This is a genomic window from Algorimicrobium echini (assembly GCF_900115185.1).
GTDB lineage: Bacteria > Bacteroidota > Bacteroidia > Flavobacteriales > Flavobacteriaceae > Algorimicrobium > Algorimicrobium echini.
In genome coordinates this window covers 82182-291298 of record NZ_FOVN01000003.1, presented here as the reverse complement: position 1 = coordinate 291298, position 209117 = coordinate 82182, and the positions used below count along the sequence as shown (strand labels likewise).

Genomic DNA, 209117 nt, shown 5'->3' with positions numbered 1-209117 from the left:
CCGTTACCTGCAAGCTGAAAAAACTATGTTCCAAGATTCAATCGCATTGAAAAACCGACATCAGAAATTCATAAAGACAGTTTCTGAAAACGGAATAGTTTACGGACTGAAAAGTAAAAATGGGTTTGCAACATCAAGCTCAACGCAATTTGAGGACGATAATGGAAATCCAATCGGAATGATATGCTTTTGGGCTGAAAAGGTTCGAGCTAAAGCTTGTGCAAAAGACGAGTGGAGTAAATACAAAGTGACTGAAATCCCATTAACCGAATTCATAGAAAATTGGTGTGTTGGAATGCTTAATGATGGAATACTCATCGGAACTCAATTTGACCAGAATCTGTTTGGACACGAAGTTGAGCCATTAGACTTGATTTTAGAATTGACATCTGAATTAAAATCAACTGGAAAGGATTTGAACTTCAGCAAGTTTAATGGAATTGCCGACTTGGAAGACCAAGTAAAAGCAATAATTACGTAATGGAGTTAATTGGTAGAATAAATAGAAGAAGAATATATTACATCCAGATAAGAAATAACTCTGAATGGAAATCTTCATTGCCGAAAAACGATTGGGTTGTATTTACAATTGCCAATAAAGAAGATGAGGAATTAGTTCCGCCTGTAGTGAAAATTTGTATGGACAAAAATGTATCCTATACTTGTAGTGCTGGAACTTTAGCTCATTGGACTGAACAATATTTTGACGAAGAAATAACTGGACAAGCTTTAGATTATGAAATGCAGACTAAAAAAGAATTCGATTACGAATTTTCGCCAGTTACGACTGCACATCAAAATTTTAGTGAAGGATTCTGGTTTGCATCCACTTTAGCTCACGACCCATACAATGAAATAGACAAAGTTGTCTGCTTGGATTTTACTCACCGAAAAGTAAAAAAACATCTGACCGTATTGATTGACAAAATAAATAATGGCTGGTTACCGAGTGATGAGGAAATTGAACTGGCAGAATATGACAACTGAAAAAAGCCAGCAGGTAACAATGTGTATAATTCATTGCTAGTTAGAGCTTACTTACGAAAATTCCGCTGGAATTTTCTATCTGTGATTATTTAGTAACTTTAAAGCTTAAACACGCAACGAAATCATACACTAGACCGTTACAAAACATTTGAAAAAACTAATTACATCGATATTAATTATTCAAACTTCTTTTTGTTTTTCACAAGAGAAATATGAATTTGACTATTCTATTGAAACCGAAATCACTTTTTATAAAGAGGATTCAATTAAAAAAAATGTTATCTATTTAACCAACTCAAAAGACAACAGCTATTTCGCTGAAATAACATCAAAAGATAGTTTGAATTTTAGAATTGTTTTTAGACATCATGATAAATTATACTCTGACGTTTTGGTATCAAAATCTCAACTAAATAAAGCTGAATTCATTAATATTAGTTGTGATGATATAAATTATAGAAAAAACAAGTATAAGCATGTTGCTAAAGAATATGACTTTTTTATACACAATGACACAATTATTAATGAAAAAACATATAAAGTTTATACGTTTCGAAGTATTTTGAAAAATTTAAAAAAGAGAATCAGAAATGGAGCTGGAACAAATCTCTATATAATAGATAATTCAACGAGTTTTCATTTGCCTTTATTAACTCATCCAACAGCATATGAAGATTGGAAATTAAATAATACTTTGCCTAATGGTATTTTTATAGAGAAAAAATATGTCAATGTCCTAGGTGAAGAACATAGTTCTGAAAAACTAATAAGCTATTATCAAATTAAAAAGAGTATAGTTGTTGAGAAAGACTGTAATGGCTCTAAATAACTTTTTGCAACAACGTGTTTAATTCACTGTTCGGTTCGTGTGTACTCGGAAAATTCCTGCTGAATTTTCCTATGGTTCGTTTTCTTTTACTAATTTAGAGCAAGCCAACACAACGAAATCACACACAACACGCTGGCACTTATTAGAGAAAAACATGAATAATAAAAAGACTTATATATTTTTATTAATTACCATTATTTGGTCTTGGACTTTTTGGGTTATCGGTCTAAATTATCTTACAGATGGAATCAACCAAGAATCAATTGGAAAATTTTTAATATTCTTTTTTACTGGCTTATATGGACCTACAATCAGCGGAATTGTAACAGCACTTATTTTTGATGGCCTGAAAGGTGTATTGAATTTATTTAAGAAAGTGTTTATTTGGAATATCCCCTTTAAATACTATTTATACATAATATTTTTGCCTATATTTTTTATTCTTATTGGAATTGGAATTTACAAAACATTTATTGGAGATATTGGGAGTTTTGACATAACAGCTTTTCTTTCTATTCCAGCGATACTATGGGCTGGCATATATGCTGGCCCTTTAGGTGAAGAACTTGGGTGGCGAGGTTTTTTATTACCCGAATTGCAAAAAAAACATACAAACTTAAAAAGTGCAGTTATAATTGGAGTAATATGGTTTATTTGGCATATTCCACTTTGGTGGGCACCATTTGGCACTTTAGTAAGTGGAGAATCAATTTCTTTTTTACCCGTGATTACATATTTTATTATGCTAATGTGTTTATCAATAATAATAACTTGGTTAGTGATTAATTCTAAAGGAAGTGTTCTAGTAGCCATCTTATTTCACTTGTCCATTAATGCTGGAATAGCCTTGTTGTTTTTTCCTGAATTAAATATGGATTTTAAGAAAATACATTTATTATCCAGTATTGGAATGATATTATTTACTGGAATATTGATTGCAAAAAATAAATTAAAAATAAGTACCAATAATGGCTATAAGTAATTGCTTGTTCTCGCCTACTTCTGAAAATCCTTGCGGATTGTCTGTTCGGTTTTTATCTGCCTGTAGGCAGGTTTGCTAAATTAGGTGCTTAAACCATATACAACAACCTATATGCTTCATTATAACCAAACAATAACCAATGATAAAATTCTTTAGAAAAATTCGCCGAAAACTACTCTCTGAAAATAAGTTCAGTAAGTATTTGCTTTATGCCATTGGCGAAATTGTTCTTGTGGTAATTGGAATTTTAATCGCCCTGTCTATTAATAATTGGAATAGCGAACGCATAGCTAATGAAAAGATGATAACCTATCTGAAAAACATAAGGGAAGACCTAACATCTGATACACTAGCATTTAGTAGCAGCATTGATTATTATAAAAACATTCTAGAATCTAAAAGCAGGTTGTTATCTCTTACTCAATACCAAAATATATCAACAGATAGTCTTTCCTATATAATTATACCAGAATATGATTACAATGCTGTAAATACTTCGACCTTCACTAAAATAACTAATTTAGGATTGTCTGAAATATCTAAAAATGATAGTCTTTCCAAAAAGATATATAATTATTATACAAATTATATACAGCACTTTAATGCTGTTATTAACTGGGAGGTTGAGTGTACACGTATTGAAGGTAACTATTGGTGGTATGGTCAAAATGAATACGAAATAAATGTGGTCAATACGTTTCCAAAATTTCAAGATGAAAGCGAAAATCGACAAAATTTAATAAAACTTATTACTAGTCCTAAAGGGAGAAATTATCTCACAATTGAATATTATAGAAAGCAAGCAGTTTTAGAGACGTATCGAGGAATGAAAAAGTTTGCGATTGAATTAATTGATGAAATAGAACAAGAATTAACGGTAAAATAAAATAACGAAAGCACAACAACCTGTATAGCTCATTGCGGCTGAATTCCTAATCGGAATTCATTGCAATTTGCTATCTTTTGGTTACAGCGGAAAATCATAGCTGATTTTTCGCAACGAGCCATAAACAAAACCGCTAGCTTTCATTATAACCAACCAATAACTAATGATAAAATTCTTTAGAAAAATTAGACAAAATCTGCTCTCTGAAAACAAATTCAGTAAGTATCTGATTTATGCAGTTGGAGAAATAATTCTTGTTGTAATTGGAATTTTAATTGCGTTACAGATTAATAATTGGAATCAAAATCGTCTTAATGAAAGTTTAGAATCCCTCTATTATAAACGCCTTTTAGATGATGTCAGAGAGGAAAAACAAATTCTTGAAGCGACTATTAATTATTCTAAACAAGTTATTTATCACGCCAAAAAGGCAATAGCGGTTTTCGAAAACTCTAAAGATGCTGAAATTAATCCTGTCGAAAATCTAATTGATATGTATCAAGCAAGTCAATTAGCTGATTCATATTCAGCTTCATCAACTTTTAAGGAATTAATTGCTTCTGGCCAAATTAATCTTATCCAAAATGACAGTTTAAAAACTGCATTGATTAGGTATTATGATACGGAATGGTCTGAAACAGGAGTGTTCATTCTTGAAAACAAGTATAGAGAGAATTTAAGAGGTAAAATGCCAGATGAGATTCAGACACAAATACGTTTAAATTGTGGAGATGTTTATTTAAAAAACGGCTATAGCTTTCTAATTAGTTTACCTAACGAATGTAGTATTGAACTCGATAACAAAATAGCAAAATCTGTTGTTGAAGAGTTACGTAAGGACGAGAGTTTAAAAAAAGATTTACGTTATCTTATAGGCAATGAAACAGGTAAAATAAATGATTTAAAACCAGTACAAAAACAACTCAATAACATTATTCTGCTATTAGAAGAAATTAACAATGATTAATACAAAATAACGTAAGCACAACAGTGGCTATAAGTAATTGCTTGTTCTCGCCTACTTACGAAAATCCTCGCGGATTTTCTATTCGGTTTTTATTTGCTAAATTAGGTGCTTAAACACGCCACTAATCATACACAAAACCGTTAGCTTTCATTATGACCAACCAATAACGAATGATAAAATTCTTTAGAAAAATTAGACAAAATCTGCTCTCTGAAAACAAATTCAGTAAGTATCTGATTTATGCAGTTGGAGAAATAATTCTTGTTGTAATTGGAATTTTAATTGCGCTACAGATTAATAATTGGAACGAGAAAAAAAATAACATAAATCAGGCCGAAAAACATTTAGAAACAATAAGCCTGAATCTTAAAGATGACATAATCCAAGCTGAAAAATTGTTGTCCGAAACACAAACTACCATAGAATACGCAAATGATTTTTTAGACCAGTTTAAAACGCTAAAACCTGTTGATAATAATATACAAATGTATCTGATTTATCTAATGTTTGAGCGTAATATCGAAATCAACGAAAGCGGATTAGAGGCACTTCTCAATTCTAATAGTATGTCATTTATTCATGAGAATCTTCAATCCAAAATATTAAATTATTACAGATATATCGAACAGTTAAAAAGTAGGGAACTAAACGCCAACACAGAAATTAAAACGATGTATGAACCTTATGTAAAAGAAAACTTTTATTGGATATGGAATAAAACAAATCCTTGGCATCGACAATCTGAATTTTATAAAGATGACCCACGAACTTCAGAAAATATTGATTTAAAAAGTGTAATCACAGATAAGAAACTTGAAATAAATGTAATGAATAGGAGATATCAATCTATGCTAATTGTTGATTTCTACTCTAACGCAATAAAACTTGCGAAAGAAATAATCTCTGAAATTGAAAAATAACGAAAAGCTAACACTGTGTATAATTAATTGCTTGGTTTTAGGTAATTTACGAAAATCCTCGCGGATTTTTTATTCGGTTTTAATTTGCTAAATTAGTTGCTTAAACCATATACAACAACCTATATGCTTCATTATAACCAAGCAATAACTAATGATAAAATTTTTTAGAAAAATTAGACAAAACTTGCTTTCAGAAGGCAAAACTGGTAGGTATTTAAAATATGCCGTAGGCGAAATCATTCTTGTTGTTATTGGAATTTTGATTGCATTGCAAGTTAGTAATTGGAACAAAAAAAGAATAGACTCTGGTTCTGAAAAAGAAGCTCTTTTTGATTTAAACACAGAGATAAAATCTAATATAAAGGCACTGGAAATAATAATAGCTGAACACGAAAAATCTTTGGTTGCAGGAAAGGAAATTAAATCAATGATAACTGACACTAATAAGCTAAATAGTATTTCCAATGATAGCTTGAAGACTATCTTAATTATTATGAATTATAATTTCACCTATGACCCTAAACTTGGTATTTTGAATTCAGTAATAAATTCAGGGAGAATTAACTTAATACAGAATAAAGAAATTAGATATATGTTGTCCTCAATAAATGAATTTATTATTGACGCAAACGAAGATACTAAAGTTATAGAAAAATTAAGAGGAGAATATTATTGGCCAATGATTGCATCAAAAAGAGAAATAATTGATTATAATATGCTCTCAAGGGACAACAAAAAATCTTTTCGGAATCCTGAATTTGTTTTTTGGGTTGATTTCATTACATCTGTTAGGCAATCAGGATTGGAAGAAGAGAGTGATTTATTGGAATTTCTTAAAAAAGTTAATATCGCAATCGAATCAGAAATAAAAAAATAACGAAAGCATAACAATGGCTATAAGTAGCTTGTCCTCGCTTACTTCTGAAAATCCTTGCGGAATTTCTATCTGTAATTTATTTGCTAAATTAGGTACTGAAATACACAACCATTAAATCCAAAACCGTTGCAATGCCAAAACAAAAACAACCAAATGAAGAAAATTTTTAAACCCATTTTGTTAGGATTTCTGTTTCTCCCTAGTTTGGTTTACACGCAATCTATAGAAACTAAGTTTCAAGCCATCATTGATTCCGTGTATGCCTCTAACCAAACATCTATTGGAATTATGGTGAGTGTTGAATCACCCGAACGAAATATTTCTTGGAGCGGAGCTATAGGGTATTCCAATCTAACTCCTAAAACAAAATTGGAACCAGACCAACCAGCTCTCATTGCCAGTAATACAAAAACCTACGTTTCAGCTACCATTTTAAAACTGGTTGAAAATGGAAAATTATCAATTAACCAACCTATCAAAGATTTACTAACAGCTAGAACAAGCCATTTATTTATACAGGGTGGATATAATGTAGATGCCATTCAAGTGAAACACTTATTATCTCATACCAGCGGTATAGTAGATTATGCCAATCAAGCCTACATGGATTTTATTAATGCTAATAAAACCTACCGTTGGACTCGTGATGAGCAATTAGAATGGGCCATAAATATCGGACCACCACTTGGTAAACCCGAAACAGTTTTTAGCTATTCTGACACCAATTACCTGTTGCTAACAGAAATCATAGAAAACATAACAAAACAGTCCTTCTATACTGCTATGAGAGCACTTCTTCAATATGAGTCTTTGGGCTTTAATAATACGTGGTTTCCAACCCTTGAAGATCAACCAGAAGGCACAAAACCATTAGCACATCAATATTGGCAGGAGTACAACTGGAATTCAACCAAATTAGATAATTCTGTCGATTTATTTGGAGGTGGTGGCATAGCTTGTACAACTCATGATTTAGCCTCTTTTGCTTACAAGCTCTTCAACAATAGCATCATTAAAGACACTTCGGTTTTAAATTTAATTTACACCAAAATTCCAATTAAAAATTCTGAACCCAGTCATTACTATTTTGGTCTGTCAGCTTACACCTATAATGGATTACATGCTTATGGACATGGCGGTTTTTGGGGCACACGCGTTTTGTATTTTCCTAAATTAAAAACTTCAATAGCTGTTTATGTGCTAGAAAGAGACAAACGAGGTTTGATAAATGAAATAATTGAAGACATGATAGGATTATTAAACAACTAAAAACGGCATACAATAAAACCAATCAATAACCTTTTGGCTTACTCCTTGAATAACCATGATAAAATTCTTTAGAAAAATTAGAATAAACTTGCTTTCAGAAGGCAAAACTGGTAGGTATTTAAAATATGCCATAGGCGAAATTATACTGGTGGTTATTGGTATTTTAATTGCGCTTCAAATAAATAATTGGAACGAAAACAGAAAAGATACCATTGAAGAGCAAGCCATATTAGAAAGTCTGTTTCTAAATTTATCACTTGCTAAAAAGCAATCAGAACTATTAATTTCTGAAGAAAACACCCTAAAGGAAAGACTCACACAGATTTTAGGAATCAACTCAAAACAATCTGAAATTCCCTTAAAAACAATTCCAGATTCCATTTTCAAGAGTGCTGCTTGGGATTTGCAAAGTGATCAACCCACATTTAATGGCTATAATAATTTAAAAAACACCAATAAATTAAGTTTGATAAAAAACACTAAAATAATTGAAAAACTAACCGATCTGGAGTTTCGCTTAAACAAACTCAACGATATTTTAGAAGACCGTTTAAGTGTTCATCAAATAAGGATTGATGACCTTTTAGAAAACAACATTAATTTCATTCCGTTGGTAAAAACCAACATACCAACTATTAATATTGAAAATGAACCTAAAAATAATTACTATCAGATTTTAGAAATACAAAGGGTGAGAAATTTACTTGGCATGAAATTAACATTCACTCAAGATGTTATTGACCGTCGGCACGATTTAGATCTTGAAATCCAGAATTTAATTAATTTAATTGCCCTAGAATTAGAAAACGAAAAATAACTTAAAGGCACGTTGCCAAATGCCAAACGAATCCTATTTGGTATGGTGTTTATAAACTATAAACAATAGATAATTATGAAAAATGCGACCATTTTACTGACTGGATTACTCATCGTAACAACCTTTCTGTCCTGTAAATCTAATGCTGATATAAAAGAATACACGCCTTCAAACAGCCAACTGTACCAAACAATTTTGGCTATGGACAAAACCTTCTTTGATGCTTACAATACTTGTAATTTGGAGACGCAAGCCTCTATTTACGCAGATGATATTGAGTTTTTTCATGATGAAGTTGGTTTAATGACTTCAAAAGCCGATTTAATAGAAGCTACTAAAAAGAATATTTGTGGGAAGGTAACTCGAGTGTTAATTCCTGGCAGTGTGGAAGTCTACCCGATAAATAATTATGGAGCTGTACAAATTGGATATCATAAATTTTATAATAACCAGGAACCTGATGCTGAATCTGTAGCCAGTAAATTTATTGCTGTCTGGCACCTAGATAACGGTAATTGGAAAATGACCAGAGTTATTAGCCTGCATTAATAAGTAGTGCCTAAACGCATTTGAGCTTCGCATTCCACTAAACTATTTACAGAACTAAAGTATTCCATATTTTCATTCCAAAACATCCTCCCAGTACTTGGCAAACTACTTTCTGCGACCTGTGAAAATTAATAACAAATATGTTTCTTAAAAATTCCCGTATTTATAGTATTTTGGTTGAAAATAAATTCTATGGTGCAATCCTATAAGCAAAAACCACAATTACAAGACGCATACGATACCATTATTATAGGGTCTGGCATGAGCGGATTAACAACGGCTGCCATTTTAGCCAAAGAAGGACAAAAGGTGTTGGTTTTAGAGCGTCATTACACGCCTGGTGGTTTTACACATATTTTTAAACGCAAAGGTTTTGAATGGGATGTGGGAATTCATTACATAGGAAATGTTCAAAGTGACGATAGTATTTTAAGAAAAATATTTGATTATGTAAGCAATCACGAATTGAAATGGGCTGATATGGGCACCGTTTATGACCGTATTATTATTGGCGACAAACCACATGATTTTGTAAAAGGTGTAGAAAACTTTAAAAAACATTTAGCACTATCGTTTCCAAAGGAAGAAGACGCCATAAACACGTATGTTAACACGGTTTTTAAAGCAGCTAAAACCAGCAGGAATTTCTATTTAACAAAAGCTATTCCACCCATAATAAATACGTTAATTGGTTGGTACTTAAAACGCCCTTTTTATAAATTTTCTGATAAAACAACCTATGAAGTACTGCGTTCTATAACGGATAACGAAGCATTAATAAAAGTTTTAACAGGTCAATATGGCGATTATGGGTTACCACCAAAACAAAGTAGCTTTTCCATGCATGCCTCTGTTGCTAGTCATTATTTTGAAGGAGGAAGCTTTCCAGTTGGAGGCTCATCGCAAATCGTTAAAACTATAGATCCGGTTATAGCTGCTTCAGGCGGTACGATTTTAGTAAGTGCCGAAGTTGAAGAAGTCGTTATTAAAGACAATAAAGCCATTGGTGTCCAAATGAAAGATGGTCATGTATTTACAGCTAAAAACATTGTTAGTAGTGCAGGGATTGTAACCACATACACCAAATTACTACCCGAAATCACCGTTAAAAAACATCAGTTAAATAAGCAATTACAACAGGTTAAACCCTCTGTAGCACACGTTAATTTATATTTAGGGCTAGAAGGCTCTCCCGAGGAACTCCAAATTCCAAAAACTAATTTCTGGATTTATCCAGAAACAGGTGACCATGATAGTTGTGTAAAAAGTTATTTAAACGATTTATCGCAACCTTTCCCTGTTGTATATATTTCGTTCCCTTGTGCTAAAGATCCCGATTGGTCCAATAGGTATCCTGGAAAAAGTTCCATAGATATAATTACCCTTATTCCATATGAAACCTTTGATGAATGGTCTGAAACCTCTTGGAAAAAAAGAGGTACAGACTATGAGGCTATTAAAGATGCTATTTCTAAAAGGTTACTAAAAGTACTTTACAAACATTTACCACAAGTTGAAGGAAAAATAGTGTGTCAAGAATTATCAACACCCTTAACAACCAAACATTTTACCAACTACCAATCGGGTGAAATTTATGGATTAGATCATAGTCCATCTAGATTTAGACAGCCATTTTTAAAGCCTAGAACGCCAATTAAAAACTTTTATTTAACAGGCCAAGATATAGCCACAGCAGGTATTGCAGGTGCATTATTTTCGGGTGTATTAACAAGTATTGCCATAACAGGTAGAAATATTTTGAGTAAAATATAACCATGCGCTACAACAAAAAATTACAATTTCATATAACGCTTTATACAGGTTTGTTGGTATTCTGGATGTTAACAAGTCAAGGTTTTGCGCAAGAAAACAATTATAAATTAGCAGAAGGATTTTATGAGCTTTCTGGTTTTGAAATGGCGGCTGGCCTGTATTTATTGGAAGATCAAACATTTTTCTACTTTGCTTCTTTCGGGAATGTGGATTTAAAAATATATGGAGTCTATACCATATTCAATTCTAAAAAAATCACCCTAAAACCAGATAACAATCTTACCAAACCATTCTATTTTTACGGTTATAAAAATCCCAATAAAACAAATAGCATTACGTTTTCCTACAAGCAACCATATGACCAAAAGGCTGAAAAACTGTTTATTGAAATGGACGGTAAACAGGCAAGATTTCCAGAATTCTCGTCGGAAACAGAAACAGTGTCTTTGTCTGTTAAATTACCCAAAGCGGAAATCATAAAAATAGGTTATAACAATCCTGAACAGCAAAATGCTTTTCAATATGACATATTAGAAACCGCAAAACTCCAAGACGGCATCAACGACATAAAAATTTTTCATAATTATTATGCAGAAATGACTTTTGGTGTTTCTAAAATGACATTTAATCTGGAAAATGGTAATTTAACAGACTTAAATAATTCCAACCAAAAAACGACTCACAAGCAAGAAATAAATCTAGATATTAAAAATCAAATATTAGCGTTTATTGCAGAGCAAAAAAGTAACACATCTATTGTTCGTGATGAGAAAGTTTACCAGAAATTAAATTAAAACTATGACCATACCTACTGACAATCCGTTATTTGTAATACCAATTTCAACAGGGATTGTTTTTATAGTTGTTGGTTTCATAATGTTGAAATTTCCTCCTAAAAAAATTAATAGTCTCTATGGTTACAGAACAGCAAGTTCAATGAAAAATCAAGAACGATGGGATTTTGCACAACTTTACTCTGCCAAAGAAATGATAAAATTAGGAATCATTTTAGGCGTGTCTGGTTTACTCGGTTTTATAGTTCACCTAAACGATAAAACAGCCACTTTAATTGGTATCAGTTATATGATTTTTTTGGTCATAGTACTTTTAATTAGGGTGGAATATGCTATCAAGAAAAAATTTAATTCGGAGTAAAGGCAATCCCTTTGTAATACAGCAGAAAAACATCTATTAATTATTAATAAATTCAATTTAAAAATAGTACTAAAAAATAATTACTCATGAAAAAATTCACATTTCACCTAATAACTTTAGTGGTATGTTTAAGCGTTAATTTACAAGCTCAAAACACCATTGAGCCACCTAAAGGCTATTCTACACAAATAGGAAATATGGTTGCTATGCTAGATGATTTAAAATTGCGTGTAACGAGTAGTGTTGAAAATCTAAAGCAGCATCAAGTTGATTTTTTACTCGATGATGATGCAAATCGCATAGGAGCAATGATTTTACATTTAGCGGCTACAGAAAAGTACTATCAAGTATTTACCTTTGAAAACAGATCTTTTTCCAGCAAAGAAGAAAAGGAATGGTTGCTTCCTCTTGAATTAGGCGAAACAGCTAGAAAAGAATTAGTAAATAAGCCCATTAGTTATTATTTAGACATTTGGGATACCGTTAGAAAAGAAACCAAAAAATTATTAAAAACAAAAGATGACAATTGGTTCAATGCTCAAGTAAGCAATTCCAGTATGAATAATCATTGGGCTTGGTATCACGTTATGGAGCATCAAGCTAATCACATGGGACAGATACGTTTAATTATTAAACGAGTTACAGAAAATTAAAATAGTCAACATATAAAATTAGGGAATCGTTAACTCAAACCCTTAACCGAGTCTCAATTTGTAAGTTTCTTATTTCCACAAGAATTTAATTAAAAATAAAAGTGTACCTTTGCACGAAATTTGGCAGAACCCGATGTTCTGTTCAAAGTATTCCTCAGGGTGAGGATGTGTTACTGGAAGTTTAGGTTAAGTATGTCGATTCACTTCTTTTGTAACACTACAAAACATAATCGATTACTTACTAAACACGAATGAGCACATTCAACGATTTAGGTCTTAATGACGACCTATTACAAGCTATTACTGATATGGGTTTTGAAACCCCTAGTGATGTTCAAGCCCAAGCAATTCCAATATTATTAGAAAAAGAAACCGATTTGGTAGCCCTAGCGCAAACTGGAACGGGAAAAACGGCCGCATTTGGTTTTCCAATGTTGCAAAAAATCCAAATAGACAGCCGCACAACGCAAGGCTTAATTTTATCACCAACACGTGAATTGTGTTTGCAAATAGCCAACGAAATGAAAGCCTACGGCAAGCACTGTAAAGGTTTAAATGTGGTGGCAATTTATGGAGGCGCAAGCATTACAGAACAAGCACGTGATGTAAAAAGAGGCGCGCAAATTATTGTAGCAACTCCTGGTCGTATGAAAGATATGATTAAGCGAAAATTGGTTGATATTTCTAAAATAGAATATGCTGTTTTAGATGAAGCCGATGAAATGCTTAACATGGGTTTCTATGAAGATATTAACGATATCCTATCGCATACTCCAGAAACTAAAAATACCTGGTTATTCTCGGCTACCATGCCAAAAGAAGTTTCAAGTATAGCAAAAAAATTCATGGATAATCCTATAGAGATTACCGTAGGAAATAAAAATGAAAGTACAAGTCAAGTAACGCACGAGTACTATTTAGTAAATGCTCGCGATCGTTATGCTGCTTTAAAACGATTAGCAGATGCGAATCCAGATATATTTTCGGTAATTTTCTGTAGAACCAAGCGCGACACACAAAAGGTTGCCGAACAATTAATAGAAGATGGCTACAGTGCTGGTGCCTTACATGGTGATTTAAGTCAAAACCAACGCGATTTGGTGATGAAATCCTTTAGAAACCAACAAATACAAATGTTGGTTGCTACAGATGTTGCAGCTCGTGGTATTGACGTAGATGATATTACTCACGTTATTAACTACCAATTGCCAGATGAAATTGAAACGTATACACACCGAAGTGGCCGAACAGGTCGTGCAGGTAAAACTGGTGTTTCTATGGTTATCGTCTCAAAAAGTGAGGTTCGAAAAATAAAAAGCATAGAACGCATCATTAAAAAAGACTTCATTAAAAAGGACATTCCCGATGGCATGGAAATTTGTGAAGTTCAGCTTATGTCGTTGGCCAATAAAATCCATAATACGGAAATTAATCATGAAATAGATAAGTATTTAGAAAGCATTAATGCATTATTTGCAGACACCTCTAAAGATGAATTAATTAAAAAATTCTTCTCGGTAGAGTTTACACGTTTCTTTAATTATTATCAAAAATCACGCATTCAAAACGTAACTGAAACACGTGGTAGCGATAGTGATGGTGGTGGTCGTGGTTATTCAAGCAATGCCAACGATACACGATACTTTATTAATGTAGGTCGGAAAGACGGATATGACTGGATGAAGCTAAAAGATTTCTTAAAGGAGGTTTTAGAACTGGGTCGTGATGATGTATTTAAAGTTGATGTTAAAGAAAGTTTTTCATTCTTTACAACCGAAAAAACGTTACAAGAAAAAGTATTAGCCTTTTTTACAGATTTCAAACATGAGGGACGTTTTGTAAATGTTGAAGTAAGCGAAGATAAAGGTCGCAGCACAAGCAGAAACAAACGCAGAAGTGGTGGAAGCAGTTTTGGAGGACGCAAGCGTGATGATGGTTCAAAAAACGAGCGTCGCTCCTCGGGAGCACGCAAGGATCGTAGTGGTAATACAGGTAACAGACGTAGTCGCAGAAGCGATAGCGATTCTAAACCAAGACGTTCTGAATCTAAAAACGATTCGGGTATTGAAAGACCTAGACGTTCAAGACGTTAAACATAATTGTTAATTATTAGTCAAATAAAGTACTAAATGAGAAATCTATTTTTTTGTTTAGTACTTTTATGGTTAATTTAGCACCATGAAGCACTACCTTTTCCTACTATTTGCCTTATTTACTATATCATATGGTTTCTCACAAGACGAAACTTATGTAAAGGGCGTTATTGTTAACGCATCACAAGGGGAACCTATGGAAAGTGTTAATATTGTGAATTTAACCCAAGTAATTGGTACCACAACCAATGCCGAAGGAGAATTTACCTTACGTGCCCAAGCAAATGACACGCTTCACCTCTCCTATTTAGGTTTTAAATCGATAAAAGTTCGGGTTACAAACGACTGGATAAAGTTTGGAACCTCAACCATCCAATTAAATGAATTGGCACTAGCTTTAGAAGAAGTGGTTATTAACGATTTCCGCCTAACAGGAATTCTAGAAGTGGATATTCAGAATGTGCCCATCAATACAAATTACCGTTACAGCATTTCTGGTTTACCATCTACAGGCTATGAAGCTGGAAACCGTAGCAATGCTATAACCAAAGCTTTAGGTGCTATTTTTAATCCTGCCGATTTCCTTTATAAAATGTTTGGGAAAAATCCGAATGAGATGAAAAAACTCAAACAGATGAAGCAAGATGATGAAATTAGAAACCTCCTAGCCTCGCGTTTTGATCGGGAAATGCTCACCGTTTTACTACAAGTAGACCGTGTAGATTTAGATGAAATAGTGCGTCAATGTAACTATTCTGCCGATTTTATAAATAGCGCTAACGATCTTCAAATTTTGGATGCTATTAGTGAATGCTATGAGGAATATAAGGTATTGAGTCGGAGTCGGAAAAAGCGGTAGTGTTTTATGCGGTAGTGTTTTATAAGGAATAGTTCAGCATTTGAGAGCATTATAATAACCATATGAAAGCACACATTTTTCATAAATTTTTGGATTATTTATTTCCGCTATTCCTATATTCTTTTTTTCCTATTATGTGTTTTATAAAATTTTATTCAAAATTCACCCAAAGCCAACCTTTTCCGCTTGCCTTACTTTTGTAAATAGGATTTCTATTTTTTTTATTTTAATTATTAATTCTATAAAAAATCTGAATTCAACGAAAAGAATAATAGAAAAAACACTTATTTAAACTCTTCACTTAAACCATTCTCCTCATAATACCGCTCCACGATTTCATCATAACTTTTAATTGTTTTCTTGATCCAATCCAGACGTTTGTCTAACTTGTCATTTTCGGTGAGCTGCCAAGGAATATCCGTTTGTTTTAATTTGGTGGTAACATGTTGTAGAATTATTGCGGCAGAAACAGAAATATTTAAACTCTCTGTAAAACCAGCCATTGGTATTTTTAAATAACCATCTGCTGCATCCAATACCTCTTGCGATAAACCTTCCGTTTCCCTTCCGAAGAAAAAACAGGATTTTTTGGTCACATCAAATTCATGCAACAAACAATCGTTGGTATGTGGTGTAGTTGCAATAATTTGATAACCATCTTGTTTTAAGGTTTTAATAGCATCTTTTACATGGTGATGGCGTTTTAAATCCACCCATTTTTGGGCACCCATGGCAATCTCTCTATCTATGCGTTTGCTATTTACTTCTTCTACAATATGAACTTCTTGTATACCAAACACATCACAACTCCTAATTACAGCACTTGTGTTATGCAATTGGTACACATCTTCTGTAGCTACCGTAAAATGTTTGGTACGACCTGATAACACACGGTTAAATTTCTCGCGTCTGCTTTCGGTTAAAAAGCCTTCTAAATGGTTTAGCAATTGTAAATCAATCATGCTTGGTATAAAAAATAGAAAAACCCGATGTAACAACAGGTTTTTATAGTTTAAAATGATGTTAATTAATTATCCACATTCACACCAATATTGCCTTGCGCTATAATGATTCCTAAATTAGCAGCACTTTCATGTACGTTAATATAGCCATTAATTTGAAGTACATCGTCATATCCAAAAGGCGTGGCATCATCTAACTGAATAATATTAGTTTCACTCCTACCTGTTTCGCCATCCACTGGATTAAAGGTCAATACAACAGCACCAGTAGTGTTAATATCATTCGCATGAATATGTGCAGGATGTACATCGCCAGCTATGGTGTTTTCAATTTCTAAAACGGCTAAAGCCTCACCACTTTCACGTTTGAAAAACGTTGCTGTTCCTTGAGTATCGGGTATATCTACTTCGTTTAGCACGTAAACAACAGATTCACCTGTTAAGCCGTTTATGCCAATATCACCTTGGGCTATAATAGTTGTTAAATCTGTCGGGTTTAAATGGACATTGACATAACCATCAAAAGCTATCAAATCGGTATAACCAAAAGCGGTTCCATCATCTAAAGCAGACACATTGGTTCTACTTAAACCTGTATCACCATTAATGTTATTAAATGTAAAAGTAATAGCGCCTCCTTCAAGCGCAGTATTCAAATGAATATGTGCAGGATGCTCTGTACCTGGAATGGCATTGGTTAATTCAATACGTGCTAGCGCTTCCCCATTTTTTCGTTCAGAAAACTTGGCATTCCCGCTAATTTCAGGAATATCACGAGCGCTTAACGTATAGGTTTTTGATACACCTGTTAGTTCATTCTGTCCAATATCACCTTGGGCTAAAACAATGGCTGGTGAATTATTATTTAATAGAACATCAATAAACCCATCAAACTCTAATAAATCTTCATAGGTAATTTCTGTACCATCGTCTAAAGTTGAAAATGTGGTTGTGCTTCTACCAGTTGTACCATTTAATCGTTGAAGACTGATAGCTACTGCTCCACCTTCGGCAGCTGTATTGAAACGTAAATTGGTTGGATAAGTCTCTCCTGGTAATGTTCCAGACAATTTAATTTCTATAGTAATTGAAGCATCTTCGTTTTTAATCATACGTGCATCACCAATAATTGCTGGATCTGATACAGGATTTAACGTGTATGTGGTTGAGATTAATTTAGATTCTAATTCGGTAATATTATCATCACTTGCACAATTAGTAAATGTGAGTGTTGAAAATATGCTAATGATAGCTACTAAAATATTTTTCATTTTTACTTTTTCTTTAGACTGCCTAAATTTACAATTTAAACTATAAATCCCAATTTGTTGATGACTATTATCTTGTAATTTTAATTATTAAAAAAAAAGACGTGTAATTTTAATCAATGTAAAGTTTTTGAATACAGATTTAATCATAAGCTTTTAACAAAAAACCTAGCGTTTCCGCTAGGCTTTCAAAAAATTTATAATACTATTATATTAATTGTTACTTCCAATATTTCCTTGAGCAACTAACACATCAAGTTGTGCCGCGCTTAAATGCACATTAACATAACCATCAACATTAATGATTTCTTCATAACCAAATACAGTACCATCTTCTAATTCTGATATATTGGTCTTACTCATGCCTGTATTTCCATCAACAACAGGAAATGTATATAGAATGTCGCCTGGAGCATTTGCTACACTACCCATATGTATGTGGGCTGGATGCATGCCATCGGCAGGTGTATTCATTATTGAAATAACCGATAGAGCACTTCCGTCGGCACGTTCAGAAAACATAATTGTTCCACTTATTCCTGGAACATCTAATTCGTTTAAGTCGTATGACATCGTGTTACCTGTTAATTCATTTTGACCAATATCGCCTTGAGAAACGATAGTTAAATCAGCTTCACTTAAATGCACGTTAATATAACCATCATATTCTAAAAGCATTTCGTAAGTAATAGGCTCATCGTTACTTTCATCGTCATCACCAAAGTCTAGTACAGCTAAATTACCAACACTCATTCCAGTATCACCATCAATAGGTTTAAATGTATAGGCAATAGCACCGGACTCTAAAGCTGTGTTCATATGTATATGTGCTGGGTGCATGCCACCAGCAGGCGTGCCGTCTAAATCAATAACAGCAAGCGCCTCACCGTTTTCACGTTCAGAAAAAGTTGCTGACCCACTAATTCCTGTTCCTTCAAAATCTCCTAAAAGGTATGATTTTGTTTCTCCAGTTAATTCATTTTGACCAATATCACCTTGAGCTACTAAAGTTCCTAATTCGGTCGCACTTAGATGCACATTAATATACCCATCAAAATCAAGTAACTCGTTATAAGTAATAGCTGTTCCGTTTTCTAAAGCAGAAAATGTAACAGAACTAAACCCAGTATCACCATCAACTGTTCCTAGATTAATGGCTATATCGCCACCTTCAGCAGCTGTATTAAAATGAATGTGTGCAGGGTGCATGCCTCCTGCAGGTGTTCCTGTAAGTTGTAACTCTACAGTAGTTGAGTTGTCAGCATTTTTAATAAATTTTGCTGTTCCAGATATGGAAGGGTCAGCTACAGAACCTAATTGGTATGTAGTTGACGTTTCAGCTGGTGGAATGAATATACCAGCATCATCATCACTACTACAATTAGTCATCATTAACATTGGTAATACTAATACCATTGACATAAATAATTTTTTCATAATATTTTTTATTTTATATTTATAATTGTTTTAACCAAATTAACAACAGTAGGCTTACACAAGTTTGCTCAATCCATTCAAATCTTGATGCTATCTAAAAAAACGAAGCATATTGTTGTGCTTACAGGAGCCGGTATAAGTGCTGAAAGTGGCATTAAAACATTTCGTGATGCTGACGGTTTATGGGAAGGCCATGATGTTATGGAAGTGGCTTCACCACAAGGTTTTCGAGTAAATCCAGAATTGGTTTTAGATTTTTATAACCAGCGACGAAAACAACTTTTAAGCGTAAAACCCAACCAAGCACATATAGATTTAGCAAGGCTTGAAACCAATTTTAAAGTTACTATTATTACTCAAAATGTAGATGATTTACACGAACGTGCAGGGAGTTCCAATGTCATTCACTTGCATGGCGAATTACTAAAAGCTAGAAGCACCTTTGATGAAAACACCATAGTAGATTGGAAAACGGATATCCACTTTGGTGATATGTGCCAAAACGGCTACCAAATGCGACCACATATTGTTTGGTTTGGAGAAGCTGTTCCTATGATTGAAAAAGCTATGGACGTTTGTGAAACAGCTGATATTTTAATGATTATTGGAACCAGTATGCAAGTATATCCTGCTGCTAGTTTAATGCATTATGTTCCAGAAAATATACCCACTTATTTTATCGATCCGAAGCCTGCTATAGAAGGAAAAAATAAACTAACAGTTATTTCAAAACCAGCAACAGCAGGTGTTCGAGAGGCTATTAAAATCATAGAAAACCTATAAATTACTGCTTTAATTCAACATCAATAGTATTTATAAGTTCGTCAGTTAAGCCTAAAAGTACCTCACTAATAGCTGTAATACTTTTTGAAGCCCCATTTCTGTACCGTAATTGCATGTCTAATAAATACCGTTGTTCGTTGGTGAATTCAATAGAATCAACAAATTTACCGGTTTTATCTATTTGAAAACCCATAGCATTATTTGATGCAAACTCACCAAAATTAGAGTCCACCATGAACAAATTATTATTGTTTACAACAGATTCCACATAATCTAATCGTTGGAAATAACGGATTATCGTATTTTGTAAACTCGCGTTGGAAATTAAATTAACACTGCCACTGGCTATCATGTTATTAAATGTGGCTCGATTGGCTTTAAAGGTACGTCGTGCCGTTAATTCATGAAGTTTCTGTGGCAAGGTTGCTTTCTTGAAATTCGGTCTCATAAATTGACGTACCGAATCTATTTGAGCCATCATACCTATTTCATAATCAATTTGCTCGTTAATCAATTCTTTTTGAATGATTAAATCTGATTTAAAATCTTCTAAAAGCGCCTTTTCTAATTTTAGATTTTGATTTTCTTTACTCCAAGTGTTAATTTGTAATGCTATTAAAATTCCAATAACCACCAGAAATATTTCGCCTATGGCATAAAAAATATAGCGTTTAAAGCGATTTTGTTCAAGCAATCGTTTTCTTATTTTTCGTATAGCTGATACCATTAATCAAGCCGTTTTAAATCCAAATCTTGAAAATCGAAACTAAAATCGATATTAGGCGATATCCCTTTCATAGTAAATCCATTTACTATTCCGTTTTCGTCTAACGTGAACATAGCAAAGGCATCGGCATCCATTTCTTGGTATTCCCATTTAATAGCGAAGGTTTCATCTTTATAAAACTGTAACGGACCACTTAATAAAGGCGAACGGTAGCTTTTAATCCATAACTGCTTATCCTTCATAAATACTTCCATTTTTCCGAACCAAACATCTTCATACATCCCAACGTATTTACTCGTATTTATTTTAGATTGGTCGTTTTTAGCCACAGAGTCCCAAACCTTTTTAACAACCGCATCAGCGCCACTTTGATCGGATTTCATATAAGCTACATATTTATCTACCCACTGAAAATCGTCCATTTCCAAGTACATATCTATAATGGTCTGGGTAATAGCCGAAAATAAACCTGCTCCGTCATTACTCGTATTAGTCAGCACAACAACTCCTAAATCCATATCTGGAATCATAACCACTTTTGATAACATACCAGGTAAACCACCTGTATGACTTACTTGCATATTGCCTTTTATGTCTGTTAGAAACCACCCTAAACCATAACCTGCAAAATGACTATTGTATCGTGGGTTGGTATTCGCATCCATTACGGTATGAATTTTCCACATTTCATTATGATTGTCTTTGGTAAACAATTGCTTTTTCAATCCTTCGCCATATTTTCCTGCATGTAATTGTAACAGCATCCAGGCTGACATATCATGAACATTTGAAAAAATGCCGCCTGCTGCTCCATTAATCATTCCTTCAAACGTTGGAATAATACGCATGGTTCCGGTTTCTGTAGAATGTGAAGCAGACAAATTACTTGTATCGGTAATTTCGGTTACAGATGCATAGGAATTATCCATACCTAAAGGATCAAAAATTCGCGAATTTATAAAGGCTTCCCAGGTCATACCACTTTTTCTAGCTATTAACTCACCTGCAACGACATACAATAAATTATCATAATCCCATTTGGTGCGGAATGCCGATTCTGGTTTAAAATGCTGAAAACTGGCTAATATATCATCCATAGTGAAGTTGGATCCTTTTGGAAAAAACATTAAATCGCCAGCTCCTAAACCCAACCCACTTCTATGGGTTACTAGATCAATGATATTGAAATTGGCTTCCACATATTCATTATACATGGTGAATTCTGGAATATGAGTTTTTACTTTATCGTCCCAATTCAGTTTCCCCTCCTCTACCAACATAGCTAAAGCTACTGTTGTAAACGCTTTACTATTGGAAGCAATGGCAAAATTAGTACTAGGATTAACTGGTTGTTTGGTAGCAACAGATTTGACACCATAACCACTTTCATGAATGATTTTTCCATCTTTTACTACAGCCACTGCACAACCAGCAACGTTGAATTTAGACATGGCATAATTAACAACAGAGTCTATTTGTTTAGTGGATACTTGGGATTGAACTGGAATAGCATATACTGCTAGAATAAGCAATAAAGCCATTTTTTTAAGGGAAGTAGTTTTCATGAATTGGATTAAGAAGGATTAATGACTGACTGAAAGATAGTTAATTAGCTTTCAAAATCCTATTTAGAAGTGATGATAAACGAATTATCTCTCCAAACTTTATCCTATATGAAAACAAACCCAATTAATTCTTTAAGTCTATTTGCTTTAAGCTTTCTATACGATTACGGATTAAGAAGTCATCTATGGTTTCAAAATGCTCAATAACGCGTTGGTTTTTAAACTCGAAAACTTTTTGCGATAAACCTTGAAGAAAATCACGGTCATGCGACACCAAAATAAGCGTACCATCAAAATCTAGAAGTGCTTCTTTTAAAACGTCTTTACTTTTTAAATCCAAGTGATTGGTTGGCTCATCCAAAATGAGTAAGTTAACAGGTTCCAATAGTAATTTCACCATAGCCAAACGTGTTTTTTCACCTCCAGATAACACACTTACTTTTTTGTCAATGTCATCTCCTTTAAACATAAAACCACCCAAAATGTTTTTTATTTGGGTACGTATATCCCCTTGAGCCACTTCATCAACGGTTTGAAAAATAGTTAAATTCTCATCTAACAGGGATGCTTGGTTTTGAGCAAAATATCCCACTTTTACATTATGTCCTAATTGGCAAGTACCATCTACTGGAATTTCACCCATAATGGCTTTTATCATGGTTGATTTTCCTTCACCATTCCTTCCAACAAATGACACTTTTTCGCCCCTAGAAATAGACATATTGGCATTTTTAAATACCACATGATTTCCATAAGATTTAGATAAATCCTTGACTGTTAAAGGATAATCACCTGAACGTGGCGCTGGCGGAAAACGTAATTTTAAAGCCGATGTATCAATATCATCAACTTCAATAATTTCCAACTTTTCTAACATACGCTCACGAGAATTTACCTGATTTGTTTTAGAGAACGTGCCTTTAAATCGTTCAATAAACGCCATGTTATCGGCAATAAATCGCTGTTGTTCTTTATAAGCTTTAATTTGGTGTGCACGTCGATCTTCACGCAGTTGTAAATAATGCGAGTAATTGGCTTTATAATCATAAATACGACCCATAGTTACCTCAATCGTACGATTGGTAATATTATCAATAAATGCTTTATCATGAGAAATAACCATGACCGCATTGGCTTTATTCAGCAAGAAATCTTCGAGCCAAATAACGGATTCAATATCAATATGGTTGGTAGGTTCATCTAATAGAATTAAGTCTGGTTTTTGAAGTAGCATTTTGGCTAATTCTATTCGCATTCTGTAACCACCACTAAATTCACTAGTTTGTCTAGTAAAATCAGAACGCTTAAAACCTAAACCTGTCAACGCTTTTTCAACTTCCGCATCATAATTAATATCTTCTAAAGCATAGTATTTTTCGCCTAAATCGGACACCTTGGTAATGATGTTCATATAATCATCCGATTCATAATCCGTTCGTGTTTCCAAGGCTTTGTTTAAAGCTTCCATTTCATCGCGCATCTCGAAAATATGTGCGAAAGCTTTAGAGGCTTCGTCAAAAACAGTACAATTATCTTCTGTTAATAAATGTTGTGGTAAATAAGCAATTACGGCATCTTTTGGGAAACGCACAGTACCACGTGTTCCCTTTTGTTCGCCTGCAATGATTTTCATCATGGTCGATTTTCCAGCACCATTTTTACCCATAAGGGCTATTTTATCATTTTCATTTATGGTAAAGGACACATCGCTAAATAAAGTGTGACCGCTAAACTCTACTGCTAAATTATCTACTGAAATCATGGCTTTAAATTTAAAGGCGCAAAGCTATGAAAAAGCGCATCAATATTAGTGAATATTCTGAAGTGCTTATTTATTTTTTAATTCAATCCACTTACTCATGAATTTAGTGCTTTGAAGTGACTGATGTTGCAGCATCTGCCCTGTAAAATTATGTTCTCTGTGATTTGGCAAGTTGGCTGTCAAGTCATTAATAACGTTTATGAAATGTGTTTCGAATTGCACTTTATCAAATCGGTTATTTATAATTTGAAACCCGTTCTGTTGTTTGGCTTTCCAAGTCATTTTATTGGTATAAAGTTCTACGGCTTTGGTGATAAACTCATCTGGATCATCAGCAATAATTCCATTCGGTTCTAATACTCCAAACATACCTTCAGCAGCAATAGAACTCATAACAGCTGGTGTTCCGTTTTGCATAGCATCAATTAGCTTTCCTTTTAAACCTGCTCCAAACTGCAATGGTGCCAAACAAACACGTGATTCTTGCATGACATCATGCACTGATTCAGCAAATCCTTTAACCAAAAAACCTTCAGACTCCTTATGTAGCTGTGTTACTTTCTGACTCGCATACGCACCATATATATGAAGTTCGGCTTTTGGTAATTGCTTTCGAATACCTGGCCAAATGACTTCTTTTAAATATACAACCGATTGGTAATTCGGTTTGTGAAAGAAATTGCCGATGGTAATAAAGTTTGCTCTTGAATTAAAATCAGGTAAGATTTCAAAAGCTTCTTCAGAAATAGGCTCTAATAAGAACGGTAAATAATGAAGTAAATTTGTATTTACCTTGAAGTAATTCTCAAGTAATTTCATTTCTGCCTCGGAAATAATCAGGCTTAAATCGCATCTATAAATACTGGCTATTTCACGTTTAGATGTGTCATTTGCTAAATATTTTTTAGCGTTGATTTCATTTGCTTTTAAAGCTAATTCACGTGCTTTTCGCAAGCCGTGTAAGTCTTCAGTGTCCAGTAATCGTAATGCATTTGGACAATTCTCGGCAACACGCCATCCAAATTGCTCTTCGGTTAAAAACCGATCAAACAACACAATGTCAGGGTTTTTAGATTTTATAAAATCATCAAAACTAGAATCGTTTAATTGAATTGCGACTTCGGGAATTCCGAGTGTGGATAAATCGAACGCATTTTCTGTTTTAGAAGTGGCTGTGGCAAAAGTAATGCTATAATTTCCTGATAGGAAAAGCTTTATTATTTGAAGCATTCTACTACCAGCTGCCGAACTTTTAGGTTCTGGCCAAACGCAACCAATAATTACCACCTTTTTAGTCATATAACAATTTAAAATCTATTCTGGCTTTGGTTCCAAACCGTAAATAACACGCCTATTTTTAGCCCAATTAATCACGCTTTCTATTTGTGAGTCAGATAAATTAGCGTCACCATGTGTGTATGTGTAAGATTTTAATGGCATTTCTTTGTTTTCTACCATTTCTATTAATTCTTCTAGTTTGTGATCTTTCTTTTTAATAGAATAATCATTCCAGACAGACACATTAAAGTGTTTTTTTCCATCGTTTACATGTTCCGCCAACCAGTAATTTACAGGCGTAATGTTATCATACCAAGGATATCGAGTGTGGTTACTATGGCAATCAAAACAAGTTTCTTTTAAAATAGCTACCACATCATCTGGTGGATTTGTTTCCGTTAAAAATGGTTGAACAGATGCTAAATCACCAGTGTTTTTTTCTGGACCAAAGAATTGAGCAATTAGAAATACCACTAATAAAGCAATCAGAATTTTCTTTACTATTTTCATTTTATGTAATTTTATATATCAAAAATAGGAAAAACTAGTGACTACAGACCAACTCTACTCGGAATTAAATTACGTAAACCATTCCCGAGAAAAGCGATTGTATTATGCGCATTTAGTAATTAACAATCCAGATTTAATTCCAAAATTATTAGAAATACTTTTTAAGGTTGATGATAAAATTTCCTGCAGAGCTGCTTGGGTTTTGGAGTTTATGTGTAGTGAAAATTTAAACTATCTAATTCCGCATTTGGACGACTTTACTAAAAACATGCATAACGTACATTTAGATTCGGCCGTTAGACCCATTGCAAAAATTTGTGAATATATGGCAAAAGCGTATTATAACACCAAGCCAAATACCATAAAAAATGCCTTAAAACGCGAATACCAAGAACGCATTATTTCAGTATGTTTTGATTATATGATTCGTGATGAAAAAATTGCGCCTAAAGCGTATTCCATGAACACTTTATATCTGTTTGGAGCAGATTATGATTGGATTCACCCAGAACTCGTTCTGATTTTAGAACGGGATTTCCAAATGCAAAGTTCAGGTTTTAAGGCACGAGCAAAACAAATTTTAAGAAAGCTTAAAAAGTAGCTGGTTTTATAATTCAATCATTAGCTTTGAAAAGAAGATCATGTTAAAAAATACATATCATAATCCGACTATTCTTTTGGATTTCCGTATCTTTGCAGCTTTTAAAACACAACTACAATCATGTCTATATCTTCCTTAAATGCCATTTCTCCTATTGATGGTCGTTACCGTAATAAAGTAGAAAAATTAGCCCCTTATTTTTCTGAAGAAGCGTTAATTAAATACCGCGTTCAAGTAGAAATTGAATATTTTATTGCATTATGCGAAATCCCGTTACCACAGTTAGCCGATTTTAATGTTGCGCTATTTGATGATTTACGAGCCGTTTATAAAAATTTCTCTGCTATTGATGCCGCGGCAATTAAAGAGATTGAAAAAGTTACCAATCATGATGTGAAAGCGGTTGAATACTTTATAAAAGAGAAATTTGACACTTTAAATATTTCAAAATATAAAGAGTTTATTCACTTCGGATTAACCTCTCAAGACATAAATAACACCTCTATTCCATTAAGTATTAAGGAAGCAATGAATGAGGTTTATATTCCAGAATATTTTGAAGTTTTAAACAAATTAAAAGATCTAACGGAAGATTGGAAGTCTATTTCTATGCTAGCCAGAACACATGGTCAGCCCGCTTCACCTACCCGTTTGGGTAAAGAAATTCAGGTATTTGTTACACGTTTAGAAGCTCAATTTGATTTATTAAACGATATTCCAAGTGCAGCCAAATTTGGTGGTGCAACTGGAAACTTTAATGCCCATCATGTGGCCTACCCACAAATTGATTGGAAAGCTTTTGGTAGTCAATTTGTTCAAGGAAAATTAGGATTACACCACTCGTTTCCTACCACTCAAATAGAACATTACGACCACATGGCTGCTTTATTTGATACCCTAAAGCGTATTAATACAATATTGATTGACTTAGATCGTGATATCTGGACTTATGTATCGATGGATTATTTTAAACAACGTATTAAAGCTGGCGAAGTAGGAAGTTCTGCCATGCCTCATAAAGTAAATCCGATTGATTTTGAAAATAGTGAAGGAAATTTAGGTCTTGCCAATGCTATATTTGAACACTTATCAGCTAAACTACCTATTTCTAGATTACAACGTGATTTAACAGATAGTACGGTTCTACGAAATGTTGGTGTTCCTTTTAGTCATACCATTATTGGTTTTAAATCTATCTTGAAAGGTTTAAATAAATTACTTTTAAACGAAAGTAAGTTTGAAGAAGATTTAGAAAATAATTGGGCAGTGGTTGCCGAAGCCATTCAAACCATTTTACGTCGTGAGGGCTATCCTAATCCGTATGAAGCTTTAAAAGGACTAACACGGACAAATGAAAAAATTAATCAACAATCTATTTCAGATTTTATTGATACGTTAACCGTTTCAGATGGTATTAAAAAGGAATTAAAAGCTATTACACCTAGAAACTATACAGGAATATAAATATGCTAACAGATAAGCAATCATTAATTCTTTGTGGTATTGTAGGCGTTGGGTTCTCAATAGCCGGAATTTTTGGTTTTTTAGAAAACTATATGATTAGTGGCATATTTGTGACATTATTCATTGTCATCCTGATAAATATATTTATTACAGTTAAAAATAACCATGAACAGGAAAATTAGCTGGTTTATAAAAGCAAAAAAGCGACCCAATATTAGGTCGCTTTTTTGTTTTGCATCCAAACAAGTTATTTAAAAAAATCTGTAATTTCTTGAAATTGAGACTCATCAAAATCAGCGTTTTGAACGGCATCTACTAAAGTTGCCATTTGTTCAGGGCGCATATTGTTACCTAAAATTCTCACAATTCCGAAACCCATTTCTTTAGAACTGGCAAATACTACAACTTCTTCTGCACTATCATCATCACCAAGATATTTAACTATAAACTTATTACCACTATCACTAAACTCTAATAATTCGGTATATTTCACATCGTTTAAAATGGTTTTAACTTTAGCTAGTTCTGTAGTATAAGTTACTACATTTGCATCATTGGTTTTATATCCTAAAAAATTTAGTCGCTGCACAGAATTATAAGCTTCTTTTTGCGCTTCTGTTAAAGTCGCTTCATCCAATTTCACAATAGACGTTGGAATATCTGCGGTAACAAAATCTGGCGATTCTTGATGGTCTACAAAATAGGTTTGTAATGATTCGCCCGAATTACAGCTTATTAGTGACAGTGCCACTAATAAGCTGAATAGGGTATATTTGATTGATTTTTTCATGAATATTTTATTATTTTTTATCTTTCTTATCATTCTTTTCTAAATGTTCACCACCTGGAAGATCCATTTTTTTAGTCAATTTAGAAATTTGATTTAAATTAATATCACCTGTTAAAGAAACAACAACCGTTTCAAATTCACGTTTTTTTCCATTCATATTAATGTCCATATCTTTGGTGACTTCTCCTATACCATCAACAAACATAAGAAACTCACTTACATGATCGGAATCGCGACCTTCCTTAACATAAAAAGTCATATTCATACCATCATCTTTTACTACCATTAGTTCTTCTAATGATCCTTTTCTAGATTTTACCCATTTAGAAACATCGGCAGAAATAGCTTTATCGCCTGTTGAGATTACTTTAAAACTAGTAATACTATTCACCATATTAATATATTCTTGCGATTCTGGGTCGTCGGTATTAATGTCCATTTTTGCCAACATTTGAAACATTTTAGGCTTAATAGACACATAGGTTACTTCTGGATTTTCACTGTATTTAGCAAAAATATCTTGTGCTTGTGAAGCAATTGGCATCATCATCAATGCCAAAACGAAAATTAGGGTGTACTTTTTCATAGTGTTTGTTTTTAATTTATTTATTTTTTTGCGGTTAGCACTCGTGTTATTTTTAGTTATTGTTGTCATTTTTATCTATTGTTTATTTTTAAATATTCTATTTGTGGAATTTTCTATTTCGTTTAAGTAATTAACTTTGGACATACCATCATTTACAGCGTTCAAATAATTAACTTTTTCGAAACCTTTATTCATCTGCGTGGAAATCATTTCGAGTGATTTAACCACTTCATTATAGGCTAACATGGGATCATCATAAGTTCCTAAATCCTCTTGTGTTTGAAACGGATTACTGAAATATAAACTTACTAAAAGCACAGCGACCGCAGCAACAGACAGCCATTTGTAATTAAATGGTACTTTTGATTTTAAAGGCAATTCTTTAGTAGAAACTTCTGTCTGATTGGCTTTAAAGTATGCAAACATAGGTTTGTACATTTCTAAATGTGGTGCTACATTTTCTTGTGAAAAATAAGCCTTCAATTGTGCTTCCTCTTGAAGCGTTGTTTCGGCATTTTCGTATTTTTCAAGTAATCTTTCTATATTATTTAATACCATAATTATGTGTATTAGTTAATTTTTCACGTATTGTTTTCCGAGCTCTTGATAAGGCAACTCGTACGGCTGTTTGATTCATATCTAGCATTTTGGCAATTTCATCATAATCATATTGTTCTATATCTCGTAACTGAATCACCATTTTTTGTTGTTCTGGTAAATCTGCCATAATTTTATTTACCCATTCTAGACTGTCGTTTAGCTCAACTTCTTTTTGTAAAGACACATTATGATCTTCATAATTGCTATGTACAATTTTTAAATTTTGCGCTTGTTTGGATTTTAATTTATCTAAACAAAAATTTTTTGTCATGGTCATTGAAAAAGCTTCTATATTTTTATAGTTGCCCATTTTATTTTGATTCTTCCACAACTTTAAGATAATCTCTTGAGTAGCATCTTCTGCTTCCTCTCGAGATACAAGTAGTCGCTTGGCTAAACGAAAAACTTTATCTTTAAATGGCATGACAATATTTAAAAATTCTGTCTGTGTCATAGTTTGTGGTTAATAAGTAGTAACTGGTTTTTGGTTACTTACTATTACGACGAATGATAACTTAATTTGTTACAAATAATTTTTATTATGTTATAAAGTAACTACTTTTAATTCGACAAAAAAGAAAAATTAAATTGATAATAGCTATGAAAAATAAAACTATTTATTTACTTATTATTTGCGCATCTGCCCTATTTACAGGGTGTTTTGAAGACATAGATGATAACCCAGCATCCACAAGAGACTTAAATGATTTTGTTTGGCGAGGTTTAAATACCTACTACTTGTACAAAGATAATGTTCCAGATTTAGCTAACAATCGATTTGATTCTGGTTCTTACGAGGCTTTTTTAAATAGTTATGCATCTCCAGAATCTCTCTTTGAATATTTACGCTACCAACCACAAACGGTTGATAGATTTAGTTGGATAACTTCCAATTACATTTTATTAGAACAACAATTAAATGGCACTACACTTAACAATGGTATGGACTACGGACTTATGCGTTATCCTAATGGCTCCAATAATGTATTTGGATATGTTGGTTACGTATTGCCTAATTCCAGTGCCAGCAATCAAGGCATCGTACGAGGAACTATTTTTTACGCCGTTAATGGAATACCGCTTAACACAAATAATTTTAATAGCTTATTACAAAACACAACCTACACCATCAATTTAGCGGATTATGATGATAATGGTACAGCGGTCACTAATGATGATATAATTACACCAAATGGCCAGAGCATGACACTCTCAAAGTCTACCTTAACTGAAAACCCTATTTTTAAAACAGATATCTTTGAAGTTGCTGGACAAAACGTGGGTTATTTAATGTATAATGGTTTTACCAGAGATTTCGACTCACAATTAAATGCTGTTTTTGGAGATTTTCAAGCGAATAACATTCAGAATTTAGTTTTGGATTTACGTTATAATTCGGGAGGCTCTGTTAATACAGCTATTTTATTGTCTAGTATGATAGCTGGACAAACTGGTAATGTATTTAGCACAGAACAATGGAATACCGATATTCAATCGCAACTATCTGTTGAACAAACCACAAATTACTTTACTGACAATGATGCTGGAGCTCCTTTAAACATTTTAAACCTGAACAAGGTGTATGTTTTAACCACAAAACGATCAGCATCGGCCAGTGAATTAGTTATAAACAGTCTAGAACCTTATATAGATGTGGTGCATATTGGCACGGAAACGGCTGGAAAATTTCAAGCTTCAATAACTTTATATGATGCTCCTGATTTTCGACGTGCAAATGCAAACCCTTCTCATTTATATGCCATGCAGCCTTTAGTTTTAAAATCGTTAAATGCTGTTGGCAATACGGATTACAGTCAAGGGCTTTTTCCAGATATTACACAAGCTGAAAATTACAGCAATATGGGGACACTTGGCTCCGAAACGGAACCCCTTTTAGCAACAGCACTACAACTTATTTTAGATGATTCACGTCCATATTTACCCCAAACTGAACCTTTGGATTTAATTGGTGATAAAACGAATTTTCTATTAACTGGTAATGGTATGTATAAGGAATTAGATTAGCTGATAGATGTTAGATGTTAGATGTTAGATGTTAGTGTAGAAAATTAAAATATGGCATTAAAACCACCTAACATTATTAAAGTTAATTAAACAAAAAACCCAGACAAATGTCTGGGTTTTTATTTATAGATTGATAACTACTTCACATATTAATTTTTAATAACGCGAATTGTTTTTGTAGCACCACCTATCGTTACTTTTACAAAGTAAGCACCTGTTTGTAAGTTAGACATGTCTACCTCACTTGCCATAGTATTAGGTGCTGTACGAAGTACTTCTTGACCTAACATATTATAAACAGCTACATTATTTATATTACTAACACCTTTTAATGTTAATGTATTTTGAACAGGATTTGGATAATACGTAAAGCCAGTTAATCCAAAATCCTCAAGTGTTAATGGTGAGCAACCAACAGTAGCTTCCCAACCTTCTCTAGTAACTGAACTATCAGATGTAAACACGAAAGTTAAACATCCTGAAGCATCAGTAGATGAAATGGTCATACCTTGAAGATCTCCTGTTCCGCCTGGAGTAGCATCATCTCTATCCCAACACCAAATGGTTCCACCTCCTGGAGGATCAATAGTTGCTGCAGTTGCATCTGCACCATTATGAATGGTTAATCCGTCAAAACAAGCGGAAGCACCGTTATTTTCTGTACTGAAAAACGTAAAAGTTACGTCAACGGCATCACCAGTTACATCTGGACAAATAGTTGTTGTAATGTTAGCAGAATTTGAGTAATCACTAGCAACTCCGCCAGTATCATAAAAATCATCGCCACAAGCTGGAGGCAAGTCTGCTGTTGTAAATGTAAATGGTCCAGCCCAAGGACTTTTATCTGACACACTACATCCTGAACGTACATAGAATTCATAAGTTGTAGAAGCTGTTAAACCTCCTAAAGTATAAGGATTATCTCCTACATTATCTGTACCTGCTGAAGGTGTTTCTGTTGGAGTAAAGTTTTCTAATCCCCATTCAATATCCCAAACCATAGCAGTACCATTTTCGGTCCAACCTAAATCTGCTGATGTTGTGGTAATGCCAGTAGCTGTTAAAGCTGTAGGTAATGGGCACGTAGGTGGTGTGTTTAAACAAAATGTAACAGCACCAAAATTATCATTACCCCAATCGTAAAGTCTTACATAGTAGGTGTCTCCAGAAGTTAATCCTGTAAAGCTAGCAGTAGCAGATGTTGTACAACCAACTTCCACTAAAGAACCGCATGAACCACTATATAACTCTAATTGAGTTGTTGAAAAAGCTGAAGCACTTCGTGTATAAACAATTTCTGTCTCACCAGCAGGCATTTCAAACTGATACCAAATATCGCCACCTGCATAAGTAGCAGTAGCACAACCAGCTTGAGCAACACCTGAATCCGTTGCTCCTGTATTATTTCCAGTTACAGAAGTTCCGCAAGAACCTAGTCCAACCGGAGCTAATTCTGCATTTGCACAGTCGTCATTTGTAGGAGGACAAGCATCAAAACCGTAAGTACCTAGAGTGAAATCGCAAACTGAATCAGAATGCTCAACATCTAAAGTTGTATCTACACCAAAAGCATAAGGACCGAAAGTAACAGTACCTGTAAATGTCTGTGGCGTAGTACCATCTGTAATGGTAGTTGCATCGCCCGTATTAGTTACATTAACTTCAATGGTATAAGTAGAAGCACCACAGTCTTCAATAACGGTTGCAGTGGCTTCACCTGCCGTACATGCTAAACAAACTACATCATAATCCCATGGGGTATAACCTTCCGAACTACAAGATGTGGAACCATCTGATTGGATTCTAACAGTAATTGCGTCTCCAGAAGATGTAAAAGTTAATCCAGTTAAGTCACCTGCAGTACCATATCCGTTATATAGTTCAGTTGTTCCATCTGAATCTAAGATAATCAGTTCATCCCAATTATTCTCAACTTGACCAGCGTTAAAAGTGACTACTAATTGAGATCCATCGCTACTTTGGTAAAGGAAATCTGTAGTTTCACTTATACCATAACAATAAGTGGCATTTAAAGGTGTACCACAAGTAACAATATTTGGACAATCATCATAGGAGAAATCTCCAATTGTAAAATCACAAACTACGTCGCTATGTACTACAGATAGTGTTTGTGTAGTACCAGTTGCAAATGGCCCAGCCATAGCAGTTGTTCCAGAAATAGGATAATTAGTAGTTCCATCAGAAACACTTGTAGCATCACCTACCGTTGTAAAATCCACATTAACCATAAAGGTTCCAGCTGCACAATCTTCCACTATAGTCGATGTATTAACCACTGCAAATGTACAGGCAGGTGGCGTGTATGAAAACGCTTCAGAGACCTCTAATTCTTGAGCTTGGGTATCTCCCCAATTAGAAGTTGCATCATCATCATTTCCGTCATCTGGCGAAACACCGCCATTATTAGCGACTAAAAGCCCTCCACCTGCAGGAGCTGATCTTATTTCATAGGTGTCTCCATCCCAAGAATCATCATAACGATCATAGGCATTAATATAATAAGTAGAACCATCATCTACAGTAAAAGCTGCATCAGTTAATAACCCCTGAGCATTACCATAAGTTCCATCTCCTTGAGCAAAAATAACAGTACCAGTTCCGTCAGGACCAGTTGTTATACTTACCCACTTTTCAGTATCACAACAACCATTATCTATGGCTGTAAAATACAAAGTTGATGTCTGCGCATTAACCTGCCATGAAAAGGCAAAAGCTAAAAACGCAAAAATTTGAAGTGTAAATTTTTTCATTTTTAAATTGGTTTTAATTAAATTAATAGTGCAACAATATATCACAATTAAAAAGTTTATACCATATAGCAATGATTGTTATCGATAAAACGCATTATTTTATCGTTAAAAAGTTGTTAATTTTTATGCATGCATAATATAATTCTTAATTAATTATCTTATCAGTAATTGTATTCAAAATATATTTAGAACATCTGTTATAATTATATATTTTATTGAAAATTTAGCAAAACACATGACACAAAAACAAATAAAAAAAAACCACGTATTCAGCAAGTTGAAAACGTGGTTTAATCTGTATTAAATGATAAGATGACTTTTAACCTGATTAGTTAAAATAAATTTTTGAGGGTACCAAACCGACTTCAAATGTGTGAATTTTAATATTTGAATTTAAATCATAAACTAAAAAATCACCTAAAGAATTGTAATCTTTTGCATCTGTTACATATAATTTATCTGCTTTCACAGCCATTCCGTATGTAGTTATATTACCCAAATTAATAATAGGCGTGGTTGGCAAGGTTGTTTCAAAATCAGCCATCTTATAAACCGCATTGTTAGCAGTGAAATATAGGTTTCCATTGCTATAACTCATTAGAGATGGATGTACACCATCAGCAAATGCAAATGTATCAGAAACAGTATCCGTACTTAAATCGATTTTTGTAATGGAACCTTCAGTTTCATTACCTGTCCCAGATGGGTTTCCTTCGCATAGCACAATTAACTCGCGCGCGTTATTAATAATCATTTCATCCGGGACATCATTAACCACAATGTTACTTACTACATTGGTTTCTAAATCCACTACCGAAATTATATTATTTGTATTGTAGCCACCTTTATGAGATACATACAATTTATTGGCATAAACAACCATTTGTTCAGGACCTTCAGCTATTGGAATAGTCGTTTCTACTAAATTGGTTTCTAAATTTATTACTGCAATAAAATCGTCTGTCGTGTCAAATCCATCTCCCCAATTTGTCACATAGCCTTTGCCATTTGAAAACACCATAAAACGCGGTAAATTTAAACCCGTAGTTATTGTTGCCTCCTTTAAAAACGTATAGCGATTTACCACATGTATATTATTATTATCAACAATAATGTAAGCAGTTGCACCATTAAAACCTACAGATTGAACATAAGTACCCAAATCTTCAGCATTAGCATTACTAAAAATGGTATTCTCTATTGTTGAATATGCATTAGATATGTAAGAGACAGAACCTGTTTGCGCACTTCCGCCTTCAGCACTTACTAAAATACCATTGTCATATTCACCTAACGTGGTTGGAGTTTCAATAAAATTATCATCATCACTACTACAGGATGTGAATACAAATGCAAATAACAGACTAAACGTTAAAAATTTAATTACGTGTTTCATAGTTTAAAAATTGAGGTTAAAATAAAAATTATAGTTAATGCCAGGCATATAGCGGTTTGCCACGCTCTGGTAGTTTTCGTTAAATAGATTTTTAAGTTGTATACCAAACCTATATTGTTTGGTTGCACCCAACGCATATTCAGCACCAATATTGGAAACTGTATAAGCATCAAGCGTATATTTTGGGTTGTTATCTGATAAGGTAAAAACGTCTCCAACATATAGTAGTTGGTAATATGTGGACACCCTCTTAAATGTGTAATTAAAATAACCCGCAGCTTTATGATTGGGAACATAAATAAGCTGCTTTTTTGTTTGCTGATTTTCCGAAATTGTATAACCATAAGTGGCTTCAATTAAAAAATGATGATTCTGAAATTGCTGTTTAATAGCCAGTTTGGTTTCTAAACCGTAGGTTTTTACATGATCGGTATTAATAGGTTTCCATGAGGAGGCTGTTGGTACCCAACGAATCATATCTTGAATATCATTATAATAGCCCGTTACGGACAATGAGATGCCTTTATATTGAAACGCGTGTCCCATTTCTACCTGATAAGAATCTTCAGGGTTTAATTCCGTATTACCACTACCCTCCCAATACAAATCGTTAAAAGTTGGCATCCGAAAATTTCGAGAACCATTCAAAGTCATCGTATAAAACTCAAATGGTGTATAATTCACACCAACATGAAATAAAAATGGGGTTTTGTAATTTTCCGTGAGTTCTTTTCTGAACGATACTTCGTACAACAATCTGGAAGTAATGTTGTGTTTTAAAAGTAAATTTAAAGATGTTATGGTACGCGATTCATTTTCTATTGAAGCCCCTTCAGCTGTTGTTTGCGTCACATCAATAACCGAATTAAGTAGCAGGTTTTTATGCACTTTAAAAGCCAAATCATGTTTTAAAATAATGGTCTTGGCTTCAGCTCCTGTTGAATTTTCCTTGTTTATGTTTGCAAAATAATTATAATCCTCCGTTATGTAGGCCAACTTTAATCGCGATGTAAATTGATTGTATAAACCAACCCACTCCATTAAATTCCGGGTGTTATAATCTTGATATTTTGTAGGCGTTTCGGAAGCAAATATTTGCGAAAAATGCCGTTCACCATCATATAAATAACTATATAATTTTAAGGTGTTTTTTGCATTGATTTTGTACGCCACATTTGCTGAAATGCTTTGATTGTAATAGTTACCGTTAGTATTCTGTTTTTCAGAATCTACAAAGTCATAATCGTTTTCGGAATTGGTACGACTCATTTCAAAATTAACGGCAAATTTATCTGAAGACATACCCGATTTAAAACTACCATCCCACGTATTGAAACTTCCGTACCGTAAAAACAGACTATTTTTAAAACCCTGATTAAATCTCAACTGATTATTAAGGTGAATGGTTCCACCTATAGCACCACTACCATAAAGCACACTTCCGCCTCCGCTCCTAACTGTTATATTATCAAAATTTCTAATATTGATGGTATTAAAGTCGGTTTGACCATTAAACTGCGAATTGATATTTATACCATTCCAAACTACAGCAGTTTGTTGTGCCGTTGTTCCTCTGAATGAAGCTGAAGATACCATACCCAAGCCATTCTCCTTAAAATAAATAAGCGAATTATAATTTAAGACATCTGTTAAAGACGCAGCACTTCGTGTTAAAATTGTATCGGAAAGTTGTTCGGTTTTTTGAGTTTGAGAAAAGCGATTTAAACCCATATCCGTTTTTAAAATCACTTCATCCAATTGCTGTAAGGAATCTAAAGCTGATTGAGACCATGCACCAGTGGTAATACTAACTAGAAAAATAAAAATTATATGCCGTTTCATATCCATGAAGCCTTTTACCCGAAAGCTTTTTGTTTTTAAGGTTATGAAATTGGCAGGTCTCCTGACTTGCGTCTTCATGTTGGTCTTCCCATTCAATTTGAACAGTGACTTGAAGTGAAACATGAAGCTTTATAGCTTACAGTTGCGGGAACAGTTCTGGATTTTAACCAGATTCCCTTTTAATTGATGTAATCGTGCGTTTTTATCAACAATAAGCTGTCTTAAAAAAATGCTGATTTACCATCAAACCAAATTCAAGGCAAAAGTAATTATTCTTTTGAGATAAGTAACAGGAAGTTTATTTTTTCTTATTCATTTTATAAAGTAAATAAATAAAACCTGCTAAAAAATGAAATATAATAACACCAGCTACTATATATAATGTTACATTTGAACCGTCACGCATAGTTAAAAATTTTCTATAAATTTACGTGATTTTTAATCGGTTAAACGTTACAAATGTTACATAAAAAGATAGTTTTTATTACACTTTTAGTGAGTTTATTTTTCTGGAATTGTCAAGATAAATCCAAGCAAGAAAACAACCTACCAGAAGGCAGCAAATCATCCGTGAAAATTGATTATGCCACAGGTTTTGCTATTACTAATTATGAAAATTACTCACTGCTAACCATAAACAACCCTTGGCCAGATTCCGATAAAAACTACCGCTATCTTTTACTCACAAAAACGCAAGCTGCTGTGAGTACATTTAACAAAAATGATTACGATGGTATTATTACTATTCCTGTTGAAAAAATGGTAGTTACATCAACAACTCATATTCCTGCATTGGAATTATTAGAAGTTGAAAACACCTTAATAGGATTTCCTGGAACAGACTATATTTCTTCCGAAAAAACACGAAAATTAATTGATTCCGGTGCTGTTAGGGAACTTGGTAAAAACGAGGGTCTTAATACCGAAGTTTTATTAGAACTAAACCCAAGTGTGGTTATTGGCTTCGGTATTGATGGAAATAACAAAAGTTTTGAAACCATTAGAAAGTCAGGAATCCCTGTTGTTTATAATGGTGATTGGGTAGAAACTTCACCCCTTGCTAAAGCGGAATGGGTTAAGTTTTTTGGCGCGCTTTATAATAAAAGCGCCCAAGCTGAAACCATTTTTAAAAGTATTGAGACCGATTATTTAGAAGCTAAAAAACTAGCTAAAAATGCCGCTAACAAACCACGCGTTTTAAGTGGTGCTATGCATAAAGATATTTGGTATCTGCCAAGCGGAACAAGTCCAGAGGCCCAACTTTTAAAAGATGCCAACGTAAACTATTTATGGGCAAATTCAGAAAGCAAAGGCAGTTTAGCTTTAAATTTTGAAGTTGTTTTTGATAAAGCCAAAGATGCTGATGTTTGGATTAGTCCTTCCTATTACAACTCATTAAACGCTTTAGAGAAAGCCAATGTGCACTACACACAATTTGAAGCTTTTAAAAATAAAAATATTTATTCTTTTGTTAATACAGCTGGAAAAACGGGTGGTGTTACCTATTACGAAATAGGCACAGCTAGACCAGATTTGGTGTTAAAAGATTTGGTGAAAATAACACATCCTGAATTACTCGAAAATTATGAATTACAGTTTTTTAAACGGTTAGAATAAACCGATATTTGCACGAATTAGGTTTTTAATCCTTTATGAACATCAATTATACATACGCTTTCATTTTACTTATAATAGTTTTGATTATTTGCTTTTTAGTAAATATCAGTTTAGGTTCAGTGCCTATTCCATTGGGAGCTATTTTTGAAAGTTTTATTGGTACTTTAGAGCATGAATCTTGGCCTTATATTATTAAGGAATACCGTTTGCCAAAAGCATTTACAGCGGTTTTAGTGGGTTCTGGTTTAGGTATTTCTGGATTATTAATGCAAACACTTTTTAGAAATCCTTTAGCAGGTCCTTTTGTTTTAGGGATTAGTTCTGGTGCCAGTTTAGGTGTTGCGCTCGTTATTTTAGGTGCTGGTATTTTTAGTGGCGCTTTTGCCTCTATTTTTGTATCCAAATGGAGTATTATTATTGCAGCTAGTTTGGGGAGTTTCCTAGTATTATCAGCTGTTTTAGTTGTTTCTTCAAAAGTGAGAGATACCATGGCAATTCTTATAATTGGACTTATGTTTGGTAGTATTACAGCTGCTGTTGTAAGCGTCCTCTCCTACTTTAGTAGCGCTGAACAATTACAGCAATATATTTTCTGGGGTTTTGGAAGCTTGGGTAATTTATCTTGGCAGGAATTGGGTATTTTCTTTTTGGTTTATAGTCTTGGTATGCTATTAAGCATTTTCTCAATTAAAGGTTTAAACTCACTTTTATTAGGTGAAAATTATGCAAAAAGTCTCGGACTAAACATCAAACAAACGCGCCTCATTATTATTGTTGCCACCAGCTTATTAGCTGGCACGATAACTGCTTTTGCAGGACCTATTGCTTTTATAGGTTTAGCCATTCCTCATATAACTCGACAAGTTTTTACAACGTCTAACCATAAAATATTAATTCCAGCCGTATTTTTGTTTGGTGCTATCATTATGCTTATTTGCGATAGCATTGCGCAATTACCAACTAGTGATTATACCTTACCAATCAACGCGATTACGTCGTTATTTGGTGCTCCTGTGGTAATTTGGTTATTGGTACGTAAACGTAAAATGTTATTTTAAAATAGATAAGTGTACACTTCATTTGCCATTCAAAGCCTTGTGAAGAACACTAAAAAACAGAAATTAAGTATTAGTGACTAAAACAAATCAACATACCATTCTTAAAACGGAAAACCTCTCCATCGGTTATGCTTCTAAAAAAGCAAATACTATTGTTACCTCCCATATTAATATGGTGTTACAAAAAGGGCAATTAGTAGGTTTGGTTGGTGCTAATGGTATTGGCAAGTCTACACTGTTACGGACACTTACCAATGTGCAAGATAAGTTATCGGGAAATGTATTGCTGAAAGGGGAAAATTTAGAGACCTACTCAAATACCGATTTAGCTAAAACTATGAGTTTGGTATTAACTGAAAAAATTGCCTCTAAAAATTTATCTGTTTTTGAATTAGTTGCTCTAGGCAGACAGCCGTATACCAATTGGGTTGGGAATTTATCTGCTAATGATTTAGAGGTCGTCAATCGGGCTTTGAACCAAACAAATATTGAAGCATTAAAAGACAAAAAGTGTTTTGAATTAAGTGATGGACAATTACAAAAAGTCATGATTGCACGTGCTTTAGCTCAAGATACCGATTTAATTATTCTGGATGAACCCACTACGCATTTGGATATGTATCATAAAGCGTATATTTTAAAATTGCTTCAAAAGTTGGTTAAAGAAACCCATAAAACCATTCTGTTTTCTTCGCATGAAATAGATTTAGCTATTCAGTTGTGTGACACTATGGTGGTCATGACAGACAACACAGTTATAACCGATACGCCTTGCAATCTTATTTCAAAAGGTGTTTTTGAAACCCTTTTCCCTAAAGATTTAATTGCTTTTGATAATCATTCAGGAAGTTTCAAAATTATTAAGTAAAGCGCAAAAATACTTTGTTTAGTTTCCATAGGTATTCAAAAAACTTCACATAAGTAATTTTATAACTTCCAACTAAAAAAATTATCTTTGATAAAATTCTCTTTTTTAAAATGAACGACAGCCTTATTCTCATTATTGCTATTATTTTTTCGGGTGCTATAGGTGCTTATATTGGACTCACTATTTCCAAACTTAAAAACAAAAGCGAAACAAGCACTCTTGAGGAGCGAAACACTAATTTGCAACAACAGCTATCTAATTTAAAGGTGTCTTTTGATGAAGAAACCCAAAAACAACAATCCTATTTTAATCAACAAACAACGGATTTAAAAGAACTCCTATCCAAAATTGAAATTGATAGAGATGACATTAGAAAGGAAAAAGAACTTCTAAATTCTGAATTAGCACGACGCAATTCAGAATACGAAAACTTGGAGCAACAACTTTTAAAACGAGATGAAGAGTTAGTACACCAACAAGAACAATTACGTAAAGATTTTGAGCTATTAGCCACCAAAATTTTAGATGAGAAAAGTGAAAAATTCACCCTTCAGAATAAAGAAAACATCAAGCAAATACTAAACCCTTTACAAGAAAAAATTCAGATTTTCGAGAAAAAAGTAGAAGACACCCAAAAAGAAAGCATTAGCATGCATTCGGCATTAAAAGAACAGCTTTTAGGCTTAAAAGATTTAAACCAGCAAATGACTAAAGAAGCTACAAACCTAACTAGAGCTTTAAAAGGCGACAGTAAAATGCAAGGAAATTGGGGCGAATTGGTGTTGGAGCGTGTTTTAGAAAAATCTGGTTTGGAAAAAGACCGCGAGTATTTTGTTCAGCAAAGTTTTACGCGTGAAGATGGCTCACGGGTTCTACCTGATGTTGTACTGCATCTACCCGATAACAAACGAATGATAATTGATAGTAAGGTATCCTTAACCGACTATGAGCGTTTAGTAAATGCTGAAGATACTGATAGACCAATGTGGTTAAAAGCACACGTGAATTCTATTAAAAAGCATGTGGATCAGCTTTCTGATAAAAAATATGAAGATTTATATGATATAGAATCTCCCGATTTCGTGCTCATGTTTATCCCAATTGAGCCTGCCTTTGCGGTTGCTATAAATGAAGATAACTCGCTTTATAACAAAGCTTTCGAAAAAAACATTGTTATTGTTACACCTGCCACGTTATTAGCTACATTACGTACCATTGATACCATGTGGAACAATGAAAAACAACAGCGCAATGCTTTAGAAATTGCTAAACAGGCTGGTGCACTTTATGATAAGTTTGAAGGATTAGTAATAGATTTAACAAGTGTAGGCAAAAAAATAGATGCAGCAAAATCAGATTATTCTTCAGCCATGAATAAATTAGTAGCCGGTAAAGGGAATATTATTGGACGTGTAGAAAAACTAAAGAAAATGGGTGCCAAAGCCAAAAAAGCTTTACCAGAAGCCATTTTAAAAAGAGCAGAACTGTCAGACGATGACGAATAAATTATAAAAAACATACTATGAAAAATATATTAACCAAATTAATTGTCGCATTAGTGCTAGTCATAATTGGTTATGGCTGTTTTATCTATTTTGCTACCTATAGTGAAGGTATTCGTGCTGGCGAACTTGTTAAATTTAGTAGTAAGGGCGTTATTATAAAAACTTGGGAAGGCGAAATAAGTCAAGGGGTTTCAGAAGCACAGTTATTTGAATTCTCTGTAGAAGATAGCGAAAAACAAGTTATTCAAGATTTAAAAGATCTACAGGGCAAATATGTGAAATTACATTATTTTGAGCGCTACAAAAAATTATTTTGGCTGGGTGACACCAAATACTTTATCACCAAAGTTGTAGAGGATGTTGAACGTAATAACAGGCGTTTTTAAAATGGAAAAAACATTTAAAACCGTTGCAAGTTCCCGTACTAGTATAGCCGAATTAATGCAACCGTCACATTCCAATTTTGGCGGTAAAATTCATGGTGGCTATATGCTAAACCTTATGGATCAGATAGCCTTTGCTTGTGCTGCAAAACATTCTAAACACTACTGTGTTACCGCTTCTGTTGATACGGTTAATTTTCTTCAACCCATAGAAATAGGTGAAATTGTAACCTTAAAAGCTTCCATTAATTATGTTGGAAATACCTCCATGGTGGTTGGTATCCGGGTAGAAGCTGAAAATATTAAGACAGGTATGATTAAACATTGTAATTCATCCTATTTTACCATGGTTGCAAAAGATGATTCGGGAAAATCGGCTCAAGTACCTGGTTTAATTTTAAATTCTGAAGAAGAAGTTAAACGGTTTTTAAAAGCTATAAAACGCAATAAAACCAAGCGTAACAGACATATTGAGTTTAATAGCCAAGATTTTGTTTTGGAAAATTACATGAATGAATTAGCCGATTATAATATTAAAATTGATTTGTAATCTAACTTATATAACTAATCATCTTTTAAGATAGGTTTTGATTACCAAGCATTTGGATATCTCAATAAAATATTCGATATTTGATTATTCCTTTAAAATGGAATAATAATAATTATTCCTTAATTATAGAATATTTTAAATTATTCGTGAATAAAGGCATATAGTTAAAGCATTTATTTTTATGACTAGCGTAGTTACAGGAGATATCATAAACTCTAAAAACGTAAAACCAACAATATGGTTACCACTTTTAAAAAAAGCACTTACCTTTTTGGAGCCCAATACACAGTTATGGGAAGTGTATAGAGGCGATAGTTTTCAAATTGAAATAAAGAAACCTCAAAACAGCTTTTTACATGCTGTTTACTTAAAAGCGTGTATTAAAGAAATCAAAGGTTTAGATGTACGTTTAGCCATTGGAATTGGAACTAAAGAGTACCAAGGAGAGCGTGTTACCGAGTCCAATGGAGAAGCCTTTCAGTTTTCAGGTGAAACATTAGAAAACCTAAAGAAAGATAAAGTTAATTTAAAGGTAAAAACACCAAATGCTATTTTAAATAGAGACCTAAATTTATACTTTAAATTAGCGCTAATTAGTATGGATAATTGGACGGTAAGTTCGGCAGAAATTGTAAAAACACATATTGAAAATCCCACTAAAATTCAAAGCGATTTGGCTCAAATAATTGGTATTAATCAAGAAGCCGTAAGCAAACGTATGAAACGTGCTAATCTTGAAGAAATATTAGAGCTAAACGCCTTGTTTGTTCATAAAATAAGTGACTTGTAATATGATACTATTGTTAAAACTAATTTTGGCTCATTTAATTGGAGATTTTATACTTCAACCAAAATCATGGGTGAAAAGTAAAGAAAAGCGAAAACTAAAATCGCCTAAACTGTACTTACATGTGGCTATTCATATGGCTCTGTTATTAGTTTTTGTATGGGATATATCGTATTGGCCACTACTCTTAACCCTAACATTTCTGCATTTAATAATAGATGCTATAAAGCTCATCTTCCAAACTAAAAAAAGTAAACGACAATGGTTTTTTATTGATCAAATATTACACATAGTTAGTATCTTTTTAACCTATTATCTCTACACAAATACAACATTTACAATATTTGAAATACCAACAGAATCTGCCTTACTTTTACTTACCTGCTTGCTGTTTTTAACCAAACCAGTATCCATCATCATGCAAGCTATTTTTAGTAAATGGAATATAGAAAAACTAACAAAGGGTAACGAATCACTAAAAGATGCCGGACAATATATTGGTATTTTAGAGCGTCTATTAGTATTTATATTCATAATTATGAATCATTGGGAAGCTGTTGGTTTTTTAATTACTGCAAAGTCTGTTTTTAGATTTGGAGATTTAAAAGAAAGCAAACACCGTAAACTCACTGAATATATTTTAATAGGCACACTTATTAGCTTTGGTATTGCCATTATTACAGGTATAACATTTCAAATATTGGCATAAAAAAACCACCAGATAAATCCAGTGGTTTGTAGGTATGTGTTAAATTATGTTATTGCTTTACAAAACGTTTTGATATTGTTTCTTTACTATTAGAAATACGAACTAAATATACTCCACTATTCCATTGGCTTACGTTAATAGATGCTTTGGCATTATTAAGGCTGCCTTGATAAACACGAGATCCTAAAATATTATATACTTCTATTTTAGAGTAATTATTTACTCCTGGAGTATGGATATTCAACCTCGATTTACTTGGGTTTGGATAAATAGTAAAACCTAACTCTTTGCTAAATTCTGGACGGTTTAACGTTGTTGAAGCTGTTATATTATCAACACGTAAAGTGGCAATAATTTCTTCACCCTTCCAATTATCAATAGAAGAATTACTTAAAATACGCATGGTAGAAACAGCACTTAAAACATCAGTTACAGAAGCAGGTCCTTGAACAATAGTAAAACCAGATGCATCCAGAGGTAAAACAATGTTAGTCCAAGGGGTTCCTTGAGCTAAAAAAACAGGATTTGTAGAAACAATACGTGTTCCCATTGGTCCCTGAAAAGCTAACCGTAAATTTAAATCGTTTGTTAAGGCTTGCGCATCAAATTGTATTTCAACAATACCTTCTGAAACAAAATCACCAGACCATTGGGAATTGGCGTTAAAAAATACCATTCTACTGGCAGTGCCACCACCACCTAAAGAAGAGTATTCTAAAAAATTATCATCTACACCATCAGGTCCACCAGTTGAAATATTTACTGGTGCTCCTGACGAAGAACCAATAATCCAATTCTGAACTGTTCCGTCTTCAAAATTATCAATTTGTCCGGCACTAACTTGCGCAAAAGCACAAAACGATAGCGTTAAAAAAGGTAAAAAAAGTAGTTTTTTAATCATAGCAGTGATATTTATAACACAAAAGTAATGATTTTTTCCACGATATGTATAAAAAACTTCTCTAATGATTTCATATTTACTTACTTAAATACATTTTACGTCTTGCATATAAATTATAAAATTCATCATCTTTTAAACTTTCAATAAACAAAATACTTTCGCCTGTACTCTTCATTTCAGGTCCTAATTTTTTATTAACATTAGGAAACTTGTCAAATGAGAAAACAGGTTGTTTTATAGCATAACCTTCCAATTTAGGATTAAAGTCGAAATCGGTTACTTTGTTAACACCTAACATAACTTTGGTTGCGTAATTCACGTATGGTTCGCCATAAGCTTTAGCTATAAACGGAACCGTTCTAGATGCGCGTGGGTTTGCTTCAATTATGTATACAACGTCATCTTTTATTGCAAACTGAATATTAATTAAGCCAACTGTATTTAGTGCCAGTGCAATTTTTTTAGTATGATCTTTTATTTGTTGTATAACCAAATCACCTAAATTAAAAGGAGGTAACACACCATTACTATCACCAGAGTGAATACCGCAAGGCTCAATGTGCTCCATGATACCTATAATGTAAATATTTTCGCCATCACAAATGGCATCTGCTTCTGCTTCTATTGCACCATCTAGATAATGATCCAATAATAATTTGTTGTCTGGCATTTGGCGAAGTAAATCTACCACGTGTTCTTCCAACTCTTTTTTATTGATAACAATTTTCATGCCTTGACCTCCTAAAACATATGACGGTCTTACCAAAATAGGAAAATCTAAAACGTCTGCAATAGCTAGAGCTTCATCGGCATTTGTAGCCACGTCAAATTTAGGATATGGTATGTTATTTTCTTTTAAAATAGTTGAAAAACTCCCTCTATCTTCAGCTAAATCTAAAGCCTTGTAGGTTGTTCCAATTATTTTAATACCGTAACGGTCTAGTTTTTCGGCTAATTTCAGGGCTGTTTGACCACCAAGCTGCACAATAACACCTTCGGGTTTTTCATGTTGAATAATGTCGTAAATATGTTCCCAAAAAACAGGTTCGAAATACAATTTATCGGCAATGTCAAAATCGGTAGAAACTGTTTCAGGGTTACAATTAATCATAATTGTTTCGTAACCGCACTCTGCTGCCGCCAAAACACCATGAACACAACAGTAATCGAATTCAATTCCTTGACCTATTCGGTTTGGACCTGAACCTAAAACAATAATTTTCTTTTTATTGGAAACAATACTTTCGTTGGAAGGAGCTTTTTCGCCATCGGCTAATTCTACTTCGTTTTCAAAAGTAGAGTAATAATATGGTGTTTGCGCTTTAAATTCGGCAGCACAGGTATCTACTAATTTATAAACTCGTTTAATTTTAAACTCTGCTCTTTTAGCATATACTTGACTTTCCAAACAGTTAAGCATATGGGCTATTTGACGATCTCCATACCCTTTTTGTTTGGCTTCAAGAAGCAGTTCACGATTTATAGTTTCAATTGAAAATTTAGAAATCTCCTTTTCTAAATGATATAATTCTTCATATTGCTTTAAGAACCACATATCAATTTTTGTGATCTCATAAATTCGACTTAAAGGAATACCCATTTGAATGGCATCATAAATCACAAAAACTCTGTCCCAACTCGCATTTGTTAGTTTTTCTATAATCTGGTCATAATCTTTATACCCTTTTCCATCAGCACCTAAACCGTTACGTTTAATTTCAAGGGACTGAGTTGCTTTATGTAGGGCTTCTTGAAATGAACGTCCAATTGCCATGACTTCGCCAACTGCTTTCATTTGGAGGCCTAAGGTTCTATCAGAACCTTCAAATTTATCAAAATTCCAGCGTGGTATTTTAACCACAACATAATCAATAGTTGGCTCAAATAAGGCAGATGTAGAGCCGGTAATTTGATTTGTTAATTCATCTAAATTATAACCAATGGCTAATTTAGAGGCTACTTTTGCAATAGGATAACCCGTTGCTTTACTTGCTAAAGCTGACGAGCGCGATACACGCGGATTAATTTCAATGGCAATAATATCTTCGTTATTATCCGGACTTACAGCAAATTGCACATTACAACCACCAGCAAAATCTCCAATACTTCGCATCATATGAATTGCCATATCACGCATTCGTTGAAACGTTTTATCTGATAAAGTCATTGCTGGAGCTACCGTAATGGAATCGCCAGTATGAATACCCATTGGATCCATATTTTCAATGGTACAGATAATCACAACGTTGTCATTTTTATCACGCAATAATTCCAATTCATATTCTTTCCATCCCAAAAGTGCTTTATCAATCATTACTTCATGAATTGGCGAAATTTCCAATCCACGTGTCAATAATTCATCAAAATCTTCTTCTTTGTAAACAATAGAAGCTCCTGCACCACCCAGTGTATAAGAGGCTCTAATAACAAGAGGGAAACCAAATTCTTGAGCAATTTCTTTACCTTTTAAGTATGAAGTTGCTGTTGCTTGAGGTGCCATTGGCACACCAATTTTTAACATAAGCTCTCGAAACTGCTCACGATCTTCAGTGATATTAATAGCTTCAATATCAACACCTATTAACTTAACATCAAAATCCTTCCAAATACCTTTCTCTTCGGCTTCAATAGCTAAATTAAGAGCTGTTTGCCCACCCATTGTTGGAAGAACAGCGTCAATTTGCGGATGCTCTTTTAAAATTTTTACAATGGATTTTGTAGTTAACGGTAATAAGTAAACATGATCTGCCATGGAAGGGTCAGTCATGATGGTTGCTGGGTTAGAATTGATTAGAATGGTTTCAATTCCATCTTCTCTTAAAGAACGGAGTGCTTGTGTTCCAGAATAATCAAATTCACAAGCTTGACCAATAACTATGGGACCTGAACCTATAAGCAGAACGGAATTTATGTTTTTGTTTTTAGGCATTTTAAAATTTTTTTGCAAAAGTAGTTAACGAATGGGTATAAAAAAAGGCGTTACCAATTTGGAACACCTTTATATATTAACAATTGTTAATCATTATTTTTTATGTCTTAATTCAGAAGATACAGATATTTTCTTTCTCCCTTTAGCTCTTCTACGAGCAAGGACTTTTCTTCCATTAGCACTAGCCATTCTCTCTCTGAAACCATGCTTGTTTTTTCTTTTTCTTTTTGACGGCTGAAATGTTCTTTTACTCATTACTTATATCTTTAAAGTCTTCTTAATATCTTTTAACCTTGTTTTGGGTTCTATCCCTAAAACTGCGTGCAAATATACAAACCCTTTTTTATTTAACAAACCTTATTTTAAAAATATTTTTTAGATAAAAATTTAGTTTCTTTGCAGTCCTTATAAAAGGCAGAAAAATGCAAAAAATTTTAGCAACTAGTCTATTACTGATCAACTTATTAGCTAGTAATACCTATGCACAAACGCAGTTGCAATATAAACTTAAAATTGGTGATAGCATACTTGTTCATCAACAAGCTAACCAGAAAATTACGCAGGATATTGATGGAATTATGCAACAAATGACAAATGTTTTAGAGAGTAAATTTGTTTTGGTTGTAAAAAAAGTAACCGATAGCTCTTATATTTTAGATTTCAATTATAAGCTTTTTAAACTACTATCAAGTTCGAATACATATGGCGAAATTTTTTCTATAGACACTTCTGCTGATTTTGAGAAAGACAATATGGAAGCAGCTATTTTCTCGGGATTAACGCAGTCCAAACTTAAAATAGAACTTTTAAAAACAGGAAAAATAATAGCTGTTCGTGGAACTACACAATTAATTAACAACATGATGGAACGAGCTGGTATTCAAGACGAATTTACAAAGCAAATTATGATTGAAGAAATGAAGAAAGAATTTGGTAGTAAAAGTCTTTCTGATAGTTTTGAGCAATTTACCTTTATTTATCCAACAAAGAAAGTCGTTGTTAATGAAAGTTGGAAAAATGACTTCACGGGTGAAATAGAAAGCGAAAACATTTGGACGCTGAAAGCTGTTAGTCCCAATATAGATATACAAGGTGTGGCTCATGTTTCTATAAATTCTGTTGAAGAAAATTACAATATGGTTCTAAATGGCGACCAAAAAACGCATATTTCAGCTGATGTAAAAACGGGCGTTGTAAAAACTATGTCTGTGACTTCTAAAACTCGAGGTAACACTGTATCTTTGCAAAATAATTCAATAAAAATACCAACAACAATAAATTCTGTTACAACCTATAAAACGAAACTTTATGTACAATAAAAATATAAAATTAATTATAGCCATAGGAATCATTGGATATGCCATTTATCAATTTATTGAAGGCAACATTGGCAATGGCATTATGTTTATACTACTTTCTTTAATTTTTATATTTCTATATTTTAAGAATGAATTTATTCTTTTAGCCTTTTTAAAACTTCGGAAGCAAGATTTTGAAGGTGCCAAAAAATGGTTGGATAAAATTAAAAACCCAAGTAGTGCTTTAGTGCAAAAACAAGAAGGATATTACTATTATTTACATGGCATCATGGTTTCACAAACAAACATGAATGAAGCTGAAAAACATTTCAAAAAAGCTATTGGTTTAGGCTTATCTATGGATCATGATTTGGCTATGGCTAAATTAAACTTGGCAGGTATAGCGTTTACTAAAAATAGAAAAAACGAATCTAAATTACTCCTTAAAGAAGCCGAAAAACTAGACAAACGTAACATGCTTTCTGAACAGATTAAAATGATGAAAGAGAACATGAAACGCTCTCAAGGCCCTAACCAACATTATGGCCAAAATCAAATGCGTGGTAAAAGACGTTAAGCTGTTATAGTAACGGCGACCAAAGACGACAATAAGATTCTTTTAATTTGCTAAATTTAGTACGTTGTTGCCAAGTTTCTAAAGTGAGTTCTTCACTATCGTTTAAATCCTCTAGAAATATATTTTTTAGTTCGATGCTTGTTTTCTTGTTATAAATAAGCGCATTGATTTCAAAATTAATATTGAAACTTCTATAATCTAAATTGGCGGTTCCAATAGTTGAAAATAAATCATCAACAACCATTGTTTTTGCATGAATAAAACCTTTGGTATAACGATATACTTTTACTTGAGCTTCTAGCAAACGTTCTAAATACGAATTTGTAGCGTGCTTTGCCGTCCAAGAATCAGAAGTCTTTGGAATTAACAAACGGACATCTAAACCACTCTTTGCTGCTATCTGTAACGAAGTAATTATTTCATCATTAGGAATAAAATAGGGTGTCGTTACATATACATAATCTTCTGCCGTATTTATGGCCACAAAAATAGCTTCCATAATATTAGCCCAATCGGTATCAGGCCCACTAGCTGCAATTTGTACGGCATTAATTGAATCTACTGCCACATCTGGAAATAATTCAGAAGAAATTTTACAACTTGAATTTGATACAAAATCCCATGTTAATAAAAAATGGACTTGCAAGGGCTTTAAAGCTTCTCCTACTATACGCAAGTGTGTATCTCGCCAATAGGAATCACCGTTTTTATAGTTTACATAGTTATCTGATACATTAATCCCACCAACATAACCTACTTTACCATCAATAATAGCTATTTTTCTATGATTTCTATAATTCATCTTACCTGTAAAACTGGGAAATAAAACAGGCATAAACGCATAGAATTCAACACCACTTTTAGTCATTCTTCTTTTAGTTTTCGATGAAATTTTACTTCCAACGTCATCAAAACTCAAACGGACTTTTATACCTTCTGAAGCTTTATCACACAAAATATTTATAAGTTCTGTACCTATATTATCATCTTTTAGAATATAATATTCTAAATGAATGTGGTGTTTAGCGTGTTTTAGGTCCTCAAATAATAAATCAAATTTATCTTTTGCATTTTTAATAATTTGAAGTTCATTATGTAAAGTTACAGGTGTGTTTTTATTATTATTGAGTAAATTAACCAACTTGATCTTTTCGTCTAAAAAATCATCTAATTTATGCAACTGGCTTTCACTCAACTCAAAATCTTTGCCTAATTTTTGTACTATTTTTTCGTTGAGTACATTTTTTCTATTAAATATTTTATTCTTCCGATATTCTTGGCCAAAAAAGTAATAAACAATTAAACCTAAAAAAGGAAAAACCACTAAAACCAATATATAAGATAAGGTTTTAGTGGGATTTATATTCTTTAATAATATAGTTGATGCTGCAGAAATTGCTAACGCATAATTTAAAACAATTATGATGACCCAAATATTATCTTTTAAAAAATCTAACATTAAGGTTTAGAAGAATAATAGCCGTCTTGCGGAATTTCAATAAAATAATTTTTTCTTGATTTGTTATTTAAATGCGGCTCTCGTAACCATGGGTTATGAATTTTCAAAATTTTATAATTAATTTTAAAACTTTCTGCAAAAGCGGTAAAATCTGACACGGCTGTATCTACTGCTACTTTATATGTCGGCACATTAGTATATAGGTCTTTATCTCTAAAATTAAAACCATATTTATCAGCATTTGTTAAAATTTCTTTCAGTGCTACAATTCGAAACATATAACGTCCGGTTTCTTCACCTAAAAGTAAATCGTAATAGTCCGTAACATTCTGTTCCTCCAAACGTCTAGAAATTCCAGACATTCCCGCATTATAAGCTGCAGCTGCCAAGGTCCATGAGCCTAGTTTTTCTTTTGATTTCTTTAAATAATCACAAGCAACCTCTGTAGACATTTCAAGATTATAACGTTCATCCACATTATCATTTACCTCCAAACCATATTCGCGAGCAGTTGCAGGCATAATTTGCCAAACACCTCTTGCACCAGCAGGTGACACAGCATTCGTTAAACCACTTTCTATAACTGCTAGATATTTAAAGTCATCTGGGACGCCATGCTTGGCTAAAATAGGCTCAATAATTGGAAAATATTTTTTAGCTCGCTTAAACATAAGCAACCCATTAGACTGCCAATAGGTATTTACTAATAATTCACGATCCATTCGCTCATAAATATCTGGATCTTTTAATGGAAGTGGCTCTCCCGCAAAATCTAAATTTTCAGGGATTTGCAAGGCATAAACATTATAATCGTTTATTAATTGTTTTTCAAAATTTTCGTCTGTTTTAGCGTTTTGCTGCGCAAAAATAAACAAGACTGTTAAACTTAACAATCCCATTAGCACCAACACTTTCTTTATCAATTTCATATCTGTAAGTTTTTGTTTAAAGTTATAAAAAAAATCAACATGATTCTATAGAACCTTCTAAAATAAGTTGCGGTAAATACTTATTAAACCATCGGTATTTGTTAAGAATCATTATATGCGTACCATTTTCAACTGTTATGCATTTTTGTATATGTCTGTAGGGAAAAACATTATCCAAAGAGCCATGAATATGTATTAAGCCGCTTGGTGATTCTTCTTGATTCCAACAAACCATTTCTTTAACAGCCCAATTTATGTACTTTGGATTGGTAACCGAAAGATATTTTTTATACAATTCTACTCTTTTTTTAACCGTTTCGCCCAGTGCGTATTTTGCTAGCAAATCTATATTACCAATTAATGATGCTGGAAACAACTTATATGCTTTAGTAGCACGCATTATTTTTAACCGATTGGGCATTTCATGTTTGTTTTTTATGCTTGATATAATGATTAAGCGTTTCAAATTTAAATACTTACTCATTTCTTGAACTAAAACTCCACCAAAAGACACACCAATTAAGGCAACATTTTTTTCAGTTATTTGTTGCGCCATACGTAGCGCATAATTTGAAAGCGTTTCATTAACGTTAGGAATTTGCCATTCTAACCAATGAATTTTAAAATCTGTTTGAGGCAATTTAATATGCTCAAAAATACTAGGATTAGCAGCCATTCCAGGCATAAAATAAACATGTACTATATCTTGATTCATAAGGCATTAAAAGCGTTTATTAGTACGTATCACAATAATTTTTCGTAAATTTGTGTTACAAAACTATATAAAAATAGTTTTCACTCCCTATAATTCCGTTGATTAAAAAGAATATTATGATAGAAGAACATGAACTCATTGACAATGACTTTTTGCGCCAGTTTGAATTAAAAATTGATGATCAACTTGCAAAAATTGAATATTCACTTCAAGAACGAAAAATATTTTTAACAAAGCTTATTATACCTGAAGACTTGTTTTCAGAAACATTTCAAAACGAATTTATTATAACAGTCTTTAAACACATTCAAGAACGAAATTTAAGCGTTGTTCCAACAAGCCCTGAAATAGCTAAATTTATTAGAAAAAATAGGCAGTACAAAAGCATGCTTCCTGTTGGTGTCCGTATTTAATTTTCGTACCACTATGCTTTTTTTTTGATAAAACATTTGTAAAAAATGTATTTTTATCAAAAAATCATGATTCTTATAATTTTTGGCTAATTTAAGATGTTTCTTACCTAAAAGAATGAAATACATTTTTATACTTTTTTTGCTTTTTTTAGGCTGTTCTCCTAACCATAAAGAATTACCAAATATTTTCCGTTATAATGAGCATAAAAACATCAGTTCGTTAGATCCTGCTTTCTCTAAAGATCTAGCTGATATATGGGCTACCAATCAACTTTTTAACGGGTTGGTTGAAATGGATGATAGTTTACACGTAAAACCAAGTATTGCCAAAACTTGGAGCATTTCAGATAGCGCTAAAACATATACTTTTAATTTACGAAACGATGTCTACTTCCATCACCACAATCTATTTGGTGACGACTCAACAAGAACGGTAAACGCCTCCGATTTTGTATATAGTTTTAACCGACTAAAAGACAAACAAGTTGCCTCACCAGGAAGTTGGGTTTTAAACAAGGTTGCTGATTTTTATGCGGTAAACGATTCTGTTTTCGAAATAAAACTTTCACAGTCCTTTCCCGCGTTTTTAGGCTTACTAACCATGAAATACTGTTCTGTTGTTCCTAAAGAAATTGTAGAACATTATGGCAACGATTTCAGATCAAACCCCATTGGTACTGGCCCTTTTAAATTTAAACGTTGGGAGGAAAATTTAAAACTCGTTTTTAGAAAAAACACTACTTATTTTGAAACGGATAATCAAGGTAATAATTTACCGTATTTAGAAGCTATTGCAATAACATTTCTTCCAGATAAGCAAAGTGAATTTTTACAATTTGCACAAGGGAATTTAGACTATGTATCTGGTTTAGATGCATCCTACAAAGATGAAATTCTAACAGCAAATGGAAACCTTCGCGCTAATTATACCCAAACAGTAAACATGATTCGTGGACCGTATTTAAATACGGAATATTTGGCATTTTATATGGATTCTGAAATAACAGAAATTCAATCTGAATACATCAGAAAAGCCGTAAATTATGGTTTTGATAGAGAAAAAATGATGATTTACCTTCGTAATGGTGTTGGCATTCCAGCCCATGGTGGCTTTATTCCAAAAGGATTACCTGGATACAATCAAGAGGTAGGGTTTAATTATGAGCCTGAAAAAGCGAAAGACTATGTTGAGCTATTTAAAACAGAAACAGGCATTAAAAACCCTGAAATAACAATTACAACCACTAGTAATTATTTAAGTTTCTGTGAATATATTCAACGTGAACTTCAAAAAACAGGGCTTTTAGTTGCTGTTAATGTTATTCCTGCATCCAGCTTAAAAGATTCTAAAGCAAATGGAAAATTAGATATGTTTCGTGCCAGTTGGGTTGCAGATTATCCTGATGCAGAAAATTATTTATCACTCTATTACAGTAAAAATTTTGCGCCTAATGGACCAAATTATACACACTATAAAAATGACCAGTTTGATACTTGGTACGAACAAGCTTTTACAGAAACCAATACCGTTAAAAGAGAACAACTTTACACTCAAATGGATAGTCTTGTAATGACTTCAGCTCCAATTGTGCCCATGTTTTATGATGAAGTGGTACGATTTACTAGAAAAAATATTACTGGTTTGGGCATCAACCCTATAAATTTATTGGATTTAAAACGGGTAAAAAAAGTAGATTAAACCATGTATTTAAAAGGTTTATTCGCGCCTAAATCGTTTAGTTTCTTCAAAAACATGTTCTAATATGGCGGCATCTTGAGCGGTAAATTCTATATCACGCCTTGACATAACAACTTTAGCCACTTCAAAGGCCTTTTTGGTTAAATAGGTTGTAAAACCATTACTTCCACCCCAAGAAAAACTAGGTACAAAGTTTCGAGGAAAACCACTTCCAAAAATATTAGCACTTACACCAACTACAGTTCCAGTATTAAACATGGTATTTATACCACATTTACTATGATCACCCATCATGAGACCACAGAATTGTAAACCTGTTTTTGCAAAGCTTTCAGTTTGGTAATCCCAAAGACGTACTTCCGCATAATTATTTTTTAAATTCGAATTATTGGTATCTGCACCTAGGTTACACCATTCCCCTAAAACAGAATTTCCTAAAAAGCCATCATGACCTTTGTTAGAATATCCAAAAATTACCGAATTCGTTACCTCACCGCCTACTTTGCTATGAGGCCCAACCGTTGTAGGTCCATAAATTTTGGAGGCCATTTTTACAGTTGCATGTTCACATAACGCAAAAGGTCCACGAATTACGCTCCCTTCCATAATTTCAGCATCTTTAGCAATATATATGGGACCATTTGTTGCATTTAACGTAACAAAATCTAGTTTAGCACCAGGTTCTATAAAAATAGATTCTGAATGAATGGTATTGACTGTTGCTGGAATAGGTTGCGATTTTCTATTGGCTGTTAATAGTTCAAAATCATCTTGAATGGCATCGCCATTTTTAGAAAAAATATCCCATGTATTTTCAACTTTTAACAGTGAATCTGTATATTCAATAGCTTCATATGTTCCAAAATCCACTTCTTCTTGAGATTCTTTTGTAAAAAACGCTATAACATCTTCATCCTTAAAAATAGCTTGGTTTTCACTTAAATCTTTTATCATAGCCACCAATTCTTCATTGGGCAAATAGGAAGCATTAATCATAACATTCTGCTCCATTTCAACCATAGGGTATTTGTCTGCTAAATAATCTTCTGTTACCGTAGTGGTGGTAGAATCTAAATATGTTTCCCACTTTTCACGAATGGTTAAAATACCAATGCGAATATCTGCAACAGGACGAGTATAAGTAAATGGTAACAAATTATTCCGCGAAGGACCATCAAAAAGTATATAGTTCATGAGAAAAGCGTTTTGGTAAAAATAAAAAAAGCCTTTCAATAGTTGAAAGGCTTTTAAAAATATATTTTGATCTAAATTTATTTTTTAAATTTAGCGTATTTCGTTTTAAACTTATCAATACGACCAGCTGTATCTATTAATTTAGATTTACCAGTGTAAAAAGGGTGTGATGTTCTAGAAATTTCCATTTTAATTAATGGATATTCAACACCGTCCACTTCTAATGTTTCGTTTGTGTTTGCAGTAGATTTTGTTAAAAAAACATCGTCGTTAGACATGTCTTTAAACGCTACTACTCTATAATTTTCTGGATGTATCTCTTTTTTCATCGCTAAATGCTTTAATATCTTAACTTTTTCGAGGTGCAAATTTAAGCAATTTTAATAACTATGCAATACTTTTTTAATTTATTTATTATTAATCCATCACAATAGTAAATCTAAATATTTATCTATTTAGAATCGTATCACTTCTACGGCTACGTTAACTTATATAATTACGAAAGTAAAAATAACCAATAGTGATTATTTAATCTACCGTTTATTGTAACGTTTTGTTATATTTGTTTACTAACTTTTTAAAATCAACTAAAAAATACTATCATGGAAACTTCTACTAAATCAATTGCAATTAATTATGGACTCTATTTAGGCGGAATATTAGCACTACTAACAGTTATTGCTTATGCTGTTAATTTAGATTTATTTACAAAATGGTGGTTCGGAATAGCTATGATGATTTTGGTCATTGTTTTGGGTATTATGTCATCAATGAAATCAAGAAACCTCCTTAATGGCTTTATTAGCTTCAAAGGTGCCTTTTCATCATTTTTCCTAACCGTACTAATTGGTTTATTAATCAGCACGGTTGTAAGCTACGTAATTTTTAATATTGTAGATCCAGAAGCTGCTGGCATTTTGCAAGAAAAAATTATGGCATCACAAGTTGAAATGATGCGTAATTTTGGTGCTCCAGAAGAGTCTATTGCACAAGTAGTTGAAGAAATGGAAAAGCAAGAAAACATGTACTCTATTGGTAATATTCTACAAGCTTTGGCATTTCAACTTGTAGGGTTTAGTATTGTTGGACTTATTGTTGCATTGGTTGTAAAAAAAGAAGATGTCCAAGCTTAAATAATTTCGTTACTTTTGGTGTTTTACCTTTGAAAACAGATACATGAATATATCAGTAGTCATACCACTACTTAACGAACGAGAATCTTTAATAGAATTACATGATTGGATTGCAGATGTTATGCAGTCCAATCATTTTTCTTATGAAATACTTTTTATTGATGATGGTAGTACCGATGGCTCTTGGGAAACAATCCAACAGCTTTCAGAAAATAATAAAGCTGTTAAAGGCATTCAGTTTTTAAGGAATTTTGGAAAATCGCAAGCCTTACATGCCGGTTTTGATAAAGCTTTAGGCGATGTTATTATTACCATGGATGCCGATCTTCAAGACAATCCAGAAGAGATTCCAGAATTATATAACATGATTACTTCAGATGGCTTTGATATGGTTTCCGGCTGGAAAAAAAAGCGCTACGATTCTGTACTTTCTAAAAATATGCCTTCAAAATTATTCAATTGGGCAGCTAGAAAAACATCTGGTGTAAAACTACACGATTTTAATTGTGGCCTAAAAGCTTACAAGCACAATGTGGTTAAAAACATTGATGTAAATGGTGAAATGCATCGCTATATTCCTGTTTTAGCAAAAAATGCTGGCTTTACAAAAATTGGCGAAAAAATAGTCCAACATCAGGCTAGAAAATATGGCGAAACCAAATTTGGCATGGATCGGTTTATTCATGGTTTTCTAGATTTAATTACCATTTGGTTTATTTCTAGGTTTGGTAGAAGGCCCATGCACCTATTCGGCGCTTTAGGGGTAATGATGTTTGCCATTGGGTTTGCTTTTTCTTTATATCTAGGTATTGATAAACTATTTTTAAATCCCGACGGACGATTAATAACTGACAGACCACAGTTCTTTATAGCTTTAGTAACCATGATTATTGGTACTCAATTTTTTGTTGCAGGCTTTTTAGGCGAAATTATCTTACGAACTAAAGAAAACAGAAAACGGTATTTAATAAAAGATGCTATATAGTACTTATTAAACTTCCTTTCTTTTTAAATTCCGTACTTTTGTACGCTATTTTGTTAAAACTATGATACACATTAAACCTGAATTATTATCGCGTGTAAACTCTTGGTTAACGCCTACTTTTGACGAAGAAACTCAAGATTATATTAAAAATTTAATAGCCACCAATCCAACCGAATTGCAAGAAGCTTTCTACAAAGATTTAGAATTTGGAACTGGTGGAATGCGAGGCATTATGGGAATAGGTACTAACCGAATTAACAAATATACCCTTGGAAGAAACACTCAAGGTTTAAGCAATTATTTAAAAGAACATTTTCTTGGCGAAATTATTAAAGTCGCTATTGCTTTCGATTGCCGACATAATAGTCAAAATTTAGCAAAACTGGTAGCTAACGTATTTTCTGCCAACAACATAGAAGTGTTTTTATTCGAAGATTTAAGACCTACTCCCGAATTATCATTTACACTAAAACATTTAAAGTGTCACTGTGGTATTGTATTAACAGCTTCTCACAATCCGCCAGAATACAACGGATTTAAAGTGTACTGGCAGGATGGTGGTCAGTTGGTTCCACCACAAGATACCGAAATCATTGCGGAAATAAATAGATTAGAATATTCCGAAATTAATTTTAAGGCTCAAGAACAACTAATAAATTATATCGGCGAAGCTTTAGATAATGTATTCATCAATGCGTCGGTTAAAAATGGTAGTTTTAATACCAGTCAGGAAGCCAAAGACAATCTGAATATTGTTTTCACCTCACTACATGGCACATCCATTACTATTATTCCAGAAACCCTAAAACGTGCTGGTTATAATCATGTACACATCGTTAAAGAACAAGCCAAGCCTGACGGAAATTTCCCAACGGTAAAATCGCCAAACCCTGAAGAACCTGCAGCCTTAAAAATGGCTTTAGAATTAGCAGAACAAGTTAAGGCTGATATTGTTATTGGAACCGATCCAGATAGCGACCGTGTTGGTGTAGCTGTCAGAGATTTAAATAATAACATGATTATCTTAAATGGCAATCAGGCCATGATAATTATGACAGAGTTTTTGTTAAAGCAATGGAAAACCGCTAACAGAATTAAAGGCAAAGAATTTATTGGTTCTACCATTGTATCTACACCCATGATGCAAAAGTTAGCAGATGCTTATCAGGTTGAATGTAAAATTGGCTTAACCGGTTTTAAGTGGATTGCTAAAATGATAAAAGATTTTCCAGAGCTTGATTTTATTGGTGGTGGCGAAGAAAGTTTTGGTTTTATGGTTGGCGACTTTGTACGCGACAAAGATGCTGTTACCGCTACCCTTTTAGCTTGCGAAATTGCAGCCCAAGCTAAAGCTGAAGGTCGTTCAGTTTATCAGTCATTAATTAATATTTATAAAGAACATGGATTTTATAAGGAGCGTTTAATTTCCATGACAAAAAAAGGAATTGAAGGTGCAAAAGAAATAGAACAAATGATGTATGACGCACGTGAAAACCCTTTAAAAACAGTAAATGGTTCTAAAGTCATAAAAATTGAAGACTACCTATTATCGCAATCTAAACAAATTAAAAATGGACATATTGAACAAATTCACGTTCCAAAATCCAATGTCCTTATTTATTATTTAGAAGACGGTAGTCAAATTGCATTAAGACCTAGTGGAACCGAACCAAAAATTAAGTTCTACATTAGCGTAAATACCAACTTAGACAATGTGTCAGCGTTTCAAGCAACGGAACAGAAATTGGAAAATAAAATTGATGCAATTGTGAAAGACATGAATCTAAATTAGATGAAAAAAATAATAAAGCAACTACTCCCATTTATTAAAACATATAAAAAGCACGTTTTTCTAAACGTTATTTTTAATATTCTAAATGCTCTATTTACAACCCTTTCCTTTGTGGCATTAATTCCAATGCTTAATGTTCTGTTTGATAAAACTACTAGAGTAACTGAAACACCTGTTTGGAATGGTATTGGCGATTTAAAGGACTATGCTAATGATATGCTTAACTTTAAAATAAGTGGTTATCTCGATGGGAATAATGCACAAATGGCTTTAATTATAGTCATCATCATTGTTATCTCAACGTTTGCTCTAAAAAACCTATTTGGATATTTAGCAAGCCAGCATGTTATGTACCTTAAAAACGGTGTTTTAACGGATTTACGTAATGATATGTATGACAATATTATCAACCTGCCTTTAAAGTTCTATTCAAAAAGACAGAAGGGAGATGTTATGGCACGTATTTTAGGCGATATTGGTGAAATGCAAAATTCCCTATTTATTGTTTTAGAGCTAATTGTTAGAGAGCCTTTAAATATCATTTTTGCATTAGGAACCATGTTTTATATTAATTGGCGCTTATCCTTATTTGTTTTAATTTTTATTCCAACTGCTGGATTTATTATTTCCAGAATAGGAAAAAGACTTAAAAGTGAATCTTTAACGGCACAACAAGAATCTGGCAGACTAATTTCAATTGTAGAAGAAACATTAACAGGTTTAAAAATTGTAAAAAGCTATAATGCAGAACCTATTTTTAAAGAGAACTTCAGAAATTCAGCAGGAAAACTTCTTAAACTCTCCAATAGCATAGGACTTAAAAACAATTTAGCAGGACCTGTAAGTGAAATATTAGGGATTATAACTATTGCAGTATTATTATGGTATGGTGGTAAGTTAGTACTTATAGACCAAGTCATTGAAGGCACCACTTTTATTGGCTTTATGCTTTTAGCTTATGGTATTTTAACACCTGCTAAAGCTATTAGTAAAGCAAGTTATAAGGTTAAAAATGGTATGGCAGCAGCCGATCGTGTTTTTGAAATCTTACACGAGAAAGATAACATGCAAGATAAGCCAAACGCAATTGAGTTTAAGGATTTTAAAGATCGTGTTTCAATAAACAATATTTCCTTTAAGTACGATAATGATTTAGTTCTTAAAGATTTTAGTGTAGAAGTAGAAAAAGGTAAAACAGTAGCGCTTGTAGGACAATCTGGAAGCGGTAAAAGCACTATAGCTAATTTAGTAACTCGTTTTTATGATGTAAATGAAGGCGATATTTCTATTGATGGTATTAATATTAAGGACATGACTAAAAAATCCTTAAGAGACCACATGGGATTAGTAACACAGGACTCCATATTATTTAATGAATCCATAAAAAACAATATTCTAATTGGAAAACCTGGTGCGTCAGACGCTGAAGTTATAGACGCCTTAAAAATTGCTAATGCCTGGGAGTTTGTGAAAGAGTTACCTAATGGCATAAATACCAATGTTGGTGATGCTGGTAATAATTTTTCTGGTGGCCAAAAACAGCGTTTAAGTATTGCAAGAGCTGTCCTGAAAAACCCACCAATTATGATTCTAGATGAAGCTACTTCAGCTTTAGATACGGAAAGTGAACGTTTGGTTCAAGTGGCTTTAGAAAATATGATGAAGAACCGTACATCCATTGTTATTGCCCACCGTTTATCCACTATCCAAAATGCAAACTTAATTGTAGTAATGCAACACGGACAAATAGTAGAACAAGGTACTCACACCGAGCTTATGGTTAAAAATGGTATGTACCGTAGGTTGGTAGACATGCAGAGTTTTGAATAGGTTTTCAAGCAGTATGACTCTTAAAAATGAGGCTATTTCAAATTACTTTTCCACATAAAATAACTGGTAACTTTTATTAAACACAACACTCCTTGAGCACTGAAAACTTATTTTAAAAGTCTCATTAAACTTTTTTACCTTTTATAAGTCTAAAGTAAAAATCAAATTGTGATTACCGAAGCCCAATTAGTAGCCAATTTAAAATCTGAAAGCACACGCCATGTGGCTTTCAATGAATTGGTATCGCAATATAAAGAACGACTATATTGGCATATTCGGCATATCGTAAAATCGCATGACGACACAGATGATGTTTTACAAAATACCTTTATAAAAATCTATAGAAATATTAATAGTTTTAAAGGCGATAGTAAATTATTTTCATGGATGTACCGGATTGCAACCAATGAAGCGCTTACCTTTATCAATAAACGAGCCAAGCAAATGCAAGTTTCCAATGAAGAGGTTCAGAATTTAGCGATTCAAAACATGCAATCGGACGTTTATTTTGAAGGGGAAGCTATTCAACTCAAATTACAACGTGCCATTGCTAAATTACCAGAAAAACAACAATTGGTTTTTAATATGAAATATTTTCAGGATTTAAAATATAAAGACATGTCTGAGATTTTAGAAACCAGTGAAGGCGCTTTAAAAGCCTCCTATCATATAGCCGTAAAAAAAGTTGAAGACTATCTACTTAATGATTAAACCTTTAAAAGAATTTTGAGTCTAAACAGTAATGAAAAACAGTAAATTACATACCCTTAAAAAATCAGGTTTTAAAACACCAGATAATTACTTTGAAACCTTTGAGGAAAGACTTTTGAGTGACATTTCACTCAAAGAGAAAAGTAAGACATCAGGTTTTAAAGTACCTGAAAATTATTTTGAAACATTTCAGGTAGCAGAGCTTAATAACAAAACAAATAAAAAAACAGAAACCAAAGTTATTCCGCTCTATTCCAAAAAAGCATGGTTATATGTTGCTAGTATTGCTGCCATTGCTGTTTTAATGATTACAATGCCCGACTTTAATAAATCAGTCAATTTTTCATCTTTAGATAACGAAAGTATTGAAAATTATATCCTTTCAAATGATTACGAATCAGCAACCTTTAACAACCTTATTTTAGACCCATCTACTTTTGAAGATGCCATTTATAATGAAGCCTTAAGTGATGTGTCATTAGAAAGCTATTTATATAATAATACGGATATTGAAGATTTTGAATAACAACAAAACCTGCATTAATACAAGCATACTAAAAAGTTTTTCTCACGAATAATTGAGCAATAACTCCAAGTAGGTTTTTTATAAAAACAATCACATGAAACAGACAATTTTAATACTAATAACGGCACTGATAAGCACAGTTGGTTTTTCTCAAAACAGAGATGATCATCATGAAAAAATTAAAACGTTGAAAGTAGCTTATATAACCGAAAAATTAAATCTCACTCAAACAGAAGCGCAAAAATTCTGGCCTATTTACAATACGTTTGAAGATAGTTATGACGCGCTTCGAGATGCGAGTTCAGCTAAACGTAAAAACATTGACGTTGATAATTTAACAGAAAATGAAGCCAAAATATTAATTAACGAAATGCGTGAACTGTCTAACAAAAGACATCAGTTATTTCAAAAATATATGACTGACTTGTTAACTGTATTACCAGCAAAAAAAGTAGTTTTACTAAAAAAAGTAGAAGACGATTTTAAACGAAAAATGTTTGAAGAATATAAAAATCGTCACAAAAAATCTAAAAAAACACCATGATATAAAAAAGCAGCACTCAAGCTGCTTTTTTATTATCTTTTAAACACAACTTTACTCACTCTTCCCTTTCCAGACGCATAGGCAATACTATCATTTAAAAAACGAATAGAATAAAACCCTTCATCGGTTACATGTGTCCAAGTCGTTCCATTATCGTTGGAATAGTCCATACCTTTAAATCCAACAGCTAGCAATTCTTTTCCATCACTGTTTGGAATATATTGAATACAACTACGATAACCTGGCTCTTTATTTTCAGCAACCAACTCCCACGTTTTACCGCCATCTATAGTCCTAATTTTATTTGCTGAATTATCATCAGGCTTTGTATAATCACCTCCAATTCCAAAACCAACCATCTCATCATAAAAATCTATGGAATATAAACCAGTTGTTTCTAAACCTTGAATAATAGGTGTATTAATTGCTTCCCAGCTTTTACCTTTATCACCAGAATATAAAACAGTACTAACCTTCCCTCCTGTTGCAACCCATGTTTTAGATCCTTTAACCACAATATTCGTGTTACTAGCTGCAAAAGCAGCGGAACCATGACTTGCATCCGGCAATTCATCACACGGAATTTTTTGCCAAGTTTTACCAGCATCTCTCGTAATAATAATACTCAAACAAGTATCAGTAGCATCACCAATGGCAATACCCTCTTGTTTATTCCAAAACGCCATGGCATCATAAAACACCTTTTCATGAACTTCTTTATAAACCAATTCCATGGTACCTGAATTGGAAGTTTTAAACAATAGTGCTGGATTTCCAACACTTAACATGAAAAAATCTTCTGAATTATTCCCAATAGCTCTAAATTCTAGATTAAGAGAATCGTGTGTTTGTTCAGAAATTAACCACGTATTTGATTCCATATTATACAATCCATAGGTATTGTTATTAGCGCCAAAGGCTAGACTTTTAGAATCTAAAATTTCTAAAGCACGAATGCTTAGGGTAGAATCGTTTAAAATCGTTTCAATTTCTACTCTTGAAATAGGTTTCCAAGGCTTTTCAGAGTCATTATTACAGCTAAAAAGTGAGAGTGCCGTTAGTGCTAGAAAAAAAAATTTCATACTTATTATTTTTCATAAAAATAGAAAAGCTAAACGAATATTTAGATAAACTTCCAAAGAAATAAAGTTTATGTACCTTTGCATGCTTTTAAACAACTAAAAAGTATCCTGATTTTTTAATTATTAACTTCAGAATGCTTCACACATATAAAAAATGCGATTACACAGAAACTTATGTTTTGCCGTAATAGACGGTTTAACACTTATATTTAACGAAGGAAAATATGCTGATAAAGTTATTCAGCAACTATTAAAACGCGATAAACGCTGGGGAAGTCGTGATCGTGGTTTTGTAGCCGAAACAACTTACGAAATCGTACGTTGGAAACGTTTATACACAGAAATTGCTGAAGTAAAAGAACCCTATAGCCGCGAAGATTTATGGCGCGTTTTTGCTGTTTGGGCAACCTTAAGAGGCCTAAAATTACCAGATTGGAAATACTTTGAAAACACACCGTCACGTAAAATTAAAGGCCGTTTTGATGAGCTTTCTAAAATTAGAAAATTCAAAGAATCTATCCCAGACTGGATGGACGAACTGGGCGTTAAAGAATTAGGTGAAGCGGCATGGACAAAAGAAATTGCTGCTTTAAATGAGCAAGCAGATGTTGTTTTGCGTGTTAATACACTTAAAACAACTAAAGAAAAACTACAAGCGGAATTATTTGATTTAGAAATTGATTCGGAATTCATTAAAGATTACCCAAATGCTTTAAGACTAAAAGAACGTGCTAATGTGTTTACAACTGATGCCTTTAAAAATGGGCATTTTGAAGTTCAGGATGCATCATCACAATTAGTTGCTGAATTTTTAAATGTAGAACCAGGTATGCGTGTAGTTGATACCTGTGCTGGAGCTGGTGGAAAAACATTGCATTTAGCATCCCTAATGGATAATAAAGGACAAATTATTGCACTGGATATTTATGCCAATAAACTCAATGAACTAAAACGTCGCGCCAAGCGAAATGGTGCACATAATATTGAACCAAGGCATATAGATTCAACAAAAGTTATTAAAAAACTTTATGATAAAGCCGATCGGGTTTTGATTGATGCACCGTGTTCGGGTTTAGGTGTTTTAAAAAGAAATCCAGATGCTAAATGGAAATTAGAACCTGAATTTTTAGATAATATAAAAAAAACACAGCAAGAAATCCTTCAACAATATTCACGAATTGTAAAGTCTGGCGGACAACTAGTTTATGCTACTTGCTCTGTTTTACCATCCGAAAACCAAAATCAAGTTAACACATTTTTAGCATCGGAATCTGGAAAAGATTTTACATTTGTAAAAGAGAATAAAGTACTCGCGTCTAAAACTGGTTTCGACGGGTTTTATATGGCATTACTTCAAAAGAAATAAAAAATTAATAGCATGAAAAAACTTTACACTTTACTCGTTTTATTAATAGGATCAGCTGCCTTTGCGCAAGTACCTGCAAATTATTATAGTACAGCAACTGGAACAGGATATACGCTTAAAACACAATTAAAACGTATTATTAATACAGCAAACGACGGTTTAACTCCAGAATATTTTCATAACGATCAAGGATATGATGCTATGGATGGTTTTATTTCTTCTTATGAATTAGATAATTATTATGAAATAGGAAGTAACACTATTTTAGACCCATATTCTGAAAATCCTAATGGTGCAGATCCCTACACATTTACGCCAGGTTCAGACGAGTGTGGAAATTATAGTGGCGAAGGGGATTGTTATAACAAAGAACACGTAATTCCGCAATCCGTTTTCAATGAACAAACACCTATGCGCAGTGATGCTCATGAGTTATTACCTACGGATGGGCGAGTTAATGGATTTAGAGGTAGTTTTCCCTTTGGACGCGTTGACGATACGAACTTAACAAACCAAAACGGTATTACTAACCCAACACAAAACGGCTCTAAACTAGGAGGAAATTTAAACAGTGGTTATTCAGCTGGATATACAGGTACCGTATTTGAACCAATTGATGAATTTAAGGGTGATATTGCTCGCATCCACTTCTATTTTGCAACCCGTTATGAAGATCAAGTTGCTGGTTGGGGAAGTTACCCCATGTTTAATGGTACTTCAGATGTAGTTTTTGAAGAAACCTTTTTAAACATTTTATTACAATGGCATGCAATGGATCCTGTTTCTCAAAAAGAAATTGACAGAAATGATAATATCTTCTATAACCACCAATCAAACAGAAATCCATTTGTAGATCATCCCGAATATGTAAATGCTATATGGAATCCTACTCCAGATACCGAAGCACCTACAGTAGCTACAAACTTAATAGCGTCCAACCCTACCGACAATACAATCGATTTAAACTGGACTGCATCAACAGATAATGTGGCTGTAGTTTCCTATGATGTGTATATTGATGGAGTTAATTCATTTAACACTAGTGGAACTAATTTTACGGTTCCAGGACTGATGGCTGATACCAACTATTGTTTTACCATTAAAGCAAAAGATGCAGCTGGAAATGAATCTGACTTCAGTAATCAAGCTTGTGAAACAACTACAAATAATGGTGTAGGCGTAAATTGTTTATCTGAAACGTTTGAAAGTATCCCTGCAAATAGTGGTAGTTACGATACAAGAAATTGGACAGGAGACAATGGAGGAAATTGGACTGCAACCGATGCTAGGACAGATCAAACTATTACAAATAGGGCTATTACCATTAGAAACGGAAGCCTTACAGCTCCTGCAACAGCTGGAGGTATTGGAAGCTTTACAGTAACAACCAAACGAGTTTTTGGTGGATCTGGAGGAACTTTCAATTTAAAAGTTAATAATACAGTCGTTGGAACAATAGCATATGGCGACCAAGATGCTGTTCAAACTATAACCATTCCAAACATAAATGTTGAAGGTTCTGTTTCCATTGTAATTGATGGCAATAGTGGAACATCTAATAGAGTTGCTTTTGATGATTTATCATGGACGTGCTACTCAAACTTAAGTACCAATGATTTTACAGTGTCAGATGTTACTATATTTCCAAATCCTGTTAAGAACAGCTTAAAAATCAATTTAAAGTATCCAACAGAAACTCAAGTAGAAATATACAATGTTCTAGGTAAAAAAGTGATTTCAAGCATGATTTACAAATCAGATGTGATACCAACGGATCAATTAACCAGTGGTATTTATATTTTAAGAATTAAACAAAACGAAACAACCATAAGTAAAAAACTTATCAAGAAATAAATTTTAAAAGCGACTTTAACGAGTCGCTTTTTTTATGGTGAATAACTCGTGAATAACTCGCGATTTTCAATACTTGAAATAGTTATTATTACAATGAAAAAAAGTAAATTTGCACATTATAAAAAACAACACAATCTAACTCATACATAATGATTCACTTCTTCGGAAACCAAAACAGTAAAGTTTTTGCTGTTCAAGCAACAAAAGAATTATCAACCGAAACCATATCTAAATTAGTATGGTTATTTGGCAACCAGCCAAAAATAGAACAAGCATCTCTGGATGCTTTTTTTGTTGGTCCTCGTGCTGCAATGATTACGCCTTGGAGTACAAATGCTGTAGAAATCACCCAAAACATGGGTATAGAAAATATAATTCGTATTGAGGAGTTCCATGTTGCTACTCACGATTTTAAGGATTATGACCCTATGATTTCAGAAAAATACAATGGGTTAAATCAAGATTCATTTTCTATCAACATACAACCAGAATCTATTTTAAACATTGATGATATTTCTGCTTATAATCAACAAGAAGGTCTAGCGCTTAATGAAGAAGAAATAGCGTATCTGGAAAGTGTTTCTAAAAAAATTGGACGACCTTTAACTGATTCAGAAGTATTTGGGTTTTCACAGGTGAATTCGGAACATTGTCGCCATAAAATATTCAATGGCACCTTCATTATTGACGGTCAAGAAAAACCTGTTTCATTATTCAAAATGATTCGAGAAACATCAAACAAGAACCCTAACGATATTGTTTCTGCCTATAAAGATAATGTGGCGTTTGTAAAAGGACCACGTGTAGAACAGTTTGCTCCTAAAACAGCAGACAAACCCGATTATTATCAAATTAAAGAATTTGATTCTGTTATCTCTTTAAAAGCAGAAACACATAATTTCCCAACAACCGTTGAACCCTTTAATGGCGCTGCTACTGGTTCTGGTGGAGAAATTAGAGATAGGCTGGCTGGTGGAAAAGGCTCGTTACCATTAGCAGGAACAGCCGTATACATGACCTCGTATTCTAGATTAGAGGAAAAACGTCCTTGGGAAGAAAAAATGACAGCACGTCCTTGGTTATACCAAACTCCTATGGATATATTAATAAAAGCATCTAATGGTGCGTCAGATTTTGGAAACAAGTTTGGACAACCACTTATTTGCGGTTCTGTTTTAACATTTGAACATGAAGAAAATTCAGCTTCTAGCCAGGCAAAAGCGAGAAAGTTAGGCTATGACAAAGTGATCATGCAAGCTGGAGGCATTGGTTATGGAAAAGCAGAACAAGCTATAAAAGACTTGCCTAAAGAAGGCGATAATATTGTTATTCTAGGTGGTGAAAATTACCGAATAGGTATGGGTGGTGCAGCTGTTTCTTCTGCTGACACTGGAGAATTTGAATCAGGAATTGAATTAAATGCCGTACAACGTTCCAACCCTGAAATGCAAAAACGTGCCGCAAACGCCATACGTGGTATGGTAGAAAGCGATGAGAACTATATAGTTTCTATTCACGATCATGGTGCTGGTGGTCATTTAAACTGCTTAAGTGAGTTGGTGGAAGAAACAGGTGGTAATATTAATCTAGATAAATTACCTGTTGGAGACCCGACCCTTTCGGCTAAAGAAATTATTGGAAACGAGTCGCAAGAACGTATGGGATTAGTTATTGGAGCAAAACATATCCAAACCTTACAAAAAATTGCTGAGCGAGAACGTTCGCCAATGTATACCGTGGGTAATGTTACTGGTGATCATCGATTTACTTTTGAATCTAAATCTGAAGGTCATAAACCTATGGACTTGGCTTTAGAAGACATGTTTGGAAGTTCCCCTAAAACAATCATGACAGACAATACGGTTGCTAGGAATTATAAAAACCCAAGATATAAATCTAAAAATTTACTAATTTATTTAGATCAAGTTTTACAGCTAGAAGCAGTAGCTTGTAAGGATTGGCTTACCAATAAAGTAGATCGATGTGTTGGTGGAAAAGTTGCCAAACAACAATGTGCAGGCGCTTTACAGTTACCATTAAATAACTGTGGTGTCATGGCTTTAGATTATAAAGGAAAAGAAGGTATTGCTACTTCCGTTGGGCATGCGCCAATTTCTGGCTTAATTTCCCCAAAAGCAGGTAGTAGAAATGCCATTACCGAATCGCTTACAAACATTGTTTGGGCACCTTTAAAAGACGGTTTAAAAAGTGTTTCATTGTCTGCAAACTGGATGTGGCCTTGTAAAAATGAAGGTGAAGATGCACGCTTATACGACGCAGTTGAAGCGGTTTCTGAATTCGCTATCAATTTAGGTATTAATGTACCAACTGGAAAAGACTCGCTTTCCATGAAACAGAAATATCCAAATGAAGAGGTTATTTCTCCAGGAACGGTTATTATTTCTGCTGCTGGTAACTGTAATGATATTACAAAAGTTGTTGAACCTGTTTTCCAAAAAAGTGCGGGAAACATATACTATATTAATGTCTCTCAAGATGCGTATAAGTTAGGCGGAAGCTCATTTAACCAAACCTTAAACGCTATCGGTAATGAAACACCAGATGTTACAAATCCAGAATTTGTAAAAACCGTTTTTAATACCATTCAGGATTTAATTAAAACTGATAAAATTGTCGCTGGACATGATGTGGCTTCTGGTGGTTTAATTACAACACTATTAGAAATGTGTTTTGCAGATAAAAATTTAGGAGCAGAAATAGACCTATCTCATTTGAACGAAAAAGATTCTATTAAACTACTATTCTCTGAAAATGCAGGAATTGTTTTTCAAGCAACTGATAATTCTGTTGAACAGCTATTAATAGACGCAAATATTGAGTTCTTTAATATAGGAACCGTTCAAGAAAGTGATGTGTTAAGCATTATTAACCATAATGAAGTATATACACTAACCATTTCAAGATTACGTGATGTTTGGTATAAAACATCTTTCCTATTAGATCAAAAACAAACGGCAAATGGTTTAGCACAAAACCGTTTTGACAACTATAAGGATCAACCATTAGAATATATTTTCCCTAAACATTTTACTGGAAAATTATCAGACATCATATCGAGTGATTCGGCAAATGCGAACCGTAATAAGAAACCAAAAGCAGCTATTCTACGTGAAAAAGGTTCAAACTCTGAACGCGAAATGGCAAATGCCATGTATGTAGCTGGATTTGATGTGAAGGATGTTCACATGACCGATTTAATTTCTGGTCGTGAAACTTTAGAAGATATTCAGTTTATTGGTGCTGTAGGTGGTTTTTCAAATTCTGATGTATTAGGCTCTGCTAAAGGTTGGGCAGGTGCGTTTTTATATAACGAAAAAGCTAATACCGCTTTAAAGAATTTCTTTAAACGTGAAGACACACTATCTGTGGGTATTTGTAATGGGGCTCAACTTTGGATGGAACTCGAATTGGTAAATCCAGATCATGATACACATGGAAAGTTAACATATAACAATTCTAAAAAACACGAAAGCTCCTTTACTTCAGTAGAGATTCAGAAAAATAATTCTGTTATGCTATCTAGTTTGGAAGGATGTAAATTAGGTGTTTGGATATCTCATGGTGAAGGTAAGTTTAGTCTACCTAACAAGGAGAAAGATTATAACATTGTCGCTAAATACGGCTATGAAGGCTATCCTGCAAATCCTAATGGTTCTGATTTTAATACAGCCATGATGTGTGATAAAACAGGAAGACATTTAGTAACCATGCCACATATTGAACGCTCAACATTCCAATGGAATTGGGCTCATTATCCAAAAAATAGAAAAGATGAAGTATCTCCTTGGCTTGAAGCCTTTGTGAATGCTAGAAAGTGGCTAGAGAACAAATAAATTAAAAGGATAATTAATTACTAATCAAGGAGCTTGCTTATTTCAAGCTCCTTTTTTTGTGTCATCATTTTAATATCAGTTTTTTTTCATAATTTGCAAGTCTTCAAACTTCTTATAAACATGACTCAAATTACCAGAATTTTTGACTTTCCGTATCACCAGTTGGAAACTTATAATTTAGATAAAGCATTTACTTCCAAATATCATGGTAAATGGGAGTCAATTTCCTCACAAGAGTACGTGAATCAAGCCAACGCTATTAGTAGAGGGTTATTGCGTTTGGGTGTGCAACCCAATGATAAAATTGCTGTCATTTCAACTACCAATAGAACCGAATGGAATGTTATGGACATTGGAATATTACAAACTGGTGCCCAAAATGTACCCATTTATCCAACTATTTCTAAAGAAGATTATGAATATATTCTAAATCATTCTGAAGCCACCTATTGTTTTGTTTCCGATACAACAATTTTAGAAAAATTAAACGCTATAAAAGAGCAAACAAAATTAAAAGCTATTTACACCTTTGATGATGTTGCTAATGAAAAAAGCTGGAAGGAAATTCTAGAATTAGGAAAAGATACGAGTAATCAAAACGATGTTGAAACTCGTAAAAATGCAGTAAAAACAGACGATTTAGCAACGTTAATTTATACGTCAGGTACCACTGGAAAACCTAAAGGCGTAATGCTGTCTCATAAAAATCTTGTTTCCAATGTTTTAGATAGTGAAAAACGCGTGCCATTTGATTATGGAAATTCAAAATCGTTGAGTTTTTTACCTGTTTGCCACGTATTCGAGCGAATGATTCTCTACTTATATCAGTATTGTGGTGTTGAAATTTATTTCGCAGAATCCATTGAAAAAATGAGTGATAATTTAAAAGAAATTAAGCCTCATGTTATGACTGCCGTTCCACGTTTATATGAAAAAGTATATGATAAAATCGTGGCAAAAGGGAGCGAATTATCTGGAGTAAAAAAGGCACTATTTTTTTGGGCTGTAGAGCTAGGATTAAAATATGAACCTTATGGTGCTAATGGTTGGTGGTATGAAACACAACTTAAATTAGCTAGAAAACTCATTTTTAGCAAATGGAAAGAAGGTTTGGGAGGCCAGTTAGACTTAATGGTTTCTGGAAGTGCCGCTTTACAGCCTAGACTGACACGTATTTTTGCAGCAGCACAAATGCCTATAATGGAAGGCTACGGACTTACCGAAACATCTCCTGTGATTTCTGTAAATGACATGCGAGATGGAGGATTTCGCATAGGAACAGTTGGTAAAATTATTGATAATGTACACATTAAAATTGCAGACGATGGTGAAATTTTAGTCAAAGGACCAAACGTTATGAAGGGTTATTATAAAGAACCTGAAAAAACGGCAGAAGTTATGACAGATAATTATTTTCATACGGGAGATATAGGTGAACTTGATACTGATGGCTTTTTAAAAATAACCGATAGAAAAAAAGAAATGTTTAAAACTTCTGGAGGTAAATATGTGGCTCCAGCCTTGCTTGAAAACCAATTTAAACAATCGCGTTTTATAGAGCAAATTATGGTTATTGGAGAAGGCGAAAAAATGCCAGCAGCTTTAATTCAACTTAATTATGAATTTGTAGAAGAATGGGCCAAAAGACACAATTTATCCTTTAAATCTAAAGTTGATATGTGTTCAAATGTAAAATTACAAGAGCGAATTCAAGAGGAAATAAATGAAGCCAACCAAAAATTTGGTCATTGGGAACAAATTAAAAAGTTTGAAATAACACCTGATGCCTGGACTATTGAAGGCGGACACCTTACTCCAACCATGAAAATGAAACGTAAAGTGATCAAAGAAATATATAAAGATCTCATTGAAAAAATATACAGACCTTAAGAAAAAAACTCCTAATTATTTTAGGAGTTTTTTTTGTCCAAAACCAATGTTAAAATTTTACAATTTATTATGCACGCATAACATATTTTTACTATATTTGGATTTCCAATAAGTAATTATGAAGGATAAAACCATCGATTATATATTTAGAACCACATGGTTAGCTATAAATAAAATGTATAACGAAGAGGCGGCAAAATTTGAAACAAGCATGTCTACTGGATTTGCATTATTAAGTATTGACCCAGAGCATGGCACTGCTTCCACATCATTAGGGCCTAAAATGGGTATGGAAGCAACAAGTCTTTCAAGAACATTAAAAACCATGCAAGAAAAGGGGTTAATAGAACGCAGACCCAATCCTGAAGATGGCCGTGGTGTCATTATTCACTTAACAGAATTTGGACGAGAAAAACGCGCCTATTCAAGAGAAAAGGTACTTACTTTCAACGAAGCTATTCGTAAAAACGTTTCACCAGAAAAGTTAGAAAGCTTTTATGAAGTTGCAGACATTATCAATAATATGATATCTAACAAAAAAATTTACAATCAAAAAGAACACATTCCTAAATAATATGAGTAAACGTAGAATAAAAAAAATAGCAGTTATAGGCTCCGGAATTATGGGAAGCGGTATAGCTTGTCATTTTGCCAATATTGGTGTAGATGTCTTATTATTAGACATTGTTCCTAGAGAATTAAACGCTACCGAAGAAGCAAAAAAACTAACTTTACAAGATAAAGTAGTTAGAAACCGCATAGTTAATGAATCTTTAACGGCTGCTTTAAAATCAAAACCCTCCCCTATTTATCATCAAAAATTTGCGAATAGGATTACCACGGGTAATTTAGAAGACGACATAGCAAAAGTAAAAGATGTAGATTGGATTATTGAGGTTGTGGTAGAACGTCTTGATATTAAGAAACAAGTTTTCGAAAACTTAGAGAAACATAGAACACCAGGTACTTTAATTACTTCTAACACCTCTGGTATTCCGATACACTTTATGAGTGAAGGCCGAAGTGACGATTTTCAGAAACACTTCTGTGGAACACACTTTTTTAACCCAGCACGTTACTTAAAATTATTTGAAATTATACCAGGGCCAAAAACAGATCCTGAGGTATTAGACTTTTTAAACGATTATGGCGCTAAATTTTTAGGTAAAACTTCCGTTATTGCTAAAGATACACCTGCATTTATTGGTAACCGTATCGGTATTTTCGGAATTCAAAGTTTATTTCACCAAGTAAAAGAATTGGGATTAACTATAGAAGAAGTCGATAAACTAACAGGACCTGTAATTGGCAGACCTAAATCCGCAACCTTCCGAACCGTGGATGTAGTTGGTTTAGATACCTTGGTACATGTTGCTAATGGTATTTATGACAATTGCCCGAATGATGAAGCCCACGAACTTTTTAAACTTCCAGATTTCATCAACACCATGATGGAAAACAAATGGTTAGGTAGTAAAACAGGGCAAGGCTTCTATAAAAAAGTAAAAGGTGATAATGGTAAAAGCGAAATTCAGTCTTTAGACCTAGACACTTTAGAGTACCGACCTAAAAAATCGGCAAAATTTGCAACACTCGAATTAACTAAAACCGTTGATAAAGTAGTAGACCGCTTCCCTATTTTAGTGTCTGGAAAAGATAAAGCTGGTGATTTCTACCGAAAGAATTTTTCAGCCATGTTTGCTTATGTATCTAACAGAATTCCTGAAATAACAGACGAGTTATATAAAATAGACGATGCCATGAAAGCTGGGTTCGGTTGGGAACACGGACCATTCCAAATTTGGGATGCTATTGGTGTCGAAAAAGGAATTGAAATGATGAAAGCTGAAGGTTTTGAACCTGCCACTTGGGTAAACGACATGCTTGCATCTGGCAATAAATCATTTTATTCGGTCAAGGAAGGGGCTTCTTATTATTATGATATTCCAAAGCAATCCACAGTAAAAATTCCTGGTCAAGATGCCTTCATTATTTTAGATAATATTCGAAAAACGAATGAAGTCTTTAAAAATTCAGGTGTTGTTATTGAAGATTTAGGTGATGGTATTCTTAATTGTGAATTCCAAAGTAAAATGAACACAATTGGAGGTGATGTATTGGCTGGACTTAATAAAGCAATTGATTTAGCTGAAAAAGATTTCGCAGGACTAGTTATTGGAAATCAAGCTGCCAATTTCTCTGTTGGTGCAAACATTGGAATGATTTTTATGATGGCTGCCGAGCAAGAATACGACGAATTAAATGCTGCTATTAAATACTTCCAGGATACCATGATGCGTATGCGTTATTCAGCTATCCCAACTATTTCAGCACCTCATGGCATGGCTTTGGGTGGTGGTTGCGAATTATCACTTCATGCCGATAAAGTGGTTGCAGCAGCAGAAACCTATATGGGACTTGTAGAGTTTGGTGTTGGTGTTATTCCTGGAGGAGGCGGATCCAAGGAAATGGCTTTACGTGCCTCTGACACCTTTAAAAAAGGTGATGTACAGTTAAACACGCTTCAAGAATATTTCCTAACCATAGGTATGGCAAAGGTGTCAACATCAGCATACGAAGCGTTTGATATGGGCGTATTACAACATGGTAAAGATGTTGTAGTAGTTAATAAAGATCGTCAGATTGCTGTTGCAAAGCAACATGCCAAAATAATGGCAGATATGGGTTACACACAACCCGTAAAACGTACTGATGTAAAGGTTCTTGGTAAACAAGCTCTAGGAATGTTTTTAGTAGGAACCGACTCAATGGAAGATAGTAACTACATAAGTGAACACGATATGAAAATAGCCAATAAACTAGCTTACGTTATGGCTGGTGGCGATTTATCAGAACCAACACTTGTAAGCGAGCAATACCTATTGGATTTAGAACGTGAAGCCTTTTTATCATTATGTACAGAGCGTAAAACTTTGGAACGTATTCAACATATGTTGAAAACAGGAAAACCATTAAGAAACTAGAAAAATGAAACAAGCATATATAGTAAAAGCATACAGAACAGCCGTTGGGAAAGCACCTAAAGGCGTGTTCCGTTTTAAAAGAACTGATGAATTAGCTGCAGAAACCATCAAATATATGATGAATGAATTGCCTAATTTAGACCCTAAACGTATTGACGATGTGATTGTAGGTAACGCTATGCCTGAAGGCTCACAAGGCTTAAACATGGCACGTTTAATCTCTTTAATGGGACTGGATATCGTGGATGTACCTGGCGTAACCGTTAACCGGTTCTGTTCGTCAGGAATAGAAACCATTGGAATGGCAACTGCTAAAATTCAAGCTGGAATGGGCGAATGTATTATTGCAGGTGGCGCGGAAAGCATGAGTTCGGTTCCTATGACAGGTTTTAAACCAGAATTAAATTATGACCTCGTTAAGTCTGGTCATGAGGATTACTATTGGGGAATGGGAAATACAGCAGAAGCTGTAGCAAAACAATTTAAGGTGTCTCGTGAAGATCAAGATGAATTTGCATATCATTCCCATATGAAAGCCTTAAGAGCACAAGCCGAAAATCGCTTTCAAGACCAAATAGTTCCTATAGAAGTTGAACAAACTTATGTTGATGCTAATGGAAAAAAAGCAACTAAATCATATACGGTAACTAAAGATGAAGGACCACGTGCTGGTACTAGTCTAGAAGCATTAGCAAAACTACGAGCCGTTTTTGCAGCTGGAGGGAGTGTTACTGCAGGAAACTCCTCTCAAATGAGTGATGGGGCTGCTTTTGTAATGGTTATGAGTGAAGACATGGTTAAAGAACTTGGACTAGAACCAATTGCGCGTTTGGTTAACTATGCTGCTGCTGGTGTGGAACCACGTATTATGGGAATTGGTCCCGTAAAGGCCATTCCAAAAGCACTGAAGCAAGCAGGTTTAAATCAATCAGATTTAGAGCTTATAGAATTAAACGAAGCATTTGCCTCTCAATCATTAGCGGTAATTAGAGAATTAAATCTAAATCCAGATATCATTAATGTAAATGGTGGTGCCATTGCATTAGGACACCCACTAGGTTGTACTGGCGCTAAATTATCCGTCCAATTATTTGATGAAATGCGCAAACGCAACATGGTTGGTAAATATGGCGCTGTAACTATGTGCGTTGGAACAGGTCAAGGTGCTTGTGGGATTTTTGAGTTTTTAAAATAAAAACCCACCCAAACTTCCTAAATGGAAGGCAAAGCGATGAATAAAAATAAAAGTTTAACTTAAAATTACCCGTAACATTTCCCTTTATATTAGAAAGGGTTAGGGATAGGAAAATGGAAACAAAAGACAAAGACATCCTAAGAGGTGGTCAATTCCTTGTAAAGGAAACAAACTGCGAAGATGTGTTCACACCTGAAGATTTTTCAGAAGAACAAACCATGATGAAAGAATCGGTTAAAGAATTTAACGACCGAGAAATTATACCAAATAAACCACGTTTTGAAGCAAAAGATTTTGCTTTAACAGAAGACGTTATGAAAAAAGCTGGTGATATGGGGTTTTTAAGCGTAGCTGTTCCAGAAGAATACGGCGGAATGGGAATGGGCTTTGTATCAACAGTTTTAACCTGCGATTATATCTCAAGTGGAACAGGTTCGTTTAGCACCGCATTTGGTGCACATACTGGAATTGGTACGATGCCAATTACACTTTATGGAACTGAAGCGCAAAAACAAAAATACGTCCCTAAATTAGCTTCAGGTGAATGGTTTGGTGCCTATTGTTTAACAGAACCTGGCGCAGGATCTGATGCCAATTCGGGAAAAACCACTGCTACCCTATCTGAAGATGGAAAATCTTATAAAATTAATGGTCAGAAAATGTGGATTTCAAACGCAGGATTCTGTCACTTAATGATTGTTTTCGCACGTATTGAAAACGATAAAAACATTACAGGTTTTATTGTAGAATATGATAAGGAAAACCCTAATGGCATTACCTTGGGTGAAGAGGAACATAAATTAGGTATTCGTGCCAGTTCTACGCGTCAGGTATTCTTTAACGATACGGTTGTGCCTGCTGAAAATATGCTAGCAGGTCGTGGTGAAGGATTCAAAATTGCTATGAATGCGCTTAATGTGGGCCGTATTAAATTAGCTGCTGCCTGTTTAGATTCGCAACGTCGTATTTTAACTACCGCTGTTAAATATGCAAATGAACGTAAACAATTCAACACACGTATTTCAGATTTCGGTGCTATTAAAGTGAAATTAGCTGAAATGGCTGCGAGTGCATATGCTGGTGAATCGGCAACATATAGAGCATCTAAAAACATTGAAGATCGTATTGCTTTGCGTCAAGCCGCAGGAAATTCACATCAAGAAGCAGAATTAAAAGGTGTTGAAGAGTATGCCATTGAATGTTCTATTTTAAAAGTTGCCGTATCTGAAGATGTTCAGAATGCTGCTGATGAAGGGATTCAAATTTTTGGAGGTATGGGATTCTCGGAAGAAACACCTATGGAAGCCGCTTGGAGAGATGCACGAATTGCCCGTATATATGAAGGCACCAACGAAATCAATCGGATGTTAGCTGTTGGGATGCTTGTTAAAAAGGCTATGAAGGGTCATGTTGATTTATTAGGTCCTGCTCAAGCGGTTCAAGATGAATTAATGGGAATCCCATCGTTTGACACACCAGATTATTCAGAATTGTTTTCAGAAGAAAAGGAAATGATTAAGAAGCTTAAAAAAACATTTTTAATGGTTGCAGGTGGAGCTGTTCAAAAATTTGGACCCGATTTAGAAGAACACCAACAACTATTAATTGCTGCTGCTGATATTTTAATAGAAATTTACATGGCTGAATCGGCTATTTTAAGAACCGAAAAGAATGCAAAACGATTTGGTGAGGACGCGCAGTCTGCTCAAATTGCCATGGCCAAATTATATTTATATCACGCGGTGGATATTGTAGAAGAAAAAGGAAAAGAAAGTATTATATCTTTTGCTGAAGGTGATGAACAACGTATGATGCTTATGGGCCTAAAACGTTTTACGAAATATGTAAACTATCCAGACATAGTGGATTTACGTAAAGAAATTGCCGAAAAAGTGAAAGAAGAAGAGAAATACTGTTTTTAGGTTTAATTTAAGTTTAGTTAGAAGCGAAAAGCCGTTCCGAAATTCGGAACGGCTTTCCTTTTTCCCTACATTAGTAAAAATTTTATTATGAAATCATTCGTCATATTTGCAGCCATTATTTTATTTAAAACAAGTATTTTCAGCCAAGGTTTATTGGAAGCAAAAACAACCTTCACGCATCAAGACACCTTACGTGGAACCATAACGCCAGAACGTGCATGGTGGGATTTAACTTATTATCATTTAGATATTCAAGTACATCCTGATGAAAAATATATTTCTGGAAAAACAGCTGTTTATTATAAAGTATTAAGCGCTAGTAAAGAGCTTCAAATTGATTTACAAGCACCATTAAAAATTACGTCTGCAGTTCAGAATGGTAAAGAACTTAAAATTCGTCATGATGGTCATGCACATTTTATCACACTTGCAGAAAATCAGGAAATAGGAAACGTGTATTCAGTAGATGTTTATTATGAAGGCAATCCTAAAGAAGCGGTTCGAGCGCCTTGGGATGGCGGTTTCTCTTGGAAAAAAGATGATAATGGTAATCATTTTGTTGCCACGTCTTGCCAAGGATTAGGTGCTAGTATTTGGTGGCCAAATAAGGACCATATGTATGACGAAGTGGATAGTATGTTAATTAGCGTTACAAACCCAAAAGGGTTGAGTAATATTTCTAATGGTAGATTACGTTCTAAAATTGAAAATAAAGATAATACTGTTACCTCTCATTGGTTTGTAAATAACCCGATAAACAATTATGGTGTGAATGTGAACATTGCCGATTATGTACATTTTTCAGAAGTGTATAATGGTGAAAAAGGCCCTTTAAATATGGATTATTACGTGTTACACGACAATCTAGAAAAAGCTAAAACCCATTTTAAAGATGCACCTCGTATGATGGATGCTTTTGAACATTGGTTTGGCCCTTACCCCTTTTATGAAGATGGTTTTAAATTAGTAGAAGTGCCATATTTAGGTATGGAGCACCAAAGTTCGGTAACCTATGGCAATCAATATAAAATGGGGTATTTAGGGAATGATTTGTCTGGAACTGGTTGGGGGTTAAAATTCGATTTTATTATAATCCACGAAGCTGGCCATGAATGGTTTGCTAACAACATTACCAATAAAGATATTGCCGATATGTGGATTCACGAAGGATTTACGGCCTATTCGGAAAATTTATTCGTTGATTATTTTTATGGAAAAGAAGCTTCTGCTGATTACGTGATAGGCACGCGGAAACGGATTCTAAATGATAAACCGTTAATTGGACCATATAACGTAAACAAAGAAGGATCTTCAGATATGTATTATAAAGGTGCTAATATGTTGCATACCTTACGCCAGTTAATTGAAGATGATGAAAAATGGCGCCAAATACTACGAGGTTTAAACGATACATTTTACCACCAAACAGTTACAACCAAGCAAATTGAAGATTATATTAGTCTGCAATCTGGAATTGATTTAAATGCCTTTTTCAATCAATATCTACGGACAACTTTGATTCCAACTTTGGAATATAAAATAAAGGATAACAAATTAAACTACCGTTGGACAGATATTGTGGCTGATTTCGATATGCCTGTACAAGTAACTTTTAACAATAAAACGCAATGGATCTTTCCAAATTCCGAATGGAAAACAACACCTATTTCATCAGAGAGTTTTGAAGTTGATTCCGATTTTTATGTTAATGTAAAAAAAATTACCCATTAAACTGAAAGTATCTTTCAGAACTGCGACAGAATAAAGGTAAACATACTTTATTATGAAAAAAATTAGCTTATTAGCCCTAATAGTATTAAGCTTTATGGCTTGTAAAAACGACACATCAAAACCAGAAACAAAGCCTGAAAGCTCAATAAAAACTCAAAATACAGAGTCTGAAAACAATAAAAAAGAGCCTATTTCATTTGTAAATGCCATAGAAACTGCTCATAAAAAAGAAGCTTTTCTAAAAGAAGCTGCCGTTCAATTTGAATTGATATTGAGTTTTGGTGGAAATGAAATATTAAATGGCCTAGCTACTTTTTCAACAGATTCTTCTGAAGGTAAAATAGAAATGACAAATGGTGATGTCATTATTTATAAAGAAGACCAAGTTTACTACTCGCCTTCTATTACCAACACGCAACGTATCCGGTTTAATGCGTATACCTGGAGTTACTTCTTCCTGTTTCCATACAAATTAAGTGATGAAGGAACCATTTGGAACTCCTACCCAGAAACACAACTAGGTGGTGAAAAATATAGTACTAAAAAATTAAGTTTTGAGGCCAATACTGGTGATGCTCCTGATGATTGGTATGTAGTATATGCTAACCCAAATTCTAATTTAGTGGAAGTAGCTGCTTATATTGTAACCGCTGGAAAAACAAAAGCAGAAGCCGAAGCAGATCCGCATGCTATAAAATATGAAGATTTTATAGGTATTAAAAATATTCCTTTTGCTCGTAAATGGACATTTTGGGAATGGGACTCTGAATTAGGACTAACCCAACAAATAGGTGAAGGCACTATAAAAAATATTACTTTTTTAAATGATGATAAATTATTTGAAGTCCCACAACATTTCAAAAAGATTTAACTTAATATTCTTGATGAGCATCATGTGCTTTTTGAAGCTCCTTGTTTCTTTTCTTTTTATAGGATGCAACCATAAGTTTTCAAAGATTAGTTATTTTCGCATTTCTATAATTTGCTATCTTGAAGGAAAAACGTAAAAAATTAGCCAAACAATCTCGCTGGTATCGTAAAACGCATCGTTTTATAGCCATGCCATTAGTTGTTTTTATGTTTATTTTAGGTGCAACGGGTTTATTACTAACCTGGAAAGATGAATTTCACTTTAAACCACCATCTCAAAAAGCTTTAAATCAAGAATTAGAATTGATTAGTTTAGATAGTATACAAGCTATTGCTGTAAACTATGTGACTTTGCAAAATCTGTCCTCTGAAATAAACCGAATAGATTACAGACCCAATAAAGGCATGGCTAAAGTTCGATTTGAATACCATTTCACCGAAATTCAAATTGATTGTCATTCGGGTGCTATTTTATCTGATAAAATAAGAACTGCGGACCTTATTGAAATGATTCACGATGGTTCTATTTTAGATTACCTTTTTGGAAATCAGTCCAAACCCTTTAAGTTATTCTATTCCACCATTACGTCATTAGGTTTGATATTGCTTGCTTTTACTGGTTTTTGGTTATGGCTAAAACCCAAACAAATTAAAATGAAAAAGCGATCAAATTGATCGCTTTTAACTTTTTACAAATCACTAATAAAACTACCGTAAGGATCTTTAAACTGAAGCCCTTCTGTAAAGCGATATTTACTCAATAATTTGTGCTCCACTAAAGCCCATAGCACAAATTCCTTTACAAAATAGCTCTCTTTTTGAGACAGATTTGGTTGGTATTCGCCTAATAAATCGTCTAATGGTGATACGGATTCTAATAAGGTTTTATATGCCTTATCACGTAAATCGTCTAACAATTCAAACGCTTCCGGATTATTAAAAAACCAAGACACAATAGAATCATATGGGCTTTCATCATCTTGTTTTCGCAATTTTTCTATCTTGGGGAAAAACTCGGGAAATAAACTTTTCACGGCTTCTCCAATTAAGTTATAAGCTACTTGTGCGGCACCTTCTTGTTCGCCTTCATAAACCAATTCAACTTTTCCGGTTATGGCTGGAATAATACCCAAAAAATCAGACAAACGAACTGTTGTTTTAGTATCACCTGCTTTTAGCGCACGTAATTCTGCTGTGCTTAATAAATTTTCAAAAGCTGTAATACTCAATCTAGCACTCACACCACTTTTTTCATCAATGAAATCACTTTCACGCGCTTCAAAAACTATCTGCTCTAGTAAATCTTTTGCTAATTCTGGTACATGAATACTTTCTTTTTGGCGTAAATCTGATTTAGCTTCTTGCTGTGTTATTAGTTTAGCCGTTTCAATATCATCTGGATAATGCGTTAAAATTTGAGAACCAATTCTATCTTTTAAGGGTGTAATAATACTACCACGATTGGTGTAATCTTCAGGATTTGCGGTAAAAACAAACTGCATATCTAATGGTAAGCGCAATTTAAATCCACGAATTTGTATATCGCCTTCTTGTAAGATATTAAATAGCGCTACTTGTATTCTAGCTTGTAAATCTGGTAATTCATTAATTACAAAAATACAGCGATTAGCTCGAGGAATCATCCCATAATGAATGACACGATCATCAGCATAGCTCAACTTTAAATTGGCTGCTTTTATAGGGTCTACGTCACCAATAATATCAGCTACGGTTACATCTGGTGTGGCTAACTTTTCAGCAAAACGCTCACTTCTATGCATCCAAGAAATTGGTGTATCATCACCTTTTTTATTAATTAATTCTTTAGCATACCGTGAAATAGGACTCAAGGGATCATCATTTATTTCAGAACCTTCAACAACTGGAATATATTCATCTAACAAGTTGAGCATTAAACGTGCCAGACGGGTTTTTGCTTGTCCACGAAGTCCTAATAAATTAATATTATGTCGTGATAAAATAGCACGTTGAAATTCTGGAATTACGGTATTTTCATAACCATGGATTCCTTCAAAAATGGGTTCTTTGTTTTTAATTTTTTCAATTAAATTGTCGCGTAATTCATCTTTTATAGATCGCGACTGATAACCTGATTCTTTTAGTTGCAATAATGTTTTAATATTTTCTATTTTCATATTATCATTTTTTCATAACATTGATAAAACGCATCAAGATTAAGCTATACTCTTAACTTTTTTATCCGTTTATTCGTTTCTTTCTATTTGTTTCATAATCTTCAAAAATCATTTCACCTAACCCTTTTAGGCCTGTGTAAAATGCTTTGCCTTGATTTGCTTTTGTAAATTCTTCAACAAACTGCATTAAATAAGGATCTTGAGCAATCATAAAGGTGGTAATTGGAATATGTAATTTCCGGGCCTGCTGTGCCATAGCATAACATTTATTAGTAATATGCGAATTGAGACCATTACTATCTTTATAATAAGTGCCATCTGCTAACTTTAAACAACTTGGCTTGCCATCTGTTATCATAAATATTTGCTTATTGGTATGTCGTTTCCGCCTCAATAAGTCCATGGCTAATTGCAATCCTGCAACAGTATTTGTGTGATAAGGTCCTACATGTAAATACGGTAAATCTTTAATTTTTATTGGCCACGCATCGTTTCCAAAAACCAAAATATCAAGTGTGTCTTTAGGGTAGCGAGTGGTTATTAATTCGGCCAAAGCCATAGCCACTTTTTTAGCAGGTGTAATCCGATCTTCTCCATAAAGAATCATGCTATGACTAATGTCAATCATTAAAATTGTACTCATTTGCGATTTATGGGTGGTTTCTTCAACCACCAAATCATCTTCTGTTAAATTGAAATTTCCAATTCCATTATTAATTTGGGCATTCCGAAGACTTTCCGTAATGTTCACTTTATCCAAACCATCACCAAATTGATAATTTCTAAACTCGCCTGTATGCTCATCTCCTATTCCAATACCTTTACTCTTATGACTTCCGCTACCGCTCCTTTTTAAATTTCCGAATATTTGTTCTAATGCAGATTGTCGAATAGCACGTTCTGTTTTTGCAGTAATAGCCGTTCCATTTTTACCATCAGGACGGATTTCTTCTCGAATGTAACCTTTCGCTTTTAGGTCGGCTATAAAATCTTCAATGGTATAATCTGGTGTTGTTAATTTATATTCTTCATCTAGTTGTTTGAGCCAATCTATAGCTTCATCAAAATCACCCGAAGTATGGGTAATTAACTCTTTGAAAATATCAAAAAGTTTTTCAAAAGGGCTTTGTGAAGGCGATTCATATGGTTTAAATATGAAGCCTTTTTTGTGTATATTTTCTTTTTTCATGCAATCTAAAAATACGACAAATTTTACTCAAATTACAGTACTTAACATCTATTTAAGTTTTCTTGCTTAACTTTAAGGCAAACTAAAAAACCAAAAATGAAGAAACGATTTTTCTTACTGTTCTTAATTATTTCAATTTCAGGGTTTTCGCAAGACTTTAGCCTTGATTTAGTCAAAAACATGAAACCCAGAAATATTGGTCCAGGCGGTATGTCTGGTCGTGTTACTGCTATTGATGTTGTTCATTCAAATCCAGACATTATGTACGTTGGTACAGCTTCAGGTGGTTTATGGAAATCGACTTCCGGTGGCATAAAATGGGATCCTATTTTTGATAATGAAGTTACGGCTTCTATTGGTGCTGTTGCTATTCAGCAATCTAATCCAAGTATTATTTGGGTTGGAACTGGTGAAGGAAACCCCAGAAACAGTTTAAATGGTGGTTACGGTATTTACAAATCTTTAGATGGTGGAAAAAACTGGCAATCTATGGGTTTGGAAAAAACGCGACACATTCATCGTGTCATTATTGATCCAACAAACCCAGACGTGGTGTATGCTGCTGCCATTGGATCGCCTTGGGGAGAACATCCTGAACGTGGCGTTTATAAAACGCTTGATGGTGGTAAAACATGGAAACAAATCCTGTTTACTAATAATAAAACGGGTGCTGCCGATTTAATTATGGATCCTTCAAATCCCAATAAATTAATTGCTGCCATGTGGGAACACAAACGCGATCCTTGGTTTTTTAATTCTGGTGGTGAAGGTTCTGGAATGCACATTACTTTTGACGGTGGTGATACGTGGAGAAAAGTTACTGAAGATGACGGCTTTCCTTCTGGAAATTTAGGTAGAATTGGTGTTGCCATAGCGCCAAATAAGCCGGATATTATATATGCTTTGGTTGAAGCTAAAAAAAACGCACTCTATAAAAGTGAAGATGGTGGTTTTAAATGGCAAAAAATAAATGATAAGAATGATATTGGAAACAGGCCATTTTATTATTCTGAAATTTACGTTGATCCGCAGAATGAAAATCGTGTGTATTCTGTATTTACTTATGTAAATGTGAGTGAGGATGGCGGAAAAAATTTCAAACAACTCATGCCTGCCTATGGTGTTGACAATGGAGTTCATCCAGATCATCATGCTTGGTGGATGCATCCAAATGATGGCAGTTTTATGATTGATGGAAATGATGGCGGTCTAAATATTACGCATGATGGTGGTAAAACTTGGCGTTTTATTGGAAATTTACCTGTAGCCCAATTTTATCATATTAATGTGGATAACGAATTTCCATATAATGTATATGGTGGCATGCAGGACAATGGCTCATGGCGAGGCCCTGCTTATGTTTGGCGTGCACAAGGCATTAGAAATAGTTATTGGCAAGAAATTAGTTTCGGTGATGGTTTTGATGTGGTGCCAGACAAAGACGATTCTCGTTTTGGTTGGACAATGAGTCAAGAGGGCTCGGTAAGCAGATATGATTGGGAAACTGGAAATAATTATACCGTTAAGCCAATCCATCCAGATCCAAATGTAAAATTACGCTTCAATTGGAATTCTGCCATAAATATGGATCCTTTTCATAACAGTACCATTTATTTTGGAAGTCAGTTTGTCCATAAATCTACTGACAAAGGCGAAACTTGGACTATTATTTCAAACGATTTAACAACTAACAATCCCGAAAAACTAAAACAAAATGAAAGTGGTGGGTTAACCATGGATGCAACAGGTGCTGAAAACCACTGTACGATTTTAGTTATTGAGCCATCACCTATTGAAAAAGATATGCTTTGGGTAAGTACAGATGATGGTCGTGTACATGTTACTAAAAATGGTGGTGAAACTTGGACAGACGTTTCAAAAAATATCAAAGGCTTACCTGCTGGTAGTTGGATTCCACAAATTAAAGCATCTAATAAGAATAAAGGTGAAGCTTTATTAATTGCCAATGATTACCGTCGATTTAACTATGAACCATACGCTTACAGAACAACAAATTATGGTAAGACATGGACGCGTATAGTAGGTAGCAATGATGTTGAAAGTTATACGCTTTCAATTATTGAGGATTTAGAAGAACCCAACTTACTATTTTTAGGAACCGATGATGGGTTATACATATCCATAGATGCTGGAAATAAATGGACCAAATGGACTGAAAATTTCCCAACCGTTTCTGTTAAAGATTTAGTTATTCACCCAAGAGAACACGATTTAGTAATCGGAACTTTTGGTCGTGCCGCTTGGGTTCTAGATGATATTAGACCATTACGAGCTATGGCAAAAAACAAACAATTGCTTACCAAAAATTTAGAACTATTTAGTCCTCCTATTGCTTATCAAGCAGCATACCAGCAACCAACTGGGAGTCGCTTTGGAGCAGATGCTATGTATCATGGTGAAAACCGAGGATATGGTGCAACGCTTTCCTATTTTGTAAAAGTGGATACCACACGTACAAAAGAAGCAAAAAAGTCAGAATTTAAAGAATCAAACTCTGATGACAATGAAACAGAAGATAATTTAGAAATAGAAGACAATTCTAATACTGAAGAAAAACCAGTTACAACCAAAGATTCCATCACCTTACAATTTTATGATGGCGAACGACTAATACGAACTTTAAAGCGTAAAACACCAAAAGAAACAGGTGTACATAAGTGGACATGGTATATGGATGAAGCCGGTGTTTCGCGCGCCTCTCGTTCAATTAGAAAACAAAAAAATGAACCAGGTGGTGTTTCTGTTAAGCCAGGAATCTATCGTGTTGTTATGACTTATGGAGATGAAACTTCAGAAAAAAATATTACTGTGCAATCGGATCCACGACTAACTGTGTCACAAGCCAATATTGATGCCATTTATAACACATCTAAACGGTTAGAGCAACTACAAGAAACAATGGCAGCTGTTGTAAAACAGCTTGTGGAAAGTAAAAATATTGCCGATAAATATGCGTCCGATTTAAAGAAACTTGATAAAGAACAATACAAAGATGCCATTAAGGAATCTAAAGAGGTTTCCGATAAAATTGATGACCTCATCAATTTATATTTAGGTAAACCAGATAAACGCCAAGGCATTACAAATTCAGATGAAATTCCTGTAAGTAGTAGGTTGGGAACTGCAAGTTGGTATACGCAATCAAGAAAGAATGGTATTACAGCTACTGAAAACACACTTATAAAACATGCCTCTGATGCTTTAAATGAAGCTATAACTAAAACAAATACATTTTATTCAGAGACTTGGAACACGTATCAATCAACTATGGAAAAATTAGAACTCAATCCATTTAAACCTGTAAAGATGTTTTAATAGAATTATTATTAATATGTTGAAAATGCTTTGATCTGACGATTAAAGCATTTTTTTTAATCCACTCGTTTTAAACCTTCTAAATCTGTAATGGTTATATGCTTCCCGGAAGTCGCTATCAAACGTTCTTTTTTAAATTGTGATAAAATACGAATAGCAGATTCTGTAGCAGTACCAACAATACTGGCATAATCCTCACGAGATAAAATAACATTTAGCGCTCCAGAAGCATCCGTCCCAAATACCTTTTGAATGTAAATTAATGTTTCTGCCATACGTTGTTTAACGGTTTTTTGAGCCATATTAATCAAATCGTCTTCTGCACTTCGTAAGTCTTTTGCTAAACTCTGAAGAACATCAAATGAAAAATTCTGATTTTCATGAAGTGGTGTTACAATTTGATCTTTGGGCACAAAACACAACTCAATATCGTTTAATGCTACAGCGCTTAAATTAGTACGTTCATCACTAATAACAGAACGCTGCCCTAAAAGCTCCCCTTTGCCAAGCAATTTAACAGTATGGTCTTTACCATTAGCACTCAACTTGGTTAATTTGCAAACGCCACTTCGTACGCAATACACGCCGTGTAAAGATTCTCCTTCATCAAAAATAATATCACCTTTTTTATAATAACGCGTTGTTTTACAAGCTGATACTTTTCTCAATTCTTCACTAGTCATGGACTGCAATGAATTTAATTGCTTTGCAATACACTGTTCACATTTACTCATACCTAAAAATTAATTTAATTTCAAAAATACGGAAAACATGATAAAAATCATATTAAAAGAATGCTTATATTCTACCTTTGCAATAGGTATAAATGAGCAAATTTTATGGAACAACATAACTGTTTCCACTGTGGTGATGTATGCGATACAGAACAAATTAGTTTCGATGAAAAACTATTTTGTTGTAATGGCTGTAAAACGGTTTATGAAATTTTTTCAGAGAACGATTTAACCTGTTATTACGATTTACAAGCAGCTCCTGGTTCTGCTCCAAAAGAAATTCAAGGTAAATACGATTTTCTTTCCAAAGAAAACATTATTGAAAAACTAACGGAGTTTAATGATGGACACATTCAGATTACAACCTTGTACATTCCACATATACATTGTAGTTCTTGCATTTGGATTTTAGAAAATCTAAATAAGCTTAATAGTAATATTACAGCTTCACAAGTAAATTTTGGAAAAAAGAATGTGCGTATAACCTATAAGGCTACAAATTTTTCCTTAAAAGAGGTGGTTTTACTTTTAAGTGCTATTGGATATGAACCTTATATTTCACTTGATGATTTTAAAACCGGAAAAGAACATGTTAATCGCTCCTTAATCTACAAACTTGGGATAGCAGGTTTTGCATTTGGAAATGTCATGTTTTTGTCATTTCCAGAATATTTTGAAGTTGGCGAATTCTGGATTGAACAATACAAACACCTTTTTAGATGGCTCATGTTTGCATTTTCCTTACCGGTTGTGTTTTATGCTGGACGTGATTATTTTACATCAGCTTATAAAGGATTACGATCCGGACTACTTAATATTGATGTTCCTATAGCTTTAGGACTTACCGTTCTTTTTGTAAGAAGTACAGTAGAAATTATTTTAGATATTGGTTCTGGTTTTTTTGATAGTTTAACGGGTTTAGTTTTCTTTTTACTATTAGGGAAATTTTTTCAACAAAAAACCTATTCATTTTTATCGTTTGAGCGCGATTACAAATCCTATTTCCCAATTGCAATAACTAAAATTTCGGAAGGCATAGAAACACCTATTCAGGTTTATGACATTAAAAAAGGGGACAGACTGCTTATTAGAAACCAAGAACTCATTCCTGTAGATGGCATCTTAATTAATGGCAAAGCAAAAATTGACTATAGTTTTGTAACAGGTGAGTCTGATGCTGTTACAAAACTTTCAGGCGACAAGCTTTTTGCTGGAGGCAAACAAACTTCTGGTGTAATGGAGATGGAGGCCTTAAAATCGGTTGAACAAAGTTATTTAACGCAATTATGGAGTAACGATGTTTTTAATAAGAACAAAGAGGATGGTTTTACAACTTTAACAAATACTATTAGTAAACGATTTACTATTGCCGTTTTAAGCATTGCTTTTATTGCAACAACCTTTTGGTTAGTTGTGGATTCAACTAAAGCCATGAATGTTTTTACCGCAGTTTTAATTATTGCATGCCCTTGCGCTATTGCTCTTTCTGCTCCATTTACACTAGGTAATTTATTACGAATTTTTGGAAAGCTAAAGTTCTACTTAAAAAACGCTTCTGTTATAGAACAATTAGCATCTATTAATACTATTATTTTTGATAAAACAGGAACCATTACATCTAATAAACAAAGTTCTGCTATTTATCATGGCGATGCATTAAACGCCTCGGAAGAATTATTATTAAAAAACACATTAAGGGGTTCTAATCACCCTTTAAGCCGCACACTTTATGACATTCTTGATGAGCACGATATAATTACACTTAATCATTTTGAAGAACATTTAGGGAAAGGTATTGAAAGTATTCACCAAAACGATAGTATGAAAATTGGTTCAGCTAGCTTTGTTGGTCTTGAGCAGGATGTGTCTATTTTAAATACAACCGTTCATATTAGTAGTAATAATAAATACAAAGGAAAATATACCTTCTATAATAGCTATAGAAAAGGGCTTTCAAAATTATTTAACTCTTTAAAAAGCAATTATGATTTAGTAATCCTCTCTGGTGATAATTCGGGTGAACTAGAAAACTTAAAGAAACTATTACCCAGTAAAACGAAATTAATATTTAATCAAAAACCTGATGATAAATTAGACTATATAAAATATCATCAGTCTGAAGGTGCTAAAGTTTTAATGATTGGAGACGGATTAAATGATGCAGGTGCATTAGCTCAAAGTGAAGTTGGCATCGCTATATCAGAAAATGTAAATGTTTTTTCTCCAGCTTGTGATGCTATTTTAGATGCTTCAAAATTTAATCAATTATTTCGCTATATAAGTGCTTCCAAACAAGCTATTAAAATTATTAAGTGGAGTTTTGTGTTATCATTCTTTTACAATATTATCGGTTTATATTTTGCTGTTACAGGTCAATTAGAACCAGTTATAGCAGCAATTTTAATGCCGTTAAGCTCCATTAGTATTGTTGTTTTTACCACAGTAGCAACCAACATTATAGGTAGGAAATTAGAATGATTAAAAATAGGCAAATATGATTTTTATCATATTTTTAAGTATATTAAGAGAGTATTTTTGAACCATAACTTCTATTAGGTATGAGTGTTATTTACATATTATTGAGTATCAGTATTGTAGTAGCTATTGGCTTTTTTGTCGCTTTTATTTTAGCGGTAAAAAGTGGTCAGTTTGATGATGATTACACACCATCAGTTAGAATGCTATTTGAAGACGAGCTCGTTAAACAAAACCCAGAACAAACAATTAAAACCAAAAAGACTAATTAAAAATTATGGAAGTACAACAATTCTATTACGACAATAAGATCGTTAAAAATTTCCTCTACGCTACCATACTTTGGGGAGTTGTAGGTATGCTTGTAGGCTTACTTTTAGCATTTATGTTTTTATTTCCCAACTTAACAGATGGTATTTCCTGGTTAAGCTTTGGTAGATTAAGACCTTTGCACACAAATGCTGTTATTTTCGCTTTCGTTGGAAACGCCATTTTTGCGGGTGTATACTATTCCACACAGCGTTTATTAAAAGCTAGAATGTATAGCGATCTTTTAAGCAAAATCAACTTTTGGGGTTGGCAATTAATTATTGTAGGTGCGGCAATTACGTTACCATTAGGGTTTTCTACCTCTAAAGAATATGCCGAATTAGAATGGCCATTCGATATTGCAATCGCATTAATTTGGGTTGTTTTTGGTGCCAACCTTATCGGAACCATGATTAAGCGAAGACAGCGCCATTTATATGTAGCTATATGGTTTTATATTGCCACATTTGTTACTGTTGCTGTTCTTCACATATTTAATAGTTTAGAATTACCTGTTAGTTTTACAGGAATGAAAAGCTACTCGGTTTACGCTGGCGTGCAAGATGCATTGGTACAATGGTGGTATGGACATAATGCGGTGGCATTTTTCCTAACAACACCTTTTTTAGGTTTAATGTATTATTTTGTACCAAAAGCAGCTAACAGACCTGTTTACTCCTATCGTTTATCCATTATACACTTCTGGTCTTTAATTTTCATTTACATCTGGGCTGGACCGCATCACTTACTTTATACAGCACTTCCTGAATGGGCACAAAATTTAGGTGTCGCATTTTCAGTTATGTTATTAATGCCTTCTTGGGGTGGTATGATTAATGGTTTATTAACATTACGTGGTGCTTGGGATAAAGTTCGTACAGATCCTGTTTTAAAATTCATGGTAGTCGCTATTACTGGATACGGTATGGCTACTTTTGAAGGCCCAATGCTATCATTGAAAAACGTAAATGCTATTGGACACTTTACAGATTGGATTATTGCTCACGTGCACGTAGGTGCATTAGCATGGAATGGTTTTCTAACCTTTGGTATGATTTACTGGTTAGTACCTCGTTTATTTAAAACAAAATTATTCTCTATTGGTTTAGCCAATTTCCATTTCTGGATTGGAACATTAGGTATTATTATGTATGCTTTACCTATGTATGTTGCTGGTTTTACACAAGCAAGTATGTGGAAACAATTTAATCCAGACGGTACTTTAGTTTATGGTAACTTTTTAGAAACAGTTACTGAAATTATGCCAATGTATTGGATGCGTGCAATAGGTGGAACCCTATATTTAACAGGAATGTTAGTGCTGGTTTACAATGTTATTGTTACCATTAAAAATGGTAGTAAAGTAACAGACGAATTAGCTGAAGCTGCTGCACTACAAAATGTTTCTAAAAGCCGTGTTGGAGGTGAAGGATGGCACACGTGGTTGGAAAGAAAACCAATCAAGTTAACAATTTATGCTACTATTGCTATTTTAATAGGTGGTATTGTACAAATTGTACCAACTATTATGGTAAAATCTAATATACCAACAATTAGTAGTGTTAAACCTTATACGCCTTTAGAATTAGAAGGACGTGATATTTATATCCGTGAAGGATGTGTTGGTTGCCACTCGCAAATGGTAAGACCTTTTAGAAGTGAAGTAGAACGCTATGGTGATTACTCGAAAGCCGGAGAGTTTGTTTATGATCATCCGTTCCTTTGGGGAAGTAAACGTACAGGACCAGATTTACACCGTGTTGGTGGTAAATATTCTGATAATTGGCATTTTAACCATATGTATGATCCACAAAGCACCTCTTCAGGTTCCATCATGCCATCTTATAAATGGATGATTTTAAACGAACTTGACAAATCGAGTACCGAGGCAAAAATGGAAGTAATGGTAACATTAGGTGTTCCATACACGGAAGAAGATATAGCAAATGCACAACAGAGCATGTTAGATCAAGGTACTCAAATTGAAAAGAATTTATATGCTGATCCAGATTTTGCTTCCACCTATGAAGCCGATAAAGCTGCAGGTGGTGAAGATTTTGTTGAAATGCGCAATCGTGAAATAGTCGCCATTATTGCTTATTTACAACGTTTAGGAACAGATATAAACGTGACCGATTTAGAAGAATAACCCTTAATAAAAGAAACTATGTTAAAGTTTGTAAAAAATCATATGGAGAGTATTTCGGGCATTGAGATTTATCCAATTATCTCTTTACTCATATTTTTCATCTTTTTTGTAGTCTTATTTTGGTGGGTTGTAACCGCTAAAAAAGATTATATAGATACTGTTAGTAATATCCCTTTAGATAACAACCAAAACCACGAAGAACTATGAGACAATTAATTCCAGCTTGGATAAGGATACCCGTTATATTTTTCTTAATTGCTGGATTGGCAGAATACTTTATTGATTCTGGTAACCAACCAGCTTTTATTGAGCAACCATTAGTTATGCTATTCTTAATATTTGTTTTAATATTATTAATCGGTATTGAAGCCATTGTTAGTTCAATGGACAATATTCTATACCAAAGCCTAGATGCTGAAGGTCAAGCACGTTATCATGCTAGAAAAGTTAAAACACCAAAAGTTATTACTTGGTTTCAGGAAACTTACAAAAAATTATTAGGTTCAAAACCAATGGAAGAAGAGCATGATATTATCCTAGATCACAACTATGATGGTATTCGTGAATTAGATAATAACTTACCACCTTGGTGGATCTATAGTTTTTATGCATCTATTGTTTTTGCAGCCGTATATTTAGTAAGATATCATGTTTTTGATGGTAAAAATCAATACGATGAATTAGAAACAGAATACGCACAAGCTGCTATTTCAATCGAAGAGTACAAGAAAAATGCTAAAGATTTAGTGGATTTCAATACCGTAGAAGTCTTAACCAGTGCTGCAGACATTAAAGCAGGTCAGGCTATTTTTGAAACTAATTGCGTCGCTTGTCATATGGCTGATGGTGGTGGTGGTATTGGCCCAAATCTAACCGATAAGTATTGGATTTTAGGTGGTGGTATTAAAAATGTATTTAAAACCGTATCTGAAGGTGGTAGAAATGGTAAAGGTATGATTTCTTGGAAACAAAGTTTAAAACCTGCAGAAATGGCTCAAGTTTCAAGCTATGTTTTAACGTTTCAAGGGACAACACCTGCTAACCCAAAAGAAGCTGAAGGTGATATTTGGGTGGACGAAAATGCGCCAGCAGAAGATATTCCAACAGAGGCTATAGAGGTTAAAACAGATTCAGTCATATCTATTGAGAATTAAGTTAGGTAACTTAAAAACAAACAAAGGTGGAAAGTCCGGAAAACGAATCGTTTAGAGACACGATTGGCACATTAGATGACCAAGGTAAACGAGCCTGGGTATACCCTAAAAAGCCAAGTGGTCGCTATTATGAATGGCGCAAAATTGTTAGCTATATACTATTAGCGTTCCTATTTGCTGCGCCATTTATAAAAATTAATGGTAACCAATTTTTAATGTTTAACATATTAGAAAGGCGGTTTAATATTTTTGGATTTCCTTTTTGGCCACAAGATTTTTACCTTTTTGTTATTTCCATGTTAATAGGCGTTATTTTTATTGCCTTATTTACTGTTGGTTTTGGTCGCATATTTTGTGGTTGGATTTGCCCACAAACTATTTTCTTGGAAATGGTTTTTAGACGAATTGAATATTGGATTGATGGTGATAGAAACAAACAACGAAAATTAGACAAGCAAGAATGGAATGCTGAAAAAATAAAAAAAAGATTACTTAAATGGTTTATATTTCTGGTTATTTCATTTTTAATTGCTAATATATTTTTAGCATATTTAATTGGTAGCGATAAACTACTACTTTACATTAAAGAAGGGCCAACAGAACATTTAGGAACTTTATTTCCATTGTTAATTTTTACGGCTGTTTTCTATTTTGTCTTTGCCTGGTTTAGAGAACAGGTCTGTATTATTGCCTGTCCTTATGGCCGACTACAAGGTGTTCTTTTAGATAACAAATCGATTGTAGTAGCATACGACCATAAACGTGGAGAATCTGAAAATGGTAGAAAAAAATTCCGAAAAAATGAAGACCGTGAAGCTCTAGGATATGGCGATTGTATAGATTGTTTGCAATGTGTTCATGTTTGTCCAACTGGTATTGACATTAGAAACGGAACGCAACTAGAATGCGTAAACTGTACTGCTTGTATTGATGAATGCGATCATATCATGGAAAGTATAAATCTTCCAAAAGGCTTAATACGCTATGCTAGTGAAGATGAGATTGAGAAAAAAGAAAAATTTAAATTAACACCTCGATTAAAAGGTTATATAGCTGTTTTGGTTATTTTAGTAGGTGTTTTAACGGGATTATTATTACTTCGAAATGATGTTGAAGCCAACGTATTTAGATTACCTGGCCAGCTATACGAACATAAAGAAGGCTCTATTATTAGTAATGTATTTACCTACAAATTAGTAAATAAAACAACTAAAGAAATAGAAAACATTACTTTCAAACTACGTAAATATGAAGGGACAATAAATGTTGTTTCAAATTCACAAACGTTTAACGTTCCTCCTCAAGGGCTATCTGAAGGAACCTTATTTATTGAAATAGATCAGAAAGCTTTAAGTGGAGATAAGAATAAATTAATGATTGAAGTTTATAGCAATGATGACCTTATTGAAACCACAACGGTTAACTTTTTAGGCCCTCGCAGTTATAGATAATTTAGATTTTAAAAGTATTAACTAAAAAGAGACTCCCACTTTAGTGGGAACAAAACAGATGAAAATAAACTGGGGAACAGGAATGGTATTGGCTATGATTGGATTTATATCCTTCATCATGTTTTTTGTAATCAAAATGAGTACAAATGATAAGTACCAGCATGATTTAGTAACCGAAGATTATTACCAACAAGAATTGAAAGTTCAAGGTAATATGGAACGCGAACAAAAGGGAAATAAACTTTCTCAAAACATTCGTTTAAAACAAACCGAAGAAGGTATTCTTATCATTTTTCCAGATTCGTTAAACATTTCAGATATAACCGGAAAAGTGTTCCTTTATAGACCATCTAATAAACAATTTGATTTTGAAACACCTATTTCTTTATCAAATCAAAATTTGCTCATACCTGACAATCGTTTGTTAGGTGGTCGTTGGAACCTTACTGTAGATTGGCAATATAAGGGAAATTCCTATCGCTTCAAAAAAGAAATAACGTATTAGCATGTTATGGTCAGCACTTGTTTTAGGATTACTAGGTAGTTTTCACTGCGTTGGTATGTGTGGTCCTATAGCTTTTATGCTGCCTGTTGACCGTAGTAATTCCACCCGAAAAATAACCCAAATCACTCTGTATCATGTAGGTAGAATTCTTGCTTACAGTCTCATTGGTCTTGTTTTTGGACTAATTGGAAAAAGCTTATATATCTTTGGACTTCAACAACAACTCTCAATTATAATTGGTGTATTAATGATCGTTGCTATACTTATTCCCTACAAAACATTTAATAAGTATAATTTTTCTAAACCGCTTCATAAGGTTATTTCTAAAATTAAATCTGGTTTGGGCGCAGCCCTTAAAAAGAAAACAGCTGATACTTTTTTAACCATTGGTTTTCTAAATGGATTTTTACCTTGTGGATTGGTATATATGGCTGTTTTTGGTTCTTTAGCTAGTGCAAATGCGTTTCAAGGCGCACTTTATATGTCTTTATTTGGATTGGGTACTATTCCTTTAATGACGACTGCTATTTATTTAGGAAAGTTTCTAAATGCTACCATAAAACAACGCATCCAAAAAGCCATTCCTATTTTTGTTGTCATTATTGGATTATTATTTATTCTTCGTGGTTTGGGTCTCGGTATCCCTTACCTCTCTCCTGCTCCAATTGTAGAAACAGTTTCAAATGAAATAGACTGTCATTAACTACCTATTAGCTTGTTAAGTTTTACTAAAATTTTAAACTTAAATAGGCGCCATTAAGGCAAACAAACCACTATCATACAACAACATGTAACAGATTAATAGTATTAAAAGAGTTTGGGTATCAATAAAACCATAACTATAATGAAACTCCCAAATTTTAACCTGACTTGCTCTTATAAAAAAAGCTTCCAATATAACTTGAAAGCTTTCTCAATACAATTAGTCTTTATAAATATTTAAAATACATAAGAAACATTTATATAAAAGTTTCGACCTTGACGTGGAATATTATTCCAGTCTGCATAGGTAGAATAGTTGGCATCTAAAATATTCTCAACACCATATTTAAAAACCATTTTGTTGTTTTTTAAATAAAGAATATTTCCTAAATTCAAGTTTAAAACAGCATAAGCTGAAGTCTTATCTTCACCATAAAAACTACTGTAACGACTTTGGTTTCCGTTACCTTCTAACTGCAATGCTACGTTAAATTTGTTGGTATTATAAGCCACTTCCGCCAAGTAAGAAAACGGTCTGATTAGCGGTAGATTTTCACCATTACTTCCAGAGCCATAATTATATCCAACAGTTGCATTAGCTGATAGTTTTTCAGTTAAATCATAGCTCATATTTAAAAACACATCAAAAATAGACGCGTTATCTAATGCATTATAAATACGAACACCATTGGCACCAATAGTCATGGCACTTAAATTTGGATCTATTTCGCCAATAATATAATCCATGATGTAAAAATAAGAAGCCTCTATACCCACTTTAAAACGATTTTTATAATAGTTTGCTTTTGCGTTAACTTCTACAGATTTTTCGTTATTTAAAGTTGGATTTCCAATGTAATCATAATTATCAAAACTGTTAAATAGAAAAAAACCATAGCCTTCACTTACTGATGGCGCACGCTCTCCGTAACCTAACCCAAAGGAGGCATCGTAGGTTTTAGTTTGCAATTGATAATCAGCAGCCACACTCATTAAAAACCGATTTTTACTATCGGTTAGTTCTGGATAAAAAATTTGTAAACTTTCTAACCCAACTTGTTCGGCAATGGTATTATTATGAAAACCAAATCTAGCTGAAGCTGTTAGTGTTTCTTTATCACTTAGGGAGATAGCATCTTTGGCAAAAATTCCTGAATATAAGGTTCTAATATCTGGCCACGTATACATAAACATAGCTGGTTGATTAGAATCGTTTGGGTACATGGTCATTTCAGCAACAGAACGATTATAAAATCCGTTCAAATTAATTAAGATATCGTGCTTTTCATCTTTAAAGCCTACTTTACTATAAAAACCATAAGTATCACTCCATCCTGGCATATCCATACGAATAGGCACATCAGGACGTTTAGAATCGTCCATAATATGCGTAATGGTATTAAAATATAATTTAGATTCCCATGATTTTACAAATGTAGTATCATTTTTATACGTATGGGTTAACGATGCAATTAACGCTTCGGCTAATGATACGTCCATTGGTAACGCAGGATACCCAACATCCGTTGCTTTATCATAAATTAAGTTGGCATCTATTGCATGTTTCTCGTTTAATTTATAACCTCCTTGAAGAGATACATTGTATTTTTCAAATTGCGAATATAAAACCTCTTCATTATTTCCAGCATCGTAATTATCTGATTTTCTATAAATACCATCAGCGTTTAAATAAAATTTATTACCTGAATATTCTAAATCCAGTCCTGCTGTTCGGTAATTTCCGTTAGTTTCATAGCCTAAATCTGCACTAGATTTAAAACCAAAATCGTAAAATTTAGATTGTGGTAATTGTAAATCGATACCACCACCTACACAATGACCATTTTCTGCACCTTCCTGACCAGAACCTATATTTACTTTTTCTAAATTAGAAACATCAACATAAGAGGTTATTGGGTCCATTTTATCTGTACAAGCTCCAAATATTTGCATGCCATCGATAGTAACATTCAAACGCTCGCTAGTCATGTTGTTCATGGTTGGTTCCCAGGCATAATTTCCACGCTTTATCATGGTGATTTTATTGGATTTCTCTAAATAATCATCCACACTAGACAACGTTTTTTCTTGTCTGTAATTACTTAATTTGCGCTGTCCAATTACTATTACTTCTTGGAGTTGCGTGGTGTCTTTTTCAACTATAGCCTCTGGTTCTTGTGCATACACAGCCGCACTGAACAACAAGCCTATGCAGTATATTACATACTTTTTCATAGCTTAATAGTGTTTTGAGTAACCTATAGATAGTTAACTAAACAGTTACCACCTATAGGTTTTAATAAGTTCTGAATTAAAATTCAAGCTCTAAATAAAGGCTACTTTGAATGTTGTCCTCTGTAACAGCTTCACCTTTAAGAATATCGCCTTCCGTATTCATTAGTTTTAAATTTAACACCCAATACCCTGTCATGGTCAATGTTAAATTTGCATGATACATATTATCGGCAGAATTATAGGTTAAATTGGTATTGTTTGGTGAACTGTGATTACCCATTCCAGGCATTCTTGGATCTAATGACAATGTAAAATCCTGAACTACAGGAAAAGACATCATGCTTTCCATTTCATAAACACCAACCACCAATTCGTTGTTTCCAATAATTGGGTTTTTTGGTTCTATCATGGCAACAACATATCGTTTGTTATCACTTCCCATAAAACTAGAGACGTTTTGATCATCATTTTGCATGACTGTAATAGCTGCCGTCGATGAATAATCCATATCATTAATAGTGTAATTCACCGTTAACGACCAGCCTGTACCATCTTCAAAAGCCATTTGGTATATTATGTTACCTGAATATACGGTATCTTTTCCTGGTTCTTTTATTGGATTGGTGTTTGGACAGGAATGTTGCATAGTAGGCATTTGCATTACAGGCATCCAGCTTACAGAGGCATTTTCTATGTAAGTATCTGTTGTATTATCTTTAATTCTAATACTAATAGCGTTGTAGCCTGTATAAAAACGGCCAGAAGCTGTATACAATTCTATAGTATGGTCATTATTTGTTATCTCTTGAACCTTGTTTAAACCTTCTACTTCGTTGACAATGGGTGCTTCGTAATTACTATCATCTTCGGAGCAAGCTACTGTAAATAAAGCAATTAGCAGCGCTAGTAATATATATTTTAGTTTCATTTTTTGTTTTTTTAAATTTTAGAATAGGCACAACTATTACTGTAACAATCTGTTATTAAAACTGTGTTACGTATTATAATTTGTGCTGAAATTAGGCTATAAAAAAGCAACTCTACATTCTTTTTGAGTGTAGAAATGGAAAAAAACAATATGTTTTTTAAACGAAAAACTAACTAAAATCTGGAGGAGGTGTTTCCACGGATAACGACTGATTGTCGAGCCTTGGTGTATAAGAATATATGGAAATAGCTGTACGATTTACAGGCTCTAATAATTCTGCAATAGTATTAATTTCTGAAACAAAGAACACATCTAATGACTGGCGTTTTACCGTATTTTGAAGAGGAGATTTCCCATTAGTTCCGGTTTCGTTTTTGGCTAATTGCGTTTTTAAATGACATTTACCATTACAACCTTGCTGATCATCTTTTTGAATACAAAGCGTTTTAGCAATAAAATCTTGGTTTAAAACAAAATCACTAACAATAACCAATGAATTGATGTTATGGGCTAACACAATTAAAGTTAGCACGTACGCGGTTATAATATGTGATAATCTCTTTATCATGATACAAATTTAATAAATCACCTGTAACTTAAACATGATATAAATCACTTTTAATTATAAATTAAAATGTTTAAAATAAGCTTGAATTAAATCTTCTAAATTCGTTACAGCCTTTTTACATGAAATTAGATTGTTACTTTCCCGCAGCACACTTATTTCGTCTAACATGGGAACTAAAACAACATGTAATTGATCATGCGGATTTCCAGTCATGGTACAATTTTTAATGATATAACTAGTTTGTTTGGAAAGTTTTAAACCCAATTCTTGATAGTTTTCAGACCTTCTGGAATTGAACTGTTTGATGTGTGCATTCATATTTTTAACACCTTCATGTGTTTCTGCATTAACCAACCATTTTTCGTCATTATTTAAGGTTAATTGCAAGGTGTCTGAAATAGATGTTTTTTGATCTTCTGAAGCACTATTAGTTGCTCTAGATTCATTTTTACAAGTTAAAAACAGTACTGATAATACAGAAAGCGCGAATACAATGGGTTTCATAATTAAAAATCTTTTTTCTTTGACTTTTTAGCAATACGTAAAACAGGTAGAGCTACCCAAACTATTAGCATAGTAAACGAAACTATTAATCCGAAATTAGTGCCAAAAAATTGCTTAAAAACAGCTCCTGTATAACCTAATAAAGCAGAAATATCAAGCTTTAACAAGATGAGTGTACGCGACAAATCGACAGGATTTAAAACCGTTCCGATGAGCGATAATTTATCAAGTGGATAATCTTCGAAAAACAATAAAGACATTAAAAATAACCCATCGTAAATAACAGCCAAAAACAACCACATTAAAATTGCATAACCAAATCCTTTTATTTTGTTTTCATTAGATAAAGCTATATTGAAAGCTAAAGCTGTAAAAATAAGTGTAAGAAACACACCTGTAATTAATAACAAACTAAAATCCCAAATAGCATTGGACATAAATAATCCGTAAAAAACAAACGGAATCCCTAAACCTAAAATCAAACTCATAGACAATGAAATAGCAACACCTAAATACTGACCCAAGAATATGGATGAGCGTTTTAAAGGTTGTGCTAAAAGCAGTTCTGTAAACTCTTTAGAATTATAATAATACATAACCCCAAAAATAGTTCCAATAAGTGGCACTAAAATGATGATGACATTCATGAGTGTAATGACTGCTTTTGAAAGGTCATTATTAAGGAATAACAAAACAATTCCTAACAATAAGTAAAAAGCAAAGTACACGTAACTCCAACGGCTACGCATAAGATCGAAAAAACTATATTTTAATATTTTAAACATGATTTGTAGTTAAAATGGATGCAATGGCGTGTTCTAAATCTGGTTGATTGGTTTGTGTTTTAAGGGCAGGAATGGTGCCTTTAAAATAAATTTTCCCTTCTAATAGGAAAACAATTTCATCAGAAATTTCTTCCACAAAACTCATAATATGTGATGTAATTAAAACCGTTTTACCTTTTGCTTTTTCGGCTTTAATTAAGTCTTTTAATCTGATAAGCGCAATAGGATCTAAACCTGTTGTGGGCTCATCTAAAATAACTAAAGGACTGTCAAACATAAAGGTTAGTAAAATATTCACTTTTTGTTTGGTTCCACCAGACAGCTGTCCAAGTTTTTTATCAATAAACGGCTCTAATTTAAATAGTTCTATTAAAGACGCTTCATTGGTAGAATTTCCACGTAAGTCTTTAATCATGGTAATAAGCTCCTTTACTTTTAAGTTACTTGGAAAATTAGCTATTTGTGGTAAATAGTCTATTTGTTTTCTATAATTAGAATCCTTTTTTATGGATTTTCCATGAATAGAAATAGTTCCTTTATCTGGAATTACCATACCTAGAATAGACTTTATCAGTGTGGTTTTACCAGAGCCGTTTGGCCCTAATACGGCAAAAATACCACCTTCACCAATTTCTAAATCAAGTCCAGTTAAAACTTTGTTTTTACCGAATTTTTTATGCAGATCTTGAACACTTACCATGTTATTCTTTTAATTTTAGGGTTATTATCCAGTAAATTATCTGGTGTAAATACAGGCGATACTTTTTCAGAAAAATCAATAATATCAATAAACAAACTTCGTAATAAAATAATTGTTTCAGGCGTTCTATTCACAATGTATGAAAAGAGTTTTACGGGTCTGTAAGGCACATCGCCAAAGCCATTTTTATCTAAATCATAACCCGTATATTCACTCCAGTAATTACCATCAAATTCATTATCATTCACCTTACTATTATAAGCCATATCAAAAGAATTATACAAAAAATTATTTCCTGTAAAAGTATTGGTATAGCAAGCACCTAGCACTTTGATAGCCCAACCATTATTGATAAAGTTATTATGTATGTATTTAATGCGGTTGGAGCCTTCAGTATTAATACCTATAGTATTTTCTTCAAAGGTATTGTACATTATTTCAGCATCGTTTATTTCCTTTAGTAATAAACCATAAGACGCTGTTCCCCAATTTTCCCTAAAAATATTATTATACATTTTTATTTTTTTAGAAAACATAACCGCTACTCCTGCACCGTTTTTTTCGAATAAGTTATCCTGATAAATATCATCGTTAGAAAACATAAAATGCAAGCCGTAACGCACATTATGAGAACTAACATTGTTTTTAATGATACAGTTATCTGAAAATTCTAAATAAATGCCGTCTCGAACCCGTTGAACAAAATTATGTTCAATTTCTATATTATTACTGTACCAAAGCTGAATACCGTTACCCGAGTTATATTCTTCTTCGGCATCACCAATTATTTTGTTATGAAATACCTTACCATTATTAGATTTTTCAACATAAATACCAAAAAATAGTTTTTCTAAAACTAGATTTTTTATAACAAAATTCTCAACGCGTTTTAAGCGAATAGCTGCATAATCAGATGTGTAACTGGTTCCCACATTTTTAATAAAAAGACCGTCAACCGTGACACTATCTGCTGTTATTGTAATGATTTCGCCTTTCATTTCACCATCAATAACCGGATAGTCCTTACCAATTATGGTTAACGGTTTATTAACGAGTACATCTATTTCTTTGTATGTACCTTTTTCAATTATAATCGTATCATGTTCTTGAGCGGCATTAATTCCTCCTTGAAGCGTTTTAATATCGCAGGTTTTACAGACACGTATATTTTGAGAAAAAAGCGTGTTTGACAGAACTATTATGAGTATAGCCGAAAGTATATGGTGCTTTTTTAATGGCATCACAATTGTTTTTAGTGTTTAAATGAATTAAGAATTACTCTTGCAAATGGCGCAATAAAGCATCCCATGTATAGATATCACCACCTTGTTCTGATTGAACAGTTTCAGCTTCTTGCTTATTTTTAAAAGCTGTTAAAAAAGCACCCATTGGGCTTGGAATATTTTTGCTTATCAAAAATGTGGCCTGGGTAGCGTCAATTAACGTTTCAGGTTCGTTATAGTGATTGGTTAAGTATAATTGAATGTCCGCCTTATTAAATTCATCCATAAAATTAACCATACATTCTGAAGCATCAAACTTATAAACTTTAGCTTTTTGAGTTACAATTTCCGCTGCATGTACTTTATCTACAATGGTCATTTTGCAGTAATGACAAGCATCTTGACCGTAATTGATTGGATCTGACTTTACCGTACATGATGTACTGGCAAAACCCAGAAGGAGTATTAAAATAAAATGTTTCATTAGTGTTTAGTGTTTTAGTGTTTTTATTGTTGTAGGCTACTGTGTTGTTTTTTTTAGTGCTATTTTTCTACCTAACCAGAAAGCAACAAGTGTTAGTGACATACCAACAAACATTAAATAGCCGCCAATATGAGGCCAAGAATCTACATCAAAATTCAATAATTTTTGATACCCAATTAATGGTGGTTTATAGGACATTGGTGTGCCATCTGGATTTGTAACCTTAATAATAGCATGTGGATCTAGGTTGCTACCGTAATCTATTAACCAATTATTAAAATCGTACATACCAAGTACTCCCAATATAGACATTAATAGAAACCAACCCAAGAAAAATTTGTAGCTTACTTTTTCTAAAAAACCAAGTAAACCAATAATAACACCAAGAATTACCATACCTAAAATAACTTTAGGAAATACTGAAAACTCCCACATATCTTCAGGTTTTGGAATGGTTTTCATACCAATATAGTGGTTTAAACCATCTATATTTTGAAGATCATATTCCGTGATACCCTTAATACCGTTTATATAAATATCCATGCCTAATGGCTCTGGATATTGTGGAGCACCAAGCATGATATTCCAAAGCGGAAATTTAAAAAGTCCTAATAACAATAACGATCCAATTATCATTATAATGCCAGCCTTTTTCATAATTCTAATGTTTTAATATAACTATTCAGTTAAAGAAAGTGTTTTAAAAAAGAAAGGCGAGAGCGAAACATCAACTCTCGCCTTATTAGGAAAATAAACACTAAAACAAAATTCTCCTATTCTTTGCGTTATTATTCACCTAGAGACCAAGACAATTCTATATTAGAATCGGCTGGAGATACACGAATATATCCTTGCATTTCTTGGTGTAAGGCAGAACAGAAATCTGTACAATAAAATGGCCATACACCTACTTTTTTAGGTTCCCATGTTAAGGTTCTTGTTTGGCCTGGCATAATTAACAATTCAGCATTATTAGCACCTATCATTGCAAATCCATGAGGAACATCAAAATCTTGCTCTAAATTGGTTATATGGAAAAATACTTTGTCACCTACTTTAACACCTTCAATATTATCAGGTGAGAAGTGACTACGAATCATAGTCATGTACACATGAACATTTTTACCATCACGTACAACCTTGGTATCAGCATCACTCAATGCTTTTCTAGGGTGTTGATTTTCCGTTAACTTAAAGAATTTCTCTGATTTATCTTTAATAATTTCTGCAGGAATAGATGCGGCATAATGTGGTTCACCATGTGTAGGGAAATCATATAAAAGTTCCATTTTATCACCTGAAATATCATATAATTGTGCTGAATGCTCCATTTCTGGACCAGTTGGTAAATAACGGTCTTTTGTAATTTTATTCATGGCAAACATATATTTACCAAATGGTTTTCTGGAGTTTCCACCAGGAATTGTTAAGTGACCAACAGAATAATAAGTTGGTTTTCTATCCAACACCTCCCAAGTTCCTAATTTCCATTTTACAACTTCAGAAGAGATAAAGAAAGTTGTGTAGGCATTTCCTTGACCATCAAATTCTGTATGTAGAGGGCCTAAACCTGGCTGTTCTACTGAACCAGCTAACACATCTTCAAAGTTTAAAACAGGTATACCATATGCATCACCATCAAACTTTTTGTTTTCTATAGCATCAAGCATTTTTGTAAACGAGTGAACGGTTAAGTTTGCTGATAATTTACCGTTACCAACAATGTACTCACCTGAAGGATCTACGTCACAACCATGAGGGGATTTTGGTGTCGGTAATAAATAAACAGCACCAGGAACATCGGCAGGATTAACCACACGAACTTCTTTTTTCATAGTTGATGTAGCAGTATGTGTTTCATCGCTGTGTATATTGTGTGCATACTCTGTTGGCATCATGGTTCCACCACCATTATTTACATACTCTTCAATTTTTTTCCAGTTAATAGCTGCAATAAAATCTTTATCGTTTTGAGATGCATTTACTTCTAACAAACTATTTGCTTCTTCCGTGTTATAGGTAGTAAAGAAGAACCATCCGTGAGATTTTCCACGTCCTGGGTGCGATAAATCGTAATTAAAACCAGGCATAAGCACTTGGAATTTAATATCCATATGTCCATGTTCTGGATCAACGGTTATAAAAGTTAAAGCTCCTTTAAAGTTCCCTTTGTAGTCTTTTATAGACATATCTCTTTGTGGTACTGGAACTGAAAAACGTGTTCCTGCAACCACATATTCGGTGTTTTCAGTAATAAAAGATGAACTGTGGTTACCTGCACTGTTTGGAACCTCAATTATTTCTTCCGTTTCAAATGTTTTTAAGCTAATTCTAGCAATACGTGGTGTATTGTTACCATTAATAAAAATCCAACGACCATCTAACTCACCATTTGTTTGCGAAATATCTGGATGGTGTGCATCATCCCACGGTACAAAACCATAAGATGTTTCTAACATTGGCTTGGTTTCTTCAGAGTATCCATAGCCATTAGTTGGAAATTGAGAAAATACTGGAATTTCCTTAAACATACGACCAGAAGGCAACCCATAAACGGTTAAATTTCCGCTGTAACCACCTGACATAAATGCATAATGTGAATCATGCTCACCAGGTGCAACATATACTTTTTCGGCTGCACTAGAACCTAATGCACCCTTATCTGATGTTTGCGTTGAATTGTTGCAACTTGTAAAGGCAAGTGCCGCAACCATCAATCCCATTGATATTTTAAATCTGTTTTTCATTATTTATTTAGTTTTAAGTGTTTTCTAATTATTCTGTTGGTGGTAAAAGCACTTTGTCAATTACATGCACAATACCATTACCTGCTGAAATGCTAGCTATAATTTTTGCACCACCAATCATCGGTTCACCATCAACAACCTCAACGGCTACGTATTGATTATTTGCTTGTCCTAATTTTTTAAACTTGGTTAAAAAATCTTTGCTATAATTACCAGGTGTTACATGATACTTTAAAATATTTGCTAAAGCATTTTTGTTTTCTGGTTTCAACAAATCCTCAACAGTACCTTCTGGTAAAGCTGCAAACGCTTCGTTTGTTGGTGCAAAAACCATTAAAGGTCCTGCATTAACTAGCGCATTTTCTAATTGAGCGGCTTGAACTGCTGCCACTAAAGTTGTATGGTCTGCAGACCCAATAGCAATATCCAATACCGTTGGTGCACTTCCATCGTCTTCTATAAAAGCTTGACCTGTACGCTCTGTTGTTTCAGTTGCCTGTGTTTCAGGAGCTGATTGTGATGGTTCTGATTTTTCATTTTTACAACCTATAAAAAGAGATAGGCATAAAGCAGAAAAAAGTAATTTCTTGATTAGTTTCATAATGGGTTTATTTTAAAGTTCTGAAATATTCTAAAACGGCTCTTGCTTCTTCTTCTGTGAGATTTTGATTAGCCATTGGAGACCCATTAAATTCCATTAACAATTCTTTTGCTAACGGATCTTCTTTCACCATTTTTTCTGGAGCTAAAATCATGTTCATTACCCATTCTGGTGTTCTACGCTCCAAAATACCTGTTGGTGCTGGTCCAATAAATTTCTTGTCCACTCTATGGCAAGCAGTACACATTTTTTTGTAGATTTCTGAACCTTGGTCTGCCATGGCTTGATTTATCTCGGCATCCAATGTTACAGAAGTAATTGGCCCAACGCCTTTGTTAGTTAAATCAACTTTTTTTGAGGCAGGCACCGCTTCTTCTTTTTTAGTTGTAGTTTCTGTTTTTGGTGTTTTCTTTTCATAAGAGAAAGATTCTTTCTTCTTCTCTTCTTTTCCGCCACAACCTATTAAAGCAATTGCGAATAATACCGTCATTAATTTTAGTGATGTTCTCATAGTATATTTAAATTTATGCATCAAAAATATCAATAAAGACTTGCTTAAAATATGACAATTATCATATTTCGGATATTTTTATCTTATTTATTTTTTCATGCGGTTAACACCTTAATTTACAAATAAAAAAAAGAGGCAACCCCTAAAGGCTGACTCTTTTCACATACTAATAAAAATTACTACTAAAAACTATGAAAATTAAATTTTAAATGTCATGACTGGTAGGGTTGAATGATTAGCGACATCCTCGGAAATACTTCCTTCAAAAAAATGGGCAATACCTTTTCTTCCATGCGTTGCCACAGCAACCAAATCTGCACCAATAAGATTTGCGAAATTTGAAATTCCTTGTTCTACTGTATAATCACTAACATAGGTTACTTTTGAAAGGCTCTCCAGATTACCTTCCGCTTTTTTAAGGAAGGTAACTACCTTACCTTCCATTTCTGCTGTACTTTTAAAGCTTTCTCCTGGTAAATTAACATAAACCAAATTCATATTGGCTTGTAGGGTGTTACACATGTCTTTAGCTTTTAGGTATGCAGACACAGCATCATCAGAAAAATCGGATGCAAAGACTATGGTTTCAAACTCGGTTAAAATTGGGTTATGTTTTATAACTAGAACTGGAATATCTGAATAGCGTACAACCTTTTCTGTGTTTGATCCAACAAAGTATTCTTTAATACCACTGCTACCTTGAGATCCCATAACTACCAAATCTGCTTGGTTTTCTTTAGCGACTTCATTAACTTCACTAAATACCTTAAAATGCTTTACAATAGGCGTTACTTTAATGTTGTCTAAATACGCTTTATCTAAAAACTCGTTAAAGCGTTTTTCGGCTAATTTCATAAAAAATAATGATTCCATTTGACTGTCAGAACCTTTGGTTAAAATAGCTTCAGATAATTCAAGCATGTGTAAAGCTAAAATTTCAGCATGATTCTTTTTCGCCAAAATGGCTGCAGTTTCTAATGCATATTCAGAATATTCAGAGAAATCTATGGGTACAATTATTTTTTTCATGATATTAAAATTTAAATTAAAACGACAAGCTACCGATTGAACGTTTTTTTGGATTGATTATTAATTCTATATTTTTTCTTAAATGGTCATTGAAAACAATTGTGCTTCTGGTTTTTTTCGTTGAAGCAACAAATCAAAAGCCATGCATACATTTCTAACATATGGCCTGCCGTTTTCAGTAACTGTAATTGCATGTGTATTTATTTGTATTAAGCCATCTTTTTCTAATTCTTTTAATTGAATTAAGACATCTGGCAATTCTTTAAAATAATTGGTATTCAAACTCCAGCTCGTTTCAAAGTGGCACATAAGATTTAAAATATGACGTCTAATAATTAAATCTTCAGCATTTAAAATATGACCTCTAAAAACTGGAATCTCATTAGCATCTAAACGCTTATAATAGTCTTCAATTTTCTTTTCATTCTGCGCAAAACCGTACCAACTATCACTTATAGCAGAAACACCCAAACCAACCATTATTTGGGTTTTACTAGCTGTATAACCCATAAAATTTCGATGTAAATTTTTAGTCTCTGTAGCGAGGTATAAACTATCGGTTTTTAGAGCGAAATGATCCATACCTATTTCAACATATCCACAGGCATCCAATTGCTCTTTCCCTAATTCATATTGTTTGCGTTTGCTTTCAGCTGAAGGCAAATCGGTATCTTTAAAACCACGTTGCCCATTACCTTTTATCCATGGTACATGAGCATAACTATAAAATGCAATGCGGTCTGGCATTAATTGTTTGGTTTTTTTTATAGTTTCTGCTACATGTTCTTCCGTTTGAAATGGTAAACCAAAAATAATATCATGACTAATGGATGAGTATCCTATTTCGCGTGCTTCTTCGGTTACACGTTTTACATTTTCAAACGGCTGAATTCTATGAATAGCCTTTTGTACAGTTTCATTATAATCCTGAACACCAAAACTAACACGACGAAACCCTAAATTATAGAGGGTTTCCAAATGTGCTTTGGTGGTATTATTTGGGTGGCCTTCAAAACTAAATTCATAATTTTCAGCCTTTTCAGCTATTGAGAAAATGCCATTAATTAAACGTTCCAAATTTTTAGGTGAAAAAAAAGTAGGTGTCCCGCCTCCTAAATGCAATTCTTTAATGTAAGGAGTATGTCCTAATTCTTGCACGTATAATTGCCATTCTTTTAACACATATTTAATGTAAGGCGATTCTACTTCGTGCCGTGTTGTAATCCGTTTGTTGCAACCACAAAAGGTACATAAGCTTTCACAAAACGGTAAATGAATGTATAAACTAATACCTTCATTATCATTACTCTCATTAAAAGATTTCTGTAAGCTTGTTTTCCATTTAGCAATTGAAAATGTATTGTCATCCCAATACGGAACGGTTGGATAGCTGGTGTACCTAGGACCAGCTACATTATATTTGTTTACTAATAATTTTGTCATACCTAACTAATTATGAGGCAAAACTAGCGTCTTTTTAGAATAAAAAATATGATAATTATCATACAATATGCTTCAACATTTTATTTTATGTGAAAAAATATGTAACTTTCGGATAAACACAAAAACAAACAAATCCAATGAAAAAATTAAGCCTTTTAGCGCTTGTAACTACTTTAGCTATAGCTACAAGTTGTAAAAATGATAAAAAAGAAAATACCGAAATGGAAACTACAGAAACCGAAATGGTTACTGAAGAAACTCCTATGGAAGATGAACCTATGGCAATCAAAAAAGTAACCGCAGATTTAAATTCCAAGAGTGGTAGTAATGTGTCAGGTAGTGTAGTTTTTAATGAAGAAAATGGTTCTGTAACGATGACAGCTGTTATGAGTGGTTTAGAGCCAGGTATGCACGCCATCCATCTTCATGAAACGGCTGATTGCTCATCAGATGATGGTACCTCATCAGGTGGTCACTGGAATCCTACAGGTGAACCTCATGGAAAATGGGGAGACGTTAAAGGATATCACAAAGGTGATATTGGTAATTTTGTAGCCGAAGAAAACGGAAATGGCACCATTACCTTTACTACAGACCAATGGTGTATTGGTTGTGGCGATCCTGCAAAAGATATTATTGGCAAAGCCGTAATTGTACATAAAGGACAAGACGACTTTACATCACAACCTTCTGGAGACGCAGGTGCACGTGTAAGTTGTGCAGGTGTTATTGAGTAAATTTCTAGTAAAAAATAATTATAAAAAAAGCTGCATATCGCAGCTTTTTTTATTGCCATATATTTCCTACTTTGTACACTTAATATAAACTATATGCAATTAGAAACATTGGTTTCACAATTTCAAAATAAAAACGAGAAAGCGTTTGAAACCCTTTACAATATGTATAGCGAAAGTATGCATGGTGTTATTTATAATATTGTTCGTGATAACGATTTAGCAGAAGAAGTCATGCAAGATGTTTTTATAAAAGCTTGGCATAAATCAGACTCCTATTCTGCCAAAAAAGGCCGTTTCTTTACATGGATACTCAATATAGCTCGAAATGCTGCCATAGACAAAACACGATCTAAAACCTTTAAGAATTCAAAAAAAAACCTACAAGCGGATTTTTTCGTAGATATATTAGAAAACAATGAAAGCTTAAACGAACAGACAAATGCCATAGGTATAAAAGGTTTTGTTGATAAGTTAGCCAAAAAATGTATAGAAGTTATTGAGTTGCTATATTTTAAAGGATATACCCAAAAAGAAGCTTCCGAAACTTTAGAAATGCCAATTGGCACTATTAAAACAAGAAATAGAAACTGTATAAATGAGCTCCGAATCATGCTCGACGTTAAATAATGACAAATCAAGAATACATAGAATCTGGAATTTTAGAGCTTTACATAGCTGGTAGTCTTACCGAAGAAGAAAATGAAGCGATTTATAATCAACTTCTTGAAAATCCGGATTTATTAGACGAAGTTTTAAAGATTGAAGCTGCTATTATGCAGTTAACAGCTGCCGCTTCTCCTCAAAATTCTAAATTTATATTTAAAGCCGTTAGGGAAAAGTTAGGCCTTGACGAGAATAATGAACCCAAAGTAATTCCTATACAACAAAAACCAATAATAAACTGGATTACATACTCTGGCTGGGCAGCATCAGTATTACTTGTTATAGGTTTAATGTATTTATTTAATCAGAATAGCGCTTTGAAATCGGATATTCAAGTGGTTGAAACTGAATTACAAGAACAAACCATTGATAATACCTTATTAGAAGAACGCATTTCTGAAACCACAGCCAATCTTACGGAAGTTCAAAAATTGCTTTCAGTACTTCGGGATAAAGATATTCTGACAGTACCACTTGCTGGTCAAGCTGTTTCGCCAGAATCCTATGCCAACGTATATTGGGATAAAGGTGCCAATACCGTATATTTAGATGTGCAAGGTTTACCAGAACCTCCTGCTGGTAAGGTGTATCAAGTATGGTCCTTAACATTAAACCCGCTTTCTCCTACCAGTTTAGGTACTATTGATGAATTCAATACTAATGCCAACAAAATATTTACTATTGAAAATGCCAATGAATCTGAAGCTTTTGGAATTACATTAGAGCCTGCAGGCGGTAGTGCTTCTCCAACTATGGAACAACTATACACTCTTGGTGCCGTTAAAACTAATTCTTAAAACACATAATTAACTGACTTTTACGTTTAAATGTTTATTTTTGTTTATTCCACATAAACACTAATAAAAAATATGCTTATTAAAAACTATGCTACTTTATTTTTGTTAGTATGTTTAATATTCAATTGTAATAATACTACAAATGAAAAAGTTGAAAAGACAAAAGCTAGGAAGGTCACTGAAATTTCTTCCGATACGTTAGCAAAACATATAAAACCATTTAACAGTAATTTACCTACTATTGGTTTACTTATGTATTCTGGTGTTTTACAAAGTGAAGTGATTGCGGCATCTGACGTATTTTCAAAAGCAAGTGAATCAGGAAAACAACTTTTTAATGTCATTACCATTGCAGAAACCAACCAAGCCATAACGACCGAAGAAGGGATGCATTTTGTACCAGATTATACATTTAAAAACTGTCCGAAATTAGATGTTCTTTTTGTTCCAAGCGCTTACGATATGTATGCGCAAGTTCACAACAAAAACATAATAGAATTCATAAAAGAAAAAAATCAGGAAACCCTTTATACAGTCAGTAATTGTGCTGGTGCCCGATTAATAGGTGAATCTGGCATTGCAGATGGCCACAAGATAGTTACCTGGATTGGTGGTGGTGAACAACTTCAAAAAGATTATCCAAACTTAAAAGTTCAAGACGATGCAACTATTACTTTTGTTGAAGATGGAAAATTCAGTTCTTCTAATGGGAATTTAGCCAGTTATATTTCAGCATTGAATTTGTTAGAAAAAATGACCCATGTGGAACACAGAAAATTTGTTGAATCCTACCTTTACTTAAACCGGTTACAAACTTGGAAATTTACAAATTAATGCATCAAAAATTATTTTCAATTTTTATTATAATTATAGTATTCTCGTGTAGTAAAGATGACGATTCCGTTGGTAATATAAAACCTGTTGAAACGAGTTTTATATCGGCAGTAGATATTTCAAGCTACCCAGAAATATCTGAAACCAACCCTATTTTTTATGATTTTAATGGAAATCCAGTAGATTTTCTTGATATTCTAAAAAACAATGGCGTGAATACCATACGCCTGCGTTTGTGGGTAAACCCGAGTACTAATCATTCCAGTTTAAATGAAGTCAAACAGTTCTCAGAAACTCTAAAAGCTAGAGGTTTTAAAACATGGATAGCGGTTCATTATTCGGATACTTGGGCAGACCCAGGGCAGCAAATAATACCGGTGGCTTGGCAAAGCTTATCTATTACAGAATTACATACCACTGTTTATAATTATACTGAACAGGTTGCCAACGAATTAAAACCCGATTACATCCAAATTGGAAATGAAATTAATTCAGGTTTACTCCACCCGTTTGGAAACATATCGACAAACATAAATCAGTTTAAAACACTAACATCTACAGCAATTGAAGCCGTGAGAACACATTCCAACCAAACACAAATTATGCTTCATGTTGCTGGTATTGAAAATGCGGATTGGTTTTTTAATCAAGTTTCAGATTTAGATTATGATATTATTGGGCTATCCTACTACCCTATTTGGCATGGAAAATCGCTGACTAACTTAAGGAACGCTATGACTCGTTTGAGTACACAACACAATAAACATATTGTTATTGCGGAAACAGCATACCCATTTACCTTGGAATACAACGATTTTACAAATAATATAGTTGGTTTAGAAAATCAGCTTATTTTACCAGAATTTCCAGCTTCGCCACTAGGACAAGAACAGTTTATATACGCAATTAAAAACCTAGTTTTAGATACAGAAAAAGGTTTAGGCTTTTGTTACTGGGGAACCGAACTCATAGCTTGGAAAGGGCCAGAATCAACTAATGGTTCACCATGGGAAAATCAAGCACTATTTAATTTTAATAATGAAGCACTGCCAGTTATAAAGGCGTTTCAAATAGATTAATTTTTTTATAATGAAGCGGCTTATTTTATAAAAAAAAGCGCCTGTTAAAAACAGACGCTCACAAACTAACAAAAACACTAATCAAACCACTATAAAAAAAGCAGTTTACCAGTTATCTTTATCAACAACAAACACTTAAAACTTATAGCTTACAATACCTTTTATAAAAAAAGGTGTTCCAGGCGTAAAATGAATTTCTTCAACTGGATCAATCTCATTCTGTAATCTTGATTCAGTAGCGAATTGCGTTTCATTCCATTCAGTATCAAATACGTTTTCAATAGCAACACCTACACTAAAATTTTTATTAAAGGCGTAGTTCATATTTAAATCTGTAACAAAATAACCTTCGGCAATAATAGAATTATCTTCGTTTGCAGGTCTATCATCAATATAGCGATATCTAATTCCTGCGGAGAAACCATTTAAATCATTAACAGATAATCCTCCCGTTAATGTAAAATCGGGTGCTAAAGGAATATAATCAAATCCATCAGGTTCTTCAACACTTCTAGCGTGTGTAATTGTTGCGTCTGTATCAAAATACAACCAATCGGTAAATTGGTAACGCAACCCTAAATCTACGCCATATCGCTCTGATTGTCCACTTGGTTCTACAATACCTGCATCACCAACATAAACAAATTCTTGCTCTAAAAACAAATACCACAGTGCGGTATTTACTACCATTTTAGGAAAAGGCTTCCAAATAGCTCCTAAATCTACGCCATATGCTTTTGGCAAAATATCTTCACCGCTTTGTGCTACAACGACTCGTGTATCATTAGAGTGAAACCCAATACCAGATTTTAAAAACCATTGTAAATTGTTATTCTGATTGTAGAAGAAATTTAGCTTCGGGCTTACCGTTGTTTTTGTTTCAGACAATGTTTCATAGTCTGTAACTAAAGCATCATTATACATAAACTTGAAATAATCCAAACGCAAGGCTGGAGCTATAATAAATTTGTTCAATTTAAATTCGGCATTTACAAAACCAAACATATTGGTTTCGTTTACATTTCCTAGTGCTAAATTATCTAATGTTTCACTTCTGTTTAGCGTGTGAGACAATTCCACATCATTAACTTGGTCATAACGCAGTCCAAAACCAGATGTGATTTTGGTTTCTACAGAACCAACTTTGGTATCTTTAATAAAAGCTTTGTTGAAACCAAAAATATCGCGATTCTCGTATTGTTTTATCTGATCACCATTAATAGGATCTTCTAAAAAGAAAGTGAAATTAGAATACAATTCAAAAGCATATTTTGTGTAAAACACATTGGCTTTAAATTGTAAATCATCTTTTAAAATGGCATCATAAGCCACGTTTACATTACTTCTTGAGGTATTTCCGCCTTCTGTATCATCAATAGCACCAAAACGAGAAATTAAACCGCTATCCACAGCACGTTGCGGAATTTGTCCTGAAGCATCCCAACGACTTGTAAAATGCGACACTGTTAGAGATAGTTTATCATTCCCTTTTAAATAAGTACTGAACTTCCCAAATAGATTGAGTCTGTTGAAATTTTGTGGCGATTCAAAAGGACCATCAAATTCAATATATTCTAATGCCACATAAGCATTAGAGCGTTTATTGTTTTTAAGTAAATCAAACATTCCTAAAGTTCGTAAGGAATTAAATTGCCCATAGCTCAAGCTTATTTCGCTTCCGTTTAACTGATCTTTGGTATTAAAATCCACATAACCAGCTGTTGCAAAATCGCCTTTGTTAGCATAGTAAGGCCCTTTACCAAAATTGATGTTATTTATAGTTTCTGGAATTAGAAAATGCAAATCACTATAACCTTGACCATGCGCATGTGACACCATATTTACCGGCATACCATCTACAGATAAACTAATATCAGTTCCGTGATCTATATCAAAACCACGCAAAAATATCTGCTCGGCTTTTCCTCCACCTGCATGCTGACCGATAATGAGTCCTGGTACTTTACGCAATATTTCTTGTGATGAGTTTACGGGATTCGTTTCCAAATCTACTCTAGAAATACTGTTCATGGCATTTACTTGTTCAGTAATTACCAATTCATTCAAGAGAACCGTTTTACTATTTAAAGTAACTTGAAGTCCATTTTGAAAGTATTCATTAACAACCACCACTGTTCTTTTTTCATAACCTAATAAGCCGAGACTTAAAGAATCGCCTATTTGATTGTTTTCAATTATAAAAGATCCATTTGATAATGAATGTGCATGACTTGTTGAGTTAATGTTATAGATATAGGCATTTTCAATAGGCTTGCCTTCCTCATCAGATACTGTTCCTTTTATTGTCTGAGCCTGTACTAATTGACTTACAATTAGAAAAAATATAAATTTAAATGTGTTTTTAGTTTTCATAGTTTGGTTTATGGTGGTGATTAAATATGAGAAATCTTCTGTGCTAAAACAGGGCCTAATTCAAAAGAACTAGCTAGTAATTCCGGTTTTAGTTTATTGGCTTTTTCGGTTAAGCCATTTGCCTTGTAAATAGAGGCTAAATGGTACATAACAAGCGGCTCAAAAGTATTACCAATAACAAATTCTTCCATTATACTTAACGCTTTTTTAACATTTCCTTTTTTATAATAACTCCACGCTAACAAATCGTAAGATTGGGCTGTTGGTCTATTTTGAATTTCTTTTTTAGCCAATAGCAAAGCGTCATCTTGCTTGTTTTCTGTATCTAAAAAAAGCTCCACGTTATAAACATTGTACATATCACCATAAGATTCGTTGGAAACCAGTTCTAAATACCTATTAATATGTGCTTCTTTAGCTTGTTCATTTTTCATGAATTCTGCAATTTCAGCCTTTAGTAAATACAAGTCTGGAACTTGGTATTTATCTGTTATAGAATTTAAAATACGTGTCGCTTCGTTTGGATTCTTTTCGTAAGAATACACAATCCAAGCAATTCCTTTTTTAGCATAGGCGTCATTAGGATTAATGGCTAATGCTTTCAAATAATAATTATAAGACTGCTCTATATTTCCAGCATGTCCATAAAAATCTGCCAAGTTGGTATAAGCCCACTCTTTAGAACTATTTATATTAGAGTTTTCAGCAATAGTGGTTGCTTGTTCCATATATTTAATAGCTGCATCTAAATTTCCTTGATGATCACTCCATTTTGAAAGGCGAATTAAATAATCAAAATCACTTAAGTTTTTAATGCGTTCCAGATATGTTTTAGCCAAAACAACGTCACCCAATTCTAATTCAACATCAAAGAGCATTTTGTAGGTCGCCTCAATATTTTCGCCATTAGATTTGGCTTTTTCAAGTAACGCTTTAGCGTCACGAAAGCGGTGTTGCGAAATATAATTTCTTGATAACGCCCTTAAATAGCCAACATGATTATATTTAGTACGTTCATTTACTACTAATAAGTTTTTTTCAGCAGCTTTTAAGTGACTAACCTTTCCTGTAATTTTAAATAATCGGGAATGAGACGCTGCAATTTTAGCTACATAAGGATATTGCGAAGGTTCTTTTTCTAGCTTTTTTTCCCAAAATTGAAGATCCGTTTCAGCTTGTTGCAACGCTTCATTCGCGACTAATTCTAAATAATTATTATAATCTGATTTGTCAGTTATTGCTGTTGGTTGGTTTTCGCAACCCGTTATAATTAGCATGCAAACCAATAATCCGATAGCGTGTTTTAAAGTTTTCATGTGTTTTTGTTTTTGTTTGTTTGTTTGTTTGTATTAAAAAAATCAGAGCATGCCCTCACATGCTCTGATTTGGAATTCCTACCAAGCGCTTGCTAAATATGGAAATTCAGATAAAAAATCTTTGTCATTACTATCTACATTATCATTAGATAATCCAGGGAATTCTGGAGCAGTTAATCCTGTTTCGCCTCCAAAAATTAAGATTAGCTCTACGGTAATAACATCATCTGTTAAATTACGACCTGTAAGTACATTTGTTCCATCGAAAAAGGTTGTTGGTCCATCCAAAGAAACCGTTAGGACATCAGTAGCTAATAAGCCTGTAAATTGTTCAGAAGTTAAACCTAAAGCATTCTCATCTCCTGGGTTAGCGTACGCTGGACTCAAGCCTTCTAAATTTGCCTGAAACATACTTTGAAATGCCCCATTTTGTTGCGATGGAATAGTTTTGTTAAACATATTTTTACTATCACCTGATACAAAAACAGTATTAACAGCTGGTCTACCCATTTGATCTTCTTGAGTATACAATCCAGAGAAATCTGGCCCAGTAGGTCCACCTTGTGTTGGTGTAAAATCATCATCGTTTGAACAGCTTAACGTTAAAGCTGAAATAGCGACAATACTTAATATATATTTTAAATTTTTCATAATATCTGTGTTTTAAATTTGTTAGTTATTTACTTATTGCTTGCGTTTTGATTCAACCCACGTATTAATAGTTCCTGAACTACCAACTAGGTTTTTAGGCACTTCAACAACTACAGATAATACATTTGTTTCTGCAAACGTATCAGATCCTGGATTAGCAAACGCTGTTTCATTTCCAGCTATAATATCACCATAGCGTGCAAAATCCATAAAGAATGGATCGTCCCTTGGGCCTGCAAAAAACTTCATCTGATTAGCTTCTTCAATAACAGCAGATTGTCCATATGTAGAAATATCTACACTTCCACTAGCATTTCCAGTTAGTATGGAACTATTTAAACCTGTTACTGATGGTGCTGTTGGTCCAAAAAAGTACATTTTTCCATCTCGAGGAATTGCTTGAATAACTAAATCTTCAATCTTGTCATCATTTGTATCAATATTAAATTCAATAAGCACATTTTCATCAAATGCGGCATTGCCAGTATTGGCAGGGCTTATTAAACCTTGAACATTAGCTACAAACACGAGATTATCTGTGTCTTGCCCTTGAAAGGCGTAAAAATCGGTAATATCACTTGTACCACCTGATACTGCTGGTGCATCGATATGATCGGCTGCTACCAAAAAGAAACCTGCTACGACTGCAACACCGATTCCTAAATAAATTTTCATGTTTTTCATAATTTTGAGTTTTTGTTAATTAATAATTGACTCTCAAACATACCTACGCAATAACTTTAAAGTCGGTTTTGTTAAAATTTTGTTAACGTGATTTAATATGCTCATTTTGGATTAATAATTTATCTTTACACTCTTAAAAAAAGTAAACATGAACCCATCAGCACATGGCTGGATTAATAAACTATTATTCGTAGAAAATTTTAGCACAAGCCTTTCTACGATTGCTACGGACGATTTTTATAAAGAACTACGACGAAATGGTTTTATTTATGGAAGTAACGTAAGTGTTTTTAAAGATTACGTTGTTAATACAGATTTTACTAGTGAAGAAATATGTAAAGTAAATTTAATTACAGCATTTAACTACATTCATAGCACAACCATTACTTCCAGTAGTTTTGTTGATAGTATCATTGACTTTTACACACATATAAATGCCTACAAGGCTTCCTTTTTCTCTGAATTACTTGGTGGCAAAAAAAATGTATCTACTCTAGAAAAAATACTCCATAAACGCGTTCAGATTGATGACAACCTTATAGAAAGAAGCTTTAATTATTTTATTACAAATGCGCTATTATTCACAGATATTTTAGCCTATAAAATGTATTTAAAAACAGAACAGATTTCAGAGGTTTATTTGAAAAATCTAGAAGCAGCTATAGAGACGGTTGTGATACAAACCTTAAATTCAAAAATTCTGAAAAGTGATTATGATGAAAGTCTCATAGATTTATTTGAGCAATCCCGACGATATCATGACACAAAAAAAATGGCTTATAATGAAGCCCTTAGTTATATTACTGAACCACTAGAAAAATTTTATTTATTAGACATTGCCTGTATGGCAGCTTGGGGTGACACCATTATTGATAAAAAGGAATATGATTTTCTAAATAAATTATCGGAAGATTTAGATTTAGAAGTCACTAACACTGACGAAGCCACAAGCGCCATTAATGTGTTTTACAAAAAACATAAAAACAAAATAGCGTTATTAAGTTCAAAAAATGTGGTAAAAACGTTTTACAACAATTCTAGTGAAATGGTCACTAAACTTATTTCTCGTAACAGTAAGCGATTGGTGAAAGAGCTTCAAGAGAGTAAGGACTTAATGAAACTTTTAACCCAATCTACCATAAGGGAATTAAACGAAGACGAACAAAAACGGGTAAACAATCAGTTGCTAGATGTTTTTAAATCCATACCAAGCTTGGCTATCTTTTTATTACCAGGAGGCGCATTGTTGTTGCCAATTGTTATTAAGTTTATCCCTAAATTACTGCCCTCTGCTTTTGATGATAATCGGGTTGACAATTAATTTAAATCTTTAAGATTATTCTAACCATTGCTTAAAATCCTTAACACGTTCTCTTGCAACAATAACCTCTTGATCATTATAATTATATAATTTTATTTCTAATCGGGAATTAGTATAGCTCACCATATCTTTAATAGCATGGATATTCACGTAGAATTTTCGGCTTACTCTAAAGAATTGCTTTGGATTTAAATCGTTATCCAATTGTTCTAAAGTGGTATCTAACAAATAGCTTCTTCCTTGATTGGTATGTAAATACGTGCCTTTATTTTCGCTATAAAAGCATTCTATTTCATCAATAGGAAAGAGTTTTAGGTGTTGTCCTACTTTTACTGAAAAGCGTTTTTTATATTCTGGTTCAGCAGCATTAACGAGTAAGTTTTTTATAGCATTAAAATCTAAAGCTACTTGTTGCTCTTTAAATTGATGTTCTTTAAATTTCTCTAAAGCTTGAACCAATTCAACACGATCTATAGGCTTGAGTAAATAATCAATACTATTTAATTTAAAGGCTTGAAGGGCATACTCATCATAGGCCGTTGTAAAGATAATAGCCGATTTGACTTGTACCTCATCAAAAATCTCAAAAGACAGACCATCACTTAACTGAATGTCTAAAAAAATCAGATCTGGATGTGGATTACTTTGAAACCAAACAATAGATTCTTCAACCGAATGTAACATGGTTTCTGTTTGGATTCCTAATTTATCAAGCATGCGCTGTAAACGTCTTGCTGATGGTTTTTCGTCTTCTATTATTATGACCTTCATTTGTGTATTTTCTTTTATTAAAAATAATTTTTAATGCTATTCCCAATATTGTTTTTCCTTTCCAAGAAACTCTTGGATTTTTCGTTCTTCCCATTTTTTTGAAAATGACAAGTTGATACCTGAAATAAGTAAATAATGAACAACCAAAATAACACCCCAAATAACCGCTGTAGACACATGTCCATATCCCATTCCCCAAAATCCGTATTCATAATAAGTTGACAAATGATTTGAAAATAATAAAACGCAAAACCAAACCAAATTCACCATCAAATACAATAAGAGATGAAAGTAGAACCCTTTCAGTCTTTTAACTTTATTTTCTGCTTTTAACCTTAAATAATTATGTAGAGTATCTCGTTTCATACTACTGTTTCTTTATTTTAGTTCTATAGATTTTTTTTATTTAGAACGGTATTTATCCTGTTCCATAAATTTTTTTATTTTCCGTTCTTCCCAGTTTTTACCCAAAACCCAATTTGGTAAGAATACTGATAAGCCATGAACTAGTAATCCAAGTCCCCAAAATGTTAATGTGAAAAAATTCTGGAATTGAAAGTAGCTCTCGCCAGGTTCTAAATCTTGAATATTAATGACTACAATCATCAAATTTATAACCACATAAACCAAGACATGTGAATAAAAACCCTTTATTTTTTTTACTTCTGCTTTAGCACGATCCATCCGATCTTGCATTTCAAAATTAAAATCATTTCTCATTAGTTCCATTTTTTTTGGTTAGATTCTTTGTTTAAAATTTCTTGTATTTTTCGCTCCTCCCATTTCTTTCCATAACCAAACACTGCAAAGGCATGAAATATAATACCCATTCCCCATCCTAGCATGGGAAACCAAAACCATTGAAATCCCCAAGATGTTTTATAATTTAAAAAAATTAAAAAAGGTATAACAACACAATAAGAAATAAGATTCCCATAAAAACCTTTTATTTCTTCTACTTGTTTTTTAGCACGATAATAGGCTTCTTCTTTGTTTGTAATTTGTTGTGGTTCCATAATTGTAATTTGTTTCGTGAGCATTGGAATTGACACTTTAAAAACCGTTGCTTCTTGATTAATAGATACTTTTTTAATTGTTAATAATGAGTAGCGCTCGGTGATATTACTTAATCCCACGCCACTGCTCTTTTTTAATACTTGTTTGGTTTGCAAATTATTCTCGACAACCAAATAACCTTCTTCTTCATATATTTTTATGTGTAAGGGTTTATTAGAAGTTACCATATTATGCTTAACTGCATTTTCCAACAAAAGCTGAAGTGCTAGTGGCACAACTTTACTTTCTGGGTTGGAAGCTTGATTGGGAATATCAAATACAATGCTGTCTTCAAAACGCATTTTTAACAGCATCATATAGGTTCTAGCAAACTCCAATTCATCATCTACAGAAACTAAATCTTTATTTTTCTGCTCCAAAACATAACGATATATTTTTGATAAAGACGTGGTAAACTGTTGGGCATTTTCAGGGTTTTCTTCAATTAAACTGGATAATACGTTCAAACTATTAAAAAGAAAATGTGGATCTAATTGATTTTTAAGCGCATCAAATTTAGCTGTTTGTGTTTGGGCAACAATTTGAGATTCTTTGACCTTTTTCTCTTGAGTTTGTTTGTAGAAATAAACCGCATGAAACGAAATTACAATAGTTAATGTAATCCATAGTCCAAAGGTATAACTCCTATAAGATTCGTTTGCAATAAAGGTTTCAAAACTTTTATTCTCTAACACTAGGGCCTCGAACATATGTAAAAGAAATAACCCAAATAATGTAATGAGTACCGAACCTAAAATGCCAATTATAATTCGTTTAATACTTTCATCTTCTTTCCAATTAAGTCTTCCCAGATAACCAAAAAAATACATATTTGAAAACCCAAGAATAAATGCATATAATTGATAGAACATGAAGTTTATTAGAAAATCGTTAAAACTATCAAATTCAAAACCACGAGATAGTGCATTTCCTATTAAGAAAACCAAAACACCAATACCAATAGTAAGTACAATATTTTTAATTAATCTATTCATGGTTCTAAAGATTGTTAATTTTGTAGATTATTTACAGTCAGCTAACACTTGTAATGCACGCTCCTTTCCCCAATTAGGGTGAAAATCTGATGCTGGTTTAAAGGTAGCAAAAAGTTCTATGGCTTTAGCAAAATCTTTACAGAACGGCTTGGTATCCTTACCAAAAAACTTGGCAGTTCCCATGTCCCACTCTGCTTTATTATAAACAACTCTCGGATTGTTTGGAGCTAATTTATAAGCGCTATTATACAGGTCATTTATTTTAGTACTGTATTTCATTCCGTAGGTAGCACCATCAAAAACTACCCAATTGGTATAGATATGTGCTTGCATAACAAATATTTCAGGGTTATTAGGCTCAATAGCTTTGGCTAGGTCTAAATAATTTTGAGCTTTATTTAATTGCGCATTTAGGGTTTGAGCGTCTTTTTCTGCCCAACTTTTTATACTATTTATTTGCGCAACATAGTAACTTGGCAACCATTCTTCTGTTTCGGCATCTGCTATACGCTCAAATAGTTGCTCTGCAGCACCCATATTTCCAGACTGCCATAAATTAAAGGCTTTAGCCATACCTTTTTCAAAATTATTTTGCCCCTGACTAGTAAATCCAAGACAACAAATTAAAGCGATTACTAATGATTTCATAATATTATTGTTTTTATTTGATGGTACAAATATTCAATAGAAATACAGCTTAACAAAAACCAAACGACCCAACTGTTAGTTTTTATGGATGAGTTGTGATTTAATTACCTTTGTAACAAAACAAGATGCCGTATTAAAGAGATTTATAGGTTATAAATTATTTAATTGATTATCCGTACCTTTTTCACTTATAGTCCAGAAAAATCCAATAAAGAAAAACTGATCTGCAGCAGGTTTTAAAGCACGACTGGTAAAGTTTCCGTTGGCATCTGGTATATTAGCATATTGATAGCCATTTATATTATTAAAACCCAAGACATTATTTACAGATAGATATAGTATTTTTTGTGGCGTTACTAAATAAGCCCAATTTAGACTTAAGTTGTTAAAGCTTTTGGTTTTCAGATTTAAAAAACCATCACGGTTTGGGTCAGTGTAAGTACGTCCAGATGCAAAATTATAACTCACTCCTACTTGACTTTTCCATTTTTCAATCCAATATTTCCCCACAATAGACAAGTTGTGCGTATTTGCAAAATTTGGTGTGGCGGCTTCCGGATAGTTTAAATAATTGCGCTCACTATCCAGAAAACTATAACTTATCCAATAATCAATATTTTTAACACTACTATTATCACGCCAAAATAAATCAATCCCTTGAGCGTATGCAAATCCTTGATTATTATAATTACTTGTAAAATCTGCAAACTCTGTATCATATTTTACCAAGCTTTTATAGTCTTTATAAAATGCTTCAGCTCTAAAAATTTGTCCATCTCTATTTAGCTGATAGTTTAATATGTAATGTGTTGTTTTCTGAGCATTTAAATCTTGATTAAACTTCAAGATGTTATTATCGGGATTCTGATAAAAATGACCATAAGCCAATGACACCTGACTATTGTTAGAGGTTTTATAGGCTAATGACAAACGAGGTGATACCGTACTTTGTTTAAATAATTCACTGTATTCAAACCTGACTCCTCCTTTTAAAGCGAATTTTTTTGAAAAAACAACATCAGCTTCCGTAAAAACTGCTGAAATATTATTTTTAAATCCATAAGATAGCCTCTCCGACATGAAACTTTCAAACTGTTCGTTAAAATCGGTAGAAAAATATTCTGCGCCTGCCTGGACTTTCAACCTATTGTTAAAGCGTCTTTTTAATTTAAATTTAGCGTGTATAGCATTTTCAGCATCAATAATATTATCTGATAATCTTTTAAATTTATTTTTAGCGTGTGTATAACTCAAACCTCCAAAAATAGACCAATTGTCTGTCAGCATGCCTCGGTAAGAGCCATTGAAGTAAAGATTATTGTTTTTTAATTTAAAGTAAACGCCTTCAGGCACATTAATATCTTCTTGAGTAACAGCAAACCCACCAGACTCAAAAGCAGTATATAATTTAAGCAAACCTGAATTAAACTTCTGTCTAAAAACTGCCTCTCCTGAACCACCATTAAATGGCCTTTCCCAATCATTTCTATCAGGAAACAAAGCAACATATGGCGCCAAATTAATGTATGATCCGTTAACACTTAAAGAGCGCTTTTCCCATTTTTTGGTATGACCTAAAGAACCACCAACACTCATAATTCCAATATCAGTTTTATTTTGATCTGGTTCGTTTATAGTATTCAAAAGCAGCACACTGGATAAAGCTTGACCAAATTCAGCAGAATAACCACCCGTTGAAAATGAAATACCATCAAAAAGGAATGGCGAATACCTACCGCGAGTAGGAATGTTATTTGTTGTAGGTGTATATGGGGTAAACACCCGAATACCGTCAATAAATATTTGCGTTTCACCAGCATCACCACCACGCACAAATAACCGTCCATCTTCAGCAACAGTCGTTGTGCCTGGCAATGTTTGTATAGCACCAACATAATCACCCAATGCACTTGCTGTTGTTACCACATCCAATGGTTTTAAAACAGAAATTTTACTAGCATCGCCTGCTTCAAAGGTACCCGCTGAAATAACAACTGCATCTAAAGCATTTACATTTTCGCGTAGTTTAATAGTCATATTTGAAAAAGCGGTTATATCAGCTGTTTGTTGATATGTTTCAAAAGAAAGAAATGACACGATTAAAGTTTGTATTCCTGTTTCAGAAGTTTGAAATTTAAATGCTCCAGTTTCTGTTGACGTGGCACCATCGTAACTGCCTTCAATATATATATTGGCACCTTCAACAGGATGGTTTTTAGAATCTAGGACAACACCTGTTATTTCAATTTGAGAAAAAGTAGAAAAGGGAATTAGTGTGAGAATAATAATACATAAGGTTTTCATAGTAGTTGTTTTCATTATTGAAATAACAAATATTACGGTATGTTATAACTATGAAAAAAGATACCTACCCAACTGTATAATTTAATGACTGAAATGTAAAATTCAGACTCTACTAAAAAATTAAATACTATTTTAGAGGATATGATTATCAGTCTTATGAAAATACTTATTAAATTCCCACATGAACCTCAACAGCTTATAGCTTTAATATGTTTTTTAGTATTTATAATTCCTAATAATAGTGTGTCGCAAACAACACAAGAAGGTATATTAAACATTGGCTTTACTCAAACTATACACTCTTCAATATTAAACGAAAAAAGAACAATTTGGATACATATCCCAGAAGCTTATTCTGATTCTGAAGAAGCTTACCCTGTAGTTTATCTTCTTGATGGAAATACGCATTTTAAATCAGTAGTTGGTATGATTGAGGCTTTAAGTAGTAAAAATAACTCCATTATACCTAAATTGATTGTTGTTGGCATTCTAAATACTGACAGATTAAGAGACTTAACACCCAAACATGGTAATAAAGAAAACGGTCCAAATACGTCTGGAGGAGGAGAAACATTCATGGCATTTATGCAAAAAGAATTAATCCCTTTCATTGATAAAACCTACCCAACTAAACCTTACAGACTTTTTATTGGTCATTCACTAGGTGGTTTAACTGTTATTAATACCATGCTAAAACGCCCAGAAATTTTCAATAGTTATATAGCTTTAGACCCTAGCTTATGGTGGTCTGATTCTGCTACACTGCAGGAAGCCAAAATGATATTAAACAATAAAAAATTGTCTAACGAAACCTTGTATGTAGCTATTGCTAATACAATGACAACTAATATGACATTAAAAAATGTAGTTCAAGATACCTCTAAGCAAACACAACATATTAGAGATATATTAGAATTTTCAACTCAAGTTGTTCCAAAATCTACTTCCGAACTTGAATTTAAATACCAGTATTACCCAAATGAAGGTCATAGCAGTTTGCCACTAATTGCGACTTATGATGCACTGCGTTATATTTTTTTGTGGTACGATTTGGATAAGACATACATTCCTTTAATTATTAATCCTAAAATTAATGAAACAACACTTATTAAAACACTAACAGATCATTACGAAATTGTATCTTCAAAATTAGGTTATACTGTTTTACCACCAGAATCATTGGTTAACCAATTTGGTTATGGGTGTTTAAGACGTAAACTTTTTGATAAAGCAGAAGTGTTTTTCAAGCTTAATGTTAAGAATTATCCTAATAAATCCAACGTCTTCGATTCTTTAGGTGATTTCTATTCTGAAGTTGGCGAAATTGATAAAGCAATTATCGCCTTTAAAAAAGCCATAAATACAGGTAAAGGCAACAGGTATTCAAAGGATAAGTTAAATGCTTTATTAGCCAAAGCAGACAGACCTTAAACACAAAAAAAATCTACTAAAACCCATTAAGCACATCTACAATATGATACTAACACAATCTGAAAAATTATTCATAATCTTATTTTGTCTAATACTAGTTGCAGAAGTATTTACAGGAATATATTTTCCGTTCGTACATTATTTTGTTAAACCAGCCCTATTACTGTCACTAGTTATTTTCTATTTCAATAGAAGTTTAACTATTCCAAATAAAATAAAACAGCTCACGTTAAGCGCTTTAGTTTTTTCGTTATTGGGTGATATTTTATTGATGTTTGTAGATCAATCTGAACACTTTTTTACACTTGGTTTGGTTGCCTTTTTAACAGCTCATGTTTTTTACATTTTAGTATTTTTAAAGCGAAGAAATGCTAATAAGAAACCTACCTTCTTTAGTATTATACTACTCCTATACGGTGGGCTACTCTTTTATCTTTTGAAAAACAATCTTGGCAATCTGTTACTTCCTGTTATTATTTATATGTTAGTTATATTAACCATGGCAACAACTGCTTATTTAAGAAAAGGCACTGTATCAAATAGCAGCTATAAGTTAGTTTTTATAGGTGCCATTTTATTTATGGTTTCAGACAGTTTATTGGCTTTAAATAAGTTTTATGAGCCCTTGCCTTATTCAAATTTTAGTATTATGTTTACCTATGCTTTTGCGCAATTGCGTATTGTATTTGGGCTCTTAAAAGAGCAATAGATTTTTCTTATAATAAAACATTAAAACACTAATAATCAAGGGTTTTTACATTTTACGTAAACTAATGGTTTAACTTGTTAAAAGGTCTGATAATTAAACGGGCAGCTTTATCAAAATTGATATAATTGTACGTCCAGTTAAAGAAAACTACCACTCTATTTCGGAAACCGACTAAAGCCATTAGGTGAATAAACATCCAAACAAACCAAGCAAAAAAACCAGAAAATTTTAACGAACCTAAATCCACAACAGCTTTATTCCTACCTATTGTTGCCATAGAACCTTTATCATTATATTTGAATTCTTTCATGGGCTTATTAGCAATCAATTTCAAGATATTTTTAGCAAATAACTGACCTTGCTGAATAGCAGGTTGCGCTACCTGTGGATGTCCTTTTGGGTAGGCTTCAGTTTCCATATATGCAATATCTCCTAGTGCAAATATATTTGGGAAATCTTCAATCTGATTATACAAATTCACTCGATAGCGGTTTAACTTTTCAAAAAGTACTTCAGAAGGCAATCCTTTAACAGGATTTCCCGTAACACCAGCAGCCCAAATTAAAGTTTCTGACTCTAACTCTAAAGCCGTATTGGTTTCTACCTTTTTGCCATCATAATTTTTAACAAACGTATTACAGTGAATATGAACACCTAAATCCTTTAAAAAATCTGCTGCTTTTTTAGATGCATGAGAGCTCATTGGCGGTAATAACTGCTTACTCCCTTCTAGCAAATGTATATGCATATCATTCGCATTCAAATCTTGATAGTCTTTTGGTACAATATTATTTTTAAGTTCCGCTATTGCACCAGCTAATTCCACACCTGTTGGGCCACCTCCAACTATTACAAAGTTTAAAAAAGCTTGACGCTCTTCAACTGTTTTAGCTATAGTTGCTTTTTCCAAATTCTGAAGTATTAAACTTCTAATATTTAACGCTTGTGGTACCGTTTTCATTGGCATACTATTAGCTTCCACTTCTTGATTGCCAAAAAAATTAGTTTTGGTTCCAGTGGCTAATACCAAATAATCATAACTTAATTCTCCAATTGAAGTTTGTATACAATTTGATTGAGTATTTATAGCCTTCACTTCTGCCAATCTAAAAAAAATATTGTTTGCAGATTTTATAATTTTCCGAAGTGGATAAGCAATAGAATCGGGCTCTAAACCTGAACTAGAAACCTGATAAAGCAATGGTTGAAAAGTATGATAATTTCTTTTGTCAATTAGAACAACTTGAACCGGTTTATTTTTTAATGACTTTACAAGATTTATACCTGCAAAACCACCACCAACTACTACAATTCTGGGAAAATTAGACTTTGGAATATTCATAAAAATAGACATTTATCAACGCCTTTCAAAGATAAACTATAGTTACCAAAAAGGCTATTTTTCAAATATATTTGTTTACACTGTAACTTTTTAATAATTATGCTACTTATACAGTACTAAACCAATAATTTGAGCCAATCATTAGAACATAGTTTTGTTGAACAGCTAGAAACGAATCAAAATATTGTGCACAAAGTGTGTAGACTATACACCAATAATCAAGATGCGCATAATGATTTATTTCAAGAAATTACCATACAACTTTGGAAAGCATTTCCAAAATTTCGTGGTGACTCAAAGTTTAGTACTTGGATGTATCGTGTGGCACTTAATACAGCTATAACCCTTTACAGAAAGAAAAAACGCCGAATAAAAACACAGGAATTTGATAGTATTGAATTTAAAATTAAAGCTGTTGAATATGACGATACTGAAGAGCAGCAACTAAAATTGTTATACAATGCTGTTCAAGAGTTAAATGATATTGAAAAAGCTTTAGTGTTTTTATATCTAGAAGATAAAAATTACAAAGAAATAAGTGAAACAATGGGTATTAGCGAAGTGAATGCGCGTGTAAAAATGAACCGTATTAAAACCAAGCTAAAAACCATTTTAAATCCGTAATCCTATGGATGAATTAGAATTATTAAAAAAAGACTGGAAAAAGGAAACTAATAAGTTTCCTAAACTGTCTTACGATGATATTTATAAGATGATTTTGAAAAAATCGTCCTCCATTGTAAAATGGATCTTTATTTTGAGTTTGCTTGAATTTATATTCTGGAGTGTCCTGTCATTTGCTTTAAAAGACAATGAAAGCATTAAAAAATTTAACAACTATGACGCTGACTATGCAATCATTCCACTTACAATAATTAGCTACCTTGTTTTAGGTTATTTTTTCTTTGTGTTTTACAAAAACTATAAGAGTATTTCAGTAACTGACAGTACCAAATCTTTAATGGAGAAAATTTTAAAAACCCGCAGAACTGTTAAACATTATGTGGCATTTAATTTAATTTTTTCTATAGTTGCAGTAGTTATTGCCTTATTTATAGAATTTGAGCAAGACCAAGACCTTATTAATTTAGTTAATACAGCCGCAGCAAATGGTAAGTCGCTACAATTTTATACAACCTTCACCATTACGGTAATCACTGTGTTAGTTATAACTATACTCGTTTTACTTTTGTTTTATTGGTTAATTTATGGTCTCCTCTTACGACGCTTAAACAAAAACTATACTGAACTTAAAAAATTAGACTTGTAATTATTTATGCGTTATTAGGACGCCATTTTCGCTGCTGGTTAAGAGCTTCTTGCGCTTCCAAAACATCTTGTGGAATAACTTTTAAAAATGAAGGATGCTGTTCAATAGCATACTCTATTTTTTCAACTATTTCTGCAATCGATTCATTCTCATAATCAATATTCAAAGGTTCTTTTATTTCCATAGACTGAAGAATATTTTTCTTCTTTACGCGCAGCCCTTTTTTATCAAAAGAGCGTCTAAACCCATCAATAACAATGGGTACAACAACCGGTTTATAGTGCTTGATGATATGAGCAGTTCCTTTTCTAATAGGTTTAAAAGGTGTGGTTGTGCCTTGTGGAAAGGTAATAACCCAACCATCATGTAATGCTGTTTTAATGGCCGAAATATCACTCATTTTTACTTGCCTATTAACATCCTCCCCTTTTGCTCTCCAAGTACGCTCTATACTAATCGATCCAGCATAAGCCATAATTTTTGGCAATAATCCAGATTTCATGGTTTCTTTAGCCGCTACGTAATAGATATTCATTTTAGGATTCCATAAATAACCAACATTTTTAATTGAATCATCTCGATTACTCAAACTAGCATTAAACACATGAAACATAGCCACAACATCAGCAAAGTATGTTTGATGATTAGATATAAATAAAACGTTATTATCTGGCAAGTTTCTAATGATTTCAGAACCTTCTATTTGAAGTTCATTAAACCCTCTAAAACGCCTGTGAGTAAGTGCGCCAAGAATTCTAATTACCCATTTTTTTAGAATCAGGTAATGACCAAAAGGATTTTGTTTAAACAAACCCATACATATAATTTACAACAGTTTTAAGATTACAAATGTAATAAAACTCACCGTTTACAGCAGTTCTTTTAACAAGTCTTTTATTTCGCTTAACATCATAGCAGTTGCTCCCCAAACTATATAATTGTTCAAATTAAAAGCAGGAACATCTACCTGAACACTATAGGAAGTTGATACTGTTTTGGTTACCACACTAGCGTCACTAATAAAATCCTGTAAAGTTACCTCAATGATAGCTTCAACTTCGGCATCCTGTTTTACAAATTGAGGTGTAAACCGCGATATTCCAATAAAAGGAAATACAAAAAAGTTGCTTGGAGGAATATAGACTTTGGTCATGGCGCGTAAAATTTCAATTTGATTTTCGGGAACACCAACCTCTTCCCATGTCTCACGAATGGCTGCATGTTCTATTGACAAATCTGTTGTTTCTAATTTACCTCCCGGAAATCCTACTTGAGCAGAATGCACACCTTTATATGTCTTTCTAAGAATTAACACCAACTTGGTATTCTGATTATAATCTGGATAAAATAAAGCCACAACACCAGCTTTTTTGGCTCGTTTTATAACATCTTTTTGCTGCTCCTGAAGTTTTTCTCTAAACGGAGGTGACATTTTAAACTGTGAAGATTCGGCTGGAAGTGGTATATTTTCTATTTTTGATACTGATTGTAAAAACTTATCAAATTTCATTTATGCTACGTATTCTGATATTAGTCGCTTTTATTTTTTTTCTTAATTGTGAAGATAAACAATCACAACCAAAGGAACAGAATGCAAAACCGACAAAATCAATAAAAAAATCACCTAACAAAATTGATAGTTCAGAAATTAAAACTCCTGAATTCCCTTTTTTAACAGATGAAAATGCCATGGAATTCTTTTTAGAATACGAAAAGGAGAACCCAGAAAACAAGATTCGTATCACTACTCGTTTTGGAAAAATTGACATATTATTATACGATAAAATTAAATTTCATCGTGCTAATTTTGTTTACCTTACTAAACGTGGTTATTTTGATGGCACACAATTTTACCGCGTTATTGACAACTTCATCATTCAAGCTGGAAATACAGACGACCCAAAAATAAAACGCAAACGTGGTGATATTGGTCGCTACCTACTTCCTCCTGATACCAAACGTGGTTTCAAACACCATAGAGGCGTTGTAAGCATGCCAAGCAGCGAAATTGAGGATGCATATAAGTTAGCATCGCCATTTGAATTTTTTATTGTTCAAAATAAAGATGGTGCCTATCATCTAGATGGCGATTACACCATATTTGGAGAAGTTATATCTGGTATGGATGTCGTTGACGAAATTGCTGCTCAAAAAACTGATGATGGTGATTGGCCTTTACGGAATGTCTATATTAAAAAAGTAGAAATTATTAAATAAACACTTGCTTATTTATAAAGGCTTGGTAGCGTTACTTTGAAACGGACAGCTAATAATCTTACAGTTATAACCACCAATCCGGCTATTATAAAAACAACATTGTTATCAATAGGAAGTTTTCTTACTAAAAAATATGTTAATCCTCCTAATATACAAGCTGTTGCATAAATTTCTTTCCTAAAAATTACAGGGATTTCGTTACATAATATATCACGAATAACACCGCCAAAACAGGCTGACATAGTTCCTAAAGCAATACATATAATAGGGTTTAATCCTGCCGTTATTCCTTTTTCAACACCCACAACCGTGTACAATCCAATTCCAATGGTATCAAAAAGAAATAGAGATTTTCGGAGGTAATCTATTTTGGTTTTAAAAATAATAGTTAGGACTGTACTGACTAAAATAACATAAATATAGTTTAAGTTAAGCATCCAACTAACAGGTGTTTCACCTATCAAAACATCGCGAAGTGTTCCACCTCCAACAGCAGTAACCGTAGCAATAATTAAAATCCCAAACGGATCCATGCGCTTACTTAAAGCAACCAACACGCCCGAAATAGCAAAAGCTATAGTTCCTAAAATATCAATTGCATAAAACATCACTTCTGCCTATAAATTTTTAAAATACACGCAAAGGTATATAATGCATATTATTTAGTGAAACGTAACACGTACTATTTTAAGCTTATTTTAAGTAGCTATAAAGCGTGTTATAACTTAAAATGAGAATGCTTTTAACTGAAGGAAAATAGGTGCCGTTTTGAAAAAACGGTGTAGGGGATTCACACAATTTATTTTCAAGGAATTGGTACTAGACCTACATATTTTGAGTGTAGTAATTGTAATCTTTCAAAATAGTGTCAATAAATTCCTTATCAAACATTTCGGTTTCTATTTGTAGTAAACCACAAATCTTTTTTCTAATTAAGGTTAAGGTTTTGAAATCATTATTACGTTTAGAAATTTGAAAAGCCTCTTTAATAATCCGAACGTCCTTATCACTTAATAATGTAACATTATTAAAAACAGGCTCATAATCATCCGTAATATCCTCTAAAATAGTACTGGTAATTTTATGTTTTTGTTTCACACTAATAACTACGGTTCCGGCTGCAGAGTCGCCCACACGTTGCTTTTTTTCGGACAATAAAATACTCATGACACCTATAGAAGCAAAAAAGAGCCAAATATCAATTAAACGAAGCATCCACCGAACTAACAAATTATACCATTGGGTTGGTGCTCCATCAAAACGAACAACCTTTATTTTCATAATCATTTTACCAATTGTTTGTCCACCAAAAAGCACATGGCAAAGTAATGAATAGAAAAAAGCTGGAAGCGTTAACAAACCTAAAAAACCACGACGTGTCCAGCTATCAGTATCAAATATTTCAGAAACTGCTACCAAATTTTCCATAATAGTCATGTAGGCAATTAAAATGAGGCCATCAATTAAAAAAGCGACAAACCGTTCGCCAACACCAATAAGTTTATAATCTAAATTGACATTTTGGGCTGTGTTAATTGCTATTTTGCTCATGGAAATGTATATTCGTTTAAATTTTAATTGTCTATGCGCGAAGCATCATTCGTGAAGCAAAATAAGGAAAAATGGCTGGTATTTGAAAAAGCATTACACAATAATGTTAAAATAAATCCAGACGATTTAGCTTCATACTATATTCAACTTACTAACGACCTCGCTTATGCGCAAACTTACTACGCTGATAGTAAGACGCTTTTATATTTAAACTCGCTAGCTTCAGAGGCTCATCAGAAAATTTATATTACTAAAAGAGAGTCTAAAAACAAGATCATATCTTTCTGGAAATATGAATTTCCTCTGTTTTTCAAAGCATACCACAAAACATTACTGTATGCGTTTTTAATTTTTATGTCGGCCGTTTTAATTGGTGTTGTATCAACTTTAAACGACGCTAGTTTTGTTCGTTTAATTTTAGGTGATGGTTATGTAAATATGACTATTGAAAACATTGAAAACGGCGAACCTATGGCTGTTTATAAAAGTGGAAGTCAGATGGGTACGTTTCTTGGAATCACCATAAATAATATACGGGTAGCTATTTTTGCCTTTGCCGCTGGTGTTATTTTTAGTGTTGGAACTATTTATATTCTATTCAGTAATGGTATTATGCTAGGAGCCTTTATTACCTTTTTCTATAATTATGGTATTTTAGAAAAAACATCAACCATTTGGCTTCATGGCACAATTGAGATTTCAGTAATAGTTATTGCTGGTTGTGCTGGATTGGTTATGGGAAATAGTTTTCTATTCCCAAAAACATATTCTAGACGCATTGCGTTTATGAAAGGTGCTAAAGATGGTTTAAAGATAGTAGTCAGCACCATACCGTTTTTCATAATTGCAGGATTTATTGAAGGCTTTATAACGCGTTTTGGCGAGCAAATGCATCCTGCTTTAGCTTATAGTATAATTTTTGCTTCGTTAACTTTAATCATCTTTTATTACATTATTTATCCAATTACGTTAAATAAAAAAACAGCCTTAAATCTATAAAAATTAACAGGTGGAAAAACCATATCTAGAACTCCGTACACGTAATTCTTTTGGCGATATTGTCAATAATTATTTTACTTTTTTAAAACTGAACTTTAAACATTATACCAACCTGTATTTACGGTATAATACAATTAGCATCATATTAACACTTATTGGGTCCTACTTATTAGTAACCGGTTTTATGGGTTTAGCAAGTCGTGATTTCAGATTTGGAATGGAAACCACTATGGATAATGACTGGTATTTAATTGCAGGCGGATTCCTGTTAGTCATTATTTTATTTATTACCGCCATATTAAACTATAGTTTCTCAAGCGCCTATATTTCAGAATATGTAAAACAGGAAGGCCAAGTAACTTCACCAAATATATGGTCTGCTATTAAAAAGAATTTTGGAACCATCATCCTTTTTGTCCTTATAGGAATTGCTATGTATATTGGATACCTTATTGTATCGGTAGTTTTAGCCTTTATTCCGCTATTGGGTATGTTAGCACAATATGCCATTAGTTTTACGTTAAATGCCCTTTTTGGTTTATCTTTTATGGCCATTTTTAGTGCCAATAAATCCGTTGGTGAGGCTCTATCAGAAGGTTGGTCCTATACGTTTTCTAACTTTATACGGGTTGTGTTCTATGGTCTTGTTATTGGTATTTTAAACCTTATGTTAACCTTTTTAATCCTTTCTATCCCAGGGTTTATCATTGCCATTTACACCTATTTCTCCGTTGAAAGTGAAGTCGATTTTTTAACAAGCAACTTTGCAACTATTGTTTTTACTTTAGGTTTCACTACATTTATTCTAGCTTTTATTTTCTCGCAAGCTTTATCACAAGTCGCGTATGGTGTTTTATTTTTCAATTTACATGAAGAGAAACACAATACTTATTTACGTGAACGCATTGAACAAATTGGTGTAAATGATTAAACCAAAAACATATATCAACTCGTTACTTTCAGGCTTGTTTTGTATCCAGCATGCAGTATCCATAGCTCAAAATAAAATTCAAGAGGATTCTACCAATATTACCGTTACCTATTTTAAAGACGGTTTGCCTGAACGCTATACAGGAAACGATTTTAATTATAATATTAACGATACTGGAGGTGTTAATTTACTACAACAACTATTACGTAAGTTTTTTAATTGGCTAGGCAATCTGTTTGGAATTGATATAGACTTCATAGATTACGAAACTTTAGAGTACATTGTTTACGGACTTTTAGCTACTGGAGCTTTGTATTTATTGATAAAGTTTTTATTGCAATCTCCTATGAGTTCTGTATTTAAAACCGAAGAAAAAACCATCGAGAACTTTGGATATATTGAAGAGGACATCCAGCAAGTTAATTTTGAAAACCTAATAAAAGTAGCTTTAAAAGAGAAAAACTATCGATTAGCCACACGCTATCTGTACCTAAAATCTCTTAAAAATTTAACCAATAAAAATATCATAGATTGGCATTATGACAAAACCAATTCTGACTATCTTAATGAAATTTCAGATGATAGTATCAAACAGTTATTTAAGCGTATCTCCTATATCTACGACTACGTTTGGTATGGCGAGTTTGCTATAGACGAGAATGCTTTCAACAAAAACCAAGACGATTTTTTAACCTTAAATAAACGCATTAATGGATAAACGCTCAAAAATAGCTTTGTATAGCATTGGTGCCATTATCGTGTTGTTAATGATTGCCGAAGTTACCAAACCCAAACCCCTAAATTGGCGAAACTCCTACTCTGCTGCCGATAAAATTCCACTTGGTTGTTATGTGCTTTATCATGAGTTGGAACCATTTACATCTAACCCATTAAAAACTTCTGATAAAAGCCTTTATGAACGTTTGAAGGATTTTAATACTTCTGAAAACACAACACTCATTCTTATAAATGATTATATCAGTATTGAAGATGAAGGGTCTGAAGCACTATTAAATTTTGTTGAAAATGGAAATTCTGTTTTTATAAGTACTAATTATATTTATGGAACCTTTGCCGATTCCTTAAATATAGAAATAGATCGCGATTATGATGGGTTTTTCAAAGATCCCTCCAAGTCCATTTTCACTAATAAAGCCTTGAAAAACAACGAACGCTTATTTGATGATGTTATTGAAAATAGTTATTTTACTTCTATAGACACCACCAAAGCCACTGTTTTAGGCTACATGAAGGATGAAGAGGAGCTACTTAAAGAAGTTAATTTTATAAAAACACCTTACGGAAATAATGGTGGTGCTTTTTATGTGCATAGCAATCCGTTTGCCTTTACAAATTACCATTTATTAAATGATAAAGCGGATTATGCAGCAACCGTTTTATCCTATTTACCAACAGAAAATAACCTCCTTTGGGATAATTATTACAAAAGTGGCCGGAAAGTTATTAAAAGTCCACTGCGTTTTGTGTTAAGCAACCCTGCTTTAAAATGGACTTTCTATATTAGTTTATTGGGTTTAATAGTTTTTGTAATTTTTAAAGGAAAACGTACTCAACGCATTATTCCTGTAGTGGAGCCATTGAAAAATTCAACAGTTGAATTCACCCAGACTATTGGCGATTTATATTATCAACATGGCGATTATTCAAATATCATTCATAAAAAAATTATGTATTTTTTAGAATTTATACGCGCCTCATATTACTTGGAAACCAATGAATTTAGTGAGCGTTTTATTCAGAAACTGGCGGTTAAATCATCAAACACCGTTCAAGACACTAAATCACTTATCGATTTGATTACATATTTAAAATCGAAAAATAACCACACCGAAAAAGAGCTTATTAGCTTAAACAAACAAATAGAACATTTTACAAAAAACAATATATAATGGAAGATAGTAACCAACACGACAGCGAAGATTTAAACTTCACAAATAGAATTGATCTTAAGCCTCTACAAGCACATGTTGAGAATATAAAAAAAGAAATTGGTAAAATAATTGTTGGTCAAAATGACATGGTTGAACTACTTATTATTTCCATTTTATCTAATGGACACACCCTTATAGAAGGTGTTCCTGGCGTAGCAAAAACGGTTACCGCCAAACTTTTAGCTCGTACTTTGGATGTCGATTTTAGCAGAATTCAATTCACACCCGATTTAATGCCAAGTGATATTTTAGGAACCTCTATTTTTAATGTAAAAACTAATGAATTTGAATATAAAAAAGGCCCTATTTTTTCTAATATTATTCTAATAGACGAAATTAACAGAGCGCCAGCAAAAACGCAAGCTGCTTTGTTTGAAGTCATGGCAGAACGCCAAATAACCATTGACAACAATCAGTTTATCATGGAACCGCCTTTTTTGGTTTTTGCCACTCAAAACCCAATTGAACAAGAAGGAACCTACCGTTTACCTGAAGCACAATTAGACCGTTTTTTGTTTAAAATTAATGTCGATTACCCATCGTTAGATGATGAAATTCAGATTCTAATAGACAACCACAAACGGGAAGATCAATTAGATTATAGCACAATTAATTCTGTTTTGAAAGCATCTGATATTATTCGGTACCAAGGCTTAATAAAACAAGTTTTGGTGGAAGATCATTTACTACATTACATTGCTTCTATAGTTAACAATACCAGAAATAATGCCAACTTGTATTTAGGTGCTTCACCACGTGCCTCTATAGCTATTTTAAATGCTGCCAAAGCAAATGCAGCTATTCAAGGTCGTGATTTTGTTACTCCAGACGATATAAAACGCTGTACTAAAGCGGTTTTAAAACATCGCTTGGTACTAACGCCAGAGCGTGAAATGGAAGCTTTTACGGTTGATAAAGTTGTTGATCAGATTCTTGAAACGATTGAAATACCGAGATAATTGAAACGTATTTTTAAACATATCTATTTAGAATTTCGGTTTTTTGCTGCCTTAATGGTTTTTGCCTTTTTATTTTTAATGGCTTACCAATTTCCAGGATTGTTAGCTGTAAGCATCATGCTTTTTGGTGTTTTTCTTGGACTTGTTCTAATAGACAGTATTTTGTTATTCAAGCAGAATGGAATAGATGCCGAACGATTACTTCCCGAAAAATTGAGTAATGGTGATGAGAATCCTATTGAAATCAGACTGAAAAACACGTATAATTATAAGGTAACTTTAAAACTGATAGACGAAATGCCGTTTCAATATCAGAAGCGCGATTTTGAAATAGATACCCAACTTGATAAGCTAACAGACAAAAAAATAACCTACACCTTGCGTCCTTTGGAACGTGGCGAATATCATTTTGGAAACTTAAATGTATTTGCAACATCACCTATTGGCTTTATAACCCGTCGTTTTCAATTTGGAAATGACGCTATGGTTCCCAATTATCCATCATTTCTTCAACTGAAAAAATATATGCTGTTGGCATTTTCTAATAAGATATTCGAATTTGGGTTAAAAAAAATTCGACGCATTGGTCACACTATGGAGTTTGAACAAATTAAGGACTACGTGCAAGGAGATGATATTCGGAATATTAACTGGAAAGCGACAGCTAAACGCGGACAATTAATGGTTAACCAGTTTCAAGATGAGCGTTCTCAACCCATATACAGCGTTATAGATAAAGGTCGTGCTATGAAAATGCCTTTTAATGGGTTAAGCCTTTTAGATTATGCCGTTAATGCCACACTTGTTATTAGTAATGTGGCTTTAAAAAAGCAGGATAAGGCTGGTATGTTTGCATTTTCTAGAAAAATAGCCAATAAAGTGGTGGCTGAACGTAGACCATCACAAATGAATCAGATTATGGAAACCCTCTATAATTTGGATACCGATTTCTCGGAATCTGATTTCTCCAGGCTATATATTGATGTGAAGCGTAGTTTAAATCAACGAAGCTTATTATTACTCTACACCAATTTTGAAACCCTAGATGCTTTACACAGACAATTGCCGTATTTACAAGCCATAGCCAAACATCATGTTTTGGTAGTTATCTTTTTTGAAAATACCGAATTGGATAAATTAACACAGAAAGAATCACGTAACACTTTTGAAATATTCGAAAAAACCATTGCCGAAAAATTTGTTTTTGAGAAGAAACTCATTATTAACGAACTTCAAAAACACGGCATTCAGAGTATTCTAACACCTCCAGAAGATTTAACACTGAATACTATTAATAAGTACCTAGAAATTAAAGCACGTGGACTAATTTAAACTGGTTTTTCTAATCATGTTACAATCCATCCTAAAAAAGCGACAGTTCAGTTTAATAACTTTTTAGAACCTAGTGATTGCATTTACATTTACACTGTATTAATTTAAAAACCAACAATTATGAAAACGCTTGCTATTATTATCGCTTTTGCCTTAACATCTTTTATTTCTCATGCACAAGACAGTTTAAAAACTTACACAGTAAAAGTGATTATTGAAAACCCATTGAATGCTAAAGGACATGTATTAATAGGTTTACATTCTGCCGATACATTTATGAAAGCAGATGGCATTCAAAGTGCAAAAGTAAAAGTCATAGATGGTCAAGCCATTGCTTCATTTGAGAATGTCAAACAAGGAAACTATGCCGTAATGGTCGTTCATGATGAGAATGATAATTCACGAATGGATTTTGAAGCCAATGGTATGCCAAAGGAAAATTATGGTATGTCTAATAACCCTATGCTAATGGGACCACCAAACTTTAATGACGCTAAATTTGAATTGAAAGAAGATACAGAAATTAATATCCGATTTTAAAAAATAGCAAATAAAAAAAAGCGAACTGACACTGTGCAGTTCGCTTTTTTTAAGTCAAAAATTAATTATTATACAGTTTCATTTAACCAAGCTTTAAACATCCAAACTGTTTTTTCTTGTTCGGTAATAAAATCACTCATCATGGCATTAGTACCTTCATCACCTACTTCATCTGTTTTATCTAAAATACCACGTTCTATTTTTAGTAATTCTGAAAGCGAGTCAACAATTAAACGCACTGTTTTTTCATCTTCAGATACGTTTTTACCAACTGGCACTTTAGCAGCTTTGGTATAATCGTCAAAGGTATGTAATGGTGTTTCACCTAATGTTAATATGCGTTCTGCAATCTCATCAACTTTCATATTGGCATCTGTGTATAATTCTTCAAATTTAACATGTAAATCAAAGAAACGTTTGCCTCTAATATTCCAGTGAACACCTCTTAAATTTTGATAATACACTTGAAAATTGGCTAATAAAACATTTAAGTCTTGTGCAATGTCTTTGGTTTCTTTTTGGTCTAATCCTATTGTATTCAATGTCATAATATTATCTATTTTTAAGTTATACTCAAATTTATAACATATTTAAGAGGTTTTAGCATAAGTTTTATTGATAGTTTTTATATTTTTATAGTCTAAATTGATACTTATGACTATTACACAACTATACTACGTATTAGCAGTAGCCGAACAGCAGAATTTCACCAAAGCTGCTGAAACTTGTTTTGTTACCCAACCAACCTTGAGTATGCAGATTCAAAAATTAGAAGATGAGTTGGAGGTTTTAATATTTGATAGAAGTAAAAAACCTATTGAGTTAACTGAAGTTGGAAAAAAAATAGTAAACCAAGCCAAGAATATTGTTAATGAATCCTATAGAATTCAGGATATTGTAGATCAGCAAAAAGGGTTTATAGGCGGTGAGTTTAGATTAGGAATTATTCCAACCATTATGCCAACGCTGTTGCCTATGTTTTTAAAAGCATTTATAAAAAAGTACCCAAAAATTAAATTAAAAATTGAAGAGCTAACAACTGAAGAAATTATATCGCGTATTAAAGAAGGCCATTTAGATGCAGCTATTGCAGCAACACCTCTTGAAAACGACTATATTAAAGAGCGTGTTCTATATTTTGAGCCATTTGTTGGCTATATTCCTAAACATCATAGATTACATAATAAATCTAAATTAAATACGGAAGATTTAGAGATAGATGATATGCTACTTCTAGAAGATGGTCATTGTTTTAGAGATGGCGTTATCAATTTATGTAAAGCCTTTAAAAACCATAATGACGATCAATTTCAATTAGAAAGTGGCAGCATTGAAACGCTAATTAAACTATCAGATGAAGGATTAGGAATGACATTACTCCCCTATTTACACACGTTAGATTTAAGTGAAAAAGCAAAACAAAACCTACACTACTTTATAGAGCCATCACCAGCAAGAGAAGTGAGCTTACTGTATCATAAAAGTGAACTAAAAATGCAAATTGTTGATGCTATGCACAACGTAATTTCGGGAATAATTAGAGGTGCAATTGCATTTCAAAGTGTTAATATAGTTAGTCCACTACCAAAATAAAAAAAGCGACCTATGATGGTCGCTTTTATTTATGTTTCTAAATATACTAAACACTGATCTAAATCTGGGTTTTGCCTTACCAAAGATTCGATAAAGATCTTTAGTTCTTCAATTTCATAAGGGAGTAATCTTTGAAGGGCTTTTTGTACTTCTCTGCAAAATAATGTTGCATCAAAGCTCACTTTATTGAGTACCGTTTTAGTGTACTCGAACATTGCTCTGGCCATTTCTTAAAAATTTTAGGTTAAAAAGTAGATTTATTTATAGGCAATTTTATCTTTTAAGGTTTCTATAAATATAGTAAAAAAAGAGATTGCTTCTTAAACCTAAACAAAACTTTAACAGCAAGCATTAACTTTAAAGCATTAAAAATATCCGTAAGCTCTTAATCCATTTAGCTTTACCTTTATTAGAGGATTGTTAATAGGTTGTTGAAAAAATTAGAAACGGTTATCACCATCCAACAAATTACCTAATCCACCTAATATACTGCCTTCACCTTTATCTTTCCCACCGCCTTGAGGATCTGATGCAAGAACGCGACCTGCTAAACGGCTAAATGGTAACGATTGAATATAGACGGTTCCAGGGCCTTGTAGTTTAGCAAAGAAAAGTCCCTCACCACCAAAAATAGTGTTTTTAATACCTCCTACAAACTCCACATCGTAATCTATACTGTGTGTAAAACCAACTATGCATCCTGTGTCTACACGAAGAATTTCGCCAGGCAATAAAACACGTTTAGCCATGGTTCCTCCAGCATGGACAAATGCCATACCATCACCTTCTAGCTTTTGCATAATAAAACCTTCACCTCCAAAAAGTCCGCGCCCTAAACGTTTACTAAACTCAATTCCAATAGTAACTCCTTTAGCAGCACATAAAAAAGCATCTTTCTGACAAATAAATTTACCTCCAAATTCTGTTAAATCAATTGGTAAAATTTTTCCAGGATATGGTGATGCAAAACTAATGCGCTTTTTCCCAACTAAATTATTATAAAAAGCGGTCATAAATAAGCTTTCACCCGTAAGAATTCGCTTTCCAGCACCCAAAATAGAACCCATAAACCCTTTGTTTTTGGTTGAGCCATCACCAAAAATGGTTTCCATTTTAATCCCATCATCCATCATCATAAAACTACCAGCTTCGGCAACCACACCTTCTTGCGGATCTAATTCTATTTCAACATATTGCATTTCTTCACCATATATGGCATAATCAATTTCGTGTGCATTCATAATTTTTGGGTTTATAAGATTGATACATATTATAGGTTAGCAATTTTTAGTATTTGTTACATATAATTTTAAAAAAAAACACCCTATCGTTATTGCTTTAATTTTAAAGTCCATTCAAAGTTAAACTCAGAAACTTTAACATTATCAGTATTTGTTCCAATAGCATGCATCCAAATTGTTTGACCTTCTCCTGTTTCAATGGTTCGCTTTATAGCCTCATCTATTTTAAGCCCATCTTGACAAACAAATGTAATTATACCTGTAGCTTTTTTAGTAAAACTAGCATTATTGGATGCCACTAGCATTGAAATATTTTGACCACTACTCTTAATTTTCTGCATGACTAAAGCACCAGTTGTTAGTTCGGCAGCCATACCTTGCACTGCCCAAAACATGGATTTAAATGGGTTTTGATTGATCCATCTATGCTTAACAGTTACAACACAGTGCTCTGAATCTAATATTTTTGTTCGGACACCGGTAAAATAAGCTGCTGGTAATTTGAACATTAAAAACATATTGAGTTTGCTAGGAGAAACAGTCATTGGGTCTATTATTTTTTATAAATATATCGAAAATAAACGAATGGCTAATTGTTAATTTTATGTTAAATTTAAGTACTTTGTATTGCATAATACCTTCTTTTAGACATATATTTGCATAAGAAACTATTATATACTTTTAAAAATGATTGATAATCACCAAAAAAACATAGCCACTTTTATTCATTTATCTACCTTCTCTAGGTTTATGATTCCGTTTGGAAATTTTATTGGTCCTTTAGTATTATGGGTCATGAATAAAGACAAATCCGAATTTGTAGATGCTCATGGTAAACAGGCTATAAATTTTCAAATGAGTATTTTATTATATGCTTTAATAATTGGCATGATTACCGTCCCATTTTTTGTATTCAATCTTTTTAGTGGTTTAGACTTATTAGATTTTAATATGTTTGATAGTATCCAGATTAACATCAGTAAACCTTCACCGCTATTATACATAACTGGAGGTTTAGGATTTCTAGCTGTAATTGGTTTTATTTTAGAACTAGTGTTTATCGTTAAAGCTGCTCTATCCGCAAGAGATGGTCAGGCATTTAAATACCCATTAACAATTAATTTTTTAAAATAATTACGCGTAAAATTTTCATCATGCCTACCTCATGGTTTGGCAATCAATAATCAATCTTGTTGAAAGACAAACAAACAATCAAAAAATGAACAGATTAAAAATATTTTTAGGAGAAACAAGCTATAAGCGGCTTGCCTTAATTAAAATTAAAAGACACATATGAAAATAGAAAACACAAAAGCACAAATGCGTAAAGGTGTTTTAGAGTATTGTATTCTTTCGGTATTAAAAGATGATGACGCTTATGTTGCCGAAATACTAGATACTTTAAAAGATGCCAAATTACTGGTTGTGGAAGGAACTATTTATCCGCTACTAACCAGACTAAAAAACGCAGGACTTCTTAATTATCGTTGGGAAGAATCCACATCTGGGCCACCACGAAAGTATTATGGTCTTACCGAAACCGGCAAGTTGTTTTTAAATGAATTAACCACAACTTGGAACGAACTACAAAATGCAGTTAATATAGTAACCCGTCAAAAAAACACGAAATAATGAATAAAACAGTCAACATAAATTTAGCAGGTATCTTTTTTCACATTGATGAAGATGCATACTTAAAATTACAACGCTATCTTGAGGCTATAAAACGTTCATTTACAGACTCTCAAGGACGATCTGAAATTATTTCAGATATTGAAGCCCGGATTGCCGAATTATTTAGTGAGCGTATAAAACACGATAAACAAGTAATTGGGAATAAAGAAGTAGACGATGTTATCACCATAATGGGGCAACCAGAAGACTATTTGGTAGACGATGAAATCTTTGAAGACGAGCCAAAAAGTCAATACCAACGCAAAACAAGTCCAAATAAAAAACTGTTCAGAGATACCGAAAACTCATATATTGGAGGTGTTTCTGCTGGATTAGGCCACTACTTTGGGATAGACACCATCTGGATTCGGTTATTATGGATTATTTTAATATTTGGTGCAGGCACAGGGTTCTTTTTATATATTTTGTTATGGATTTTAATTCCTGAAGCCAAAACGACTGCTGACAAGCTTACCATGACTGGTGAGCCTGTTAACATTAGTAATATTGAAAAAAAAATTAAAGATGGCTTTGATAACGTTTCTGATGTTGCCAAAAATGTAAGCGATTCATTATCTGGAACCGCTAAATCGGTTTCCGATTCAGTGTCTGGTGCTGCCAAAAACGTCAATTTTCAAAAGCATGGAAATAGTATTAAATCAAGTTCACAAAGTTTTTTTGATGCCATTGGAAATATATTTGTGTTCTTTTTTAAAGTGATTGCCAAGTTTATTGGTATTATTTTAATTATTGTAGGTGCAGGAACCTTAATTAGTTTACTTATTGGTTTATTTACAGTTGGAATAACCGATTTTATCCAGATTCCTGGTTTTGAATTATTAGAAGCTGCAAACGCTGCCAACACACCTATATGGCTCGTATCTATGCTATTCTTTTTTGCCATTGGTATTCCTTTCTTTTTTGTCTTTTATCTGGGATTAAAAATTCTGGTAAACAACTTAAAATCTATTGGTAATATTGCTAAATTCTCATTATTAGGACTCTGGTTAGTAGCTATTATTGGTTTAACCATAATTGGCATTAAACAAGCAACACAGCACGCTTTTGATGCGAGTGTTTCTCAAAAAGACACCTTAAACATTACCGCTAATGATACTTTGGTTATAAAAATGGCCGAGAATATTACCTACAATAAAAATTTTAACAGACATGGTAATTCTACGCGATTAGCTTATGATGATAATAATGAAAAAATCATTTACTCAACAGATATTCGACTAATTATCAAATCGACAAGAGATTCTTTAGGCTACCTAACTATTGAAAAGCAAGCTGACGGGAGTGACTTTTTATTAGCAAAAAAACGTGCCGAAAACATTAATTATAATTATGAATTAAGAGGTAAAACTTTAATTTTAGATGCTTTTTTAACTACCGATATTAATAATAAATTTAGTGATCAGGAAGTAGAAATTACCGTGTATTTACCGGAAGGAAGTACTCTTTATGCCGATGATAACACATACAATTTTCATAGAAATTCCAGTTATTATAATGACATTTTAGACAACGGAATGGAAGAACATTATTTAAAAATAATTAACGATGGTGTTATTTGTGAGGATTGCCCAGAAGACGATTATAACATAAACATAAATGTTAACGACGATGACTCTAGTGTTAAGATAAATGAAAACGGTGTACGTATAAAATCTGTTGATTCTAGTCTAGAACTCAATGAAGATGGCCTAAAAGCCAATAGTGAGGAAGTTAGAGTAAATATTGACAAAAACGGTATAGAAATAACTACCGATAGCAACTAAAACCACTTATACTGCTTAATGGCTTGCGTACAAAAATCAATCAATCAATCAATCAATCAATCAATCAAAAAATCATGACTACGCTATCAAAAATTATTATCACACTCATTATAACGCTCTATATGTTTCTATTTTGAAAGAAACAAAGCACAAAAAAACCGAAGCAAATGCTTCGGTTTTTTTTATTTTATAATTAACAAATTAGTTATAAGTTGAAGTGCTAACTTCAAAATCAGCATCTTTTGCGGCCAACCATCTCTCGGCATCCAAAGCAGCCATACATCCTGTGCCAGCAGCAGTAACTGCTTGTCTGTAAACATGGTCAGCAGCATCACCAGATACAAAAACACCTTCCACATTTGTTTTTGAAGTTCCAGGTACATTTATAATGTAACCTGTTTCATCTAGATTTAAAAAGTCTTTAAAAATATCCGTGTTCGGTTTGTGTCCAATAGCTACAAAAAATCCAGTTGCTGGAATTTCGTGTTTCTCATTTGTTTGATTGTTAAACACACGCACACCAGTTACAACTTGTCCATCACCTAAAACCTCATCTGTTTCGGTATTGAATAAAATTTCAATATTTTCAGTTTTTTTAACGCGAGCTGCCATGATTTTAGAGGCTCTAAACTCATCACGTCTTACCAACATGGTTACTTTTTTACACAGTTTAGATAAATAGTGTGCTTCTTCGCAAGCACTATCGCCAGCTCCAACAATTACAACTTCTTGGTTTCTGTAGAAAAATCCATCACAAACGGCACATGCCGAAACACCACCACCTAATTTTAAGTATTTTTGTTCCGAATCTAACCCTAAATATTTTGCAGAGGCTCCTGTAGAAATAATAACGGTATCGCAGTGAATTTCCTTTGTTTCATTCACCCAAACTTTGTGAACATCACCAGAAAAATCGACTTTAGTTACCCAGCCATCACGCACATCGGTTTCAAAGCGCTCTGCTTGTTGCTGAAGCTCAATCATCATTGCAGGTCCTGTAATACCTTCTGGATAACCCGGAAAATTTTCAACCTCATTAGTTGTTGTTAACTGACCTCCTGGCTGTGTACCTTGATATAATACAGGTTTCATATTAGCTCTGGCAGCATAAATAGCCGCTGTATAACCAGCGGGACCAGAACCTATAATTAAGCATTTTATTTTTTCTATAGTTTCAGACATAATAATTGTAAATTTAGTAATGCAAAAGTAGATTTTTTAACAGAAACCTTACAGCAAACTTATTAAAAGTTATTATGGACCGATTAGTTTTACTGATATCCTTTGCGAAGGTTGTATTAAAATAAGTGACTCTGTTTGGTTTTGGAGTTAAAATTTATTTTTATTGTGTTATCTTGTCATACTGAATAGAGATAGATTTATAAATAAAAAATGAAAGAAGATTTTATGGGTACAATTGCAACAGATAATGGAAAAGTAATTCTTTATTATAATTCCGAAAACTCTTTAGGTCAACAAGCATATGCATATGTAAATGCCTCCGATCGTGGTATCTTGGCTATTGATATTTCTAAAACTAAAGTAACTGGAACCCAATGGGCTGAAATTGCCGCCAATTTAAATACAAATCTATCTGGTTTGGTAAACCAAGAGCATCCAGACTTTAAAAATAACTATAAAACTGAAGATGCTTCTTTATCTAATGACGATTGGATTAAAGTATTACAAAATCACCCAAGCAGTTTACGTTGCCCCATTTTAATTGATGGAAAAACGTTTCATTTTATTGAAACACCATCAGAAATTTCTAAATATTTTGATAAGGAAGAAGCGTCTGATGATGCCAGATCTCAAGATAAAAGTTAAATAACATCATTGGAATGGTCATTCTCTTTAGGTATGTTTTTAAAAAACGTATCTAAATCTGTATCGCTATCAATTCCATAGCTAGCCGTTACAAGACCTTTCTTTCCATCTTCCGTTTCTATAGCATACAAAATAGACATATCGGATGGATTACTTAACCCTTCAAAACGCTGTGTCCGCTTAATAAAAATTTGATTAGGCTTATAGGCTTTCTTACTTGTTAATTCAATTAGCACATCATTATTGCATTTAAAGCTGCTAGTATAACCGCGAGCCTGGTATTTTTTAATATAATCTAATTCGTTTCGTTCTTGTTCCATAATACGTTTATTTAAAAATTATAAAAACAGGTGTTAAACTATAAAAGTAAAACACCTGTTTTAATTACTACTAACCAAATTCTTAAATCCTTGTTAATTGTCATCCGTAATGTCCTCAACAGCATCTTCAACATCATCTGCTGCATCTTCGGCAGCATCTCCTACATCATCAGCTACATCTTCAACGCTATCGTTTTTTTGGTCTCTACAACTCGGTAAAACTAATGACATACTAAATGCCACTAGAAATATATAAAGAAATTTTCTCATAATAATTGTGTTTAAATGGTTCATTAAATTTGCTTAAGCTTTTCTTCCACGAATAAGTGAAATAATAAAAAGTACTATAAAAATAAAAAATAATACTTTAGCAATACCTGCTGCTCCAGCAGCAATTCCTCCAAAACCTAAAATTCCGGCAATGATTGCTAATACTATAAAAATGATTGTCCAACGTAACATAATATTTGTTTTAATGGTTAATTAGAAAACTGACTATCAACTTTCTATACTATAAAGATCGTAATACATTGACGTAAAAAATTGCTCAATCAAATTATCCTTTAACTCAAATAGCTAAAAAAAAAGTAAAGGTGTATCATAAAAAAAGGGTTCTGTTGTCAGAACCCTTAATCTTGTATTAAAATAAAAAAGACTATTTAATATCTTCTAGTCCCTTTATTGTATTTAACTCTTGAGAGATTATATTTTTTTGTTTTAAAACCAAATCTCTTGTGGATGTTGGCAATGTTGTTTCATTAAGTACTTCCTCGTACTCTTCTACAGATGCCTTTTCTCCACGAATGGCTTCTTCTAACATAGACTCTTCGTTATCACTTGAAAAAATGGCTTTTACATCCATCCAAGCTCTATGTGCAGAACCAGTAGCACTACCTCCTTTATCTGGCTCTTCACCAAAGTTTTTAATTTCTGATTTTAATTGGTGTCCGAAATCATAACGTTCAGCTGCTTTTCGGTTAAAATAATTCTTTAAGGCTGTGTGATTGGTATTTTCAGCTGCCTTTTTATAACCTTTTTCTGCATCGTAGTTTTTTTCTAGTAGCGCGTTTAGCTTACTACCAACTTCTTTTGTGTATGGATTCATAATAAAATGTATTTAATTGTTAAGTAATTTATTATAAGACGTTTATTGCTAATCATCTTTTTATATATACTAAAATACATATGAAATTACACGTAATTTAATCTGAAAAAGATTAAAATTAACGCAATCAAATGGTGCGATAATTTTTATACTTACAGATTTTTTTTCATGTAACTTTGGTAGGAAGCTGCTAGCGTTTCTTTTTGGTTATCGCTAAAAACTTTTCCTGCTAATTGAAAAAAGCTATGCTCCTCATCTTCTAGATGGTGCTCCACTTTATGTTTTAAATCTTTAGCAATTTTCAGCCAAGAAGATGCATCGCGTTCAGTGTCTTCTAGCTGTTCTATAAGTTCATCAATTTCATGATGTTCTGCAATACCATGTCTGGCATGGTCTTGCATCATATCATTACTTATTAAAGGTTTGTAAAAATGACGCTCTTCTGCATCAGCGTGAACTTGAAGTTGTTTTCGTACATCTTTAAAAATACTGTCTCTTGTCTTGGTATCACCAGATGTTTCAACAAGTTTATTTAACAAATCGCGTTGAATATCGTGATCTTCTCTTATGGCCTCAAAAATAGTCATGGTTTTTGGTTTTGTAAGTTTTATTAATTGTTTTAGTTTATTTTAGTTGTTTAATGCTTTGAAAAAAGTTTTCTAAAAAGTACAAATACACCATATTTACTAGCACCTTTAATTATTGGCTCAATCCAATTATATGGTCTGAAATCATCTTTAAGTTCTGTTTTCAATAATTTTAATTCTTCCCAAGCAATCTTACGTTCTAAATTCAACAATTTAAGATCGGCTTCAATGTCGTTAAAATTCGTGTAATTTGGTTTCATAGTTTATCTAGTTTCATGGTATTGTTAATGGTAAAAAAACTTAATCGTCTTCGGTGAAGAATTTCAAGCTCATTTTTTTTATTATGAAGGTATTGATAGATTTTCTAGTAAAATACAATATCAATCCTAATAAGAAAAATAGCATGGCAACTGATAAATACCCAATTGGTAAACTATTGTAAAAATTACCAATACTGATGGCTACTGCTACAGCCCCAAAAATGATTCCTAAAATGATAAAAGCACCGATTACCACAAGCTTTGCAACCATACTCACTGAAAATGTAAGTTGTTGGAATAGCTTAAGCCGAAAATATTGATGAGAAACTTTTATGTATTTCTCACCAATATCTGTAGCTCTATCTGTTTTATCTCCAATTGATTCAAAAACGTTCATAATCACTTATGATTTTTGAAGTTTCTTATTCTTGGCTTTTAGATCTTTAAGTTTAGCTTCTAAAGTTGTAATAACATCTTCAGCTTTATAACTCGCATCGGTTACTAGAGATTCTACTCTATCTTCTAAATTGTGTCTTTCCGTACTGACTGTTGATGCAACCCGATCACGCAAATCTGATGCTGATGATGCTAAACGTTGTTTTTGTAATTCCGCTTCATCTGCAATACGCTGTCTCGTTGCACTTCCTTTGTCTGGCGCAAATAAAATTCCTAATACTGCTCCAATTGCTGCTCCAGCTAAAATTCCTAAACCTGTACTTCCGTTATTTGTCATAATATTTTTTTTTAGTTAAACATGTAATTCAATATGTCAAATATCATGATAATAAGGCGTTTACATTAACGCTAACCATTTAATTATTGACGTAAAACAATTTCTTGTATCGCGTTAATTGTTTTATGGAATACGTTAAGTTCTCCAAACATTATAAACTAATTTAGTTCTATTAAAACAAAGCATATGTCTCAAATAATTAATACCGTAAACCCTTATAATGGTGAAACTTTAGATAGTTACAAACAGTTCTCTAATGAAATGGTTGAAAACTATTTAAGTCGTGCTCACCAAACGTTTCAAAATTGGAGAAGCACAGATATTAAAGAGCGGACAGATTTATTTAAGCAGTTAGCTGAAAACTTGTTAAAAAACAAGGAATCTTATAGCACGTTAATGACTCAAGAAATGGGGAAACCAATTTCCCAAAGTAGAGCTGAAATTGAAAAATGTGCCTTGTTAACCGATTTCTACGTGACGAATGCAGATGAATTTTTAGCTGATGAACTCATAGAAACCGATGCTTCGGAAAGCTTTATTAGCTATGACCCGTTGGGTTGCATATTAGGAATTATGCCATGGAATTATCCATTTTGGCAAGTATTACGATTTGCAATTCCAACCATAGCAGCAGGAAATACAGTTTTACTAAAACATGCTAGTAATGTTACTGGTTGTGCTTTAGCAATTCAGAACTTATTTGAAGAAAGTGGCTTTCCAAAAGGATGTTTTCAAACGCTATTAGCTAGTCATGATCAAATAGAAACGATTATTGCTGATAACCGACTTCAAGCCGTTTCTTTAACAGGAAGTGAAAAAGCAGGTAAGCATATTGCCGCTCTAGCAGGAAAAAATCTTAAAAAAACTGTTTTGGAATTAGGTGGAAATAATGCTTGTATTGTTTTGGCTGATGCAGATTTGGATACGTATTTAGATACTATGGTAAATGCCAGAATGCAAAATACAGGACAAAGTTGTATTGCTGCAAAACGCTTTATTGTTGAAGCACCAATTTACGATGAGTTTTTAGAAAAATTAATAAAGAAAGTTTCTAATATTAAAATTGGAGACCCTTTAAAAGATGACACTGAATTGAGTGTTTTGGCTCGTAAAGATTTAGCAGACACGCTTAAAAAACAGGTGGATCAATCTGTTAAAAATGGGGCGACAATAAAAATTGGTAACACTATAAAGGATGCTTTTTTTGAGCCCACAATTATTACAGATGTAAATCCAGGAATGCCAGTTTTTGATGAAGAAACCTTTGGACCCGTTGCCGCTATCATTAAAGTTAACAATGCCGATGAAGCATATAAAATGACAGCCAACTCTAAATACGGTTTAGGTAGTATGGTTTTTACAAAAGACACAGAAACTGCAAAACACCAAATAAATCAAATTCCCGATGGTGCCTTTTTTATTAATGAATTAGTAAAATCTGATCCTCGGTTGCCATTTGGCGGAACAAAAGCATCAGGCTATGGACGTGAATTATCAATAGAAGGCATCCATGAATTTGTAAACAAAAAAACAGTATATATTAACCTTTAAAAATAAAAATTATGCCAGTAGTTAAAGATAAAGATTCAGACAGAGAAGATTATTTATTACAAGATGATAACAAAACCATTTTTACAGCAACATTTGTAATTGTTGCGCTTATAATTTTAGTAATTGCAGTAATTGTTTCAGGATTATATTTTGAATGGTTTTAAGTTTCTATATATTCTATAATAGCTTAAGTAATTCAGTTTATATCAAAAAAAAGAAGCGCAATTTATGTTGCGCTTTTTAGTTGTAATAGGCTTTTGTTTTTAATGATTTTGAAGATTAACATGTCCTTTTTCTCCCAAATCTGGTGTTTTATCTGTAATAGAACCTTCAACAATTTTAAAGAAGGACACTAGTTTATTTTGAATAGAGTCCCAGTAATAGGCATTTTCCATATTAATATTCAATAAGGCTAAATTGGAGTCATCTTTACCTTCAAACCAAGTATTCAAGGCTGGACTCCAAAGTTCATCAACCTTTTCGTCATCAATAATATGAGTTGCGTTACCATAAATAGAAATGTATTTTTGTTTATCCTCATCGGTATAAATTATTTGAACCCGATTATCCTCTTGAATATCTGTAAAATGGCTACTAGTTTTTGAGGTAAAAAACCATAAGTCTCCTTGATCATCCATTTGTTGTAAAGTCATTGGACAAACGGAAAAAGGTGTTTTACGTAATTGTGTTGCTAACATGACAATTTTTGGCGCATCAATTAACGCCCGCATTTTATCAAGTCCATTTTTATCTTTAGTATAATTTCTAGTGCTCATAATGTAAATTTTAATAATTAATAATTGTTTGTGTTTTAGGCTGCGTGTTCTCTACAAGCTTCTGCACAAGCTAAACAAGATGCAGCGCATTCTTGGCAATGACTATGGTTATGCTGCATGCATTGTTTGGCACACCATTCGCAAATTTCTGCACAAAGACGGCAGTATTCTTTTACAAATGGGCTGTCTGACACCATAAATTTTATGCAAATTAAACAGGCATCTATACACTGTGCACAACAATTAGGACAACTGTTATGGCTTTCCATAGGAGACATTTGAGTTAAACAATGCTGGCAATCCAACATACATTGCTGGCAAGCTTTAATGCAACTTTCGTAATTACGTATCATTTTATATCGGTTTAAATTAGTATTCTTTTATTTAGAATAACACCATTCTACCCAAATTTATAATCTCGTAACTGCTAAAAAAACTAATTGAATTTAATTAGATTTTAGGCTGACATAGCTAATTCACGCTGTGCAAACTTGTAGTCTTTTGGACTGCAGTTATATTTTTCTTTAAATATTTTAGAAAAATAACTTCTGCTGGTAAGTCCAATGGTATACACCACTTGCGAAATATTCATATCCGTATTCTTTAGCAAATCTTCTGCTTTTTTAATACGAACCTCTCTAATATATTCGGTTACGGTATGACCATGCATTAATTTAAATCCTTCTTGAAGTTTTGAAGGCGATAAACCAAATTTACTATATAAATCTGTGATAGTTATTTGTGATTCTGAATTTTCATTTACATAATCTGAAACGGTTTTAATGGTTGCCATTTCAGATACCGTAAGTGTTCCTGTGTTCTGACTTCTATTTTTTAAATCATCTGAATGTTGTTGAATTTCCAATGCTAGAATAACATGAACCAAACCTTGAATTAATAAACTTCTTACCAATCCTTTTTGAGTAATGGCTTGTAACTGATCAATTTTTTCAGATATTTTTAAATTATGAGATCCTATGTAAACAAAATTCTCTTTATCAAAATTTTTGAAAAATGTATCATGTAATTTAGACTTTAAACCTTGGGCATCCGTATGATTTGCACTTCCTGTTGTTTGAACAGTAATAAGTGTTGTTTTTAATTGTTCATCTTTCTTAAAGTAAAGCAAATTTTCTTCAGCTTGTCTACTTGTTAAAATTCCAGTTTGAAAACTTCCAAGCACACGCTTTTCTCCTGTTTCACCAAAACTATGACCTAACTGACCTTTAGAACAATACGTAAAGTAAATTGGATTTTTATCTGGTGTGTTTATAGATAACACAAAGTCATGATAAAAAACCATGTCAAACTCTAAATATGTAATACCATCCTTAAACGGCACACCTTTTATGATACCTTTTCCTAATTCACTATCTACTTCTAAAGTATGTTCTTTGTAGTCTACTGTAAATTTTCCCCCAAATGTATTTTGTAATTGTTGGAAAGTAGCTTCTATTGTTTTGGCTTGAAGATATGCAGTTTTCATAAAGGTCGTATTTAAGTTAGTAAATTATTCTCGTTTTTAATAAGAATCATTAAAAAGGGATTTTCCTGAATTAATGATAGTGTAAAGATCGAATAAGTAAGACCCTTTTCTGTTACACAATTTTGGCATTGTGTTACACAATTTTTAGATTTTGAATTAAAAACACTGATTTACAGATAAATACAAGGCTTTTAGAGACACATACTGAACCTTTAAATTTATAATTACTCCTTCGTTGAAGAATTTGAAACGCGAATTTGAGAGTGGTTAAGCTGGTAAAAAGATTATAAATTGAGCACCTTCACCCAATTTAGCGGTAGCGTGAATATAACCGTAATGGTTTTCAACAATTTTTTTACAGATGGCTAATCCTATTCCAGTACCTGTATATTCTGTTTTTTGATGTAACCGTTGGAAAACCTCAAATATCTTTTCAGAATACTTGGTATCGAAGCCAATACCATTATCCTTAAACGTGATTTTATAGTAGGACTTACTTATTAAATTTATATTGCCTGGTACTTCCGAGGCACCAACTGTAACAGCTTGAATTGTAATTTTTGGGGACTTGGTCTTATTTCTATATTTAAGGGCATTAGCTATAAGGTTTGCAAATAATTGTTCCATTTGGAAAAATATACCTTGAATTTCTGGCAGCTGATCTGAAATAATTTCAGCTTGCGTATCCTTTATCATATTAATAAGGTCCTCTTGAACTTTACTTAAAACATCATTTAAATCAATTGTTTCTAAATCTGTTTTACTACTATCTATTCTAGAGTAAGCCAATAAATTTTTGATAAGATTTTGCATCCGCTGTGCTGCATTTTTCACCTTATTAAAATAGGTAGTTCCTTTTTCCGAAAAGTTTGTTCTCTCGATATCTTCAATTCTTGAAATAAAGAGTTGAATTTTCCGTAATGGCTCTTGCAAATCATGACTTGCCACACGATTAAACGATTCTAATTCAGCATTACTTTGTTGTAACTCTAAATTACTTTTTCGTAATTCTTCAGCAGCATAAATACTTTGCGTAACATCCTGAACCACACCAATCATAACCGTTTGTCCATCTTTTTCCAGAAATTGTCCATTTGTTTTTACAAATTTAGTTTCACCTTGCTTTGTTACAATACGATAAGTAAACTCTTCAGAGGTAAGTCCGTTTAAAGATTCATTTAACTTTAAATCATAGGTTGCCAAATCATCAGGATGAATAAAGTCTCTGAACTTTTTTGATGAAGATGTAAACGCATTGGGCTCAAACCCTAAAATACGATAAAAGTTATCTGATAACTCACTGGTATCTGAATCTCTATACCATAAAAAACTTCCAATTTTAGCTATACTTTCAGCATCATTTAAAATGGAGTTTCTAATGACTAACTGTTCATTGAGTTTTATTAGCTGATTGGACTTCTCTTTTTCCTCCGTTACATCGCGAATAGTAACTGTAACTCCATCTCCTAATTTTATGGCTGTTGTGGAAAACCAATGTGTTCTATTTTCTTTTTCATAAGGAACAGTATATTCTATAGTATTGTTATTTTCAATGGTAGTTACCAAATGTTCGAAAACACCTGTTTTAAAAACTTCTGGAAATACTACTGATACGTTTTTATTTTTTATTTCCTCTGGAATATCACCAGTTACTGGACTAATCCGGTCGTTAACAAAAACAATTTCAAAATCATGAATACGGCCTTCAGCATTCCGAATACTTTTTAAGTGAATTACAATATGTGAAATACTCTTAAAAATATTAGCTAATAAAGCACGATTATCCAATAAAATTAAATTTTGCTTTTCTAATCGCTTTCTAAACTGTAGCTGGGTATTTTTAGCTTCTTCTTCAACAGTAATATTTCTAGCCGTAATTAAAATACCTTCGGATAGTGGTGTAATTAATGACTCAAACCACATGGTAGAATCATTCATTAGTACCTGACTTTTAAATTTCACCTTATCTTGATTGCGATAACACGCTACAAGATGATTAAAATTGCCGCTATCTTTTAAAAAAGGAAACACTTCAAGAACCGTTTTTCCTATCATATCGTCGGGTTCTAAACCAAAGTAATCACGGTTACAAGCATTGGCAAAAATAATGGTGAAATCTACAACATCATTTTCTTCATTAAAAATTGGTTCGTAATAATTTACCACATTATCAGTAGTGCCTAAAACATTTTTAAGGAAGTTCTCCGATTGTCGAATACGGAGTTTATTTCTATATATTCTTAAAAATGAGAGTACAAAAACCAATAAAGCCAAAAAAGCAAGCAGTAGTAATAATAAAGGTGCTAACGATTTATCTGATTCGTAGGTCTTCTGTCTTAATTCCATAAGACGCTGTTCTTCACCTAACATCTCATTTTTAAGACTTCTAATTTGATATAAGGAAATACTAATAATAGACTTTTGAGCTTCTCTGTATTGTAAAAGGGTATTATCTGCTTCTAAATCTGTTTTATCTAAATCCTGAAGTTGCTTGTATAAATCATTTAAAAGTACCTGTAAGCTTTCAAGTCGTTTTGTTTGTGAAGGATTATCACGAACTAAATTCGCTAGGCTATCCATGATAACACGACCTTCTTCTTGATAATTATTATAGATTCTTTCTTTTTTGTTTGTGTTTAAAAGCGCATCTCTAAATTCTTCCGAATCTGCTTCCGTATAATGCGCTGTTAACAAACTAATGGCATTATACACATGCAAAGAATGGGAGACCATTTCTGCCGATTTTTGCATTCCCACAATTTGCTTGTATGCCATGGTTGACGTAAAAACCAATAACACAAGTGCCATAAAAGAAAGCACAAAATAAGTTTTAGTAGACGTATATACGCGTTTAAAATTCATAGAGTTTAGATACGGAAGAGAAAGGTATCTTTATTCAAATTTGAGGTATGATATTGCCAATTGAGCTGTAGTACTTTCTCTACCACTTCCCGCAATTTACTAAAGTTATTGGGCTTATTTACATAAATATTTGCCCCATTTAAAAAAGTGTCTTCAATATCTTTTTCTGAAGATGATGTGGAGTAAATAGCCACACATAAATCTTTTAGATTAGGGTTGTTTCTAATTTCCTTTAAACATTGTTTCCCATTTTTAATTGGCATGTTTAAGTCTAAAAAGATGAGATTTGGCAGAACAACATTAGGTAATGTTAGGTAATCCATAAGCTCTTGCCCATGATTAAATAGTGATAATTTAGTGCGCATGTCAATTTCTTCTATGGCTTCACTAAATAACATTCTATCATCCTCATCATCATCTGCCAAAGCAATGTTTAAAAGCATGTCACTCATGATTATAATTTATTTTTTTATTAGTTTCTATTTTTCATAATACGCTGAAAAACACTTGGTGTTAATCCCGTTGTTTTTTTAAACTGTCCAGATAAGTGAGCTACACTACTATAATCTAGTTGATAAGCTATTTCAGTTAATGTTAAATCTGTGTTACAAATACGTTCTTTTACCAAATCCACCTTCTTTAGTATCATATAATTTTCAATAGATGTGTAGGTGCTTTCAGAAAAGACAGTAGACAAATGCGCATAAGAATAATTTAAGGCGTCCGACAAATAACTAGAAACTTTTACAGTACGTAAATCTGTGTTCTGTAACATATCATCTATAGTGTGTTTAATCCGCTCTACTAAAGTCTCCTTTTGATTTGACAAAATTTGGATCCCGTATCGTTTTAAAGCTGCATCTAATAGCTCACGCTTTTCTGCTTCTAAAGCGTCATGAATTTTAATTTCACCTAGACTGGTAATGGTATGCGCAATGTCAAGCAAATTAAGCTGTTCTTTCACTACGGTTTTACAAACCAAATCAAAATCATATTTTACAAAAAGTGTCATGGAAGATTAATCCTTATCTTTTACATTTTTTACCAACTAAAGATATACGAATTAAATGATATAAATAGAAATCTAAATCAATAATTTGTTAGTAAGCTGATGTTCAGAATTTCTAAAAACACAAGTTGTAAATAAATGATGTTTTTAGAAGGTATTAACCATAGAATTACTCTTAAAATTCAATAAAAAAAGAGACGATACATCGCCTCTTCTAATTTTTCAAGTTAAATTGCATTACGCTGTTCGTGCTGCGTTAACTAAATACTGTAAATCTTCACGGGATAAGGATTTCCCATAAATAGCTTGGTCTGGATCCATAATATTTGTGTCACTCAAACTTCCTATGTACAATGGTTCAAATCCAATATCTTCAATGAGCTGTCTAGCTACTAGTTTACTTTCTTCGTCTTGTGCGGCAAATGGAATGGCTATTTTATCCACATCACTAAACGCACGTTTTTGTAAATCTTCAGCCTTAATGGTATTGAAAGCCTTTACGGTTTTAGCTGTATTAAACTTCATAGCCGTATATTCCGTAGCGTTATAGTTAGCGTCACGAACATCTTGAGCCATCTCACCATCACGCTCTGGATAAGGGTTTGTAGCATCAATAATAAGTTTGTTCCCGTACTCTCCAGCATAAACTTCTGCAAGCTCATCAATGGCTTCAAAAGGTGTTGCTAATAAATAAACATCTGCATTGGCCTCAAAGGCATCTGTAACGCTTACTGCTTTTGCACGACCTTCACTTTCTTGCACCAAAGGCTGAAGACTTTCTGGATGCCTAGAACTAAACAACACTTCATGTCCTGCTTTTGCCCAGTGCTTCCCTAAATTTCCACCTATGTTTCCACTTCCTATTATTCCTATTTTCATAATTTATTTTTTTTAAAATTTTACATTATTTTTCATTCCACATCCCTCTAAAAGCAAAGCTTTCTTGAGGGTTTCTATGTCGTTTATCAGTCTCTTGTTTTTGTAATTCTTCAGGTAAATCGTTTAAGTCACCACCATAATATCCTAAAGCAATAGCCGTTGCTACATGATAACCTTCAGGCACCTGTAATTTAGCGTGTGCTTCTTTCCAATTTACACCTGCCATATGATGCACACCAATGCCTAAATATTGAGCCTGAACTGTCATGGCACCTAAACACAGTCCTAAATCATGTAAGGCATGAAAGTTTTCCTTGCCTTCATTATCATTTTCCTTGTATACTGCCAGCATTAAAAATGGTGCGTTGTCTGCCCAAGTTTGATTAAAATCGCTTAAGCAATCAAAAATATTTTGAAACCCTTTTGTGCCCTTTTCAGCATAAATAAATCGCCATGGTTGCAAATTGTTTGAACTGGCAGACCAACGTATAGCTTCAAAAAGTTGTTTAATATGTCGCGACTTAATTGGTTCATTGTTAAATATTCGCGGACTATAACGCTGCTTAAGCAATGCGAATATCTCAAAATCCGTTTCTGCAATATTTTCTAATTGAATTTGTTTTGGGGATGTCATAGCATTTTTATTCTAACTTTTTTTTCAACACTGCAAAGTATTTAATATGTGTTATATTAATTGCCGTGAAACCCAAAAATATTGATGCAATCAAAATAAGTCGGCTAAATTTTATTGCGTTAATAAAAATAGTAATCGAGTTTTATGGGTTACGCATCAAAAAATATCTTTGTGTTTTTAAAAAATAACACATGATTAAATACACCTGGCTCACTATTTTTTTAATCCTCTTAAACACAATTGCATTCTCTCAAGAGCATAAAACATATGCTAATGAAATAGAGTTAGCAACGGATAACGATTATTTTGTAATTTACAATACTTCAGATAGAAATTACACCTATGGATTAAGCGGCATGTTTCGTTGGAAAGCAAACGAAAATAGTTTTTTAAATAAGCTATTTAAAAACAATTTAGGCCAGTCTTTTAGTGTTGGATTAAATATTGAAGCGTATACACCCAATTATAGAAACGATGATTCTAATGACGATGAAATTATTGAAAGACCTTATGCTGGTTGGAGTTATGCTGAATTTCATTCTAATTATATTTTTGAAAAATCGTATTTTAGACTAGGTTTGGAAGTAGGAATTTTAGGTCAAGCTTCCCAAGCAGGTGCTTTTCAAAATTACATACATGGCCATATTACTGGCGACGAATTAGTGGATTGGAGTGACCAGATACCAAATCAATTTGGTTTGAATGTGGTAAGCAGCTTTGCACATGAAATTTACAGTGTTGGTTTTATGGACACCTATGCTTCTGTTGAGGCTTCTTTAGGTAATATCCACACCTATTTATGGCCAAAATTAAATTTCAGATTAGGAAAGCTTAACAAGATAAATGCGTCTGTTAGCACCAATAATGGTCTATTTTCTAATAATGACCATGCTGAATGGTTTATAAATTATGGCATAGGCTTTAAAGTTAATGGCTACAACGCTACCATTCAAGGCAATATATTTGATACAAATTTAACAAAACCTGAAACCCAAATTAATCACTATATTTTCACTTCTCACGCTGGAGTTCAGTATTCATTTAAACGTTTTGCGGCTATTTTCTCCATGCAGTTTAATACTGGCGAATTTGATAGAACTAAAAACCACTCTTATGGTAGTTTAAAAATCCTTTACCGATTTTAAATGATAGGGCTCTTTATATAGAATTTGTTAGACTGGCATATTCTTTTTTGTAAATACGAATAATTACCAAGGCCAAACTAATTAATAAAGGGCCAAAAATTAAACCAATAAAACCAAAAAGTGGAATTCCTATAATAACACCAATTAGGGTGATTAACGGGTGAACATCATCAAGTTTCTGAAGGACGAATAAACGAATTAAATTATCTGTAGATCCAACGACTACAATTCCATAAATGAGAATTCCCCAGGCTTCAAATGTATGGCCACTTGCAATGGTTAAAATAAAAACAGGAAGTGTACCTAACATATTTCCTACAAAGGGTACCATGGAGCCAATTGTAACAATAACAGCCCAGAAAAATGGCGATTCTATCCCAAAAATTAAAAATCCTATAAGTGCAACAATTCCTTGAGCAATAGCTACCAAAGGAATACCAAGTGCGTTTGCTCTAACCATAGCATGCATTTCTTTACCTACTATTTTTAAATTTTCCTGATTTATTGGAATATAATCCATTAAGGATTCCCGCAACTGTTTTCGGTTGGTAAACATATAAAACAGCATAAAATACATGATAGAAATACCAATAACAGTGTTAAAAGTACCACCAGCAAAACTTTGAAGATTTTCAGACATCCAACCAGAAATAGCAGACGCATCTATTTCAGATGTTAAATTATAACCAAACCGACTTTCAATATCTGCTAATTGCGATTTGACAATTTTAGTAACACGTTCTGAATTTTCAACCGCTTTACTAATTTTATTCCCCAACATGAATGCCGCACCTGCTATGGGCAACAATATGGCAAAAAAGGACATTAGCATAAGTGAAACTGCTGCCAAATTTGGATTCCATCCACGTTTCACCAATTTAGTCATTGTTTTACGTAACAAGACATAAATGGTAACAGCCCCTAATACCCCTGAAAGGTAAGGTGTCATTTCGCGAAAAATTAAAATACAAACCAGTAAAATAAGAATAAGCAAAAATAGCTGTCGGATGACTTTAGGTGGAATAATGTTCATAAAATGTTAGGTTGCTTTATGTAAAAATACATTATTATATGTTTTAATTATTTCGCAATGCTTTAATTAATTCAGATTTATTCATTTTAGATCGCCCATCAATACCTACATTTTGTGCTTGTTTGTAAAGTTCATCTTTAGTCCAATCCTCATAAGGTTTTGCTTTTCCTCCCTTTTTTCCAGAATTAGGTGAATTGGCAATTCTTGCCGATTTTTCTTTGCTGTAACCTTTGTCTCTTAAAGCTTCATATTGATCTTCGTTTTTTACACTTGGAATATCCATAATTATTTTTTTTAATTTATATAAATCAAATATGCAGATTTCAGATAACTACCATTAACCTAATCAAATAAAAAATGAATGCCATTAATTGGCATAAAAATGCATTGCTGCCATATTTTTATTAATTGAGTTCAAAATCCATTAAAGTCAAATGTATCTTTATAAATACAAAAAACAGATTACTAATTTAAAATTTAAAAAGTCATGAATAGCGATCAATTAGAAGGAAAATGGAAACAAGTAAAAGGTGAGTTTAAACAAAAATATGGAAAACTTACTGATGATGATGTAACTTACACAGAAGGAAAATTCGACGAAATGGTTGGAAGACTTCAAGAAAAAACAGGTAAGACCAAAGAGGAAATTAAAAGAGAAATTAATGAGTGGTAATCATTTTTTTTAGAGTGAATACCAGTAATGAAATATCCCTAAATGTATTTTAGGGATATTTTTTTGTAATACTATTAATCAGATTTAGAACTCGGCTTAATACCAAAGCCATAACGTTCGGCATAGACCCATGTAAATTGTGCACCAAAAAATAGGATTAAACAGGAATAAGAAACCCAAAGTAACACTAACACAATAGTTCCAGCGGCACCATAAGTAGAGCCTGGATTAGCTTGTCCGAAGTATAAACCCAATAGAAATTTACCAAAAACAAATAGTACCGAAGTAATTATGGCACCAATCCAAACGGTTTTCCATTTAATTTTGGCGTCGGGTAAAAATTTAAAAATTAGAGCAAATAAAACTGTTATTATACCTACAGACACTAAAAAATCTAAAATAAAAGCTATATAAACAATAAGGTCTGGAAGCAGACTTCTTATATAACCATTTAGTACTGATATAGCCGTAGTAATTAAAAAACTTATAAGCATGAGAAATCCAATTGCTAAAATAAATGCAAAACTGCGTGCGCGATCCAACAGCATTTTTCCAAAGGACATATTATTCTCTGAACTAATTTTCCATATCTGATTAATTGACAATTGTAAATGATAAAATACACCAGTAGCACCAAAAATTAAAGTTCCAATTCCTAAAATGGTTGCTAAGGTACTTTTTTCAGTGTTTTGTGTTTCCACCATCATGGTTTGTATGGAGGCTGCAGCGTCGCTTCCTAAAGCTCGAGAAATTTCATTAGTAAGCTGGCCCTGTACAATTTCTACACCCCAAAAATAACCAACTAAATTAATGATAATTACCAATAAGCCTGGCAAGGATAAAACGGCATAGTAAGCTACAACAGCACTTAATCTAAACGGGTCATTTGCCTCCCATGCCTTATAAGTATCTACTATTAGCGATGGCAAATGTTTTAGTTTAAATGTATTACTTTTTATGGAACTCATTTTGATTAAATTTATAGATTACAAACTGTACTTGCTAAATGTGGTAGGTTAAATTAACATAAAAAAGGCTGACCCATTAGTCAACCTTAATAGTTTTGTTGTTTTGTTTTGTTACATTTTAAATGCATGGTAGCTAAATTTCTGACCTACAACTGAAATATCGGCCATCAAACCTGCTTTTGGCATCGTTAATACAATGACACCATCGCTATAATTAGTGTTTTGTGACACACCTTTATCTACAGCTACAGCTGATGTTTCAGCGCCAAATTCATAATTTCCATTTTTAAAATTTGCTAAAGCTTCATCGGTTTCAAAGAAAATAACTTCAACAATGGCTTGACCACCAGCTTTAAAGCCAACGCTTAATTCTTTTAAGTCTGCCATTCCAATGGCTTTACCATTTTCGTACACAACGCCATTTCCACTGGCTCCTCCAATAATTAAGCCGCCTTTACCTACATTAGGAAAGATAACATACCCAGAAGCGTTTGAGAAAAATTTTTCGAATCCAGCATCTTTTTCCATAATCATGGATTTAGCATGCTCGGCATCTTTCATTATTTTTTTGTCTTTGTCGTTTTGTGCAGCAGTACCAAACGTTATCAAAAGTAAGCTTACTGCTATAAGTGTTTTAAGTGTTTTCATAATTATTATTTTAATTATTAATAACCTAAAATTACGTTTATAATAACATTAAAAATGCCACAAAAGATAAAATCCTTATCGTAAATACATTATAAAAAGCATAAAAACTGACAATTGGTAATGAAAAATCCATATTTAAATATGGATTTCCTAAAAGACTACTATTTCCAAATTTTTTTCATGAGAACATATAGACCATATTTGCCAGCAACATTCATTAATGTACTTATCCAGTTTGAAGGTTTCAAATCTTCCTTAAATTCTGTTTTAAGAAGCTTCATTTCTTCTAAAGCAATTTTTCGTTCTAAATCCAATCGTTTCAAATCGGACTCTATTTCAGTAAAAGACTGGTAGTTTCTCATAATTTAAGAATCAAAAAATTTAGGGGAAAGACTCTTAATAATAATTTTATTAATAAAGGCTCGTTTCCAATAAAGAATACCTGTTGTTAATATAAAAACACCAGCAACGATAAGATAACCTAAAGCCAAATGGCCCAGCCACTCACCAATAGCTAACGCTACTGAAAAAGCTAAAAATAACAAACCTATGGCCAACAAACCACCAATAACTATGGCTTTCGCCACCATACTTATAGAGACGGTTAATTGTTGAAAAATTTTAAGTTTGTAATACTCTTGAGATTTCTCAATATAAGTTTGTCCTGCATCAGTTATTTTACTGGTAGTTTCATTTAATGACTCGAAAATATTCATTTAAATTATGATTTTTGGAACTTTTTATTTTTAGCTTTTAAGTCGCTTAATTTTTGTTCTAAACTCGTGATAATATCCTCGGTCTTATGACTTACATTACTAACAATTGCTTCTAATTGGTGATCAAAATCTTCCTTTTTATTAGAAACTGTATCAGCAACTTTATCTCTTAAATGATGAGCGCTTTCACTCATTTTATCACGAGCATTTCCAGCTTCATCAGCAATACGCTGTCTTGTATTAGATCCTTTATCTGGTGCAAATAAAATTCCTAGAGTTACGCCAATGGCAGTCCCTGCTAATATGCCTAATAATGTACTACTCTCTTTTCCCATTTTATTTTATTTTAGTTAATTGATTAAAACCTCAAACCCATTTTATATTTAATGGATTTACTACTAATTTAAGAAAATATTATCTTAATTAGGTAATTATACAACAGAATAAATGTGTCTTTGTAACATACGTTTCCTCTTTCCTATTCTATAAAACAAAAAAGCTTGAGTAAAATACTCAAGCTTTTTTATAATAACTGTTTAAAATATTTTATTTAATAGATATCAACTCTAATTCAAAAGTTAAATCTTGACCCGCTAAAGGATGGTTTCCATCAACAATGATGTGATCATCGTTAACAGCAGCAACACGAAACTGGTGTTCAGTGCCATCAGGGTTTTTAGACGCTAGACCCATACCTACTTCCGGTTTGATATCTTGAGGTAATTGATCCTTTTTAACTTCGTGAAACAATTCTTTTTGAACGTCTCCGTAAGCTTCGTTTTTATCAATTACAACTGTTTTCTTGTCACTAACTTTCATATCTAAAACTGCTTTTTCAAAACCAGGAATTAGCATACCTTGACCAAGTGTGAATTCTAAAGGTTCTCTATCAGCAGAACTATCAAAAACTTGACCACTACTTAATTTTCCTGTGTAATGAACTTGTACAGTATCATTTTCTTTTACATGACTCATAAAAATGTATTTAATTTTAAAATTAACGCAAAACTAACAATTATTAGTGGGAATACCATAGAAGCCCAACGTCTTATAATAAAATTAACGTTTAAATTTCCAATAAGAAAGCAAGAAAAAAATTTAGTTTGAACATAATTAAACAAAAAATAACTAAATTTAATCAAGAAAGCACCAACGGTATCTAAATGAGAAACTCAACAATACTTCTTTTTTTTATTTTATCACTTATTATTGTTAACAAGGGTTTTTCTCAAAATGACAAAAAAAATGTATTAAGAGATTCATTAGATAATAAAATTGATTTTAGTGATTTTTTGTTAAACCCAAAAGGCTTTATTCCATTAATTCAACCTATTACAGAGCCTGCTTTAGGAAATATAGGCGGTGTCATTACGCCTATTTTTATTAGCCCAAATAAAAACCAAATTGAAGGTAGATACACACCACCTAATATTACCTCATTATTTGGCGGCTACACTGCAAATGACACATGGATGGTAGGCGCTTTTAGAATGGCCAACTTACCAAAATATGGCTTAAAATATCAAGCTATGATGGCTTATTCATCTGTTAATATTGATTTTTACAGAACAGTACCTATAGTTGGTGAGAAACAATTTGCATTTAATTTCAAAGCACTTCCTATACTACTTTCTATTATGAAAGAAATTAATAACACGGGCTTGTTTATAGGAATTGAGTATTTATTTCTTAAAAACGAGGTTACCCCAAAATTTGACTTTGAATCGTTACCTAATTTTTTAGATGAAAAATCGTTAAAAACCACATTAAGTAGTCCTGGAATTGCGTTAGAGTTTGATAACCGTGATAACATTTTTACACCAGACACTGGTTTTTTGGTAAATGCAACATATCATTTTAATGCAGAATGGACTGGAAGTGATTACAACTTTAGCAATTTAGAACTCTCCACTCAATATTATCACAAATTTATACCACAATTGGTAAGTGGTTTTCGTTGGGCATCTGAATTTCAGTTTAATGAATCACCTTTTTATACCGAACCCTATATTAATTTGCGTGGTGTTCCTAAAATGCGCTATCAAGGAAGGTCTACTCATTTAATTGAAACCGAACACCGCTTTGATTTCACAATGCGCTGGAGTCTTATTGGGTTTGGTGGATTAGCTAAAGCTGTTAAGGAAAATGAGTCCTTCGCGGAATCGGATTTAATTTATAATTATGGAACTGGTTTTAGGTATTTAATTGCTCGTAAATTTAAAATCCGAATGGGCGTAGATGTTGCTTGGTCTAATAATGATTTTGGTTATTACATTATATTTGGATGCGCTTGGAATAACAGAAAATAATTTTCGGGATGGTGATTCATGCCAGCAATACCTTTCTTTTCGAATAAATGAGCCTCCAAACATGACTTCATTCGTCTAGAAAATGGAAATAGAAAAAATTCCTATCGATTAGCTACGCTGATTCTGAAGAGGAATCATTGCTCAATTAAGCCTAAACTGCTGGTGCTGGTGACACCTTTTTATACCATGACTTTCGTTTGTCTAACAATGACGACATCAAGGTATAAAAAAAGCCTAAAATCCATTCAGATTTTAGGCTTCCTTGGTCGGGGTGGCAGGATTCGAACCTGCGACCTCCGCGTCCCAAACGCGGCGCGATAACCGGGCTACGCTACACCCCGAATTGGTTATCTTATTAGTTTTAAAAATAGACTTTCTAAAACCGAGGTGCAAATATATAGCTTTTCTTTAGAATCATGCAATAAAATTTTTTTAAATTTATAGATATATTACATTAAACATGAAATCACGCTTTTACATACTTTTATACTTACTAGCCATTACTACATTATCTTGCGCACAGGACAAAAATCCTATAAATAAATCCCACGATTATCAGGTAATTGTTCCAGATTTAAATATTCCATGGGGCTTTGTTTTTTTACCAGACAATACCATACTGATAACCGAAAAATCAGGAGAACTTATTCATTTTAAAAATGGTAAGAAAACACTTATCAAGGGACTTCCTGAAATTCATGTTTACGGACAAGGCGGTTTAATGGATGTTGCACTTCACCCAGATTATAAAACAAATGCATGGATATATTTTTCATACGCTTCATCAGGAGGTGTCGGAAACGGTGGACATACAGCTATAGCACGAGCAAAATTAAAAAACAACGCTTTAACTGATTTTCAAGTTTTATACAAAGCCACTCCAAACACAAAAGCTGGTCAGCATTTCGGATCACGTATGGTGTTTGATAAAGATAATTTTTTATTTTTTTCCATTGGCGATCGAGGTGAACGGGATATTAATCCTCAAGATGTAACCCTGGATGGCGGAAAAATATATCGTTTACATGATGACGGAACGATTCCTGAAAACAACCCATTCGTACAGTCACCAAATGCAAAAAAGGCTATTTACTCCTATGGGCATCGTAATCCACAAGGTATGGCAATTCATCCAGAAACTAGAGCAATTTGGAGTCATGAACACGGACCAAAAGGTGGCGATGAAATTAACATTATTGAAGGAGGCCACAATTACGGTTGGCCTAAAGTAACATATGGTAAAAATTATTCTGGTACGGAAATCACAGATAAAACCACCTTACCAGGTTTAACTCAACCTATCCATTATTGGGACCCCTCCATTGCACCAAGTGGTATGGCTTTTATTTCCAGTAATGTTTATCCAAAATGGAAGGGCAATCTACTCGTTGGTTCTCTAAAATTTCAATATTTAGATTTGTGCTATTTAAAAGGAAAAAAAATTATAAAAGAAGAGCGCTTATTAGATGGTTTAGGTCGAGTAAGATCAGTTGTTCTAGGCCCTGATGGTTATATTTATGCTGGTATAGAAAACTTGGGAATTGTAAAAATTATTCCAAAATAAATTCAAATTAGTTATAGTTGAATAAGTTTAAATAAATCAACCAATAAATTCCATAGTAAATAACTAAATTTGTAACCATAACTAAAAAAATAATTCATGCTTATTATTGGTATAGCTGGCGGTACAGGCTGTGGAAAAACAACCGTAGTTAATCAGATTCTTGATCAACTTCCAGAAGGTGAAGTTGGCGTCATCTCTCAAGATTCATATTATAAAGACACAACACATTTGTCCTTTGATGAACGTGTAAAAATTAACTTTGATCATCCACGATCCATTGATTTTGAATTATTAGAATCGCATTTAAAAGAATTAAAAAAAGGAAATGATATTCATCAACCGGTTTATTCTTTCATAAAGCATAACCGAACAGGCGATACTATTTTAACACACCCTAGAAAGGTAATGATTGTTGAAGGTATTTTAATCCTAACCAATCCAGAATTACGAGAAATGTTTGATATTAAAATATTTGTTCATGCTGATAGTGATGAGCGTTTAATACGTCGTTTGAAACGAGATATCTCTGAACGTGGTCGTGATTTAGATGAAGTTTTAAGCCGCTACCAAAACACATTAAAACCCATGCATCAACAATTCATTGAGCCTATGAAAGAATATGCAGATATTATAATTCCAAACAATAAATATAACACCGTAGCAGTCGATATCGTTAAAACCATTATCAATCAACGTTTAGTGTAATGGCCAAGCTCAACTATAAATATGTAAAACCTTTTAAGAATATTTTTTTCTTAATCGTTTTAGTTTTTGCTGTTTGGATGCTATTTTTTGATGCCAATTCCTATTTAATTCACCACGAATTAAATACTGAAATCGAAGAACTTGAAACAGAAAAAGAATATTACAATAGAGAAATTGAAAAAGACAAAAAAGCTATAAAAGAATTAAGTAACGATTTGGGTGTTGAAAAATTAGCACGCGAAAAATATTACATGAAGAAAGCCAATGAAGAAATCTTTATAATAGAATATGAAGATAGTATTCCAAAAGAAAATAAAAATGACTAAACCTTTATTTAGCGAGTTTCCTGAAGTATCTTCAAAAGAATGGAAACAAAAAATTCAATCCGATTTAAAAGGCGCCGATTATAACGAAACACTTATTTGGCAGTCAAACGAAGGGATTAATGTGAAGCCATTTTATCATCAAGATACTTTAAAAACCACCTCAATTAATGCCATTCCACAAACATCATGGAATATTTGCCAAACTATATTTGTACAGCAAATAGAAATTGCTAACGGCATTGCTGTTTCTGCTTTAAAGCATGGTGCAGAAAGTATCCATTTTATTATTCCTGACGATTCCATTTCTATTGAAAACCTCCTCAAAAATATTGATATACAAAAAACCACCATCTTTTTTGAATTACAATTTTTATCTGAAGCCTTTGTTGAAAAAATCATGGATTTTGGTACTAACAGTCAAATCATTGTTCAAACAGATATAATAGGAAATTTAGCACAATCTGGTAATTGGTTCACCAATTTGGAAGCAGACCATAAAGCTTTACAAAACATCGTAAAACTAACCAACTCCATTACAGTTAATACAACTTTGTATCAAAACGCTGGCGCCAATATGGTACAACAATTAGCCTATGCCTTATCGCATATTAATGAATATTTCAATCAGTTACACGAACACTTATCAGTGTCCGAAAAACAATCATTTACAGCTGTTTTTCGTTTAGCAATCGGTTCCAATTACTTTTTTGAAATAGGAAAAATTCGTGCCTTACGCGTTTTATATCAATCGTTGGCAACCGAATATGATTTTAATACCGAATGCCATGTTTTTACAACACCAACTAAACGTAACAAAACGATTTACGATTACAATACCAACATGCTTCGTACAACTACAGAATGTATGAGCGCAATTTTAGGAGGTGCCAACACCATTTATAACATGCCATATGATGCTATTTACCATAAAAACAACGAGTTTGGTGATCGGATTGCACGCAACCAACTCCTTATTTTAAAGCATGAAAGTTATTTAGATCAAGTTAAAAACCCTTCAGAAGGTTCCTACTACATTGAAACGTTAACCAATCAATTAGCCGAAAAAGGACTGGAGCTTTTTAAAGATATTGAAGCCAATGGCGGTTTTCTAAAGCAGTTAAAAGAAGGTACCATTCAACGTAAAATAAAAGAAAGTGCTATCAAAGAGCAGGAGCAATTTGATACTGGAAAAATCACCTTACTTGGAACAAATAAACATCCCAATGAATCTGATAAAATGAGTAACGAATTAGAGTTATATCCATTCGTAAAAACCCAATCTCGAAAAACACTCATCGAGCCCATAGTTGAAAAACGACTTGCTGAAAAGTCAGAACAAGACCGTTTAAAAACCGAAAATTAAAAGTAAACAGATGAAATTAGTTTTAAAGCTTGCCTTTCTTATAGTGAGTATTACTTTCTATAACTGTAAACATGAAGAGTCTTCATTCAGTGATTACAAGTACGCACAAGAAGAACAAGTAATAACTTGTAGTATTCCAGATGCCCAACTTTACAATGAAGCTTTACACTCCTTTGAGGCTGATATTTTAAATTATTATAAACAGAAAAAATCTAATATTAGAAGTGCCTATAATCAATTTTTAATAGCTGTTACCTATAATCAAATTCCATATGAAGCCATTGTAACACCACATACAATGAAGGTTTTAAAAGCATTAAAAAACAAACCTGAATTATGGAATGGTAACAACATGAACTATAACGCACAAGTTTTTAGTTGCTTAACAGATAATTTTGGTAGCAAAGAATTTGCAACTACTATTCAATCTTTAATTAACACCAATAGCATACGCGTTGATATTTTGGCGCCACCAGCAAAAAAATATATAAAGACTATTGATAACGATAAATATTTAGCAACATTTATTGCGTTAAGCATATATTACGCACAATTAGTAGATATTGACCCATCAACTATAACAGAAAAACCTGTAGATGAAATGGACCATTAAGTCCCTAAACACTAGGTTTAAATTTTTCAGTTAATCAAAAATCTTATTATGAGTCGGAAAAACATTCAACATATTCAATTAAATTCAACAGATACGCAACGTAAAAATCAATCCATTGAAACGTTCAATTCCGCGGAAGATATCGCTATACAATCTGTTTATTCTAAAGCAGATATTGCAAATTTGGAACACCTCAATTTTGCTGCGGGCATAACACCAAACCTACGTGGACCTTATAGCACGATGTATGTTAGAAGACCCTGGACTATACGGCAATATGCAGGTTTTTCGACCGCCGAAGATAGTAATGCCTTCTATAAACGAAATTTAGCCGCCGGACAAAAAGGGCTATCCGTAGCATTCGATTTAGCCACACATCGTGGTTACGATTCAGACCATGAGCGAGTTGTTGGAGATGTTGGAAAAGCAGGCGTTGCTATAGACTCTGTCGAGGATATGAAAATTCTTTTCGATGAAATACCTTTAGATAAAATGAGTGTTTCTATGACTATGAATGGTGCCGTTTTACCAATCATGGCATTTTATATTGTAGCAGCTGAAGAACAAGGTGTGAAACCAGAAGCTCTTGCTGGAACCATCCAAAATGATATTTTAAAGGAATTCATGGTCCGCAATACTTACATTTACCCACCAACGCCTTCCATGAAAATCATTTCAGATATTTTTGAATACACAAGCAAAAATATGCCCAAATTCAATAGCATCAGTATTTCGGGTTACCACATGCAAGAAGCTGGAGCCACCTGCGATATTGAATTGGCCTATACCCTAGCCGACGGATTAGAATATGTTAAAAAGGGAATTGCCGCGGGTATGGATATTGACACCTTTGCACCTCGATTATCATTTTTTTGGGCAATTGGTATGAACCATTTTATGGAAATTGCCAAAATGCGAGCCGCACGAATGCTTTGGGCAAAACTTATAAAACCATTCAACCCTAAAAACGAAAAATCTTTGGCCTTGCGTACGCACTGCCAAACATCGGGTTGGAGCTTAACGGAACAAGATCCGTTTAACAATGTGGCAAGAACAACAATTGAAGCAGCAGCTGCTGCTTTTGGTGGTACACAAAGTTTACACACCAATGCTTTGGATGAAGCTATTGCACTACCAACTGATTTTTCTGCTCGTATTGCTAGAAATACACAAATATACTTACAAGAAGAAACACAAATAACCAAAACTGTCGATCCTTGGGCAGGGAGTTATTATGTAGAAAAGTTAACACATGATATCGCTGAAAAAGCTTGGAAACTTATTGAGGAAGTAGAAGATCTTGGCGGTATGACAAAGGCTATAGAAGCCGGAATACCAAAATTACGAATTGAAGAAGCTGCTGCACGCAAACAAGCTAGAATAGATTCCAATCAAGATATTATTGTGGGTATTAATAAATATAGACTTGCTGAAGAAGCTCCTATTACCACATTAGAAGTGGATAATCAAACAGTAAGAACATCTCAAATTGAACGTTTAAATAGGATTAAGGCTACAAGAGATTCCAAAAAAGTAACAGCAGCATTAGGTCTTTTAACAGCTGCCGCAAAATCAAATCAAGATAATTTATTAGCTTTGGCCGTAGAAGCAGCTCGTGAACGCGCTTCATTAGGCGAAATTAGCGATGCACTTGAAGCAGCTTTCGGACGTTATAAAGCACAAATTAAATCCTTTTCAGGCGTGTATAGTAAAGAAATTAAAGATGATGAGTCTTTCAAAAAAGCTCAAGAATTAGCCGATAAATTTGCAGAACAAGAAGGCAGACGTCCACGAATTATGATAGCTAAAATGGGACAAGATGGTCACGATCGTGGTGCCAAAGTTGTCGCTACGGGCTATGCTGATGTTGGTTTTGATGTGGATATAGGCCCTCTTTTTCAAACACCACAAGAAGCAGCCAAACAAGCTGTTGAAAATGATGTCCATATTTTAGGGGTTTCGTCTTTAGCTGCTGGACATAAAACATTAGTACCACAGGTTATTGATGCCTTAAAAACGTATGGACGTGAAGATATTATGGTTATTGTAGGTGGTGTTATTCCAAAACAAGATTATCAGTATTTATTTGATGCTGGTGCTGTTGCCGTTTTTGGTCCTGGAACAAAAATTAGCGATGCAGCCATACAAATTTTGGACATACTAATTGATTAAAACACCTGATAATCAACACATATTAAACCTAATAATAATTTACATATTTTTAATTCGGATAAATTTGTCTGAATTAAAAATATGTTTTACATTTGTACCATAAAACTAAACTATGTTTTCTAAAGCGTGTGAATACGGCATCAAAGCATCCATTTTTATTGCTTTAAACTCTTACCAAGAGAAACGGGTGAGTTTAAAGGCAATTGCTAAAGAAATTGCTTCGCCTGAAGCATTTACGGCCAAAATTCTGCAAGATTTAGCAAGACATAACATCATTAACTCTGTTAAAGGAGCCCATGGTGGTTTTGAAATAAATAAGAAGCAAATTTCGGAAATTAAATTAGAACAGATCGTAAAGGCTATTGATGGCGATAAAATATATAACGGCTGTGGATTAGGCTTACATACCTGCGATGAAAATCACCCATGTCCAGTACATGATAAATTTAAAGACATCCGTAATGACTTGAAAATCATGCTTGAAACAACAAACCTGGAAGAACTAGCACTTGATATTAAAGCAGGTGCATCCTTTCTAAAGATTTAAAAAAATATTATAAAAAAATTTAATTATAAATAGGATAAAAATATCCGAAATAAAAATAAGAGTATGGAAACATTACATAAAAACTTGAGTAAACCCATTGGTGAATTTGTTGCCGATGACTTCAGAACCGCTGCCGTATTTAGTAACTATGGAATAGATTTTTGCTGTAAAGGACACCGAACTGTTGAAGAAGTTTGTAATAAAAATGGTGTAAACCCTGATGAATTATTAAATAAACTAGACGCCGTTTTAAATTCTAACAGTAATAATGCAATTGACTATAAATCCTGGCCTCTAGATTTACTTGCAGATTATATTGAGAAAACTCACCACCGATATGTTGAAGAAAAAATTCCTGTACTGCGCCAGTTTTTAGATAAACTATGTCGCGTTCATGGAGGTAATCATCCGGAGTTATTTAAAATTAATGAACTCTTTACAGGTAGTGCTGGTGAATTGTCTGCACATATGAAAAAAGAAGAATTAATACTTTTTCCATTCATTAAAAAAATGGTAAAGGCCTCATTAGATGGTCAAGCTATTGAAGCACCACATTTTGGAACCGTTGAAAACCCAATTGCTATGATGATGGAAGAACATGACAATGAAGGCGAACGATTTAGAAAAATAGCATTAATAACAAATAATTATACACCTCCAGCAGATGCATGTAATACGTATAAAGTAACGTTTGCTATGTTAGAGGAGTTTGAGAAGGATTTACATCTGCATATCCACTTGGAAAATAACATCTTATTCCCAGAAGCTGCCAAATTGGAGCAGCGCTTTTTCGCAGAATAAATTAATAGCACTTGTTATTTTCAATAACTGGAAGTTAAAGTAATTTATCTTCCAGTTTTACTAAAATTAGTAGTTAATAGTTTGTTTAATTTTACACGTCTCTTGTTAATTTTACAAATACATATTTTATTAGAGGGAATATTTATTGTAAGTTATGGTTTCAACAAGAGACGTGTTTTTTTATTTAAAACCTATTAATGAATGCCTAAAAACCGAGTCCTAATCTGTTTAGTCAATTTCTTAATTGCAGCGCTAATGGGTTTAACGTTGCGCTATGTATCTGTAAATCCTATTGCTATTAATTATCGGTTTCTTACTCATGCTCATTCTCATGTTGCTATGTTGGGCTGGGCATATTTAATGTTGTATACTCTTTTTTCTTATTATTTTGTTTCAGAAAATAAACTGATTTATACTAAATTGTTTTGGGTGACACAGATTGCTGTTATTGGTATGATGATTAGTTTTCCGCTTCAAGGGTATGCTGCTATCTCAATTGGCTTTTCAACATTACATATTTTTTGTAGTTATTACTTTGTGTATCTGATTTGGAAAGATCTGCACATTCAAAACATACTTGTAAAACATGTAGTTAAAGCATCATTAATATTCATGGTATTGTCCACTTTTGGTGTTTGGTGTTTAGGTCCAGCCGTTGGTTTATTAGGTCAAGCATCTGCTTTTTATCAAATTGCAATTCAGTTTTTTTTAAACTTTCAATTTAATGGCTGGTTCCTCCTTGGCGTTGTAGCCATAGCCTGCCATCAATTACAGATTGAATGGTCCGAAAACGCAAAAGCATTCTTTAAATACATTATTTTAGCTACTATTTTAACCTTTGCTTTACCAATACAATGGTTTGCAAACCATCTACTACTCTATTGGATTAACGGGTTAGGCATCTTCTTACAAATCGTTTCACTTTACTATTTTATAAAAATTATAAAACCTAAATTTCAAACTTTTAAAGACAACTCACCTAAACTGGTAATTAGGATGTATCAGTTTTCGTTAGGATGTTTTATAACTAAAATAGCCTTGCAAACTTTATCTATAATTCCACAATTTTCATCAGAATTATTTGAACATCACAATTTTATTATTGGGTTCATTCACTTAACTATGTTAGGTGTTATAAGTGGTTTTTTATTTGCCTTTTTAATACAGTCTAAAACTATTCAACCAAGTCCTTATATTTCTATTGGATTACCCTTATTTTTACTTGGTTTTATTTTAACCGAAACTATTTTATTTATTCAAGGTGCTTTTTACTATTTAGGTATTGGCCTTTTACCCAATTATTATCTAATTTTATTTGTAGTCAGTATGCTCCTTCCCGTTAGTATAGCACTTATTTTAATCAGTTATTTTAAACAAAAACATTATGGAACAGAAACCTCTTAAACGTCATAAAGCTTTGCAGCCATTGAGTAGAGAACATCATCATGGTTTATTATTATCCTGGAAAATAAGATCTGGCTTTAGTAAAAACGTATCAGCTGACCGTATAAAATCCTACGCAGACTGGTTTTTTGAAAATCATTTAATTCCTCATTTTGAATTAGAAGAAACTGAAATATTTACCATTCTAGATTCCGATAATGAGTTAGTAAAAAAAGCGCTAGCAGATCATAGACGTTTAAAACGTTTATTTACCAAAGAGCCTAATTTAGAAAAATCATTAAATAAAATTGAAGAAGAATTGGAGAAACATATCCGTTTTGAGGAACGCATTTTATTTCCTGAAATTCAAAAAGTGGCTTCAGAAGCGCAGCTTCAATATATTGAAAAAATTCACCAGCCAGAATCTTTTAAAGACAATATAACTGATGAATTTTGGAAATAAACGAATAGTCAACTAAACTATTAACCGAACACATTGTTGCTATTCGCTAAATTTTAAATTTGTTTTAAATAAACTAGGTTTTATAGTAATCATAGCCCAAGCCCAATTATTTGTTGCATGCGGATTTCCGCCTTTTAAAACAGCCATGCTTTCTGTTGCAAACATTTGAGAATAGCCTGCTTGAAAACTCACACTTTTTGTCCATTTGTAAGTTATTGTAGCATCAATTTCGGTACCTAAATAGGAATCCATTTCATTATTTAATGAATTGGTTATTGTTGCAGCAGATGAAAACATGTGTGGCATTACGGAAACTGAAAACGTTTCAGTACTATATGTTAGATTGGCATATACATCAACCAGCCCAACAGAATTAATATGGTTTCCAACATAAAAATAATCCATCAAACCATTAAACTTATGGTTGGTTCCATACCATGGGTTAAAGGAATTAATATGGGAGTTGGTTGCATCCATATCGGTTCCTGAAAGATACTCAACACCCAAACCTGGTTTTAATCCATTTTTAAAAGTGTAAGATCCATAAATGGAGGCGTTATAAGCTTGAACCTTTCGGTTAGCAATTTTTCCTGTCTGAAAATACAGTGATGCTTCTACATTAAACGGACTTGGATCCAGTTTTGCATGCGCACCAAATGTTTGGTTATAGTCTACTTCTTGTTTACCATTTTCTATAAAAGCCAATCCGTTATTAAGTGCTAAAACACTTAAATCTAATGGTGATAGCTTTGTGTGATACCAAATGTATTGCATGGACTTGTAGTTATTTAACGTGTAAATAGTTTCAAAAACACTTTCTGAATTGGCATTAAGCGCTAAACCCAATTCAAATTGGTTGTTAGAATTTGGTTTATAAATTGCCAATAAAGCATCATGACTTCTAGCCTGTTGTGCCCAACCAACAGCTCCAAATATTCGTTCGTCATCATAAGAGATTTCCTGTCGTCCTAATTTCAATGAGAATTTTGGTGTTAATAGTAATTCTGCCCAAGCTTCATGGATGGCTGTTCCATTATTATCAGCGGTATTTAAAGTAGGTACATCACCCCAAACACGCACATCTTGAATACTGATATAGGCATTGATTTTCTCACTACCATAAGCGAAATTTAATCGGGTTCGTTGCGATACAAAAGAGGCAGCGTCCAGCGAATCCACCTTCAAGGTTTTGTAGCCATGTCTGTATTCAAAGCGAGGTCTAACCGCTGCTGAAATTTCAAAATTTTGAGCAAAAAGGGTCTGTTTCATTACTCCAAGGAGTATGACAATTACAATTCTTTTCATACGATTCTCATTTACATTGCATGACGATTTACATGCCAGAAAACTTATTTCATTTATGGGGTTACTTGCAAAATTGTTTGGATTGTTTCCTTATTATCAACTCCCAAACCTTCTTGTTGATGCATCAGTTCTCCTTGCGCATTGAAAACCGAAATAATATTGGAGTGTGAAAAATCTATCGGTGAAATTTCTTTATACTTAACAGATAATACATTAGCAAATTCTCTAACACTGCTTTCAGTTCCTTGCAAAAACGTCCATTGTTCATCATCCATAATATTTTCTACAGCAAAAGCTTTTAAACGTTCTGGTGTGTCCGTTTCTGGGTCAATACTTACCATAACAAATTGGATATCTTTAATTTTGTTATCAGGAATTTGAGCTTCAATATTTCTCATGTCAGCAACTAACCTTGGACAAGCTGCTTTACATGATGTATAAATCATAACCATAACCAAGGTTTTTCCTTTTAAATCTTCCAAGTGGATTACTTGGTTTTCTTCTGTGTGCCATTGAGATGTTAAATTGAAAATTGATGCATCTGAAATACCTTCATTGATAGTTTTTTTTAAAGTGTTATCTACTGCTTTTAAGTCCATTTTACAAATAGGGCAGCTACCAAATTCATGATATGTTTTATCACCCTCACATTGCATAGGGCATTGGTATACTTCGGTAATTTGAGCTGAACTTTTTTTATCTGATTGGCAACTTTCTAACGCTAGAATAGCAAAAAGTGATACCATAATATATTTTAGTGTTTTCATTTTTAATTTATTTTGTTGGTATCTTTCACACAGCGAAAGCCCAAATTTTTCATGGAATATTTTGCTTTTAAACTCCCGCGAATTGCATAACGCATAAAAGCGGCATAATTCATTAAATCGGTTGCGTTTACGGCAGCACTTCCACAAAATAAATTGCTGTCTTTATCTACGTCCTTGCGAGATTCGCCTGTAATTAATACCGAATTAAAATCCATAGTCCACTCCCAAACTAGGCCATGTAAATCGTGCACTCCCCAAACATTTTTAGGATTTTGTCCAATGGAATTTTCGTTAGACCTTGGAGCTTCATACCATGCTAATATTTGCTCATTATATGATGGTTTTACACGAGCATCTTTAGTTGTTTGGTCTGCCATTGCAACATACTCCCATTCGTCTACAGTAGGTAACCGTTTGCCTTGACATTCACAATAGTCTTTAGCAGCAAACCAAGAAACATAGGTTACTGGACTGTTAGGGTGTTCAGAATCTTTAAACTCTAAATCGTTTTTCCAATTAGCCAAGTAGCTTTTATCGGTAAACAATTTTAAGGCTTTAGATTTTTGCCACTTTGGATATTTTGTTACAAAATCCATGTATTCAGAATTCGTAACCGGATAAATATCCATTTCAAAATCCTTAACTTCCACAACGGTTGAATCTCTTCCGTAAAGGGGAATATAACGGCTTCCCTCAATGAATACCATGCCTTCAGATTGTGCAAAAACAACCGATTGAAAAACTAATAAAACAAGTAACAATCTAAAGGCCTGGGTTTTCATAATTATTATTTTTGATTTTTAACTTTCATTACCATTTCTTTTGTAACCACTTTTTTAGAGTTACCCCAACTATTATACACATAGGTTAAAACGTTAGCAACTTCATCTGGAGATAAGGTTTGTCTGGTCATTACACTATTGTATTTTTCACCATTAACAGTTATTTCTCCAGTTAATCCGTGAAGTACAACACCAATAGCGCGATCTACATCTGCATTGAGATAATCTGATTTAGCCAAAGGCGGAAATGCATTTGGCACACCTTGACCCTCTGCTTGATGGCAAGCAAAGCATGTTTGCATATAGGTTTGCTTACCATATTCCATTTGCTCTTCAAATGATTTAGCTGGAATCTCGGATTCTACGATTTCGTCTGTAGTTGGCATACTTTGAATGCCTGGTCCTTCTGGTAAATAAATATCATCACGAATTTCGCCAGAATAAATTTTAGTATCCTCTTCACCTTCTACTTTCAACATCCCTAAAGCACCTTTGTTAAAAGCTCTAAATATGGAGTGATCTACTAGAATAAAGGTTCCAGGAACATCAACGCGAAACTCAACAATAGCAGCACCACCAGCAGGAACCAATGTTGTTTGAACATTTTCGTTTATCATATCGCCACCTTCTACATGTACTTTATCAAATATTTCTCCAATTACATGAAATGAAGATACCAGATTTGGTCCACCATTACCAACAAACAAACGAACCGTTTCTCCTACTTTTGCTGTAATAGCATTATCGCCTGTTAAGGCACCCACTTTACCATTAAAAACCACATAATCTGCTTTTTCATCAACCGCTTTTTGCATATCAAAAGGCTGTAAACCACGTTCACCATTAGCGCCTTTGGTATAAAAATCGCCTTGCATTATGTAGTATTCTTTATCTACTGGAGGTAACCCTCCTTCTGGCTCTACCAATATCAAACCATACATACCATTTGCTATATGCATTCCAACTGGAGCAGTTGCACAGTGATACACATACAATCCTGGATTTAATGTTTTAAAAGAAAAAACTTTTTCATGACCTGGCGCCACAAATGAAGACTCTGCTCCGCCTCCTGGTCCCGTTACAGCATGTAAATCGATATTGTGAGGTAATTTATTATCTGGGTGGTTTTGTAAATGAAATTCGACTTCATCTCCTACACGTGTTCGTATAAAACTACCTGGAACGGTACCTCCAAATGTCCAATACACATATTTTACACCATCGGTCATTTCTCCTTCTTCTTCCAATATCTCCATTTTAACAATCAGTTTTTTTGCTTTTCTTGCTCCAACAGGAGTAGGCACATGTGGTGGTGATGTTAATTCCGCAATCATTTCCTGACTAACTGGAATATCTTCCGCTTTATCATAAACTGTTTTCTCGTTGTTCATGCATCCCATTAAAAATACTGTAAAAACCAACAATAAAATCATTGGATAAACGCGATTCATACTTTTTTGTGTTTTCATAATCGTATAATAATTAATTAGTGTTTTCATTTTGCTTTAATTCGGATAACTTTATCCTAATTACAGTTCAAAGATAAATAACCATGTAAGCCTGTAATATGATAATTATCAGTTTTTAAGTTTTTAAGTTTTTAAGTTTTTAAGTTTTTAAGTTTTTAAATTAAAACTAATTGAAAATTTTTCAAAGTTTAATCAGTTCATATAGATGAACGGCCACTAATTTTACAATTTCTTTAACAATTTATTTTAGAGATTTTTTTCTGTTTGAAGCACCTTATATTATGATTTATTATAAAATATAAAGCAGGTTTTATATTTTAAACAGCTACCGATAATCCTAAATAACTTTATAAACACATTAAAATCAGTTACCTTAAAAAAAAGGAATCTTGTTTAACGTTTGTTAACAACTTCCATTTTCTAAACCCACAAATAATTGTATTTTTACGCGTAATTAAACCAAATCAATTAATGGGTAAAATAATAGCTATAGCTAATCAAAAAGGCGGTGTTGGAAAGACAACCACTTCAATAAATTTAGCTGCTTCCCTAGGCGTACTTGAAAAAAAAGTACTCCTAATAGATGCCGATCCACAAGCAAATGCAACCTCTGGATTGGGTATTGATGTTGAAAGTGTTGAAATTGGAACCTACCAACTTCTAGAGCATTCCAATATTGCCAAAGAAGCCATAATCAAAACTGATACACCAAATCTGGATGTTATTCCAGCACATATAGATCTCGTTGCTATAGAAATTGAATTAGTAGACAAGGACGAACGTGAGTACATGCTTAAAAAAGCGTTGGGTGATATTGTTAATGACTACGACTATATTCTTATAGATTGTGCACCTTCGTTAGGGTTATTAACATTAAACGCTTTAACAGCAGCTCATGCTGTAATAATTCCTATACAATGTGAATATTTTGCTTTAGAAGGTCTTGGAAAACTTTTAAATACCATAAAAAGTGTGCAAAAGATTCACAATACGGAGTTAGATATTGAAGGTTTACTTCTTACAATGTATGATTCGCGTTTACGCCTATCTAATCAGGTGGTAGAAGAGGTTCAAAAACATTTTAATGATATGGTTTTCCAAACTATTATACAGCGAAATGTGCGTTTAAGTGAAGCACCTAGTTATGGCGAAAGCATTATTAATTATGATGCAGCAAGCAAAGGCGCCACGAATTACTTAAGTTTGGCCAAAGAAATTATTAATAAAAACTCCTAAAACATGGCGAAGGCAACCAAGAAACAGGCTTTAGGTAGAGGTTTATCAGCTTTATTGAAAGACCCTTCAAACGATATAAAAACGAGTCAGGATAAAAATGCCGATCAAGTTATTGGTAATATTGTTGAATTGGATATAGATTCCATCGATATAAACCCATTTCAACCACGAACTAATTTTAACGAAGAAACCTTACGGGAATTAGCATCTTCAATTAAAGAATTAGGAGTTATTCAACCAATTACTGTTAGAAAATTAGATTTTAACAAATTTCAATTGGTATCAGGTGAACGTCGTTTTAGAGCTTCTAAATTGATAGGTTTGGAAACCATTCCAGCCTATATTAGAATTGCAAACGACCAAGAATCGCTTGAAATGGCTTTGGTTGAAAACATACAACGTCAAGATTTAGACCCTATTGAAATAGCATTATCCTACCAACGATTAATTGACGAAATCAATCTAACGCAAGAGCAAATGAGTGATCGTGTTGGTAAAAAACGCTCCACAATTGCTAATTATTTACGCTTACTAAAACTGGATCCTATTATCCAAACTGGTATGCGTGACGGTTTTATTTCTATGGGTCATGGTCGTGCTTTAATTACCATTGAGGACCAGAGTCGCCAATTGGATATTTACGAAAAGATAATTACCAATAAATTATCGGTTCGAGACACGGAAACTTTAGTACGTGATTTTCAAACGGATAAAACGTTAAAATCACCAAAAGAACCAGAAGAACTTCCTAAATTTGTAAAAAAAGGAATTAAAGATTTTTCGGAATACTTCGGACATAAAATAAACGTTAAAGTGTCTAAAAATGGAAAAGGTAATATTTCTATTCCATTTCATTCGGAAGAAGATTTTAATCGTATTTTAAAATTGGTAAAACGTGCTGAATAAATATGCCATAGCGCTGGTTATTATCTTGGCTTTCTGCTGCAATACTTGGGCTCAAGACGATAAAAATTCTGAAGACAAGAAAGAAGTCCAAACAGAAACACCAGAAGAATTGCAAGTAGAAGCTAATAATATTGTTTCAGATCCTATTGATCCGTTAGCTCCTGCTCGTGCCGCATTTTACTCGGCTGTACTTCCTGGTTTAGGCCATGCTTATCTAAAAGAATATTGGAAAATACCTGTTATCTACGCTGGCCTAGGTGTTGGTGTTTATTTTTATCTAGATAATAATAAAGAGTATAATCGATATAGAGATGCTTATAAAAGACGTTTAGCTGGATTTACCGATGATGAATTCTACGGAACGATTAATGATGATGGATTACGTGAAGCGCAAAAAACATTAAGCCGTAATAGGGAGATATCACTTTTGGTTACTTTAGGTATTTATGCTCTAAACATCATCTGGGCTAATGTGGATGCTCATTTATTACAATATAACGTAGATGACAACTTAAGCTTTAAGCCACATTACAAAATTAATGAGTTTGATAATACTGGTAATTTAGGCATTACCGTAAATTTTAAATTTTAAGCATGAAAATAGCACTATTAGGATATGGTAAAATGGGTAAAACCATTGAAAAAATAGCTATTAGTCGTGGACACACAATTGTTATTAAAACCAACGATGAAGATGGTTACGACATTACTACAGCAGATGTTGCTATAGATTTTAGTGTACCCAACGCAGCCTTTTTTAATGTGGTAAAATGTTTTAAAAATGGTGTTCCTGTAATTTCGGGAACAACTGGCTGGCTAGACAATTATAAGAAAGCAGAAGCATTATGCCAAGAGGAAAATGGTGCTTTTATTTATGCATCGAATTTTAGTTTAGGTGTCAACATTTTTTTTGAATTGAATAAACAATTAGCAAAAATGATGTCGAAATTAGAGTCCTATAAAGTCTCAATGGAAGAAATTCATCATACTCAAAAACTAGATGCACCAAGTGGCACGGCTATTACGTTAGCAGAATCTATTATTTCAGAGCATAACACATATACCGACTGGAGCCTACTTTCAAATAAAGAAAACACAATCCCTATTACAGCCAAACGTATTGAAGATGTATCTGGTACACATGCTGTTTCGTACACTAGCAAAACAGATACCATAACTATTGAACACGAAGCACACAATCGGGAAGGGTTTGCTTTAGGCGCTGTAATAGCTGCAGAATGGCTACAAGACAAAACTGGCGTTTACACCATGAAAGATGTGTTAAATATAGGTTAAAACAAAAAAAATAGGTAACAGAAAAAACCTGCTACCGACCAATTAAGACAAAATAAAATATATGGCACTATCACAATGGCTATTAGTTATCCTAATCATCCAAATTATTCATGGTTTAGGAACTTGGAAATTATATATAAAAGCTGGTAGACAAGCTTGGGAAGCATTCGTACCTGTTTACAACGCGGTTATTTTAATGAAAATTATTAATCGCCCTTGGTATTGGACTATTCTACTCTTTTTACCAATTGTTAACCTTATCATGTTTCCTGTTGTTTGGGTGGAAACCGCTAGAAGTTTTGGAAAGAATTCGACAACAGATACCATTTTAGCTTTATTCACTTTAGGCTTTTATAATTACTATTTAAATTATGCTGTAGATGTGCACCATGTAAAAGACAGAAGTTTACATCCGCGAACACCTTTAGGAGATTGGGTAAGCTCGATACTGTTTGCTATAGTTGCGGCAACGGTTGTTCACACCTATCTGATACAACCCTATACAATTCCTACGTCATCTTTAGAGAAATCATTACTGGTTGGCGATTTCCTATTTGTGAGTAAATTCCATTATGGTGCGCGTGTACCGATGTCTACAGTAGCAGCTCCAATGGTGCATGATACGATTCCATTTATTAATAAAAAATCGTATTTATATGACGACAATGTAGAAAATAGAAACACATCATTTATAAATAAACTATCACTACCCTATTTACGTTTACCTGGTTTTCAAGACATTAAACACAATGATATTGTGGTTTTCAACTGGCCTGTAGATACATTATACAACATGTATAAAACAGCAGATAGAAATTATTACAAACCTGTTGATAAGAAAACCAATTATGTAAAACGCGCCGTTGGTGTTCCTGGCGATTCTTTAGAAGTTAGAAATGGTTTTGTTTATATTAATGGCAAGCAGAACGCCCTACCTGATAGAGCTAAATTGCAATTTTCGTATAAAGTAGAAACCAAAAATGGGCCATTCAACAATTACATACTATCAAGCAGATATAATATAACCGATTTCCCACAGTACAATCAGGATTATTCTGTGAGTTATTTTCCAGGTATTTCAGATGAAAATTTAGCTAAATTTAAAAATCATCCAAATGTTAAGAGTATAGAACCTCTTAAACGTGAAAAAGGTGAACGCGAACCAAGTGTTTTTCCTCATGACCCTAATTACAATTGGAATAATGATTGGTTTGGTCCTTTGTATATTCCAGAAGCTGGCGCAACGGTTGACTTAAATTTAGAGGTTTTACCACTTTACAAACGTGCCATTACAGAATATGAAAATAACACCTTACAAGTTAGAGGTAACCAAATTTTTATTAACGGTGACGTTGCAACCAGTTATACGTTCCAGAAAGATTATTATTGGTTAATGGGTGACAATCGTCATAACTCATTAGACGCGCGTTCTTGGGGATTTGTCCCATTTGATCATGTAGTTGGTAAGCCAGTATTTATATGGATGAGTTATAACAGCAATGGCCAAGGGATTAAAGAAAAAATTCGTTGGGAACGTTTATTTACAACCGTAAATGGTAGTGGTGAACCGGTTTCGTATTTTATTCCATTTTTGGTTTTATTAGCCGCTTGGTTTGGTTTTAGTAAATGGCGTAAACATAAAAAAGCCACTAGCTAATTATTAGCTGTAGATTCAACAAGTATCTCTACAAATGAACATCCTTATTCACCCAACATATTTCCCTAATGTTGCGCATTTTGTCGCTATGTGTCAGGCGGAAACTATTACCTTTGAAATGGCTGATAATTTCCAAAAACAAACCTACAGAAACAGAACTTATATTTATGGTGCTAATGGAAAATTGCTATTAAATATTCCCGTTGTTCATACTCAAAAAGACCGTCAGAAATATGTGGATGTACTTACTTTTAATGAGGAAAACTGGCAGCGAAACCACTGGAAATCTATTGAATCGGCCTATAAAACTTCCCCTTTTTTTGAGTTTTATGAAGATGAGTTAAGGCCGTTATTTGAAGAACCAGTTTCTAGTCTGCTCGATTTTAACTTACAATGTTTTCAGACTGTTTGTAATTGCTTGCAATTAGAAATTAAAACCAACCAAACAACCACTTTTGAAAAAAAACCCACTCAATATACAGATTTACGGCATTTAGTAAAAGCTAAAGGCGAAAAAGCACCAAGTTTTGAGTCTTATATTCAAGTATTTAATGATAAGCATGGTTTCATTAACAACTTAAGTATTATAGATTTACTCTGTAATGAAGGCCCAAATGCTTTAAATTACCTAGAGTCGCAAAAAATAGTTTGGTAATGCTACAAAACCTCGTTCATTATAATTTGCACTTCTTACTGCCATTAGTAATAGCTGTAGCGTTTTACAGAACCTATTGGTTAAAAGCATACCTTATTATGGTAGCAACCATGCTTATAGATTTAGATCACCTATTAGCAACACCCATTTTTGATCCAAATAGGTGTAGTATTAACTTTCATCCATTACATACTTATTGGGCAATTGGGTTGTATGTGCTGTTATTAATCCCGAAGAAAACCAGATTAATTGGTATCGGATTGGTAATTCACATTATTGCAGATTCTGCCGACTGTGCATTAATGTAACTTCAAGGTAGTCATTATCGGGTAATGATCCGAATATTTGTTGTCGATGGTTTTAAAATCTGTTATTTCAAAGGAAGGATCACTGAGTATAAAATCAATTCGGATTGGAAAAAACTTGAAGTCGTATGTTCTACCAAATCCATTTCCTGCTTGCTTAAAGGTATCTTTTAAATTGCCTTTCAACTCCTTATAAACATAAGAAAATGCGGTATTATTAAAATCGCCAGAGATAATAACCTTATAAGGACAAGCAGCTTTATGCTCTAAAAACAATTCGGTTTGGAGCTGCTGCATTTCAAAGGTTTGCTCAATACGTTTTAATAAGCGTTCAGAATCTTCCTGCTGCAACTTGTCCATATTAGCATCTATTTTTAAGGATTGTAGATGAATATTATAAATACGAATCGTATCATCAGCTTTAACAATATCAGCAAAAATGGCATTGTTTGATGTTTCAGGAAATTCTACAGAACCCGAATTGATAATGGGATATTGTGATAAAATAACCTGACCGTACTTGGTTTTATTTCCTGATAATTTTTCGAATTTATACTTAAAAGACGATAAATTAACATCAGGATGTGGATGGTATTCTTGAATGGTCAGCACATCTGGTGCTTTATCATTTATTAAATCCACCATTTTCATTGCAATACCTTTTTCAGGAATCCAATCATACAAATTGAATAAGCGCACGTTATAATTCATGACTTTTAATTGGTAATCATGAATTTCATCATCCTCTGAAGAAAATTTATATAGAGACCCAAAACTAAAATACCCTATGATTAAAACAACCAATGATAAAATAAGCTGCTTTTTGAGCTTAATTAACCAATATAAAAAGAAAATAACATTTATAAGAATCAAGAAAGGCACACCCAAACTCAACACAGATAATAAAGCAAACGTTTTAGGCGGAACAAAAGGCAGCAAATACGATAACAACAAAACAAAGGCTAATAGACCATTAATAAGGTATATTATTTTATCTATTAACTTTAAGTTTTTCATATAATTTAAATGAAAATGGTGAGCTAAACTTTAACGCTACCCACTACTTTATTTAGCAATAACTTGTAAATCCTTAAAATAGCATCTTATTTTCCAGCTTTAAACAAAAACTCTTTTTCGGCTTCTGTTAAACTATCATAACCGCTTTTACTAATTTTATCAAGGATGACATCTATTTTTTTCTGATTATTAAACTGATTAAATTCTTCTTTTGAAAAACCAGCTACTTTATCTGACTTCTTCTTATAAACGGTTTTTAATGGTGATTTTTTAGATTTCGAAAAGAGACCCACAAACTGATCCATGTAAGACCCAAACCCTTTCCCAATATCTTTACCCTGCTCTAACTTTTTGGCATAAATATACCCCAAAATAGCACCTCCTAAATGCGCTAAATTACCACCAGCATTTCCACTTATCGGGTCTTTAATTCCCGCAATTATACCTAAAATATCAAAAACAACAATAGCTGCTCCAATGTACCAAAGTTTTAAATTAAAGGTGAAAAAACGAACTTCCATACTAGGCATGTAGGCACATAAAAAAATTAACAATGCACGGATAGCTGCTGAAGCTCCTACCAAACGCGAAGGTGACTTAAATAAATCTGGGAACAAATTATAACCCAATAAAAACAACAAACCGCCAGATATAGCTCCTAGAAAGTACACGTTTAGCCCCATTTTTTTGGAAAATAAATTGGTAAACATGCCGCCAATAAAGTAGAGCCAAATCATATTAAAAAAGAAGTGCCAAAAATCATAATGTATAAAAGCATAGGTAATAACACTCCAAGGTTGCGTAATAAAATTACCAAAAACACTCGGCAATTCAAACCAATTGAAATCGGATTTAAAAAGTAGAGACACTAATAATCCTATTAAATATATAACCAAATTGGCAACAATCAGCTTCTCAAAAATATTGAGATGCTGCAATTTATTCTGTATGTCTTGGTTTAAATTCGTCATACTAATCCCAACGGTTTTTATTGAACTGCGTTTTTTTCCAATACCACATAATTAAAAAACCGGATAAAGCACCACCAAGATGCGCTACATAAGCGGTATTACTTGGACTAAAAAAGGATTGTCCAGTAATAGCAGAAATTAAATCTAATGCAATAATACCTGGTATAAAATACTTGGCTTTAATAGGGACAGGCAGGAAAATCAACATCAATTTAGATTCAGGATACAACATACCAAAAGCGACTAAAACACCCATAATAGCTCCCGACGCTCCTACCATAGTACTATTAAAAACAGTAATAAATTGCTGCATATCTGTAGCTCCCATTATTTGTTGCCAAGCTGTATTATACATACCCGAATTTAAAGTTTCTATAATTTTTGCTTTATCTATTCCAGCTTCAGTTAAAACGTTGAGTCCTGAATAAAAACTAAAATAATAATAACCAATCATTGAAAGTGCTGCACCTAAACCTGATGATATGTAAAAAAACAAGAATTTTTTATCACCAAAGCGTTGTTCAACAGCCGTACCAAACATCCATAAAGCAAACATATTAAAGAAAATATGCATAAAACCACCATGCATAAACATATGTGTAATAATCTGCCATGGTTGAAACGTGGCATTTTGAGGAAAATGCAACGCGAACCAGTTATAAAAGGAGACGTTTTCACCAATTGGGTTTCCTCCTACCGTTAAGGTGCCGACAAACATAACGACATTTATGATAATTAAATGCTTGACAGTATCGGTAATATTATTCATCATAAAATTTTACTTAAATAAATTTTTTATCTATTTCATCAACGCTAATTGTAACGAAAGTTGCTTTGTTGGTCGGTGAACTATTTGGCTCTTTACAAGCAAATAGACTATTAACCAAATGCTCTTGTTCCACTAAAGTTAAAGATTGCCCTCTTTTTATAGCCAAACTCTTCGCCATGGATTTTGCTAACAAATCTGTAGCACTAAAATGTGAATCTGGTACTTCGTTTTCAATATCACTAATTAATTGTTCTAAAATAACAGTCACTTCACTTTCGGGAACACTGATAGGAACACCTGATATTTCAATATGATCATTATGAAAATTGGCAAAAACAAAACCAGTGTGCTCTAAATCTTCCTGAACACCTTTAATACAATCCATTTCTTGTTGCGATAAAAATACTAAAACAGGAAATAACAATTGCTGACTCACGCTTTCTTTAATAGTAATATGCTTTAAAAAACTTTCGTATAAAATACGTTGGTGTGCACGATGCTGATCTATAACCAACATACCTGATTTTATGGTACTCACTACATATTTATTATGTAATTGGTAGGTAGATTGCTTCGTATCTAAACTGGCATCGTCTTGAAATATATTTCTGGTTTCTTCCGAACTTTCAAACTGGATTTCATTAAAATCGGTTGCAGATTTAGTGCTTTTAGATTCCATACCAACGTACAGACTTTCCCAACTTCCTGCTGGTTCTTTTTTATATGATGGACTAAAAGATGATTTAGATTGTCTTTCTTCTTGAAATGGATTAAAAGCCCGATCTACTTCAATTTTAGGTGCTTTAGCCTGCTTGTTTTGGAAATTATAAGGTGTATCAAAATTTGCGTCACGATCAAAATCTAAAACTGGTGCAATACTAAATTGCCCTAAACTATGTTTTACTGCGGACCTTAAAATAGCATACAAGGTATGCTCATCATCAAACTTAATTTCTGTTTTTGTTGGATGAATATTAATATCAATGGTTTGCGGATTTACGGTTAAATCTAAAAAGTAACTCGCATGTGTGCCATCTTTTAATAAACCATCAAATGCAGAATTTATGGCATGATTCAGATAGGCACTTTTTATAAAACGATTATTGACAAAAAAGAATTGTTCGCCACGTGTTTTCTTGGCGTATTCTGGTTTTCCTACAAATCCTGAAACGGTTAAAACTTCAGTTGTTTCATTTACAGGAACTAATTTTTCATTGGTTTTAGTGCCGAAAATATTGACAATGCGTTGTCTGAAATTACTGATTGGCAAGTGAAATGTTTCACTACCGTTATGATACATAGAAAATTGAATAGAAGGATGCGCTAATGCTACCCGATGAAACTCATCAATAATATGACGCAATTCAACCGTATTCGATTTTAAAAAATTACGACGTGCTGGAATATTAAAGAACAAATTTTTAACAGCAATAGAGGTTCCTGTTGGTGTTACAACAACTTCTTGCGCTTTCACTTCGCTACCCGCAATAACTATTTGCGTGCCAACATCATCTGATTCTTGTTTGGTTTTTAGCTCCACATGAGCAATAGCAGCAATACTTGCCAATGCTTCGCCACGAAATCCCTTAGTACTTAGTTGAAATAAATCGTCAGCCGATTTAATTTTAGATGTTGCATGACGCTCAAAGCTAAAACGCGCATCTGTAACACTCATCCCAGAACCATTATCAATTACTTGAACGAGGGTTTTTCCGGCATCTTTTATAAGTAGTTTAATTTCGGAAGCTTGGGCATCAATAGCATTTTCTAAAAGCTCTTTTACTACGGAAGCTGGCCTTTGAACAACTTCACCTGCAGCAATTTGATTGGCAACATGATCGGGTAATAATTGAATAATGTCTGCCATTAGTTTTCAGGAAGGAATATGGATAAATCGAAACCAATTATCAGTAAAAATATAAAAACTAAAACCGCAATAATGATCAATACACGTCTATTGGCATGTTCATCAGCATTGTTTTTATAATCGTCCCAAGCGGTATTTATCTTTGTTTTTAAACCACCACTACTTCCAACGGTTGAGCGAAAATCATCAAACTTATGCTTTATTTCGTAGGGATTTCCTTCACCTTTATAATGACGTGGTGTGTAGCTGTATTTTTTATTTTTTCGTGTATTAAAAACTCCCATAATCGTGTATTATTCATAGCGACCTAGAACATAAATCACTATTAATATAGTAATCAAAAACAAGACCAAAAATAAAGGAGAGGTTAGAAAATTACTTTTTCGCTTTCTAGTACCTTTTAAACTTTGCCATTTTGTCTGAATATCATCGGATTGATTTTTTTCAGTAGCATCTTGGAATCTTGGTTTGTAATTAAAGCGTTTATTTTTTTTAGCCACTTTACTTTCTAATTAGTTGCTTTAACTTCAAAAGTACTGAATTTGCAAGGAAAAAGGACATCCTGTTTGCCAAAAATTGTTAACAATATCCTGCTGATTGGCTCATGAAATTGGCTCATGCCTATAAACGCCTGTAAAAAAATGTAAGAGTTTAGAAAGTCTACTTATTCAATTCGGCCATTTTTATAGCAGCAATAGCGGCTTCTGTACCTTTATTTCCATGTTTTCCACCGGAACGATCTATAGACTGTTGGATGTTATTATCTGTTAAAACACAAAAAATAACAGGCACATTCTGCAAAACGTTTAGGTCTTTAATGCCTTGAGTAACGCCTTCACATACAAAATCAAAATGTTTGGTTTCGCCTTGAATAACACTACCAATAGCGATAACGGCATCAACTTGCTGTTGTTGCATTTTTTTACAACCATAAATTAACTCAAAACTACCGGGAACATTCCAACGAATAATATTCTCTGCTAAAACATGATTATCCAATAAAGCCTGGATTGCGCCTTTATAAAGTCCTTCCGTTATGGTATCATTCCATTCTGAAACAACAATCCCAAACCGAAAGTTTTTCGCGTTTGGGATTGTAGCTTTATCGTATTCTGATAAATTTTTATTTTCTGTAGCCATGTATTAGTTACTTGCCAAAGCCTCTGCTTTTCCAATAAAGATGTCAATATTAGTCCCTTCAGTAGAGGTTGGGTAGTTTTCTTTAATAGTTTTAAAATGTTTAAGCGCTACATCTGTTTTGCCTAAATCTAAAGCTATAATACCTGCTTTATATAAAAACATTGGTGTTGTAAATTCGTTCGAGCGCATTTTAGCAGCTTCTTCATAATAACCTAACGCATCTTCTTGTTGGTTTAATTGTACAAAGGCATCACCGATACAGCCTTTAGCCATTGGTGCTAAGATTTCATCATCACTTGAAAAATTACCTAAATACGACACGGCATTTTTGTAATCTTTCATATTCAAATATGCCATACCAGCATAATAATTTGCCATATTAGCCGATGGTGTTCCGCTATATTCAGAGATTATATCTAACATACCAAATTTACCTTCACCACCATTTAAAGCCAAGCTAAATAACGAATCTTTTTCAGATGTTGCATTTACTGCTTGATCATAGTATTTTTGGGCTTGGTACATATCATTCATAGCTTCCGTTTGCTTTGGTTTAGCTATAAACTCATTATAACCTAAATATCCTAAAACGACGGCTGCTACCAAACCAATAATAATAAAAATGTATTTCTGATTGCCAATTACCCAATCTTCCGTCTTGGAGGCACTTTCATCAAGTGTGTTAAAAACTTCAGCTGTTGTTGAGTGTTCTTCAACATCATGCTGCTTTTCTTCTTTTGTTTCTGGTTTATATCCTCTCTTCTTGTACGTTGCCATATATTTTTAATTAATGCGGTGCAAAAATATAATTTTTCTTTAGATTAGAAAGCCTATTTATTTGTTATTTTTCAATAATTTGCACATCCTTTACGTAAAACCCCATTTAAGTTTCTTTTTATATGATTCTGAAATCCTTATCGGTACTCAATTATAAAAATTTTGATGAGCGTAGCTTTGTTTTCAATGAAAAAATAAACTGCTTTGTTGGTAATAATGGCGTGGGTAAAACCAATGTTTTAGATGCTATCTACCATCTGTCATTTGGAAAAAGTTATTTTAATCCCATTGCGTCTCAAAACATAAAACATGATGAAGCCTTCTTTGTTGTGAACGGGGAATATGAAAAAAATGAGGTCTCAGAAAAAATTGTAGTGAGTTTAAAGCGCGGTCAGAAAAAGATTATCAAACGAAACGGTAAAATTTATGATAAATATAGTGACCATATAGGTTTTTTACCTTTAGTGATTATTTCACCAGCCGATCGGGATTTAATTATTGAAGGGAGTGCTACCAGACGAAAGTTTATGGATGGTGTTATTTCACAAAGTGATAAAAATTACTTAAACACCCTTTTAAAGTATAATAAAGTAGTCGCACAACGAAATTCACTTTTGAAATACTTTGCTCTAAATCATACTTTTAATCAAGACACTTTAGAAGTTTACAATTTACAACTAGATCAATATGGGCATGAAATTCATGGAAAACGTCAAGCATTTTTAGAAACGTTTATCCCCATTTTTAAGGAACGATATAAGGCTATTAGTAGTGGAAACGAGTCCGTAGAATTGGTTTATGAAAGCGATTTAACAAATCATCGTTTAGAAATGCTTTTAAAAACCGTAATTAATAAAGATAAAGCCATACAATATACCAGTGTTGGCATTCATAAAGACGACTTGATTTTTAACATTGCCGAACATCCTATTAAAAAATTTGGGAGCCAAGGTCAGCAAAAATCTTTTTTAATCGCTTTGAAATTGGCGCAATTCGATTTTATAAAATCTAGAAGCCAAGTGAATCCCATTTTGCTTTTAGATGATATTTTTGATAAATTAGATGAACAACGCGTATCTCAAATTATAAAATTGGTGGATGATGAAAATTTTGGCCAACTTTTTATAAGCGATACACACGCAGATCGTACTGAAGCAGTGGTTAAACAAGTACACCAATCCTACGAAATTTTTAAATTATAGAACCATTTTTAATTATGATACAGAAACTTCAAAAAATTACCACTCTCCTAGTTCTGATGATGGTTTTATCTGGTTGCACTAATAATCCCGAAGACTATTTGGAACATTTAGAAGGGTATTGGGAAATTGAGCGTGTTATATTAAATGACGGGAGTACCAAAGAGTATTCTTATAATGACACCGTAGATTTTATTAGTTTAGAAGATTCTCAAACAGGCATTCGAAAAAAAATGAAACCCAATTTTATGGGTACTTTTGAAACATCCAAAGATGCAGAAAACTTTACCATAAAAATTGAAAATGACAGCATGAACGTGTACTATAAAACACCATTTGATACTTGGAAAGAAACGGTTTTACTAGCCACGAAAAATCAATTAAAGGTAATAAATAAAAACAACGCGATATTTTTGTACAAGCGCTACAAACCCATAAATATTAATTAAAAACAGAGTTCCACCATCGTGGATAAAACATATGGCCAAACGAAATAACGAAAATTTATCCATTGCTGACGCTTTAAAAGAATTTGTAGAAACCAACAGATTGGAACAAGGGCTAAATGCCATAAACGTTCAAGATGCTTGGCAAAACATGATGGGAAATGGTGTCAATAATTACACAACTGCTATTCAGTTAAAAGGTGAAATATTATATGTTCAATTAAGTTCTAGCGTGCTTCGGGAGGAGTTAAGCTACGGAAAAGAAAAAATTGTAACGATGCTGAATGATCATCTAGGGAAGCAAATTATTAAGGAAATAGTGCTTCGTTAGTTGTTTGCTCTTTAAAATATGACACAAAACATAGAATAAATACTCGTTAAACTTTAATTTAAAACAATCGCGAGAATATTTCATATTTCTCATGACACTAAGAAAGGTTAGTGAAATTCAAAAATATTTTCAAAAACAAAAAATCCTGCAATTTGCAGGATTTTTTGTTTAAGATATACTTACTATTTATTCTTTTATCAGTTTTATAACGGTATTTGCATTTTGGCTGTAAACTTTCATAAAATATAAACCCGAAGCCACACTCGATATATCTATAGTGGCTGAATCCTGAATATTTGATAAATCTATAGATTTAACTAAACGGCCATTAATATCCATAACATCCGCTTTAACTAAATTAAGATGATCCATATTTTTCATAATAAACTGACCGTGAGACGGGTTTGGGTATACTTTTATGCCGTTTTCCAATGCTGAAAAATCTTCAACAGATAAGGCATAAGCACAGTTGTAAACCGTAACTTCATCTAAAAACCAGCCTTCTCGTCCATTGCAACCATCACTTCCTAAATCGAATCTAAATTGAATGTTACTATTAGCAACAACACCTAAAGCAGATAGATTAATGACACTTGTTCCCCAACTACCACTATTCGATCCACCATCCGAACCAGTAAAAGCATCTTGTCCTTCCATTGGATTATCATTGCCATCTGAAGCTGGATTAATGGCATCATTATAACCGTTTACAATAAATGCTGTAACAGGAATTAATGTCCAATTACCAGTATCTAATTTATATTTAATATTTACACCATCCCAATTTGGTTCAGTTGAAACGTAATGATTAAAGGCCATTTCAAATGTGCCTTCATTAAAGTCAGGTATCTCAATGACAGGACTTTCCAAACTCATAATTCCATTTTGAAAACTAGTTTGACAATTACCACCATAGGTATCACCAATTGGCGCATTTACAGCAAACATACCGCTTCCAATTCTACCACTTGGTAAACTGCTTTGTATTTGCCAATCTCGTGCAATCCAGGTTGATGATGTTTGTAATTGATAGACTGTCCAGCCATCAACTCCTGTTTCCCAATCTTCAACGTAAATTGGATTATCTTGAGCGTTTTGACACAGATCTGGAGCCATACCAATTACTGCTGTAAATCCGCATTGCTCTGGTTCGATACGTAATTCTACGGCAAGAATAGCTTTTACTAATTCGTTATAATCTGCCATGGTTAGAAATTCATTAGATGGTCCTGCAGGTGCATTTTCTGTAGACAATCCTTCTAAATTAATACCTAATAAATCTGTACAAGATGCTTCAAGCGCGTCTGCCAGCGTAAAGAAATCGCTAGTAGCTGTTAAATAGGTGCTTTGCGCACGCCAAAAAATATGTGCTGCTTTTGTCAAGCCAATGCCATTAATAGTTTGTCCATTATAGGTACCTCCATCAACCAAAAGTGCATAGGCGTGATTTGGAATACCAGAATTAGAATGAACACCTCCAAAATCACCTTCGCCGCATCTATATATGCCGTCAGTTACTTTTCCTGGGTCGTTATTACATGGTGGATTCCACATATCGCGAATAGCACCACCAAAGGCAGTCGCATCTTCGCCAATTCGCCAACGGTCAGAACTATTGCAGCCCGTTCTTAAGGATACATCATCATCTTCATCCGCGTAATCATTTAATAAATCAACCGTTTCTCCCCATATATCTGAAAACGATTCATTGATTGCACCCGATTGCCATGCGTAAATTAAGCCACTTGTATATTCAGTATAAGCGTGTCCCCATTCATGCGCAACCACGTCATCAGTTGCTGTACCATTACAATAGTTAGCAGAAACTCCATTCCAGTTTGCATTAGGACAATTAAAATTGGGAATGTTACTGTTATTAATGGTTATCATTTGCGCATCCGCATTATTATAAGACACATACCCAAAAGCATTATTAAAAAAATTATAAACATGACCAGAAGCTACCACCTCATTTCGCTGCCAAATAGTCAAATTACCTGGAAAAACATCACCCTCTTGCCAAGCAACAGTAGTTGTATCTCCTTCGTAAACAATACGATCTAGTGCATGTGGCATACCAGTAAATTGCTCCACCAAAGTACCATCATGCGCATTGATATATACATATTCACGAACATCCGCATCATTTCTGGCTTCTACTTCATAAACCAAATAACTAGAACCCAAATTATTTTCAATAAGGCCTTTTTGAAAAACAAATAAATTGGTTTTGTGTGCAAAAACGGTTTCACCAGAATAGTTAATATCTTGTTTTGCTAACATATTTAGAGCAGCAGCATTTGCCGCTTGCTCTGAAATTGAAGGAACAGCATTTACTTTAATATTTGTAATGTAGTTGCCATTAATTGCAGTTAGTTGATTAGAATGATTAAAATGAAATCGCAATTGGCCATCAAAAACAGGAACACCTTGATGATGCTGATTCAGGGTTACACTTTGAAAACCATAATTGTCTTTTCTAGCGAGTTGAAATGTGAAGTTGCTTAAATCTTGTGTGTCATTAAATAGCCCTTTATTGGTTTCCAAAAACATTTGAATTTTTTCATGAAGTGTAACACCTGATAGGGTTATTGGCTCATGAAACCTAATAAATTCTGGAACACCAGATTGCGAGTTAACTGTAATTTGAGCTTGTGTATTCAGCTTCAATTTATCTATAGCTTTTTGTTTATTTTGAGCTAATAATAAGGTAGAAAACAGGACACAAACTAATAAAGCATAGTTTGTTTTTTTCATAGCATTCTTTTTTAGAATGTTACGAAGATACCGTTTAGAATAAAAAAAGCCTAAAATGTATTAACATTTTAGGCTTTTATATCTATAAGTTGCTTTATAATTAAAACATTTCACGACCAGAAAAATGAAAAGCACCTTCTATAGCTGCATTTTCATCACTGTCACTTCCATGAACTGCATTTTCTCCCATTGAAGTTGCATATAGCTTACGGATAGTTCCTTCGGCAGCATCTGCTGGATTTGTAGCACCAATTAAGGTTCTAAAATCTTCAACAGCATTATCTTTTTCTAAAATGGCAGCTACAATAGGACCACGTGTCATAAACTCAACCAACTCGCCAAAAAATGGACGTTCGCTATGAACTGCGTAAAAAGCTTCCGCATCAGCCTGAGTCATTTGTGTTTTTTTCATTGCTACGATTCTAAAACCTGAAGCATTGATTTTTTCTAAAATTGCGCCAATGTGTCCGTTTTCAACTGCATCTGGCTTAAGCATGGTAAATGTTCTATTTGTTGCCATTCTTTTGTAAGTTATGTTTCTATTAATATATTTCTATTATAAGAGAGGGTATTCAATTAAATTTCTTTCCCTTAAATTTCGTGCAAAAGTAATGTATTTCTTAATAAAAACCATATAAAGCAATATTAAAAAATTGTATATTCGTCACCTATGAAAAAAGAAGCTATTTTAAATATTAAACAACTCCTACAATCACCAAAAAAAATGGTTATTGTTCCTCATAAAAATCCGGATGGTGATGCTATTGGATCTACATTAGGTCTTTATCACTATTTAAAAATGCATAATCAAGAAGCCATTATTATTGCACCCAACGATTATCCAGACTTTTTAAAATGGATGCCAGGTGAAAATACCATCTTAAAATACGACGCGGAAACCGGAAAATGTAATGATTTAATTAGTGATGCTGATGTTATTTTTACTTTAGACTTTAATGCCTTAAACCGAACGGGTGATATGGAGTTGGTTTTAAAATCCAGCTCTGCACTGAAAATTATGATTGATCATCACCAACAACCAGATGCTTATGCCGCCTACATGTATTCAGATGTAACCATGAGCTCCACTTGCGAAATGGTTTACAATTTTATTACCATGCTTGATGATAAGAACTTGATTAACCAAGATATAGCAACCTGTTTATATACGGGAATCATGACCGATACAGGATCATTTCGTTTTGCATCCACAACAAGTGAAACACATCGAGTTACTGCTTTTTTAATTGACAAAGGTGCACAACCTGCCAAAATTCATAATGCCGTAATGGATGCCAATAGCTTCGATCGTATGCAACTGTTAGGTTGCGCACTTACTAATTTAAAAGTTATTCCGGAATCTAAAACGGCGTATATTACACTATCGCAAGATGAATTGAATACGTATAACTATAAAAAAGGTGACACAGAAGGATTTGTAAATTATGCATTATCGCTTCAAAATATTATTTTTGCCGTCATATTTATTGAAGATAAACAAAACAATATCATTAAAATGTCGTTTCGTTCTAAAGGTGATTTTTCTGTAAATGAATTTGCACGAGCACATTTTGAAGGAGGTGGTCATACAAATGCTGCAGGCGGTAAAAGCAATTTATCGTTGCCCGAAACCGTTGAAAAATTTATTAGTATATTACCTGCTTATAATAACGCCCTGAAAAATGAATAAATTTCTAGTATTAACTTGCCTACTACTAACCGTTTTTGCCTGTAAATCACCAGAAGCAAGACGGCCTATTTCAGCTAAATCAGGATCATTTATAGATCAGTCCGTTAAACGAAATATCAAATTAAACAACAGAGAACGCACTGCTTTTGAAAGCATTATGTCTAAAGATTCTGTTACAAATTACAAGACTTCAGAAAATGGTTTTTGGTATTATTACAATACCAAAGTAGCGGATTCTTTAACAACACCAAAATTTGGTGATACGCTTATATATAACTACTCTATTAAAGATATTAATGAAACCGTAATTTATAGTAAAGCAGACTTGATGCAGCAAACTTACATCATGGATAAACAGGAATTATTTACAGGTTTGCGTGAAGGCTTAAAACTCATGCGATCTGGTGAAACAGTTACCTTCCTGTTTCCTTCTCAAAAGGCTTATGGTTATTATGGTGATGAGAATAAAATTGGTACGAATGTGCCACTTATTTGCGAAGTCACCCTTCTAGATATTAAAACAACTGAACCCAATTAAATAGATATAATTAACTATTAAAACTTAAAAATGAATACATTAAAACATACCATGAAATTATTAGCTTTGGCACTTTTAGTAAGTTTCACCTCTTGCAGTCAGCAGTATCCTGATTTAGAAGAAGGACTTTATGCCGAATTTGTAACCAATAAAGGCACCATGGTTACCAAGTTATTTTACGATAAAGTTCCCGTAACGGTTGCCAATTTTGTGGCTCTAGCAGAAGGCACACACCCAAATGTTTCTGACGCCTATAAAGGAAAGCGGTATTATGACAGTTTAACATTTCACCGTGTTATCAATAAGTTTATGATTCAAGGTGGAGATCCAACCGGAACTGGATCTGGTGATCCTGGTTATAAATTTACAGACGAATTCCACCCAGATTTAACACACTCTAAGCCTGGTATCCTTTCTATGGCTAATTCGGGTCCAAACACCAATGGAAGTCAATTTTTTATTACGGAAGTACCAACACCACATTTAGACAATAAGCATTCTGTTTTTGGTGAAGTAGTAATTGGGATGGACGTTTTAGATACTATTTCAAATGTACAAGTCCAGTCAGGTAGCAACAAGCCTATTGAACCTGTAATTATTGAAAAACTAAATATTATTAGAAAAGGAAAAGCTGCTGAAGACTTTAATGCGGCTGCAGTTTATCAGGATGAATTACCTAAAGTTTTAGAGAAGCAAGAAGCTTTAAAAGAAGCAGCTCGCCAAAAACTTAAAGAATCAGCTAGTGTTGCAGCTGAAGCTTTTATTGCTAAAAACGAAGGTTTAGGTACTGTTAAAAAATTAGAAACAGGCGTGGTGATGATCTTTATGGAAGAAGGCGAAAACACAAAACCATCAAGTGCAGACAAAGTATTAGTAAATTATGCTGGTTTCTTTGAAGATGGACGTTTATTTGATACAAGCTGGGCAGAAGTTGCTAAAGCAAATAATGCTTATAACGAACAACGCGATGCTCAAGGTGGTTACCAACCATTTCCAATGATTTACAATGAAACTGCTGGATTGGTTCCTGGTTTTAGAGAAGCTATGTTAAACATGAATGTTGGTAATAAAGCAAAAGTGTTTATACCATCTTATCTAGGCTATGGTGAAAATGGTTCTGGCCCAATTCCTCCTAATACCAATTTAATTTTCGATCTGAAAATTGAAGGCATTCAAGGAAAACAATAATCAAAAACAGTTTATAAAAAAGCCGCGTTTCTAATTTAGAAACGCGGCTTTTTTATGGGATTACTTACATCAAGTAATTTATGGTTTCTTTGGGATATTCTTTAAAATCTCTAAAACAAATTTCCAGTATTTTTGAGCTGATGAAATTTGAGCTCGTTCATCTGGACTATGCGCGCCCTTAATGTTAGGTCCAAAACTAATCATATCCATGTCTGGATAATTCTGACCTAATATACCACATTCTAATCCAGCATGACAAGCTGCAACATGTGGTTTTTCATCGTTCATTTCTATATAAAGTTTCTCTAAAACTTTTAATATTTTAGAGTCCATATTTGGTGTCCAACCAGGATATTCCCCTGAAAATTCAACTTCACACCCTGTTAATTCAAAAGTAGCTCGTAAACTATTGGCTAAATCCCATTTAGCACTTTCTACGGATGAACGTGTTAAACAAGCTATTTCTATAGCTCCATCTTTAATAACAACGCGTGCAATGTTGTTAGAAGTTTCTACTAAATCTTTAATATCTGCACTCATTCTATATACACCATTTACAGCCGCATATAACGCACGAGTAACACCTTCCTGAACACCTAAATCCATAATATTTTTAGGCGTATCTACTTTAGTTACTTCAATTATCAAATCAGGCTCCATAGTTTTATACTCTGTTTTAATAATTTGAGCATATTGTGCCATTTCCATAATAAAAGCATCTTCATGAATAGAATCAATAGCAACAATTGCCTTACTTTCTCTAGGAATGGCATTCCGTAAGCTGCCGCCTTTAATTTCAGAAATTCGTAAACCAAAATTCTCAAAACCATCAAATAACAAACGGTTCATAATTTTATTCGCATTTCCTAAACCTTCGTGAATTTGCATCCCCGAATGCCCACCTTGTAAGCCTTTTACGGTTATTGAAAAACCAGTTTTAAATTCAGGTGTTTCTTCTTCTCTATAACTTCTTCTTGCCGTAACATCAACACCACCAGCGCAACCTACACCAATCTCATCATCTTCTTCTGTATCTAAATTTAAAAGAATCTGACCGCTCAATAAACCACCTTCCA

At 33.3% G+C, this 209117-nt stretch carries 210 protein-coding genes, 1 tRNA gene and 1 riboswitch (1 of these 212 only partly in view); of the genes, 111 read left to right on the top strand and 100 right to left on the bottom strand.

Going from position 1 to position 209117, the window contains the following annotated elements:
• The 17 genes from BM239_RS10065 to BM239_RS09985 all read left to right on the top strand — a co-directional run.
• Nucleotides 1–481 (top strand): DUF2750 domain-containing protein (locus tag BM239_RS10065; RefSeq protein ID WP_245758226.1); only part of this gene is annotated, 481 nt, incomplete at its 5' end.
• A gap of 77 nt (nt 482–558) precedes the next feature.
• The gene (locus tag BM239_RS10060; RefSeq protein ID WP_245758225.1) at nt 559–987 is read left to right on the top strand and encodes a hypothetical protein; all 429 of its coding nucleotides are present in this window, start codon (nt 559–561) and stop codon (nt 985–987) included.
• 148 nt (nt 988–1135) lie between these two features.
• Nucleotides 1136–1816, top strand: coding sequence for a hypothetical protein (locus BM239_RS10055; protein WP_092208144.1), 681 nt, complete (start codon nt 1136–1138; stop codon nt 1814–1816).
• A gap of 154 nt (nt 1817–1970) precedes the next feature.
• Complete coding sequence (locus BM239_RS10050; protein WP_143094912.1) at nt 1971–2798, top strand: CPBP family intramembrane glutamic endopeptidase; 828 nt, start codon at nt 1971–1973, stop codon at nt 2796–2798.
• Between the two features lie 139 nt (nt 2799–2937).
• Nucleotides 2938–3684 (top strand): DUF6090 family protein, encoded by a 747-nt coding sequence (locus BM239_RS10045; RefSeq protein ID WP_092208140.1) that lies wholly within the window; start codon nt 2938–2940, stop codon nt 3682–3684.
• Nucleotides 3685–3847: 163 nt separating this feature from the next.
• Nucleotides 3848–4651 (top strand): DUF6090 family protein, encoded by an 804-nt coding sequence (locus tag BM239_RS10040; protein ID WP_092208138.1) that lies wholly within the window; start codon nt 3848–3850, stop codon nt 4649–4651.
• Nucleotides 4652–4821: 170 nt separating this feature from the next.
• A complete protein-coding gene (locus BM239_RS10035; protein WP_092208136.1) occupies nt 4822–5571 on the top strand; it encodes a DUF6090 family protein in 750 nt (249 codons plus the stop codon).
• A gap of 151 nt (nt 5572–5722) precedes the next feature.
• The gene (locus tag BM239_RS10030) at nt 5723–6448 is read left to right on the top strand and encodes a DUF6090 family protein (RefSeq protein WP_092208134.1); all 726 of its coding nucleotides are present in this window, start codon (nt 5723–5725) and stop codon (nt 6446–6448) included.
• A gap of 153 nt (nt 6449–6601) precedes the next feature.
• A complete protein-coding gene (locus tag BM239_RS10025) occupies nt 6602–7717 on the top strand; it encodes a serine hydrolase domain-containing protein (protein WP_092208132.1) in 1116 nt (371 codons plus the stop codon).
• A gap of 55 nt (nt 7718–7772) precedes the next feature.
• Entirely contained in the window at nt 7773–8534 is a 762-nt protein-coding gene (locus BM239_RS10020) for a DUF6090 family protein (RefSeq protein WP_092208130.1), read from the top strand.
• 75 nt (nt 8535–8609) lie between these two features.
• The gene (locus tag BM239_RS10015) at nt 8610–9083 is read left to right on the top strand and encodes a nuclear transport factor 2 family protein (RefSeq protein WP_245758224.1); all 474 of its coding nucleotides are present in this window, start codon (nt 8610–8612) and stop codon (nt 9081–9083) included.
• Nucleotides 9084–9275: 192 nt separating this feature from the next.
• The gene (locus tag BM239_RS10010; RefSeq protein ID WP_092208128.1) at nt 9276–10856 is read left to right on the top strand and encodes a phytoene desaturase family protein; all 1581 of its coding nucleotides are present in this window, start codon (nt 9276–9278) and stop codon (nt 10854–10856) included.
• Between the two features lie 2 nt (nt 10857–10858).
• Nucleotides 10859–11650, top strand: coding sequence for a hypothetical protein (locus BM239_RS10005; protein ID WP_092208126.1), 792 nt, complete (start codon nt 10859–10861; stop codon nt 11648–11650).
• Between the two features lie 4 nt (nt 11651–11654).
• Nucleotides 11655–12011: an SdpI family protein gene (locus tag BM239_RS10000; RefSeq protein WP_177209022.1), complete on the top strand. Its 357-nt coding sequence runs from the start codon at nt 11655–11657 to the stop codon at nt 12009–12011.
• Between the two features lie 86 nt (nt 12012–12097).
• On the top strand, nt 12098–12664 hold the full coding sequence (locus BM239_RS09995; RefSeq protein WP_092208124.1) for a mycothiol transferase: 567 nt from the start codon (nt 12098–12100) through the stop codon (nt 12662–12664).
• Between the two features lie 251 nt (nt 12665–12915).
• Nucleotides 12916–14757 (top strand): DEAD/DEAH box helicase, encoded by a 1842-nt coding sequence (locus BM239_RS09990; RefSeq protein ID WP_092208122.1) that lies wholly within the window; start codon nt 12916–12918, stop codon nt 14755–14757.
• An 85-nt stretch (nt 14758–14842) separates the two neighbouring features.
• A complete protein-coding gene (locus BM239_RS09985) occupies nt 14843–15616 on the top strand; it encodes a carboxypeptidase-like regulatory domain-containing protein (RefSeq protein ID WP_092208120.1) in 774 nt (257 codons plus the stop codon).
• Between the two features lie 284 nt (nt 15617–15900).
• Here BM239_RS09985 and BM239_RS09980 read toward each other — a convergent pair whose 3' ends face one another.
• The 3 genes from BM239_RS09980 to BM239_RS09970 all read right to left on the bottom strand — a co-directional run bounded on the left by BM239_RS09980 (nt 15901) and on the right by BM239_RS09970 (nt 19283).
• Entirely contained in the window at nt 15901–16578 is a 678-nt protein-coding gene (locus tag BM239_RS09980) for a TrmH family RNA methyltransferase (protein ID WP_092208118.1), read from the bottom strand.
• A 65-nt stretch (nt 16579–16643) separates the two neighbouring features.
• On the bottom strand, nt 16644–17849 hold the full coding sequence (locus BM239_RS09975; protein WP_092208116.1) for a CHRD domain-containing protein: 1206 nt from the start codon (nt 17847–17849) through the stop codon (nt 16644–16646).
• A gap of 210 nt (nt 17850–18059) precedes the next feature.
• The gene (locus tag BM239_RS09970) at nt 18060–19283 is read right to left on the bottom strand and encodes a hypothetical protein (protein ID WP_092208114.1); all 1224 of its coding nucleotides are present in this window, start codon (nt 19281–19283) and stop codon (nt 18060–18062) included.
• Between the two features lie 87 nt (nt 19284–19370).
• On the opposite strand from BM239_RS09970, the gene BM239_RS09965 reads away from it, so the two are divergent.
• Nucleotides 19371–20066 (top strand): SIR2 family NAD-dependent protein deacylase, encoded by a 696-nt coding sequence (locus BM239_RS09965; RefSeq protein WP_092208112.1) that lies wholly within the window; start codon nt 19371–19373, stop codon nt 20064–20066.
• A gap of 1 nt (nt 20067) precedes the next feature.
• On the opposite strand, the gene BM239_RS09960 is transcribed toward BM239_RS09965, so the two are convergent.
• From BM239_RS09960 to BM239_RS09940, 5 genes are all read right to left on the bottom strand, one after another.
• Entirely contained in the window at nt 20068–20793 is a 726-nt protein-coding gene (locus BM239_RS09960) for a DUF6090 family protein (RefSeq protein ID WP_092208110.1), read from the bottom strand.
• Entirely contained in the window at nt 20793–22358 is a 1566-nt protein-coding gene (locus BM239_RS09955) for a serine hydrolase (protein ID WP_092208109.1), read from the bottom strand. Before BM239_RS09955 ends, BM239_RS09960 begins: the two co-directional genes overlap by 1 nt.
• A gap of 124 nt (nt 22359–22482) precedes the next feature.
• On the bottom strand, nt 22483–24120 hold the full coding sequence (locus BM239_RS09950; RefSeq protein WP_092208108.1) for an ABC-F family ATP-binding cassette domain-containing protein: 1638 nt from the start codon (nt 24118–24120) through the stop codon (nt 22483–22485).
• Between the two features lie 66 nt (nt 24121–24186).
• Entirely contained in the window at nt 24187–25419 is a 1233-nt protein-coding gene (locus tag BM239_RS09945; protein WP_092208106.1) for a glycosyltransferase, read from the bottom strand.
• A gap of 15 nt (nt 25420–25434) precedes the next feature.
• Complete coding sequence (locus BM239_RS09940; RefSeq protein WP_092208104.1) at nt 25435–25908, bottom strand: heme-binding domain-containing protein; 474 nt, start codon at nt 25906–25908, stop codon at nt 25435–25437.
• Nucleotides 25909–25945: 37 nt separating this feature from the next.
• On the opposite strand from BM239_RS09940, the gene BM239_RS09935 reads away from it, so the two are divergent.
• Together BM239_RS09935 and purB are read left to right on the top strand one after the other, a co-directional pair.
• On the top strand, nt 25946–26509 hold the full coding sequence (locus BM239_RS09935; RefSeq protein ID WP_092208102.1) for an adenylosuccinate lyase: 564 nt from the start codon (nt 25946–25948) through the stop codon (nt 26507–26509).
• Between the two features lie 120 nt (nt 26510–26629).
• On the top strand, nt 26630–27973 hold the full coding sequence (purB, locus tag BM239_RS09930; protein ID WP_092208100.1) for an adenylosuccinate lyase: 1344 nt from the start codon (nt 26630–26632) through the stop codon (nt 27971–27973).
• Between the two features lie 247 nt (nt 27974–28220).
• Here purB and BM239_RS09920 read toward each other — a convergent pair whose 3' ends face one another.
• The 4 genes from BM239_RS09920 to BM239_RS09905 form a co-directional block, all read right to left on the bottom strand.
• Nucleotides 28221–28763 (bottom strand): DUF4252 domain-containing protein, encoded by a 543-nt coding sequence (locus BM239_RS09920; RefSeq protein WP_092208193.1) that lies wholly within the window; start codon nt 28761–28763, stop codon nt 28221–28223.
• Nucleotides 28764–28773: 10 nt separating this feature from the next.
• Entirely contained in the window at nt 28774–29349 is a 576-nt protein-coding gene (locus BM239_RS09915; protein ID WP_092208192.1) for a DUF4252 domain-containing protein, read from the bottom strand.
• 75 nt (nt 29350–29424) lie between these two features.
• Entirely contained in the window at nt 29425–29907 is a 483-nt protein-coding gene (locus BM239_RS09910) for a hypothetical protein (RefSeq protein ID WP_092208096.1), read from the bottom strand.
• Nucleotides 29894–30403 (bottom strand): RNA polymerase sigma factor, encoded by a 510-nt coding sequence (locus tag BM239_RS09905; protein WP_092208094.1) that lies wholly within the window; start codon nt 30401–30403, stop codon nt 29894–29896. Before BM239_RS09905 ends, BM239_RS09910 begins: the two co-directional genes overlap by 14 nt.
• A gap of 146 nt (nt 30404–30549) precedes the next feature.
• On the opposite strand from BM239_RS09905, the gene BM239_RS09900 reads away from it, so the two are divergent.
• Nucleotides 30550–31974 carry a S41 family peptidase gene (locus tag BM239_RS09900; RefSeq protein WP_092208092.1) on the top strand — a complete coding sequence of 475 codons (1425 nt, stop codon included), beginning with the start codon at nt 30550–30552 and terminating at the stop codon, nt 31972–31974.
• 149 nt (nt 31975–32123) lie between these two features.
• Here BM239_RS09900 and BM239_RS09895 read toward each other — a convergent pair whose 3' ends face one another.
• From BM239_RS09895 to BM239_RS09885, 3 genes are all read right to left on the bottom strand, one after another.
• Nucleotides 32124–34745 (bottom strand): T9SS type A sorting domain-containing protein, encoded by a 2622-nt coding sequence (locus BM239_RS09895; RefSeq protein WP_092208090.1) that lies wholly within the window; start codon nt 34743–34745, stop codon nt 32124–32126.
• A gap of 328 nt (nt 34746–35073) precedes the next feature.
• The gene (locus tag BM239_RS09890; protein WP_092208088.1) at nt 35074–36141 is read right to left on the bottom strand and encodes a YncE family protein; all 1068 of its coding nucleotides are present in this window, start codon (nt 36139–36141) and stop codon (nt 35074–35076) included.
• A gap of 3 nt (nt 36142–36144) precedes the next feature.
• Nucleotides 36145–38061 (bottom strand): TonB-dependent receptor plug domain-containing protein, encoded by a 1917-nt coding sequence (locus BM239_RS09885; protein ID WP_245758223.1) that lies wholly within the window; start codon nt 38059–38061, stop codon nt 36145–36147.
• Nucleotides 38018–38218, bottom strand: a riboswitch (cobalamin riboswitch). It overlaps the preceding gene by 44 nt.
• A gap of 224 nt (nt 38219–38442) precedes the next feature.
• On the opposite strand from BM239_RS09885, the gene BM239_RS09880 reads away from it, so the two are divergent.
• The 8 genes from BM239_RS09880 (at nt 38443) to BM239_RS09845 (ending at nt 45460) form a co-directional block, all read left to right on the top strand.
• The gene (locus tag BM239_RS09880; RefSeq protein ID WP_092208086.1) at nt 38443–39600 is read left to right on the top strand and encodes an ABC transporter substrate-binding protein; all 1158 of its coding nucleotides are present in this window, start codon (nt 38443–38445) and stop codon (nt 39598–39600) included.
• Between the two features lie 35 nt (nt 39601–39635).
• Nucleotides 39636–40658: a FecCD family ABC transporter permease gene (locus tag BM239_RS09875; protein ID WP_092208084.1), complete on the top strand. Its 1023-nt coding sequence runs from the start codon at nt 39636–39638 to the stop codon at nt 40656–40658.
• 73 nt (nt 40659–40731) lie between these two features.
• Nucleotides 40732–41526: an ABC transporter ATP-binding protein gene (locus tag BM239_RS09870; protein WP_092208082.1), complete on the top strand. Its 795-nt coding sequence runs from the start codon at nt 40732–40734 to the stop codon at nt 41524–41526.
• Nucleotides 41527–41636: 110 nt separating this feature from the next.
• A complete protein-coding gene (gene rmuC / locus BM239_RS09865) occupies nt 41637–43031 on the top strand; it encodes a DNA recombination protein RmuC (protein WP_092208080.1) in 1395 nt (464 codons plus the stop codon).
• A 17-nt stretch (nt 43032–43048) separates the two neighbouring features.
• On the top strand, nt 43049–43417 hold the full coding sequence (locus tag BM239_RS09860; protein ID WP_092208078.1) for a 6-phosphogluconate dehydrogenase: 369 nt from the start codon (nt 43049–43051) through the stop codon (nt 43415–43417).
• Between the two features lies 1 nt (nt 43418).
• Nucleotides 43419–43964, top strand: coding sequence for an acyl-CoA thioesterase (locus BM239_RS09855; protein WP_092208188.1), 546 nt, complete (start codon nt 43419–43421; stop codon nt 43962–43964).
• 181 nt (nt 43965–44145) lie between these two features.
• Nucleotides 44146–44754 carry a transcriptional regulator gene (locus BM239_RS09850; protein ID WP_092208076.1) on the top strand — a complete coding sequence of 203 codons (609 nt, stop codon included), beginning with the start codon at nt 44146–44148 and terminating at the stop codon, nt 44752–44754.
• A 1-nt stretch (nt 44755) separates the two neighbouring features.
• Nucleotides 44756–45460 carry a DUF3307 domain-containing protein gene (locus BM239_RS09845; protein ID WP_092208074.1) on the top strand — a complete coding sequence of 235 codons (705 nt, stop codon included), beginning with the start codon at nt 44756–44758 and terminating at the stop codon, nt 45458–45460.
• A gap of 49 nt (nt 45461–45509) precedes the next feature.
• Here the strand turns inward: BM239_RS09845 and BM239_RS09840 are convergent, their stop codons facing one another.
• The 3 genes from BM239_RS09840 to rpmH all read right to left on the bottom strand — a co-directional run bounded on the left by BM239_RS09840 (nt 45510) and on the right by rpmH (nt 49545).
• Nucleotides 45510–46361: a T9SS type A sorting domain-containing protein gene (locus tag BM239_RS09840; RefSeq protein WP_092208072.1), complete on the bottom strand. Its 852-nt coding sequence runs from the start codon at nt 46359–46361 to the stop codon at nt 45510–45512.
• 76 nt (nt 46362–46437) lie between these two features.
• On the bottom strand, nt 46438–49290 hold the full coding sequence (carB, locus tag BM239_RS09835) for a carbamoyl-phosphate synthase large subunit (RefSeq protein WP_092208070.1): 2853 nt from the start codon (nt 49288–49290) through the stop codon (nt 46438–46440).
• 93 nt (nt 49291–49383) lie between these two features.
• A complete protein-coding gene (rpmH, locus tag BM239_RS09830; RefSeq protein ID WP_066252696.1) occupies nt 49384–49545 on the bottom strand; it encodes a 50S ribosomal protein L34 in 162 nt (53 codons plus the stop codon).
• 167 nt (nt 49546–49712) lie between these two features.
• Between rpmH and BM239_RS09825 the strand changes: the two genes are divergently transcribed.
• Together BM239_RS09825 and BM239_RS09820 are read left to right on the top strand one after the other, a co-directional pair.
• A complete protein-coding gene (locus BM239_RS09825; protein WP_092208068.1) occupies nt 49713–50609 on the top strand; it encodes a DUF6263 family protein in 897 nt (298 codons plus the stop codon).
• Entirely contained in the window at nt 50599–51165 is a 567-nt protein-coding gene (locus tag BM239_RS09820) for a hypothetical protein (protein WP_092208066.1), read from the top strand. Before BM239_RS09825 ends, BM239_RS09820 begins: the two co-directional genes overlap by 11 nt.
• 4 nt (nt 51166–51169) lie before the next feature.
• Here the strand turns inward: BM239_RS09820 and cls are convergent, their stop codons facing one another.
• From cls to BM239_RS09805, 3 genes are read right to left on the bottom strand one after another with little or no spacing between them, the layout of a single operon-like run.
• Nucleotides 51170–52624 carry a cardiolipin synthase gene (gene cls, locus BM239_RS09815; RefSeq protein ID WP_092208064.1) on the bottom strand — a complete coding sequence of 485 codons (1455 nt, stop codon included), beginning with the start codon at nt 52622–52624 and terminating at the stop codon, nt 51170–51172.
• Entirely contained in the window at nt 52624–53553 is a 930-nt protein-coding gene (locus BM239_RS09810) for a lytic transglycosylase domain-containing protein (RefSeq protein WP_092208062.1), read from the bottom strand. Before BM239_RS09810 ends, cls begins: the two co-directional genes overlap by 1 nt.
• Nucleotides 53554–53587: 34 nt before the next feature.
• Nucleotides 53588–54268: an alpha/beta hydrolase gene (locus tag BM239_RS09805; RefSeq protein WP_092208060.1), complete on the bottom strand. Its 681-nt coding sequence runs from the start codon at nt 54266–54268 to the stop codon at nt 53588–53590.
• A gap of 116 nt (nt 54269–54384) precedes the next feature.
• Between BM239_RS09805 and BM239_RS09800 the strand changes: the two genes are divergently transcribed.
• Together BM239_RS09800 and BM239_RS09795 are read left to right on the top strand one after the other, a co-directional pair.
• Nucleotides 54385–54681 carry an N-acetyltransferase gene (locus BM239_RS09800; RefSeq protein ID WP_177209021.1) on the top strand — a complete coding sequence of 99 codons (297 nt, stop codon included), beginning with the start codon at nt 54385–54387 and terminating at the stop codon, nt 54679–54681.
• Between the two features lie 115 nt (nt 54682–54796).
• Nucleotides 54797–56380: an ABC transporter substrate-binding protein gene (locus BM239_RS09795; protein ID WP_092208058.1), complete on the top strand. Its 1584-nt coding sequence runs from the start codon at nt 54797–54799 to the stop codon at nt 56378–56380.
• A gap of 18 nt (nt 56381–56398) precedes the next feature.
• Here BM239_RS09795 and BM239_RS09790 read toward each other — a convergent pair whose 3' ends face one another.
• Complete coding sequence (locus BM239_RS09790) at nt 56399–57574, bottom strand: GlmU family protein (RefSeq protein ID WP_092208056.1); 1176 nt, start codon at nt 57572–57574, stop codon at nt 56399–56401.
• A gap of 77 nt (nt 57575–57651) precedes the next feature.
• Complete coding sequence (locus tag BM239_RS09785; RefSeq protein ID WP_092208054.1) at nt 57652–57903, bottom strand: type B 50S ribosomal protein L31; 252 nt, start codon at nt 57901–57903, stop codon at nt 57652–57654.
• Between the two features lie 273 nt (nt 57904–58176).
• Here BM239_RS09785 and BM239_RS09780 point away from each other — a divergent pair, with 273 nt between their 5' ends.
• The 7 genes from BM239_RS09780 to BM239_RS09750 all read left to right on the top strand — a co-directional run bounded on the left by BM239_RS09780 (nt 58177) and on the right by BM239_RS09750 (nt 65095).
• Nucleotides 58177–58707: a DUF4199 domain-containing protein gene (locus tag BM239_RS09780; RefSeq protein ID WP_092208052.1), complete on the top strand. Its 531-nt coding sequence runs from the start codon at nt 58177–58179 to the stop codon at nt 58705–58707.
• A gap of 43 nt (nt 58708–58750) precedes the next feature.
• Entirely contained in the window at nt 58751–59692 is a 942-nt protein-coding gene (locus tag BM239_RS09775; protein ID WP_092208050.1) for a glycosyltransferase family 2 protein, read from the top strand.
• A 61-nt stretch (nt 59693–59753) separates the two neighbouring features.
• The gene (locus BM239_RS09770; RefSeq protein ID WP_177209020.1) at nt 59754–61484 is read left to right on the top strand and encodes a phospho-sugar mutase; all 1731 of its coding nucleotides are present in this window, start codon (nt 59754–59756) and stop codon (nt 61482–61484) included.
• Complete coding sequence (locus BM239_RS09765) at nt 61485–63314, top strand: ABC transporter ATP-binding protein (RefSeq protein ID WP_092208048.1); 1830 nt, start codon at nt 61485–61487, stop codon at nt 63312–63314. It begins immediately after the preceding gene.
• Nucleotides 63315–63482: 168 nt separating this feature from the next.
• Nucleotides 63483–64025: an RNA polymerase sigma factor gene (locus tag BM239_RS09760; RefSeq protein ID WP_092208046.1), complete on the top strand. Its 543-nt coding sequence runs from the start codon at nt 63483–63485 to the stop codon at nt 64023–64025.
• A gap of 31 nt (nt 64026–64056) precedes the next feature.
• Nucleotides 64057–64551: a hypothetical protein gene (locus tag BM239_RS09755; RefSeq protein ID WP_092208044.1), complete on the top strand. Its 495-nt coding sequence runs from the start codon at nt 64057–64059 to the stop codon at nt 64549–64551.
• Between the two features lie 94 nt (nt 64552–64645).
• Nucleotides 64646–65095: a hypothetical protein gene (locus BM239_RS09750; protein WP_092208042.1), complete on the top strand. Its 450-nt coding sequence runs from the start codon at nt 64646–64648 to the stop codon at nt 65093–65095.
• Nucleotides 65096–65127: 32 nt separating this feature from the next.
• On the opposite strand, the gene BM239_RS09745 is transcribed toward BM239_RS09750, so the two are convergent.
• Entirely contained in the window at nt 65128–66177 is a 1050-nt protein-coding gene (locus BM239_RS09745) for a WD40/YVTN/BNR-like repeat-containing protein (RefSeq protein WP_092208040.1), read from the bottom strand.
• A 154-nt stretch (nt 66178–66331) separates the two neighbouring features.
• Between BM239_RS09745 and BM239_RS09740 the strand changes: the two genes are divergently transcribed.
• The 11 genes from BM239_RS09740 to BM239_RS09690 all read left to right on the top strand — a co-directional run bounded on the left by BM239_RS09740 (nt 66332) and on the right by BM239_RS09690 (nt 84518).
• Nucleotides 66332–67543, top strand: a complete 1212-nt coding sequence (locus tag BM239_RS09740) for an RsmB/NOP family class I SAM-dependent RNA methyltransferase (protein ID WP_092208038.1) — start codon at nt 66332–66334, stop codon at nt 67541–67543.
• A 12-nt stretch (nt 67544–67555) separates the two neighbouring features.
• The gene (locus tag BM239_RS09735; protein WP_092208036.1) at nt 67556–69397 is read left to right on the top strand and encodes an endonuclease; all 1842 of its coding nucleotides are present in this window, start codon (nt 67556–67558) and stop codon (nt 69395–69397) included.
• A gap of 149 nt (nt 69398–69546) precedes the next feature.
• Nucleotides 69547–73251, top strand: coding sequence for a phosphoribosylformylglycinamidine synthase (gene purL, locus BM239_RS09730; RefSeq protein WP_092208034.1), 3705 nt, complete (start codon nt 69547–69549; stop codon nt 73249–73251).
• Nucleotides 73252–73371: 120 nt separating this feature from the next.
• Nucleotides 73372–75141, top strand: coding sequence for an AMP-dependent synthetase/ligase (locus BM239_RS09725; RefSeq protein ID WP_092208032.1), 1770 nt, complete (start codon nt 73372–73374; stop codon nt 75139–75141).
• A 118-nt stretch (nt 75142–75259) separates the two neighbouring features.
• The gene (locus BM239_RS09720) at nt 75260–75715 is read left to right on the top strand and encodes a MarR family winged helix-turn-helix transcriptional regulator (protein ID WP_092208030.1); all 456 of its coding nucleotides are present in this window, start codon (nt 75260–75262) and stop codon (nt 75713–75715) included.
• 1 nt (nt 75716) lies between these two features.
• Complete coding sequence (locus tag BM239_RS09715) at nt 75717–78125, top strand: 3-hydroxyacyl-CoA dehydrogenase/enoyl-CoA hydratase family protein (protein WP_092208028.1); 2409 nt, start codon at nt 75717–75719, stop codon at nt 78123–78125.
• 4 nt (nt 78126–78129) lie between these two features.
• Nucleotides 78130–79320, top strand: a complete 1191-nt coding sequence (locus BM239_RS09710) for an acetyl-CoA C-acyltransferase (protein WP_092208026.1) — start codon at nt 78130–78132, stop codon at nt 79318–79320.
• Nucleotides 79321–79433: 113 nt separating this feature from the next.
• Nucleotides 79434–81242 (top strand): acyl-CoA dehydrogenase family protein, encoded by a 1809-nt coding sequence (locus BM239_RS09705; RefSeq protein ID WP_092208024.1) that lies wholly within the window; start codon nt 79434–79436, stop codon nt 81240–81242.
• Between the two features lie 87 nt (nt 81243–81329).
• Entirely contained in the window at nt 81330–82973 is a 1644-nt protein-coding gene (locus tag BM239_RS09700) for a M1 family metallopeptidase (protein ID WP_092208022.1), read from the top strand.
• A gap of 52 nt (nt 82974–83025) precedes the next feature.
• Nucleotides 83026–83844: a DUF6503 family protein gene (locus BM239_RS09695; RefSeq protein WP_092208020.1), complete on the top strand. Its 819-nt coding sequence runs from the start codon at nt 83026–83028 to the stop codon at nt 83842–83844.
• Between the two features lie 119 nt (nt 83845–83963).
• Nucleotides 83964–84518, top strand: coding sequence for a PepSY-associated TM helix domain-containing protein (locus BM239_RS09690; RefSeq protein ID WP_092208018.1), 555 nt, complete (start codon nt 83964–83966; stop codon nt 84516–84518).
• 14 nt (nt 84519–84532) lie between these two features.
• On the opposite strand, the gene BM239_RS09685 is transcribed toward BM239_RS09690, so the two are convergent.
• Nucleotides 84533–85999: a magnesium chelatase gene (locus tag BM239_RS09685; protein WP_092208016.1), complete on the bottom strand. Its 1467-nt coding sequence runs from the start codon at nt 85997–85999 to the stop codon at nt 84533–84535.
• Between the two features lie 61 nt (nt 86000–86060).
• The gene (locus BM239_RS09680; protein ID WP_092208014.1) at nt 86061–87188 is read right to left on the bottom strand and encodes a vWA domain-containing protein; all 1128 of its coding nucleotides are present in this window, start codon (nt 87186–87188) and stop codon (nt 86061–86063) included.
• A 96-nt stretch (nt 87189–87284) separates the two neighbouring features.
• Between BM239_RS09680 and BM239_RS09675 the strand changes: the two genes are divergently transcribed.
• Entirely contained in the window at nt 87285–90524 is a 3240-nt protein-coding gene (locus BM239_RS09675; protein ID WP_092208012.1) for a WD40/YVTN/BNR-like repeat-containing protein, read from the top strand.
• A 56-nt stretch (nt 90525–90580) separates the two neighbouring features.
• On the opposite strand, the gene BM239_RS09670 is transcribed toward BM239_RS09675, so the two are convergent.
• The gene (locus BM239_RS09670) at nt 90581–91258 is read right to left on the bottom strand and encodes a Crp/Fnr family transcriptional regulator (protein ID WP_177209019.1); all 678 of its coding nucleotides are present in this window, start codon (nt 91256–91258) and stop codon (nt 90581–90583) included.
• 105 nt (nt 91259–91363) lie between these two features.
• On the opposite strand from BM239_RS09670, the gene BM239_RS09665 reads away from it, so the two are divergent.
• From BM239_RS09665 to BM239_RS09630, 8 genes are all read left to right on the top strand, one after another.
• Complete coding sequence (locus BM239_RS09665) at nt 91364–93736, top strand: heavy metal translocating P-type ATPase (protein ID WP_092208010.1); 2373 nt, start codon at nt 91364–91366, stop codon at nt 93734–93736.
• Between the two features lie 80 nt (nt 93737–93816).
• Nucleotides 93817–94005, top strand: a complete 189-nt coding sequence (ccoS, locus tag BM239_RS09660; protein ID WP_092208008.1) for a cbb3-type cytochrome oxidase assembly protein CcoS — start codon at nt 93817–93819, stop codon at nt 94003–94005.
• Nucleotides 94006–94010: 5 nt separating this feature from the next.
• Nucleotides 94011–96191, top strand: a complete 2181-nt coding sequence (gene ccoN, locus BM239_RS09655) for a cytochrome-c oxidase, cbb3-type subunit I (protein ID WP_092208006.1) — start codon at nt 94011–94013, stop codon at nt 96189–96191.
• An 18-nt stretch (nt 96192–96209) separates the two neighbouring features.
• Complete coding sequence (locus BM239_RS09650) at nt 96210–96398, top strand: CcoQ/FixQ family Cbb3-type cytochrome c oxidase assembly chaperone (protein WP_092208004.1); 189 nt, start codon at nt 96210–96212, stop codon at nt 96396–96398.
• Nucleotides 96395–97345, top strand: coding sequence for a cbb3-type cytochrome c oxidase N-terminal domain-containing protein (locus BM239_RS09645; RefSeq protein ID WP_092208002.1), 951 nt, complete (start codon nt 96395–96397; stop codon nt 97343–97345). The genes BM239_RS09650 and BM239_RS09645 overlap by 4 nt, the downstream gene beginning before the upstream one ends.
• A gap of 26 nt (nt 97346–97371) precedes the next feature.
• Nucleotides 97372–98796 carry a cytochrome c oxidase accessory protein CcoG gene (ccoG, locus tag BM239_RS09640; RefSeq protein WP_092208000.1) on the top strand — a complete coding sequence of 475 codons (1425 nt, stop codon included), beginning with the start codon at nt 97372–97374 and terminating at the stop codon, nt 98794–98796.
• 58 nt (nt 98797–98854) lie between these two features.
• Complete coding sequence (locus BM239_RS09635; protein WP_092207998.1) at nt 98855–99301, top strand: FixH family protein; 447 nt, start codon at nt 98855–98857, stop codon at nt 99299–99301.
• A 1-nt stretch (nt 99302) separates the two neighbouring features.
• On the top strand, nt 99303–100004 hold the full coding sequence (locus BM239_RS09630; RefSeq protein ID WP_092207996.1) for a sulfite exporter TauE/SafE family protein: 702 nt from the start codon (nt 99303–99305) through the stop codon (nt 100002–100004).
• Nucleotides 100005–100240: 236 nt separating this feature from the next.
• Here the strand turns inward: BM239_RS09630 and BM239_RS09625 are convergent, their stop codons facing one another.
• The 14 genes from BM239_RS09625 to hemN all read right to left on the bottom strand — a co-directional run bounded on the left by BM239_RS09625 (nt 100241) and on the right by hemN (nt 113761).
• Nucleotides 100241–102238 carry a TonB-dependent receptor plug domain-containing protein gene (locus tag BM239_RS09625; RefSeq protein WP_092207994.1) on the bottom strand — a complete coding sequence of 666 codons (1998 nt, stop codon included), beginning with the start codon at nt 102236–102238 and terminating at the stop codon, nt 100241–100243.
• 76 nt (nt 102239–102314) lie between these two features.
• Entirely contained in the window at nt 102315–103166 is an 852-nt protein-coding gene (locus BM239_RS09620; protein ID WP_092207992.1) for a hypothetical protein, read from the bottom strand.
• A 169-nt stretch (nt 103167–103335) separates the two neighbouring features.
• A complete protein-coding gene (locus BM239_RS09615; protein ID WP_092207990.1) occupies nt 103336–103734 on the bottom strand; it encodes a hypothetical protein in 399 nt (132 codons plus the stop codon).
• 54 nt (nt 103735–103788) lie between these two features.
• A complete protein-coding gene (locus BM239_RS09610) occupies nt 103789–104238 on the bottom strand; it encodes a hypothetical protein (RefSeq protein WP_092207988.1) in 450 nt (149 codons plus the stop codon).
• 2 nt (nt 104239–104240) lie between these two features.
• The gene (locus BM239_RS09605) at nt 104241–105023 is read right to left on the bottom strand and encodes an ABC transporter permease (protein WP_092207986.1); all 783 of its coding nucleotides are present in this window, start codon (nt 105021–105023) and stop codon (nt 104241–104243) included.
• Nucleotides 105016–105723 carry an ABC transporter ATP-binding protein gene (locus BM239_RS09600; protein WP_092207984.1) on the bottom strand — a complete coding sequence of 236 codons (708 nt, stop codon included), beginning with the start codon at nt 105721–105723 and terminating at the stop codon, nt 105016–105018. Before BM239_RS09600 ends, BM239_RS09605 begins: the two co-directional genes overlap by 8 nt.
• Nucleotides 105717–106964, bottom strand: coding sequence for a nitrous oxide reductase family maturation protein NosD (locus BM239_RS09595; protein WP_092207982.1), 1248 nt, complete (start codon nt 106962–106964; stop codon nt 105717–105719). Before BM239_RS09595 ends, BM239_RS09600 begins: the two co-directional genes overlap by 7 nt.
• 34 nt (nt 106965–106998) lie before the next feature.
• Nucleotides 106999–107430, bottom strand: coding sequence for a nitrous oxide reductase accessory protein NosL (locus BM239_RS09590; protein WP_092207980.1), 432 nt, complete (start codon nt 107428–107430; stop codon nt 106999–107001).
• Nucleotides 107431–107466: 36 nt separating this feature from the next.
• On the bottom strand, nt 107467–108087 hold the full coding sequence (locus tag BM239_RS09585; RefSeq protein WP_092207978.1) for a hypothetical protein: 621 nt from the start codon (nt 108085–108087) through the stop codon (nt 107467–107469).
• Between the two features lie 131 nt (nt 108088–108218).
• Complete coding sequence (gene nosZ / locus BM239_RS09580; protein WP_092207976.1) at nt 108219–110177, bottom strand: Sec-dependent nitrous-oxide reductase; 1959 nt, start codon at nt 110175–110177, stop codon at nt 108219–108221.
• A 28-nt stretch (nt 110178–110205) separates the two neighbouring features.
• Nucleotides 110206–110778 (bottom strand): fasciclin domain-containing protein, encoded by a 573-nt coding sequence (locus BM239_RS09575; RefSeq protein WP_092207974.1) that lies wholly within the window; start codon nt 110776–110778, stop codon nt 110206–110208.
• 7 nt (nt 110779–110785) lie between these two features.
• Nucleotides 110786–111289, bottom strand: coding sequence for a c-type cytochrome (locus tag BM239_RS09570; protein ID WP_092207972.1), 504 nt, complete (start codon nt 111287–111289; stop codon nt 110786–110788).
• 198 nt (nt 111290–111487) lie between these two features.
• Complete coding sequence (locus tag BM239_RS09565; protein ID WP_092207970.1) at nt 111488–112318, bottom strand: universal stress protein; 831 nt, start codon at nt 112316–112318, stop codon at nt 111488–111490.
• Nucleotides 112319–112396: 78 nt separating this feature from the next.
• Nucleotides 112397–113761, bottom strand: coding sequence for an oxygen-independent coproporphyrinogen III oxidase (gene hemN / locus BM239_RS09560; RefSeq protein WP_092207968.1), 1365 nt, complete (start codon nt 113759–113761; stop codon nt 112397–112399).
• 137 nt (nt 113762–113898) lie between these two features.
• Between hemN and BM239_RS09555 the strand changes: the two genes are divergently transcribed.
• The 5 genes from BM239_RS09555 (at nt 113899) to BM239_RS09535 (ending at nt 117871) form a co-directional block, all read left to right on the top strand.
• On the top strand, nt 113899–114498 hold the full coding sequence (locus tag BM239_RS09555) for a superoxide dismutase family protein (RefSeq protein WP_092207966.1): 600 nt from the start codon (nt 113899–113901) through the stop codon (nt 114496–114498).
• Nucleotides 114499–114591: 93 nt separating this feature from the next.
• Nucleotides 114592–115125 (top strand): RNA polymerase sigma factor, encoded by a 534-nt coding sequence (locus BM239_RS09550; RefSeq protein ID WP_092207964.1) that lies wholly within the window; start codon nt 114592–114594, stop codon nt 115123–115125.
• Nucleotides 115125–115958 (top strand): anti-sigma factor, encoded by an 834-nt coding sequence (locus BM239_RS09545; RefSeq protein ID WP_092207962.1) that lies wholly within the window; start codon nt 115125–115127, stop codon nt 115956–115958. Before BM239_RS09550 ends, BM239_RS09545 begins: the two co-directional genes overlap by 1 nt.
• Nucleotides 115959–116030: 72 nt before the next feature.
• On the top strand, nt 116031–116792 hold the full coding sequence (locus BM239_RS09540) for a DJ-1/PfpI family protein (protein WP_092207960.1): 762 nt from the start codon (nt 116031–116033) through the stop codon (nt 116790–116792).
• Nucleotides 116792–117871 (top strand): glycoside hydrolase family 53 protein, encoded by a 1080-nt coding sequence (locus BM239_RS09535; RefSeq protein ID WP_092208180.1) that lies wholly within the window; start codon nt 116792–116794, stop codon nt 117869–117871. Before BM239_RS09540 ends, BM239_RS09535 begins: the two co-directional genes overlap by 1 nt.
• 135 nt (nt 117872–118006) lie before the next feature.
• On the opposite strand, the gene BM239_RS09530 is transcribed toward BM239_RS09535, so the two are convergent.
• From BM239_RS09530 to BM239_RS09515, 4 genes are all read right to left on the bottom strand, one after another.
• A complete protein-coding gene (locus BM239_RS09530; RefSeq protein WP_092207958.1) occupies nt 118007–120244 on the bottom strand; it encodes a TonB-dependent receptor in 2238 nt (745 codons plus the stop codon).
• A gap of 20 nt (nt 120245–120264) precedes the next feature.
• A complete protein-coding gene (locus BM239_RS09525; protein WP_245758222.1) occupies nt 120265–121560 on the bottom strand; it encodes a tetratricopeptide repeat protein in 1296 nt (431 codons plus the stop codon).
• A 78-nt stretch (nt 121561–121638) separates the two neighbouring features.
• The gene (locus BM239_RS09520; RefSeq protein WP_092207956.1) at nt 121639–122211 is read right to left on the bottom strand and encodes a DUF4331 family protein; all 573 of its coding nucleotides are present in this window, start codon (nt 122209–122211) and stop codon (nt 121639–121641) included.
• A gap of 33 nt (nt 122212–122244) precedes the next feature.
• On the bottom strand, nt 122245–122895 hold the full coding sequence (locus BM239_RS09515; protein ID WP_092207954.1) for a DUF4331 family protein: 651 nt from the start codon (nt 122893–122895) through the stop codon (nt 122245–122247).
• Nucleotides 122896–123043: 148 nt separating this feature from the next.
• On the opposite strand from BM239_RS09515, the gene BM239_RS09510 reads away from it, so the two are divergent.
• The gene (locus BM239_RS09510) at nt 123044–124216 is read left to right on the top strand and encodes an LETM1-related biofilm-associated protein (protein WP_092207952.1); all 1173 of its coding nucleotides are present in this window, start codon (nt 123044–123046) and stop codon (nt 124214–124216) included.
• Nucleotides 124217–124231: 15 nt separating this feature from the next.
• Here the strand turns inward: BM239_RS09510 and BM239_RS09505 are convergent, their stop codons facing one another.
• The 6 genes from BM239_RS09505 to BM239_RS09480 all read right to left on the bottom strand — a co-directional run bounded on the left by BM239_RS09505 (nt 124232) and on the right by BM239_RS09480 (nt 129990).
• Nucleotides 124232–124987 (bottom strand): LytR/AlgR family response regulator transcription factor, encoded by a 756-nt coding sequence (locus BM239_RS09505; RefSeq protein ID WP_092207950.1) that lies wholly within the window; start codon nt 124985–124987, stop codon nt 124232–124234.
• Nucleotides 124988–125023: 36 nt separating this feature from the next.
• Nucleotides 125024–125353 (bottom strand): 2TM domain-containing protein, encoded by a 330-nt coding sequence (locus BM239_RS09500; RefSeq protein ID WP_092207948.1) that lies wholly within the window; start codon nt 125351–125353, stop codon nt 125024–125026.
• Nucleotides 125354–125389: 36 nt separating this feature from the next.
• Nucleotides 125390–125707 carry a 2TM domain-containing protein gene (locus BM239_RS09495; RefSeq protein WP_092208176.1) on the bottom strand — a complete coding sequence of 106 codons (318 nt, stop codon included), beginning with the start codon at nt 125705–125707 and terminating at the stop codon, nt 125390–125392.
• On the bottom strand, nt 125707–127038 hold the full coding sequence (locus BM239_RS09490; RefSeq protein ID WP_092207946.1) for a 2TM domain-containing protein: 1332 nt from the start codon (nt 127036–127038) through the stop codon (nt 125707–125709). The genes BM239_RS09495 and BM239_RS09490 overlap by 1 nt, the downstream gene beginning before the upstream one ends.
• A gap of 27 nt (nt 127039–127065) precedes the next feature.
• Complete coding sequence (locus tag BM239_RS09485; RefSeq protein ID WP_092207944.1) at nt 127066–127686, bottom strand: tetratricopeptide repeat protein; 621 nt, start codon at nt 127684–127686, stop codon at nt 127066–127068.
• Between the two features lie 150 nt (nt 127687–127836).
• On the bottom strand, nt 127837–129990 hold the full coding sequence (locus BM239_RS09480; RefSeq protein WP_092208174.1) for a TonB-dependent receptor: 2154 nt from the start codon (nt 129988–129990) through the stop codon (nt 127837–127839).
• Between the two features lie 156 nt (nt 129991–130146).
• Between BM239_RS09480 and BM239_RS09475 the strand changes: the two genes are divergently transcribed.
• Nucleotides 130147–131421, top strand: coding sequence for an alpha/beta hydrolase-fold protein (locus BM239_RS09475; protein WP_177209018.1), 1275 nt, complete (start codon nt 130147–130149; stop codon nt 131419–131421).
• 43 nt (nt 131422–131464) lie between these two features.
• Nucleotides 131465–132130, top strand: a complete 666-nt coding sequence (locus BM239_RS09470; protein ID WP_092207940.1) for a lysoplasmalogenase — start codon at nt 131465–131467, stop codon at nt 132128–132130.
• Between the two features lie 61 nt (nt 132131–132191).
• Here the strand turns inward: BM239_RS09470 and BM239_RS09465 are convergent, their stop codons facing one another.
• Nucleotides 132192–133472 carry an NAD(P)/FAD-dependent oxidoreductase gene (locus tag BM239_RS09465; RefSeq protein WP_092208173.1) on the bottom strand — a complete coding sequence of 427 codons (1281 nt, stop codon included), beginning with the start codon at nt 133470–133472 and terminating at the stop codon, nt 132192–132194.
• Between the two features lie 129 nt (nt 133473–133601).
• Here BM239_RS09465 and BM239_RS09460 point away from each other — a divergent pair, with 129 nt between their 5' ends.
• Both BM239_RS09460 and BM239_RS09455 read left to right on the top strand, forming a co-directional pair.
• Nucleotides 133602–134096 (top strand): RNA polymerase sigma factor, encoded by a 495-nt coding sequence (locus BM239_RS09460; protein ID WP_092207938.1) that lies wholly within the window; start codon nt 133602–133604, stop codon nt 134094–134096.
• Between the two features lie 4 nt (nt 134097–134100).
• On the top strand, nt 134101–134742 hold the full coding sequence (locus tag BM239_RS09455) for a hypothetical protein (RefSeq protein WP_092207936.1): 642 nt from the start codon (nt 134101–134103) through the stop codon (nt 134740–134742).
• Between the two features lie 4 nt (nt 134743–134746).
• Here BM239_RS09455 and BM239_RS09450 read toward each other — a convergent pair whose 3' ends face one another.
• Together BM239_RS09450 and BM239_RS09445 are read right to left on the bottom strand one after the other, a co-directional pair.
• Nucleotides 134747–135559 (bottom strand): lysophospholipid acyltransferase family protein, encoded by an 813-nt coding sequence (locus BM239_RS09450; RefSeq protein WP_092207934.1) that lies wholly within the window; start codon nt 135557–135559, stop codon nt 134747–134749.
• Nucleotides 135560–135610: 51 nt separating this feature from the next.
• Nucleotides 135611–136252, bottom strand: a complete 642-nt coding sequence (locus BM239_RS09445; protein ID WP_092207932.1) for an NUDIX hydrolase — start codon at nt 136250–136252, stop codon at nt 135611–135613.
• A gap of 2 nt (nt 136253–136254) precedes the next feature.
• On the opposite strand from BM239_RS09445, the gene BM239_RS09440 reads away from it, so the two are divergent.
• On the top strand, nt 136255–136959 hold the full coding sequence (locus BM239_RS09440) for a peptidylprolyl isomerase (protein ID WP_092207930.1): 705 nt from the start codon (nt 136255–136257) through the stop codon (nt 136957–136959).
• Nucleotides 136960–136967: 8 nt separating this feature from the next.
• Here the strand turns inward: BM239_RS09440 and BM239_RS09435 are convergent, their stop codons facing one another.
• Together BM239_RS09435 and BM239_RS09430 are read right to left on the bottom strand one after the other, a co-directional pair.
• Entirely contained in the window at nt 136968–137567 is a 600-nt protein-coding gene (locus BM239_RS09435) for a trimeric intracellular cation channel family protein (protein WP_092207928.1), read from the bottom strand.
• A 217-nt stretch (nt 137568–137784) separates the two neighbouring features.
• A complete protein-coding gene (locus BM239_RS09430) occupies nt 137785–138510 on the bottom strand; it encodes an RDD family protein (RefSeq protein WP_092207926.1) in 726 nt (241 codons plus the stop codon).
• A 33-nt stretch (nt 138511–138543) separates the two neighbouring features.
• Between BM239_RS09430 and BM239_RS09425 the strand changes: the two genes are divergently transcribed.
• From BM239_RS09425 to BM239_RS09395, 7 genes are all read left to right on the top strand, one after another.
• Nucleotides 138544–139509, top strand: coding sequence for a stage II sporulation protein M (locus BM239_RS09425; protein ID WP_092207924.1), 966 nt, complete (start codon nt 138544–138546; stop codon nt 139507–139509).
• Between the two features lie 10 nt (nt 139510–139519).
• Entirely contained in the window at nt 139520–140440 is a 921-nt protein-coding gene (locus BM239_RS09420) for a hypothetical protein (RefSeq protein ID WP_092207922.1), read from the top strand.
• Nucleotides 140433–141158, top strand: coding sequence for a hypothetical protein (locus tag BM239_RS09415; RefSeq protein WP_092207919.1), 726 nt, complete (start codon nt 140433–140435; stop codon nt 141156–141158). Before BM239_RS09420 ends, BM239_RS09415 begins: the two co-directional genes overlap by 8 nt.
• The gene (locus tag BM239_RS09410) at nt 141151–142350 is read left to right on the top strand and encodes a DUF4350 domain-containing protein (protein WP_092207917.1); all 1200 of its coding nucleotides are present in this window, start codon (nt 141151–141153) and stop codon (nt 142348–142350) included. Before BM239_RS09415 ends, BM239_RS09410 begins: the two co-directional genes overlap by 8 nt.
• A complete protein-coding gene (locus BM239_RS09405) occupies nt 142350–143351 on the top strand; it encodes an AAA family ATPase (RefSeq protein ID WP_092207915.1) in 1002 nt (333 codons plus the stop codon). Before BM239_RS09410 ends, BM239_RS09405 begins: the two co-directional genes overlap by 1 nt.
• Nucleotides 143352–144683, top strand: a complete 1332-nt coding sequence (locus tag BM239_RS09400; RefSeq protein WP_092207913.1) for a DUF58 domain-containing protein — start codon at nt 143352–143354, stop codon at nt 144681–144683. It begins immediately after the preceding gene.
• 120 nt (nt 144684–144803) lie between these two features.
• A complete protein-coding gene (locus tag BM239_RS09395; RefSeq protein ID WP_092207911.1) occupies nt 144804–145223 on the top strand; it encodes a DUF2141 domain-containing protein in 420 nt (139 codons plus the stop codon).
• Nucleotides 145224–145291: 68 nt separating this feature from the next.
• On the opposite strand, the gene BM239_RS09390 is transcribed toward BM239_RS09395, so the two are convergent.
• On the bottom strand, nt 145292–145771 hold the full coding sequence (locus BM239_RS09390; RefSeq protein WP_092207909.1) for a Dps family protein: 480 nt from the start codon (nt 145769–145771) through the stop codon (nt 145292–145294).
• A 106-nt stretch (nt 145772–145877) separates the two neighbouring features.
• Between BM239_RS09390 and BM239_RS09385 the strand changes: the two genes are divergently transcribed.
• The gene (locus tag BM239_RS09385; protein ID WP_092207907.1) at nt 145878–146816 is read left to right on the top strand and encodes a hydrogen peroxide-inducible genes activator; all 939 of its coding nucleotides are present in this window, start codon (nt 145878–145880) and stop codon (nt 146814–146816) included.
• 29 nt (nt 146817–146845) lie between these two features.
• On the opposite strand, the gene BM239_RS15525 is transcribed toward BM239_RS09385, so the two are convergent.
• From BM239_RS15525 to BM239_RS09370, 3 genes are all read right to left on the bottom strand, one after another.
• Nucleotides 146846–147043 carry a hypothetical protein gene (locus BM239_RS15525; RefSeq protein WP_092207905.1) on the bottom strand — a complete coding sequence of 66 codons (198 nt, stop codon included), beginning with the start codon at nt 147041–147043 and terminating at the stop codon, nt 146846–146848.
• A 213-nt stretch (nt 147044–147256) separates the two neighbouring features.
• Nucleotides 147257–148057, bottom strand: coding sequence for a TIGR00266 family protein (locus tag BM239_RS09375; RefSeq protein ID WP_092207903.1), 801 nt, complete (start codon nt 148055–148057; stop codon nt 147257–147259).
• Between the two features lie 89 nt (nt 148058–148146).
• On the bottom strand, nt 148147–148602 hold the full coding sequence (locus tag BM239_RS09370; RefSeq protein ID WP_092207901.1) for a DUF4442 domain-containing protein: 456 nt from the start codon (nt 148600–148602) through the stop codon (nt 148147–148149).
• 142 nt (nt 148603–148744) lie between these two features.
• Here BM239_RS09370 and BM239_RS09365 point away from each other — a divergent pair, with 142 nt between their 5' ends.
• The 3 genes from BM239_RS09365 (at nt 148745) to BM239_RS09355 (ending at nt 151515) form a co-directional block, all read left to right on the top strand.
• Nucleotides 148745–149191 (top strand): DUF4870 domain-containing protein, encoded by a 447-nt coding sequence (locus BM239_RS09365; RefSeq protein ID WP_092207899.1) that lies wholly within the window; start codon nt 148745–148747, stop codon nt 149189–149191.
• A gap of 159 nt (nt 149192–149350) precedes the next feature.
• Nucleotides 149351–149689: a PadR family transcriptional regulator gene (locus BM239_RS09360; RefSeq protein WP_092207897.1), complete on the top strand. Its 339-nt coding sequence runs from the start codon at nt 149351–149353 to the stop codon at nt 149687–149689.
• Entirely contained in the window at nt 149689–151515 is a 1827-nt protein-coding gene (locus tag BM239_RS09355; RefSeq protein ID WP_092207895.1) for a PspC domain-containing protein, read from the top strand. The genes BM239_RS09360 and BM239_RS09355 overlap by 1 nt, the downstream gene beginning before the upstream one ends.
• A gap of 201 nt (nt 151516–151716) precedes the next feature.
• Here BM239_RS09355 and trxB read toward each other — a convergent pair whose 3' ends face one another.
• Nucleotides 151717–152697: a thioredoxin-disulfide reductase gene (trxB, locus tag BM239_RS09350; protein ID WP_092207893.1), complete on the bottom strand. Its 981-nt coding sequence runs from the start codon at nt 152695–152697 to the stop codon at nt 151717–151719.
• Between the two features lie 210 nt (nt 152698–152907).
• Here trxB and BM239_RS09345 point away from each other — a divergent pair, with 210 nt between their 5' ends.
• Entirely contained in the window at nt 152908–153342 is a 435-nt protein-coding gene (locus tag BM239_RS09345; RefSeq protein ID WP_245758221.1) for an arsenate reductase family protein, read from the top strand.
• On the opposite strand, the gene BM239_RS09340 is transcribed toward BM239_RS09345, so the two are convergent.
• From BM239_RS09340 to BM239_RS09305, 8 genes are all read right to left on the bottom strand, one after another.
• Nucleotides 153339–153662 (bottom strand): hypothetical protein, encoded by a 324-nt coding sequence (locus BM239_RS09340; protein ID WP_092207891.1) that lies wholly within the window; start codon nt 153660–153662, stop codon nt 153339–153341. The genes BM239_RS09345 and BM239_RS09340 overlap by 4 nt on opposite strands.
• Nucleotides 153663–153755: 93 nt before the next feature.
• Complete coding sequence (locus tag BM239_RS15430) at nt 153756–153932, bottom strand: hypothetical protein (protein ID WP_177209017.1); 177 nt, start codon at nt 153930–153932, stop codon at nt 153756–153758.
• A gap of 33 nt (nt 153933–153965) precedes the next feature.
• The gene (locus BM239_RS09330; protein ID WP_092207888.1) at nt 153966–154124 is read right to left on the bottom strand and encodes a DUF1328 family protein; all 159 of its coding nucleotides are present in this window, start codon (nt 154122–154124) and stop codon (nt 153966–153968) included.
• 193 nt (nt 154125–154317) lie between these two features.
• Nucleotides 154318–154767 carry a ferritin-like domain-containing protein gene (locus BM239_RS09325; RefSeq protein WP_092207886.1) on the bottom strand — a complete coding sequence of 150 codons (450 nt, stop codon included), beginning with the start codon at nt 154765–154767 and terminating at the stop codon, nt 154318–154320.
• Between the two features lie 152 nt (nt 154768–154919).
• Nucleotides 154920–155354: a hemerythrin domain-containing protein gene (locus tag BM239_RS09320; RefSeq protein WP_092207884.1), complete on the bottom strand. Its 435-nt coding sequence runs from the start codon at nt 155352–155354 to the stop codon at nt 154920–154922.
• A 50-nt stretch (nt 155355–155404) separates the two neighbouring features.
• A complete protein-coding gene (locus BM239_RS09315; protein WP_092207882.1) occupies nt 155405–155614 on the bottom strand; it encodes a hypothetical protein in 210 nt (69 codons plus the stop codon).
• Nucleotides 155615–155654: 40 nt separating this feature from the next.
• Entirely contained in the window at nt 155655–156011 is a 357-nt protein-coding gene (locus BM239_RS09310) for a hypothetical protein (RefSeq protein ID WP_177209016.1), read from the bottom strand.
• 6 nt (nt 156012–156017) lie between these two features.
• Nucleotides 156018–156347: a YtxH domain-containing protein gene (locus BM239_RS09305; RefSeq protein ID WP_092207878.1), complete on the bottom strand. Its 330-nt coding sequence runs from the start codon at nt 156345–156347 to the stop codon at nt 156018–156020.
• A 186-nt stretch (nt 156348–156533) separates the two neighbouring features.
• On the opposite strand from BM239_RS09305, the gene BM239_RS09300 reads away from it, so the two are divergent.
• A complete protein-coding gene (locus BM239_RS09300; RefSeq protein ID WP_092207876.1) occupies nt 156534–157898 on the top strand; it encodes an NAD-dependent succinate-semialdehyde dehydrogenase in 1365 nt (454 codons plus the stop codon).
• 11 nt (nt 157899–157909) lie between these two features.
• Nucleotides 157910–158062, top strand: a complete 153-nt coding sequence (locus tag BM239_RS15425) for a hypothetical protein (protein ID WP_177209015.1) — start codon at nt 157910–157912, stop codon at nt 158060–158062.
• 99 nt (nt 158063–158161) lie between these two features.
• On the opposite strand, the gene BM239_RS09295 is transcribed toward BM239_RS15425, so the two are convergent.
• From BM239_RS09295 to BM239_RS09260, 8 genes are all read right to left on the bottom strand, one after another.
• Nucleotides 158162–158674: a pyridoxamine 5'-phosphate oxidase family protein gene (locus BM239_RS09295; RefSeq protein WP_092207874.1), complete on the bottom strand. Its 513-nt coding sequence runs from the start codon at nt 158672–158674 to the stop codon at nt 158162–158164.
• A 35-nt stretch (nt 158675–158709) separates the two neighbouring features.
• Nucleotides 158710–158793, bottom strand: a complete 84-nt coding sequence (locus BM239_RS15520; protein WP_245758227.1) for a four-helix bundle copper-binding protein — start codon at nt 158791–158793, stop codon at nt 158710–158712.
• Nucleotides 158794–159131: 338 nt separating this feature from the next.
• Nucleotides 159132–160160: a helix-turn-helix domain-containing protein gene (locus BM239_RS09285; protein WP_092207870.1), complete on the bottom strand. Its 1029-nt coding sequence runs from the start codon at nt 160158–160160 to the stop codon at nt 159132–159134.
• A 267-nt stretch (nt 160161–160427) separates the two neighbouring features.
• On the bottom strand, nt 160428–163022 hold the full coding sequence (locus BM239_RS09280) for an ATP-binding protein (RefSeq protein WP_092207868.1): 2595 nt from the start codon (nt 163020–163022) through the stop codon (nt 160428–160430).
• A 5-nt stretch (nt 163023–163027) separates the two neighbouring features.
• Nucleotides 163028–163474: a response regulator gene (locus tag BM239_RS09275; RefSeq protein WP_092207866.1), complete on the bottom strand. Its 447-nt coding sequence runs from the start codon at nt 163472–163474 to the stop codon at nt 163028–163030.
• Between the two features lie 20 nt (nt 163475–163494).
• Nucleotides 163495–164034, bottom strand: coding sequence for a helix-turn-helix domain-containing protein (locus BM239_RS09270; RefSeq protein ID WP_092207864.1), 540 nt, complete (start codon nt 164032–164034; stop codon nt 163495–163497).
• A gap of 234 nt (nt 164035–164268) precedes the next feature.
• Nucleotides 164269–164910, bottom strand: coding sequence for an NADPH-dependent F420 reductase (locus BM239_RS09265; protein WP_092207862.1), 642 nt, complete (start codon nt 164908–164910; stop codon nt 164269–164271).
• 25 nt (nt 164911–164935) lie between these two features.
• The gene (locus BM239_RS09260) at nt 164936–165544 is read right to left on the bottom strand and encodes a nitroreductase family protein (protein WP_092207860.1); all 609 of its coding nucleotides are present in this window, start codon (nt 165542–165544) and stop codon (nt 164936–164938) included.
• 191 nt (nt 165545–165735) lie between these two features.
• Here BM239_RS09260 and BM239_RS09255 point away from each other — a divergent pair, with 191 nt between their 5' ends.
• A complete protein-coding gene (locus BM239_RS09255; protein ID WP_092207858.1) occupies nt 165736–166689 on the top strand; it encodes a lipid A-modifier LpxR family protein in 954 nt (317 codons plus the stop codon).
• A gap of 13 nt (nt 166690–166702) precedes the next feature.
• Here BM239_RS09255 and BM239_RS09250 read toward each other — a convergent pair whose 3' ends face one another.
• Together BM239_RS09250 and BM239_RS09245 are read right to left on the bottom strand one after the other, a co-directional pair.
• Nucleotides 166703–167722, bottom strand: coding sequence for an AI-2E family transporter (locus BM239_RS09250; RefSeq protein ID WP_092207856.1), 1020 nt, complete (start codon nt 167720–167722; stop codon nt 166703–166705).
• A 43-nt stretch (nt 167723–167765) separates the two neighbouring features.
• Complete coding sequence (locus BM239_RS09245; RefSeq protein WP_092207854.1) at nt 167766–168005, bottom strand: DUF7218 family protein; 240 nt, start codon at nt 168003–168005, stop codon at nt 167766–167768.
• Between the two features lie 204 nt (nt 168006–168209).
• Here BM239_RS09245 and BM239_RS09240 point away from each other — a divergent pair, with 204 nt between their 5' ends.
• Nucleotides 168210–168395, top strand: a complete 186-nt coding sequence (locus BM239_RS09240) for a CsbD family protein (RefSeq protein WP_092207852.1) — start codon at nt 168210–168212, stop codon at nt 168393–168395.
• Nucleotides 168396–168469: 74 nt separating this feature from the next.
• Here BM239_RS09240 and BM239_RS09235 read toward each other — a convergent pair whose 3' ends face one another.
• The 6 genes from BM239_RS09235 to BM239_RS09210 form a co-directional block, all read right to left on the bottom strand.
• Nucleotides 168470–169363, bottom strand: coding sequence for a YihY/virulence factor BrkB family protein (locus BM239_RS09235; protein ID WP_092207850.1), 894 nt, complete (start codon nt 169361–169363; stop codon nt 168470–168472).
• Nucleotides 169364–169474: 111 nt separating this feature from the next.
• Nucleotides 169475–170011 carry a lipid-binding SYLF domain-containing protein gene (locus tag BM239_RS09230; protein WP_092207848.1) on the bottom strand — a complete coding sequence of 179 codons (537 nt, stop codon included), beginning with the start codon at nt 170009–170011 and terminating at the stop codon, nt 169475–169477.
• A 161-nt stretch (nt 170012–170172) separates the two neighbouring features.
• Nucleotides 170173–170373: a DUF6327 family protein gene (locus tag BM239_RS09225; protein ID WP_092207846.1), complete on the bottom strand. Its 201-nt coding sequence runs from the start codon at nt 170371–170373 to the stop codon at nt 170173–170175.
• Nucleotides 170374–170376: 3 nt separating this feature from the next.
• Nucleotides 170377–170727 carry a phage holin family protein gene (locus tag BM239_RS09220; protein ID WP_092207844.1) on the bottom strand — a complete coding sequence of 117 codons (351 nt, stop codon included), beginning with the start codon at nt 170725–170727 and terminating at the stop codon, nt 170377–170379.
• A 5-nt stretch (nt 170728–170732) separates the two neighbouring features.
• Nucleotides 170733–171062: a YtxH domain-containing protein gene (locus BM239_RS09215; RefSeq protein ID WP_092207842.1), complete on the bottom strand. Its 330-nt coding sequence runs from the start codon at nt 171060–171062 to the stop codon at nt 170733–170735.
• Nucleotides 171063–171273: 211 nt separating this feature from the next.
• Complete coding sequence (locus BM239_RS09210) at nt 171274–171702, bottom strand: FKBP-type peptidyl-prolyl cis-trans isomerase (protein WP_092207840.1); 429 nt, start codon at nt 171700–171702, stop codon at nt 171274–171276.
• Nucleotides 171703–171890: 188 nt separating this feature from the next.
• On the opposite strand from BM239_RS09210, the gene BM239_RS09205 reads away from it, so the two are divergent.
• Nucleotides 171891–173036 carry a BamA/TamA family outer membrane protein gene (locus BM239_RS09205; RefSeq protein WP_092207838.1) on the top strand — a complete coding sequence of 382 codons (1146 nt, stop codon included), beginning with the start codon at nt 171891–171893 and terminating at the stop codon, nt 173034–173036.
• Nucleotides 173037–173299: 263 nt separating this feature from the next.
• Here the strand turns inward: BM239_RS09205 and BM239_RS09200 are convergent.
• Nucleotides 173300–173377: transfer RNA gene (locus BM239_RS09200), tRNA-Pro, on the bottom strand.
• Between the two features lie 119 nt (nt 173378–173496).
• Here BM239_RS09200 and BM239_RS09195 point away from each other — a divergent pair.
• The 10 genes from BM239_RS09195 to BM239_RS09150 all read left to right on the top strand — a co-directional run bounded on the left by BM239_RS09195 (nt 173497) and on the right by BM239_RS09150 (nt 182973).
• Nucleotides 173497–174600, top strand: a complete 1104-nt coding sequence (locus tag BM239_RS09195; RefSeq protein ID WP_092207836.1) for a PQQ-dependent sugar dehydrogenase — start codon at nt 173497–173499, stop codon at nt 174598–174600.
• A 96-nt stretch (nt 174601–174696) separates the two neighbouring features.
• Nucleotides 174697–175305, top strand: coding sequence for a uridine kinase (gene udk, locus BM239_RS09190; RefSeq protein ID WP_092207834.1), 609 nt, complete (start codon nt 174697–174699; stop codon nt 175303–175305).
• Entirely contained in the window at nt 175305–175631 is a 327-nt protein-coding gene (locus tag BM239_RS09185; RefSeq protein WP_092207832.1) for an FtsB family cell division protein, read from the top strand. The genes udk and BM239_RS09185 overlap by 1 nt, the downstream gene beginning before the upstream one ends.
• A complete protein-coding gene (locus tag BM239_RS09180; RefSeq protein WP_092208170.1) occupies nt 175624–176994 on the top strand; it encodes a methylmalonyl-CoA mutase subunit beta in 1371 nt (456 codons plus the stop codon). The genes BM239_RS09185 and BM239_RS09180 overlap by 8 nt, the downstream gene beginning before the upstream one ends.
• 10 nt (nt 176995–177004) lie before the next feature.
• Entirely contained in the window at nt 177005–177607 is a 603-nt protein-coding gene (locus tag BM239_RS09175; protein WP_092207830.1) for a hypothetical protein, read from the top strand.
• Nucleotides 177608–177655: 48 nt separating this feature from the next.
• A complete protein-coding gene (scpA, locus tag BM239_RS09170) occupies nt 177656–179779 on the top strand; it encodes a methylmalonyl-CoA mutase (RefSeq protein ID WP_092207828.1) in 2124 nt (707 codons plus the stop codon).
• Nucleotides 179780–179891: 112 nt separating this feature from the next.
• Nucleotides 179892–180326 carry an RrF2 family transcriptional regulator gene (locus BM239_RS09165; protein WP_092207826.1) on the top strand — a complete coding sequence of 145 codons (435 nt, stop codon included), beginning with the start codon at nt 179892–179894 and terminating at the stop codon, nt 180324–180326.
• A 63-nt stretch (nt 180327–180389) separates the two neighbouring features.
• Nucleotides 180390–181127 (top strand): iron-sulfur cluster repair di-iron protein, encoded by a 738-nt coding sequence (gene ric, locus BM239_RS09160; RefSeq protein ID WP_092207824.1) that lies wholly within the window; start codon nt 180390–180392, stop codon nt 181125–181127.
• Between the two features lie 201 nt (nt 181128–181328).
• Nucleotides 181329–182531: a hypothetical protein gene (locus BM239_RS09155; RefSeq protein WP_092207822.1), complete on the top strand. Its 1203-nt coding sequence runs from the start codon at nt 181329–181331 to the stop codon at nt 182529–182531.
• Complete coding sequence (locus BM239_RS09150) at nt 182512–182973, top strand: cation-binding protein (protein WP_092207820.1); 462 nt, start codon at nt 182512–182514, stop codon at nt 182971–182973. The genes BM239_RS09155 and BM239_RS09150 overlap by 20 nt, the downstream gene beginning before the upstream one ends.
• A 39-nt stretch (nt 182974–183012) precedes the next feature.
• Here the strand turns inward: BM239_RS09150 and BM239_RS09145 are convergent, their stop codons facing one another.
• From BM239_RS09145 to nirK, 4 genes are read right to left on the bottom strand one after another with little or no spacing between them, the layout of a single operon-like run.
• Complete coding sequence (locus BM239_RS09145; RefSeq protein WP_092207818.1) at nt 183013–184278, bottom strand: alginate export family protein; 1266 nt, start codon at nt 184276–184278, stop codon at nt 183013–183015.
• Nucleotides 184279–184331: 53 nt separating this feature from the next.
• The gene (locus tag BM239_RS09140; protein WP_245758220.1) at nt 184332–185045 is read right to left on the bottom strand and encodes an SCO family protein; all 714 of its coding nucleotides are present in this window, start codon (nt 185043–185045) and stop codon (nt 184332–184334) included.
• A 2-nt stretch (nt 185046–185047) separates the two neighbouring features.
• The gene (locus BM239_RS09135) at nt 185048–185827 is read right to left on the bottom strand and encodes a formylglycine-generating enzyme family protein (RefSeq protein WP_092207816.1); all 780 of its coding nucleotides are present in this window, start codon (nt 185825–185827) and stop codon (nt 185048–185050) included.
• Nucleotides 185828–185832: 5 nt separating this feature from the next.
• A complete protein-coding gene (nirK, locus tag BM239_RS09130; RefSeq protein WP_092208166.1) occupies nt 185833–187296 on the bottom strand; it encodes a copper-containing nitrite reductase in 1464 nt (487 codons plus the stop codon).
• 471 nt (nt 187297–187767) lie between these two features.
• Between nirK and BM239_RS09125 the strand changes: the two genes are divergently transcribed.
• The 7 genes from BM239_RS09125 (at nt 187768) to BM239_RS09095 (ending at nt 193354) form a co-directional block, all read left to right on the top strand.
• Nucleotides 187768–188532: a ParA family protein gene (locus BM239_RS09125; RefSeq protein WP_092207814.1), complete on the top strand. Its 765-nt coding sequence runs from the start codon at nt 187768–187770 to the stop codon at nt 188530–188532.
• A 3-nt stretch (nt 188533–188535) separates the two neighbouring features.
• Nucleotides 188536–189438 carry a ParB/RepB/Spo0J family partition protein gene (locus BM239_RS09120; protein WP_092207813.1) on the top strand — a complete coding sequence of 301 codons (903 nt, stop codon included), beginning with the start codon at nt 188536–188538 and terminating at the stop codon, nt 189436–189438.
• Complete coding sequence (locus BM239_RS09115; protein WP_092207811.1) at nt 189428–190030, top strand: DUF5683 domain-containing protein; 603 nt, start codon at nt 189428–189430, stop codon at nt 190028–190030. Before BM239_RS09120 ends, BM239_RS09115 begins: the two co-directional genes overlap by 11 nt.
• A gap of 2 nt (nt 190031–190032) precedes the next feature.
• The gene (gene dapB / locus BM239_RS09110) at nt 190033–190734 is read left to right on the top strand and encodes a 4-hydroxy-tetrahydrodipicolinate reductase (protein ID WP_092207809.1); all 702 of its coding nucleotides are present in this window, start codon (nt 190033–190035) and stop codon (nt 190732–190734) included.
• A gap of 61 nt (nt 190735–190795) precedes the next feature.
• Nucleotides 190796–192391 (top strand): signal peptidase I, encoded by a 1596-nt coding sequence (gene lepB / locus BM239_RS09105; protein WP_092207807.1) that lies wholly within the window; start codon nt 190796–190798, stop codon nt 192389–192391.
• A gap of 34 nt (nt 192392–192425) precedes the next feature.
• A complete protein-coding gene (locus BM239_RS09100; protein ID WP_092207805.1) occupies nt 192426–193046 on the top strand; it encodes a WbqC family protein in 621 nt (206 codons plus the stop codon).
• A complete protein-coding gene (locus tag BM239_RS09095) occupies nt 193046–193354 on the top strand; it encodes a DUF6122 family protein (RefSeq protein ID WP_092207804.1) in 309 nt (102 codons plus the stop codon). Before BM239_RS09100 ends, BM239_RS09095 begins: the two co-directional genes overlap by 1 nt.
• Here the strand turns inward: BM239_RS09095 and BM239_RS09090 are convergent.
• From BM239_RS09090 to BM239_RS09055, 7 genes are all read right to left on the bottom strand, one after another.
• A complete protein-coding gene (locus BM239_RS09090) occupies nt 193346–194368 on the bottom strand; it encodes an endonuclease/exonuclease/phosphatase family protein (RefSeq protein WP_092207802.1) in 1023 nt (340 codons plus the stop codon). The genes BM239_RS09095 and BM239_RS09090 overlap by 9 nt on opposite strands.
• Nucleotides 194369–194454: 86 nt before the next feature.
• The gene (locus BM239_RS09085; RefSeq protein ID WP_092207800.1) at nt 194455–195339 is read right to left on the bottom strand and encodes a rhomboid family protein; all 885 of its coding nucleotides are present in this window, start codon (nt 195337–195339) and stop codon (nt 194455–194457) included.
• Nucleotide 195340: 1 nt separating this feature from the next.
• A complete protein-coding gene (locus BM239_RS09080; protein ID WP_177209024.1) occupies nt 195341–196108 on the bottom strand; it encodes a rhomboid family intramembrane serine protease in 768 nt (255 codons plus the stop codon).
• A gap of 13 nt (nt 196109–196121) precedes the next feature.
• Nucleotides 196122–197975, bottom strand: coding sequence for a DNA mismatch repair endonuclease MutL (gene mutL, locus BM239_RS09075; protein ID WP_092207796.1), 1854 nt, complete (start codon nt 197973–197975; stop codon nt 196122–196124).
• A complete protein-coding gene (locus tag BM239_RS09070; protein WP_092207794.1) occupies nt 197975–198259 on the bottom strand; it encodes a riboflavin synthase subunit beta in 285 nt (94 codons plus the stop codon). Before BM239_RS09070 ends, mutL begins: the two co-directional genes overlap by 1 nt.
• A 376-nt stretch (nt 198260–198635) precedes the next feature.
• Nucleotides 198636–199115 (bottom strand): 6,7-dimethyl-8-ribityllumazine synthase, encoded by a 480-nt coding sequence (gene ribH / locus BM239_RS09060; protein WP_092207790.1) that lies wholly within the window; start codon nt 199113–199115, stop codon nt 198636–198638.
• A gap of 3 nt (nt 199116–199118) precedes the next feature.
• Entirely contained in the window at nt 199119–199892 is a 774-nt protein-coding gene (locus tag BM239_RS09055; protein ID WP_092207788.1) for a tetratricopeptide repeat protein, read from the bottom strand.
• Between the two features lie 122 nt (nt 199893–200014).
• Here BM239_RS09055 and recF point away from each other — a divergent pair, with 122 nt between their 5' ends.
• Genes recF through BM239_RS09040 form a run of 3 tightly spaced genes read left to right on the top strand, consistent with a single transcriptional unit; the run spans nt 200015 to nt 201868 of the window.
• Nucleotides 200015–201094, top strand: coding sequence for a DNA replication/repair protein RecF (gene recF / locus BM239_RS09050; protein WP_092207786.1), 1080 nt, complete (start codon nt 200015–200017; stop codon nt 201092–201094).
• Between the two features lie 14 nt (nt 201095–201108).
• Nucleotides 201109–201540, top strand: coding sequence for a hypothetical protein (locus BM239_RS09045; protein WP_092207784.1), 432 nt, complete (start codon nt 201109–201111; stop codon nt 201538–201540).
• A gap of 31 nt (nt 201541–201571) precedes the next feature.
• Nucleotides 201572–201868: a DciA family protein gene (locus BM239_RS09040; protein ID WP_092207782.1), complete on the top strand. Its 297-nt coding sequence runs from the start codon at nt 201572–201574 to the stop codon at nt 201866–201868.
• Between the two features lie 186 nt (nt 201869–202054).
• Here the strand turns inward: BM239_RS09040 and BM239_RS09035 are convergent, their stop codons facing one another.
• Nucleotides 202055–204625 (bottom strand): M4 family metallopeptidase, encoded by a 2571-nt coding sequence (locus tag BM239_RS09035; RefSeq protein ID WP_092207780.1) that lies wholly within the window; start codon nt 204623–204625, stop codon nt 202055–202057.
• A 100-nt stretch (nt 204626–204725) separates the two neighbouring features.
• Complete coding sequence (locus BM239_RS09030) at nt 204726–205145, bottom strand: nucleoside-diphosphate kinase (protein ID WP_092207778.1); 420 nt, start codon at nt 205143–205145, stop codon at nt 204726–204728.
• Between the two features lie 150 nt (nt 205146–205295).
• Between BM239_RS09030 and BM239_RS09025 the strand changes: the two genes are divergently transcribed.
• From BM239_RS09025 to BM239_RS09015, 3 genes are read left to right on the top strand one after another with little or no spacing between them, the layout of a single operon-like run.
• Nucleotides 205296–206315 carry a DHH family phosphoesterase gene (locus BM239_RS09025; protein ID WP_092207776.1) on the top strand — a complete coding sequence of 340 codons (1020 nt, stop codon included), beginning with the start codon at nt 205296–205298 and terminating at the stop codon, nt 206313–206315.
• On the top strand, nt 206308–206853 hold the full coding sequence (gene gldI, locus BM239_RS09020) for a gliding motility-associated peptidyl-prolyl isomerase GldI (protein WP_092207774.1): 546 nt from the start codon (nt 206308–206310) through the stop codon (nt 206851–206853). Before BM239_RS09025 ends, gldI begins: the two co-directional genes overlap by 8 nt.
• 30 nt (nt 206854–206883) lie before the next feature.
• Complete coding sequence (locus BM239_RS09015) at nt 206884–208041, top strand: peptidylprolyl isomerase (protein ID WP_245758219.1); 1158 nt, start codon at nt 206884–206886, stop codon at nt 208039–208041.
• A gap of 78 nt (nt 208042–208119) precedes the next feature.
• Here the strand turns inward: BM239_RS09015 and BM239_RS09010 are convergent, their stop codons facing one another.
• A protein-coding gene (locus BM239_RS09010) for an aminoacyl-histidine dipeptidase (RefSeq protein ID WP_092207772.1) crosses the window boundary here: on the bottom strand, nt 208120–209117 show its 3' portion. The gene runs 466 nt beyond the window's last position; only the last 998 of its 1464 coding nucleotides appear in the window; the start codon falls outside the window, past its right edge — the gene reads right to left on this strand; it ends in the stop codon at nt 208120–208122.

Coding starts and splice junctions, on each gene's coding strand:
- BM239_RS09590 (WP_092207980.1), bottom strand. CDS start 107,430: ATGAAACATTTTATTTTAATACTCCTTCTGGGTTTTGCCAGTACATCA.
- BM239_RS09485 (WP_092207944.1), bottom strand. CDS start 127,686: ATGAAATCATTAGTAATCGCTTTAATTTGTTGTCTTGGATTTACTAGT.
- BM239_RS09975 (WP_092208116.1), bottom strand. CDS start 17,849: ATGAAAAATATTTTAGTAGCTATCATTAGCATATTTTCAACACTCACA.
- BM239_RS09520 (WP_092207956.1), bottom strand. CDS start 122,211: ATGAAAAATTTAAAATATATATTAAGTATTGTCGCTATTTCAGCTTTA.
- BM239_RS09070 (WP_092207794.1), bottom strand. CDS start 198,259: ATGGGAGTTTTTAATACACGAAAAAATAAAAAATACAGCTACACACCA.
- BM239_RS09475 (WP_177209018.1), top strand. CDS start 130,147: ATGAAAATACTTATTAAATTCCCACATGAACCTCAACAGCTTATAGCT.
- BM239_RS09970 (WP_092208114.1), bottom strand. CDS start 19,283: ATGAAAAAATTATTTATGTCAATGGTATTAGTATTACCAATGTTAATG.
- BM239_RS09740 (WP_092208038.1), top strand. CDS start 66,332: ATGCGATTACACAGAAACTTATGTTTTGCCGTAATAGACGGTTTAACA.
- cls (WP_092208064.1), bottom strand. CDS start 52,624: ATGTTAGATTTTTTAAAAGATAATATTTGGGTCATCATAATTGTTTTA.
- BM239_RS09885 (WP_245758223.1), bottom strand. CDS start 38,061: ATGAAGACGCAAGTCAGGAGACCTGCCAATTTCATAACCTTAAAAACA.
- BM239_RS09840 (WP_092208072.1), bottom strand. CDS start 46,361: ATGATTAAAAAACTACTTTTTTTACCTTTTTTAACGCTATCGTTTTGT.
- BM239_RS09045 (WP_092207784.1), top strand. CDS start 201,109: ATGATACAGAAACTTCAAAAAATTACCACTCTCCTAGTTCTGATGATG.
- BM239_RS09715 (WP_092208028.1), top strand. CDS start 75,717: ATGAGTAAACGTAGAATAAAAAAAATAGCAGTTATAGGCTCCGGAATT.
- BM239_RS15520 (WP_245758227.1), bottom strand. CDS start 158,793: ATGCAGCATAACCATAGTCATTGCCAAGAATGCGCTGCATCTTGTTTA.
- rmuC (WP_092208080.1), top strand. CDS start 41,637: ATGAACGACAGCCTTATTCTCATTATTGCTATTATTTTTTCGGGTGCT.
- BM239_RS09370 (WP_092207901.1), bottom strand. CDS start 148,602: ATGACTGTTTCTCCTAGCAAACTCAATATGTTTTTAATGTTCAAATTA.
- BM239_RS09435 (WP_092207928.1), bottom strand. CDS start 137,567: ATGTTTTATGCAATTGATATTTTAGGAACTATAGCTTTTGCTATTTCG.
- BM239_RS09595 (WP_092207982.1), bottom strand. CDS start 106,964: ATGCCATTAAAAAAGCACCATATACTTTCGGCTATACTCATAATAGTT.
- BM239_RS09180 (WP_092208170.1), top strand. CDS start 175,624: ATGACTAAACCTTTATTTAGCGAGTTTCCTGAAGTATCTTCAAAAGAA.
- BM239_RS09540 (WP_092207960.1), top strand. CDS start 116,031: ATGCTTATTAAAAACTATGCTACTTTATTTTTGTTAGTATGTTTAATA.
- BM239_RS09780 (WP_092208052.1), top strand. CDS start 58,177: ATGGAAACTTCTACTAAATCAATTGCAATTAATTATGGACTCTATTTA.
- BM239_RS09260 (WP_092207860.1), bottom strand. CDS start 165,544: ATGACATCCCCAAAACAAATTCAATTAGAAAATATTGCAGAAACGGAT.
- BM239_RS09515 (WP_092207954.1), bottom strand. CDS start 122,895: ATGAAAAACATGAAAATTTATTTAGGAATCGGTGTTGCAGTCGTAGCA.
- BM239_RS09755 (WP_092208044.1), top strand. CDS start 64,057: ATGAAAAACAGTAAATTACATACCCTTAAAAAATCAGGTTTTAAAACA.
- recF (WP_092207786.1), top strand. CDS start 200,015: ATGATTCTGAAATCCTTATCGGTACTCAATTATAAAAATTTTGATGAG.
- BM239_RS09910 (WP_092208096.1), bottom strand. CDS start 29,907: ATGGTATTAAATAATATAGAAAGATTACTTGAAAAATACGAAAATGCC.
- BM239_RS09765 (WP_092208048.1), top strand. CDS start 61,485: ATGAAAAAAATAATAAAGCAACTACTCCCATTTATTAAAACATATAAA.
- nirK (WP_092208166.1), bottom strand. CDS start 187,296: ATGAAAACACAAAAAAGTATGAATCGCGTTTATCCAATGATTTTATTG.
- purB (WP_092208100.1), top strand. CDS start 26,630: ATGTCTATATCTTCCTTAAATGCCATTTCTCCTATTGATGGTCGTTAC.
- BM239_RS09455 (WP_092207936.1), top strand. CDS start 134,101: ATGGATGAATTAGAATTATTAAAAAAAGACTGGAAAAAGGAAACTAAT.
- BM239_RS09425 (WP_092207924.1), top strand. CDS start 138,544: ATGCGCGAAGCATCATTCGTGAAGCAAAATAAGGAAAAATGGCTGGTA.
- BM239_RS09995 (WP_092208124.1), top strand. CDS start 12,098: ATGAAAAAATTCACATTTCACCTAATAACTTTAGTGGTATGTTTAAGC.
- BM239_RS09880 (WP_092208086.1), top strand. CDS start 38,443: ATGTTACATAAAAAGATAGTTTTTATTACACTTTTAGTGAGTTTATTT.
- BM239_RS09990 (WP_092208122.1), top strand. CDS start 12,916: ATGAGCACATTCAACGATTTAGGTCTTAATGACGACCTATTACAAGCT.
- BM239_RS09250 (WP_092207856.1), bottom strand. CDS start 167,722: ATGAACATTATTCCACCTAAAGTCATCCGACAGCTATTTTTGCTTATT.
- BM239_RS09155 (WP_092207822.1), top strand. CDS start 181,329: ATGCCTAAAAACCGAGTCCTAATCTGTTTAGTCAATTTCTTAATTGCA.
- BM239_RS09585 (WP_092207978.1), bottom strand. CDS start 108,087: ATGAAAAAGGCTGGCATTATAATGATAATTGGATCGTTATTGTTATTA.
- BM239_RS09805 (WP_092208060.1), bottom strand. CDS start 54,268: ATGAATCAAGATATAGTACATGTTTATTTTATGCCTGGAATGGCTGCT.
- BM239_RS09785 (WP_092208054.1), bottom strand. CDS start 57,903: ATGAAAAAAGAGATACATCCAGAAAATTATAGAGTAGTAGCGTTTAAA.
- BM239_RS09965 (WP_092208112.1), top strand. CDS start 19,371: ATGCTATCTAAAAAAACGAAGCATATTGTTGTGCTTACAGGAGCCGGT.
- BM239_RS09125 (WP_092207814.1), top strand. CDS start 187,768: ATGGGTAAAATAATAGCTATAGCTAATCAAAAAGGCGGTGTTGGAAAG.
- BM239_RS09465 (WP_092208173.1), bottom strand. CDS start 133,472: ATGAATATTCCAAAGTCTAATTTTCCCAGAATTGTAGTAGTTGGTGGT.
- BM239_RS09510 (WP_092207952.1), top strand. CDS start 123,044: ATGAACCCATCAGCACATGGCTGGATTAATAAACTATTATTCGTAGAA.
- purL (WP_092208034.1), top strand. CDS start 69,547: ATGATTCACTTCTTCGGAAACCAAAACAGTAAAGTTTTTGCTGTTCAA.
- BM239_RS09390 (WP_092207909.1), bottom strand. CDS start 145,771: ATGACATTGAATACAATAGGATTAGACCAAAAAGAAACCAAAGACATT.
- BM239_RS09735 (WP_092208036.1), top strand. CDS start 67,556: ATGAAAAAACTTTACACTTTACTCGTTTTATTAATAGGATCAGCTGCC.
- BM239_RS09635 (WP_092207998.1), top strand. CDS start 98,855: ATGAAAATAAACTGGGGAACAGGAATGGTATTGGCTATGATTGGATTT.
- BM239_RS09025 (WP_092207776.1), top strand. CDS start 205,296: ATGAAAAAAGAAGCTATTTTAAATATTAAACAACTCCTACAATCACCA.
- BM239_RS09790 (WP_092208056.1), bottom strand. CDS start 57,574: ATGAACTATATACTTTTTGATGGTCCTTCGCGGAATAATTTGTTACCA.
- BM239_RS09235 (WP_092207850.1), bottom strand. CDS start 169,363: ATGAGTTCCATAAAAAGTAATACATTTAAACTAAAACATTTGCCATCG.
- BM239_RS09225 (WP_092207846.1), bottom strand. CDS start 170,373: ATGAGAAACTACCAGTCTTTTACTGAAATAGAGTCCGATTTGAAACGA.
- BM239_RS10005 (WP_092208126.1), top strand. CDS start 10,859: ATGCGCTACAACAAAAAATTACAATTTCATATAACGCTTTATACAGGT.
- BM239_RS09430 (WP_092207926.1), bottom strand. CDS start 138,510: ATGAGCAAAATAGCAATTAACACAGCCCAAAATGTCAATTTAGATTAT.
- BM239_RS09710 (WP_092208026.1), top strand. CDS start 78,130: ATGAAACAAGCATATATAGTAAAAGCATACAGAACAGCCGTTGGGAAA.
- BM239_RS09750 (WP_092208042.1), top strand. CDS start 64,646: ATGAAACAGACAATTTTAATACTAATAACGGCACTGATAAGCACAGTT.
- BM239_RS09340 (WP_092207891.1), bottom strand. CDS start 153,662: ATGGAACAAGAACGAAACGAATTAGATTATATTAAAAAATACCAGGCT.
- BM239_RS09800 (WP_177209021.1), top strand. CDS start 54,385: ATGATAGAAGAACATGAACTCATTGACAATGACTTTTTGCGCCAGTTT.
- BM239_RS09875 (WP_092208084.1), top strand. CDS start 39,636: ATGAACATCAATTATACATACGCTTTCATTTTACTTATAATAGTTTTG.
- BM239_RS09820 (WP_092208066.1), top strand. CDS start 50,599: ATGTACAATAAAAATATAAAATTAATTATAGCCATAGGAATCATTGGA.
- BM239_RS09300 (WP_092207876.1), top strand. CDS start 156,534: ATGTCTCAAATAATTAATACCGTAAACCCTTATAATGGTGAAACTTTA.
- nosZ (WP_092207976.1), bottom strand. CDS start 110,177: ATGAAAAACAGATTTAAAATATCAATGGGATTGATGGTTGCGGCACTT.
- BM239_RS09285 (WP_092207870.1), bottom strand. CDS start 160,160: ATGAAAACTGCATATCTTCAAGCCAAAACAATAGAAGCTACTTTCCAA.
- BM239_RS10020 (WP_092208130.1), top strand. CDS start 7,773: ATGATAAAATTCTTTAGAAAAATTAGAATAAACTTGCTTTCAGAAGGC.
- BM239_RS09890 (WP_092208088.1), bottom strand. CDS start 36,141: ATGAAACACGTAATTAAATTTTTAACGTTTAGTCTGTTATTTGCATTT.
- BM239_RS10000 (WP_177209022.1), top strand. CDS start 11,655: ATGACCATACCTACTGACAATCCGTTATTTGTAATACCAATTTCAACA.
- BM239_RS15525 (WP_092207905.1), bottom strand. CDS start 147,043: ATGGCCAGAGCAATGTTCGAGTACACTAAAACGGTACTCAATAAAGTG.
- BM239_RS09700 (WP_092208022.1), top strand. CDS start 81,330: ATGAAATCATTCGTCATATTTGCAGCCATTATTTTATTTAAAACAAGT.
- BM239_RS09295 (WP_092207874.1), bottom strand. CDS start 158,674: ATGAGCACTAGAAATTATACTAAAGATAAAAATGGACTTGATAAAATG.
- BM239_RS09950 (WP_092208108.1), bottom strand. CDS start 24,120: ATGATTTCAGTAGATAATTTAGCAGTAGAGTTTAGCGGTCACACTTTA.
- BM239_RS09360 (WP_092207897.1), top strand. CDS start 149,351: ATGAAAATAGAAAACACAAAAGCACAAATGCGTAAAGGTGTTTTAGAG.
- BM239_RS09490 (WP_092207946.1), bottom strand. CDS start 127,038: ATGAATAGATTAATTAAAAATATTGTACTTACTATTGGTATTGGTGTT.
- BM239_RS10030 (WP_092208134.1), top strand. CDS start 5,723: ATGATAAAATTTTTTAGAAAAATTAGACAAAACTTGCTTTCAGAAGGC.
- BM239_RS09255 (WP_092207858.1), top strand. CDS start 165,736: ATGATTAAATACACCTGGCTCACTATTTTTTTAATCCTCTTAAACACA.
- BM239_RS09375 (WP_092207903.1), bottom strand. CDS start 148,057: ATGAATGCACACGAAATTGATTATGCCATATATGGTGAAGAAATGCAA.
- BM239_RS09850 (WP_092208076.1), top strand. CDS start 44,146: ATGACTAGCGTAGTTACAGGAGATATCATAAACTCTAAAAACGTAAAA.
- BM239_RS10010 (WP_092208128.1), top strand. CDS start 9,276: ATGGTGCAATCCTATAAGCAAAAACCACAATTACAAGACGCATACGAT.
- lepB (WP_092207807.1), top strand. CDS start 190,796: ATGGCACTATCACAATGGCTATTAGTTATCCTAATCATCCAAATTATT.
- BM239_RS09450 (WP_092207934.1), bottom strand. CDS start 135,559: ATGGGTTTGTTTAAACAAAATCCTTTTGGTCATTACCTGATTCTAAAA.
- BM239_RS09810 (WP_092208062.1), bottom strand. CDS start 53,553: ATGAAATTGATAAAGAAAGTGTTGGTGCTAATGGGATTGTTAAGTTTA.
- BM239_RS09955 (WP_092208109.1), bottom strand. CDS start 22,358: ATGAAAACTACTTCCCTTAAAAAAATGGCTTTATTGCTTATTCTAGCA.
- BM239_RS09645 (WP_092208002.1), top strand. CDS start 96,395: ATGAGACAATTAATTCCAGCTTGGATAAGGATACCCGTTATATTTTTC.
- mutL (WP_092207796.1), bottom strand. CDS start 197,975: ATGGCAGACATTATTCAATTATTACCCGATCATGTTGCCAATCAAATT.
- gldI (WP_092207774.1), top strand. CDS start 206,308: ATGAATAAATTTCTAGTATTAACTTGCCTACTACTAACCGTTTTTGCC.
- ccoN (WP_092208006.1), top strand. CDS start 94,011: ATGGAAGTACAACAATTCTATTACGACAATAAGATCGTTAAAAATTTC.
- BM239_RS09035 (WP_092207780.1), bottom strand. CDS start 204,625: ATGAAAAAAACAAACTATGCTTTATTAGTTTGTGTCCTGTTTTCTACC.
- dapB (WP_092207809.1), top strand. CDS start 190,033: ATGAAAATAGCACTATTAGGATATGGTAAAATGGGTAAAACCATTGAA.
- BM239_RS09860 (WP_092208078.1), top strand. CDS start 43,049: ATGAAAAATATATTAACCAAATTAATTGTCGCATTAGTGCTAGTCATA.
- BM239_RS09895 (WP_092208090.1), bottom strand. CDS start 34,745: ATGAAAAAATTTACACTTCAAATTTTTGCGTTTTTAGCTTTTGCCTTT.
- BM239_RS09945 (WP_092208106.1), bottom strand. CDS start 25,419: ATGACTAAAAAGGTGGTAATTATTGGTTGCGTTTGGCCAGAACCTAAA.
- BM239_RS09905 (WP_092208094.1), bottom strand. CDS start 30,403: ATGACACAGACAGAATTTTTAAATATTGTCATGCCATTTAAAGATAAA.
- BM239_RS09440 (WP_092207930.1), top strand. CDS start 136,255: ATGCTACGTATTCTGATATTAGTCGCTTTTATTTTTTTTCTTAATTGT.
- BM239_RS10035 (WP_092208136.1), top strand. CDS start 4,822: ATGATAAAATTCTTTAGAAAAATTAGACAAAATCTGCTCTCTGAAAAC.
- BM239_RS09825 (WP_092208068.1), top strand. CDS start 49,713: ATGCAAAAAATTTTAGCAACTAGTCTATTACTGATCAACTTATTAGCT.
- BM239_RS09680 (WP_092208014.1), bottom strand. CDS start 87,188: ATGAAAAAAGAAAATATACACAAAAAAGGCTTCATATTTAAACCATAT.
- ribH (WP_092207790.1), bottom strand. CDS start 199,115: ATGGCTACAGAAAATAAAAATTTATCAGAATACGATAAAGCTACAATC.
- BM239_RS09650 (WP_092208004.1), top strand. CDS start 96,210: ATGTTAAAGTTTGTAAAAAATCATATGGAGAGTATTTCGGGCATTGAG.
- scpA (WP_092207828.1), top strand. CDS start 177,656: ATGAGTCGGAAAAACATTCAACATATTCAATTAAATTCAACAGATACG.
- BM239_RS09330 (WP_092207888.1), bottom strand. CDS start 154,124: ATGTTACGTTGGACAATCATTTTTATAGTATTAGCAATCATTGCCGGA.
- BM239_RS09040 (WP_092207782.1), top strand. CDS start 201,572: ATGGCCAAACGAAATAACGAAAATTTATCCATTGCTGACGCTTTAAAA.
- BM239_RS09270 (WP_092207864.1), bottom strand. CDS start 164,034: ATGACACTTTTTGTAAAATATGATTTTGATTTGGTTTGTAAAACCGTA.
- BM239_RS09310 (WP_177209016.1), bottom strand. CDS start 156,011: ATGAACGTTTTTGAATCAATTGGAGATAAAACAGATAGAGCTACAGAT.
- BM239_RS09725 (WP_092208032.1), top strand. CDS start 73,372: ATGACTCAAATTACCAGAATTTTTGACTTTCCGTATCACCAGTTGGAA.
- hemN (WP_092207968.1), bottom strand. CDS start 113,761: ATGACAAAATTATTAGTAAACAAATATAATGTAGCTGGTCCTAGGTAC.
- BM239_RS10025 (WP_092208132.1), top strand. CDS start 6,602: ATGAAGAAAATTTTTAAACCCATTTTGTTAGGATTTCTGTTTCTCCCT.
- BM239_RS09265 (WP_092207862.1), bottom strand. CDS start 164,910: ATGAAAATAGGAATAATAGGAAGTGGAAACATAGGTGGAAATTTAGGG.
- BM239_RS09395 (WP_092207911.1), top strand. CDS start 144,804: ATGAAAACGCTTGCTATTATTATCGCTTTTGCCTTAACATCTTTTATT.
- BM239_RS09960 (WP_092208110.1), bottom strand. CDS start 20,793: ATGGTATCAGCTATACGAAAAATAAGAAAACGATTGCTTGAACAAAAT.
- BM239_RS09550 (WP_092207964.1), top strand. CDS start 114,592: ATGCAATTAGAAACATTGGTTTCACAATTTCAAAATAAAAACGAGAAA.
- BM239_RS09525 (WP_245758222.1), bottom strand. CDS start 121,560: ATGAAAACTTTAAAACACGCTATCGGATTATTGGTTTGCATGCTAATT.
- BM239_RS09695 (WP_092208020.1), top strand. CDS start 83,026: ATGAAAAAAATTAGCTTATTAGCCCTAATAGTATTAAGCTTTATGGCT.
- BM239_RS09920 (WP_092208193.1), bottom strand. CDS start 28,763: ATGAAAAAATCAATCAAATATACCCTATTCAGCTTATTAGTGGCACTG.
- BM239_RS09940 (WP_092208104.1), bottom strand. CDS start 25,908: ATGAAAATAGTAAAGAAAATTCTGATTGCTTTATTAGTGGTATTTCTA.
- BM239_RS09240 (WP_092207852.1), top strand. CDS start 168,210: ATGAATAGCGATCAATTAGAAGGAAAATGGAAACAAGTAAAAGGTGAG.
- BM239_RS09030 (WP_092207778.1), bottom strand. CDS start 205,145: ATGGCAACAAATAGAACATTTACCATGCTTAAGCCAGATGCAGTTGAA.
- BM239_RS09185 (WP_092207832.1), top strand. CDS start 175,305: ATGGCCAAGCTCAACTATAAATATGTAAAACCTTTTAAGAATATTTTT.
- BM239_RS09555 (WP_092207966.1), top strand. CDS start 113,899: ATGAAAAAATTAAGCCTTTTAGCGCTTGTAACTACTTTAGCTATAGCT.
- BM239_RS09770 (WP_177209020.1), top strand. CDS start 59,754: ATGATACACATTAAACCTGAATTATTATCGCGTGTAAACTCTTGGTTA.
- BM239_RS09470 (WP_092207940.1), top strand. CDS start 131,465: ATGATACTAACACAATCTGAAAAATTATTCATAATCTTATTTTGTCTA.
- BM239_RS09495 (WP_092208176.1), bottom strand. CDS start 125,707: ATGAGAAATGATTTTAATTTTGAAATGCAAGATCGGATGGATCGTGCT.
- BM239_RS09055 (WP_092207788.1), bottom strand. CDS start 199,892: ATGGCAACGTACAAGAAGAGAGGATATAAACCAGAAACAAAAGAAGAA.
- BM239_RS09175 (WP_092207830.1), top strand. CDS start 177,005: ATGAAATTAGTTTTAAAGCTTGCCTTTCTTATAGTGAGTATTACTTTC.
- BM239_RS09745 (WP_092208040.1), bottom strand. CDS start 66,177: ATGAAATTTTTTTTTCTAGCACTAACGGCACTCTCACTTTTTAGCTGT.
- BM239_RS09315 (WP_092207882.1), bottom strand. CDS start 155,614: ATGAAACCAAATTACACGAATTTTAACGACATTGAAGCCGATCTTAAA.
- BM239_RS09280 (WP_092207868.1), bottom strand. CDS start 163,022: ATGAATTTTAAACGCGTATATACGTCTACTAAAACTTATTTTGTGCTT.
- BM239_RS09220 (WP_092207844.1), bottom strand. CDS start 170,727: ATGAATATTTTCGAGTCATTAAATGAAACTACCAGTAAAATAACTGAT.
- BM239_RS09165 (WP_092207826.1), top strand. CDS start 179,892: ATGTTTTCTAAAGCGTGTGAATACGGCATCAAAGCATCCATTTTTATT.
- BM239_RS09705 (WP_092208024.1), top strand. CDS start 79,434: ATGGAAACAAAAGACAAAGACATCCTAAGAGGTGGTCAATTCCTTGTA.
- BM239_RS09775 (WP_092208050.1), top strand. CDS start 58,751: ATGAATATATCAGTAGTCATACCACTACTTAACGAACGAGAATCTTTA.
- BM239_RS09535 (WP_092208180.1), top strand. CDS start 116,792: ATGCATCAAAAATTATTTTCAATTTTTATTATAATTATAGTATTCTCG.
- BM239_RS09855 (WP_092208188.1), top strand. CDS start 43,419: ATGGAAAAAACATTTAAAACCGTTGCAAGTTCCCGTACTAGTATAGCC.
- BM239_RS09795 (WP_092208058.1), top strand. CDS start 54,797: ATGAAATACATTTTTATACTTTTTTTGCTTTTTTTAGGCTGTTCTCCT.
- BM239_RS09545 (WP_092207962.1), top strand. CDS start 115,125: ATGACAAATCAAGAATACATAGAATCTGGAATTTTAGAGCTTTACATA.
- rpmH (WP_066252696.1), bottom strand. CDS start 49,545: ATGAGTAAAAGAACATTTCAGCCGTCAAAAAGAAAAAGAAAAAACAAG.
- BM239_RS09275 (WP_092207866.1), bottom strand. CDS start 163,474: ATGAGTGACATGCTTTTAAACATTGCTTTGGCAGATGATGATGAGGAT.
- BM239_RS09150 (WP_092207820.1), top strand. CDS start 182,512: ATGGAACAGAAACCTCTTAAACGTCATAAAGCTTTGCAGCCATTGAGT.
- BM239_RS09325 (WP_092207886.1), bottom strand. CDS start 154,767: ATGAATCCATACACAAAAGAAGTTGGTAGTAAGCTAAACGCGCTACTA.
- BM239_RS09505 (WP_092207950.1), bottom strand. CDS start 124,987: ATGAAGGTCATAATAATAGAAGACGAAAAACCATCAGCAAGACGTTTA.
- BM239_RS10050 (WP_143094912.1), top strand. CDS start 1,971: ATGAATAATAAAAAGACTTATATATTTTTATTAATTACCATTATTTGG.
- BM239_RS09575 (WP_092207974.1), bottom strand. CDS start 110,778: ATGAAACTAATCAAGAAATTACTTTTTTCTGCTTTATGCCTATCTCTT.
- ccoS (WP_092208008.1), top strand. CDS start 93,817: ATGAGTGTTATTTACATATTATTGAGTATCAGTATTGTAGTAGCTATT.
- BM239_RS10045 (WP_092208140.1), top strand. CDS start 2,938: ATGATAAAATTCTTTAGAAAAATTCGCCGAAAACTACTCTCTGAAAAT.
- BM239_RS09720 (WP_092208030.1), top strand. CDS start 75,260: ATGAAGGATAAAACCATCGATTATATATTTAGAACCACATGGTTAGCT.
- BM239_RS09095 (WP_092207804.1), top strand. CDS start 193,046: ATGCTACAAAACCTCGTTCATTATAATTTGCACTTCTTACTGCCATTA.
- BM239_RS09345 (WP_245758221.1), top strand. CDS start 152,908: ATGAAAGAAGATTTTATGGGTACAATTGCAACAGATAATGGAAAAGTA.
- BM239_RS09320 (WP_092207884.1), bottom strand. CDS start 155,354: ATGACTATTTTTGAGGCCATAAGAGAAGATCACGATATTCAACGCGAT.
- BM239_RS09500 (WP_092207948.1), bottom strand. CDS start 125,353: ATGAAACGAGATACTCTACATAATTATTTAAGGTTAAAAGCAGAAAAT.
- trxB (WP_092207893.1), bottom strand. CDS start 152,697: ATGTCTGAAACTATAGAAAAAATAAAATGCTTAATTATAGGTTCTGGT.
- BM239_RS09915 (WP_092208192.1), bottom strand. CDS start 29,349: ATGAAAAAGTACACCCTAATTTTCGTTTTGGCATTGATGATGATGCCA.
- BM239_RS09445 (WP_092207932.1), bottom strand. CDS start 136,252: ATGAAATTTGATAAGTTTTTACAATCAGTATCAAAAATAGAAAATATA.
- BM239_RS09135 (WP_092207816.1), bottom strand. CDS start 185,827: ATGAAAACCCAGGCCTTTAGATTGTTACTTGTTTTATTAGTTTTTCAA.
- BM239_RS15430 (WP_177209017.1), bottom strand. CDS start 153,932: ATGAGAAAATTTCTTTATATATTTCTAGTGGCATTTAGTATGTCATTA.
- BM239_RS09600 (WP_092207984.1), bottom strand. CDS start 105,723: ATGGTAAGTGTTCAAGATCTGCATAAAAAATTCGGTAAAAACAAAGTT.
- ric (WP_092207824.1), top strand. CDS start 180,390: ATGGAAACATTACATAAAAACTTGAGTAAACCCATTGGTGAATTTGTT.
- BM239_RS09630 (WP_092207996.1), top strand. CDS start 99,303: ATGTTATGGTCAGCACTTGTTTTAGGATTACTAGGTAGTTTTCACTGC.
- BM239_RS09090 (WP_092207802.1), bottom strand. CDS start 194,368: ATGAAAAACTTAAAGTTAATAGATAAAATAATATACCTTATTAATGGT.
- BM239_RS09625 (WP_092207994.1), bottom strand. CDS start 102,238: ATGAAAAAGTATGTAATATACTGCATAGGCTTGTTGTTCAGTGCGGCT.
- BM239_RS09355 (WP_092207895.1), top strand. CDS start 149,689: ATGAATAAAACAGTCAACATAAATTTAGCAGGTATCTTTTTTCACATT.
- BM239_RS09570 (WP_092207972.1), bottom strand. CDS start 111,289: ATGAGAACATCACTAAAATTAATGACGGTATTATTCGCAATTGCTTTA.
- BM239_RS09230 (WP_092207848.1), bottom strand. CDS start 170,011: ATGAAAACACTTAAAACACTTATAGCAGTAAGCTTACTTTTGATAACG.
- BM239_RS09900 (WP_092208092.1), top strand. CDS start 30,550: ATGAAAAATAAAACTATTTATTTACTTATTATTTGCGCATCTGCCCTA.
- BM239_RS09845 (WP_092208074.1), top strand. CDS start 44,756: ATGATACTATTGTTAAAACTAATTTTGGCTCATTTAATTGGAGATTTT.
- BM239_RS09385 (WP_092207907.1), top strand. CDS start 145,878: ATGACTATTACACAACTATACTACGTATTAGCAGTAGCCGAACAGCAG.
- BM239_RS09615 (WP_092207990.1), bottom strand. CDS start 103,734: ATGATAAAGAGATTATCACATATTATAACCGCGTACGTGCTAACTTTA.
- BM239_RS09305 (WP_092207878.1), bottom strand. CDS start 156,347: ATGACAAATAACGGAAGTACAGGTTTAGGAATTTTAGCTGGAGCAGCA.
- BM239_RS09620 (WP_092207992.1), bottom strand. CDS start 103,166: ATGAAACTAAAATATATATTACTAGCGCTGCTAATTGCTTTATTTACA.
- BM239_RS09100 (WP_092207805.1), top strand. CDS start 192,426: ATGAACATCCTTATTCACCCAACATATTTCCCTAATGTTGCGCATTTT.
- BM239_RS09245 (WP_092207854.1), bottom strand. CDS start 168,005: ATGGATATTCCAAGTGTAAAAAACGAAGATCAATATGAAGCTTTAAGA.
- BM239_RS09610 (WP_092207988.1), bottom strand. CDS start 104,238: ATGAAACCCATTGTATTCGCGCTTTCTGTATTATCAGTACTGTTTTTA.
- BM239_RS09195 (WP_092207836.1), top strand. CDS start 173,497: ATGAAATCACGCTTTTACATACTTTTATACTTACTAGCCATTACTACA.
- BM239_RS09670 (WP_177209019.1), bottom strand. CDS start 91,258: ATGAGTAAATGTGAACAGTGTATTGCAAAGCAATTAAATTCATTGCAG.
- BM239_RS09365 (WP_092207899.1), top strand. CDS start 148,745: ATGATTGATAATCACCAAAAAAACATAGCCACTTTTATTCATTTATCT.
- BM239_RS09665 (WP_092208010.1), top strand. CDS start 91,364: ATGGAACAACATAACTGTTTCCACTGTGGTGATGTATGCGATACAGAA.
- BM239_RS09205 (WP_092207838.1), top strand. CDS start 171,891: ATGAGAAACTCAACAATACTTCTTTTTTTTATTTTATCACTTATTATT.
- BM239_RS09980 (WP_092208118.1), bottom strand. CDS start 16,578: ATGATTGATTTACAATTGCTAAACCATTTAGAAGGCTTTTTAACCGAA.
- BM239_RS09605 (WP_092207986.1), bottom strand. CDS start 105,023: ATGTTTAAAATATTAAAATATAGTTTTTTCGATCTTATGCGTAGCCGT.
- BM239_RS09015 (WP_245758219.1), top strand. CDS start 206,884: ATGAATACATTAAAACATACCATGAAATTATTAGCTTTGGCACTTTTA.
- BM239_RS09410 (WP_092207917.1), top strand. CDS start 141,151: ATGGATAAACGCTCAAAAATAGCTTTGTATAGCATTGGTGCCATTATC.
- BM239_RS09685 (WP_092208016.1), bottom strand. CDS start 85,999: ATGAAAATAGAAAATATTAAAACATTATTGCAACTAAAAGAATCAGGT.
- BM239_RS09085 (WP_092207800.1), bottom strand. CDS start 195,339: ATGACGAATTTAAACCAAGACATACAGAATAAATTGCAGCATCTCAAT.
- BM239_RS09120 (WP_092207813.1), top strand. CDS start 188,536: ATGGCGAAGGCAACCAAGAAACAGGCTTTAGGTAGAGGTTTATCAGCT.
- BM239_RS09675 (WP_092208012.1), top strand. CDS start 87,285: ATGAAGAAACGATTTTTCTTACTGTTCTTAATTATTTCAATTTCAGGG.
- BM239_RS09985 (WP_092208120.1), top strand. CDS start 14,843: ATGAAGCACTACCTTTTCCTACTATTTGCCTTATTTACTATATCATAT.
- BM239_RS09405 (WP_092207915.1), top strand. CDS start 142,350: ATGGAAGATAGTAACCAACACGACAGCGAAGATTTAAACTTCACAAAT.
- BM239_RS09480 (WP_092208174.1), bottom strand. CDS start 129,990: ATGAAAACCTTATGTATTATTATTCTCACACTAATTCCCTTTTCTACT.
- BM239_RS09145 (WP_092207818.1), bottom strand. CDS start 184,278: ATGAAAAGAATTGTAATTGTCATACTCCTTGGAGTAATGAAACAGACC.
- BM239_RS09080 (WP_177209024.1), bottom strand. CDS start 196,108: ATGAATAATATTACCGATACTGTCAAGCATTTAATTATCATAAATGTC.
- BM239_RS09530 (WP_092207958.1), bottom strand. CDS start 120,244: ATGAAAACTAAAAACACATTTAAATTTATATTTTTTCTAATTGTAAGT.
- BM239_RS09415 (WP_092207919.1), top strand. CDS start 140,433: ATGATTAAACCAAAAACATATATCAACTCGTTACTTTCAGGCTTGTTT.
- BM239_RS09215 (WP_092207842.1), bottom strand. CDS start 171,062: ATGGGAAAAGAGAGTAGTACATTATTAGGCATATTAGCAGGGACTGCC.
- BM239_RS09565 (WP_092207970.1), bottom strand. CDS start 112,318: ATGAAAAAAATAATTGTACCCATAGATTTCTCTGAATATTCTGAATAT.
- BM239_RS09140 (WP_245758220.1), bottom strand. CDS start 185,045: ATGAAAACACTAAAATATATTATGGTATCACTTTTTGCTATTCTAGCG.
- BM239_RS10040 (WP_092208138.1), top strand. CDS start 3,848: ATGATAAAATTCTTTAGAAAAATTAGACAAAATCTGCTCTCTGAAAAC.
- BM239_RS09210 (WP_092207840.1), bottom strand. CDS start 171,702: ATGAGTCATGTAAAAGAAAATGATACTGTACAAGTTCATTACACAGGA.
- udk (WP_092207834.1), top strand. CDS start 174,697: ATGCTTATTATTGGTATAGCTGGCGGTACAGGCTGTGGAAAAACAACC.
- carB (WP_092208070.1), bottom strand. CDS start 49,290: ATGCCTAAAAACAAAAACATAAATTCCGTTCTGCTTATAGGTTCAGGT.
- BM239_RS15425 (WP_177209015.1), top strand. CDS start 157,910: ATGCCAGTAGTTAAAGATAAAGATTCAGACAGAGAAGATTATTTATTA.
- BM239_RS10015 (WP_245758224.1), top strand. CDS start 8,610: ATGAAAAATGCGACCATTTTACTGACTGGATTACTCATCGTAACAACC.